175 protein-coding genes (1 of these 175 only partly in view) are annotated in these 230686 nt (G+C 53.1%); 36 read left to right on the top strand and 139 right to left on the bottom strand.

The features are described from left to right. Window positions 1-94 precede the first annotated feature (94 nt). The gene (locus NYE24_RS33650) at window positions 95-268 is read right to left on the bottom strand and encodes a hypothetical protein (protein WP_179090391.1); all 174 of its coding nucleotides are present in this window, start codon (window positions 266-268) and stop codon (window positions 95-97) included. 148 nt (window positions 269-416) lie between these two features. Then, entirely contained in the window at window positions 417-1319 is a 903-nt protein-coding gene (locus NYE24_RS33645) for an ArsR family transcriptional regulator (protein WP_076154559.1), read from the bottom strand. Window positions 1320-1468: 149 nt separating this feature from the next. Here NYE24_RS33645 and NYE24_RS33640 point away from each other — a divergent pair, with 149 nt between their 5' ends. Beyond that, window positions 1469-2977: an alpha-N-arabinofuranosidase gene (locus NYE24_RS33640; protein ID WP_036695122.1), complete on the top strand. Its 1509-nt coding sequence runs from the start codon at window positions 1469-1471 to the stop codon at window positions 2975-2977. Window positions 2978-2996: 19 nt separating this feature from the next. On the opposite strand, the gene NYE24_RS33635 is transcribed toward NYE24_RS33640, so the two are convergent. The 3 genes from NYE24_RS33635 to NYE24_RS33625 all read right to left on the bottom strand — a co-directional run bounded on the left by NYE24_RS33635 (window position 2997) and on the right by NYE24_RS33625 (window position 4993). Continuing rightward, entirely contained in the window at window positions 2997-3686 is a 690-nt protein-coding gene (locus NYE24_RS33635; RefSeq protein WP_036695123.1) for an LrgB family protein, read from the bottom strand. Beyond that, window positions 3683-4099, bottom strand: a complete 417-nt coding sequence (locus tag NYE24_RS33630; protein ID WP_036695124.1) for a CidA/LrgA family holin-like protein — start codon at window positions 4097-4099, stop codon at window positions 3683-3685. The genes NYE24_RS33635 and NYE24_RS33630 overlap by 4 nt, the downstream gene beginning before the upstream one ends. 207 nt (window positions 4100-4306) lie before the next feature. Beyond that, window positions 4307-4993 (bottom strand): NAD(P)H-dependent oxidoreductase, encoded by a 687-nt coding sequence (locus tag NYE24_RS33625; RefSeq protein ID WP_083677753.1) that lies wholly within the window; start codon window positions 4991-4993, stop codon window positions 4307-4309. A gap of 149 nt (window positions 4994-5142) precedes the next feature. Here NYE24_RS33625 and NYE24_RS33620 point away from each other — a divergent pair, with 149 nt between their 5' ends. After that, window positions 5143-5529, top strand: a complete 387-nt coding sequence (locus NYE24_RS33620; RefSeq protein ID WP_036695125.1) for a helix-turn-helix domain-containing protein — start codon at window positions 5143-5145, stop codon at window positions 5527-5529. A 61-nt stretch (window positions 5530-5590) separates the two neighbouring features. Here NYE24_RS33620 and NYE24_RS33615 read toward each other — a convergent pair whose 3' ends face one another. Beyond that, a complete protein-coding gene (locus NYE24_RS33615) occupies window positions 5591-5965 on the bottom strand; it encodes a YkvA family protein (protein WP_051493493.1) in 375 nt (124 codons plus the stop codon). A gap of 111 nt (window positions 5966-6076) precedes the next feature. Next, window positions 6077-7039 (bottom strand): acetylxylan esterase, encoded by a 963-nt coding sequence (locus NYE24_RS33610; RefSeq protein ID WP_076154557.1) that lies wholly within the window; start codon window positions 7037-7039, stop codon window positions 6077-6079. Between the two features lie 96 nt (window positions 7040-7135). On the opposite strand from NYE24_RS33610, the gene NYE24_RS33605 reads away from it, so the two are divergent. Next, a complete protein-coding gene (locus NYE24_RS33605; protein WP_083677752.1) occupies window positions 7136-7975 on the top strand; it encodes a sugar phosphate isomerase/epimerase family protein in 840 nt (279 codons plus the stop codon). A 126-nt stretch (window positions 7976-8101) separates the two neighbouring features. Further along, window positions 8102-9184, top strand: a complete 1083-nt coding sequence (locus tag NYE24_RS33600) for a glycosyltransferase family 4 protein (RefSeq protein ID WP_341024480.1) — start codon at window positions 8102-8104, stop codon at window positions 9182-9184. A 113-nt stretch (window positions 9185-9297) separates the two neighbouring features. On the opposite strand, the gene NYE24_RS33595 is transcribed toward NYE24_RS33600, so the two are convergent. From NYE24_RS33595 to NYE24_RS33580, 4 genes are all read right to left on the bottom strand, one after another. Beyond that, entirely contained in the window at window positions 9298-10530 is a 1233-nt protein-coding gene (locus tag NYE24_RS33595) for a hypothetical protein (RefSeq protein ID WP_036695151.1), read from the bottom strand. Between the two features lie 16 nt (window positions 10531-10546). Beyond that, window positions 10547-10918 (bottom strand): hypothetical protein, encoded by a 372-nt coding sequence (locus NYE24_RS33590; RefSeq protein WP_036695152.1) that lies wholly within the window; start codon window positions 10916-10918, stop codon window positions 10547-10549. A 167-nt stretch (window positions 10919-11085) separates the two neighbouring features. Beyond that, window positions 11086-11487 (bottom strand): hypothetical protein, encoded by a 402-nt coding sequence (locus NYE24_RS33585; RefSeq protein ID WP_036695153.1) that lies wholly within the window; start codon window positions 11485-11487, stop codon window positions 11086-11088. 3 nt (window positions 11488-11490) lie between these two features. After that, window positions 11491-11895 (bottom strand): hypothetical protein, encoded by a 405-nt coding sequence (locus tag NYE24_RS33580; protein WP_342477715.1) that lies wholly within the window; start codon window positions 11893-11895, stop codon window positions 11491-11493. A gap of 156 nt (window positions 11896-12051) precedes the next feature. Between NYE24_RS33580 and NYE24_RS33575 the strand changes: the two genes are divergently transcribed. Continuing rightward, on the top strand, window positions 12052-12816 hold the full coding sequence (locus NYE24_RS33575; RefSeq protein WP_342477714.1) for an SGNH/GDSL hydrolase family protein: 765 nt from the start codon (window positions 12052-12054) through the stop codon (window positions 12814-12816). Between the two features lie 48 nt (window positions 12817-12864). Here NYE24_RS33575 and NYE24_RS33570 read toward each other — a convergent pair whose 3' ends face one another. Beyond that, a complete protein-coding gene (locus tag NYE24_RS33570; RefSeq protein WP_036695155.1) occupies window positions 12865-13962 on the bottom strand; it encodes a glycosyltransferase family 2 protein in 1098 nt (365 codons plus the stop codon). A gap of 185 nt (window positions 13963-14147) precedes the next feature. On the opposite strand from NYE24_RS33570, the gene thiD reads away from it, so the two are divergent. Next, window positions 14148-14960 (top strand): bifunctional hydroxymethylpyrimidine kinase/phosphomethylpyrimidine kinase, encoded by an 813-nt coding sequence (gene thiD / locus NYE24_RS33565; protein ID WP_342477713.1) that lies wholly within the window; start codon window positions 14148-14150, stop codon window positions 14958-14960. Window positions 14961-15229: 269 nt separating this feature from the next. Here thiD and NYE24_RS33560 read toward each other — a convergent pair whose 3' ends face one another. From NYE24_RS33560 to NYE24_RS33550, 3 genes are all read right to left on the bottom strand, one after another. Beyond that, window positions 15230-16135, bottom strand: coding sequence for a hypothetical protein (locus NYE24_RS33560; RefSeq protein ID WP_342477712.1), 906 nt, complete (start codon window positions 16133-16135; stop codon window positions 15230-15232). A gap of 74 nt (window positions 16136-16209) precedes the next feature. Continuing rightward, on the bottom strand, window positions 16210-16740 hold the full coding sequence (locus NYE24_RS33555; protein ID WP_235218430.1) for a GNAT family N-acetyltransferase: 531 nt from the start codon (window positions 16738-16740) through the stop codon (window positions 16210-16212). A 99-nt stretch (window positions 16741-16839) separates the two neighbouring features. Then, on the bottom strand, window positions 16840-17661 hold the full coding sequence (locus NYE24_RS33550) for an AraC family transcriptional regulator (RefSeq protein WP_036695158.1): 822 nt from the start codon (window positions 17659-17661) through the stop codon (window positions 16840-16842). 135 nt (window positions 17662-17796) lie between these two features. Between NYE24_RS33550 and NYE24_RS33545 the strand changes: the two genes are divergently transcribed. From NYE24_RS33545 to NYE24_RS33530, 4 genes are all read left to right on the top strand, one after another. After that, a complete protein-coding gene (locus NYE24_RS33545; protein ID WP_342477711.1) occupies window positions 17797-20910 on the top strand; it encodes a glycoside hydrolase family 2 TIM barrel-domain containing protein in 3114 nt (1037 codons plus the stop codon). 174 nt (window positions 20911-21084) lie between these two features. Next, a complete protein-coding gene (locus NYE24_RS33540) occupies window positions 21085-22059 on the top strand; it encodes a phosphotransferase (protein WP_342477710.1) in 975 nt (324 codons plus the stop codon). Between the two features lie 149 nt (window positions 22060-22208). After that, on the top strand, window positions 22209-22703 hold the full coding sequence (locus tag NYE24_RS33535) for an RNA polymerase sigma factor (RefSeq protein ID WP_342477709.1): 495 nt from the start codon (window positions 22209-22211) through the stop codon (window positions 22701-22703). Further along, complete coding sequence (locus NYE24_RS33530; protein WP_341024464.1) at window positions 22700-23662, top strand: hypothetical protein; 963 nt, start codon at window positions 22700-22702, stop codon at window positions 23660-23662. Before NYE24_RS33535 ends, NYE24_RS33530 begins: the two co-directional genes overlap by 4 nt. 36 nt (window positions 23663-23698) lie before the next feature. On the opposite strand, the gene NYE24_RS33525 is transcribed toward NYE24_RS33530, so the two are convergent. The 19 genes from NYE24_RS33525 to NYE24_RS33435 all read right to left on the bottom strand — a co-directional run bounded on the left by NYE24_RS33525 (window position 23699) and on the right by NYE24_RS33435 (window position 42751). Then, window positions 23699-24226, bottom strand: coding sequence for an AAA family ATPase (locus tag NYE24_RS33525; protein WP_036695163.1), 528 nt, complete (start codon window positions 24224-24226; stop codon window positions 23699-23701). After that, the gene (locus tag NYE24_RS33520; RefSeq protein ID WP_342477708.1) at window positions 24223-24651 is read right to left on the bottom strand and encodes a hypothetical protein; all 429 of its coding nucleotides are present in this window, start codon (window positions 24649-24651) and stop codon (window positions 24223-24225) included. The genes NYE24_RS33525 and NYE24_RS33520 overlap by 4 nt, the downstream gene beginning before the upstream one ends. Window positions 24652-24791: 140 nt before the next feature. Further along, on the bottom strand, window positions 24792-25508 hold the full coding sequence (locus NYE24_RS33515) for a CD3324 family protein (protein WP_342477707.1): 717 nt from the start codon (window positions 25506-25508) through the stop codon (window positions 24792-24794). A gap of 23 nt (window positions 25509-25531) precedes the next feature. After that, entirely contained in the window at window positions 25532-26071 is a 540-nt protein-coding gene (locus tag NYE24_RS33510; protein WP_036695165.1) for a hypothetical protein, read from the bottom strand. Continuing rightward, on the bottom strand, window positions 26068-26487 hold the full coding sequence (locus NYE24_RS33505) for a MerR family transcriptional regulator (protein WP_036695166.1): 420 nt from the start codon (window positions 26485-26487) through the stop codon (window positions 26068-26070). Before NYE24_RS33505 ends, NYE24_RS33510 begins: the two co-directional genes overlap by 4 nt. A 417-nt stretch (window positions 26488-26904) precedes the next feature. After that, a complete protein-coding gene (helD, locus tag NYE24_RS33500) occupies window positions 26905-29334 on the bottom strand; it encodes an RNA polymerase recycling motor HelD (protein WP_342477706.1) in 2430 nt (809 codons plus the stop codon). A 294-nt stretch (window positions 29335-29628) separates the two neighbouring features. After that, window positions 29629-30222, bottom strand: coding sequence for a flavin reductase family protein (locus tag NYE24_RS33495; RefSeq protein ID WP_036695168.1), 594 nt, complete (start codon window positions 30220-30222; stop codon window positions 29629-29631). Window positions 30223-30253: 31 nt separating this feature from the next. Further along, window positions 30254-31192 carry a ring-cleaving dioxygenase gene (locus NYE24_RS33490; RefSeq protein ID WP_076154537.1) on the bottom strand — a complete coding sequence of 313 codons (939 nt, stop codon included), beginning with the start codon at window positions 31190-31192 and terminating at the stop codon, window positions 30254-30256. 191 nt (window positions 31193-31383) lie between these two features. Continuing rightward, window positions 31384-31866, bottom strand: a complete 483-nt coding sequence (locus NYE24_RS33485; protein WP_342477705.1) for a GNAT family N-acetyltransferase — start codon at window positions 31864-31866, stop codon at window positions 31384-31386. 137 nt (window positions 31867-32003) lie between these two features. Further along, complete coding sequence (locus NYE24_RS33480; protein ID WP_342477704.1) at window positions 32004-32888, bottom strand: MerR family transcriptional regulator; 885 nt, start codon at window positions 32886-32888, stop codon at window positions 32004-32006. A gap of 56 nt (window positions 32889-32944) precedes the next feature. After that, window positions 32945-34210 (bottom strand): serine hydrolase domain-containing protein, encoded by a 1266-nt coding sequence (locus NYE24_RS33475; protein WP_036695173.1) that lies wholly within the window; start codon window positions 34208-34210, stop codon window positions 32945-32947. Window positions 34211-34264: 54 nt separating this feature from the next. Then, window positions 34265-35863 (bottom strand): hypothetical protein, encoded by a 1599-nt coding sequence (locus NYE24_RS33470; RefSeq protein WP_342477703.1) that lies wholly within the window; start codon window positions 35861-35863, stop codon window positions 34265-34267. Next, window positions 35856-36569 (bottom strand): ABC transporter ATP-binding protein, encoded by a 714-nt coding sequence (locus NYE24_RS33465; RefSeq protein WP_342477702.1) that lies wholly within the window; start codon window positions 36567-36569, stop codon window positions 35856-35858. The genes NYE24_RS33470 and NYE24_RS33465 overlap by 8 nt, the downstream gene beginning before the upstream one ends. A gap of 72 nt (window positions 36570-36641) precedes the next feature. Next, the gene (locus tag NYE24_RS33460; RefSeq protein ID WP_036695177.1) at window positions 36642-37400 is read right to left on the bottom strand and encodes an ABC transporter ATP-binding protein; all 759 of its coding nucleotides are present in this window, start codon (window positions 37398-37400) and stop codon (window positions 36642-36644) included. A 9-nt stretch (window positions 37401-37409) separates the two neighbouring features. Beyond that, the gene (locus NYE24_RS33455) at window positions 37410-39728 is read right to left on the bottom strand and encodes an ABC transporter permease (RefSeq protein WP_342477701.1); all 2319 of its coding nucleotides are present in this window, start codon (window positions 39726-39728) and stop codon (window positions 37410-37412) included. A gap of 3 nt (window positions 39729-39731) precedes the next feature. After that, window positions 39732-41012, bottom strand: coding sequence for an MFS transporter (locus NYE24_RS33450; RefSeq protein ID WP_036695237.1), 1281 nt, complete (start codon window positions 41010-41012; stop codon window positions 39732-39734). Then, the gene (locus tag NYE24_RS33445) at window positions 41005-41667 is read right to left on the bottom strand and encodes a TetR/AcrR family transcriptional regulator (RefSeq protein ID WP_076154527.1); all 663 of its coding nucleotides are present in this window, start codon (window positions 41665-41667) and stop codon (window positions 41005-41007) included. Before NYE24_RS33445 ends, NYE24_RS33450 begins: the two co-directional genes overlap by 8 nt. Before the next feature lie 232 nt (window positions 41668-41899). Beyond that, a complete protein-coding gene (locus tag NYE24_RS33440) occupies window positions 41900-42250 on the bottom strand; it encodes a winged helix-turn-helix domain-containing protein (protein WP_235218431.1) in 351 nt (116 codons plus the stop codon). A 45-nt stretch (window positions 42251-42295) separates the two neighbouring features. Continuing rightward, window positions 42296-42751 (bottom strand): MarR family transcriptional regulator, encoded by a 456-nt coding sequence (locus NYE24_RS33435; RefSeq protein ID WP_036695181.1) that lies wholly within the window; start codon window positions 42749-42751, stop codon window positions 42296-42298. A gap of 176 nt (window positions 42752-42927) precedes the next feature. Here NYE24_RS33435 and NYE24_RS33430 point away from each other — a divergent pair, with 176 nt between their 5' ends. Together NYE24_RS33430 and NYE24_RS33425 are read left to right on the top strand one after the other, a co-directional pair. After that, complete coding sequence (locus NYE24_RS33430; RefSeq protein WP_342477700.1) at window positions 42928-43896, top strand: zinc-binding alcohol dehydrogenase family protein; 969 nt, start codon at window positions 42928-42930, stop codon at window positions 43894-43896. Window positions 43897-44073: 177 nt separating this feature from the next. Next, entirely contained in the window at window positions 44074-44679 is a 606-nt protein-coding gene (locus NYE24_RS33425) for a histidine phosphatase family protein (protein WP_342477699.1), read from the top strand. A gap of 134 nt (window positions 44680-44813) precedes the next feature. Here the strand turns inward: NYE24_RS33425 and NYE24_RS33420 are convergent, their stop codons facing one another. Beyond that, complete coding sequence (locus NYE24_RS33420) at window positions 44814-45860, bottom strand: aromatic ring-hydroxylating dioxygenase subunit alpha (protein ID WP_342477698.1); 1047 nt, start codon at window positions 45858-45860, stop codon at window positions 44814-44816. Between the two features lie 379 nt (window positions 45861-46239). Between NYE24_RS33420 and NYE24_RS33415 the strand changes: the two genes are divergently transcribed. Then, entirely contained in the window at window positions 46240-46782 is a 543-nt protein-coding gene (locus NYE24_RS33415) for an NAD(P)H-dependent oxidoreductase (protein WP_036695185.1), read from the top strand. Window positions 46783-46875: 93 nt separating this feature from the next. On the opposite strand, the gene NYE24_RS33410 is transcribed toward NYE24_RS33415, so the two are convergent. Continuing rightward, a complete protein-coding gene (locus NYE24_RS33410) occupies window positions 46876-47937 on the bottom strand; it encodes a LuxR C-terminal-related transcriptional regulator (RefSeq protein WP_342477697.1) in 1062 nt (353 codons plus the stop codon). Window positions 47938-48060: 123 nt separating this feature from the next. Between NYE24_RS33410 and NYE24_RS33405 the strand changes: the two genes are divergently transcribed. Then, on the top strand, window positions 48061-49197 hold the full coding sequence (locus tag NYE24_RS33405; protein ID WP_063829019.1) for a saccharopine dehydrogenase NADP-binding domain-containing protein: 1137 nt from the start codon (window positions 48061-48063) through the stop codon (window positions 49195-49197). Here NYE24_RS33405 and NYE24_RS33400 read toward each other — a convergent pair. The 3 genes from NYE24_RS33400 to NYE24_RS33390 are packed head-to-tail and all read right to left on the bottom strand — an operon-like array spanning window position 49160 to window position 50677. Next, entirely contained in the window at window positions 49160-49933 is a 774-nt protein-coding gene (locus tag NYE24_RS33400) for a DUF817 domain-containing protein (RefSeq protein WP_179090390.1), read from the bottom strand. The two genes, NYE24_RS33405 and NYE24_RS33400, sit on opposite strands and share 38 nt — an antisense overlap. 29 nt (window positions 49934-49962) lie before the next feature. After that, window positions 49963-50178 carry a helix-turn-helix transcriptional regulator gene (locus NYE24_RS33395; RefSeq protein WP_036695187.1) on the bottom strand — a complete coding sequence of 72 codons (216 nt, stop codon included), beginning with the start codon at window positions 50176-50178 and terminating at the stop codon, window positions 49963-49965. Window positions 50179-50188: 10 nt separating this feature from the next. Next, window positions 50189-50677 (bottom strand): DUF2975 domain-containing protein, encoded by a 489-nt coding sequence (locus NYE24_RS33390; RefSeq protein ID WP_341024438.1) that lies wholly within the window; start codon window positions 50675-50677, stop codon window positions 50189-50191. Between the two features lie 320 nt (window positions 50678-50997). Here NYE24_RS33390 and NYE24_RS33385 point away from each other — a divergent pair, with 320 nt between their 5' ends. Further along, a complete protein-coding gene (locus NYE24_RS33385) occupies window positions 50998-51669 on the top strand; it encodes an O-methyltransferase (RefSeq protein WP_341024437.1) in 672 nt (223 codons plus the stop codon). 77 nt (window positions 51670-51746) lie between these two features. Here NYE24_RS33385 and NYE24_RS33380 read toward each other — a convergent pair whose 3' ends face one another. From NYE24_RS33380 to NYE24_RS33335, 10 genes are all read right to left on the bottom strand, one after another. Then, on the bottom strand, window positions 51747-52658 hold the full coding sequence (locus tag NYE24_RS33380) for a metal ABC transporter substrate-binding protein (RefSeq protein ID WP_327196382.1): 912 nt from the start codon (window positions 52656-52658) through the stop codon (window positions 51747-51749). A gap of 2 nt (window positions 52659-52660) precedes the next feature. After that, entirely contained in the window at window positions 52661-53503 is an 843-nt protein-coding gene (locus tag NYE24_RS33375) for a metal ABC transporter permease (protein WP_036695192.1), read from the bottom strand. Further along, window positions 53496-54239: a metal ABC transporter ATP-binding protein gene (locus tag NYE24_RS33370; protein WP_342479341.1), complete on the bottom strand. Its 744-nt coding sequence runs from the start codon at window positions 54237-54239 to the stop codon at window positions 53496-53498. The genes NYE24_RS33375 and NYE24_RS33370 overlap by 8 nt, the downstream gene beginning before the upstream one ends. An 856-nt stretch (window positions 54240-55095) precedes the next feature. After that, complete coding sequence (locus tag NYE24_RS33365) at window positions 55096-56409, bottom strand: ectonucleotide pyrophosphatase/phosphodiesterase (RefSeq protein WP_341024435.1); 1314 nt, start codon at window positions 56407-56409, stop codon at window positions 55096-55098. Between the two features lies 1 nt (window position 56410). Then, a complete protein-coding gene (locus NYE24_RS33360; protein ID WP_036695194.1) occupies window positions 56411-57637 on the bottom strand; it encodes an MFS transporter in 1227 nt (408 codons plus the stop codon). A gap of 106 nt (window positions 57638-57743) precedes the next feature. Continuing rightward, a complete protein-coding gene (locus NYE24_RS33355; protein ID WP_036695195.1) occupies window positions 57744-58451 on the bottom strand; it encodes a response regulator in 708 nt (235 codons plus the stop codon). Continuing rightward, complete coding sequence (locus tag NYE24_RS33350) at window positions 58448-60193, bottom strand: sensor histidine kinase (RefSeq protein ID WP_036695196.1); 1746 nt, start codon at window positions 60191-60193, stop codon at window positions 58448-58450. Before NYE24_RS33350 ends, NYE24_RS33355 begins: the two co-directional genes overlap by 4 nt. 96 nt (window positions 60194-60289) lie before the next feature. Continuing rightward, window positions 60290-61867 (bottom strand): extracellular solute-binding protein, encoded by a 1578-nt coding sequence (locus NYE24_RS33345; protein WP_235218432.1) that lies wholly within the window; start codon window positions 61865-61867, stop codon window positions 60290-60292. 69 nt (window positions 61868-61936) lie between these two features. After that, on the bottom strand, window positions 61937-62818 hold the full coding sequence (locus NYE24_RS33340) for a carbohydrate ABC transporter permease (protein ID WP_036695198.1): 882 nt from the start codon (window positions 62816-62818) through the stop codon (window positions 61937-61939). 17 nt (window positions 62819-62835) lie between these two features. After that, complete coding sequence (locus NYE24_RS33335) at window positions 62836-63819, bottom strand: ABC transporter permease subunit (protein WP_036695199.1); 984 nt, start codon at window positions 63817-63819, stop codon at window positions 62836-62838. Between the two features lie 170 nt (window positions 63820-63989). Between NYE24_RS33335 and NYE24_RS33330 the strand changes: the two genes are divergently transcribed. Beyond that, window positions 63990-64817, top strand: coding sequence for an AraC family transcriptional regulator (locus NYE24_RS33330; RefSeq protein WP_342477696.1), 828 nt, complete (start codon window positions 63990-63992; stop codon window positions 64815-64817). A gap of 381 nt (window positions 64818-65198) precedes the next feature. Here the strand turns inward: NYE24_RS33330 and NYE24_RS33325 are convergent, their stop codons facing one another. From NYE24_RS33325 to NYE24_RS33275, 11 genes are all read right to left on the bottom strand, one after another. Beyond that, window positions 65199-65537, bottom strand: a complete 339-nt coding sequence (locus NYE24_RS33325) for an integrase core domain-containing protein (RefSeq protein ID WP_342477695.1) — start codon at window positions 65535-65537, stop codon at window positions 65199-65201. 13 nt (window positions 65538-65550) lie between these two features. After that, window positions 65551-66132, bottom strand: coding sequence for a hypothetical protein (locus NYE24_RS33320; protein WP_342477694.1), 582 nt, complete (start codon window positions 66130-66132; stop codon window positions 65551-65553). A gap of 5 nt (window positions 66133-66137) precedes the next feature. Further along, window positions 66138-66452 (bottom strand): helix-turn-helix domain-containing protein, encoded by a 315-nt coding sequence (locus tag NYE24_RS33315; RefSeq protein ID WP_342477693.1) that lies wholly within the window; start codon window positions 66450-66452, stop codon window positions 66138-66140. A 476-nt stretch (window positions 66453-66928) separates the two neighbouring features. Continuing rightward, window positions 66929-68011, bottom strand: a complete 1083-nt coding sequence (locus NYE24_RS33310) for an endo-1,4-beta-xylanase (RefSeq protein ID WP_235218433.1) — start codon at window positions 68009-68011, stop codon at window positions 66929-66931. Window positions 68012-68050: 39 nt separating this feature from the next. Further along, window positions 68051-69748, bottom strand: a complete 1698-nt coding sequence (locus tag NYE24_RS33305; RefSeq protein WP_256706716.1) for a glycoside hydrolase 43 family protein — start codon at window positions 69746-69748, stop codon at window positions 68051-68053. Window positions 69749-69855: 107 nt separating this feature from the next. Next, a complete protein-coding gene (locus tag NYE24_RS33300) occupies window positions 69856-71775 on the bottom strand; it encodes a carbohydrate-binding protein (RefSeq protein WP_036695200.1) in 1920 nt (639 codons plus the stop codon). Between the two features lie 203 nt (window positions 71776-71978). Further along, entirely contained in the window at window positions 71979-73037 is a 1059-nt protein-coding gene (locus NYE24_RS33295; RefSeq protein WP_235218435.1) for an ABC transporter substrate-binding protein, read from the bottom strand. Between the two features lie 188 nt (window positions 73038-73225). Further along, window positions 73226-74194 carry a galactofuranose ABC transporter, permease protein YjfF gene (gene yjfF, locus NYE24_RS33290; protein ID WP_036695201.1) on the bottom strand — a complete coding sequence of 323 codons (969 nt, stop codon included), beginning with the start codon at window positions 74192-74194 and terminating at the stop codon, window positions 73226-73228. Next, window positions 74184-75224 (bottom strand): ABC transporter permease, encoded by a 1041-nt coding sequence (locus NYE24_RS33285; RefSeq protein WP_235218436.1) that lies wholly within the window; start codon window positions 75222-75224, stop codon window positions 74184-74186. The genes yjfF and NYE24_RS33285 overlap by 11 nt, the downstream gene beginning before the upstream one ends. Before the next feature lie 7 nt (window positions 75225-75231). Beyond that, the gene (locus tag NYE24_RS33280; RefSeq protein ID WP_305954380.1) at window positions 75232-76755 is read right to left on the bottom strand and encodes a sugar ABC transporter ATP-binding protein; all 1524 of its coding nucleotides are present in this window, start codon (window positions 76753-76755) and stop codon (window positions 75232-75234) included. 72 nt (window positions 76756-76827) lie between these two features. After that, the gene (locus NYE24_RS33275; protein WP_036695202.1) at window positions 76828-77868 is read right to left on the bottom strand and encodes an ABC transporter substrate-binding protein; all 1041 of its coding nucleotides are present in this window, start codon (window positions 77866-77868) and stop codon (window positions 76828-76830) included. Between the two features lie 269 nt (window positions 77869-78137). Here NYE24_RS33275 and NYE24_RS33270 point away from each other — a divergent pair, with 269 nt between their 5' ends. The 3 genes from NYE24_RS33270 to NYE24_RS33260 are packed head-to-tail and all read left to right on the top strand — an operon-like array spanning window position 78138 to window position 82500. Continuing rightward, window positions 78138-79940: a sensor histidine kinase gene (locus tag NYE24_RS33270; RefSeq protein ID WP_342477692.1), complete on the top strand. Its 1803-nt coding sequence runs from the start codon at window positions 78138-78140 to the stop codon at window positions 79938-79940. Window positions 79941-79942: 2 nt separating this feature from the next. Next, window positions 79943-81541, top strand: coding sequence for a response regulator (locus NYE24_RS33265; protein ID WP_342477691.1), 1599 nt, complete (start codon window positions 79943-79945; stop codon window positions 81539-81541). Continuing rightward, on the top strand, window positions 81538-82500 hold the full coding sequence (locus NYE24_RS33260) for a substrate-binding domain-containing protein (protein ID WP_063829021.1): 963 nt from the start codon (window positions 81538-81540) through the stop codon (window positions 82498-82500). The genes NYE24_RS33265 and NYE24_RS33260 overlap by 4 nt, the downstream gene beginning before the upstream one ends. A 3-nt stretch (window positions 82501-82503) precedes the next feature. On the opposite strand, the gene NYE24_RS33255 is transcribed toward NYE24_RS33260, so the two are convergent. The 8 genes from NYE24_RS33255 to NYE24_RS33220 form a co-directional block, all read right to left on the bottom strand. Further along, window positions 82504-83859, bottom strand: coding sequence for a hypothetical protein (locus NYE24_RS33255; protein ID WP_342477690.1), 1356 nt, complete (start codon window positions 83857-83859; stop codon window positions 82504-82506). A gap of 324 nt (window positions 83860-84183) precedes the next feature. Continuing rightward, on the bottom strand, window positions 84184-92310 hold the full coding sequence (locus NYE24_RS33250; RefSeq protein ID WP_342477689.1) for an endo-1,4-beta-xylanase: 8127 nt from the start codon (window positions 92308-92310) through the stop codon (window positions 84184-84186). Window positions 92311-92545: 235 nt separating this feature from the next. Further along, window positions 92546-93463 (bottom strand): carbohydrate ABC transporter permease, encoded by a 918-nt coding sequence (locus NYE24_RS33245; protein WP_036695206.1) that lies wholly within the window; start codon window positions 93461-93463, stop codon window positions 92546-92548. 15 nt (window positions 93464-93478) lie between these two features. Beyond that, entirely contained in the window at window positions 93479-94402 is a 924-nt protein-coding gene (locus NYE24_RS33240; RefSeq protein WP_342479340.1) for an ABC transporter permease subunit, read from the bottom strand. Window positions 94403-94552: 150 nt separating this feature from the next. Continuing rightward, on the bottom strand, window positions 94553-96232 hold the full coding sequence (locus NYE24_RS33235) for an ABC transporter substrate-binding protein (RefSeq protein WP_036695208.1): 1680 nt from the start codon (window positions 96230-96232) through the stop codon (window positions 94553-94555). Between the two features lie 100 nt (window positions 96233-96332). Continuing rightward, window positions 96333-98087 carry a sensor histidine kinase gene (locus NYE24_RS33230; protein WP_036695209.1) on the bottom strand — a complete coding sequence of 585 codons (1755 nt, stop codon included), beginning with the start codon at window positions 98085-98087 and terminating at the stop codon, window positions 96333-96335. A 12-nt stretch (window positions 98088-98099) separates the two neighbouring features. Continuing rightward, the gene (locus NYE24_RS33225; protein WP_342477688.1) at window positions 98100-99650 is read right to left on the bottom strand and encodes a response regulator; all 1551 of its coding nucleotides are present in this window, start codon (window positions 99648-99650) and stop codon (window positions 98100-98102) included. A 120-nt stretch (window positions 99651-99770) separates the two neighbouring features. Beyond that, on the bottom strand, window positions 99771-101120 hold the full coding sequence (locus NYE24_RS33220) for a glucuronoxylanase (protein ID WP_342477687.1): 1350 nt from the start codon (window positions 101118-101120) through the stop codon (window positions 99771-99773). Window positions 101121-101369: 249 nt separating this feature from the next. On the opposite strand from NYE24_RS33220, the gene NYE24_RS33215 reads away from it, so the two are divergent. Then, on the top strand, window positions 101370-102227 hold the full coding sequence (locus tag NYE24_RS33215; RefSeq protein WP_076157276.1) for an AraC family transcriptional regulator: 858 nt from the start codon (window positions 101370-101372) through the stop codon (window positions 102225-102227). 154 nt (window positions 102228-102381) lie between these two features. After that, a complete protein-coding gene (locus tag NYE24_RS33210) occupies window positions 102382-102882 on the top strand; it encodes a GNAT family N-acetyltransferase (protein WP_342477686.1) in 501 nt (166 codons plus the stop codon). 240 nt (window positions 102883-103122) lie between these two features. Here the strand turns inward: NYE24_RS33210 and NYE24_RS33205 are convergent, their stop codons facing one another. After that, window positions 103123-105099, bottom strand: coding sequence for a hypothetical protein (locus tag NYE24_RS33205; protein ID WP_342477685.1), 1977 nt, complete (start codon window positions 105097-105099; stop codon window positions 103123-103125). Between the two features lie 149 nt (window positions 105100-105248). Between NYE24_RS33205 and NYE24_RS33200 the strand changes: the two genes are divergently transcribed. After that, on the top strand, window positions 105249-106100 hold the full coding sequence (locus tag NYE24_RS33200) for an AraC family transcriptional regulator (protein ID WP_076157282.1): 852 nt from the start codon (window positions 105249-105251) through the stop codon (window positions 106098-106100). Here the strand turns inward: NYE24_RS33200 and NYE24_RS33195 are convergent. The 8 genes from NYE24_RS33195 to NYE24_RS33160 all read right to left on the bottom strand — a co-directional run bounded on the left by NYE24_RS33195 (window position 106097) and on the right by NYE24_RS33160 (window position 116659). Then, window positions 106097-108754, bottom strand: coding sequence for an FtsX-like permease family protein (locus NYE24_RS33195; RefSeq protein ID WP_342477684.1), 2658 nt, complete (start codon window positions 108752-108754; stop codon window positions 106097-106099). The genes NYE24_RS33200 and NYE24_RS33195 overlap by 4 nt on opposite strands. Beyond that, a complete protein-coding gene (locus NYE24_RS33190; RefSeq protein WP_036695216.1) occupies window positions 108747-109436 on the bottom strand; it encodes an ABC transporter ATP-binding protein in 690 nt (229 codons plus the stop codon). Before NYE24_RS33190 ends, NYE24_RS33195 begins: the two co-directional genes overlap by 8 nt. A gap of 109 nt (window positions 109437-109545) precedes the next feature. Continuing rightward, the gene (locus NYE24_RS33185) at window positions 109546-110790 is read right to left on the bottom strand and encodes a HAMP domain-containing sensor histidine kinase (RefSeq protein ID WP_036695217.1); all 1245 of its coding nucleotides are present in this window, start codon (window positions 110788-110790) and stop codon (window positions 109546-109548) included. Window positions 110791-110793: 3 nt separating this feature from the next. Beyond that, on the bottom strand, window positions 110794-111489 hold the full coding sequence (locus tag NYE24_RS33180) for a response regulator transcription factor (protein ID WP_342477683.1): 696 nt from the start codon (window positions 111487-111489) through the stop codon (window positions 110794-110796). 173 nt (window positions 111490-111662) lie between these two features. After that, window positions 111663-113459: a beta-glucuronidase gene (uidA, locus tag NYE24_RS33175; protein WP_076157296.1), complete on the bottom strand. Its 1797-nt coding sequence runs from the start codon at window positions 113457-113459 to the stop codon at window positions 111663-111665. Window positions 113460-113495: 36 nt separating this feature from the next. Continuing rightward, window positions 113496-114845 (bottom strand): sugar ABC transporter substrate-binding protein, encoded by a 1350-nt coding sequence (locus tag NYE24_RS33170; protein WP_051493512.1) that lies wholly within the window; start codon window positions 114843-114845, stop codon window positions 113496-113498. Between the two features lie 27 nt (window positions 114846-114872). Beyond that, the gene (locus NYE24_RS33165) at window positions 114873-115703 is read right to left on the bottom strand and encodes a carbohydrate ABC transporter permease (protein ID WP_342477682.1); all 831 of its coding nucleotides are present in this window, start codon (window positions 115701-115703) and stop codon (window positions 114873-114875) included. Between the two features lie 11 nt (window positions 115704-115714). Beyond that, window positions 115715-116659 (bottom strand): sugar ABC transporter permease, encoded by a 945-nt coding sequence (locus NYE24_RS33160; RefSeq protein WP_342477681.1) that lies wholly within the window; start codon window positions 116657-116659, stop codon window positions 115715-115717. Window positions 116660-116849: 190 nt separating this feature from the next. Between NYE24_RS33160 and NYE24_RS33155 the strand changes: the two genes are divergently transcribed. Both NYE24_RS33155 and NYE24_RS33150 read left to right on the top strand, forming a co-directional pair. Next, on the top strand, window positions 116850-118649 hold the full coding sequence (locus NYE24_RS33155; protein WP_342477680.1) for a histidine kinase: 1800 nt from the start codon (window positions 116850-116852) through the stop codon (window positions 118647-118649). Window positions 118650-118723: 74 nt separating this feature from the next. Further along, window positions 118724-120247, top strand: a complete 1524-nt coding sequence (locus NYE24_RS33150) for a helix-turn-helix domain-containing protein (protein ID WP_342477679.1) — start codon at window positions 118724-118726, stop codon at window positions 120245-120247. A gap of 35 nt (window positions 120248-120282) precedes the next feature. Here the strand turns inward: NYE24_RS33150 and NYE24_RS33145 are convergent, their stop codons facing one another. The 8 genes from NYE24_RS33145 to NYE24_RS33110 form a co-directional block, all read right to left on the bottom strand. Continuing rightward, window positions 120283-121401 (bottom strand): GNAT family N-acetyltransferase, encoded by a 1119-nt coding sequence (locus NYE24_RS33145; protein ID WP_076157308.1) that lies wholly within the window; start codon window positions 121399-121401, stop codon window positions 120283-120285. Window positions 121402-121481: 80 nt separating this feature from the next. Further along, entirely contained in the window at window positions 121482-122783 is a 1302-nt protein-coding gene (locus NYE24_RS33140) for an extracellular solute-binding protein (RefSeq protein WP_342477678.1), read from the bottom strand. 71 nt (window positions 122784-122854) lie between these two features. Then, window positions 122855-123685 carry a carbohydrate ABC transporter permease gene (locus NYE24_RS33135; protein WP_076157315.1) on the bottom strand — a complete coding sequence of 277 codons (831 nt, stop codon included), beginning with the start codon at window positions 123683-123685 and terminating at the stop codon, window positions 122855-122857. Between the two features lie 11 nt (window positions 123686-123696). After that, window positions 123697-124608, bottom strand: a complete 912-nt coding sequence (locus NYE24_RS33130) for a sugar ABC transporter permease (protein ID WP_342477677.1) — start codon at window positions 124606-124608, stop codon at window positions 123697-123699. A 112-nt stretch (window positions 124609-124720) separates the two neighbouring features. Continuing rightward, on the bottom strand, window positions 124721-126034 hold the full coding sequence (locus NYE24_RS33125; protein ID WP_342477676.1) for a sugar ABC transporter substrate-binding protein: 1314 nt from the start codon (window positions 126032-126034) through the stop codon (window positions 124721-124723). A 413-nt stretch (window positions 126035-126447) separates the two neighbouring features. Then, a complete protein-coding gene (locus tag NYE24_RS33120) occupies window positions 126448-128034 on the bottom strand; it encodes a response regulator (RefSeq protein ID WP_342477675.1) in 1587 nt (528 codons plus the stop codon). A gap of 2 nt (window positions 128035-128036) precedes the next feature. Then, window positions 128037-129857: a sensor histidine kinase gene (locus NYE24_RS33115; RefSeq protein WP_342477674.1), complete on the bottom strand. Its 1821-nt coding sequence runs from the start codon at window positions 129855-129857 to the stop codon at window positions 128037-128039. 22 nt (window positions 129858-129879) lie between these two features. Beyond that, window positions 129880-130116 carry a hypothetical protein gene (locus tag NYE24_RS33110; RefSeq protein WP_342477673.1) on the bottom strand — a complete coding sequence of 79 codons (237 nt, stop codon included), beginning with the start codon at window positions 130114-130116 and terminating at the stop codon, window positions 129880-129882. Between the two features lie 201 nt (window positions 130117-130317). On the opposite strand from NYE24_RS33110, the gene NYE24_RS33105 reads away from it, so the two are divergent. Beyond that, window positions 130318-135480 carry an S-layer homology domain-containing protein gene (locus NYE24_RS33105; protein ID WP_342477672.1) on the top strand — a complete coding sequence of 1721 codons (5163 nt, stop codon included), beginning with the start codon at window positions 130318-130320 and terminating at the stop codon, window positions 135478-135480. 689 nt (window positions 135481-136169) lie between these two features. On the opposite strand, the gene NYE24_RS33100 is transcribed toward NYE24_RS33105, so the two are convergent. The 16 genes from NYE24_RS33100 to NYE24_RS33025 all read right to left on the bottom strand — a co-directional run bounded on the left by NYE24_RS33100 (window position 136170) and on the right by NYE24_RS33025 (window position 159537). Beyond that, window positions 136170-136373, bottom strand: coding sequence for a hypothetical protein (locus tag NYE24_RS33100; protein WP_036693380.1), 204 nt, complete (start codon window positions 136371-136373; stop codon window positions 136170-136172). 22 nt (window positions 136374-136395) lie between these two features. Then, a complete protein-coding gene (locus tag NYE24_RS33095; RefSeq protein WP_036693382.1) occupies window positions 136396-137559 on the bottom strand; it encodes a glycoside hydrolase family 27 protein in 1164 nt (387 codons plus the stop codon). Between the two features lie 710 nt (window positions 137560-138269). Beyond that, on the bottom strand, window positions 138270-139976 hold the full coding sequence (locus NYE24_RS33090) for an RICIN domain-containing protein (protein WP_342477671.1): 1707 nt from the start codon (window positions 139974-139976) through the stop codon (window positions 138270-138272). A gap of 150 nt (window positions 139977-140126) precedes the next feature. After that, window positions 140127-141770: a response regulator gene (locus tag NYE24_RS33085; protein WP_339807978.1), complete on the bottom strand. Its 1644-nt coding sequence runs from the start codon at window positions 141768-141770 to the stop codon at window positions 140127-140129. Continuing rightward, on the bottom strand, window positions 141739-143496 hold the full coding sequence (locus tag NYE24_RS33080; protein WP_342477670.1) for a histidine kinase: 1758 nt from the start codon (window positions 143494-143496) through the stop codon (window positions 141739-141741). The genes NYE24_RS33085 and NYE24_RS33080 overlap by 32 nt, the downstream gene beginning before the upstream one ends. Before the next feature lie 33 nt (window positions 143497-143529). Further along, on the bottom strand, window positions 143530-145206 hold the full coding sequence (locus NYE24_RS33075; RefSeq protein ID WP_256706751.1) for an extracellular solute-binding protein: 1677 nt from the start codon (window positions 145204-145206) through the stop codon (window positions 143530-143532). A 233-nt stretch (window positions 145207-145439) separates the two neighbouring features. Further along, on the bottom strand, window positions 145440-146699 hold the full coding sequence (locus tag NYE24_RS33070; protein ID WP_342477669.1) for an endo-1,4-beta-xylanase: 1260 nt from the start codon (window positions 146697-146699) through the stop codon (window positions 145440-145442). Between the two features lie 19 nt (window positions 146700-146718). Next, window positions 146719-147669, bottom strand: a complete 951-nt coding sequence (locus NYE24_RS33065; protein WP_036693392.1) for a carbohydrate ABC transporter permease — start codon at window positions 147667-147669, stop codon at window positions 146719-146721. Window positions 147670-147685: 16 nt separating this feature from the next. Then, a complete protein-coding gene (locus NYE24_RS33060) occupies window positions 147686-148591 on the bottom strand; it encodes a sugar ABC transporter permease (protein ID WP_036693394.1) in 906 nt (301 codons plus the stop codon). Further along, window positions 148588-151152, bottom strand: a complete 2565-nt coding sequence (locus NYE24_RS33055; RefSeq protein WP_342477668.1) for a DUF5696 domain-containing protein — start codon at window positions 151150-151152, stop codon at window positions 148588-148590. The genes NYE24_RS33060 and NYE24_RS33055 overlap by 4 nt, the downstream gene beginning before the upstream one ends. A gap of 14 nt (window positions 151153-151166) precedes the next feature. Next, window positions 151167-151793, bottom strand: coding sequence for a YIP1 family protein (locus NYE24_RS33050; RefSeq protein ID WP_076157337.1), 627 nt, complete (start codon window positions 151791-151793; stop codon window positions 151167-151169). Continuing rightward, on the bottom strand, window positions 151790-153250 hold the full coding sequence (locus NYE24_RS33045; RefSeq protein WP_342477667.1) for a hypothetical protein: 1461 nt from the start codon (window positions 153248-153250) through the stop codon (window positions 151790-151792). The genes NYE24_RS33050 and NYE24_RS33045 overlap by 4 nt, the downstream gene beginning before the upstream one ends. Before the next feature lie 18 nt (window positions 153251-153268). After that, entirely contained in the window at window positions 153269-154150 is an 882-nt protein-coding gene (locus NYE24_RS33040) for a carbohydrate ABC transporter permease (RefSeq protein WP_036693406.1), read from the bottom strand. Next, window positions 154147-155112, bottom strand: a complete 966-nt coding sequence (locus tag NYE24_RS33035; RefSeq protein ID WP_076157342.1) for a sugar ABC transporter permease — start codon at window positions 155110-155112, stop codon at window positions 154147-154149. Before NYE24_RS33035 ends, NYE24_RS33040 begins: the two co-directional genes overlap by 4 nt. An 18-nt stretch (window positions 155113-155130) precedes the next feature. Then, entirely contained in the window at window positions 155131-158025 is a 2895-nt protein-coding gene (locus NYE24_RS33030) for an extracellular solute-binding protein (protein ID WP_036693408.1), read from the bottom strand. A gap of 120 nt (window positions 158026-158145) precedes the next feature. Next, window positions 158146-159537 carry an extracellular solute-binding protein gene (locus NYE24_RS33025; protein WP_076157345.1) on the bottom strand — a complete coding sequence of 464 codons (1392 nt, stop codon included), beginning with the start codon at window positions 159535-159537 and terminating at the stop codon, window positions 158146-158148. A gap of 256 nt (window positions 159538-159793) precedes the next feature. Between NYE24_RS33025 and NYE24_RS33020 the strand changes: the two genes are divergently transcribed. The 4 genes from NYE24_RS33020 to NYE24_RS33005 all read left to right on the top strand — a co-directional run bounded on the left by NYE24_RS33020 (window position 159794) and on the right by NYE24_RS33005 (window position 164959). Further along, entirely contained in the window at window positions 159794-160561 is a 768-nt protein-coding gene (locus NYE24_RS33020; RefSeq protein ID WP_036693414.1) for a helix-turn-helix domain-containing protein, read from the top strand. 693 nt (window positions 160562-161254) lie between these two features. Further along, on the top strand, window positions 161255-162154 hold the full coding sequence (locus NYE24_RS33015; protein WP_342477666.1) for an ABC transporter permease subunit: 900 nt from the start codon (window positions 161255-161257) through the stop codon (window positions 162152-162154). Beyond that, window positions 162151-163116 carry a carbohydrate ABC transporter permease gene (locus NYE24_RS33010; RefSeq protein WP_200869192.1) on the top strand — a complete coding sequence of 322 codons (966 nt, stop codon included), beginning with the start codon at window positions 162151-162153 and terminating at the stop codon, window positions 163114-163116. Before NYE24_RS33015 ends, NYE24_RS33010 begins: the two co-directional genes overlap by 4 nt. 46 nt (window positions 163117-163162) lie before the next feature. Continuing rightward, window positions 163163-164959 (top strand): hypothetical protein, encoded by a 1797-nt coding sequence (locus NYE24_RS33005; protein ID WP_342477665.1) that lies wholly within the window; start codon window positions 163163-163165, stop codon window positions 164957-164959. A gap of 419 nt (window positions 164960-165378) precedes the next feature. Here NYE24_RS33005 and NYE24_RS33000 read toward each other — a convergent pair whose 3' ends face one another. The 9 genes from NYE24_RS33000 to NYE24_RS32960 all read right to left on the bottom strand — a co-directional run bounded on the left by NYE24_RS33000 (window position 165379) and on the right by NYE24_RS32960 (window position 178808). After that, complete coding sequence (locus NYE24_RS33000) at window positions 165379-166155, bottom strand: alpha/beta hydrolase-fold protein (RefSeq protein ID WP_342477664.1); 777 nt, start codon at window positions 166153-166155, stop codon at window positions 165379-165381. 147 nt (window positions 166156-166302) lie between these two features. Then, a complete protein-coding gene (locus NYE24_RS32995; protein WP_342477663.1) occupies window positions 166303-167208 on the bottom strand; it encodes a GNAT family N-acetyltransferase in 906 nt (301 codons plus the stop codon). Window positions 167209-167408: 200 nt separating this feature from the next. Next, window positions 167409-169433, bottom strand: a complete 2025-nt coding sequence (locus NYE24_RS32990) for a right-handed parallel beta-helix repeat-containing protein (protein ID WP_342477662.1) — start codon at window positions 169431-169433, stop codon at window positions 167409-167411. Window positions 169434-169707: 274 nt separating this feature from the next. Then, window positions 169708-170649 (bottom strand): carbohydrate ABC transporter permease, encoded by a 942-nt coding sequence (locus tag NYE24_RS32985; protein WP_051493316.1) that lies wholly within the window; start codon window positions 170647-170649, stop codon window positions 169708-169710. A 16-nt stretch (window positions 170650-170665) separates the two neighbouring features. Beyond that, window positions 170666-171580 carry an ABC transporter permease subunit gene (locus tag NYE24_RS32980; RefSeq protein WP_342479339.1) on the bottom strand — a complete coding sequence of 305 codons (915 nt, stop codon included), beginning with the start codon at window positions 171578-171580 and terminating at the stop codon, window positions 170666-170668. 154 nt (window positions 171581-171734) lie between these two features. Then, window positions 171735-173477, bottom strand: coding sequence for an ABC transporter substrate-binding protein (locus NYE24_RS32975; RefSeq protein WP_235218376.1), 1743 nt, complete (start codon window positions 173475-173477; stop codon window positions 171735-171737). A gap of 75 nt (window positions 173478-173552) precedes the next feature. Continuing rightward, on the bottom strand, window positions 173553-175295 hold the full coding sequence (locus NYE24_RS32970) for a sensor histidine kinase (protein WP_036693430.1): 1743 nt from the start codon (window positions 175293-175295) through the stop codon (window positions 173553-173555). A gap of 19 nt (window positions 175296-175314) precedes the next feature. Further along, a complete protein-coding gene (locus NYE24_RS32965; protein ID WP_036693432.1) occupies window positions 175315-176880 on the bottom strand; it encodes a response regulator in 1566 nt (521 codons plus the stop codon). A 113-nt stretch (window positions 176881-176993) separates the two neighbouring features. Continuing rightward, window positions 176994-178808 carry a family 43 glycosylhydrolase gene (locus NYE24_RS32960; RefSeq protein ID WP_342477661.1) on the bottom strand — a complete coding sequence of 605 codons (1815 nt, stop codon included), beginning with the start codon at window positions 178806-178808 and terminating at the stop codon, window positions 176994-176996. Window positions 178809-178979: 171 nt separating this feature from the next. Here NYE24_RS32960 and NYE24_RS32955 point away from each other — a divergent pair, with 171 nt between their 5' ends. Further along, entirely contained in the window at window positions 178980-179771 is a 792-nt protein-coding gene (locus tag NYE24_RS32955; protein ID WP_036693436.1) for an AraC family transcriptional regulator, read from the top strand. A gap of 726 nt (window positions 179772-180497) precedes the next feature. On the opposite strand, the gene NYE24_RS32950 is transcribed toward NYE24_RS32955, so the two are convergent. Continuing rightward, entirely contained in the window at window positions 180498-182480 is a 1983-nt protein-coding gene (locus NYE24_RS32950) for a glycoside hydrolase family 31 protein (RefSeq protein ID WP_076157367.1), read from the bottom strand. 125 nt (window positions 182481-182605) lie between these two features. Here NYE24_RS32950 and NYE24_RS32945 point away from each other — a divergent pair, with 125 nt between their 5' ends. Next, complete coding sequence (locus NYE24_RS32945; RefSeq protein WP_036693440.1) at window positions 182606-183496, top strand: AraC family transcriptional regulator; 891 nt, start codon at window positions 182606-182608, stop codon at window positions 183494-183496. Here the strand turns inward: NYE24_RS32945 and NYE24_RS32940 are convergent. The 13 genes from NYE24_RS32940 to NYE24_RS32880 all read right to left on the bottom strand — a co-directional run bounded on the left by NYE24_RS32940 (window position 183493) and on the right by NYE24_RS32880 (window position 201985). Next, the gene (locus NYE24_RS32940) at window positions 183493-185004 is read right to left on the bottom strand and encodes a glycoside hydrolase 43 family protein (protein ID WP_341024360.1); all 1512 of its coding nucleotides are present in this window, start codon (window positions 185002-185004) and stop codon (window positions 183493-183495) included. The genes NYE24_RS32945 and NYE24_RS32940 overlap by 4 nt on opposite strands. Window positions 185005-185022: 18 nt before the next feature. Then, a complete protein-coding gene (locus tag NYE24_RS32935) occupies window positions 185023-186456 on the bottom strand; it encodes a glycoside hydrolase family 43 protein (RefSeq protein ID WP_036693445.1) in 1434 nt (477 codons plus the stop codon). Window positions 186457-186500: 44 nt separating this feature from the next. Beyond that, on the bottom strand, window positions 186501-187520 hold the full coding sequence (locus tag NYE24_RS32930; protein WP_036693447.1) for an endo-1,4-beta-xylanase: 1020 nt from the start codon (window positions 187518-187520) through the stop codon (window positions 186501-186503). A 119-nt stretch (window positions 187521-187639) separates the two neighbouring features. Continuing rightward, window positions 187640-189160: a response regulator gene (locus tag NYE24_RS32925; protein WP_051493317.1), complete on the bottom strand. Its 1521-nt coding sequence runs from the start codon at window positions 189158-189160 to the stop codon at window positions 187640-187642. Beyond that, window positions 189153-190961 carry a histidine kinase gene (locus NYE24_RS32920; RefSeq protein WP_341024353.1) on the bottom strand — a complete coding sequence of 603 codons (1809 nt, stop codon included), beginning with the start codon at window positions 190959-190961 and terminating at the stop codon, window positions 189153-189155. The genes NYE24_RS32925 and NYE24_RS32920 overlap by 8 nt, the downstream gene beginning before the upstream one ends. 23 nt (window positions 190962-190984) lie before the next feature. Beyond that, on the bottom strand, window positions 190985-192517 hold the full coding sequence (locus NYE24_RS32915; RefSeq protein WP_156949572.1) for a response regulator transcription factor: 1533 nt from the start codon (window positions 192515-192517) through the stop codon (window positions 190985-190987). Between the two features lie 131 nt (window positions 192518-192648). Then, window positions 192649-193560: a carbohydrate ABC transporter permease gene (locus NYE24_RS32910; protein ID WP_036693452.1), complete on the bottom strand. Its 912-nt coding sequence runs from the start codon at window positions 193558-193560 to the stop codon at window positions 192649-192651. A gap of 14 nt (window positions 193561-193574) precedes the next feature. After that, the gene (locus NYE24_RS32905; RefSeq protein WP_036693453.1) at window positions 193575-194561 is read right to left on the bottom strand and encodes an ABC transporter permease subunit; all 987 of its coding nucleotides are present in this window, start codon (window positions 194559-194561) and stop codon (window positions 193575-193577) included. 110 nt (window positions 194562-194671) lie between these two features. Beyond that, window positions 194672-196369, bottom strand: coding sequence for an extracellular solute-binding protein (locus NYE24_RS32900; protein WP_036693455.1), 1698 nt, complete (start codon window positions 196367-196369; stop codon window positions 194672-194674). Window positions 196370-196881: 512 nt separating this feature from the next. Next, window positions 196882-199128 carry a glycoside hydrolase family 95 protein gene (locus NYE24_RS32895; RefSeq protein WP_342477660.1) on the bottom strand — a complete coding sequence of 749 codons (2247 nt, stop codon included), beginning with the start codon at window positions 199126-199128 and terminating at the stop codon, window positions 196882-196884. 21 nt (window positions 199129-199149) lie between these two features. Further along, window positions 199150-200169 (bottom strand): zinc-binding alcohol dehydrogenase family protein, encoded by a 1020-nt coding sequence (locus tag NYE24_RS32890; protein ID WP_036693458.1) that lies wholly within the window; start codon window positions 200167-200169, stop codon window positions 199150-199152. Continuing rightward, complete coding sequence (locus tag NYE24_RS32885; RefSeq protein ID WP_342477659.1) at window positions 200169-201128, bottom strand: aldo/keto reductase; 960 nt, start codon at window positions 201126-201128, stop codon at window positions 200169-200171. Before NYE24_RS32885 ends, NYE24_RS32890 begins: the two co-directional genes overlap by 1 nt. A gap of 5 nt (window positions 201129-201133) precedes the next feature. Beyond that, window positions 201134-201985, bottom strand: a complete 852-nt coding sequence (locus NYE24_RS32880; protein WP_342477658.1) for an amidohydrolase family protein — start codon at window positions 201983-201985, stop codon at window positions 201134-201136. A gap of 131 nt (window positions 201986-202116) precedes the next feature. On the opposite strand from NYE24_RS32880, the gene NYE24_RS32875 reads away from it, so the two are divergent. Beyond that, window positions 202117-202986 (top strand): AraC family transcriptional regulator, encoded by an 870-nt coding sequence (locus tag NYE24_RS32875; RefSeq protein ID WP_036693462.1) that lies wholly within the window; start codon window positions 202117-202119, stop codon window positions 202984-202986. A gap of 54 nt (window positions 202987-203040) precedes the next feature. On the opposite strand, the gene NYE24_RS32870 is transcribed toward NYE24_RS32875, so the two are convergent. Continuing rightward, window positions 203041-205467: a TIM-barrel domain-containing protein gene (locus NYE24_RS32870; RefSeq protein WP_342477657.1), complete on the bottom strand. Its 2427-nt coding sequence runs from the start codon at window positions 205465-205467 to the stop codon at window positions 203041-203043. 119 nt (window positions 205468-205586) lie between these two features. Here NYE24_RS32870 and NYE24_RS32865 point away from each other — a divergent pair, with 119 nt between their 5' ends. After that, window positions 205587-206480 (top strand): AraC family transcriptional regulator, encoded by an 894-nt coding sequence (locus NYE24_RS32865; RefSeq protein ID WP_051493318.1) that lies wholly within the window; start codon window positions 205587-205589, stop codon window positions 206478-206480. Window positions 206481-206947: 467 nt separating this feature from the next. Here the strand turns inward: NYE24_RS32865 and NYE24_RS32860 are convergent, their stop codons facing one another. Next, window positions 206948-208375 (bottom strand): family 43 glycosylhydrolase, encoded by a 1428-nt coding sequence (locus NYE24_RS32860; protein WP_342477656.1) that lies wholly within the window; start codon window positions 208373-208375, stop codon window positions 206948-206950. A gap of 34 nt (window positions 208376-208409) precedes the next feature. Then, window positions 208410-210227: a family 43 glycosylhydrolase gene (locus tag NYE24_RS32855; protein WP_342477655.1), complete on the bottom strand. Its 1818-nt coding sequence runs from the start codon at window positions 210225-210227 to the stop codon at window positions 208410-208412. A 222-nt stretch (window positions 210228-210449) separates the two neighbouring features. Between NYE24_RS32855 and NYE24_RS32850 the strand changes: the two genes are divergently transcribed. Continuing rightward, entirely contained in the window at window positions 210450-211595 is a 1146-nt protein-coding gene (locus NYE24_RS32850; protein WP_342477654.1) for a glycosyl hydrolase family 8, read from the top strand. A gap of 613 nt (window positions 211596-212208) precedes the next feature. Here the strand turns inward: NYE24_RS32850 and NYE24_RS32845 are convergent. From NYE24_RS32845 to NYE24_RS32800, 10 genes are all read right to left on the bottom strand, one after another. After that, the gene (locus tag NYE24_RS32845) at window positions 212209-213828 is read right to left on the bottom strand and encodes a response regulator (protein WP_342477653.1); all 1620 of its coding nucleotides are present in this window, start codon (window positions 213826-213828) and stop codon (window positions 212209-212211) included. Beyond that, on the bottom strand, window positions 213812-215581 hold the full coding sequence (locus tag NYE24_RS32840) for a histidine kinase (RefSeq protein WP_076157563.1): 1770 nt from the start codon (window positions 215579-215581) through the stop codon (window positions 213812-213814). The genes NYE24_RS32845 and NYE24_RS32840 overlap by 17 nt, the downstream gene beginning before the upstream one ends. An 81-nt stretch (window positions 215582-215662) precedes the next feature. Continuing rightward, entirely contained in the window at window positions 215663-216541 is an 879-nt protein-coding gene (locus NYE24_RS32835) for a carbohydrate ABC transporter permease (protein WP_036693535.1), read from the bottom strand. 56 nt (window positions 216542-216597) lie between these two features. Beyond that, complete coding sequence (locus tag NYE24_RS32830) at window positions 216598-217497, bottom strand: ABC transporter permease subunit (RefSeq protein WP_076157406.1); 900 nt, start codon at window positions 217495-217497, stop codon at window positions 216598-216600. Window positions 217498-217572: 75 nt separating this feature from the next. Further along, a complete protein-coding gene (locus NYE24_RS32825) occupies window positions 217573-219300 on the bottom strand; it encodes an extracellular solute-binding protein (RefSeq protein ID WP_342477652.1) in 1728 nt (575 codons plus the stop codon). Between the two features lie 149 nt (window positions 219301-219449). Beyond that, window positions 219450-220214 (bottom strand): helix-turn-helix domain-containing protein, encoded by a 765-nt coding sequence (locus tag NYE24_RS32820; RefSeq protein WP_342477651.1) that lies wholly within the window; start codon window positions 220212-220214, stop codon window positions 219450-219452. An 83-nt stretch (window positions 220215-220297) separates the two neighbouring features. Continuing rightward, complete coding sequence (locus NYE24_RS32815; protein ID WP_342477650.1) at window positions 220298-221857, bottom strand: ABC transporter substrate-binding protein; 1560 nt, start codon at window positions 221855-221857, stop codon at window positions 220298-220300. Between the two features lie 18 nt (window positions 221858-221875). Beyond that, a complete protein-coding gene (locus NYE24_RS32810) occupies window positions 221876-224317 on the bottom strand; it encodes a glycoside hydrolase family 2 TIM barrel-domain containing protein (protein WP_342477649.1) in 2442 nt (813 codons plus the stop codon). 36 nt (window positions 224318-224353) lie between these two features. Continuing rightward, the gene (locus NYE24_RS32805; protein WP_342477648.1) at window positions 224354-225235 is read right to left on the bottom strand and encodes a carbohydrate ABC transporter permease; all 882 of its coding nucleotides are present in this window, start codon (window positions 225233-225235) and stop codon (window positions 224354-224356) included. Between the two features lie 17 nt (window positions 225236-225252). After that, window positions 225253-226227, bottom strand: coding sequence for an ABC transporter permease subunit (locus NYE24_RS32800; RefSeq protein ID WP_036693479.1), 975 nt, complete (start codon window positions 226225-226227; stop codon window positions 225253-225255). Window positions 226228-226457: 230 nt separating this feature from the next. Between NYE24_RS32800 and NYE24_RS32795 the strand changes: the two genes are divergently transcribed. Together NYE24_RS32795 and NYE24_RS32790 are read left to right on the top strand one after the other, a co-directional pair. Beyond that, window positions 226458-227282: a helix-turn-helix domain-containing protein gene (locus NYE24_RS32795; protein ID WP_036693481.1), complete on the top strand. Its 825-nt coding sequence runs from the start codon at window positions 226458-226460 to the stop codon at window positions 227280-227282. 13 nt (window positions 227283-227295) lie between these two features. Further along, window positions 227296-228075, top strand: a complete 780-nt coding sequence (locus tag NYE24_RS32790) for an AraC family transcriptional regulator (protein ID WP_036693483.1) — start codon at window positions 227296-227298, stop codon at window positions 228073-228075. Between the two features lie 62 nt (window positions 228076-228137). On the opposite strand, the gene NYE24_RS32785 is transcribed toward NYE24_RS32790, so the two are convergent. Both NYE24_RS32785 and NYE24_RS32780 read right to left on the bottom strand, forming a co-directional pair. Further along, entirely contained in the window at window positions 228138-229670 is a 1533-nt protein-coding gene (locus NYE24_RS32785; protein WP_076157416.1) for a carboxylesterase family protein, read from the bottom strand. 95 nt (window positions 229671-229765) lie between these two features. Further along, window positions 229766-230686, bottom strand: the 3' portion of a protein-coding gene (locus NYE24_RS32780; protein ID WP_342477647.1) for a WG repeat-containing protein. Its footprint extends 585 nt past the window's final position; only the last 921 of its 1506 coding nucleotides appear in the window; its start codon lies beyond the right edge, outside the window; its stop codon occupies window positions 229766-229768.

Genomic DNA, 230686 nt, shown 5'->3' with positions numbered 1-230686 from the left:
TTAGGCTTCTCATTAGAAAAAGACTGTCCCCGGAGGAACAGTCTGCTACGTGCACATGCTTTATACCTTATGCCTTAGCCTTTTAACCACTCCCCTAATTCTTAGGAAGCGGGTCAGGATGGGCGGTTTCTGCCGGTTTGGCTTCCCAATCATCGGCTTCCGGTTCAATATCCACACCGTTTTCCATCTTTTTTCGTTCTGCGAGTGAATCCCCGTCTTTATTCTCCTTGTTGCGGATGTCTGCTTCGTTACCTGAATGATCTGACATGTGAATTCCTCCTTGTATGCAAGTTGTGCGCGATTTGGATTACTTAGTTATAGTTACCCGCGGACCCCTTTTGCAAACATCCCATCCGAACAAAGCTCATTTTCCTTGTCTTTTCCATATCGCTTGCCATTCGGCAGACAGGTCCCTCTTACTCATAATACACACGAAACACAATGTCCTGCTCATAATTCCCGAAGCCGCGCCCGAATAACGTTAAGCCGCCCCGCCTTCGGGTGGTGTCTTCTGCCGTGAACCTGAAGCTCCACTGGTCCTCCTGCCAGCCCACCTGATCAATGGTAACTGCCGATATCTGCTGGCCGTCTATATAAGTGCCCCCTGTATTAATTCTGAGCACCTTCAGCAGCCCGTACTGGTTCACATCCGATTTCCACCAGGCAGGAGTCAGCCGGCCTCTCATTACGCCGAAGTCACCGGGGCTGGTCCATTTGCCAAGCGAAATGCCATTCATCATAAAAGAGATATCCGAAGGCCACTTCTCGTTCACACTCGGCGCCTCCGAACCGATCTCCATTGAAATCTCAATCTCCTGCACCGTCTGATCCATGAACAGATAATTCGGAACCTTATATTCCGCATATCCCTTGGCGAACCAGAGAATGCCGGCATCCACCCGTTGCGGGTCCAGGAAATAACGCGGGTCGTCATAATACCCGATCAGCTTCTCAGTGGTGGCAATGCCGCAGGTCGGAGAGGCTTCAAGATCGGTGTAATGCCCGACAGGGACAGAGACCTCGACCACCTTACGGGCGATTCCTTTGGCCCCGGATAATTTAATCTGCAAGAAATTCGCAGAAAGTGAGCAGAATTTATAAGTCCCCCCATCGATCCGCTTCATCTGGGAGCTGACGATGCCCGCCTTCTGCAGCTTCGCTACATGCGAGCTTACAATGGCGCTGCTGAGATACAGCCTGGCTGCAATCTCCTTGATATGCATCTCCTCGTTGCTAAGCAGATCGATGATCCGCAGCCGCACTTCGCTGGCAAGTGCTTCATAGACCTTCAGCGATTCGGAATCTGTGGTTAAATACATCGGTGGCCCTCCGCGCTCTTTGAATTAGTTATTATGTTAATCCTGAAATTAGTTATTGCTTAGTATACCCTGTAATTCGTATCATGTAATCATAAACGGGCTTGTACGATTAGCTATTTCATTAATCTAACACAAAGGAGATTCTAACTATGAGCATTCAATCCAAGATGATTATCGACAAAGACTTTAAGCTGGCCGAGGTAGATCCAAGGCTGTATGGTTCCTTCATTGAACATTTGGGCCGGGCCGTATATGGCGGAATCTATGAGCCGGGACATCCTACCGCTGATGCGAACGGATTCCGCGGTGATGCCCTTCAGGCTATTAAGGCACTACGTGTACCAATCATCCGTTATCCGGGAGGCAACTTCGTATCCGGCTATAACTGGGAAGACGGCGTTGGTCCCAAGGAGGAACGGAAGCGCTCTCTTGAACTTGCCTGGTGGGTTACAGAGACTAATCAGGTAGGCACGAATGAATTCGCTGATTGGGCCAAGCTGGCCGGTTCCGAAGTGATGATGGCAGTGAACCTCGGCACACGCGGGATCGATGCTGCAAGGAATCTGGTCGAGTACTGCAACCATCCCTCCGGCTCTTACTGGAGTGACCTGCGGATCTCCCATGGTTACAAGGCTCCGCACAATTTCCGCACCTGGTGTCTGGGTAATGAAATGGACGGTCCTTGGCAGATTGGAGCCAAGACTGCCGTCGAATACGGAAGGCTCGCCAATGAGACCGCCAAAGCGATGCGCTGGGTTGATCCTTCCCTGGAGCTTGTCGCCTGCGGCAGCTCGGGCAGCAATATGAGTACTTTTGCCGAATGGGAAGCTACAGTTCTGGATCTCACCTACGATAATGTCGATTTCCTCTCGCTGCACACTTACTACAATAACAATGATGGAGACACAGCGAACTTCCTGGCCCAATCGCTCGATATGGATCAGTTCATCGACAGCGTAGCAGCAGTATGTGATTATATCAAGGCTAAGAAGAAAAGCAAGAAAAAGATTTACCTCTCCCTCGATGAATGGAATGTGTGGAAGTCGCAGGGTTCTAGCCGTGCTGAGCAGCACTGGCAGATTGCACCGCCTGAATTCGAGGATGTCTATACACTGGAGGATGCGCTGGTGGTGGGCTGCTGCCTGATCAGCCTGCTCAAGCATGCAGACCGGGTCAAGATGGCTTGTATCGCCCAGCTCATTAATGTCATTGCACCGATTATGACGGAGGACGGCGGACCGCTCTGGCTGCAGACTACTTATTATCCTTACATGCATGCCTCCATCTACGGCCGGGGAACGGTGCTTCACCCGCTGATTACAAGCTCGAAATATGATTCCAAGGATTTCACCGACGTTCCATATCTGGAAGCGGTCAGTGTATATAACGAGGAGCTGAACGAGGTTACTGTGTTTGCAGTGAACCGCCATCTGAGCGAAGGCATGGAGCTGGCGGTTGATCTGCGGAGCTTCGGCGCTGTAGAGGTTATTCAGCACACGATTCTTGAGAATGAGGATCTTCAGGCGGCCAATACCCGCTCCAACCCGTCGAATGTGCTTCCGCACAACCGGGGAACGGCAGCCGCAGACGGCGGCCGGGTAAGTGCAATGCTTCCAGCGGCTTCCTGGAATGTGATCCGGCTGCGTGTCAACGGCTGATTACTGAAGGCCTGCAAGCTTAATGGTACATGATCCAGGCGACTAGCGGTCCGGCAATGGAGCCGACAATAGCGCATACGGTCATGGCTACAGAGCTCATGGACACTGACTCCTCGCCGTATTCCAGCGCTTTGGCTGTGCCGAGGGCATGGGAAGCTGTGCCCAGGCCAATGCCGATCCCCGACTCGCTGCGGATTCTGAACAGCTTGATAATATAGGGGCCGCCAATCGCTCCGGTGAAGCCGGCAACCATCACGAAGACGGAGGTCAGCGATGAATCTCCGCCGAGATTACTGGAGATCTGGATCGCTACAGCGGTGGTAATCGACTTAGGCAGAATAGACAGCACATACAGCTTAGAGAAGCCGAGTCCGGCTGCCATCAGCAGTCCGCTGAACATTCCGACCATAAGTCCGGTGACCGTTCCGCCGAGAATGGCAGGGAGATTCTTCCACAGCACATGCCGCTGTTTGTATAAGGGATAAGCAAGCGATACTACCGCTGGTCCCAGCAGCCGGTTAATCCAGTCGCCGCCGATCATATAAGTCTCATAAGAGATATGGAAGCCCATGAGCAGCACAACAACCGTGAACGTTGCCGTCAGTGCAGGCAGCAGAACCGGAAGACGGTAGCGTTTGTACAGTATGGACATGACCAGATAGATCACTACGTTCATCAGCACGAAGCCAACGGCCAGAAGAATTCTCATGCTTCCTTCCCCTTCCCGTGGAGATTACGGGCACGGTACGTCCGGCGTGTTAGACGTTTGACGCTGCGGGCGGCAATCCACTGGCTGGAATGTGCCGTAACAACCATGGTCAGCACACTGCTGATGACGAGAATGCCGATCAGGAGCAGCCCTCTTCCGCTGAAGATATCGAGATGGTTCATAATGCCCGCGGTGGCGGGGATGAAGAACATGGGCAGATACGCCAGTATAAAGGACGAGCCGTTCTCAATCAGCTTCACGGGCACAATCTTAAGCAGCAGCAGGACGAACAGCAGCAACAGTCCCACGATACTGCCTGGAATCGGCAAATGCAGCAGCTCTTGCAGATAGTCTCCGGCCAGGAAGAACACATACAGCAAGCAGACTTCGGCGATAATACGGATGATTTTCATAATGCAGGAATCCCTTCAGTCTTGAAATGACGATCTTAAGCAGCCGCTCACCGGCAGCAAGTTGACCTCCTAAGAGTAGCAGAATTTTCAGTAAATTTTCAATAAGTTTTCGACTCTTCTATGTACTTTCATAACGGTAATCAAAGAAACGGATGACGCCCTGAGGGGCAGCATCCGTTTTGTATTAGGTTCTCATGATTTAGATTCCTATATCCACTCTACCACCTGAGCAGCGGTCCGCCGGGTCTTGGGACGCGGCTCGCCGGTGCGGTAGCCGAAGGCTACCATGCAGGCCAGCCCGAAATGTTCAGGGTCCATAATCCCCTCGTGGGCCAGAAGCTTCTCCATCTTCAGCTTATCGAAGCCTTCAATTGGACAGGAATCGATGCCAATCAGCGCGGCTGCGGTCATCATATTGCCAAGGGGCAGATACGTCTGACGTGCCCCCCACTCGAAGATCGCCCGCTCATTACCAGCCAGGCCGAAATCGTTTTTCAGGAATGCATCGAAGACCCGCTGCTTGCCCTCTGCAATCTCAACCGGCAGCTTCTGTACCTCCGACATCATACTCTGAATATATTCTGAGTCAGCTGCCAGATCACGCGGCTGTCTGGCCAGAATGAGCACGAAATGGCTTGCGGTCGGAAGCTGCTTCTGGGCGCCCCAGGCGTATGGCAGCAGCTTTTGCCGGAGCTCCGGGTTCTGAACAACTACAAACTTCCAGGGCTCGAACCCGAACGAACTCGGTGACAGGCGTCCCGTCTCCAGAATGAAGCCGAAATCCTCCCCGCTGATCTTCCTGCTGCTGTCGAATTCTTTGGTCGCATGTCTGTACTCGTAGGCTGCCAAAATCTGCTCTTTCGTCATTTCACTTACTGTGCTTGTGTTCTCCATCCTCCATACTCCCTTTCTGTGTACCATTCATGATAAGGAATTGACGTTTCCCTGTTCCCATGCCTATAGTAATGGATATACAATACATTTAGAAGTACGCACATTTTTGTGATGTAGTATACAAAATGATACTAAGGAGCGTGTTCGTGATGCGCGACCGTAAAGGCGGTTTCGGCACCTGCCCTGATGGCAATGCCTTTGCTTGTCCTGTAGAATTCACCCTCGATGTCATCGGCGGCAAATGGAAAGGTGTACTCTTGTACCATATGATGGATTCCACAGTCCGGTTCAATGAATTCCGCCGCATCTGCCCCGCCATCACCCAGCGCATGCTAACACTGCAGCTCCGCGAGCTGGAGGAGGATGGCGTCGTTCACCGTGAGGTCTATCATCAGGTGCCGCCGAAGGTCGAATACTCCTTGACCGAATTCGGCCGCTCTCTGATTCCGATCATCAAGCTGATGAGAGATTGGGGTCTGGAGTACCAGGCGAAGCAGCAGAGTTCTGAGAGTCCGGCTATAGACACCGGAGTGTAGCAGGGCATAGCAAAATAGGGATGCAGCCACCCGCTGCATCCCTTCACTGTCTTCCAGCCTATTACGAATCCTCGAAGAACTCCTCCGCCTTCTGCTTATGCTCCTCCTTGACCTGTCCGGCAATGGCCCGGATGCCCGCCGCCATGACGGCAGCATCGTCTGTGAAGCCCAAGCCGATCAGCGCATCGGGAATGGCATCGATCGGGGAAATGAAATAAGCCAGCGCTCCAAAGGCAATCCCTTTCGCCCATAGCGGTGTTTTGGCATCCATAGCACAGTAGTACATGGCTATCGCTTCTCTGGTGAAGGGGATTTTACCAGCGGCTTTCCTGGTTTTGCTCCAGAAGCTCTTTTTCACAAGCTCCTCATTCTTCTTGTCATACTCAAAGCTCTCCACCAATACTCCCGCCGGCAGCTTACCTGTCTGATTGTCCATCCGTAGTTCCCTCCCGGTGATTAGACTGCCTACCTATGACCTCGTGCCAACCCTTACTATATCTTCACACCATTCCCTTGCGGCTAATCACTGTGGCCTGTACCACTTCACTTAGGAGCCCAGATGCTCCTGGAAGAACAGTGCCGTCTGTCTGTGCTGGAATTCGCTCACCTCATGCCCGGAGAACGGATAATCCTTAATCTCCTTAGGCGACTCTATCCGGTTATAAGCGGCATAGATCGTCTCCGGCATACATACCGTATCCTTCCAGCCTACAGACATCAGGACAGGGACAGTGAAGCGGTGAGCCAGATTGACGATGTCGAAAAAGGCCAGGTTCTGAAGCGTACGCTCCAGATGCTCCGGATAGCGCTTCAGGTAATCCGCAATCTCTGTGAGTGAGCTGGTGGAATTCAGCACCCCGAAATCCAGCCGGCACAGATTAGGAATGTCTGCGGCTACCGCAGCCACGCGGCGGCTGAGCGCCCCTGCCAACAGAGCGATCCCCCCGCCCTGGCTGGCTCCTGTAATCGCAATGCGCGCCGGATCAACCCCAGGCAGCTGCGCTGCCGTCTCAATGGCCCGGACTGTATCTATGGCTAATGCCAGATAATAGGATTGCTCCTTCTCCAGCAAGCCCTGGCTGATCCAGCCTCTCACTATACCGTGCTCCTGCGGCAGCAGATTGCCTGTCTCGCCAAGCTGTCCCCGTACATCTACGGCCAGGACAGTGTATCCAAGCAGCACGAAATGTGCGTAGCGTTCAGGATATCCCCGGTCTCCGGTGTAACCTGGAAAGGTGACGATACACGGCCGGTCTCCCGTGTCCTCTGTATCACCAGCAGGCTGGATATACCAGGCATTGATCGTAGTCTCCCCATAGCTCATGTAGCTGACCTTGCTCACCTTCATGCCCGGATACGGGGTCTTCTCAGGGGTAATCGTCACCTCCAGCGGCTGCTCCTCATCTTCTGCGAGCAGATCATTCCAGAATTCATCAATCGTCTCCCGGTCCAGTGTCGGCTCCGGCCGGCAGTTCTCAAGCTCTTGCTTACGCACTTCTATTGCGTTCATCTCAATTCCTCCTGTATCGCTTGCATTCTTTAACCTTGCATGTCTATGTAAGCGTCATTAATATTATAGATATAAATTCATTGAATTCCAAAGGAGTTGTTTATTATTCGTTACGGAACGTTAGCACATACTGCCGGCTGCCTGCCGCTTAAGGAATTGACTTCCACTCTTCAGACCTACAATATTGATTTCGTACAGCTCGCTCTGTCCAAAGCCATACAGGATATCGACCTCTCCCCGGGCAAGCTGAGTCCTGGACTAGCTTCCTATATCGCTGAGCAATTCGACAGGGCCGGTATCCGCATCGGTGTGCTCGGCTGCTACATCAATCCGATTCACCCTGATCCTGCGGTCCGCCGGGCGGAGATTGACCGCTTCAAGGAGCATCTGCGCTATGCCCGCCTGTTCGGTGCCCCTATGGTCGCCACGGAGACTGGAGCACTTACGACCTTCCAGGAGCTCGACCCTTACCGCTATGAGGAGCTCGGCTGGGATGCCCTTAAGGCAACGGTCGAGGAACTGGCAGAGGAGGCGGAGAAGTGGGGCATATTCTTAGGGCTTGAAGGCGTCAGCACCCATACCCTGTCCTCTCCAGCCAAAATGCGGCGCATCCTCGATGAGGTGCCCTCCAGCTCCATCGGTGTTGTATTCGATCCGTGCAACCTGATCGGTGAAGAGATTCATCTCCAGGATGAGATCGTCGATCAATCCTTCAGTCTGTTCGGCGACCGGATCATCCTCGCCCATCTCAAAGGAATCTATGAGGACGGCGGACGCATTCGTCACGGTGCTCCCGGAGCCGGGCTGTTCCACACCGCTGAGTTCCTGGACAAGCTTGAGGCGCAGAAGCCGATGATCGATGTCTCGCTTGAGGATGTCACTAGCCTGGAGATCCAAGATTGCGTGAACCTGCTGCGCAACCTGCGCAATTCGTGATCATCCGGCCATAACCCCATTTCCTCCAAAAGTACCGCATAGCGGTACTTTTCGCTTTTCACTGAATAAAATAGTATACCTATCGCATTGTTGCAGGGCGATTGTGCAGAAAGGAAGGGATCAAAGATGCGGTTCACTTTCCCCATTCTTACCTTATGCCATGGCGGGGCACAACGCATGCTCGTGGAGCTTACGAACGGTCTTACGGCCCGGGGCCACCAGGTTGTGATTGTCATGCCGCTGGGAGGGGATGTTTCTTATGACGTCCGTTCCACTCTGCTGATTACCGACTACACACTGCTCCGTGAATCCGATTTTCCGGTCAGTGATATCATCGTCTCCAACTTCTACACCACGGTTCCGGTCTCACAGGCAGCCAGCCTGAACGGCAAAGGCATGCATATCCGCCTCTCCCTGTGCTATGAACCTCTTTTTTTGCCGCAGAGCGAGATATCCTTCCCCTCCTACCATATTACCGATAAACTAATTGTCCTCTCCAGATGGCAGCAGGAGTTGATTAGACTGGGCCACGGAATCAGCGGAAGCATTGTGCCGGTAGGGATCAGCGCTTCATTCCGAAACATGAATATCCGCAAGGAGCTTCAGGAGCCGCTGAACATAACAGCGATCCTGCGCAAGGTGGAGAACGGGTTCTCCTGGCACCGCGAGCAGGATTATCTGGTGAATCAGCTGGATATCGTGAAGCAGCACTTCCCGTGGGTCAATATCAATTTCATCAGTCCGCCGGATGAATGCTTCAGTTCCGAATCCCTGAGAAGAATGATGGACAGCGGCAAATACCGCTTCTTCACCCCGCTCAATGACGAGGAGCTATGCTATCACTATAACGGTGCTGATATTTTTGTCAGCTCTAGTATTTTCGACACCGGTTCATTGCCAGGACTTGAAGCGATGCGCTGCGGGGCGGCGTTAGTCTCCGTCTATTCGGGAGGAAATCTGGAGTATGCCCGCCATGAGGAGAACTGCCTGTTGTCCTACCGGTATGAGAACCGGCTTGCGGCGGATGTGATGCGGCTTATTCAAGATCCCGTACTCAAGAGCCGGATCGCCGCACGCGGTGAGACCGATTCAAGATCATGGACCTGGGAGAACAGTGTCAAAATCCTGGAGCGGACGGCTGCCGCCTTTTTAAGCGGGAACAGTGCGGGGAAAACACGCTTCAAACGCCCTTTTGCAGAGAACGGTTAGGCAGTTCCGAAGAACGAAGATGATAGACAAAGTAGAATAGCAAGGCAAAACAGGCCCGGCTTGGAGGAACCAGCTGGACCTGTTTTTATGAATATAAACCGCTCCCTTCCCTCTCAATTGCCGAAAATAACATCCTGTTTGTTCAGCCGCGTATCATTCCATACCGCAGCCAGCGTATCCGGGAAAATAGTAGCCGCCGTAATATAGTCCCCAATCAGCTCAGTCGGAATCGGAGAATTGCCGTTCGGATTCGTGGATACATCCGAGACTCTCCGGTTCGCGAAGGACAAGCCGCTGTTGATAGACTCCGCTACAAACACATCCAGCAGGAAGCCGTCCAGCCGGTTCGTATAGTAGATTACACGCACCGTTCCCGTGGAAGGCGATACCGTGATCGAAGGTGAGAAATTCTGTGATCCGGGCGGAGCCCCTGTAATGCTCACCGGCTGGGACCACAGCAAGCCGTCCGGGGAACGCGAGAAGAAAATATCAGCATAACCAAGCCGGAAATCGTTCCACACCGCATAGACAAAACCCGCAAGAGGGCCGTCCGAGATGTCTGCTCCAAGCGCTAAATTCGTCTGTACGCGGAAGTTATAATTCGGAACAGGCAGCGGACTGGGCACGGGAACAGTACTCGCAAGAAAAGTCGCTCCCCGGGTGACCGGGGGACTGAAGCTGACTCCCCCGTCCTGGGAGACACGGATATAGGCATACTTTGGCCCAGGACCAAGCTGGATATATCCCACATAGACCTCGCCCGCCAGTCCGACAATGAGTGCCGCCCGTTCCAGATCTCCCCGGGGATCAGAGATACGCTGCGGCGGCTCCCAACTAAGCCCCTGATCCACAGAACGCTGGAAAAAGATCGCAGCATTCGTTCCCAAATAGAACAGCGGGGTATAGCCTATATATGCATTGCCTCGGTAAGGGCTCGACGGTGAACGGTCTACAGCAAGAAAGGGTTCATCATTATGGACGTACAGGCCATAACCCCGCTGAACGATAACAGGGGGATTGAACGTCAATCCGTTGTCAAAGGTGGTGTACGTTGCAATCGTCCCGTCTTCAAATTCATTGAAAAAGTGGACAGCAACGATAAAGGTATTGGGAAAGGTATAGTCAATGGTCGGCGCTTCCGCGCTCATGAAGCCCGGTGCCTGCGGCAAAATCGTGGAAGACCAAGTGGCCCCTCCGTCCACCGACCGGTAGAATCCGGTCAGAGCCGTTCCGGTACTGGAATCCACCGCTACCGCACACAGAATGTTGGGGTCCAGCTCATTTACCGCAACAGACGGCTCGATATGGTTCCCTGGCAATCCGGCTGTAATGTTGACGTTCGCCAACAGACATCACCCCGTTTCAAGTATTAGTAATGGTCAAGCGGTCAATGTAGGTAAGTTCTGGCTGAAGAATTTGCCCGATATTGTTGCCTGCGGCGTCTAGTAGAAATACATTTACAATAGTGTTCACCGCACTGTAAAAGTTAATCTGGGCTTCATAGTAGTTCGCAGCGTTTACCGAATACGTCTGGACCAACAACTGTTGGGGGTTCACTTGAAATAAAGCTTCTCCTACGGCTACCCGCGTGAAATTGCTGCCGAGAAAATGAAAAATCTGCAAATTAATATTAATCGCTACGATAATAGAATCATTCAGGCAGGAAATTTGAATCCGGTCGATATGTGACGTTCCGGCAGGCGGATTATAGACCGCTCCCGTTGTATAGGGCATAAATTCTGTGCTCCCTCCATTTTCCTACTTAATCGGTGCCTTTTCCTCCTTCCAAGCCGCGGACTCACTCCTCCATGTATATGTATCGCTTTATTTGTCCCATGAGCGAATAATAATTCTAGAGGAAGCGCCAAAAAAACCGGGGAGTGCCGCTCCCCGGTGTCAGGTTAAGATACAGATATGCCCGAGAATACCAGCGGACCGATGATCACCGGCGGATTCCCGGTACCGATAGCGGACACAACGAGAGCATAGCCGTAATAGCCTTCCGGAATACCGCTATCTGTAAAGGATAAATGAACGGCTTCATAGCTATCCCCGCTCCAGGGACTGGATCTTGCCGTAAAGATCTGCACCGCATTCCGTACAATGGTAAAAATCAGATTGGAGGCGCTGGCCGTGTTGTTCTGGAGGCCAATTGTCGCCTCAAGCAGAACCAGACCGTTCGCCCCTACAGACACCCCGAACTGTCCCAGAATCGTACTGTTAGGCAGCCTCCTTACGGGGAGTGAAGCGGATTGGCTGAAGCTGGACGGGACACTTTTACCGAAATCAATGATAGCCGCCATCGCTTACACCAGGGAGAGTCCCGAGAAATCTACGGGCCCTATCAGATTGGCAGAGTTCAGTGTAGAGGAATTCACTTGTGAAATCGTCAACGTATAAGCGAAATATCCTGCCGGGAAGTTAAAATCCACATAAGAGAAACTGAGCGGAGCATATTGGCTCTCGCCGGGTGCCGTTGCCAGCAGGGTAAACACAGGGGTTCCCGAACGCAGAATGGTGAGCAGCAGATTGGGATTGCCCAGCGTAGTCTGAACACCGACCGTGGCATTGAGCAGGACACTCCCGCCCAGTAAGGTGGCAAGCCCGAATTCGGTCAGCGTATAGCTGGAGGGGGACAGGGGAACAGGTATCGTGATCGATTGACTGAAGCTGGTAATTGCACTTTTGCTGAAATCAATGATTTGCGTCATCAACGTGGCCTCCTGGTAACAAATTCCTTCTCCATTATTCTATGATGAATTCAGTCTGCTGACTGGACTAAGAAACCATGACATCTATACATAGGCACGGCTGCATGTATGGTTTACACTGATTGTATATACACTAGGGTTATCGGAGGCGGGAGCATGAACAGGAATGAGGAGCAGCAAGAGCCCATTGGGTCTCAGTTCAAATATATGGTCAGCGGCGATTCTATCTCCAAAGGCGTTGTGTATGACGAGACCAGAAGCAAGTATGTCATTCTGGAGGATAATTATGTATCTATGCTTCAGGGCAAGCTCAAGGGAGCTATGCGCAATACTGCCAGATTCGGCAATACGCTGATGAAGGGCTTCGGCAATCTGAAGCGGGATGTACTGAAGGAGAAGCCGGATGTGGTGCTGATTGAATACGGCGGCAATGACTGTGACTACCACTGGGGAGAGATTGCAAGCAACCCTGAGGCAGAGCATAGTCCTAAGACAGATTTTCCGGCCTTCGAGCGGATGCTGGTTGATATGATTCATTTCTTGAAGAACCAGGGCATCACGCCTATCCTGATGAGTCTGCCTCCGCTGAATGCGGACAACTACTTCAAGTGGGTCAGCGGCAACAATCCCGATTCCGAAGTGAACATTATGAAATTCCTCGGCAGCGTCACCAAGATCTACTGGTGGCAGGAGCGTTACAACTCCGCTATCATCAAGGTCGCTGAGAGCACCAAGACCAAGATTATCGATGTCCGTGGCGCCTTCCTGCAACAGCCGGATTACACCAAGTTCATCTGCCGGGATGGCATCCACCCTAACCGGGAGGGCCACCGGATTATCTACGACAAGGTGCTGGAATTCATCCGCACGAGTGAACCTCAGCTCCTGCTGGAGCCGGCGGCAATGCCTGGACATCCTTAGACAATAATAAGCGCTCCCCAGCCTCAGCGGGGGAGCGCTTATTGGTGTTCAGAGCTGCTGCAAGGAGACATACTTGTCGCCCAGAAGCTTCTGGAAGTAATTCCGGTTATACAGCATGCTGGGATGGCTGGGGGAATGAAGCAGCGCAGTCTCATTATACCGGTTGGCACGTTCATGCTGCCCCAGCCGGTCATAGCAGAGCGCAAGCTGCAGATTCGGAATCCAGGTGAAGAAGGCTTCATTCTTCATCGCCATGGATTCCGCCTGTCCGGGCAGCTGAAGCGCAAGCTCAAACCAGTAGATTGCCGGGTGAAGCTGGCCCTTCTCCAGATGCCAGGTCCCCAGCCGGCAGCAGCCCTCGGCACGCGGGGCATCATATTGCAGCGTACGGGTGACCGCAGTGAAGGCCGCTTCCTTGTCCCCCAGCGCTTCCAGGCATTCGGCCAGCCGCAGGCAGGCCTGAATATTGTCTTCAATCCAGCCCTGCCCGCCGCTGAGGAACAGCTCGTAATACCGGCAGGCCTCCCTGTGAATTCCGTGGTCACGCAGCTCATTGGCGTAATAATATTGATCGCGTGCAGAGAAGCTCTCCCCTTCCGCTTCCCTTTTGCGGTAGATCCGCAGATTACGGTCTGTGTACGCTTTATCCTTCTCATGGGTAACACAGACGGCACTTGCCAGCGACGGGCCGTAGACCTCCAGATATTCATGCACCGGACCGATCCAGCGGAACCCGCACGCCCGGCGGACCAGCCGGTTGCGCCGCAAGGAGGTCGTCACCCTCCCCTCCCCGTCAAAAGCGAGATTATACTGCATATTCACACTGTCCACGTGTTCCGGCAGCGAAGACTTCAGCTCCCTGAACAGCGCCTGATCCTCTTCTCTCAGATAGTCGTCCGCATCCAGCCAGAAGATATAATCCCGGGTCGCCTTGCTGAAGGCGTAATTACGGGCAGCGGAGAAATCCTCGATCCAGGTAAAATCGTAAATTGCAGCTCCGAAGGCACCGGCAATCTCCTTGGTGCGGTCTGCCGATCCCGTATCGACAAGGACGATCTCATCGACCAGCCCTTCCACAGAAGCCAGGCAGCGGGGCAGGCTCTTCTCCTCATTGCGGACAATCATGCATAAACTGATCTCAATCATGGCAGCCTCCTGAATAAAGAATCCACTAGACTACCATGATATGCAGTGCAGCAACCGGCAAACCCTTGCTCTCACCCAAGGGCTGCGGTGCGTTTTTGGAGCTTATACTTTTTTTGCGGACTAAGCCGATGATTTTTGTTATAATAAGCAGCATACTATTCATATACAAGAAGGGGACGTTACCTTTGTCAAAAATCATTAAGACATTAACCATTGCCGGCAGTGACTCCAGCGGAGGCGCAGGCATTCAGGCAGACCTCAAAACCTTTGAGGAATACGGCACTTACGGCCTTAGTGCCCTGACTACGATTGTAACGATGGACCCTGACCGGGGCTGGCATCATAATGTATACCCTGTCGATGCTGCCATCGTTGCCGAACAGCTCAAGACGATCTTCGCCGGCGGTCCTGTGGATGCCATGAAGACCGGGATGCTCGGCAGTGTGGAGATTGTTAAGGTTGCTGAACAGGCCCTGAAGAGCAACAAGCAGACCAATGTCGTGATCGATCCGGTTATGGTATGCAAAGGCGAGGACGAAGTACTGAACCCGGAGAGTGCGGATGCCATCCGCGATCTGCTGCTGCCGCTGGCTACGGTGGCTACTCCGAATTTGTTCGAAGCCGGAGTGCTCTCCGGTCTCGGCAAGCTGACTACGCTTGATCAGATGAAGGAAGCTGCCCGCCTGATCCATCAGCTGGGCACCCAGAATGTTGTCGTTAAGGGCGGCAAGGTGCTGGGCGGCGACAAGGCGATTGATATCTTCTTCGACGGCAGCGAATACCTGGTCCTTGAGACTGCGAAGATCGAGCCTGCCCATAACCATGGCGCCGGCTGCACCTTCGCCGCAGCGATTACCGGCGGACTGGCTAACGGCTTGTCGGTGAAGGATGCTGTGGTGAAGGCGAAGGATTTCGTATCCGCCGCCATCCGTAACGGATATGCGTTCAATGAATATGTCGGTCCTGTATTCCACGGGGGCTACCGTCTGGAGCAGTAAGGCCGAACGGATAAGGCCGAACGGATAATCAAACAAGCTAACAACCAGCAGACAAAAACCTCTCTTCCAGGTGGCTGTAACCAGCCATGGAAGAGAGGTTTTGTTATTTTTTCAAAAAGAATTTAGATCCAATTCCCGCTTAAACAACGGTCCGTTCGCGGAGCGTCCATCCAAGTGAACACGTACATCCTTCTCCAAACCAAAGGGGCGTCCCTAGCAGCCTTTTCATGGCTTTTGGGACACCCCCTTCTTTTTACTGCGTATCCTGCTTACTTAACGGGCGGCTCCTCCGCAATATGCTTCACGAACTCCAGCATCTTATCCTTGTCCTTGTCATTCAGGACACCGATAATGATCGATTTCGCATTATAATTGATTGGCAGCTCCGAGATGAAGGGGGACTTGAGAATATCCACACCGTACAGTTCATTCTTGCCCGTGTCCTCATTGACTCCCCACTGCATGCGGGTATCGTCTGCGGCAAGCTTCCCGTCCGCTGTGATCGGCTCCAGATTCTGGAATCCGGTCTGTCCGCCGATCCACTTGACGGTAGCCTCATCCAGCACGAGGATATCCGGCCGGTTCGCCGCCAGCTCCACGACTGCCTTTTGCATATAATTCATGTCCAGCGAGTCAGAGCCGTCGCCCGTTCTGGGCAGATAAGTCATCACCGTCTCCACCCGCTTCCACTGCGGGTAAGCCGCGATGATCGCCTTCTCCAGCTCCTCGGTCTTGCCGCTCGTATCCGTGACACCGAAGCTGCCGATGAACATAATCTTCGCATCCACGGGTGGCAGGGAAGCTAGATATTGTCGATGCTGGTAATTGTCATAGAGGGCCTTCCCGCCAAAAATCACCACCAGCAGCCCGATAATACCGAGGATCACATGTGTTTTGTATAGCCGTATGAAGGTCTCCCACTTGCTCGCCGTACCGGAGAAACGTCCATACTTGGCAAGCCGGTCGTCTTCGGCCTCCTGGATCTCCTGCTCATCCCAGGTATCGAGAATCAGCTTGTACGCCCGGAAATCCGCTTCGTAAGCTGCTATCTCTTCCTCTGTGGTCAGTCCGCGTCTTCGCTTCAGGAGCAGGTCAAACCGCTTGTTCAGTTCCTCTCTGGTTACGGTTTCAGGTAATCCTAACTGCACATACGCTTGCTTCAGGTTCTCGTTCACATTGAATTCTCCTTTGATATGGATGATGCCATAATTCTATATTAACAGACTTCACCGTGTATTCTCCACTCGCGCTATAGGCGGGCAGCCGTGTCCGGTGTCTCCATCAGCAGGAACTCCATTTCGCTCTCCCCGTGCTGATGCACGAAGCTATGTAAAAGGACGAAGCCTGCCTTCTTATACAAGCGGACTGCCCTCAGGTTAAAAGCTGCCACCGACAATCTGAATCGCTTCGCGTCATACGTCTGCTCAGCAAACCTCATCCCCGCCTGCAGGAAAGCCAGTCCATGGCCCTGCCCCGTCAGATCCGGTCTTATCCCCAAGCCGATATCGAGGGCCGTTCCATCGAGGTAGAGTCCGCTCTCTATCCCTTCCCCCACCTGCGCGTTCTGCCCGTAACAGAAGAACCCGATCAACGCTCCGTCCGCAGCAGCTACGCTGAAATAAGAGCCATCCAGCAGCTCCTCGATATCCTCTGCGGCATCAGCCGCATCCAGCATGTTGTACAGGGTATATGGCGGCTCATATCTCCAGTTGACGATCTCTCTGGCCGCCGGCTCATCCATTAACCGGATCTGATAAGCTCTGTTCTGTCCTAGGATCACTATAATATCCCTCCGCTCTCTTGTTTTTTGAATTTGGTGGGCGTAAGCCCGGATGATAATCCAGATGTATAAATGCGCTGTCTCTAATTATAGCAGTCTCTAGTCCAATCCGTGCAGTCCTCTCCACTCTTCCGGCTGCATGCCGGTAATGCGTTTGAAGACAGCGCAGAAATAGCTGACATTCTCGAAGCCTGCCCGCTGGGCGATTTCATAGATCCGCTGCCCCCGGCTGCTGAACATCAGCTGCTTGCTCCGGTTGACGCGCTGCTTGTTAATGTAGGCCACCGGCCGTTCACGGACGGTCCGCTGGAACAGCCGGCACAGATACTGCGGCGAGACAGACGCCACCTCGGCCAGCTCCTTCAGCAGCAGCGGGCGGTGCAGGTGAAGCTCGATATATTGCAGCACCGGCTTCATCCGTGCAAGCTCGTTGTCCTCATTCGAGGCCGGAAGCAGGCTGCGCTTCAGATCCAGCAGCAGAGCATACAGCAGCTTGGAACGCTCCAGATTGTCCTGCAGCCCGCTTGCGGAGGAGAGGGTCAGCATCTCTTCCAGCGGTGCAAGAATGGGCTCAGCCCGCAGACGCCCGACCCCGGACTCGCGGATTCCGGCGTAGAGCAGCATCTGGGCCGCTTCCCTCCCGTTGAAGGAGATGAAGGCCAGCTCCCATTCCCGGCTAAGCGGAGTATAGGAATGAGGAACATCCGGGTAGAGGCAGAATAGATCACCAGCCTCCGCCGTATAGGTCTTGCCCCTGATATTCACTTCACCCTTGCCGCCTAGAACCTGGTGCAGCTGATAATCTGGAAAGCCCGCAGGCCGGATCATCTCCACCTGATGCTCCCAATACCCGATGGTCGTGGCATACAGCGGCAGCAGAAGCATATCTTCCATCTCGCAAAAGATCATCGTGCTATCCATAGCGGTCTCCTTCCAGATGCAATCTCGATTTGATATGTTGTTTCATATTTTATTATATATGAAGAAAATCATTATATATACCCAGAACATTTTCCATCCTATAATATGAATATAACAATATAAGGAGATGTTAACTTGCGCAACAAACTCTCATATCAGCAGCCTGCCAACGGATATCCCGAATGGAACAATAATCCTGAGATTTTTCAATTGAACCGTATAGACGCCCATGCCTCCATGATGTCCTTCCCGGCAGCGGCCGACGCCCTGCAAGGGGATAAAGTCTCCTCATCCCGTTACCAGACGCTGAACGGAACGTGGAAATTCGCTTTTGCCGAGACACCGGATGCACGGATCAAGGACTTCTATAAGACCGGATACGACGCTGCCGGCTGGGCAGATATCGCCGTTCCTTCCCACTGGCAGTTCAAGGGATATGATTATCCCCAATACACCAATGTACGCTACCCTTGGGAAGTGTCCGAGCCGGATCTGAAGCCTCCTTTCGCTCCGACGGTATACAATCCGGTAGGCTCCTATATCCGTTCCTTCAGCGTTCCGCAGGATTGGGACGGACAACCTGTATTCCTCAGCTTCCAGGGTGTGGAATCGGCCTTCTATGTATGGGTGAACGGAGAACTCGCCGGATACTGTGAAGATACCTTCACACCGTCAGAATTCGATATCACTGCCTACCTGCTTCCCGGCGAGAACAAGCTGGCCGTCGAAGTCTACCGCTGGTGTGATGCGAGCTGGCTGGAAGATCAGGACTTCTGGCGTCTGAGCGGAATTTTCCGCGATGTCTATCTTTACACTGCGCCTCCAGTACGGGTAGCCGACTTCTTCGTCCGCACCGAGCTGGACAAGAGCTTCACCGATGCGGAGCTGCAAGTCGACCTTACCCTGGAGAACTATTATAACCGGGTCACTTCCGCACACTCCGTAGAAGTACAGCTCTACGACAGCAAGCAGCAGCCGGTATGGGCAGCGCCCGTATCAGCCGGATTTGCTTTTGAACAAGAGGGAACTCAGCTGCTTAAGCTGTCTGCAGCCGTGAAGAACCCGCTGAAATGGAGCGCAGAGAAGCCTAACCTCTACACCCTGCTGATTTCGGTGAAGGACGATCAGGGACAGCTGCTGGAAGCGCTCAGCTGCAAGACGGGCTTCCGGACCTTCGAGATCCAGGACGGCCTGATGAAGATCAACGGCAAACGGATCGTATTCAAGGGAACGAACCGCCATGAATTCTCCTGCGATACCGGCCGTGCGCTCTCCAAGGAAGATATGATCACCGACATCAAGCTGATGAAGCTGCATAATATCAATGCCGTGCGTACCTCCCACTATCCGAATCAATCGGTATGGTACGAGCTGTGCGACGAATACGGTCTATATGTGATCGACGAGACGAACCTGGAGACTCATGGCTCCTGGCAATACGGGCAGAAGGAACTGCATGAGGGCAACGTTCCCGGCAGCCGCCCGGAATGGCGCGCGAACGTCATTGACCGCTGTAACTCCATGATGCAGCGCGACAAGAACCACACGTCAGTCATCATCTGGTCGCTTGGCAACGAATCCTTCGGCGGCGATAACTTCCTGGCCATGTATGACCACTTGAAGCATGCAGACCCGACCCGTCCGGTGCATTACGAAGGTACTTATCATTACAGACCTTCGGACGCGGCCAGCGATATTGAATCAACGATGTACATCAAGCCGGATGAAGTCGTGGAGTACGCACTCAGCAATCCGAAGAAGCCGTACATTCTGTGCGAATACAGCCATGCCATGGGCAACTCCTGCGGCGGCCTGCATCTGTACACCGAGCTGTTCGACAAATATGACAGCATCCAGGGCGGATTCATCTGGGACTGGGTGGATCAGGCCATCCGCACAACCACTCCTGAAGGTGTGTCTTATCTGGCTTACGGCGGAGATTTCGGGGAAAAGCCGCATGACGGCAACTTCAGCGGCAACGGCCTGCTGTTCGCGGACCGCAGCGTGACGCCTAAGCTCTACGAGGTGAAGAAATGCTATCAGAATATCACCATCACTGCCCTTGATCTGAAGAGCGGAAGCTTCGAGGCCCGCAACCACTTCCTGTTCACGGATCTGGCAGACTATCAGCTGAGATGGACGCTGGCTCTGAACGGCGTGACGGCCCAGGAAGGACAATTGCCGCTCTCCGCAGCGCCTGGCGAAGCAGCCAGCTTCACGGTTCCGCTGGATTCAGCGCTGCTTGAATCCGATAAGGAAGCTGTGCTTACGGTGTCATTCGTTCAAGAGGGCGCAACCGCCTGGTCTGAGGCCGCACATGAAATTGCCTGGGAACAGTTCGTGCTAACTCCGTATATTCCGTCCCGTAACCCGGAAGTTTCGGGCGGCACCCTGCAAGTGAAGGAACAGGATGGCTTCCTGACCTTTGGCGGCAGCGGATTCACCCTTGCCTTCGAGACAGCAACCGGCGCGCTTGTCTCGCTGAAGTCCTCCGGGAAGGAGCTTCTGCTCGCACCGGCCAGACCTAACTTCTGGAGAGCAGTAACGGACAATGATCTGGGCAACAAGCATCCCGAGCGCTGTGCGGTCTGGAAGGAAGCGTCCTACGAGCGTCAGCTGGCCCGGTTCAGCTGCCGTGTGGAAGGGGGCCTCGGCTTCGTGACCGCCGACTATCTGCTGGGTACGCAGCCGCAGTCTACCCTGCGTGTTCATTACGAGATACGTACGGATGGTTCGGTCGAGATCATACAAGAGCTTAACCCGGGCAGCAGCACCCTGCCGGAGATCCCGGAATTCGGTATGGTCTTCGAGCTGGACAGCAGCCTGGACACGGTCTCCTGGTATGGCCGCGGGCCGCATGAGAACTATTGGGACCGTAAGGCTGGAGCTCCGCTGGGACTCTACTCAGGCAAGGTCAGTGAGCAGTTCACGGATTACCTCCGCCCTCAGGAATGCGGCAACAAGACGGATGTCCGGTATGCTTCTGTCACCGCTGGTCGTGAAGGACACGGATTGTCTGTAGAAGGCGCAGTGCCGCTCGAAGTCAATGCACTACCTTGGTCTCCGGCCGAGCTTGAAGCCAGCGACCACGGCTACAAGCTGCCAGCCTCTGACAAGACCGTGCTGCGTGTCAATTACAAGCAAATGGGCGTCGGCGGCGACGACAGCTGGGGTGCACCAACCCATGAACAGTTCACGCTGCTTGCGGGCCGTCCGTATACCTTCAAGTTCAAGCTGACACTTGTGTAAGCAAGCATAAGATTTTCTGTATAGAGGGCAGTCCCGCAAGCCGTAAATTGGCTGGCGGGACTGCCCTCTTTTGGGCGAACAGGCTGGTGCAGATTTATCTTGATAATCCCCCCAAATCCGGCGAGAATGGAGTCATAATCAGTCTCTTATTCGGTCAGGTAAGGAGATATAGGTATGTCAGATACAGCCGCAAGAATCCGGGAGGAGATCCTGGACTCCATGACAGAACATTTCGGGATGCATGTCACTGAAGCGGTCCAGATTGATCAGGGCTTCCTGAATCTGAAGTGGAGGCTGGAGAGTGATCAGGGCCGTCTGTTCGTGAAGCAATACAGCAAGATCCGTTACCCTGAAGCGCTTACCCGCGGACTGGAGGTCTCCTTAAGCCATCAGTACCATCTATACCTGGAAGGCCTTCCTGTTCCGAAATTATTTTCACACGCGGGGAATTATGTCTTGAGAACGCCTTCACAGGAACGGTATGTGCTGATGACCCTGTGTGACGGGCACAGTATTGCCCCCGGCTCGGCCACAGAGCAGCAGATGTATGCGCTGGGCAGAGTAGTCGGTCAGATGCACAAGCTGCTTAATACGCAGCCTGCTTCGTTGCAGCTGTACTGGGAGGTCCGCAGCCAAGCCTCTATGGTGAGAAACTGGGAGGCACGCTATCTTCAGGCAACCGCCCGGCAGAGCGAGGATACGATATCGGCGCTTGAGCTGCAGCGGAAGATCATCGACCGGATGGACACCGGCATTTTCGCGGATTGCGAACGGGGCTGGGGGCACCGGGATCTGTTCGTAGATAATATACTGTTCAGCACGGATCAGGTGGCGGCGATCCTGGATTTCGACAGGCTGCATTTCGTCTACCCCGAGTACGATGTAGCCCGGCCGATCCTATCCTGTGCGTTGTCTGAGGGAGGGATCAGGTTGGATCGGGTAAGAGCCTTTGTGACGGGCTACCGTGAATATACCCCCTTACCTGCAAGTACACTCATCCGGTCGCTGAAATTAACCTGGTGGAAGGAAGCCGAATGGATTGCGGTACCCGGGCAGGATGAATTCCCGCCGCTCGTCCGCTTCCGTCAGGAGAATCAGTGGGTCGCGGCTAACTGGGACCGCTTGAATGATATGTTCGCCGGGATCTGAGGAATCTAAAGAATTGGGATAGGGCCATTAATCATGGCCTTTTTTTTGCTGTATCAGGATGATTATCGCAGGCAGCATAAATTCCCGGAAACAAAATGTGACCGGATGCCGTCCTAAAGGGTGTTATAGATAAAGGAGGGCATAACCTCATGCAGCAACCCATGACCCGGCCGGGCCATCCTGTGATGAAGAGCTACGAACAATATGCAGATATGCTGTACCGGATTGCCCTGGTTCATCTGGGCAGCCGCCAGGATGCCGAAGAGGCTACGCAGGACACCTTCATCAAGCTGATGGAGAAGGCTCCCTTATTCAAGGATGACGAGCACCAGAAGGCCTGGCTGATCCGGGTCATCACCAATCATTGCAAGAATCTGCTGGGCAGAGGCTGGCGCAAGCGCGAGGTTAAGCTCGAAGGGGTGGAGCCGGTTACGGCCGATAACCCCGAGGAGCTGGCGGTCATGCAGCTTGTGCTTGCCCTGCCGGTGAAGTATAAGGCTGTGATTCATCTGTACTATTACGAGGATTATCCCGTCCAGGAGATCAGCAGAATTCTGCAGATCAGCGAGTCGGCCGTGAAGATGAGACTTCAGCGCGGCCGTCAGCTGTTAAGACTGGAACTGGAAGGAGCAGAAGCGGAATGAAGGAAGATCAGTTTCGAACCCAATATAAGAAAGCGGTGGATACTATGAGTTCAAGCAGCGAAATGAAGCAAGGCTTAGAAGGTAAAATGGAACAAAAACGCCGTCCGCGCAAAATAGTCTATATTGCAGCAAGCGTGCTGGTTGCTGCCGGAATCGGGCTGGCTGGACCAAGCATGATGAAGCAGCTGGGTGGAACGGCTTCCCCGAATCAAGTAGCCCAGGTAGATCCGGGCACACCGGCGGCAGGGAATTCTGCCGGAGTCGTTATTCCCAAGATCGAGCTGCCGGATAAAAGCTCCGGTGCTGCGGCCGATATGATCGGCCTGGTCATCTACCAGGGCAATATCTATACCCAGGCGGCGATCCGCATGGAAGCGGCCGATGCGGCTGCACTGCGCGGAGAGAAGCTGGGCCGCACGACCAGCGGGATTGATGAATGGAGCGGCAAGGATGCTTATACGGAACTGGCCTCGAATATCGGGGAGACGGATATCTATGCGGTCAAAGGATATGATTCCGGCTTCCTGGTCATGTCCTATACAGAGGTGGACGGCCAGGTGTTCGCGGAGCTGTACGAGCATACAAATGGAATTACCGTGAACAGCGGAGCCGATCTGATCGGCAAGCTGAACTTGGACGGGCGCATCGCCTCCGCCCAGTGGGAGAGCTTCGACAGCTGGAATAACGGCAAGCAGCAATACCTGCCGCTGCCCGAAGGCGCAGCGCTTGACGGCTTCCTGAGCGCCCTCATGACCGCCAAGCCCCTAGCCGCTGATCCGCTCATGGAACAAGGCATCTATGACCAAGGAGACCGCAAGCTGGTCTACCTCCAGCTGGAGGACAAAACCCGGGTGGAGCTGACCCTGTTCGGCCAGGGACTCGTGCGTTACAGCAACGCTCCGGTATTCTTCGAGGTTGAGCCCGTTGCCTTCCAGGCACTGTGGGATAACCTAAAATAGTTCAAAGGCCATCCCTACCGGGATGGCCTCAAGCTTTTACATACCCTTCCATTTCGACCCGATATACACCTTAATCTGTTCTGCCAGCGCTGGCGGAGGTGTAGAAGTGGAGTCATAAGTAGGCATAGGCGGATCATACTCCGTATCGGCATGGTCCAGCAGCCACTGCGCGAATTCCTCGTGCTGCCTGAGCATATCCTCGGTCCAGATCGCTCTATCCTCCCGGCCCCGCAGGCGGGCATTTCGGGTGGAATCGTCACAATGCAGGTTAATAAAGTGTACTTCACTAAACGCATCATAAACATCACATTTTTTGGCGTCCCAAGGCATCATCGTCCCGCAAATAACCGTTCCTCTCCCGGATAACGCAACCGCACGCGCGCAATGCAGCAGCACATTATACCGGTCCTGATACTCCAGCTTCTTCCCTGTCGTCCCGAAATTATCGTCATCTGTACTGAACAGCACAAATTCCGGCATCTGCTCCCTCAACTCGTGCATGACCGTGGTTTTACCTACTCCGCTTGCTCCGGTGATAATGAATAATGGCAACTTGGTAGTCATATGTCCTCCATCCCCTCTTCACTCAAATATTCCGATATGTACCGCTGATCAGCCTCCGAGCTTGTCCAGAACACCACGGGTGCATGTGTAATGTTCATCCGGCGCAAGGCCACATTCCTGTGGCGTCCGTCATTGATAGCAAACTTCCCGTCAGCATAATTTACAATTAACGGAGGCATATCCCACTTGCTGTAATAGGCTGTCATCGTCTCTACAATACTGAAGAAACGGGCTTTTTCATCTAATTCAGTCAGATACGAGGGTGCGCCTTCCTCTATTCCGAACCTCGTGATATCCACAGCCACCGGACCTGTGTAGACTCGAGGTTCCAGCAATAATCCGTCTGCCAACACTACATTCTTCCCGTCATTCCGCAAAAAAAACTGCAGCCACTCGTGGATAGCCCCCCGCCGGGCATACTCCATTGCACAACCAGCCGTTCCGTATATCATCCTGAATGTCTGCCTTTCCTTGTGGGATGTCTTCATTATAGCCGTGAGAGCAGCAGTCCTCCTATATCGAGAATAATTTAAGCTATTCCCGCCATAGCCGCTCAGTACGGTGTCTACATCGCATACTGCTTCAGATATTGCTCGTCACCGGCTAATTCCGTCATCCAGACAATGACAGGATATTCGCTTACACCAGCACGATGGAGCGCTTCCAGTAACGGATTACCGCAGTTCAGTTCCATTCTCCCTTGCGCAACCTTCGCGATGAGGGGCGGAGTGGCTTCACCCGCTTGAATCTGTTTGGTCCAGTGCATCACCGTTTGCTCAAAATCCTCCCGGTCCACCCTCCACTTCATCCCGCTCTCCGGTCCGCTCGTTCTGTCCAGCAAGGAGAGCGGGATCCACAGCGGACCCTCATACGTTCTGTTCATCAGTGCAAGGCCTTCCGAGAAATTCTTGTTGCGGCGGCCGAACAGCACATAGGTATGCACCCACTCCTCCAGCATCCCTGCTTCTGCGTATGCCGCGGCGGATGGTGCTGTGGGATCGTAATCCAGTTTGTTGGTGTCCTTTTTGGAGTATACAATACGTTTAATGGTCTCCTGGGACAGATAGTATTCCTTCGACAGCTCAGCGATTGGGGTTCCGTGAAGATACTTATTGTAGATCAGCTGGTTGCGTCTGACGAGAACCTGGCGGTAGCCCGAAGCCTCACCCCACGCCTTCTTCTCATCGTCCTGCGGAATATACAGCAGCTTGCCCGCCGCATATTTCTTCACTTCCTTAAGCAGCTTCTCCGGTAAAAGCTCCCCGGCATTCTCGTAGTTCATAGGTTCACCTGCCTGTAGATCAATTACAATTCTAGTGCGCCTTCCACGCGGTATTTCTTCTCCCATTCCGATATATGGCTGGAGTCCAAGCGAATCAACTTTGCCGGAGTATATTCGATAGACGTAGACGAATTGGCTCCGCCGCCGTCCGGCAGGAAGCGCAGCTCTTTAATTCTGCGTACAACCTCTTCATCCGTACGGATCTGAGCCGCTTCTTCCTCGGACACCACTAGCAGCGGAATGTCCTCCCTCTCAGTAGTGAACACGCCATTGTCGTACGTGTAAGACAATTCAGCCGCCAGGCTATACTCACCGCAGGGGATCGGCTCCCGTGTGAAGATTTCAATGTACAGGTCAGTTACTGACTGCGTATGGTTAATCCATATTCTCCCGCTGCTGTCTTCAACAGCACCATTCAGATTAGGGGACCGGTGAAGTCCTGCCGGAAGAATTAATTGTAAGCTGATATTCTGTGCAACGCCGGGCGGCACGATCTGAAGCCAGAGATGATTCATCCCTTCTTCGTTCTCCAGTGCAGATTTGGCTGGACGGACCTGAATCATTCCTGTTCCTCCTCTTGAAGCAACCGGGTAACGGCTGCGATCATCTTCTCTTTCAATGATGGTGAGATCCTTGGACTTACCGAGAGAATTACTTCTTCACTGATGACATGCAGCTCACTGTGGAGCATCTGATCCGACTGGTACAGCCGCAGATTATCCCCGAGCTTGATCACATCATCCAGTGGCAGCCCTGCCAATTTCTCCTGTGCCGAAGCCAGTGTCTCCCCGCTCTTGGATAATACAAGAATGGCTCGCAGATAGTGCAGATGATTGTCGGTGTACACCCTTTTATTCCCGGCCAGCGCAAGCGGCGGCAGCATCCCGATCTGCGTATAGTACCTGACCGTCCGCAGATTCATCTGCGGATCTTCACGTTGCAGCACCTCAGCCACTTGCTTCGCAGTGTAGGTATTCATGTGACTCTCCTTCCTTGCGGAATATAGTTACAGTTTGCTGTATTGGTTACAGTTTAGTGTAACAAAAGTCAAAAGTCAACATTACTCCGCGTATTGGGGCGCGTCTGGGCGTTTCAATCTTAAGCGCTTCAGCTAATTGCTTCGCAGTATACATGCCGATCCTACCCCTTATGCTATACTACCTTTATCTGCAGGAAAAGAGGGCCACAACAATGGATATCCGAAAATTACAATACTTCATTGCGGTTGCGGAAGAGCTTCATTTAAGCGTAACAAATCACTATTAATAGGTGAAATATCTTTAAGTAAGCCTTTTGATACGAAATAAATATCACAGAGCCATTCGCTTCGTTCTCATAGTTGAACCAGGCTCAACATGCAAAGGCCCCTCCAGCACCTGGAGAGGCTCTCTTAGATCTATAGCGTAACTACTGTCTGCTCATACAACTCCTCGTCCACCCCACCCACAAACGGCGTCCACTCCCCCGAAGTATACAACTGCAGCCGGTGCATAGCCCGAGTACATGCCGTATAAAAAAGCTTCCGCTCGCTCTCTCTATGGTACGTCTGCGCAGAAGCATCGTAGATTAGCACCGCGTCGAATTCGACGCCTTTGGCGAGATAGGCGGGGATCACCTGTATTCCTTTTTCAAAAGTTGGCGTGTTCTTCGTGATCAGCTTCAGCTCATGCGCCCCTCTACTAGCAGCCAGACTCTCATACGCTTCTCTGCTCTCGGCGGCCGTCTTCGTAATGATAGCGATAGAGCTATAGCCTTCAGCCTGAAGCCCAGCAAGATCCTCCAGGATGCGCTCTGCCTTCATTTCCTTACTTGCCAGCTTAGATAATACAGGCTTACTGCCCCTCCGCTCAAAAGCCACAATCCCTTCACTTCCAGGCAGCAACGGCTTGGTGAACTCCACAATCTCGAAGGTCGAGCGGTAGCTGCGGACCAGCAGGAACTGGCTAGTCTCCTCTTCCCCGTACAGATGAAGCAGCGGTGAATGGTCCCCATACAGATTCGTTGCCTGTGTGAAGATCGCCTGGCTGAAGTCTCCCAGAACGGTCATGCGGGCGCGGGGGAAGAGCTTGCGGAGGAACTCGTATTGGAACATCGAATAATCCTGGCCTTCATCCACGAAAATATGCCGCACCTGCGTATTCGTCCGCACGCCTTCAATCAGCTCCTGCATGTACAAGTGCGGGGTCGCATCTTCATAAAAGAGTGTCCCGCTGTCCAGCATCTCCCGGGTCTGCGCACAGATCTCCGTCCATAGCTCCGGAACCTCCGCTTCACCTGTCATCTTCCTGTAGGCCGTTTCATCGCTGAACAATTGGCGGTAGAGCCCGGCCATGTCGATGAAGGTGAACTTCCTGATCCCCCGTCTCAGCGGTCTGAACTGCTCCTTCACGATCATTTCGCTTAGCAATCCCTCTTCCCGCTCGGCATAATCGAAGTCCCCTTCATCCTGCTCCCGCTTATGCACCAGCTGCTCCTGCAGGCGGAGGTATTTCTCCGCGAAGTCGAACACGCCCTTCTCTCTGTGCAGCTTACGGTGGATTGCAGCGTATTGCTCATTGTCGAGGTAATTCATCTCCTCCTCTACCCACGCCGCCCCCTGCTCCTCCTTCTGTAGTGCCGCCAGCTCGGTGAGCAGCCATTTCTGCACCAGCTCCACCCGGTTCGGCAGACGAATGGAAGGATCGTAGCTATATAACTTGGCCCGGATCTGTTCACCCGATATGAGTATACGATCCCGGAAGCAAATATCCTTGAACAGCATCCCCTCCTGCTTCAGGAAGTAGGCATACCCTTGAAGTGCATGGAGGAACGATTCCGATGCTTTGTACTCCATGGCCTTAAGGCGGGCGTCATAACCCAACTGCTGCTGGGCGGTGAGCACATACTCCATCTGATCGAACGGATCTTCAAGACGGAACGCGGCACCCAGCCATTTGTCCAGATACTCCTGAAAGGTCGTCTGCTGCATATTCTCTTCCCCCAGCTCCGGGAGCACAGTGGATACATAACTGTTGAACATCGGATTGGGCGAAAAGAGTACAATCTGATCGGCCGTCAGCCGCACGCGGTGTTTGTACAGCAGATAGGCTACGCGCTGGAGCGCTGCCGAGGTTTTGCCGCTGCCCGCCGCTCCCTGTACAATCAGCATCCGGCTCGTATCGTTACGGATAATGGCATTCTGCTCCGCCTGAATCGTAGCTACGATGCTCTTCATTTGGGAGTCAGCGCCCTGACCCAGCACCTGCTGCAGCAGCTCATCTCCGATCGTCACGCTCGAATCGAACAGATGCTGGAGCCGGCCTCCGCGGATCTGGTACTGCCGCTTCAGCTCCATCGTGCCAGTGATTACTCCTCCCGGTGTGTCGAAGGCCGCCTGGCCCGGCGGATAGTCGTAATACAGGCTCGCAATCGGGGTACGCCAGTCATAGATGAGGAAGCTCAGGCCATCTGCAGCCGCGAAGGAGGAGACCCCGATATAGACCTGTTCTACTGTCTGTTGTCCCTCCTCCCGAAAATCAATCCGCCCGAAATAAGGTGACGGCAGCAGCCGCTGCATGTTTTTCCATTGCCGGAGCTTGCGCGCATGACTGCGTTCCCGTTCAGACAAAACCGCTTCCTGCTGGGTTATGGTGAAGAAGCTCTCCTCGAAATCCTCCTGCGAGTTCATATCGACCGTGACCTCTTCCCAGAATCCCCGGCGGATATCCGTGGCCTGTTCCTTCAGCTGCCCGACCTCAGGCATAAGCTTCGCGATCCCCGCGATCAGCTTCTCCTTCACCTGCTCCAGCCACTCCTGCTCCTGCTTCCAGACCTTTGTCTCTTCCATCCTCTGAACACTCCTTTTTCTTGCTGAAATAGTCCCACACTGGCGGCTTGACAAACTGGATGTCCATTTGCTATACTTAAGATATAAATAAGATGTATTAATTCTGACCATTTATAATAAAATGGCCGACAGTTTATTAACATTAACATATTCCCTGACACGATGCAATCCTTTTATATGACACAGATAACCCTGGCGCTTCCGCCAGGGTTTTATTGTGTGTATTAGAGACTATAGTAGCTCACTGACTTAAGTGTTCAGATGTCCTCGCCGGATTAGAATGGCTGGGTACAGTTACACCGGCCGCTCAATCTCAAAAATCTCCCCAATCCCCGCATAGCTATTCCCGGCCAGACGGCTGACCGCCCCTAATGCCACCGGATTAATTCTCCCCTGCTCGTAGATCGCCTCGTCCAGATGAAACTGCACGATCCTGCCAATCATCAGATCATTGTTAGGCAATTCAAGACTATGCTCAAGGACACATTCCATCCGTACCTTCGCTTCCTGAACGCCGGGAACCTTAATGCGCAGACTATCTACAGGCGTCATTCCGGCTAAGGTGACCTCACTCTGATCAGGCGGCAACGGCGTAGCAGTCATATTCACTTGTCCGACATTCTGCTGATCCACAATATGAACTACAAACTCCTTCATTTGCTTGATGTTGCGTGCAGTATCCTTGGACTGACCCCCGGCATGCTGAATAGAAACGGAGATCATTGGCGGGTTGGAGGATACGATATTGAAGTAACTGAATGGCGCACCGTTCAAGATCCCATCCTCCGACAAGGTGGTTACAAAGGCAATCGGACGCGGAATAATCGTCCCGACCAAAAGCTTATAATTATCCCGTTCGGTGCCCTGCTGCGGATCTATAGTGATCATGCTCGTGCCTCCTTTGTATTGTCAGATCAGATTAGTTAAGCTCTCTTACAGTAACCGGCAGCAGAACTTGTTCAATCTGTGCTCTGTGCGGCTCGTATTGTGCAGGCAGCATCAGGCTGCTTCCCATCGTCTCCGGTGTCTCGTCATGAGCGAAGCCCGGAGGATCGGTAGCGATCTCGAACAGAATCTCCCCATGCTCTCTGAAATAGATGGCGTTGAAATAATTCCGGTCCTGCACCGGCGTTACCCCATATCCATTATCATGCACAACTTCCTGCCATTCAAGCTGATCCTGATCATCCTTTGCTCTCCAGGCGATATGATGGACAGTGCCCACACCCATTTCACCGCGCGGTACAGCCGTTACCTTCAGCTCAACCACATTGCCCAGATCCGCAGCCGAGCGGTAGCGGGCGACATCGCCTTCCTGCCCCACGAATGTAAGTCCCATCACCTTCTCCAGCAGCTCAGCCGTTTGTTCAGGATGCGTGGACAGCAGTGTCGCGCCGCCGAAGCCCTTGATTGCCACCTCCGGTGTTACTCCGCTGAAGGTCCATTCATTACGCTCACCCGCCTCCCGTTCCACCAGCTCCAGATGCAGGCCGTGCGGATCATCGAATTCCAGGTACTGCTCCCCGAACCGCTCCATCTCTGTGTAAGCCACCTTGAACGCCGTGAGCCGCGTTCTCCAGAACGCCAGCGCCCCGACCGGAATCACATACGAGGTAACGCCAACCTGGCCCCCGCCGATCTTACCTTGATACGCATCCGCCCACGGGAAGAAGGTAATAATCGTCCCCGGCTTCCCGCCATCATTGCCGAAGTAGAAGTGATACGTTCCCGGATCATCGAAATTAACCGTTTGCTTCACCAGCCGCAGCCCCAGTACTCCTGCATAAAAGTCCATATTCTCCTGCGGATGCTGGGCAATAGCGGTGATATGATGAATACCCATGGTTTGCTTGTTCATTTGAATTGCCTCCTAAGTTGATTCATTCAGATTATATCTTTACTTTAAGATATTTGGCTAAATATTATCTTTAAGTTAAGATAAGTTATATTCTTACTTTACTTTCTATAGTTACAGTTGTCAAGTACTTCTGTACAATAAATAGCCCCTTCCTAAGAAGAGGCAGCATTTCATATCTGTAGGCGTTAACATCAATTAAGCGTTTTCTCGTAAAAGCACAAGGTCAGCTTATCGTTGATTACTTGAGTTTCAGGTGTCCTTCTATAGCCCAACTTCTCATACAAATAGCAGTTACGCTCCTCCTGCACGACGGTAGCCAGCCCCCAGGTTTTCGCATCCGCATAGATCTTTTCAATTAGGGAGAAGGCCTGCTGGGCTATGCCCAGGCCTTGACTTTGCGGCAATACGCATATCTGACCGAGCCAGTAATGATGCTCATCTATCTTCTTGACTCTCATGCTGCCTACAGCATTTCCGGCGTTTCGGATGATATAGTAATCAACAAATTCCTGATTCATCCGTTCTATAGTTCTCTCCAGCGTCTCATTAGCCGGATTTGTCTCATAATCCTGATATTTCTCCAAGAGCGGAAGAAAGGCCTGAAGCTGCATAGCATGAATATCCGCCGCATCCTCCACCGTAGCTTTACTTAGTGTAACCTCTGACTTTTTCAAAGTATGTACCTCCTGACGTTATACCTTATAGACGTAATCCAAATGCTCACCCTTAAGTACGGAGCCAGGCCCCATGTCCCGCTTCTGCTGTTACTGAACTCAATGCTCATTTACTTCCCTTCTTTTACTGGATTTGGCTACAATGATTTCAACACTACAGGTTCCAGCAGACTCAAATCGTATAGATTGCCACTGCCCGCAGGGCTGTCATTGCGGATATGCTCTTCCAGACAGAGTCTGCTGCGGTCAGAGCGGTACTTTTGACTATGCTCTAACTGATCCATCAGTATTTCCCAGGAGCCTCCAATGTCGTCACTGCTATCCAATCGGGCATAGAGTCCGCCGGGCAGGAGCATTTCCTTGAAAGGCTCAGGGACGCTGATTCCTTCAGGAATTGTCGCACACATTCCATAGCCATAGGGTTTACCTGCACTGCTTGGCATAGGCTCCATATTCCCGCCGAATAACCGGGCCGTACCCAGAAGATTAGCAGATTCCAGCCAATCCATGATAGGACCCATCGCTTTGTCTTCCGGAGATTGGTCCACCACGATATGATAAGCTACTCTCATCGCCGGCAATGTAATCACTTTGAAAGTTGACTGTCCCGTTACATTACTCATAAATACCCTCTCCATTTCGCTAAGCAGTTCCTCCTGAATGGAGGTCCTCTTATTGGAAGTATTCAGGTAATCGAGTACCTGATGTAATTGCTGTCCCATCCGTCCGAGTTCTTCCTGGTGTACCTGTAGAGCCATTATCCTGTTCTGTATAACCTGCTTAAGTGCAGATACAGAATCCTTATCTAGAATAGGCTGTATTTCTCTGATCGGAATATCCATTCTCCGCAGCAGCGCTGTGATCCTGATACACTTAAGCGCATGTTCATCATATGTACGCCAGCCGGAAGATACCTCTCTCTTACTCTGAAACAATCCTACCGCTTCCCAATGCCGCAAGGTGCGGCTCGTCAGCCCCAGTTGCTCCGACAATTGCTGTATGCTAACAACAGTCCTGTTCATTTATGCCTCCTTCCTGTGATCTCATCCCTATCCTATCACTTGACGCCGCGGTAACTTCAAGGGGCAAATCGTGCATATCCGAGAAAAATTTTCTCCCCCTGCGCATTCTCAGTGATCCTGTAGGGCTGGAGCTGGTCATAATGGCGCTGGACAAATTCTCCCTCGCCTACCGGGTAGAGCTCGATATGAACGTTGCCGGTGAATCTGGTGAAGTACAGCTTCCCGCCGGTCAGCTCGATCTCAATTTTGTCTGCGAGATAGGTTCCGCAGTACGCCCTTAAACATTCCTCACTGAGCTGAAGCTCAGGATGCCGGGCCGGAGCCTCCACCTCCACATCATGCATAATATCCGCGAGCGCATTACCCAGTCTGTACTGATTGATGCCCTCATTGTTCGAGAGAATGATAATGCACAGATCTTCCGCGAAAAAATTCTGCATATACGTGCAGATCCCCAGCTGATCGCCCCCATGGGAATACCGGTCTTGCCCGCATATTAGGTGATGCTCGAGGCCGTAGCAGTAGTTGTTCTCGTTCTCATGGAAGAATCGTTCATAGGCCGCAGGCGACAAGAGCTGCCGATCACGAAGACAGACATACCACTTGTACAAATCCCCGCAGTCCGAAACAACCGCAGCAGCACCGATGCTGAACTTCTCGTTATAATACGGGCATTTTACGGTTTCCGCGAAGTCTTTGATGTAATTGCTGGACCTATTCTCAATCACGGCGCAGCCGTCATCCACTGTGCTTCTGCTCATCCCTAGAGGCAAAAAAATATGATGATGCAGAAACTCCCCGTACCTCTCCCCCGAGACATGCTCGATGATCCAGGCCAGAAGATTGTAGTTGGAGTTATTATAATCGTACGCTGCTCCAGCTGGCTTGGTTGGCTTCTTGTTAATGTATTGCCGGAAGAACCTTGTCCGGGAATAGTCCAGCCGGTAGTCTCCGCCGAAGAAATCGTTCTCAAAATTATAAAAGTTATATAGACCGGAGGTATGTGACAGCAAATGATGGACAGTGATGGACTCGTCAATGGCCAGCTCTGCCGGGAGATACAGGCGTGCAGGCTGGTCAACATCCAGCAGGCCCTTGTCATGCAGCAGCATGACAGCAAAGGCCGTAAACTGCTTCGACATAGAGGCGAGCGAGAAGCGTGACGCCAGCGTATTTTTAATTCGAAACTCCATGCTTGCATATCCGCAGGCCCGCTCGAAGAGCACCTCGCCCTTCCTGATGACCTGAATAACGCCGAACATATCCCACAGCTTCAAGTACTCATTCACATAATGCTCCAGCTTCTCACGTTGGGTCTGCACATTTTCATCTCCTAACTTAATTGGGACTACTTGATGCGCTCACAACAACCAGGACTACAGCTTCTGAAACAACCGTTCCCCGTTAATCTGGATATATCTGTACATTCCGGCGCAGACCGCTACTAGAAGCACGCCGTATCCCAGCAGGATGAGGTTTCCGCCCACCCCAGGAAGAAGCATGAACAGTACGGCGGGAACAGCCAGCGTTAGGACACCGATTAGCATCGTTACCAGCACCGACGCACTCTGCTTGATCGCCGCAACTTCACTTGTCCAGTCGAGCTTAGGCAGCTTCAGGTTCACAAGAACGCCCAGCAGGGCTGAATAGCAGGCATAGATTACCGGAACGGCCAGCATGAATAGACTCTCCATCCACCCGGCATGCAGGGTATACGTCAGTAGCACCCAGCTTATGGCAATCAGCGGTAACGTAATGGTGAGATTCACCGCCACCTTGCTGAATATAATCGCCGGTTTGGGCACGGGGGAGCTGGTCAAGATCCACAGATGATTGCCTTCCAGCGAAATAGAGCAGGCTGTCGTACAGCTCAGAACAACGAATAGAGAGATAACCAGCGGACTCAGCGTACTGAGGGAGTCTGACAACTGCGGGATGTCTAGTATAGTTCCCAGCTGCTCTGAGCTGACGAATAATAAGGAAATGGACATCATCAGGAGCAGCACCATCCCGATCCCTGTGTTCAGCACATAATTGACCGAGCTGAAATAACGCCGCAGCTCCTTAAGATACAAGGCCTTGAATGCTGAATTAGCCTGTAACGGCTTCATCTTATATCCACGGCTAGCGCGGCTGGTCATAAGCCCTGTATGAATCGCCTTGTACCGGGTCGCCAGCAGGACCGAGAACAGCATGAAGACCAACACAGACACCGCGATGAAGAAGAGCAAGGCGCTTACCCGGTACGAGCAGACCGCTGCAACATACACAGAAGCCGGAGGATACACCTTGAAGATCATATCACCTAAGGCGGCTCCAACATCTGCAATCGCCTGCTGCCCTTGATTGAGCGTGAACGAGCCCAGCATCAGTACAATGATGAAGGCGAACGTGAGGATCATATTCAGGATTTTGCTCGCCCGGAACCGTGAAGAGACCCAGCTAATGAGGGAGCCCACCAGCGTAGCCGCTATAATCGGCAGCAGGGTAATGAAGAAGAGCGTCATTAGAAAAAACAGATAATAGAGCACACCCGGCTTCACATGTATCGCATACACCGCTCCCGCTGGAAGCATGATCAGCAGCGTGAAGAACAGATTCATCACATAGAGCTGAAGCACCCGGCTTGCCACAACATGGCTGGTCTTCACCGGGAGGGACATGATCATATCGTAATCCTTATAACTGAATAATACCCCGCTTGCCTTATAGACCGTAGTGAAGAAGCTTACCAGCGAAGTAACCGCCATCATCACGGCCAGCAATAGCTCCATCCGCCCGAGCTGCTCGAATGACTGTGCCATCATGAAGCTGTAGCCGAATGACACGGCCCCGATCATGAGTATACCGGCTATAACCAAGAGGCTGATCAGCAGCGCCTTGCGCCTCTGTGCAGGGTCTTTCGTATGGAGCGCCTGATTGAGGCCGAAGGAGGACAACAGCTGCAGCTTCGTTAATCTCCAGACATTAATCATTATCGATCAGCTCCATGAATACGTCCTCCAGGCTGTTCTCACCCCGTACCGTTTCAGTTAAGCCGTGGGCAATCAGCCGTCCGCCCTTGATGATCGCAATCTTGTTGCAGAGCTTCTCTGCCGTATCCAGTACATGTGTGGAGAAAAAGATGGCGCTGCCCTTGCTGCACAGATCCGTCATGATGGTCTTCAGCGTATGCGCTGCCTTCGGATCAAGGCCCACAAAAGGCTCATCCAGCACTAAAAGCTTCGGCTCATGAATAAGCGCAGAGATAATGGCCAGCTTCTGCTTCATACCGTGGGAATACGAGGAGATCAGATCGCCCAGACTCGCTGTGAGCTGAAAGGCATCGCCGTATTGCCCGATCAGCCGCTCCCGGGTGGACCCCGGTACACTAAAGAGATCCCCGATGAAGTTCAGGTACTGAATCCCCGTCAGGTGATCGTACAGGTCCGGATTATCCGGGATGTAGGCAATACTCGCCTTGCAGGCTACCGGATTCTTGCGGATCGAGATGCCGTCAATCTCAATCTCCCCTTGTTCAAAATCAAGCACGCCCACCACAGCGCGGATGGTCGTGGTCTTGCCTGCGCCGTTATGGCCGATGAAGCCGTAGATGTCACCCCGTTCAACCTCAAGGCTGAGATCATCTACCGCCTTAGCCCCGCCTTTATAGCTCTTCGTAAAATTCTTGATGGTCAGCATTTCCTTTCACCTCTTCCTTGGTGTTAGCAAATAACTATAATACGAACCATCCGGGCAGATCGTTCATTTCTATTAAATCCCATTCTCCCGCATTTTTGCCGTGATTAATTTCATGCGGGGCTCAAGCGTCCCTCCGCTGTATCTCGGCAGGCGTATCTCATCGACGATCCGGCCGTCACACATGAACATAATCCGCTGCGTCCTGGCCGCCACAGTGGCATCATGGGTGACCAGCATGATGGCCGTCCCTTCTTCATTGATCCCGGACAGCAGGTCCATAATCTCCCCGGCAGCCTTCAGATTCAGCGCACCGGTCGGCTCATCCCCAAAAATAATCCGCGGACTGCCCATCAGCGCCCGGCAGATGCCGGCCCGCTGCAGCTGCCCGCCCGAAGCCTCCGTAATATCACGCTTCGCCAGCTCAGCGATGCCCACTTTCTGCATAAGCTGCTGCGCCTTATCCGTAATCGCCGCAACCTTCCGCCGGTTGCCGCGCATCGATGGCAGAATGATATTATCCAGAATGTTCAGATTCTTCATCAGCGTCGGCTGCTGGAATACGAAGCCCATTCCCGTTCTGCGGAGATCCGCAAGCTCATCCTCAGCAAGTATCCCCAGATCCCTGCCCTCAAAGGTAACCAGACCCCAGTCGATCCGGTCCATTCCGCTCAGTGCAAACAGCAGCGTGGATTTCCCGGAGCCTGAAGGTCCCATCACCGAGACGAATTCACCTTCGTGAATATCTACGGATACTTCATCCAGCACCTTGCGGCGCTCATCGCCGGTACCGTATTGTTTGGTTATATTTTCACCCGAAATAATCTTCTTCATCTTCTTGATCTACTCCTTAATATTGCCGGATATTTGAATTCGGCCGATGCCCGATGTGCCGATAACCGCCCCTATCAGTACAGAACCGGTCATAATCAGCGGGCACAGCAGATACGCGGAGAGCGGATGGACCACGAACTTGAAGGACGAAGCCCCGAAGGAGGAGATCACGGCCCCGGCAAGAGTCTGCCCCAGGGTGTTCGCCAGCAGGGTGCCCAGAACCATCCCGGCCACCAGTACAAATATAGAACGCGCATAATACTGTACAGTCAGATCGGAATTCCGGAAGCCCAGCGATTTCATCACGGCAATAGGGTAACGGTCCTTAGCTACCAGCATCCGCATGAACAAGAGTGTAATCAGTACATTCAGGACCAGCATCACGGCTAGAGCAGCCCATGCGGCCTTACCGACTGAGCGAATGGTGGAGCCGAAAGTCTGCGTCACATATTCCCCGATATCGGACACCTTCGCATAACTGAACCGCTCTGCATATTCGCTCACCTTGCTGCTGATTAGCATGGAATCTGCAAGCTCCGCATAAATCACGGCCCACATGGCCTGATCAGAAGTCGTGGTGAAGGTGGCCTTGGCTGTTTTCCCGCCGTTGGTCACATCCGAATAAATCCCGGACACCGTAAGCTCCTTCGCTTCTCCGTCTACGAGCAAGGTCAGGGAATCACCGGCTTGCTTGCCCAACTCCTTGGCATTCGCGGCGGAGAGGGCAATCTCATTCGCTGCAACCGGGCCATGTCCTTCATCATAGGCAACCGGAAAAATGGAATGGTCGCCCAGCTCAACCTTTATCCGCTCAACGACACCATTGTCCAGCTTCACGTTCAGCGCCTGAGTGGTCAGCACGGCAAAACGGAAGATCATCACATCCTGCTCCATCACCCGCGCAATATCTGCGGCCTTCTCTGCAATATGGTCTGTCTGCTGGATATCCAGGCGCAGATCACTCTCACCGATACCCATGTATGTAATGAAGCTCGGAGAGGAGATCGTATGATAGAGATTCTGGGGCACAATCATCAGGAAGGAAGAGATGACGAGTACCGCAAGCATGGTTGCGTATAGACTTTTTCTGGACAAGACATCCTTAACGCCCAGGTAGACATTCGTGTTCAGCAGACGGTTGCCGCTCAAGGTAAAACGTCTGGAGCTCCTCCGGCTCTCCTGAGCTGTCCCGAACCGGATGGCTTCGACAGCTGAAATCTTCCGGAAACGCTTCAGCACCCTGTTCACATAGGCAACAATAATGAGGAATACGAGCAGTACGCCAAGGATGCCGCAGGCCAGAGCAAGCGCCGGATGCGCACTTTCACCCATATACAGCCTGATATTCTCAAGCAGCAGACCCCGGAAGCTGAACGCTAACGTGAGACCGAGTATGCTGCCCATAGCCGCTATTGCTGCGTATTTGGCCAGATAGATTCTTTTGAGATCCGAGACACGCAGACCGATGGCCTTCATGACGCCGATCTCCCGGTAATCGCTCTCGATGGTAGCCATGAGGGTGAACCGTATACATAGAAAAGCAATAATAACGACCAGCACGCTCGCCAGCAGGATCACCGCAATCATCAGCCCGTCAGAGATCGCATTAAGCACTCTGAACAGGGGATATGTAATCACCGGGCCGTTCCCCTCAAGTCCTGCTGCGGTATAGTCTGTCTCGAAGGCTCCCAGCATCGACAGCTCCTTCAATCTGAACTCAATCAGATATTCCGTGGTTCCGTAGTGCGCCAGCTCCGCATAATCCGCCGGGCTGACGAGGAACCGCTTCGACGAAGCGAGCAGCGAGTTCATCTGTGAATCCCTCAGGAACCCCGCTACAGTGAGAGTGGTGTCCCCCACTGTAACCGTCCCTCCAGCTTTGACGGAGCCATCCTTCATATAACTGATCGGGACATACACCTCGCCGCCCCGTACATCAATCACCTTCCCGTCCAGATCAAGCAGATAATCAAACTTCCCGCTCTGTGTGCTGAAGCCGTTATCCTGAACACTGTCCGCAAGCGTATGGCCGTCCATGACAATCTTCGCGCCTTCTACATTGAGGAAATCAAGCACCTGGTGATCTTCTACCTTGCTGTTCTGCTCTGCGAAGGCCGCGAGCCGGGCTTGATTCAGCGGGCCGGCATGCATCTGCAGGAAATGCGGCGTCTTCGCCTGTGTCATCAGATGACCGATGGCCCCGCTCAGATTGACGACCAGAATGGCTGACAAAGAGACTAGCATGGCTGCAGCAGCTACGAACAGCATAGTCGTGAGTGTAATTCCCTTACTTGTGCGGATATCTCTGCGGATGATTCGGTAAAACATAAGTTACCCCCTGCTCTCAAGACTTGTAATGGATTTGAGCCGATAGATCATGACCGAAGCGGCGCTTAACAGCAGCCCGGCAATAATAATGAGAAGTCCCATCCCCCGCCCGCTGCCCGTGCCGATAATCCGGCCCACACTATCCGCCAGAACTCCGCCGCTCACCAGCAAGGGAGTAAATACGTAATCTGCCAGCACACCCGCCAGCATATAGGCCGCGACGAATCCGAGCTGTGAGAGCAGTCCGATCAATGACCAGGCTCTCCCTTGAACGGAATTGTCGATGTTGGTGCGGACCAGATAATCCAGGGCAGTGTTCGTAAAGGGCAGCATGGCAAAAAACATAAAGCCCGCAGCGCCGATCAGCAAGATGTTCTCACGCAGTCCGAAGACGGCGATACTGATCCCTGAGCAAAAAAGTGACACTGCCAGCATGCGCACAAAATTCTTTTGTATATGCAGCATCCCTATAATGACACTCGACACCAGCATTCCCGAGGCCATGACCGTCTCCAGCGTCCCCAAGACCGCACTGCTGGAGAACGCCAGAATCATCGGCATGGACAAGGTCTCAATGAACCCGATGAAGAAGGTCATGACCGAGGTCATAATCACCAGCACCAGCACACCCCGGTTCCCGGAGACTGCTCTCCAGCCTTCTTTGAATTCCCGGATAAAGGCCTGTGCCTGTTCCGCCTGCTTGGAGGCTAGACCGCTGCGGACGGCAAGGGTAGTCGGTACGGTTAAGAAAAATGTACAGATATCGATGATCAGCAGCAGCTTCACATCAGACACTGTAAGCAGCAGTCCGGCAATGAGCGGCGAAATCAGATATTTGGCGGAGCCGGCAATCTGCACAAACCCGCTGGCCTTCGTATACTGCTCTTCGGTGAGCAGATCCGTTACCGTAGCCTTATAGGCGGGATCAAGCAGAGAGGAGAACACCGAGCTGACGGTCACGCCTAAGCAAATCTGCCACAGCTGCGCTTCTCCATTCAGCAGGCAGACCAGAATATAGATCAGACCTAAGGCAGAGAGACTGTCCCCAATTACCATCAGCAGCCTGCGGTCATAGCGGTCCGCCAGCACGCCTGCGACAGGACTTAGCAGCAGGGAAGGCATGAATGCCAGCAGGGTCACCAGCGCCATAGCCGATGCCTGCCCGGTCTGCTGTAAGGTATAGATCCCCAGCCCGAACGCGGTAAGCCCGCTGCCGATGGCTGAGATCAGTTGCCCTGACCAGAGAAACAGAAATCTGCCGAATCCTGTCCCGGCTCTATTCACCTCCATTGCCTTCTTCCGCTCCACCCCCGCCGAACATCTGCATCACGCTCATCAGACTTCCGCCCGCAGCACCAAGCAGCCGCTCCACATTGGCAATGAAGGCCAGAATGCGTGACATCCGCTCTTCCTCCGTCATGTCAACCATGTCATTATCAAAAATGGTGGTGGCATAGACTACAACCATCTCCATACATTCATACGGATAGGGAGTACTGAATATCCCCTGCTCTATTCCCTCGCTGATGATGGAGGCCAGAATGGGCGGAACGCTGCGGATGACCGCCTTCTGAACCTTTTGATGCATCAGCGCATTCTGCGGCTTATGGATATGCTCCATAATCTCCGTGCTGCTGCCGACTCCGCTGCTGATGTTCAGTGCCATAACTGCACGGAGAATCCGTTCAATGACGGGTATGCTCTTATCTTCAGCAACCTGCTGCGCGGCATGAAGGATCGTGGCATTCGTCCGCTCAATCAGCGCGTCCATAATATCCTCCTTCGACTTGAAGTGATAATATAACGTCCCGCGTGCAATCCCAACCTTGCCCAGAATATCGCCGGTGCTCGTACCGTCGAAGCCCTTCTGTCCGAACAGCTCCCCGGCTGCATCCAGAATTTCATTTCTGCGGGCTTCCGCTTCTTTGACAACTCTCATGGTCATGTCTCCTTATGGTGAAGCTGGGATGATACTAACTTTGGGTGTAACCGTAACTCTATTTGTAATAGATCATTTCACCGACCGACTGTCTGTCGGTGAGTGATTATAGCATAGCATGCTTTACTGGAACAAGGTAGCTTAAATATTCCGCATACGTTTGGCCCTCCCGCCCCCACAGCAGTAAATGTATTCGGTTTTTCGCATACCACAAAGCAGGGATTCTCCATGATCAGAGAATCCCTGCTTCGGGCTCGCATTGTGCCAGAACCTTCTCCAGCCCGTTCACCAAGCTTTTGAGCACCATCAGCTTGCTTCCAGAGTCCAGCCGGTAATAGTTGCGGGTGCCGTCTTTGCGGACGCTAACGATTCCGGCCTCTATCAAGATTCTAAGATGATGGGACACGACCGGACGGGAAAAGTGGGTGGCCCCTCTTATCTCGCCTACACGCATACCCGGATCTTGCGGCCCTTGCAGCAAGGCCATCAGGATGGCTTGCCGGGTCTCAGCACCGACCGCGTTCAGCACCTTCAGCGAATTCCTGAATTGAGACGCCAGTTCATCCATCAGTTCCTGGTCCATGGAAATCCCTCCTATGTGCTTCATCGTCACGAACCCTACCGTTTGTCAGCGGCTCACCCCTGGAGCAGTGACCAGAATCTTGCTGGCCAGGGCAATCATCTGCGCCTGCTCCTCCCCGGTAAGACCATCGGTTATCGCCGTAATCTGACGCTCGATCTGCTCCCCGACCTCGTGAATGATCTTCCAGCCTGCCGGAGTAGCCCTAACATTGAATGCCCGCCGGTCACTCTGTGATACGGTACGTTCTACCAGTCCGCGGCGCTGTGCCCGGTCAACGAGCCCTGTAATGCTGGATTTATCGAGGCCCAGATGCTTGGCCAGCTGCAGCATACCCGGCTCCCGGTCGCGCAGTATCCCCAGCAGACGGATCTGGATAATCGACAGATCATGCTCCGTTCCTATTCGGGCAAGGATATTTTGCACCAGGAAGGATAGCTGCACAAGGCTGTCTACCATCGACAGATCATCCAGCTTATCAAAAGAATTATCATAACTGCTCATTGATTTCACTCCGCACTTTTGTATATTTCAGACCTGTTTGCTCCTATTGTACCACAACAGCCGTTGACTTTGTACGTAATACAAACTATATTGTTTGTATTGCAAACTTTTTAGTTAGTTTCACAAACAAAAATTACTCACCTGGATAAATATCCTGGTAAATTGGAGGCCTATTTATGTACGCTGCTATTGTAAGATCATTCGATTCAGGTCCGAAATACGAAAAGATTGCTGCTCCCGTACCTTCAGGAGAACACGAAGCTTTGGTGGATGTGCTCGCTGCCGGATTGCATCTCAGGGTCCGGGCACAAGCCAATGGATCTCACTACACAAGTACGGATGAACTTCCGCTAATCCCAGGTATCGACGGGGTGGGACGGCTCCCGGATGGCAAGCTGGTCTATTTTGTAGCCACCGATAATGCCCTGGGATCGTTCGCAGACCAGACCCTCATCGATCTTCGCCGCGCTGTCCCGCTACCCGCAGATGCTGATCCCGTGCTCATCGCCGCCGCAATGAATCCGGCCATGTCCTCCTGGGTGACTCTCCGCCGCCGGATTCAGGCTAAGTCCGGGTTCAAGGTCCTCATTCTTGGCGCTACCGGCAACTCCGGGCAAATGGCCGTTCAGATCGCCAAGCTTATGGGAGCCAGTCAGATCATCGCTGCCGGGCGGAACCCCGAACTTCTCCGTTCGCTTGCACAGCAGGGTGCGGACGTAGTCATATCGCTTGCCGGAGATCCCGGGACAGTGGCCCGGAGCCTCGGCGAAGCCTCAGCCGAAGTTGATATCGTTCTCGACTATCTGTGGGGTGAGCCTGCTGCACTCGCTATGCTCCCGATATTAACCCGCCGTTCCGACCGCAGCCGGCTGTTAACCTGGATTCAGATCGGTTCCACGGCTGGCGCGGACGCTGCAATTCCTTCCGCTGCACTCCGCTCTGCCAACTTCCAGATCATCGGCAGCGGCCAGGGGTCCGTCACGCCAGCCGGATATCTGGCGGAATTCCCGGCGTTGATCCATGCCATTGCAGAGGGCCAGCTCACAGCGAACCCTATCGCTTACCCGCTATCTCAGATTGAAGAAGTATGGAAGACTCCGCCGGGCAGTCAGCAGCGTGTTGTCTTCGTGCCGCACCGCAAGTAGTTTCCGAACCTTCCAAGCAAGCTATGTCCGGGTATTGTCAAGCTGCGTTGCTTCGGTTGTAACTTCTGTTCTTGAACATTCTGGAAAGTAAGTGATAGACTTAGCAGGATATCCTTCTTGAAGGAATCTTCAAAGGAATTATACTAACGCATCATAGAACAGGAGGCCGAGGAGCAGTTGGCGATTTATCTGGTAAGACACGGCAAGGATGACGAAGGATATCGCGGCGGATGGAGTCAGCGGGGGCTGATGACCCAAGGCTACAGACAGGCCGAGAAACTGGGCTGTTTTTTGAGAGAGAATTCGGCTTCATTCCCTATACATCGTATAGTCAGCAGTGATCTGCAGCGGGCGCTGGATACAGCCGGCGAGCTGGCAAGAGAGCTGGAGTTACCCTTAGAGCGCAGTATGGATTGGCGGGAGATGAACAATGGTGTGATTGCCGGTATGCCGAACGAAATCGTGAATGAACGATACCCCGGCTTGTACTTCTCAGGACTGCGGATGGACGAGCGTTACCCCGGCGGAGAGAGTCCGCTCGAATTCTTCACACGGATTCAAGAGACCTTCACCTGGCTCTGCGAAGAGCATGCGGATAGCGGCTCTGATGATAACCTAATTATTGTTACACACGGTGGTGTCATAAATATCATCTATCACATAATCAAAGGGATCGACTGGAATAACCGCGACAGTAAATTCCCGGCTTCCTATGCCAGCCTGCACAGAATTGAGCTTGTGGACGGAAGCTGGAGCCTTTCGCTGGAAAATTATACGGTCTAGCTGCTGCCGCTAACACTACGTTACGCAGGCAGCCTCCACCCAATCGACACAACAGAACACGCCCGGCTGCCGAGATTCTGCTCTCTGCTGCCGGGCGTGTTCGTTCATAATGCCTAAGTAATTGAAATAATGAATCAGGACGTATAATTCTGCCCCAGTCCAAGGCTGCTTAGCAGCTGTCTGTAGGCAATGGATGTGCGGTCTGCCGGAATATGGGCTTCAGCCTGCAGATCCAGCGGCAGATCCTCCGGTGTCTGCGACTCCACCATTTCTGCATCCTCCTGGAACACCTGGAGATTGAACTTGATGCTATCCTCGATCGGGGCGTTCTTGTCGAAGTTGCGCGAGATCGGACAGAACAGCCGGGTATAACGGGCCGACACCGGAGAAGCACAGTTCAGAATCTTAAGCCTGCCCTCATCCGGGAAGTAGACAGTCAGCGAAGCGGCGAACGGGGCGAATACCCGGAACTCCCGCAGCCACTGGAAGCCTTCCGGCGCGGGATTCTCCTGCCCTTTGCCATAGTTACTGACTGTGCTCCAGTATTCAGCCACCAGCTCCGTCTCTCCTTCACGCCACACCTTGTACTGCGGGACTTCTGTATTATTGCGGTCACCGAAGGTTGCTGTATGCACGTAGGCGAAATGGGATACGTCCAGGAAGCCCTCCATCTGCCGCCCGGAGGAACCGGCAATATCGAAGCTCGGGATCAGAATATTAATATAGTCGGGATCATCCCAGGCCGGGAAGGCGGGAATCTGCTCCGGCGCATCTGCAAGGCAGGTCCAGATCAGACCGTAGCGTTCGATGGCCGGATAGACGATCAATTTCAATTTGGGCGAGATTTTGGCGCTTGGATGCGCCGGTACCGCAGTACATTTCCCCTCACAGTTATAGCGGAACCCGTGATACGGGCAGACAATCTCCCCGTTCTCCACCCAGCCCTTACTCAGCGGCGCTCCCCGGTGAAAACACAAATCCCGGGCAATAACCACCTTGCCTCCGCTGCGGTAGCATACCAGCTTCATATCCAGCAGCTTCACTGCCACCGGCTGATCCTGTACCTCTGCTGCCGTAGCCACGGGATACCAGTACTGGGCCAGAATACGCCAGTCTTCAGGCGAGAAGGTGCAATCACGCGGGAGTTCAAGCTCTGCCTGCCGTTTCTTTTCCTCTATCATGGCTGCCCCACCTCTCCATCTATTATAGATACTTAAGATTCCTTAATTATATGTCAGAATAACTAACTTGTTGAGTGTATTTTAAGCTATTTTCATCATGACAATCAATTATTTAGCTGAAAATTTTGTTTTTGAGCCTAGAAACAACTATATAATGTTATGCAAAGTGACATATTAACCTTGGCTGGAACAGAGATATAACACCTATAGCGGTCCATTACCTCCCCCTTGATTCGGGACGGTAATTAGGCCGCTTTAATTTTTAGCTAAAAATTTAACTAGGTTTCAAAATTTCACTTGCTTTATTAAAGTTATCAGCTATAATAAAAGCATATTAAGCAAAACAAATTACGGAAAACAAATTCGAGGAGGAATTACAATGACAACACTTAATATCGGAATTATTCTTGGAAGCACACGCCAGGGCCGCGTTAGCCCGCAGGTAGGCGAATGGGTGAAGGGGATCGCTGATGCCCGTGGAGATGCTAATTACGAAATCGTTGATATTGCCGACTTCAAGCTGCCGATGTTTGGGGAAAGCGACAGCTACGCCGAAGCCCAGGCTTGGGCAGCTAAGCTGGCTACCTTGGACGGATTTGTATTCATCGTTCAGGAATATAACCACAGTCTATCCGGAGCACTGAAGAACGCACTGGATTCTGCCCGTGAAGAATGGAACAATAAGGCTGCCGGGATCGTCAGCTACGGATCCGCCGGAGGCGCACGCGCCGCTGAGCATCTGCGCGGAATCCTCGGCGAATTGTCTGTCGCCGACGTTCGTGTTCACCCGCTGCTCTCACTGTTCACCGACTTCGAGAACGGCTCGGTGTTCAAGCCGGCTGACCTGCATGCTGCCAATGTCAACGCTATGCTGGATCAGGTCTTGGCCTGGAGCGGTGCGCTGAAGACACTACGCCAGTAAGAGTTCATTCGAAGCAGTTCCAGATCTGTAAAAGTCTAAACATGAAGCAAGGGGAATCTCCAGCCAGGCGGCTGTGGAGATTCCCCTTATTTGTTATCGCGGAAGCAACCGGCTGATCAGCTCTCTGCGGCTGGACACGCCTGTCTTGGCGAAGATGGATTTCAAATGATCCTGTACAGTGTAGGCAGAGATGTGCAGCGATTCTGCCAGTTCCTTGGTCGATAACCCCAGCGCCAGCAGCTCCGCAAGCTCCTTCTCCCGTGCGGTCAGGGCGAAGGCTTCGGCCAGCAGCCGGAAGACATCCCCGGAGCGGGCACTCACCAAGGATACGGCGAGCTGTCTCTGGGGACCGCCAAGCAGACTTGCGGTAACCGTCAGATACGCCCCGTCTCCGGCCTGGAGACTTATTCTTGCCTGAGAAATCCCGGTTCCGGCGGGCTTCTCCGCGCCTAGCACCCGCAGGCAAACGGCATGCACCGGTCCGGGAAGCCGGCCTTCCTCCAGCTGATCCAGGTTCCAGATCTGCTTCAGCCAATAACGGGCTGCTGCATTCGCACTAACCGGGACCAGCCGCTCACTCAGCACCAGAATACCGTTATCCTCCGGCACTGCCCGCTCCGCTCCGGATACCGGCAGGACAGAGGCATACGCGCGCAGACGTTCAGCAATCAGTGGAGCTGCCGAAGCCAGCAAGGCGCATTCCTGCTCCTCAAACGGCGGCTGACCCAGCGGACGGAATAGGGTCAGGAACCCCCAGCAGACCCCGCCTGTGCGCAGCGCCACGCGCAGCTCATCCCCGAATCCGGCGGGCTGCAGCACCTTGCGGTAACGCGCGCTTTTCTCCAGGCTTCCCCCGGTCACTCCGCTTAAGCAGACTGCCGGAATATGCGACGCCGCTAACTGCTCATACTTCATATAATCCTCATGCAGATATTCATATTCGAACAATAGCGGATGAACCTCTTCAAGTCCCTGCTCCGTAACCGACCCTGTCGTTAAAAGTGTATGCGGGTCTACTGTCGTACAACAGGCTGCAGCGAATGGAACCAGCAGGCGGAGCCTGGCAATCACTGCTTCGCGGTACTGCTGTGAATTCAGCACCGGGCCGCCCCGGGCAGGGTCAAGCTGTAATAGGCTATGTACTCCCTTGTTCATCTTCTGTCCTCCCCGAAATCCCACAAATGTGGGATAGTCCGCTGCCCGCCTTAGCAGGATAATGATACATAACGTTAATTATACCGCAGATCCTGCAATCCACCACGAAGGACGGGAATAATCATGAAAACAGATATAGTAGTAATCGGCGGTTACGGACATGTCGGATCACAGATATGCCGGATTCTCGGGGCACAGCACCCCGGCAAGGTCTACGCAGCAGGAAGAAACCTGCACCGGGCCGAGGAATTCTCCCGCAGTACGGGCGGATACGTGAAACCGCTGCGCTTGTCGGCGGAGATGCCGCTTTCCCCAGAGCTGCTGGAGAAGGTTAAGCTGGTCGTTATGTGTCTGGATCAGCAGGACACCCGGCTGGCCGAAGCCTGCCTCCAGAGCGGCACCCAATATGTAGATGTCTCGGCAAGCGGAGACTTCCTGACCATGCTGCAAAGGCTCGACCCTGTGAAGCATAAGCTCAAGGGGGCGGCAGTGCTAAGTGTCGGCCTCGCGCCGGGGCTAACGAACCTGCTTGCGGCACGGGCCGCCCAGGAGCTGGACCATACGGAGCAGATCGACATCTCAATCATGCTGGGACTGGGTGACAGCCATGGACAGGCAGCTATGGAGTGGACGGTGGACAACCTCGGAGCCGACTTCGAGATCACCGAGCACGGCAGACCGCGCACCACCTCAAGCTTCACAGAGGCTAAAGCAGCGGATTTCGGCTTTGCACTGCGGACGCATAGAGCCTACCGTTTTCCTTTTTCGGATCAGATCACTCTGCCTCAGACCCTTAATGTCCCTTCTGTCTCGACCCGGCTCTGCTTCGATTCACGGAGCATGACCTCAGCCGCAGCGCTGCTGCGCCGCACCGGACTCTCCCGTCTGCTGCGTAACCGGACGCTCCGCAATCTCGCGGTCCAGGCATTCACCCGCTTCCGCTTCGGCTCCGAGCGCTATGCGGTCAAAGTCGATGCCTACGGGACGAAGGACGGCCGACCCGCCTCCAGAGAATACGGCATTACAGGCTTGCATGAAGCCTCCATCACGGCTCAAGCGGCGGCCGGGATCGCCTTGAGACTCTATGAGTCAGCTCCGTCTCCCGGTGTCTATCACATTGAGCAGCTATTCTCCCTTGATTCCAACGGGGAACAATGTTCGCTAATCCCGTCGGTTACCGGAGGAACTGGACCATCCTTCCGTTATCCGCTGGACGGACTGGCTATCTGGACCCGCTCCGGCCGGCCTTCACATGCTTAAGCTGGGCAACAATAATCACACTGATAATCACCAGCAGGAACCATGAGCTGATCTTGCCGAAGCCTACCAGGTGCCAGCTCTCGTGCTGGTCCGGGTATTGCCATGCCCCCAGGAAGGTCGCGATATTCTCGGCCAGCCAGATGAAGAACCCCACAATGGCAAAAGCCAGCACAAGCGGCATCCGGTACGTCTTGCCTTGCACCCGGTAAATGATCCAGGTTCTCCAGAATACCACTACTACCAGGGCTGTCAGCCACCAGCGGAAATCGGGAATGAAGTGGTGGGTGAAGAAGTTCAGATAGATCGCGCCGCCCAGCAGTCCCGCCGAAGCCAGACCCGGCCAGCCGGTCAACTCCATCTGCAGCCTGCGCCAGATCTGGCACATGAAGCTGGCCACGCTGGCGTACATGAATCCGCTGTACAGCGGAACGTCGAACAGCTTCGTATAGCCGGGTTCCGGGTAGGCCCAGGAGCCCATTCTTATTTTATACATCTCCAGCACCAGTCCAATCACATGAAACACACAGATAACCTTGATCTCATCCAGCGTCTCCAGCCCGCTCCGGTACATCAGATACTGTACAGTAAGCAGGATCAGCAGAATCAGATCATAGCGGTGGATGAACGGCAGCTCTGCTGTCCGGGTCAGGATTAACGTTCCAAAGATCGCTACAGGAAAGATACAGCTCATCGCCTGATGGTACGCGAAGTGCAGCAGCCGTGTCATGGCTCTCAATAGCGTTCCCTCCCCGCTCCCGGCGCCCATTATTCTGTAGCCTCCGGTGTGTATTCCAGAATATCTCCCGGCTGGCAATCCAGCGCCTTACATATTGCCTCAAGCGTTGAGAAACGGATCGCTTTGGCCTTGCCGTTCTTAAGAATGGACAGGTTCGCCATCGTAATTCCCACCCGCTCTGTAAGCTCTGTTACACTCATTTTCCGCTTAGCCAGCATCACATCAATATTAACGATAATCGCCATGGTCGCCACCTCAGACTGTCAGATCATTCTCAGATTTCAATGCTATCGCTTCATTCAGGAGCTTCTGGAGTACCGCCGCGAATACTGCAATCACCATGGAGGCGAAAATAAGGACCAGCCCGATCACAATAATGCCCGGGGCATCGTCCTTCTCCGCCATCAGATAGAACAGCGGCAGCCCTAAGGTGAACATTCCGCTGATCGACACTGCCGCATGCTTGATATGCTTCAGCACCCGTACCGAGTCCTCCGAGAAAGCCTCATTGCGGTCGATTAAGCGTAACAGTCTGTATGCCTGGGACAGTGCTATGAAGAACGGCAGAGCCGCCCCATACAGATCTGTCATCACCAGCACCTGGATATACGAATGGCCGGGATACAGCTCCGCTGCGAAGTCACCGATAGCCGGGACCGCGAAGATACACAGGGCCAGCGCGGCCAGCGCGAACACAATAAGCACCGCCTTCAGAAACGTGGTTGAGCCTGGCTTACGGTTCATTACACATACTCCTCACTTGTTATGGTGAGTTTAATTTAGCATAATATTTATCGTTTATCAATATATTTTAATCGAAAAGAAATATATTATTATTGTTCATCATTCCCGGCAGATATCAATAAACCGCTGTAGCCCGGCTGCATAATAGAAAAGCCTGAGTGGATGAATGTTAATAAATACGCTCCTATTCATAGGTCATATTCATAACCAATACTTATGATTATGACATTATCATATATTAGTATTATGAATTATAATCCCTTATATTTAAAGCAGTTCCAATACAACAATACAAAAAAACAACTAATGGAGGGATTCACATGGAAGAACAGAACAAATGGAGCAACGTAGACGCTTATTTCAATGACCGGTTATTGACGGCTGATCCGGTCCTGGACGCTGTGCTGGATGCGAATACAGGGGCCGGCTTACCGGCGATTGATGTCGCTCCGAATCAAGGGAAGCTGCTGTATCTGCTGGCCAAAATGAAGGGAGCATCCAACATTCTGGAGATCGGCACGCTGGGCGGTTATAGCACCATCTGGCTGGCGCGGGCGTTGCCGGAGGCGGGCAGACTGGTCACACTGGAATTCGAGCACAAGCATGTTGTAGTGGCTGAGGATAACCTTAGAATGGCGGGGCTGGCAGACAAGACGGAAGTACTGGAAGGTCCGGCGCTGGATTCGCTGGCACTGCTGGAAGCCCGGGGATGTGAGCCGTTTGACTTCATCTTCATTGATGCCGACAAACCGAATAATCCGCATTACCTGAAGTGGGTGCTGAAGCTGGCCCGGCCGGGTGCGGTCATTGTGGCGGATAATGTAGTGCGTGACGGCGAGGTAATTGACCCGGACAGTGCGGATGACCGGGTTCAAGGCATCCGGCAATTCATGAAGCTGCTCGCAGAGGAGCCGCGCATAGATGCTACTGCTATACAGACGGTAGGCAGCAAGGGCTATGACGGATTCGTGCTCGGGATTGTCAGCGCTTGAACTATGCACAATATCGGAAATAACCCGCCAAGACTGGATAAGCAATCCATCCACGTTGGCGGGTTATTTGTTGCAGCCTATCGGGACAAGCCCTCTATCACCTGATCGATATTCCACTTGATCATCTTCAGGTAGGTGTCTCCGTCTTCCCCTTCCTTAGCCAGAGAATCTGTGAAAATCCTGGAATGGACCGGCACCCCGGTCTCGCGGGAAATCGTCTCCATCGTCTTGGGATTGACACTCGTCTCCAGGAATAACGCCGGAATCTGCTTCTCCTTGATAATGCCGATGATCCGGTTCATCTGCTCCGGTGTTCCCTGGCTGTCAGTGTTGATCTCCCAGATGAAGGCAGACTCGAAGCCATAGGCCTGGGAAAAGTATTTGAAGGCTCCTTCACTGGTGACCAGGACGCGCTTCTCCTGCGGGACCTTGCTCACAGCTTCCTTGGCATACTGATCCAGCTCCGTCAGCTCCTTCACGTACGCGGTCTGGTTATCCAGATAATATTGCTTGTTGTCCGGGTCCTGTTCGATCACACGTGCGGTAATGACATCCACATACTTGACCGCGTTCTGTATATCCAGCCAGGCATGAGGGTCAACCTGGGACTCCTTCCCCTTCTCGGTTAGGTACATCGGCGTGACCTCTTCGGAGACGGCAAACGCGGCAGCTTCCTTTTTTGTCACCTTGAGCAGATCCTGGAACCAGCCCTTGCCGGTCTCCAGATTCAATCCATTATAGAAAATAAGGTCCGCGCTGGAAACCTTGCCTGTATCTGCAGGCAGCGGATCATACATATGGGGGTCTGTGCCGATAGGTACCATGCTGTAGACCTCCGCCTTATCTCCGGTGATATTCCGGGTCATGTCTGCAATGATCGAATACGTGGCCACAATCTGCAGCTTGCCGTCATCCGCTCCCCCCTTACTGGTGTTGGAGCATGCGGCGAGTAGTAGAATGAGTAAGGATGCCGATATTATTTTGAACAGTCTCATGCTTGCTTCAGTCCTTTCCGCAGAAAATTATTCTTGGGCGATATGATGAATGAAATGCTGAACAAGGTGACGCCTACCAGCACGATTGTTGCACTTGTCGGCAGATTGTAGCGGAAGCTCACGTATACGCCGATGATCCCCGAGGCTGCCCCAACTGAGGAGGCTAATACGATCATATGCAGCAAGGAATTGGACCACAGATACGAGGTGGCTGCCGGGATGACCAGCATCGCGATGACCAGTACAATCCCAACCTGAGACAAGGAGGAGACGGTCACTACGGAGAGCAGCATCATCAGCAGATAATGATAGAAGCCGGTCTTCAGCCCGTAAGCCTTCGCTACCACTGGATCGAATGAGCTGATCAGCAGCTCTTTGTACAGCAGTGTAATAATGGCAAGCACCGCCAGCATGATGATGAAGGATTGCAGCAGCTCGGATTGCGGGACAGCCAGAATGTTACCGAACAGAATATGAGTGAGATCCAGCCCGCTTCGGGCGAACGTAATCAGGACAATCCCGAGTGCAAAGAAGGAGCTGAGAATGATACCGATAGAGGTATCGCTCTTGATATTGCTGCGGCTGGTGATGAATTGAATGAGAATAGCGGCTAACAGGCCGAACAACGAAGCGCCCAGCAGGATGTTGATGCCCAGAATATAAGACAGGGCGACGCCCGGAAGCACTGCGTGAGATAAGGCATCGCCCATCAGCGACATTTTGCGCAGAACGATGAAGCTGCCCAACGCCCCTGAGACAATCCCGAGAATAATTGCAGATAACCCGGCGTTCAGGGCGTAAACTGGAATATTCAGCAGACTGGATAAGGACTCAATCATGAGAAGCACCTCCTGCACCCTGGATCATTACGTTGCCCAAGGATGTACCGTAGGCTCTGCGGATATTCTCTGTGGTGAAGGTATCCTGCACATCTCCGAAGGCGATAAGCCGCTTGTTAAGCAGAATGATTTTGTCAAAATATTCTTCAACTTCATGCAGATCATGGTGCACCACCAGGATGGTCTTGCCTTCCTCACGGAGCTGCTTGAACAGGTTCACAATGATACGCTCACTAACCATATCAATGCCGACAAACGGCTCATCCAGGAAAAACACACTGGCCTCCTGGGCCAGCGCCCGGGCGATAAACACCCGCTGCAGCTGCCCGCCGGACAAATTGCTAATCTGCTTATCCGCAAGGTCACCGATCTCCACCATCGCCATGCTGCGCTCCGCAATAGTCCTCTCCTTCTTACCCGGACGCCGGAACAGCTTCAGGTTCGGATAAGTTCCGGTCAGCACCGTATCCTTAACTGTAATGGGAAAAGTCAGGTCAATATCGTTCTTCTGCGGCACGTAGGCAATATTCCGTCTGTACAGGGCAATGTCCTTCCCCTCTGCCTTTACCGTTCCGCTTCTCTTCTTGATCACATCCAGCAGCGCCTTAATGAAAGTGGACTTCCCAGCGCCATTGGGCCCGATAATGCCTACCGAATGCCCGAAGGGGATATCGAGCGTCACACCCTCCAGCGCCGAGTTGCCGAAATAATCAACGTTTAAACCCTTAATCTGAATCATGTCAGCACCCCATCTCCTATTTAGCCTAACTGACTAAAATAAACTAATGATTTTTTGGTTTGGGATTGGCCGTGACTCCAGAGAAGTTTTGGACTTCAGGCCGCTGCCCAATTTGGATTTCCTGATTAAAACCGCTCTTCGCGGTAGAAATCCAAATACAAAGGCGGACGCTACCGCTCCTCCAGTTCTAAAATTCCCCTCCGCCACTTTTCCCTTTACGTATATTTTCAAGTTCAATCTCTATAGCAAATTAATGAATCTATTGTGTATATTGTTTCTCATATACACAATTGTTTCTCTAAGGAAACTTTTATTCTTATGGATAATATATTTGATCATAGGCAAAATGTCAACGGTAATTTAAATTTTAATTACAGTCGTGCCGTTGATTAATGTTCAGGGGCGGCGCCCCCCTCTTAGCGGCAAACAGGTGGAAAAACGTATCTTAATCAGCCCGCTTTAGGCAAATATAAGGAAATAAGCGGAAATATTACAACTAAAATAGTTTGTTTGGGCTTCTGCGGCTGGATGGGCTGAAATTAAGTGTTGTTTATACAACTGTTACCCGGGAAGCGCTCATTCGTTCATCAGCAAGTGGAGGAAATCCGCCTGTTTCCTAAGGCTAACGCTACTCTACTAAGCGCCAGCAGATTGTATTTGCTTTTCCGCATACGTTTGGCCTACGGGTACACGCACCCCACCCCGCAACACCGCATGAGCAAGCTATCATCCTATTCGCCGATACAACCAACGATAAAAAAAGCCCGACCCGGCTGCCGCGTGTGCGGACATCCTGATCGGACCGATGGAAGTTGCTCTATTCATCACTCACACTACCATTACTATCCCCCCGCTACTCCTCAAAAATCTCCTCCAGCACACGCCCGTCCCCCGGCCCGAACCGGAGCCCCAGCATCCGTCCCATCGTCGGGGCGATGTCGACCATCTCCAGATCACCGATGGGATAGCTCTGCTTGATCCCTGCGCCTGCGATGACGAGATTGCAGCGGTACCCGCTTGCATCCGGGGAGTAGCCGTGCGTAGCATAGCGAATGCCCTCCGCCTGCAAATCGGTGACCAGCGTGTCCGCCAGCGCTTCATCGAAGCTGTAGCCCCGCTGTGCTTCAAGCATGACTTTTGCCACCGGGCTGGCATGGAGCTGCTTCAGCGTCTCTTCCGTGTATACACTCTCAATTCCCGGTGCTCCGTCACGCCTGTATTCATCCACCGCCGCCAAGGCCAGCTGCTGCGCTTCCTCATCTCCGGGCTGCACATGCAGATAAGCTGAACCGCCGCCGCTCTGGAAGTAGGCCCGCCACTGCATCACGCCGTCCTTCTCATAGATCAGTCCTTTGGCCTGCAAAAGATTGTTCACATGCATCTTGTAGCGCACATTGAACTGACCATGGTCGCCCAGTACCATCATCACCGTCTCCTCCCGGATTCCGGCATCCTCAACAGCCTGCATGATCTCACCCAGCCGATTGTCCATCCGCAGGATGACATCGTCTACTTCCCCGCTGTCCGTGCCGCACAGATGCTTGGTGTCATCCAGGTCGATCAGATGCATCATCAGCAGGTTCGGCTTATGCCGCTTGATCGTATCGGCGGCGCACTTCGTGGTGAAGTTATCGAGCTGCGGCTGGGCGATGCCCTGCCTGATTCGTCCGTATTTCAGCTCCAGCCGGGCGCAGTACAGGGGACTGCCGCTTCGCAGTACCTTAAGCGCCTGGTTCTCCCCTTTTAACGCACGGATCTCTGGAATATTATACTGAATCGAGGACTTTCCGCTTACCGGCCACAGAAGTCCCGCTGTACTCAGCCCCGCTTTACGCGCGGCATCATAGATTGTTGGCACCTGAACCGCCTCACGGAACCAGAACCAGCGCTGCTCCTCCTCCGGCACGAACGGCTGCAGCGGATTGTTGTGATAGATACCGTGTTTATCCGGGTAGACGCCGGTAACGATGGTAGTATGCACAACGTAAGTTAGCGTGGGATAGACACTTCTGAGACGGTTGCTGTAAGCACCGCTGGTGATCAGCTTCGACAGATTGGGCAGGCGGCTGGCCATCTCCCAGTGATCTTCAGAGAAGGCATCATAGGAGATGACGATCAGATGCTTGGCTGCAGAGGGTGGTTGCGGTGGCAAACCAGTGGATTCCATACTATGTCCCCTTTGGCAATGTGATGAAGATGAAGAAGCCGATCAGAAAGAGCGGGATAATCGACAAAATACTATAGCGGGCATCTCCTACCAAGGTAGTGGTCAGAGACATTAAGGCAGGGCCAAGAATCGCCGCGAACTTGCCAAAAATATTATAGAACCCGAAGAATTCATTGGAATTCTCCTTCGGGATGATTTTGGCGAAATAGGACCTGCTGAGTGCCTGAATGCCGCCCTGGGCCGAGCCGATCAGCGCACCCAGCAGGAAGATATGCCACACCGAAGTAATGAAGAACGCTGCGATACAGGAAATAACGTAGGTGAATATCCCGGCAATAATCAGGGCCCGGGCGGAGTAGGTTTTGGCCAGATTGCCATAGAGAATCGCGCAGGGAAAGGCAATAATCTGGATGATGAGCAGAATTCCCAGCAGTGTGAAGGTGTCGAGGGCTTCTGTGCCGAGGACGGAGGTTGCGTAAGGCACAACCATTTTGATAATCGTATCTACTCCGTCAATATAGAAGAAGTAAGCAAGCAGGAACACAAAGACGATTCGGTGCTGGCGGATATTCCCGAAGGTGGCAGCGATGCGTTTGAAGCTCCGGGCCACAGGCTTCGGCTCAGGCTCGATATAATATCTCTGCTTCACATCCCGGATCATCGGCACCGTCAGCAGTCCCCACCAGAGCGCCGTAATGATGAACCCGATCTGGTAGCCGATGGCCTTGTCCATTCCCAGCAGGAAGATCAGCAGCAGACTGATGCCGAACGGAATACAACTGAAGATGTAGCCGTAGGCGAACCCTCGCGTTGACACCTTGTCCATCCGTTCATCCTCCGTAATATCCACCAGGAAGGAGTCGTAGAAGATATTAGACCCGGCGAAGCCGACCGCTGACAGAATGTAAAAGGCAACAAGCAGCTGCCATTGCCCGCTGGCAGGGGACACAAAGGCCAATGAGGCGGTTGAAAGGATACCGAGCGCAGCGAAAAAAATAAAGAACCGCTTCTTCCGGTCCTTATAATCCGCAATCGTGCCGAGAATCGGGCTGAGGACCGCGACCAGAATACTGGCGATCGAGTTGAAATACCCCAGGTCCATGCTGCTGCCCACATTATCGAACATCCCGAAGATAATCGGCAGCAGCGCCGTAGTCACGGCCATCGAATACGCGGAATTCCCGCAGTCGTACAGAATCCACGATCTCTCCTCTTTGCTTAGCTTCATCTCATCTTCTCCTCTTATAACCGATTGTTTCAGTTATATCACGCGAACGTATGAAGCATGTTAATGGGGTGTAAAATCATTGGCGGATGATTACGCAGAAGCAGCTTTAGTGATCTTGCCGGTAAGCCCCAGGGGTGCTGCCGGTGTATTTTTTGAACACCTTGTTGAAGTAATGCTTGTTCTCATACCCGACCCGGCGTCCGATCTCGACTACCGGCAGATCCCGGTGGAGGCTCAGCAGCTTCTGCGCTTCCTTGATCCTGGTGGTATTCAGGTAATGGACGAACGTATCGCCGGTGACCTTCTTGAACAGGCTGCTGATGTAATTCGGATGAAGGTCCATCAGCTCGGCCAGATGATCCAGGGACAGGTCATTCATATAATTCAGCCGGGTGTAGGCAAGAATCCGCTTGGCATGCGGCGGACAGTCCGTACTGTCCACGGAGGGAAGATTCCGCTTCACCTGACTCAGCAGCCGGGCTACCTCCTCCTTATCCACCGGCTTCAGCAGATAATCCACTACCCCGTAGCGGAGCGCCCGGCGGGCATATTCGAAGTCATCATGTCCGGTAAGAATAATGAAGCGCTCACATAAACCGTTCTCCTTCGCCTCCTCCATCATCTCGAACCCGTTCTTCTCCGGCATATGCAAGTCCGTTACCGTCACATCCGGCATATATTCCTTCATGATCTGAAGCGCCTCGAAGGCGTCGCCGGCCTCGCGGATCTCAGCTCCGGCCGGCGCGGCTCCGCCAATCACCTTCACCAGCCCTCCAAGGATAATCGGCTCATCGTCTACGATCAGAATTCTCATGCTTGCTCTGCCGCCCCTTTCGATAGGATGATGGTCAGGCAGGTCCCCTTGCCCTCCTCACTCTCAAGAATCAGCCGTGAGGTCCCGCCATAAAATGATTTAATCCGCTCGCTGACATTATACAGGCCCACGCCTCCCTCTGTCTCTTCCTGAGTGTTCAGCTCCTCCCCGCGGGATAACCGGGCGCGAAGCTGCCGCACCTGTTCTTCAGGAATACCCATGCCGCTGTCCGACACGCTGATTCGGATATCCTCCGCCGTCTCCTTCGCCTGAATCAGGATATGGACCGGCCGCAGTGTCACGGCAGCTCCGTGAATAATACTATTCTCGACCAGGGGCTGGAGGATGAATCTTGGACAAATCAGGGCCTCGGCAGCCACAGCGATATCGACCTCATAGGTGAGTCTTTTTTGCAACCGCATTTTGTGAATATTGAGGTAGAAAACTACGGTCTCAAGCTCTTGGGAGAGCACGGTATGATCGTCCTGGGCGGACAGGCTGTAACGCATCAGCTTACCGAACCAGTAAGAGATCTCCGCCACTTCCTTGTCATTGTTCGATTCGGCCAGCATGCGGATAGTCTCCAGCGTATTATAGAGAAAATGCGGCTTGATCTGGGCCTGGAGCACCTTGTAAGCGGCTTCCTTATTGCGCAGCTCGGCCCGGTGGACATTGTTGATCAGCTCATCCATGCGCAGAAGCATCGAATTATAGGTCTCGGTCAGGAAGCTGATCTCATCCTTGCGGCCCGGCTTATCCTCCTTGCTGACCGACTGCTTCAGGTTGTCGTCGTTCAGATTGCGCATATGTCTGGCGAGCCGGAGAACACGCTTCGTAATCGTTGAAGCAAGAGTGTAATACGCGAACGACAATAACGCAAGCAGTACTGCGAATGTCGTTATCATCACCAGCTCCTGGCTCCGGATCGAGCGAAACACCTCGGATACCTTGCCGATTACGGCAACACGTACGCCCAGTTCCTTCATATATAACTGATTAACAATGACTTCCCGGTTGATAAAATAGGTCTGTGCTTCTCCCGAGGCCAGTCTGCTCCAGGTGGCATCGTCCACTGCTGCGGGAATGCCTTCCCGCTCCAGCGGCTTGCCCTCTGCGGGCAGAAGCAGCGCGGTCCAATCCCCTCCGCCTGTCGCCCGATAGAACTTGCGGATCAGCTCACTGCCGACCCGCAGCTCCAGCAGTCCCACAATCTCGGTAAAGTCATTATTATATATATTCTGATAGAACACCAGCGGGGGAGCTTCCACCTGGGGATCGGGAATCATCCACTTGCCCTGTCCCGGCCGCAGCATACGGGTAGCCTCGGCACCCTGTTCAACCAACGCCGATAGTTCGAGCAGACGGTCAGTAATGGGCAGCACGCCCTGCTTGGTCAGATAGATTCTGAACGTCTCAATTTCAGGACTGATATTAAGCGATTGTATAATCACCGGATTAATATAACGGTTGTAGGCATATACACTCTCTGCGTCCGTCTCATAGCTGCCGTCCAGATAATCGGTTACATATGGATTGTATTGCAGCATCCGCTGCGTGGAATCAATCCGGGCCAGGTCTGCCTTCATATTGGCATAGGCCTGCTCCAGAATCTTCTGACGGCTCTCCACAAACTGGCCGCTTACAGAGTCATAGATCTTACTATAATAATAGTAGCCAAACGTAACTACTGGAATAAAAATCAGAAAGATATATCCTACTATCATTTTGCGTACAATGCTCACGGCAGTCTGTCCCTCCGGTGCCCGACTTATGTTCTCTAATCCTACCATGAACATGTAAAACCCGGTAGAGACAGGTCTCTACCGGCAGGAATCCGCTTACTTGAACAATTCTTTTTTCTTCTGATAGGTTGTATTCGCCCAGTCGGTGAGCTTCTGCAGGCCGATGTTCTCTGCGTTCTTCAGCATATTCTCATAGGCTGCTACTGCGGCTTCCTCCGATTCAGCCAGATAGATTTTGACCTTCTCATTCTTGACCATCTCATCGATCTTGGTCTTAATGGTCTTCTCCTGTGAATCCGGCTGAGTCTGGATCAGGCCGATCTCCGGCTTGTAGATGCGGATCGACTTCAGATCCATCAGCGCCTGAGTTTTCTGCAGCTCAGGAACATAGGACAGCATGCCCTCCGTAACTCCATCGTTATACAGATACCACCACTTAATTCCGTTGCTGTTCACGAAATCGGCATCGGACGGATTGTATTTGAAATCGGGGTGACCTTCTTCATTCCAGGTCCAGTGCACACCCTCTACCCCGAACATCGTCAGCTTCTTGCCCTCGTCGCTGGCCAGATACTGCATGAATTTGATGGAGGCCTCCGGGTCCTTATTCTTCTTGGTGATGAAGGTTCCGGAGAAGCCGAGTCCTGAGCTGACTACCTTGGCATCCTTCGACAATACGCTTGGCAGCATCTTGAAGGAGAAGTTCCCCTGATTGCTCTTGATCTTGATGTTATCGGTATCTGCTGTGGATACGGTGTGGCTATGGGCGAAGGCTTTGCCGCCCGTAGCATATTGATCATCAATCTGGTCATTGGCCAGTGCGAAATTCTCAGCCAGGATATAGCCGTTACGGTACAGGCTATTCATGAACTTGAAGAAGTCCAGCATCTTGGGCTGCCTGATCGCATATTCCACCTTGCCGTCCTGTTCATACCAGCCGTCGAGCAGAGTCTCCGTACCGAATTGGGCCAGGAAATACTGCTCGATCCAGTCCTTGTCCATGATCAGCGGGACCATCTCGGGATATTTCTCCTTAACCATACCCAGTACCTTGACGAAATCATCCAGGGTCTTGATCGGCGGATTCCCCAGCTCCTTCAGAATATCCTCCCGGACCGCGATGCCCGGGTTGCCGTCGCTGCCTAACGAATATTTACTATTCTTCATCTCCTCCTGGGTTGCAAAGGAATTCCGCACGGTATAGAAATTGCCGTCATCCATGGTGTGGATGGCAATCCGGGTCTTGTCAATCTTGAAATCCGGCGCATATTTCTCAATCAGTTCATTCCAGGAATACGACAGCTTCGAGTCGGATAACCGGTCTACATTGGATGAGGTGAACACCAGGTCCGGCAGGTCACCGGAGGCAATCATCAGCGGGAGCTGTTTGTCATCGGTAGCGACCGTAACCTTCAGCTTCACCCCCGTCTTCTCGGTAATCATGTCGGCGACCGGACCCTTCCATTCCGTAACCGGGTACCACGACGCATCAATGAAGAGGCTTAACTCCTTCACCTGTCCGGGCTTGGCAGGTGCATTCCCGCCTGCAGCGGCGTCCGGGCTGCCGGACGGGGCGGGCTGGGCGGTATTTCCCCCGTTACCGCCGCAGGCGGATAACACTACGGCCATTGAGAGTGCGGCTGCGACGATCTTAAAGCTTCTGCTTTTGTTCAAGCTAATCCCTCCATGATTGAATTAATGAGCTGTATGAGCGATGGAACATTTGAACACTGAAGCACTGGCCTAGCCTTTTACCGAACCCAGCATGATTCCAGAAACGAAATACTTCTGCAGGAACGGATACACACAGATAATGGGAACAATGGAAACGACCATTGAAGTGACCTGTAAGGAGAAGCTGGTCACACCCGCCGAGGCACTGTTGGCTACCGCCAGCGAATCCATCGGAGAGTTGCTCTTGTTGATGACCTCCATCATGCGGAAGGCCAGCGTACGCAGCTCCTCGGACTGGACGAAATAAGCCGAATCCAGCCAGGAATTCCATTGTCCGACCCCCATGAACAAGGCCATAGTCGCCAGCACCGGCGTTGAGACCGGCAGGATGATGCGGAAGAATATCGTAAGCTCACCGGCCCCGTCTATATGCGCAGATTCTTTTAGCTCAGCGGGAATTTCACGGAAGAATGAGATCGCAATGAGCAGGAAGAACGTGCTGAGCATGGACGGGATGATGTACACCGCAAAGGAATTTAACAAGCCTAGTGAACGCAAGACTACATAATAAGGGATCAGTCCGCCGGAGAAGTACATGGCGAATACGATCACTGTGAAATAGACCTTGCTAAACAACAGATCACGATGTGACAAGCCGTAAGCGACGATGCTGGTAAGCAGCAGTCCGAGCAAGGTGCCGGACACCGTCCGCAGTACGGAGACCAGGAAAGCCTTCACCCACTTGGGATCATCCATGAACACCCGGTAATTCTCCAGGGTAAAGTTCCGGGGCCACAGATACACCCCGCCCAGCAGTGAGTCTGAGCCTTTATTAAATGAAGCTATTAACACGTAATAGAACGGGTACAGCATCGTGAGCATAATAATGAACAATACCACATAGATCACGCTGTCAAAAACAAAATCCTTCTGCCGCTGACTCTTCAGCATAGCCTTCCCTCCTCTCTCTAAAACAGACTGGAGCCCGATACCCGCTTAGCGATATAGTTACTGGAGAAAATCAGCGCTACAGATATCACCGATTGAATTAAATCGATCGCTGCTGCATAGGAGAACCGCCCGTCGCTTAACCCCACCCTGAATGCGTAGGTCTGGACAATCTCTGAGGTTGGATTATTGATACTGTTGCCGAGCAGGTAGGCCTGCTCGAAGTTTGAACCAACCAGTCCGCCGCCGAGAATGCTCCCGATGGTCAGTACCAGCACAACAACGATGGTTCCCTTCATTCCCGGCAGGGTGATATAACGGATACGCGCCAGCCTTCCGGCACCGTCAATCTCAGCAGCCTCATAGAGCGAAGGACTGATCCCCGAGATCGCCGCCAGAAAAATAATCGTCCACCAGCCCATCTCCTTCCACACCGCACTCCCTACCGCCAGCCCCCAAAAGTAATTTGGACTGGTCAGGAAGGCTAGCGGCTCATCCGTGAAGCCCATCGCCATCAGCGCCTTATTGACCACACCGACATCGGCGGATAGGAAGGCATAGGATACGCCAACCACGACCACCCAGGAGATAAAATGCGGCAGATAGCTGATCGTCTGCACAAACCGCTTGAAGGCCATGTGCTTCACTTCGTTCAGCATGATCGCCAGCAGGATCGGCGCCGGGAAGGCGAAGAGGACCTTCAGCAGACTAAGGACCAGCGTGTTGCGGACCAGCTTGCCGAATTGATAGTCATGGACGAATTCATCGAAATACCTCAGCCCGACCCAATCGCTGGTGAAGATTCCTTTGATGCCGCCGGAGATGCTGTAATCCTTGAACGCCATTAGGATGCCGAACATCGGAGTGTACGCGAAGATCAGCAGATAGATCATGCCTAGCCCGACGAACAAATGCAGTACTTTCTGTTTTTTAAACCGCTTCCATAAAAACGACCGCCGGCCGCCGCCGGTTCCGGGACTTTTTGGCTGTGTTTCCAATTCCATATGCGCTCCTCCCTCGTACCTTTAGTTTACCTTCCAGGGGAGGGGCGCCGTAAGCTCACATTCTTAAGAAAGCGTTGTCATTTTTGAATACGCTTCCTTTGTTTATTTGTTGTTTTCGTCATATAGTATAAGTAACATGCTGAAAGATACAGGTGCTGACTATGAATTCTATGGAATACGGACTCAATGAGGGTCCAATGGTAAAAGGGAACGGGTACAAGCCCTCCAATCTGCATAGATGGGGACCCGGCGTCCGTGATGTATATGCGCTGCATTATATCGTAAGCGGCAGAGGTTACTTGAAGACCGGCCAGGCGGTACACCCTGTGGAGACGGGCGAGAGCTTTATGATTTTTCCGCAGACGGAGGTGTATTACTATCCTGATCCGCAGGACCCGTGGGCGTATTGCTGGATTGAATTTAGCGGGCCGGAGGCCTTACGCTTACTTGCTATGCTTCGTATCTCACCCGACCAGCCCGTTGTAACGACCGCGCCGCAGGATTTCAGGGCCATGTTCGATCAGATTAAGGCCAATGAACTGGAGCCGTATGCACGGGAGCGCTCGGATGCGGTGCTTCATCTGCTGCTGTCGTATTACATGGAGTATTATCCGAGCGAGCAGGCCAGTCTCAAGAAGGACTATGTAGGGTCAGCGAAGGCCTATATCGAGAGTAACTATTGGAAGTCTTCCTTATCGGTGCTGGATGTGGTGGAATATGTGACTATTGAGCGCAGTTACCTGTTCCGGCTGTTCAAAAAAGAGACGGGCACCTCCATCTCCGGCTACCTGACCACCGTGCGCATCCGGCGGGCCTGCGAACTGCTGGCGGAGTCGCGGTTGTCGGTGAAGTCGTTGTCTTACTCGGTCGGCTACCACGACCCGTTGTACTTCTCGAAGATATTCAAGAAGGTTACTTCCTACACGCCTTCACAGTACAGGAAGGTGTATAGGGAGGGGCATTTGTCCCTTCCTCCGGCGGATGGGGGTGGGGGGTGAGATTGGCGGATGTCTTGGCGGGTACGGGGATAACTTACTTGTGCGGGTGAGTGGTGCTGGTGGTGTTTGTGTTTGTGTTTGTGTTTGGTTTTTCACATACGATTGGCCTAACATACCTCTGCACCAACACATTTGAGCTGTATCCAACTAAATAAGGTGCACTAATGCACCTTATTTCCGCTCGCAGCCGACTTTCGCTAGATTCAGGTACACTAATGCACCTCATTTCCGATCGAAGCCGACTTTCGCCGGATTCAGGTGCACTAATGCACCTTATTTCCGCTCACAGCCGACTTTCGCCAGATTCAGGTGCACTAACGGTGCGACCCCCTTATCCCGGAGTCCTCCGTATCAAATCGGTACTTGTCGTAGATATGCTCTTTATTTCGCTTTTTCTCTCGGCCAGAAGAAGCGGGAGCGGTCTTCTTGGGTCAGGACCCACTCCGCAAAGGTAGCTGGCGGCATGTTCCGAAGGCTCGTATGCATTCTGCGGTTGTTGTAAAAGTCCATGTACCGGTCCACCGCTTCATAGGCCTCTTCGAACGTGTCGAATGCCTCTTTGCGGAACAAATCCCGGTCGATATTACTGTGGAACGATTCAATAAAAGCGTTTAAATCCAGCGTTCGAGGCGGAATGCGTTCATGGGTCATTTCCCAGCTTTCACACATGTCGCCAAACAGATGGCTGACAAACTGTGGGCCGTTGTCGGTGCGGATCACCGGACGTGCGCTGTCAGGGGCGCAGTGTTGCTCCATGGCGCGTCCCAGCGTCTGGCAGGCGTGCTTTGGCCTCACACGACGATCCGCGGTGGTAGCCGACGATGACACGGGTAAACACATCGATAATACTCAGGACAAAGAAATGCCGGTCGCGGCCCGCCACGTACCCGTACTTAATGTCCATCTGCCAGAGCTGGCCTGCTCCGGTAATGACCCGGTTCTCCGGCAGCTTCCGGGGATGCTTAAAACGCTTGTGACGCTGCGGCTGCAGGATATCCAGCGCCTGACACAGCCGGTAACTTTTCTTGTGATTGAGCTTTAAACGGTGCTGGTTCCACAAGCACTTGGCCAGCAGTTTGTATCCGTACACGTGCTCTTCTACAGCGATTAATTCCAGCAGCCATTCCTGGATTTCCTCGTCGCTAATCTTCGCTCCAGACTCGGTCAGAGAGTAGCCGGGTACGGGTCTTCCGCGCCCCTGGAGTACGGCCTGTGCATCCTGTGACTTGCGTTTCTTACGGTCGTAGTACGTGGACTCTGCGAGCCCGATGAGACGTAGTACCAACGCTGCGGAATATCCCTGCTTAATGAACATCTCGGCTACCTCGATTTTTTCGGATAAGCAGGGGTTGGCTTTTTTATCAGTTCACGCAGAATCTCAATCTCTAACTCCTTTTCGCCGAGCATCTCGACGGCCTTTTCGTATTTCTGCTCTACTTCCAGGAGGCGCTTCAGTTCCTCCACCGGCTCCTGGGGATACGGATGATCTTGTTCCCCATGGGCCTCTCGGTAGTCTCTCACCCACTGATTCACCGTAGACGGAGTCACCCCATACTTTCGGGCAACCACCGCCGCCTTAATGCCAGATAACACCTCTTGCGCTGCCTTCTCTCTTGTTCCTGTTAAGTGTCCCATACCGTTCATCCTCCTCCTATCTCTAGTCTACATTTTTGTGGGGGAGGACTCCAACTTCTTTAGGGGGCTGTGGAGCTAATGCACCTCATTTCCGCTCACAGCCGACTTTCGCCAGATTCTGGTGCACTAATGCACCTCATTTCCGCTCGCAGCCGACTTTCGCCAGATTCAGGTGCACTAATGCACCTTATTTCCGCTCACAGCCGACTTTCGCTAGATTCAGATGCACTAATGCTCCTTATTTCCGCTCACAGCCGACTTTCGCCAGATTCAGGTGCACTAATGCACCTCATTTCCGCTCGCAGCCGACTTTCGCTAGATTCAGGTGCACTAATGCACCTCATTTCCGCTCGCATGCCCAAGGTGTTCGATTTTTCACATACAATACAATCCTAGTCAAAAAAAGGCTGCTCCCGGCGCATTGTGCCACGGGAGCAGCCCTTAAGTAATGTTACATACCGCGTGCCTGCTTCAGCTTATTCAGCCGGAACGGGTTCCAGCACCGGTTGGAGATCCAGTTGAGGGTCTGGCTCAACCACACTGTCCGGCAGGATCACACTGTCAGTGATATCCTGGGCGTCAGTGGTTTCCATCAGGGCTGACGAGCCGCCCAAGTATTGCTTCAGCCACTTCAGGGCAGGGCGCTCTGTGCCGTTGGAATTCACCAGATGGGTACCCGATGCCCAGGTCTGATTCTGGATGTAGCCCCACAGGGTTACGCCCTTAACGGAAGGATGGTTCCAGAGCACAGGGAACTTCTGTTGGTATCTGGCAAGCTGGGTGTTGTCATCACCGGTAATATCCAGCTCGGAGACATAGATTGGCAGGCCTGTAGCGGCAAGCTTATTCAGTACGGTGTTCATGGTAGAGACGCTGACGTTATCCATATTGAAGTAGTGGCACTGAATGCCGATTCCGTCAATCAGTCCTCTGGATTTCAGGATATTGATAATGTTCACGTACTTGTCGGCTGCGCTGGGGTCACCGATAATGCCATAATCATTGAGGTGCAGCTTGGCGTTCGGGAAGGCGGCTCTGGCCTGCTGGAAGGACCAGATGACCCAATCCCAGCCGGTGCTTCCGTCACCGCCGATGGCATTGCGGTACGAAGGCTTGGCGTGCAGCGGTTCATTAACGACATCCACAAAAGCAGTCTTCGCGGAATAACGCTGGCCTGCCTGAGTAATAAATGAGCTGATCTCCGCCTTCTGCTCCGCTGCCGATAAGCCGGCGACCCAGTTAGGCTCCTGGTTTCCCCAGACAAGTGTATGGAACTTGAACGGGATGTTTTTGCTAATGGCATAGTTATAGATCATGTCCGCATTGCCCCAGTTCATCTGGTTGCGGTTGCCTTCGATGGAGCCCCATTTGGTACCGTTCTCAGGGGTGACCTGATTCCAGTAGGTGGTGAAGTTACTTGGAGCACTGCCTGCAATGATATTCCCCAGGAACTTCGATCCATTGGTAATTGCTGCGCTGGCATTGCCTGCCATCACAGAGGTGAGCAGGACACTCGCTAGGGCGAGCCCGCCCACAACCTTTTTAATTCTGTTCTTCAATGAAATACATCTCCTTCTTCTTATTGGATGTAAGCGCGCCTATTCCAGACGCAGATAATCAAAATCAGTATAGCCGCCCGCTGACTTCGTCGCATAATTGAACAACGCAAACCGGTAGCCCATAAAGTGAGGCATTGTATAGGACATCTGCAGCGTATTCCCTATGGATGTCCAGTTGTTGCCGTCCAGACTATAGGAGAAGTACGCCTTATCCGTCTGATTAGTAAAATCGCAGAGTACCTTCAGATAGACTCTGTTCTGGCTGAGCGGCACATTGGCCACTTGAGTCATTGACCCGGAGCTGGCATTGACCATCACAATGGACTTGGAATTGCCGGACATCTTCACACCGACGAACCCGTATTTAGCCTGAAAAGCAGCCAGTCCGGCAACATCCCCGTCCTTCATTCCGCCCGTCTCCAGGGCCGTCACGCCTGTGCTCTTCGGACCGAACGTCCGCTGGGTCAGTGTGTTCCGGGCATTCAGCAGGCTTGTACTTACCTTGCCGGTGGTCAGCCGCAGGAATCCGGGACGCTGGGACAGAGACCACTTCGTATTATCAGGATTGTGGTTCCACTGCCAGACCTTGGCCAGCCCTGTTCCTGCCGAGATCGCTCCTGCAAAAGTTTCCTCCTCCGCTGCGGAATATGTCTGGTCAATCACGGTATCCGGCACAGCCAAGTAAGCGTATACATCATCCGGAACGGTTGCAGCAATGGCAGAAGATGAGGAGAACTCATCGGAGGCGTACACCTTCTTCACCGGATACCCTTCAACAGGCAGGTTCAGGGTTCGCGGTGCCTTGCCCCCGCTTCCGAAGACCGGCCAGTTCCCGGTCCAGGTTACCGGCACCAGATACGGCATCCGTCCAACCGCCCCGCTATCCCTGAAGAGCATCGCATACCAGGAACCGGATGGCGTGTCCACAATGCCGCCCTGGGCAATGCCCGAGTCGTTAAGTGACACCTGCCCTGTATAGCCCCCGGTTAAGCTCGTGGAGCGGTAGGTCAACTGAGTGCGTCCGCTTCCCGAAGGCCAGCAGATTAGGAACACATAATAATAGCCGTTGATCTTCTGGATATGCGCGCCCTCGGCCTTCACAATGAAGTTCGAACCGGCAATATTGCTGGAATTCGGGATGATAACCTGACTGATCCCGCCGGACTTGATGGCCTTGGCATCTGCCGTCAGCTCAATCAGGCTGATATTATCAACTCCGTACACCAGGAAGACACGCCCATTGTCGAACAGCAGTGAAGCATCGTGATAGTAGCTGCCCAGGACCGATGAGGTCCAGGGGCCATTTTCAATATTCGAGGTCTGATAGATATAAGTCCGGCCGGTTGAGTTGGACCCGAAGGACACATAATAGATCCCGTTATTGTACCGGATGCTGCTTGCCCAAGAGCCCTTGCCATACTCATTCTGTCCGTTGTTCAGATTCTGTGCATCGCCGTTCGCATACGTATCGTAGACATAATTCACGATTTCCCAGTTCACCAGATCATAGGACTTCATGATAGGAACACCGGGGGTCATATGCATGGTGGTGCTGGTCATGTAATAGACATTGCCTACCCTGATGACGTCATTGTCCGGGGCGTCTGCATAAATAAACGGATTGGTAAAGGTCGCAGCAGCAGCCGTAGAAGGATTGAACAGGATACCGAGCGTGAGCGAGAATGCCAGCAGGTACAACCCTGCTTTTTTAAAAATAGAAGAATTTATATGTTGCACACGATAACCTATCCTTCTATTTCCCGCTGAAACTATACCGTTCTTTAAAAGGACGGCAAAGCCGTTTCTACTTGCCATAGCATCCCTCCTTCCGTATGCTTCCCTCGTCACTGGTTCCATTCAATATAATCCACATAGGCATCCCAGCTTCCATTATCCGTGGTAACGACCAGCTTGACCTCCTGATTGCCGGTGGCATGGGCCACATTGGTCAACGTCTGTACCGAGGGGGTTGTTCCGCTGAAATTGAAGGAGCCAACGTTCACTCCGCCGATCAGCAGATCCACCCGCGCCGCAGAGGAATTGTTAGAAGCCCCCCGCACTGAGAAATTGTGCGTGCCATAGGCATAATACTGATTGAACGCAGCAGCGTCATCATTTCCGTACAGTGCCACTCCGCTAAAAGGAGAAGTAATCTTCCCCGCATAGGTTCCGCTGAGCGTCATGTCCTCCGCTTCCACCTTGCTTACCGGAGGAGGTGTCGTGCCGCCATCGCCGCCCGTAGAGAACTGCCAGTAATCGAAGTTGAACAGATTACCGGAGCCTGATCCGGTGAAGACCAGATAGAGTCTGTGCACCCCTACCGCATTGCTGACCGTAGTCTGTACCTCCTGCCAGGACTGCGCTCCTCCTGTATTAGGAACATTCAGCGTGCCGACCAACGGGCCGGTTGCGCTGTCGAGCCGGATTTCGATTTTACCGCCGCCTGTGGCGGAAGCCACATTCGCCTTGAAGCTGGAAGCGCCGGAGCCGAAATCGGCATTGCCCACGGCAACCCAGTCTCCATTGTTAATATTGGTCACATTCATATTGCTGGCAGGACCGCCCGCAGCCTGCGTACGTTCCGTTGTAATGCCTGCATTCCAGCCGATCGTCTCGGCTTCCACCCGGGTGTACGGATTCAGATTGGCAATCTGGGCGATGCCCGCCATGTCTCCCTGAACCTCCTGGATGGTTCCGTTCGCATTATGGACCAGCTTGTTGATATGCGGAGAACGGTAGCCTTTGCCGTCACCAAGGACAGCCTTCGCCACAGTCTGGGCGTGATAGACTACGTACCACCCGTTATTGAAGTTAAATACCGCATGGTGGTTGTTGCCGCCTACCCCGAAGAAGGTGTAAGGATTCTTCAGGAAATGTCCGGTGTACGTAAAAGGTCCCATCGGACTGTTGCTGACCATATACCCGATTTCACCTGCCGGATAGGCAGCCGGGTGCGTGCCGGAGAAGTTGAAGCAATACGAGTAATAATATTTGCCGCCGTACTTATGGATGCCCGAATCCTCGAACATATAGGGAGCATCAATTGTGGATGCGCTTCCAACAATGCTTGTCATATCCGCACCGAGTCTCAGCACACGGGCTGTCTTGGGACTGGCAACAGATGCCGGGTCCGAAGTGTTGGGGATGCCCCCGCCCGCATATAGATAGCCGCTGCCGTCGTCATCGACCAGTACCGCCGGGTCAAACAGCCAAGTTACCCCGGACATTCCCGGTGTATTGCCTGTCACCAGTGCTTTGCCCAGCGGATCGGACCACGGGCCAACCGGAGAGTTGGCTGTCAGTACCCCGATGCCTGACGCGCCGTTGGCGAAGTACAGGAAGAATTTATCCTGTCCGTTGATTTTCTTCACGGCTGCTGAAGGCGCCCAGGAGAGCGAGGCCCATTTGGCAATGCCCGCAGAACCATTGACATTATTGGCTCCGGCTACCGGGATGGCACCATGGTCTGTCCAGTTCACCATATCTGCCGAAGAGATGACATTGATTTTGTTCAGTGCACTGAAATCATTATCCTTCACTGTTCCGTTGCTGTTATAGACATAGGCATCACTCGACATATAGATATAGACTCTTCCGTTATACGTCAATGCGAAGGGATCGGCACCCAGCTTGTGGTCCATCAGCGGATTGGAATTTCCCGGCTGTTTGGCTGTGGCATTTCCTGCCGCCTGAGCAGACAGCATAGGCAGACAGCCCAGCAGCAGAACAAAGGTCATCGCAAGCACCGAGAGCTTTTTGAACATCGGCATTCTCCTCCATTACATTTTTTGTAAACCCTTTCAATCGGATGCGTTACTTATGCCGGAAGCTCACAATCCTCCCCTCCTATTGAATTACTTGAATGAATCTACTAATATTTGTTATTCGAGTTCATCTTAATATACTTCTGCCCAATGAACAATGTAGATTTTTGTTTGAAAAGTTGAAATTTTTTGGTTTTTATGTCTTAATATTTGCGGTTGTTGATCTCCATAGCGGCCAGCTCCCGGGTATATATATCCTCCGGGGTCACCATCCGCTTCGGCAGAGTCCGGCCGGCCATAATCTCCTTCACGGCTTGCATCAGCAGCGGCCCTAGCAGCGGATTACATTCGACCACAGCGTTGATGCTGCCCGCCACCATCTGCTCGAATGCCCGCCGCGTGCCGTCCACCGACACAATAATAATATCCTCTCCCGGCACAAGTCCGGCCTCCTTAATAGCCTCCACCGCGCCAATTGCCATATCGTCATTATGAGAATAAAGCACCTGAGGCCACTGCTCCTTTGGCTGCTGCAGAAAGGTCTTCATCACCTCATGACCGCCGCTGCGCGTGAAATCTGCCGGAGCACTGAGGGTAATCTGCAGGTTCGGCTGATCGGCAAGCATCTTGCGGAACCCGCGCCCGCGGTCGATGGACGGCGTTGAACCTACGGTTCCCTGCAACTCTGCAATGCGGATCTCCCCGTTGTGATGACGCATCTTGTCTCTCACATACTTAGCCGCCTTCACTCCTTCTTCATAGAAGTCAGAGCCGATGAACGTGACATAGAGCGAGCTGTCCGGTACATTCACTGAACGGTCCAGGATGATCACAGGAATTCCGGCCTGCTTAATCTCCAACAGAATCGGCTCCCAGCCGGTCTGCACCACAGGCGCAATGGCAATCACATCGACCCCGCTGCGGATAAAAGAACGGATGGCCTCGAACTGCTTCTGCTGATCCTGCTCAGCGTTCTTCAGCAGCAGCGTAATCCCCGCCTCCCCGGCAGCTTCGCGGATCGATGCGGTGTTCGCTTCCCGCCAGGTGCTCTCCGATCCGAGCTGGGAGAAGCCGAGCACTACTGGCTTGTTTGCGGCAATCTCTGCTGCGGAGGGCAGCAGGCCTGTAAGTGCCGCAGGAGATGGCCCCTGCATAGGCAGCGCCTGTGGCCCGCCGTTATTCCCGCCACCCGTGCAACCGCCCAGCAGCATTAGTGTCAGGACGATGCACAGCAGCACCAGGCACTCTTTTACTGTTCGCAAGCAGATTCCCCCTTCTGTATGATAGCGATTACAATTATATAGCAAGTGGAAACGGCTTTGTCATCCTTTTAAAGGACGGTACCGTTTCGGTGAGAAATAGAACGATAATGTCTAGCGTGAAACCTATACATTATTATATTTCAAAAAAATGGAGAGACAAGTATAAATTGTCTCTCCATGCGTAGTGCTTATTCTTTTAAGGTCAGCCGCCTGGAGCTTAGCACCCGCTGCAGCAGGATGAAGATGAACAGCAGCAGGCCGATGACGATCTTCGTCCACCAGGAGCTAAGCGTGCCCTCGAAGCTGATAATCGTCTGAATCACACCCTGAATCAGTACCCCGAAAAAGGTACCCAGCACATATCCGACCCCTCCGGTCAGCAGCGTGCCACCAATGACGACCGCCGCAATCGTATCCAGCTCGAAGCCGACGGCATGCAGCCCGTACCCCGACAGCATATAAAAGGTGAACACCACGCCTGCCAGCGCTGAGCATAGTCCGCTAAGCGTATAGACCAGCACCTTGGTTCTCGCCACGGGCAGCCCCATCAGCAGCGCCGATTGCTCACTGCCCCCAAGGGCATACACATTGCGCCCGAACCGGGTATAGTGAGCCGTGAAGATAGCGGCTGCTACGACTAGTATAGCGATAACAGCGCTGATGGAGAGGAAGCTGCCGCCCGGCAGGGGAATCCGCGTCTGGGCCATGGCGGTGTAGAAGGCGTTATCAATGGTAATGGTATCGATGCTGATGACATAGCATAAGCCCCGGGCCAGGAACATTCCTGCCAGTGTGACGATGAATGGCTGGATGGCGAAATAATGGATAATCGCGCCCATGACCGTACCGAATACGGCACCCATCAGGAGTACAAGCGGGATAACAACGGCGGGCGGCCAGCCCTGCTGCTGCACGAGGCTTGCCGAGACCATTGTGGATAAGGCAATCACCGAGCCGACCGACAGATCGATGCCGCCTGATAGGATGACGAAGGACATGCCCACCGCCGTGATTAGCAGAAAGGCATTGTCCACCAGCAGATTCATCAGCACCTGAAGGGAGAAGAAGCCTGTGTAACGGAAAGAGCCAGCGGTGAACATGACGATGAACAGCAGAATGGTGACTACTATTGGAATATACTTACGGTTAAGAGGCATGACGGCTCATCTCCTTCTCAGCGGGGTAATGCCGCGACTTCCAGCGGGCGGCAACCGCGGCGCGGAAGGTGTCCGACTGGATCAGGCAGACGGCCAGGACGACACAGGCCTTAACAACCAGCGTAATCTCCGGCGGCACACCGATCATATAGATGGTGGTGGTCAGCGTCTGGATAATCAGCGCTCCGATCACGGTGCCGGTCAGATAGAAGCGGCCGCCGTTCAGCGACGTCCCGCCGATGACCACGGCCAGAATAGCGTCCAGCTCATACCAGAGACCGGCATTGTTGCCGTCAGCGCTGGAGACATTCGAGCTGAGCAGCAGGCCGGCGATTCCGGCGCATAAGCCGCAGAACACATAGACGGCCAGTATGACTAAGTGGGCACGGATGCCGGACATCTTGCTGGCTGCCGGATTACAGCCCACCGATTCGATGAACAGGCCGAGGGCCGTCCGCCGGGTAAGTAGCAGGGCGATCCCCAGAACCAGCGCTACGACAAAAATAGAGAAGGGCAGCGCAGCCAGTGAACCGGACCCGATATACGCATACTTGGTGCTGGTTACTGTAATAATCTGTCCGCCGGTAATAAGCTGGGCGATCCCCCTTCCCGCTACCATCAGAATCAGTGTGGCTATAATCGGCTGAATTCCGGCCATGGAGACCAGCAGTCCGTTCCAGGCCCCCAGCATCAGGGACAGGCCTGCGGCCAGCAGCACCGAGGTCAGGATCAGCCCCATACTGTTCTGGTCCGCTCCTCTGCTGATGCTCAGGCAGGCGATAGCGCCCGAGATGGCTACTATGGAACCGACCGACAGGTCGATCCCCTTGGTAGCCACTACCAGCGTCATCCCGATAGCTACCAGGATCAGCGGCGCACCGAAGTTCAGTATGTCGATCAAGCTGCCGTATAAATGCCCGTCATGGACGGTGATGGAGAAGAAATCCGGCGAATAACACAGGTTGAACAGCAGCAGTGCAGCCAGTACGCACAGCGGCCAGAATAAATGATGCTTCATTACTACGCTCATAATTGGTTCAGCCTCCCGCAATCGCCTGCATAATCTGCTGCTGGCTCATGTCCTTCTCTGAAATTTCCTTCACCTTGCGGCGGTCGCGCAGAATGGCGATCCGGTCGCTGACCCGCAGCACCTCCTCCAGCTCCGAGGAGATGAACAGGAACGACATTCCCTGCCGGGAGAGCGTCAGCACCAGCTTCTGAATCTCTGCTTTGGCTCCGATGTCAATCCCCCGCGTCGGCTCATCGAGGATGAACAGCTCCGGCTCCGTCAGCAGCCAGCGGGCCAGAAGCACCTTCTGCTGATTGCCGCCGCTGAGGTTCTTGATCAGATGGTCCGGGCTGGGAGGGTTGATATTCAGCATGCGGATGTATTCTCCAGCCAGCTCCTCCTGCCGCCCACGCGGGATCGTCTTGAACATTCCATCCTTGGCCTGGAGCGCCAGAATAATGTTCTCTCTTACCGTCAGATCGCCGATGATCCCCTCGGTCTTGCGGTTCTCCGAGCAGAAAGCGATCCGCCGTCCTATGGCTTCCCGGGGAGAGTGCACCCCGCCGCCGGATGACGGCAGGATCACTTGCCCGGAATCCGGCTTGTCGGCACCGAACAACAGGCGGGCCGCCTCCGTCCGCCCGGAACCCAGCAGTCCGGCCAGTCCGACGACCTCTCCCTTGCGGATCGCCAGATCGAACGGCTCGATTCCGCCCCGGCGGCCCAGCCCTTCCGCCCTCAGCAGCTCATCGCCCAGGCTGTTCTTGTCCTGTGCCGCAAGCGTTGGCAGCTCATCCAGCAGATGAAGCTCCTTGCCGATCATCTTGAGTACGAGATCCAGTCGGCTCAGCTCGTTCGCCATGTATTCACCGACCAGCTCGCCGCCGCGCAGAATGGTGACCCGGTCGGAGATTTCATACATCTGGTCCAGAAAATGCGTCACAAACAGGATCGACAGCCCCTCCTGCTGAAGCTTCCTCATAATGCGGAACAGCTGATCCACTTCGTTCTGATCCAGGCTTGAGGTCGGCTCATCCAGAATCAGCACCTTCGCCGAGATATTCAGCGCTCTGGCTATGGCAACCAATTGCTGAACTGCAACAGAGTAGCTCTGCAAGGGAAGGGTGACGTCGATGTGCAGATTCATCCGTTCCCGAAGCAGCTCCGCTGCCCGCAGGTTCATCTGCTTCCACTGGATACAGCCGAACCGCCGCGGCTCCCGGCCGATGAAGATATTCTCGGCGACCGTCAGGTTGGGGCACAGATTCACCTCCTGATACACGGTGCTGATGCCCGCAGCCTGTGACTCCTGCGGGCTGCGCATGGAGATGGCTGTGCCCTCCATCTCCACAAGGCCTTCATCAATCGAATAGACGCCGGTCAACACCTTGATCAAGGTGGATTTACCGGCGCCATTCTCGCCCATCAAGGCATGCACCTCGCCGGGGAACAGGCGCAGACTCACATCTGTCAGGGCTTTCACCCCCGGAAACCGTTTATGTATCCGGGTCATTTGCAGTATGGGCTGCTGTGTGCTCAAGGCTATATCCACTCCTTATTCTCCATAGACAACCGCTCCGGCGGTTCAAGGACCGCCGGAGCAAGGTTTCTTTTGGCTTGCTGATTAATACTGGCGGCTAGGCAATGCTTCCTTGGCCTGCTCGGAAGTGAAGGTGGTCTCCTCGGTCACGATCCGCGCTTCTACCTGCTTGCCATCCACCACATCCTTCACCACCTGCATCAGCTGAGGTCCAAGCAGCGGGTTGCACTCGACGATGAAGTTGATTTTCCCTTCACTGGCAGCCTGCATTCCGTCCTTCACGGCATCGACAGAGATAATCTTAATATCCTGGCCCGGCTTGAGGCCTGCTGCTTCAATCGCTTGAATAGCCCCCAGCGCCATATCGTCGTTATGGGCATACAGCACATCAATTTTCTTATTGGCCTTCAGGAAGGCCTGCATGACTTCTTTGCCCTTGGCGCGGGTGAAGTCGCCGGTCTGTGAAGCAATGACCTTGAGGTGCGGGTTATCCTTAATAGTCTCGGCGAAGCCTGCCATCCGGTCATTGGCCGGAGCAGAGCCTGTAGTTCCCTGCAGCTCTACAATATTAACGTCCTCGGAAGCATCCTTATACTGCTCGCTCAGCCACTTCCCTGCCTTGCGTCCTTCTTCCACGAAATCGGAGCCCAGGAAGGTAACATACAGTGAGGTATCCTTGGAATCTACCGCACGGTCTGTCAGAACAACCGGAATGCCCGCCGCTTTCGCCTCCTTCAGAACCGTATCCCAGCCGGATTCCACTACCGGAGAGAAGGAGATGACATCAACCTTTTGCTGGATAAAAGAACGCAGTGCCTTGATCTGATTCTCCTGCTTCTGCTGGGCATCCGAGAATTTCAGCGTGTAGCCCGCTTCCTTGGCTGAATCCTGAATCGACTTCGTATTCGCGCTGCGCCAGCCGCTCTCCGCCCCGACCTGCGAGAAGCCGAGCGTAATGTCCTTGGCCTCCTTGGTGGCATTGGCCGCCGGCGCCTTCGTTGCTGCACTGTCAGTCTTGCCCGCATCCGCCGCCGTGTTCCCGCCGTTATTGCTGCTGCATGCCCCCAGCAGGGTCATGGACAGGGTCAGGGCAAGCACAGCCCCCACTTTTCCAAGCTTCTTCATATCTCCTTATTCCTCCCCCTTGACGTTCACCATGTTCCGGTGTTGTGCTCATTATAGAACGCTTACAAAAGGGCATTATACGGGCAGTCTTTGGCGTTTGCTTTCTAATTTTGGGTTTATTCCCTCCGAATAGGTATTTTGGTGTACTTTTTTATTCAAAAGGTGGATATTTTGTTTGCGCTTTCTTTTCTGTTTCGGTATTCCAATATTTGTTATAAAATAGAGCTAGGAACGGCATCTACTCTACTTGTGAAAGGGAATTCCCGATAATGCGGATTACACGCTGGATCTCCTCCAGTCTTAGAGCCAAACTGCTGGCTTTGTTCATAGTGCTGTCCACCATACCGCTGATTGCCGTCGGCCTTATTTCCTACCAGAAATCCTACCAATCCATCTCCAGTCACAGCAAGGCTTCAAGCATGCTTCAGGCCGATATGCTGGGAACGAATATGGACAACCTGTTCAAGGATACCGAGCGTTTGCTGGAGCTTAGCAATAATCCACAGGTCATCCACTTTCTGTTCTCGCAGTCGGAGACCTATCAGGAGGCCAAGGACATTCTGCAGACCTTCACCCTCTACCGGGACACCTACAAGTATGAGAATGTCCTCAACATCAGTCTCATTAATCTGTACGGCAAAGGCATCAGCGAACGCCGGGGAATCTTCCAGTCCGCCAGCAACCCGCTGCGCAATCCGCATTTTCAGGCATTATCCCAGAATCCGGAGCTGATCCTCCGGGTGCCCCCGCCGCTGATCACCGGCTATGACCGGGTAGACGGCTTCACCTACGGGAATGAGGGCGTGATCTCGATTATGAAGGCGGTCAAGCAGCGGATTACGCATGAAGTCATCGGCTATATCATAGTGGATCTGAATGATTCCTTCATTAAAGAGTTCTGCGACAAGGTGACGATCGGCACTACCGGATTCTTCTACCTGCTGGATGAGCAGAACAATCCCCTCTATGTTCCTCCTGTGCGGGCGGGAGAGCTGTCCGTTATTCAGGACAATCTGATCCCTGCGGGGGAACGGGGCAGAAGCGGCAGCTTCGTGCTTCAGACGGGCGGACCGCCCCGGTTCATCGTCCATACCTCGTCGCTTGCGACAGGCTGGACGATTATCGGCATAGCCCCGCTGCAGGAGATTGTGGCCGAGGCGAACCGGATCAGGCAGCTGATTATTATCAGCGTGGGCTTAAGCATTATTTTTGCGATCACACTCCATTATCTGCTGACCCGGCGGCTAACCCGGCCCATCCAGCTGCTCCAGCACAAGATGCGCCTGACCGCAAGTGGCTATCTGGAGGCCAAAGTCAAGCCGGACGGCACCGATGAGATCGCCGATCTCGGGCAGAGCTTCAACATTATGGTCGAGCAGATCAAAGAGCTACTGGCCCAGAGCATCCGTAAGCAGCAGCAGCTGCAAAAGGCAGAGCTGCGGACGCTTCAGGCGCAGATTAACCCTCATTTTCTGTATAACACGCTGGATTCTATTGTCTGGATGGCAGAAGCGGGGAATCACGATGGTGTGATCCGGCTGGTGAAGGCGTTATCCGCGTTCTTCCGGCTTAGCCTCAACAACGGGCGCGACTGGGTACAGATCCGCTCTGAGCTTGCCCATGTGCAGAGCTATCTGATTATCCAGCAGATGCGCTACCACGACATCCTGGAGTTCAAGGTGGAGGTGGCGGAGGAGCTGCAGGAGTATCCGATACTGAATATGACTCTGCAGCCGCTGGTTGAGAACGCCCTGTATCACGGAATTAAGAATAAGCGGGGCATGGGGCTAATCCGCATAGGCGGCTACACCGACGGCGGCACCATTATGCTTACGGTCTCGGATAATGGCATCGGCATTCCCGACGAGCGGCTTACGGCGCTGCGGGAATCGGTCGAGCATCCCATCCAGTCGGAGGAACCCGAGGACACCGGTCAGGGCGGCTTCGGCCTGCAGAATGTGCATCAGCGGCTGCGGCTGTATTTTGGGCCCGAATATGGTATCCGTCTGGACAGCTCGGAAGGCTATGGCACACAGATTACGGTTCGCATACCCAAGAACAGGGGGGTCTAGTGATGAAGAAGATTATGCTGGTGGATGACGAGATCCTGATCCGCGAGAATATCCGGGAATGCATCGATTGGGAGAAAGAAGGCTTCCTCTATTGCGGTGACGCTCCCGACGGGGAGCTGGCGCTCCCTATCATTGAAGCGCAGCTGCCCGACATTCTGATTACCGATATCAAAATGCCGTTCATGAACGGCCTGGAGCTTACCTCTGTCGTCCGCCAGAAATTCCCGCAGATCAAAATCATCATTCTAAGCGGTCATGATGACTTCCAGTATGCCCAGAAGGCGCTGCGTCTGGGGGTGGAGGACTACTGCCTGAAGCCGTTCAGCGCTGCCGACCTGCTACAGCTCCTGCGTAGCGTCAGCGCCCGGATTGATGAGGAACTAAGGATCAGGCACAAATATGCCTACACCCCCGAGAATCTGTTCGCGGATCTGTGCGGAGGCCTGATCAGCACCGCTGCCGCTTACGAAGCGGCGGCCCAGCTTGAGCTGCAGTTAACAGCTCCATACTACGCCGCCGCTGTATTTACTCTGCAGCCGCAGAATATGGAGGATTCTCCAGAGCCTCCCCCCGCTTCGCCGGATGCAGAGGCAATGTTAGCAGGCCTGCTCAAGGAGGCGGCCGACAGCTTCATCTACAAGCGCAGCCGCACGGAGACGGTCCTGATCTATAAAGGCAGTGATCCGGCCCAGATGAACCAGACTCTGGATGACCTGTGCGCGGCTGCGAAGCAGCGGCTGAGGGTAGGCTGCGGGCTGGAGCTGTCCGTCAGCCGGGGCAAGGTCTGCGAACGTCTGCAGGGCATTCACCTCTCCTATCTGGAGGCTGAGAATGACCGCATGTTCAAGCAGATGTCCAGAATGCATTCCGCCGCCATGCTTGAGGCGTATTATGACCCTAGCGCCCATGGGGTTCTGCTCGACAGAAGCCGGCTGGTCCAGTTCCTGAAGTCGGGCGACCACAGGCAGATGTCCGGCTTCCTGCTGGAGCTGTCCAAGGAGCTTGAACAAATGAACTGGAGCTCAGGATATGCCTGTTACCTGATGAACGATATCACCCTGGAGCTGGTCCAGACGGCGAAGAACGGGTTCCGCGCAGCTGCGGGCCACGCCGGCATACTCCAGGAATTGCAGACACCGCTGAAGCAAATCTCCAGTAGTGAGGATGGCCTTCAGTATCTCAAGCAGTTATACGAGCGGCTATGGGAATGGCGTTCCGAAGGAGCAGACAAGCACCGTGAGCTGATTGACCGGGTGAAGGAATATATCCGTGAGCAATACGACAAGGAGCAGCTCTCCCTGAATGACATTTCTAAGGTGGTCAGGGTCAGTCCCAGCCATCTGAGCAAGACCTTCAGTCAGGCTACCGGGCAGACCATCACGGAATTCCTGACGGCTACACGTATGGACCGGGCCAAGGAGCTGTTGAAATCCACGGGGCACAAAACCTTTGAAATCGCCTATCTGGTCGGCTATAACGATCAGCATTATTTCTCCAACCTGTTCAAAAAAGTAACGGGGATGACGCCCATGGAATTCCGCAGGCAGGGAAATACCGGGGAGCAGCTGCACACGATCCCAAGAGGGGCGGGAAATGCGTGAGCGTAAACAGGCTTCGGGGATGGTCTGTGGTTCTTCTGCTGCTGACGGCAGGCTTCCTGCTTGGCGGTTGCCTACAGTCCGCCGGAGCAGCGGATACTCCCGAGAAGACAGCGGGAGATTCTCCGTTAAGTGCAGGTGAAGAACCTCCGCTGACTTTCGGCATTATCTACCCTATGGTGAATGCCACTTACGAGATGATCACCGAAAAAGCGGAAGCGGTTGCCAAGAAGCATAATGTGGAACTGCTGGTGCAAGCTCCCGATGAAGCCAATCTGGAGCAGCAGATCCGCATCATGGAGATGATGATTAAGCGGGGGGTAGACGGCATTGCGATTGCTCCGGTGGATTCGCAGGCGCTAACCGCCATGATTAACAAAGCGGCCGCCCAAGGGATTCCCGTGGTCTGCTTCGAATCGGATTCGCCTGCCAGCCGGAGAGCAGCCTATATCGGGGCGGATAACCGGGCAACCGGTGCAGTGATGGGACAGACGGTAGAACGTCTGCTAAGCGGTAAAGGAATGATTCTGGTGGAGTCCGGGATGTCCCGGATGCAGAGCACCCGGGAACGCCTGCTTGGACTTGAGACCTACCTGACTAAGCATACGGACATTGATGTACTGGAGATCCGCCACAATGATGGCAGTGAGGAGCGGGCTGCCGGGCAGCTGGAGCAGATGATCTCGGACCATCCCCATTTCAGCGCGCTGGTCAATCTGGATTTTGTCTCCGGCACCAGCTCTGTCCTGGTCTGGAAGGCCAAGGGGCTAAAGCGTTATAACCTTGCCCTCGGCCTGACCCCTGCCTTGCAGCAGGCGCTGGATAACGGCCAGATTACCCGGGTCATCTCACAGAACGAGCAGAACTGGGGCGAGGATATCATCAACACGCTGCTTTTACAGGCCAAGGGGGTAGATACTGCCCAATGGATCAACACGAATATTGCGATTATTGGGGAGTAGCCTTTAATAAGCCCCGGCGCTCAGCTTCAGAATCGTGCCGGTGGAAGCCGGAATGACATCCGCATAACTCCCCAGTCCGAAATAGAAATCGCCATTCTGTTCCTCGAAAGAACGGGCGAACGTATCCCGGCTGAAGCGGAAGACTTCGCTCCAGCCTTCCCCGCTGGCTGCGAAGCTGGCAGTATTTTTGCGGTAAACAGCATTCGTATATTGTCCTGGAGCTTCCTTCACGTAACCGAGCACATATACCGTCTCCCCGCGCTCCAGAATATCCATTGGCACTACAGCAGAGTCAGGCAACCGTTCCTTGCGCACATTCTGGAAGTTAGCTCCGGCCGAGAACAGTCCCTGCGGGATCGATTGATGATCGTTATAGATCACCCCTGCAATATAGAGCAGCCGGTCGTTCACAGGGGTCGTGCGCAGGAGCTTCAGCCAAGGCTGTCCGCTGACACCGGGAACATTCACTTCACCGGGTTTGGTAACGAAGCTGATCCCTGGGAACAACTGGGTACTGGTAAAAGTCAGCTTGGACGTCTGAATCCCCCCGCTTGTGCTCTGCTTGATGGAGGTCATATACCCTTTCTCATTGGCAATTCCCTGGGTCTTCCCTGCCGTGGCTGAGGAAGCATACAGTGTATCGCCCAGCTCGAACAGATTGTACGCACGCATAATACCGTACTGGGAGACCGAGCCGAGGCGGGTCCAGGTTGCTCCCTTGTTCGAAGACACGTAAATCAAAGGCCCTTCGTTAGCGCCCAGTGCTGCGTACAGCTTGCCTTTGTAGTAAGCCATGTCGTACACATGAATACCTCCGGGAATGTTCATGTATTGATCCCAGTGATCCCCGTTCAGCCGGTAAAAATTCCCGTAAGCCCACCCCGGTACTCTGGAGTCATGCCCGGGAATATACAGCTCTCCGTTCAGCACCTTGAAGGTATCGATCTGCTCATCCATGACATAGACATTGGTAGTCACCTTGCCTGTCGCCGGGTTCGTATACGTAACATCCTGGACAGAGAATTTATTCTGGGCAAGATCCCAGTAATAGATTGGAACCGGCCCCGCATTGGGCGAAGGCGCATTGTTGCTGCTGTTGCCGTGGCCCAGATAGATTTTGCCGCCAAAAAGCTGCATGTCCCAGACATTACGCGCATAAGCCGCTTTCTTGAACGGGCTGCCCAGCACTGCAATGGAAGAACTGACGTCCACAGCAGCCGGAGCCGCAACCTCTGTCCTGATAACCTGTTCACTCCCGACAGGCGAAGCCAGTACCCGCCCCACTCCCGCGTAAAATACAGTACCCAGCAGCATAAGCCCCGCACACAACCGGCTTATATGTTTTATTACTCGACGCATAGTAAATCCTCCTAATCTTTGGAATGAAGCAATGATAAACTAATTATTTGTAAAAAAGAAGCTATACAGGAAATATTAGTACTTCCGGTATAACCGCAAGGCGAACGCGTAGCGGCAGAGCTGGGCGGGAAGACCCAGAGTTGCGGGATGCCCGGGTACTATCCAGTAGTGTCCATTCGCTCATCAGCAAGTGTACTTTATCCAACAAAAATACCCTCCGGCCAGCCAGCATCCGGCCCATCTTCCGATGGGTGGACGCTCGCGGCCGTAAGGGGTATTTGATGTAATTCTATGCTTTTACCTGCGGGGTTGTGCTTCTCCGAGTTACTTCTTCAGTATGCGGAAAATCATGACGGCGGCTTCCGCCCGGGTGGTGGCTGCGGCGGGATGAACGGATGTGCCGTCTCCCCGCACGATGCCTTCTCTGACCAGAGCGGCTACACTATTTACGGCATACTTCGCTACCTTATTGCTGTCCGTATAGCCGCTTAAATCTCCGGCACTGCCGCTAACGGTTAATTTGTTCACCGCCTTCAGTGCTCTGGCAGCGATCACCATCATATCCTGTCTGGTGATTTCTCCCTTCGGATTGAAACTGCTTCCGTCTACTCCCTGGATGATTCCGAGCTTCTTGGCAATGCCCAATGCTTCATAATAATAGGCTCCCTGACTGACATCTGTGAAGCTGGAATCTGCCTCCGCTTCAAGTCCCAGAGCTCTCACCAGCATCAGCACGAAATCCGCTCTCGTGATGTTTTCCCCTGGATTAAAGGTCGTACCAGAGGTTCCAGTGACTATACCCAGCCCGTATAGCGTTTCAATCGCCTCCGAAGCCCAGCTATACTTGGCCTGCACATCCCGGAATGGGCTGACAGGCGCTGGTGTCGGTGCTGAAGTCAAGCCTGGTGACGGCGCTGGCGACACTACTGTTCCAGGCACAGGGGTAGGCGTTGGTGCAGATGACGGCATCGATGTCTGCGCTGGTGTAGATATTGGCGTCGGCGTCGGTGTCGGTTTCGGTGTTGGTGTCGGTGTCGGTGTTGGTGTTGGCTCAGACGGACCGCCGCTGTCTTTTAGCGTAGTTACAGAGAGGGCAGGACCATTCTTGCTCCAGTTCCCGGCTTCATCCCCGGCCTGCACCGAGAAATGATACTCTGTTCCCGCAGCAAGCCCGGTTACCTCGTACCGCTGCTCTGTTCCAGACAACGCAGCGATTTCCTCTGCTCCCCTATAGACTTTGTAGCCTGTCACTCCCTTGTCGTCAGCAGCCCGCGTCCACGTTAGTGTCAGAGCGGATGCAGTGATCCGTGAAGCTTCAAGCTTGCTTCCCTCCATCCAGACCGGAGGTGTGGTGTCCGTAGCAGGCAGCGTGGTGGCTGACACAGAAGGCCCGCTCTCGCTCCAATTGCCGCCCGTGTCTCCTGCTTCCACTTTGAACGTATACGGCTTACCCGGCTGTAGTCCCGTTACTTGATGACTGTATACAGCACCCGTTACGGTCTCCGTATACACAGCATCTGTAACCGTAATCGGTTTATCTCCGGTTCCGTTCGTAATCCGGTACCCGTAGATGCCGCTGTCATCAGTGGCCGTAGCCGACCAGGTCAGCGTCAACCCGTTACTCGTGATACCGGAAGCAGCAAGCGTACTTCCTTCCGCCCAGACCGGCGGCGTGACGTCTTGACCCGGAAGGGTGGTCACTATAACGGACGGTCCGTCCTTACTCCAGTTCCCCGCAGCATCGCCTGCCTCTACCTTGAAGGTATACGGCGTGTTCGGCAGCAGTCCGGCTACCTCATAACGATATACGGCTCCGGTTACGGTCTCCACCGGTTCATTGCCGGTTACAAGCACCGGCTCAGCATCGATCCCGTTGTAGATGCGGTAGCCGGTAACGCCCACATTATCCATTGCAGCCGGCCACGATAAGGTAACCCCTGTACGCGTAATATCGGTAGCTGCAAGCTTGCTTCCCTCAGCCCACACGGGCGGTACTGCGTCTCCCTTGCCGCTGAGAGTAAGGCTGCCGAACACCTCTGTTGATTTTGCAGCCCGGCCCAGCAGATCATTCCAGGTGGCTACGCCGATCAGGCTGGACCCGGTTGCGTTGTTCACCTGTGCATCGAACCGGATCTGTGTCCCGTTCTCCGGCTTCAGCGTGCGGAACGGAATTTTCATCTCCACCGTATAAGCCGTTCCTTCGGTTACCGCCGCCGATGCAAATCCCGGTGAGACCGCCGGTGTCGAATTACTGAGGAACTTGAAGGACTGCTCACCGGCATAATTGACCCGGTATTGCCCGTCATCCTCGCGGTACGGCCAGGCGTTCATACGGTCTTCGTCCACATAAGCTTCCACGGAGTCCTGCTTCGTCTTATCCGTGCTGGCTTTGCTTAACTGCGTATCTTTGACCTGGAACAGTACATAGAGATTCTCTTCATCCCATAGCGTCCGGGCGGTTCCTGTGGTCTCCGCTGTCGCCATAAGATGATTATCAATCTGGATCTCCGGCGCATTCGCCCAGAGGCCGTCTATGCTTCCATCAATCTCAGGGGTACCATACAGCGCCGTAGAGCTCTTAGTCTCTGGAGTCACATAGAGCGGATGACCGGCCAGATACTTCTCAGGATCAAGGATGGCATAATATGCCGGCTTCGGTGCCAGCGAACTGATGAACGGTAACGGATTCTGGCCCGCTCTCCAGCTCGCGCTGTCCGCATATCCCCAAAGGGTGACACGCGCAATAACATCCGCATGCTTCTTGTAGATCTGGAACAATTGGGCATACAGGCTCGCCTGCTTCTCTGCCCACTCTGCTGAGAGGGAATAATTCATGCCTGCCAGCACATCCAGCTCGCTGATGGAGAGCTCCACGCCCAGCGAAGCATATTTCTCAATCGCCGCTTCCACATTGGCAGGCTTGGTTCTCATATCGTAGTGGGACTGCAGCCCGATGCCGTCAACCAGCAGTTTGCCGGGATGGGCCAGCGCATAACGGTCATTGATCTCTTTGACCATGTCATAGATGGCATCCCGCTTTTCCGGGAAATCATCATTGAAGTCATTGTAATACAGCTTGATATTCCACGCCGGATTGTCATTCAGCACTTCCCTGGCGGCAAGGAATGCCTGCTCTACAAAGTCAGGGCCGACAGAATAGTACCAAGGTGACTTACGCAGCGCATCCTTCCAGTCCGTTACGGCGGGAGGACCATCCTGCATCGCCTCATTGACCACATCCCAGGAGATCACCGAATCCTTGTAATGCTCCATGACAGTACGGATATGGGTTCTCATATTTGCCAGTGCTTCACTGCGGCTAAGATAGACCGGATTCCCCGCCCCATCCTTCACGGCATTGCCTGAGGCATCTACCTGCTGCGTGAACCACGCCGGAGTCTGGCTATGCCATACCAGCACATGCCCATGGACCTCCGCTCCCATCGCCCGGGATTTGGCAACCATATCGTCTGATTTGCTGAAGGTAAAAGTGCCTTTGATCTTCTGCAGCGCATCCGGCTTCATCTCGTTCTCGAAGGTCACGGCATTGAAGTGATAATTGAAGAACGCATTCTGTCCGTTGCCCGGATTAAGATCATTAGTGCCGGGTATATTGCCGAGCAGGAAGTCGTTCTTATACACCTCCTGGAGTGGAAGAATGCTCTCCAGCCCTGTGTCTGTGAAGCTGAAATCATCAATATAGTAAGACGCAACCATACTGTTCGGGCTCTCCACATATAAAGTGACATCATCTTGCAGATAACGGTAGGTGCCTTCCAGCTTCACCCAGTCTCCGCCTGCACTAAGCGTCTGTGTAGCCAGACTGACATAGTACGGCGTTGGCGCATTGACCTGTGCCGTCAGCTTGAGCTGTGCGCTTGCCGGGCTGATCAGCTTCACCCAGACTGTTGCCTTGTACTCGTTACCAACGGTGACAGCATCCTTGACCGGGACCGAAGGTCCGTCCGGGTTGGCGGCACGGCCTGTGACCTTCAGAGCATATGCGCCGCCCGCTGTATGGTTAGCTTCTTTGGTCACCTCCAGCTTCACGCCAGCACTTCCCTTTGGCTGGAAGCCTTGCACGGTCCCATCCTCGAAATCTCTTACCGCCTTCATCCCTGCTGTAATAGTGAACGGGCTAACCTTTACACTGACACTTCCCTTAATAACAGTCAGCGTAAATCCGCCTCCCTGGAGGGTAATAACGGTCTTCACTCCCAGTTGCTTCAGCGCTTCATTCCCATCCAGAACAGCCTGTGCTTTGGCCATCAGCTTAGCGTTATCTTCACCCTCTACTGCATTAGGAACGGTAATCCGGGTGCCAATCAAGGTCGCCGCTTCCTCTACCGCCTGCTGATCTGCAGTAATTTCCCCCGTCTCTCCCAGGGTCTTTACCAGGGTAACCCCCGAGAAGATGACTTTGAAGTCCGTTACAGCGCTGGTATTGGTTCCATACAATTGTACCTTGGCAGCCTTGAAGAATTCCGGAGTATACGTGGACGGACTGCCCATCGTGGTCCAGGAAGAGCCGCTGTTGGTCGAGAAATAGCCTTGCACCACATTGCCTTCTTTTACAATCCGCAAGTAATAGGTAGTCCCGCTCAGATTGGTCTGATTCGTATTGTTGGTGAAGGACTGGGTGCCGCTTTTGCCTGAATTATTTACTTTGATATTGCTGCTGACCTTCCTTGCATTGATCCGGTAAAATTCTCCGCTTGAACTGCCGCTGATGCCAAGCCCAACCTGGGAGTTCTCGCCCATCGACGGATCATTCAGCGGTTTGTCAACGGTAAGCTTCGCCGTCAGCGTCCAGTTCCCTTCAGCGGAGCCTGGAAGCTGCAGCATATTATGGCTGCCCGGATAGTCCGTATCGCTCTTCAAAGTCTGAATCTCTGCACCATCCGCACTATAGCGGAGTGCAGTCTGCGGATCAGCCGGATTTACCACCTCCCAGCCTGCCGGAAGGCCATTCGAGAAATCAACCACCTCGTTCGTACTGAAGAAGATTTTATAGGTCTTCACTTGTTCGCCTTTGATAAACCGGACCACTGCCGTGCCTTGCGCACTGTCTGCCTGCGAGATGCTCACAAGCTCAGCCGGTTCGCTGGTTACCGCCGTAACCTTCGGAATGGCGTTCCCGGTTACTGTATATTTATATTCATATTTCCCTTCGTCAAAATCAGACGGCTGAACGCCATCGATAAAGAGGTTGCGGGAGACAACCGCCTCAGGAGTAAGCGACATTTGGTCGGCATACAGAATGTTGGCATCCTTCGCATACACCGCCAGTACCACCTTTGCTGTACCTGCGGGTTCTTCATACGTGAATGGTTGATTAGGCGTCTCATGCCAGTCCGCCACCTTCACATCCACAGGCTGGAAGGAGCTGAGGCCAAGCGGGCCGCCCTCAAGAATACGCCCAATCAGTTTCCCGTTCTGCCAGTAAGCCGGATCGCCAGCTTCACGGGCAGCGTAGGGTTCCGGCATATCGCGCCCATTAACCGGGTCCATTCCAAGCTGGACTCCGTCCTTGTCGTAATACACCAGCGCCGCTTCCACATCCCCGGGATGCTCCGCAGCCACATCATAACTGTCCGGGCGGCTCATCATCGAGAGGAAATAGCCCTTGAAGTTATAGCTCTCTCCCTGGCTCAGCTTGCCGGTCATATCCTGCCAGATGCCGTCATACTGCTCCGCAGCTGCTGTGCGGCCCGCAAGCTTCCCGGACCCTGCAACCTTGGAGGTAGAGCTGTTCTTCAGATAACGGGAGAGTCCCGAGTAGCTCTGCACTGTATCTGCTGTGAGTACAGGTCCAGTGACAGCAGGCTCGAAGCTGCCGTTATTGTAACGGCCTGCCGACCAGTGATCGGTACTTACGCCTGTAGCTGTATCGAAATCTCCATTCAGCAGCAGGTTCCCTGGAATCGTCACAACCGAGTTATTGGCAGCCGCACTCCAGTCGGAATCGCCTGCGCCGAACAGGAAGCGGTCAACGGTAATCGTACCCTCGGCCCCATTGGGCTCAGCCACAATATAGAGATCCTTATGCCCGTAAGCACTGAGATCACCAGTATCGACCATAGCCTGGAATTTGCCGTAGCTATCGTTGGCCGGTACCACAATCGCTGCGACCCGCGTACCTTGGGACTGAATATCGGTCCTGCTGCCGACAGCCGTTCCCACCGGAAGGACGTATGCGGCAAGCTTGCCTCCCTGGGCCGACTTCGTCTGGGCAGTAAGGTATAGCAAGTGTCTGCGGACTACACCGCCGTTCGCCGAGCCGTCTGCAAAGTTCACATTGTTGTACGCGAGGGTTCCGCCTGTCCCAAGCGTCACTGCCTCATTGGCCCGGCCCGCCTGGCCTGCACTGTCGCCGGGCACACGGTTATCATTCCCCTCTGCTTCCAGCGTGGAGAAGATATCGCGTACCCCGTCCAGTCCCTGATAGGTGGCAAAGGTTCCCTTGGACGGAACGATTGTCACGATGCTGGCGGACGGAATGTCAATAACGAACTTGCCGCCCGATAACGGAATCGTACCCAGCTTCTTCTGGTTCTCGCTTCCCGAGGTGCGGAACACCGTCACACTGTCCGTTCCTGCCGGGAAGTCCTTCAGATTGAATTCCAGCGGCTGGACACTGTCATCGTTGTTCGCGTTGGATACCGTCATCGAGAAATCACCCGTAGCCGGATTCTTGAAGCCGACCACATTCAGATCAGGCGCCGGTACGCGTGTAACCTCAAAGCGCACATCGCCGGGATTCATGAACCGGGAGAAATGCCCGTAGCTGTAAAAGCGCTTGAACAACCGGTATTCACCGGTCAGTGTGCTGATCCGTCCCGGCTCCTGCTGGGAGTTGGTCGTCACGAAGCGGATCAGGTCAGAGCCGTCTGCGCCGTTGCTGTCCCACATGCTCCACCAGACAAAGCCGGTGAAGCCCGGATTACTGGTGAACATATTGGTCATCAGATTGGACCAGCGCACAGCATCATTAATATTCTGATTGCCGTAGCGCTGGGTATACGCCCCAGCCGATCCGTCACCGGTGTCCTGATTCATAAATTCTGCCTGCCAGAGCTTATACTTGGTCAGATATTCGGGATACTTGCTTCCATCCTTGGTGTAATCCAGAGGACTCTTGGAGAAATCTCCGGTGTGGTACAGCTTGTTCTCATCCGTACCAATGCCAACAGTTCCGTAGAGATGGGTGGTGAATACATCGAGATAGGGATTCTTGTCGAGCGCATTATCCGGGTCGGTCTGCGAGAACACCTCGCCGCCTCTGCTTAAGGAAGCGCCCAGATTGGTGCCGTCCACTGCGGCAAGCTGGGGAATGAAGTCAATGAGCTTGCCTTCCGGGTTCTTAATATCATAGAGGTCGCCGCCGGGCTGCATCGATTTTTTCAAGGCAGGACCGATATAGCCGTTAATCAGTTCCGTAACGTAAGCGGCTGAACCGCCCGCCAGATCGACTTCGTTGAAGGGATTGATGTGGGTAACCGGAATCCCCCACTGCTCCCACATGCCGCGGATATAATTGACAAGATAATCTGCATATGCCTGATAATATATTTTGACGGGTTTTCCGCCAATCGTGGCGATATCGCCGCGGACAATTTTGCTGGGAGAATTGGTGTTGGATTGGCTCATCCAGTAGGGTACAGTCCAGGTGCAGGCGTAGAATTGCTTAACACCATACTGCTGTGCCTGGCGCATGGTCCAGACCTGATCGATATCGAACAGCTCTTTGCGGGTACGCGGGGAATTCTTGATGACTACAGGCTGTTCACCGGGCTTACTGAGGAGATTGGTCGGGCCGCCGTCGTCATTGCCGATCGGCTGATTCCAGGAGGGATAATCCCATACAAAGTCTTGCACAGGTACAAGCGTTCCAGGAGCATGCTCCGGTTCAACCGGCCAAATGCTGTCGGTATTTCCGTCGTAATAGCGGTTCTCCGCTTCGATCTTGTAGCCGTATTGTCCTGCTGTTCCACGCAGGGGAATGGCATTCCCCTCAATGTCAAAGCCGGGATTATTCACATCAGCCAGGAGACTGGTGAGCGGGTTGAACCCTGGGCTTGCCGCAGTAGCCCCGGAAGTCGTCAGGCCGCCGTTGTCACCGATGATCACCCGGACAATGTCGTGGCCTGTACCCTTCTGTTCACTGAAGGTCAGATCCAGCAGATGCCGGACCGTATCCTGATGGCCGGCAGAAGCGAGCTGCAGCATATGCACGGAATCCGTATACGCATAGGCGGCTCCTACACCATCCATCGTCTGATAGCTCTTGTACCAATCGGCGGTTACCTGTGCCGGAGCAATAGCAGACTGCACGGCAGCAGCCGGAGCAGCTTGAAGCGGGTTAGAGAATGGCATAGGGGTAATGACGGATAGCAGCAGCACACCAGCCATTGAAACTGAGAGTGCCTTTCTCCTGATCTTTTTGCTCATCCTAGAGATTCCTCCTCTTGTATGCGCTTACATTGGTTTTGCCTGGTAATATCCTACCAAATCAGATTGTACATTTGTAGAAGAAGGATGCACGATTCATTTTAAAATAACACTAAAACACTTTAATTTTTAACGATATGAGAACTTCGCCCATCGTCCATCAGCAAGTGAAGAAAAAGGCAGCGATTCTCCATTGACGAGAGAATCGCTGCCATACGTATTGGATCCTTTGCAGTCAGCCCTTTACCCCGCCAACCGTCATCCCCTGCACGAAATATCTTTGCAGGAACGGATAGACCACCAGGATTGGAACACTGGCTATGATCGTCATCGTTGCCCGCAGCGAAGTAGGCGTTACCCTAACAGCATTCTCAGCAGATTGATAGGCGTCTACCGCCCCTGCCGTTGCAGAGGTGTTCGTGGTCTGCAGGATTTTCATTAATTCGTACTGCAGAGTACTTAATTTGACATTGGAGGAGTTGTACAGAAAGACGTCAAACCATGAATTCCATTGTCCCACCGCAACGAACAAGGATACGGTTGCCATTGCGGGAATGGTTAACGGCAGTACAACGCGGATAAAGGTAGTGAATTCTCCCGCACCGTCTATCCGGGCCGATTCCAGAATCCCTTCGGGAAGGCCTTCGATGAAGGAGCGGATAATGATCATGTTGAACACGCCGATCACCCCCGGAACAATATAGACCCAGAAGGAGTCTGTCATGCCCAGATTGCGGATTAGCAGATATCCTGGAATCAAGCCTCCGCTGAAATACATGGTAATTACGAAGAATAGGGTGACAAACTTGCGTAGCACAAACTCCTGGCGGCTGACGGTGAAGGCCAGCATTGCCGTGCAGAAGACCGATACTGCAGTCCCAATCACCGTACGCAGCAGTGATATTAAGGTCGCGTGATAAATCTCCGATTCTCCGAAGATATATTTATAGTTGTTAAAGGTCCACTCGCGCGGCCACAAATAAATACCGCCTCTCACGGCATCATTGGCATCATTGAAGGACACGGCAATCATATTAACAAAGGGATACATCGTGACAACCATCAGACAAATCATAAAGATTACATTGCAGATATCAAATACCCGGTCCCCCAGACTGGAGTTCCGTAAGCGGGACGCTTTACTTGTTTGCATGACATAAACCTCCTTTTAGAATAATCTGCTTTCTCCCATTCTCTTGGCAATATGATTGGCGGAGAAAAGGAAGATAAAGCTGACTACGGTTTTGAATATGCCTGCCGCGGTCCCTAAGGAAAAGCTGCCCATTCCCAAACCATACTTCAGAACGAAAATATCCAGGTTCTCCGAGTATTCCAAATTCATCCCGTTCCCCAGCAAATATTGCGGCTCAAATCCGGATTCAAGAATATTACCCAAGTTCATAATCAGCAGGATAATGATCACCGGCTTGAGTCCGGGAAGCGTAATATTGAGCATCCGCTGAAAGCGGCCCGCTCCGTCGATTTCAGCCGCCTCATATTGGGAAGGATCAATTGAAGTAATTGCCGCCAAATAGATAATCGTGTTCCAGCCTACGTCTTTCCATACCTGGGCTCCCGCGAGAATCCCCCAGAAATAATTTCCTTTCCCCATCCACAGCACCGGTTTGTCCAGAAGATGCAGCTTCATCAGCAGCAGATTAACGATTCCGTCCGGAGATAACACGGTCAGCACTATACTCGACGCCACAACCCATGAGATAAAGTGCGGCAAATAACTAACCGTCTGAACCACACGTTTAAATACAATATGTTTAAGCTCATTCAGTAAAAGGGCCAGTGTAATTGCGGTTATGAAGCCCAGTATCAGTTGAAGGGTGCTCATCACCAGCGTATTTCGCAGTACCCGGTAGAAGGTGCTATCTTCAAACAGAATCCGAAAATGCTTCAACCCCGCCCATTCCTGCTCGGAAAAGCTTCTGGCCGGTTTATAGTTCTGAAAAGCCATGGTCCAACCCCAAATGGGAAGGTATTTAAACACAAAAGCCCAGATTACGAATGGTATACACATAAATGCCAGCGTTCTCTGCTGGATAAGGCGGTTGAAGAATAATCTGGTTTTATTTAAGCCCACCCCATTGTTGTTGTGGGCTGGGGTTACAGAACTCACTGGTTTCTCCACTTAATCTTACTCCCTTCCGGCTCCTTGGTGTTTAAAGCCTAAGGTCGAAAGTGACAACTCACTTACGACCCCGGGCCTCTAACAACTTATATGATCTCTAGATCACCATTTACCTGCGACGCGGTCCTGTACCTTTTGTGTAATGAAACTCTCGTACGTCTTCTTGTCCAGCTTGTTTAACTGATTCATGTAGTCGTCCCAATTCTTGTTGAAGTTGGCCGGTGTGTCCAGAATCATCGAAGGCAGATGGTTCCGCTGGAGATCATCCGCTTTGGTGATGAACATCTGCTCAGGTGACCCCTGCTCAAGGGCGATGGACCACGCCGGGAACCATGAACGCTCATCCGGATTGCTGAACAGCCCACTGAAGGTCTTCACACCGTATGCAGCAAGGAGCTTCTTGTCACCCTCCGTGTAGCTGAAGGTTGCCACCTCCGGCTGACTGCCGGGACCATAGGCGTTGCCGTCCTGCAGAATGGAGCTGTTTCCGTAACGAGGCCAGCTGTAATTGAAGTAGTCGAACCCGAATTTCATACTCTTTTCAGGATCTTCGTGCATTTGCCGTTGTTCATCGTTGGCATACGTGAAGCGGCCGTTCTCATCAACTGCATAGCTTTGGTCTTTGATGCCCCACTGGACCAGAATCTGATTTTCTTCTTTCAGCAGGTTATCGAAGTACTTGATAATGCGGACCGGATCTTTGGCTTTGACGGTAATGCCTACCCCGTAATTGTTGACAAAGCCGGGAGGGTCAATATATTGATCCTTAGTTCCTTTATCGAACACGATTGGCAATGATACATACCGTTTATCATCATTGCCGGCTTTCTTCAGATTGTTGGTTGCATCCCCAACCTGCCAGGAGTAGCTGAAATAACCGAGTACGCGTCCGGAGGTCAGCTTCGCCAAATACTGGTCTTTGTTCATGGTGAAGGACTCCGGATCAACCAGGCCTTCGGCATTGGCCTCATTCAGCTTCCCGATCCACCGCTTCTGGTATTCAGAGCCCGCGACCAGCTTGGCTTCATGGGTCTTCATGTCTATGATGGAGCTGCCGTCATTTGGAGAGCCTGCCAAGTGCATAGCCGGATTCTGGAGGGTATAGAAGCTGCCCTGCTCACCCGCAAGGGTAGCGAAACCAATCGTATCCTTGCCGTCCACCTGAGGGTGCTTTTCCTTGTACTGCTTGATCAGGTCGAAATATTCATCCAGAGTGGTGATTTTTGGGTAATTGAATTCCTTCAATACTGAGCGCTGAAGATAGAATCCCGTCTGGAAATTAGGCTCGGACAGGTAGCCGATATTGGCACCATAAGGGAAGAAGTAAAGTTTACCGTCCTTCTGTCTGAATTTATCAAAATAAGGGCCATAGACACGCTTGATGTTGGGTCCATACTTCTCAATCAGATCATCCAGCGGAATGAAGGCTCCTGCTTCCATCAGCTTGGCCATTTGGCCACTGGAATCAATAATGTCAGGATAATCACCACTGGCAATCATAACTCCAGCCTTCGTATCGCCATCGCCTACCAGATATTCTATGTTCCAGTCCACGCCGGTTTGTGTCTGCAGCTCTTTCCCGATCGTAGTTTCACTGCCCAGGACCTGCTTCTTCGGCCCGCCAAAGCTGAAATACTTGTACGTAACCGCTGAGGTATCTTCTTTTCCTTGATCCTCCTTGCTGTTCGCCGCACTGTCAGACGAGTTTCCGTTACCACAACCTACCAAAGCCGCCGCCATAACGAGTGCCAAACTAGCGGTCATAATCTTGCTTTTTAACATTTCGACTAAATCCCCCTTACGATTCTTAAATTCCTTCAATAATGAAAGCTCTTTCAATATAACAAGTAACCGCTTTCTTGATTACCCAACAAACCATACCTCATACTTTGAAAAGCATACCCAATCCCGTTTCTGACGAGCCCTCTTCTTGTAAGGGAAGAATAATCTCAATCGATGTCCCCTCACCGCTGCGGGCATTCATTGTAAAAGCAAAGCCTGCGGGGTAACAAAGCTTCAGGCGGCAGTACGCATTCTTCATCCCGACACGCTCACCGATATCATCGCTATCCTCCAGATACCGAATCAGTTCCTCCAGCTTGTCCGGGGCCATGCCGATCCCGTTATCCTCGAAGCTGAAGATTAGCTTGTCCGCCTGCACGGTAACTGAGATTACGATAATCCCCTTATCCGGGCTTGATTCAATACCATGGATACTGGCATTCTCCACAAACGGCAGCAGAATCATCTTGGGAATTCGCTGTCCAAGCGCCGCCGGATCAGCAACGATGCTATAATCCAGCTTCTCGCCGAAGCGGTATTGCTGGATCGTAAGGAAGCTCTCAATCAGCTCCAGCTCCTCGCGGACGGTAACATCGTTATGGCTCCAGGAGAGGGATTTGCGGAACATTTGGGCCATATGCTGAATGATCCTCGCGGTCTCCTTCTCCCCCTTGATGATGCTGCGCATGCGGACCGATTCCAGCGAATTGAACAGAAAGTGGGGATTGATCTGGCTGTGCAGGGCATGAAGCTGGGCCTGCTGCTGCTTCAGCTCCAGATTTTTCTTCTGAATATCTGCAACATAGACCTCATTAATCAGACTGTGGATCGTTTCGGTCATCCGGTTGAATTCGGCGGTGAGCTGCCCGATCTCATCTCTGGCGTCTTCAGGGGGAATCGTCTGGAAGTTCTGGGCCTTCACCTTCTTCATATGTCTCAGAATCCGCACCAGCCGCACGTGAATGGACCTTGATATGACAGCTATGATAATCGTAGGCAATACAAAGTTGATGCAGGCCAGCCAGATGAGAAAAGCCCGCGACTCACGGACCTCCTTCAGCACGCTTTCCTCGTCCATCACGCCCTTCAGTGTCCAGCCCTCCAGATAATTAATGCCACTGTACGCTTCATCAAAGATAAGCGAGCTATCGGGAAAGCTGATCTCATGAAAGTAAATATCCTTCGTAAGATTGGCCGTCACATTCCCGAACTGCACTCTGCCCTGAGGGTCCACCAGATAGACCTTGCCGTCGAATCCGTTTCCAAAAAAGATCTGGTGTATCTGCTCCATATTCAGGTCGATCTTGACAAGCTGCTCGAAGCCGCCGGAATTGTAATTATTCAATCGCTGAACCAGGCTGAACTTCTGGTCCGCATAGACAAAGGTTGGATAGGAAGCAGAGGAGGCCAGGGACCGGGTATACCAGCCGGACTTTCGGATTTCGCCGGTTAACCGTTCCATATAGCCGGAGGCTAAGATGGTGGGATTATCCGTATACACCTGATACCAGCGGACCCCCTGCATATTCTGATCGGCCAGCGCGCCCCTCAGATAAGAATTGAAGGTGTCCACATATTCCTTTTGGCTGGCAAATTTGCGGGTAATGGTTTTGTTGAAGATGGCATCGGTATACAGCGAATACGAAAGGCCGACCCCCTGATCAATCGTCACACGCAGGTCGTTTTTCAGATTACTCAGCGCCATATCTGCATCACGGATTTTTTGATTTCGTATATTAGAAGTGGTCACATTATAGAACACGATATTCGTCAGCACGATAGGAAAAAAGACCGACAGCACATACATCAGCAGCAGCTTATCGCGCAGCTTCAAATAATTCAGGAACCTCTTCATAGGACCACCCCGCTATTCTTTGCCGATCAGCAGATTCCGATATTCCGACGGCGTTAGCTGCTCCAGCTTTTCAAATTGGGTCACGAAATAATCAGCATTCTGAAAACCGACCCTGCCTGCAATCTCGTACATTCTCAGATCGCTCTGCCGCAGCAGCTTCTTAGCTTCCTGCACTCTAAGCTCCAGGAGATATTCATTGAAATAGACGCCATAGGTCTTGCGAAATAGCCGTCCCAAATAAACGGCATTCATATAAAACATGGCCGCTATACTCTTAAGGCTGATATTCTCGTGGTAATGAGTGTCTATGTATTGCTTGATCGGCTTGATTCCCCCCAGGCTATTCTCTCTGCGGAGCCGCACCATATATTCCGCCGCTTCTTGTATGGCCTGCAGGAAATACTCCTGCAGCATGAGCAGGCTCCACTGCCCATGGCCCTGTTCTGCCAGCCCCTTAAGCCGGAGGATTTCCGCCTCGTTGCCGTCCATCGCTGTAATCACGCCAAGAATGCCCGTCATACACCGGGCGAGCGAGCCGGTCACGGCTTGCGGGGTGAAGCGCTGTTCCTGGAATAAGGTGAATATGTTGTTCACCGTCTGCTGATAGTCTGTCATGTTGCCCTCCTCCAGCTCCAGGATCAGCTTGTTTGCCAGTACCGGACTCATATCAAACACGTACAGTGCTTTCTCCCTAATCTGCGCATATGTAATGACTCCAGTATTCTCGGCATATTTGTGCCTGCCTGCTTCATTAGCCTCTGAATAAGAGCGGTGGACATGGGCCAGCATGTCCACCGGATCACCCGCATACAGGCTCAGCTCTGTATGTAGCCGTTCTATCAGAGTTGTGCGCAGCCGCTTCAGATGAAGCGCAAGTCCGCCGCCTTCGATCCGGTCCAGACAGAGCAGCATTCCGAACACCCCCGGCTGCTGCTCAAGGACGGGAATGCCGGCTCCTCCCGCTTCAATAGAATTCAGCACCTCCTGGAATTGCTTCAGGGTAGCCGGCCTCTCCTGCGGGTCCATATGAAGCTCGGTCACCGTGTAGAGAAATCCGTGTTTCCCCTCCAGCCCCAAGGCTGCTGCATAAGGTTCGGCTTCCTCCGGCTGGAGGTTCTCTTGCACCAGTGCTTCCATAATTGCACTTGTCGTTAAGTCATCATTGGTCAGCGCGGCAATCCGCTTCCGGCCCATGGCATACGACAGCTTCCGGAGCGCAGCAGTCATCTCCTCTTCGTCTATGGGCTTGAGGATGTAGTCGCGAACCCCATAGCGCATGGCCTGCTGCGCATAATTGAAATCGTTGAAGCCGCTGATTATGATGAATATCATAGGCAGTCCGGCCTGTGTATACACACTGCGGATCAGATCCAGCCCATCCAGAGTGGGCATACGGATATCCGTAATCACGAGGTCAGGCTCCAGTTGTTCAATCATCTCCAGCGCTTCAGCGCCATTATTGGCCTCTCCCACAACGCTGAATTTCAACGCTTCCCAAGGAATGATTTCCAGCAGCCCTTTACGAACATACACCTCATCGTCTACCAGCAACACTTTGAACATGATACCCCTCCTTATTTTCCAAAAAAATCCCGGCCCGTAAACGCACTATGCAAGCTGCGGTTTACAGGCCGGGATGCTGGGTCTATCTGCTGGTTAAGTCATAAATGCTGCGACTGTATTCTACTCGGCAAAAACTTCATCAGCCAAGGCAGGATCTACTTCAATGTCATAGATTGCATCCGTTACCGAGCTTTTGCTGCTTCCGAGTGTGGCTACGAAGGTAGTTACACTAAGCGCAGGCAGTTGGGCGGTGAAAGCGCCGTTCGACACATTAACGCTAGAGCCGGCAGCCACCTTCCGGTTGGCGTCGGTAATCCACGAAGCAAAGCTGGAGGCTGTGCCGTTCTGCAGGACGAACCGCTGGCTGACCGCCGAAGTACTTTTATTAATAGCGACAATAACTGCCTTGTTACTGCCCTTGTAAGCCGAGACATAGACATTGGTATTCGGATTCTTGGTCGCGTCCACTCTTACATAACCCGGGCGGACGAACTTGGAGAACTGGGCCATGCTGTCCCCGCGCTTGCTGATACTGCCGTCCTCATTCATCGGGCTGTATTGACGGCGGATATACCACCATACATAAGCCTGGAAATCCCCTTCCACCAGTGCATTGTGCATATGATAGGCTACTTCCAGTGCTTCCGGCCACAGGTTGGCCGAGTTGTTATTGCTGTTAGGGTAATAGACCTCGGTCATCCACAGCTCTTTGCCTGCACCCTTCTGCTTGAAGAGCGGATAGGCAAAGTTGTTCACCTGTGTTCCATACAAATGCGCCCCCAGAATGTCCATATTGGCCAGCGCCTGGGAATCATTCAGAATCGGGTCGGACATATTCTTCAGATATTGGAAGGACTCGGGAGCAATAACCCGGCAATTGATCGAACCGGCATAATTCTTCATAAAGTTCAGGACTTCGGCAGGTGTCCACCAGGTCCAGGTCTCGGCATAGTCCGGTTCATTCTGTATCGAGATCGCATACAGGTTAACCCCGTTATTCTTCATATAGGTCACGAAGTCATTCAGATGCTGGGCGTATGCGCCGTACTGGTTATATTTGAGACGCTTGGCTGAGGTATTCCCATTGTGGTTGAAGGTCTCCGTCATACTTGCAGGAGGATTCCAGGGGGAAGCGAAGACGATGGCTCCCTTGGCAACGGCCGCCTTGGCCGTATCCAGCTCCTTAGACCAGTTATTCTTGTTATCGTCCACAGAGATTCTCAGAATGGATAATCCCAGCTGGTTCGCTCCGTTACCGAAGGCGGTCTCCCGCTGCGCGGCCGTCAGATCGCCGATCCAGACCGGATGGTTGATGCCCCCGAATCCGCGGATCACCTGCTTCTGGGCGGACAGATTGACCGTCACATCGCTGGCTGCTGAAACTTTGGGCGGCGGCGGCACCACCAGCATTGACAACATAGTAACCGTTGCCAGCAAGGTACATAATGATTTTTTAAACGTTGATTTCATTGCTTCATCTCCTTTTTATATGATTTCCGCACAACATTTCTGCCGAATCCTGCCTCTGGTCGCACCTCCTGTCTAATCGAAGCGGCAGCTGTACCCTGTACAGGCTTGTCCTTTATCCTTGCAACACTTGCAAGCGCTTCCTATTCCTGTATTATATTAAATAGTTGATATATCGTCGTTGCATATCAGCGATACTATATTGCGCGGATACCAATACTCCTTATATATCCAATTAAAGGAATGGATGCCATGGAACAACTTGCCCAGTATGAGTTCACCCCGATCACCGAAGAAATGGTTTGCTTCCACAAATCAACCACCACAGAGCAGCTCAGCCCGGCTCAGCCTTACCACCGGCACGATGCCTACGAAATCTACCTGTTCCTGAGAGGCAATACCTATATGTATGTAGAACAGTCCTGCTACAAGCTCTCCCCCGGCGATCTGCTGCTGATCCGTCCCGGTGAGATGCACCGCTGTGTCTGTGCCGACAATCAGACCTATGAACGGATCGGGCTGAACCTGAGAAGATCCGCCCTGCGGCGGCTATCCAGCAGCCGTACGAACCTGCTGGCCTGCTTCAACGCCTTTCCCTCCGGGCTGAACACACTGATACGGCTCTCCCGCAACCAGTGCGCCTTCTATTCCAGACTGGCGGACCAATTGATCCGTAGCCTTCACTCCGAGGAGTACGGACAGGATCTGCTGGCCGATTCCTATGCCACCCGGCTGCTTGTGTTCATCAACACTCTGCAGCAGTCTTCTGCCGCCCTGCCGCATAATCTCATGCCGGAGCTGGTCCGCCAGACGATGGCTTACATTGAGGAACATCTGCTCGAACCGATCTACTCCGCTCAGCTGGAGCAGGAATTTCATTACAGCGGCAAATATATAAGCCAGCTGTTCAAAGAGCACACGGGACTTACCGTCCGCTCCTATATTGTGGGCAAGCGCGTCTCTCTGGCCATGAGCCACCTTACCTCCGGCAAGAGCGTCGCGGCCGCCTGCGAGCTGTCCGGCTTCAGCGACTACGCCAACTTCATCCGCAGCTTCACCAAGGTGGCCGGCATGTCCCCGGGCAGATACCGGGCCAGTATGCTGTCCTGAGTGCCCGGGCATTCTTTTGAAAAAGGTAACGTTAATTATAGCTGTCTTTTCACCTTACGTTCGACGTAATGTGTGATACTGTATCGTTAGGGCAGCATAGGTCTCCATCAAACAGAGGGCACTGAAAAGAAAATAATATATGGGGGATAATAAGATGAAGGCGACAATTCAGCAAATAACAGATACAAACAAAGAACAATTTGAAAACTTATTTAATTATTATCTCTATGAGCTTTCTGCTTACTCACAGGAGGATATTGGAGCAGAAGGTACATTCGAAATGGAAGATATCTCGCCATATTATAGGGACGAACGGTTATATCCTTACTTCATCACGTTTAAAGAAAAAATCGTTGGCTTTATTCTGGTTACCTCCCCTCCTTTTGTTGCAAAGGAAGTGGACTATTCAGTGCAGGAGCTATTTGTATTGCCCAAATACAGAGGCACGAATATAGCCAAAGATGCTGTCATGCAAATCTTCAAACTGTATTCGGGCCGGTACGAGGTAGGGATGTTCAAATCGAATGTAAAAGCTGTTAAGTTCTGGACTAAGTTGATATCAGCACTTGAAATTCCGGTATTCGTAGAAGATGCTTTCACTGAAATTCAAGGAAATGCAGTGCAGACGGCTGGTATGAAATTTACGATAGCTTAATTGGAACTGTCTTAGAAGCCATGAAACGGCTGCTTGGGATAGCTCTTTATGCTAGAGGGGATTCAGCGTGAGCACTTGGGAGAGGGGGACGCTCCGCACCAGAACGTTGTTCCCCTCGATGATATTACCTGCGCATCAGAAAAATGTATGCTGTTTTTCGTTCCCACAATAAAAGGGGCTGTCACTTTTGGGACAGCCCCTTATTTTTGGACAAAATATCAACCTTGAGAATTAACAGCGCTACTCGCTGTCCGCCTCCCAGTAATCGCCAACCAGACCTTCAATAATACTGCTGCTGGCCCAGGGCATCAGGCAGAACCAGGTGCTTGCCGGAGAACCGTCACTGTAAGTCTCTGTTACCAGTCCCTCGGAATGACAAAAGCGCTCGGACATCCAACCCGTCAAGCCGTGACCGAACTCCCGGTCATATCTGTTGTAGGTCTGACAGCCCCAGCCCACGGTATCCAGCAGCCGATGTTTCACATACGGATCTTCACGCTGCTTCACATAATAATACAGCTCATCTACCACGCTGCTCGACATGGGATGAATATGCGGATTGGCGACTGAGGTCACACTCCCTCCGGAGCTGGACCAGCCCAATGTACTGAGCGGCGGCACCTTAACCGGTGAATTATAGGCGAATTTGAAGGTGAACTCATAAGCAAGGGCATCTCTCATATGATCAAGATACAGCTCATCCCCGGTGAGGGCATGCAGATACCGGACCGCCCTGATATACGCCAGAATCCCTTCAGAGTCTACCGCTTTATCCGCATCAAGCGGTGCTCCATAACACTCCAGCCGTCTCACATAGGTCTCATAATAATGCCGCTCACTGCGCTTCAGGCTGTCCAGATGCGACCGGTTTCCGGTAAGACAGCTATAGTAGGCTATGGCAGCCATGATCCAGGTTCCGCTGAAGGAATCGTATTCAAGCCCGGCGCCGGTTCTCTCGGAGAGAATCGTAGGGTATTCATCATCCGAATTCCGGCTTCTCTCCAGTACAGGGAGAATCTTACGCACGAAGTCCACCCAGTCCTCGTGGATGACATGGTTGAGCCGTTTCTCGTATTCATAGGCCTTCATAATATAGAATAAGGCCTGTCCGCACAGATAGGCGGAATGTCCCGGCGTACGCATCCCGTCAAACCACCAGCCGTGAATGCTCCATTTCCCGTCCTGATAGGCCTCGTAAGGGAGACCGGAAGCCGGGTTCAGGGAGTTCCTGATGATATTCTCAATGCAGGAGAGCGCCTGTCTGCGCATAGGCTCATCTCCCAGCCGCAACGCAGCCATCAGCATAGGAGTGGCTACAGTCAGTCCGTTTGTCCAGCTGGTGGAAATGATTTTGTTGTACCGGTACCCGCCTGTCTCCTTGTCCTCATAGACAAAAGTGGTATAGCTCCGGTCCTCAGGCAGCCACGCATATTGATAGATTGCCTTCGACAGGTCGGCCGCTGAGGTCCGCCTATCACTGCCGGATCTTGGTGGCTGATGATAGCGGCAATAGATCTCTTCCAGCGCAGCATGGATGCCCAGCTCTGACTCGGCCGTGTAATCATACAGATCCAATGTGAACGCTACAGATTCCGAAGCTGCCAGTTCGAAGCAGTTCTCCTCCAGCGGTGCCCGTTCCTTAACGAGACGCGATTTGATGAACAAAAGCGGAGCATTCTCATACCCCAGCGTATACCCGACCGTTCCCTTGGCAAGCGAGCAGGTGAAGCCGCCGTACTGGAAGAACTCTTCCTCTAGCCGTGGCTTCCACTGGATCTTCTCATCCGCCCTGTATATAAAATAAGGGCTGGCGCATAATCCGTACACTTTGCCGGTGTCATATACAAGCGCTGCCGGGTGTGACAGCCGGTCGCTGCGCACCATCCACCAGGAAGATGAAGGACGCGCGGGTTGGCCCTCCCTTAATCTCGGGAATTCGTTCGGAACATTCTGCGGAGCTTCCCCCCGGTTGCGGCCATACATAAACGCAGGAAGAAAAAAGCGCGGATCCGCCTTGGCGAACGGCAGTTCCACGTGAATGACGCCTAACCAGGGCGTGCTGTTCAGATTCGTGAGCTGTACATGAGCCTGAAAGGGATGCTGTGCACTGCCTGTCCCGCCTGTTATCTCTACAGAGGCATGTAGTCCATGCCCGTTTAATCCGGTATATTCAGAATCTTCCTGAGTCTTGCTTCTTGCCGTTATAATCAGTTCCACTATCCTGTCCTCCAGTCTGTTGTAATACGATAAAAGGGTTGCAAATCATATTCCTGCATGCTAGGATAATGTCATTTTAAAGTAATTCCAGAGAAGAATCATTGCGGGTTCCGCTGTTATTATTGCGCGAAATGATCCGGAGGTTACCCATGAACGAGCCCTTTGAGCTTCGCTATGACCCTATCCATAAAGATTACCTCTACCTGCACAGGACAACCACCTATAATATGGGAACCTTCTATCACCGCCATGAAGCGTATGAGCTGTACTTATTTCTGCGCGGCAACGTCAAGTTCTATATTGAGAACAGCTGCTACCACCTGCAGCGCGGAGATCTGCTTGTCCTGAATCCGGAAGAAATGCATCGTTCCTTCAGCCAGGATGAAGCGGAATATGAACGGATTACGATCAATCTCCAAAAATCTTATCTGCACCGCCTGTCTACTCCGGCTACCCCTCTATCCTGGTGCTTCGATTACCGCCCGAAGGGGAAGGGCAACATCGTTCGTCTGGAGGAAGCCGAGCTTCAGCAGATTCTCCGGTTGACCGGCGATCTGGAGCTGGTCCTCTCATCGGATGCGTATGGGGCAGATATCCTCGCCAACAGCATGCTTGCTCAAATATTGGTGCTGACCAACACCGTGTTTCATAGAACGAGCATCGTTCCTGCGGATATCATGCCGGAGCTGGTGCGCAGGACGATGGAGTATATTGATGCCCATCTGGGGCAGGCCATCACGCTTGAGCAGCTTAGCGGTATCTTTCATTTGAACAGCACCTATATCAGCCGCCAGTTCAAACAACACACAGGCCTGACGCTGCGTTCCTACATACTGGACCGTCGGATTTCGTTAGCCAAGGCTTACCTCCGCGACGGGCTTAGCCTTACCGAGGCCTGCTATCAATCCGGCTTCAGCGATTACGCTAATTTCATCCGCAGCTTCACCAAGGTAGCTGGAGTATCCCCGGGCAGATATGCCAAGCAAGGCACCTTCCTCTAATTCTCTCTCCGGAGGGCCTCCACGATATTCACTTTATTTAACTGATACATTGGCCAAATCGTTGCGAGAAGCGTTGTCAGTATAGCACCTGCAAAAGCAATACCGATACTGTACCACGGGATCGTCCAAGCTGTACTCACAGCACCCGCGAAGAGCATTTGAATGCTGTAGCTAAGAGCCGTACCTAAGGTGATTCCAACAACGGAGGCAAACAAACCGTAAAATATACTTTCTAGAACAATCATTTTCCTGACTTCTTTTTGGGTCATGCCAATGGCCTTAAGGACAGCAAACTCTTTCGTGCGAAGAATAAGATTCGTACTCACGGTATTTACAATGTTCAAGAATGCAATTAACACTATGACACCGATAAAACCGTAAAGGATGATGCTGAAAGTCACTGCGTCGTTTTTGGCCTCAGTGAGCTCCGCTACCCGATCCTGGTAGTTAAATCCCGCGTCTTTTTCAACTAATGCTTTAAGATAATCCGTAATGGCTTGATTCGGTTGATCAGGATCAGCAAGAATAAACATTCTTGAATATGCATCGTTACCTGTAATCTTGGAATATACTTTAGACGTTGTGAAGAATGTAACAACGTGACTCTCGGTATATCCATTTGATAACAAATCTTCGTCCACGATTCCAGCCACGGTTACTGTTTGATATTTGTGATGGCCTCCCTCAACAGTGCGGATATTAATATGATCCCCCACTTTAAATTGGGTTTGGTCGATAATCAGCTCCTGGCCTTTTTGTGTGGTCATGCTTATTTTTTGTTGAACGATAACGCCGTTCTCCTGGTTCATTGTCTCCTTGTCGATCGCCCCTGAGATCAGCTTGGAGCGCATAGCGTCTAATCCATTATCCCCAAAGGACATAAGGAAATTATTGTCTGTTCTATACCCGTCCCCTTCAGCAACAACGTATCGTTCTTTATTTAATTCATAATATTTCGGGTTAATCTTGTCCTTAGGGATAATAGCCGTCACTTGACTATTGTAAAATTTGTAAGCTTGTTGAACAGCCTCCACCTTAGCAATGTGCTGATACACTTTATCATCTATCCGCTTTGAAGGACCCTCATAGGAAAGTGAGTACGAATACTCAGCGCCTGAGACTCGTGTTGCTTGCTGTATGAAATTCACCAAACCGCTAAAGACAATAAAAATAATGATGCTGACAATCATGGAAAAGGCTGTAATCCGGAAACGTTTCTTGTTTCGGCGCAAGTTCCTGCTGGCGAATTGCCCTACGATACCAAACAAATTTGTAACGAACAGGGACTTCTTGACCGTTGTGATCCGATCGATCCTTGTGCTCCCCGAATTCTGTAGCGCTTCTAAAGGAGATACGCGAGCTGCTTGTTTGGCTGGTCCAATAGCGGACAGAAATACGCTCAGCAAGCCTAATAGACCCGCAGCGACTAGAATCGGTACGGAAATGACCATTCTCATATCATTCAAGAAACCTAATGCTAACAAGCTGATATTATAAAACAATACCCTCATAAACAGGGTGCCTGTGAGAATTCCGACGGGTATGCCGATCAAGCTGAGCAGAGCAGCTTCTTGCAAGACAATTTTGCGAATTTGAGCGGGTGTAGCACCAATACATCTCAGCATGCCGAATTGTGATATCCGTTCCAATATAGAGATATTGAACGTATTATAAATCACGGCAATGGTGCAGATCATAATAATCACAATGACAGCAGCAAATGCCAGAATTAAGCTGGTATTCACGCCTTGATAAATGCTTTTACCATATAATCTAAGCAATTCATTATTGTATTCGATCCGCACATTCTTAAAGAAGTTATCTTTATCCAGCTGCTTAGCGGCATCATAATCGACCTGACCCAGCTGTAAAGAGGACATCATAGCTTCTGTTTTCTCCTGGATGCCGTTCATAGATTTCATCTTGACATACATAAAATACTTTTTTTGATTCTCGATGTGTTTATAATCTTGGAATGTAATGGCAGGAAAGATATACCTCGAGCTCCATGTACTTGACCTCGTTGATTTCAAGAAGCCGACTACAGTATATTCCCGTTGAAATTGCCCCTGAAAAAGTTCGTCAAGATCCCAGCCAAAATCGCCAAGTCCGTTTATTTTTTTCACTTCACCCGTTGACTTCACTTTTCGGAGCCCAAGCTCTAATTTAACCTTGTCGCCCAGCTTTGGCTGCGCAGGAAAGTAATTCAGACTTGAGGAGGACAGGATAATTTCAGCCTTGTTCTCCGGCAATCTGCCTGAATCCAGCTGAACTTGAAGCATCTTCATTGCCTCCGCATCATATCCTTTAACATTCAAATACCGGTAAGGTGCAGCGTATGGATCTTCCTGCTTCACCTTCTCTTCAGTCTCTTTAATAACAGCATATCCTTCTCTGCTAACTATACCTGTACTCTCTACGGATGAATTATTTTTGATTTTCGGAACAGCTTCTCCCTTAATATCATTAATCGAGACATGGTAATCCCCGAAATCTTGCACGGTTTGTCTGATTAACTTGTCTCTATAGCTCATTCCAATGGTTCCAATGGATGTTAGGAGCGTAACCGACAAAATAATACCAAAGATCGTAAGTAAGGATCTTTTTTTCTGCCCCTTTAAATATTTCCCGGTAAGTCCAGTGTAACTATTCAATACGGCTCACCTCATTTGGCTGTTGAAGGACCCCGTCTTCGATTCTTACGATTCGATCTGCCATTTTAGCAATATTTAAATCATGTGTAATCATAATCAAGGTTTGATGATATTTTTTAACGGAGAATGTAAGCAGGTCCATGATTTCCTTACTGCTTTTACTATCCAGATTTCCTGTAGGCTCATCTGCTAAAATAATGGACGGTTTATTGATTAACGCACGGCCAATCGCCGTCCGTTGCTGTTGCCCGCCTGACAATTCAGAGGGAAGATGATGCTTCCGGTCAGTAAGCCCTAGTAATCCCATTAATTCCTGAACATATTTCTCATCTACCTTTTTATTCTCCAGCAGCAATGGTAACTTGATATTCTCCTCCGTAGATAGGACCGGGATCAAATTATAGGATTGAAAAATAAATCCTATTTTCCGTCTTCGGAATACAGCGAGTTCCTCTTCACTCTTGGTATAGAGATCCGTACCATCGATGATGACCTGTCCGCTGGACGGACGATCCACACCACCTAACTGGTGCATCAAGGTGCTTTTCCCTGATCCGCTAACCCCTACAATAGCGACAAATTCCCCTTGTTGAACAGAAAAATTAATATTTTTCAAAGCTTCAACTCTCGCTTCTGCATTTCCGTAGATTTTGCATAAATCTATAGTCTTTAGTATTTCCATCTTATTGCCGCCTCCTCAAGCTAATGCTTCACATTGTATATTGGTTATTATAAATCTCGAAGCTTACAATAAAGTGAAGGGGAAGCTTACATTATTGTAAGCTTCCCCTTCACTTATCTCCTTTATTAAACGAAATTCTGAATTCCGTTCCTATCCCTAGCTGACTGGAAACGGTAATCATACCGCCTTGCTCTTCTATAATGGACTTGGCTAACGGCAGGCCAATGCCAATACTTTGAGGTTTTGCCGTACTTTTCCCTCTATAAAAGCGTTCGAAAATATGAGGCAAATCTTCTGGGGCTATGCCTTCCCCCCGATCTTGAATGATAACTGTCCGGAACAATGAGCTGTCTTCTAATGTAATCGAAATTTCGCCTCCAAGCGGAGAGTGTTCCAGTGCATTTTTAATCAAATTGATAAAGGCTTCTCCCAGCCATTCTTCATCCGCCCGAACGGACATCTCTTCATTACCATGAATATCAATTTGCTGCATCCTTTGATCGGCTAACATTCGCAACGATTGTACGGCATGAACCATGATTGATTTCACTCGAATGTCTTCCTTGCGGAACATGATTGCTCCGGCTTCGACCCGTGCCAGCTTCAGCAAACTGATAATCAGCCATTCCATTCGCTCAAGCTGCTTCGTGCTCCGCTCTAGAAATTTCGATCTCATGTCCAGATTCATATGGGGATCATTCAGCATATTCTCATTAAAAACGATGAGGGATGCCAGCGGTGTTTTGAGCTGATGCGATATATCTGAGAGCAAATTACGAAGAAATGTTTTTTCATGTTGAAGCTGATTAAGACTGTTATGCAGCCTTTCAGCCATCGCATTGAAACTACGGCCTAAGGTGCCAAAGTCACCTTCAATGTTATCCGGGAGCGGCTCGTCCACATGTCGTTCCACCACTTGATCCGCTGCGAAGGAAATGGCTCGAATCTTAGCAAAAATGTTACGATACTCCCAAAGTATTAACAGCAGCACAGGGATGCCAAACAGCAATACTTGCGCTGAGGTTTTCATAGGTATAGCGGTACCTGAAAGTAAAGGCTGATCACCTATGGGCATATCTTCTTTGTAGGCATATTGAGCTAAGGTTTGTTTTCCCGCTGCAATCTCATTCTCCTTCGCCCCCTGAGTAATATAGTGAATCATACCATCCTCTAACTGTGGGTCTTGCTTCAACACATATCCAATCAGTGCGGCATTTTGATTAACCAAAGCCTTATGGATATGGTTGACTTGATCACTCATAAAAAAGAACATGAAAACCGCAAACAAAACTTGGAGCACGATGACTTTAACGGCGATGGACTTCCACTCTGGATTACGGAATAATTCAATCATGAGTTATCGTCCGATGACTTCTGCATTCCATTTATATCCAACCCCTCGAACAGTAATTATATATTTCGGTATTGCAGGATTATCTTCAATCTTCTCTCTTAATCTTCTAATATGAACCGAAAGGGTATTGTCATCAACGAATTCACCTGACATATCCCACAGGTGATTCAGAAGGCTGCTTCTGCTGCAAATTCTCTTAGGGTGTGTCATTAACATCAATACCAAGCGATACTCCATTCCTGTCAGCAACAGCTCTTGATTATGCTTAAGAACAGCTCTTTCAAAGACTCGAACTTCAATATCACCGGATCTCCATTCCTTTACCTCATCCTTAGACTTATGGTTGCGCCTCAATACAGCCTTCATTCTGGAGATCAGTTCTTTGGTTCGAATCGGTTTAGTCATATAATCATCTGCCCCCAAATCAAGACCGGCAACAACGTTGGCTTCCTCATCCAGAGCAGTCAAGAATATAATGGGAATCTGGGAGGTTGCCCGGATCTCTCTGCACAGGTCATACCCTGAACCGTCAGGCAGATTGACATCCAACAAGATTAAATCGACTGTATTTGTTTTTAATGCTCTTCTGGCTTCTTCCATACTAACTGCTGCAATAACTGTATATCCTTCACTTGTTATCGTATATTCAATACCGAATGCCAAGTTCTCATCATCTTCGACCAGTAAAATCCGATTCATTGTACACCTCATTTAGAGTAGAAGATTATTATGCCACCCTCTGCATTATAATATATCACTAAAATCATTCAACTCTGCATCAAAAGGCTTGCCGGTCTACTAGGAGGACATATAAAAAAGCAAGCCTCCCCTAACAGAAGGCTTGCAGGCTTGCTTGTACATGGCGGTTCAAATTACTTCTTATAGCCAAAATCCGGGATCTCCGTCCATCTCCGGCGCAGCTCGTGGGCTGCCGCCTTGGGCTTGCGGTCACGGGTGAAGATGCCCTTCTTGTTCCCTTGCACACGGATGATGCCCTGGCTGGTGGCAAAGTCGGCGAAATTCCATACCTGCTCGCCCACAAACTCACGGAACTCATCGAAGACTTCATGATTCGCCCGGTAGAACGCCACCTGATATTCTTCCGTGAACATGATCGGCTCCACATCATGGAGTCCGGCCACGGTATCGGTTCCGTATTCAGTCATCATCATTGGCTTGCCCGGGCACCGCTGGCTCCACGCTTCCAGCTCCTGCCGCAGCTTAACCTTCGCAGACTCCAGGTCTCCCCCGTCCACATACCAGCCGTAATACCGGTTGAAGGCAAGGACATCGATCAGCTCAGAGATTCTATCGTTAGCCGGTGAGGCTTCGATATGCGTCACCAGGGTCACCGGACGGTGCTGCGGATCTTCCTCCCGCAGCTGCTCGATCAGCGGTTTGAAGTATTCGTACGCTCCGTCCTCATAAGATGCCGGTTCGTTGGCTACATTCCACATCACCACACAGGCATGGTTCTTATCCCGGTTGATCAGCTCCCGGATCACCTGCTGGTGATGCCCGAAGGTCTGGACCTCTGCCCAGGTATCCTTCTTCGAACCCCCTGAGAACATCACGAGGAAATTAAGGTCCAGGCCTACTGCCGGGGTCTCATTGATCACGACGAAGCCTTCACGGTCGGCCAGCCGCATCACTTCCTCGGCATACGGATAATGCGCCGTACGGAAGGAGTTGGCCCCGGACCATTTCATCAGATTGAAATCCATAATGTTCGCCGCTTCATCCAGGCCCCGTCCATGGAACGGAGTATCCTCATGTCTGCCGTAGCCCTTGAAGTAGAAGGGCTCGCCATTAATCAGGAACTGCCCGTCCTTCACTTCTACCGTCCGCACACCGAACGGCAGCTCATAGACATCTACCAATTGCCCGGATTGCAGCAGTTCGATTCTCAGGATATACAAGTAAGCGTTCAACGGCTGCCATAGTCTAACAGAGGGAATATCCAGTGTACTGGACCGCTCCGTCCCTGAGCAGACCGTGTTCCCCTCTTCATCCTGTACCGTAACCCGGATATCGGCTTCGCCCGTAATGTCTACACTATACCGGACGATCCCCTGCTCACCCGCATAGTCAGTTACGACAGTGACATCTTGAACGAAGGTCTGCGGGGTGGAGTAGATTCTCACCGGCCGCTGGAGTCCGGCAAAGTTGAAGAAATCGAAGTTCGGCTGGTTCTTCACCTTGATCTTCCCGTCCGGCCCCTCGGTCTCCGTGTACAGGCCAACAGGTAATGTGGTGTAATCCACGACGTTATGAACAGCTACCGTCAACCGGTTCGTTCCCGGCCGGATATAGCCGTTAATCACGCCCTCGAAGGGCAGGAATCCGCCGGAATGCTCCATGACCAAGCTTCCGTTGATATATACCTTGGCCTTATGGGTGGCCGAGCCGAAGCGCAGCACCAGCCGCTCATTCAGGATGCTCGAAGGGAGCGTCAGCTCCCGCTCGTACCACACCCAGCCGACATGATTGCGAATCTCCGGGCTTACGCCCAGATCATTATAAGCCGAAGGCACCGCCATAGGGATTGTATCTGTCAGCTTGGAGGCCTGCCAGTTCTCCTCCCAGCCGGAGCCATCGTCCAGCTTGAAATTCCATATCCCGCCCAGATCGTACAGACTGCGGGTTTCCGTCATTATTGGATACAGCACGGTCAGCACTCCTATCTAATCTGTAATATCTGCTGCTTAGGATTTGGAATCGATAATCTTCTGTATTTTGGTCTGTGCGTGCTCGATAGTATCATCGATGCTTTGACCGGACAGCATCATTTTATCGAATTCCTCCAGCAGCACCTTCTCCAGCTCAGCGTGATAAGGCACCGCTGTAGCTGCCGTAGTCGGTATAGTATTCTCCAGAACATAGAGCAGCGAAGCCTTGTCGATCATTTCCGGGGTTTTGCTGCCTGCGATAATCCGGTCCACCACATCTTTTAAGTCAGCTTTTTTCCAGGACGGAATATTCTTCCCTTGCAGCACAATCCCCTCGGTGGAGAACCAGCGGATGAAGGTGTAGGCTTCGTCTTTATGCTTGGACTTGCTGTAGATACTCAGGACATCCCCGCTCACGTTCGAGGACATCGGATCTTCGATCTTCATCTTCGGCAGCGGAGCGAACACGGTCTTGAAGCTGGCCGGAATCGTCTCTGTTCCGCCAGTCTCCGGGATCAGGAAGGAGCCGGTGACAAGCATACTGGTATCTTGGTTGAAATATTGCGGTCTGTAGTTCAGCTTCTGGCTGACCACTTCGGAATAAGGGGTAGCGGAGCCTTCCGTTTCTCCCCGAAGCCGCAGCTCAAGCGACTTGCGCATGAATGGATTGTCAATATTGGCGGTCTTGCCATCATCGGTAGTCAGATTCGCATTCACCGCCTGGCCGAAGGTCTGCGCCACATATCCATATTGAATCCAGCTGTGGAAGTAGGTCCCATACCGGGTCTTATCGCCCGTCTTCTTCGTCATCGCCTTGGCGTAATCCATGTACTGATCCCAGGTCCAATCCTTAGGCAGCTCAAGTCCAGCCTCTTTCAGATGTTCCTCGTTGATGATCACCAGACCCTGTGAGGACTTGCCGGGCAGTCCATAGACCTTGCCGTCAATGCTGGTATCCGCTGTATATTCATCCTTGAAATTAATGCCGTCCTTAGCCAGATAATCATCCAGCGGCTGGATCATGCCGAGCCCTGCCCGCTGGGACAGGAAGGTCATGTTACTGAACATGAGGATATCCAGATCGTCGCCGCCGGCCACCGCCAGGTCAAGCTTCTTATAATATTCGTTGGAGTTGTTATCCTCCGCAGAGGCGAATTCCACCTTGATATTCGGATGCTGCTTCTCGAACTCGGCAATCACGACATCCCAGTTGTCCATTTTTTTGGCATACCAGTTACTCAGCTTAATGGTCACCGCTTGTTCTGCACCTGCTCCGGCACCCGTTGCCGCCGGCTCCTTCTCTGCTTTGCCGGCGCCTCCGCACCCGGATACCAGCAGGGATAACAGCGGTACAGCGATGAATAGATTGCGTTTTACTTTTGACATGATTTGACCCCCTGTAATGTAATTAGTCTAGCCTTTGACACTGCCCATCGCAACTCCCTCAATCACCTGCTTCTGGCCGATCATGAAAATAATTAACAACGGCAGAATGGCCGATACAGCGCCTGCCATCATCAACGAGTAGAACTCGCCGCTGAAATCAGCGAATTTCCTGATGCCCAGCTGCAGGGTAAACAATGAATCGGAACGAAGGAAGATCAGCGGATTCTGGTAATCATTCCAGGTCCAGATAAAGCGGAGAATCATATAGGTAGCAAGGGCTGGCTGCACCAGTGGCATGGCAATCCGCATGAAGATCGTCCAGTGGCCCGCTGCATCAATCCGCGCCGATTCAATAATTTCATCATGGATTCCCAGGAAGAACTGTCTCAGCAGGAAGGTTCCAAGCACCCCGGAGGCGGCAAGCAGCACCAGCCCGAAATGGCTGTCGAACAGTCCAAGCCAGCGGTACATCATGAACTGCGGAACCAGAATGGCCTGCGTTGGAATCATGAAGGTGGCCAGGACAACCAGGAAGAGAATATCCCGCCCTTTGAAAATGATTTTGGAGAAGCCGTAAGCCGCCATAGCGGAGATTATCAGCGACAGTGCTGTAGACATCAGGGTAACCTTCGTCGTGTTCCAGTAGTAGAGTGTGAACGGCACGACTCCCGCCCATACCTGCTTATAGTTCTCCACCGCATTCCATTTCGCCGGAATCCACTCTATCGGATATTTCATGACATCCAGCTCGGGCTTGAAGGAAGCGGAGAGCATCCATAAGAATGGCATAATGAACAGAATTCCCGCAACCGCCATGAAGACGGTGACAATAACACGGTTAAGCTTGATCGATCGCATGTGTATACCTCCTAGTAGTTGACCCATTTCTTTTGTCCGACCCATTGAAACAAGGTCACCAGCAGGATGAGGATCAGCAGAATAATGCCCATCGCCGAAGCATAGCCCGACTCCAGATTCACGAACGCCACCTCGTATAGATAGTAAACAATAACTGAGGTTGAGCCTGCCGGACCGCCGCCGGTTAACACCATAATCAGATCGAAGACCTTGAAGGACCCGACAACTCCTGTGATAAGCAGGAAGAAGGACGTAGGCGACAGCATCGGCAGTGTAATTCTGAAGAATTGTCTGAGCGGTGAGGCCCCGTCCACATCGGCGGCTTCATACAGATCCCGTGAGATATTCTGCAGGCCTGCCAGATAGATTACCATATTGAAGCCGAGTGAAGTCCACACCATAATAATCATGACCGAGATCAGGGCGTACTTGGGATCAGCCAGCCACATGGGCGGATGCTCGAACCCTATAGATCTGAGGAAGCCGTTGATCGGCCCGTTGTTCGGGTGATAGAGCACTCTCCAGAGCAGGGCAATCGCCACGAAGCTTGAGATGAAGGGCATGAAGTAGATCACTTTGAAAAAGGTTTTGAAATACGTTGCCTTGTTGATCAGCACCGCCAGTATCAGCGCCAGGAACATCGCGACCGGAACGACGCCGATCATGATCAGGTTGTTGTAGAGCGAGCGGTGAAAGGACTCGTCCTGCACCAGCCGGGTGTAGTTATCCAGACCGACAAACCCGAACCCGTCCAGCCCGGATACAAAGTTCCAGTTCGAGAAGCTGATCACACCGGATAGGAGAATCGGAATAATTACCAGCGTTACGGTCAGAATGAGCATGGGGGCAATGAATAAATACCCTGCAATATTGTCGTAAAAGGATTGCTTGCGCATCTTGCTTATCCCGGGGCTGCCGGACCGTTTTGCCGTCCCCTCTTCAGTAATAACCTCCACTTTATCCACCTCTTTTTATGTTTGTAGCTTTATTATAGAAGCGCAAATTTTATAGCACATGCAACGAATTTATCTGTGGCGAAAACTTTGTATAGCATTATTTTTTCTAAATTGAAAAAATTATTGGATGAGCCGAACCGCAGAATCAAGTACCATAAGTCTGTGAAGGTCTACTACTGGAGGGATATTAATGAAAGATAAGCACAGGCTCAGTCAGCTCTCCTTCCGGCAAAAGCTAATCCTTACCTCCATCGCCTGCCTGGTCATTCCGGCACTGGGGATGCTCTATATTACCAATGTCTATTCCAAGCTGATTATCCGGGAACATTCCCTGGAGAAATCCACGCAGTCCCTGAGAATTGTCCAGTCGCAGATTGATGTGATCTTCGAAGAGATGGTGTCGGTGTCGAACTTCGTCCATTTCGATCCGGAGATCAAGACCCTGCTGGAGGATGCCAAGACCAATCCCGTAGCTGCGCGGACCCTGACCAGCCGCCTGGAGCAGGTGGCCGGAGACACGATTGATCTGCGGATCACCCTGCTGGACAAGGAAGGACATGCCTATTCCGATTATTCCTTCTATGATTATGATCCCCGGCAATTTCTGAAGCGGCGCTGGTTCTCTATCCTGGAGCAGCTCCCGCCGTATGACACCTTATTTATGGGAGCAGAGGACAATTATCTGACCTCCCTGAAGGCTGAGCAGCCGCATATCTTCATGACAGCGCGTGCCTTAAGAGAAGAAACGACTACCGCCCCCTACGCTTACCTGATTGTCAGCCGCAGCGAGGCTTCGATCCGTGAGCGGTTTGCTTCACTGGAAGAGGATGTGTATCTGCTGGATGAAGAGGAGAACATTCTGTCGAACAGGAACCAGGAGCTGATAGGCACTAGCTTTGACAATCTGCTGCCAGTAGAAGAGCTGGCCTTCCCTGACATCGTCAAGTTCAAGGGGGAGAACCAGCTCCTCCTCTCGCTGCCGCTGAAATATGCCAAGTGGAGGTTGATCAGTGTCGCTCCCTATGAGCAGCTGACGGAGCGGTTGAACGGGATGAACCGGACCGGCCTGATTATTCAGACAGTATTTGCGGTCAGCTTCTTGTTCGCGCTTACTGTTCTGCTGCGGAGATTCACCAAGCCCGTGCTTGTCCTGGGCAAGGCGGCGCGCCGGGTCGAGGACGGAGATCTCATGGTGCGCTCGGGTATCCGGGGAACCGATGAGATTGGCAGCCTCGGGCACTCCTTCGATAACATGCTGGACCGGGTGCAGCTGATGCTCAGGCAGGTGGAGACGGAGCAGGAATTGAAGCGCCAGGCGGAGATTGCGATGCTGCAGGCCCAGATTAACCCGCATTTTCTATTCAACGTGCTTAGCTCGATCCGGTTGAAGCTGCTAATGAAACAGGATGAGGAGAATGCTGCAATTGTCGGCTCCCTCTCCGCGATGCTGCGGGCCAGCTTTTCCAGCCGGGAGGAATTCGTCTCCATTGCCAGTGAGCTTGATTTCACCAAGCAGTATATGGAGTTAATGCGGTTCACGATGAGATATCCTACGGAATATGAGGTGCATGTGGACAAAGAGCTGCTGCTGGAGACGGTGCCAAGGTTCATCCTGCAGCCTATTATTGAGAATGCTTACAAACACGGGTTCCTGCTGGGCGGAGGACGGGTGGTGATCACCATCGGACTCGTTCAGTCCAGACTGACCATTCACATCGAGGACAACGGCACGGGCATGGAGGAGCATACGCTCGCCGCCCTGCTTCAGCACATCAGGCAGAAGGATGCGGAGATAGGCGCCTTGAGTGCTGACGGGACGCCCGTGGCAGAGTCCGCTCACGGCATCGGGTTAATCAACGTCTACCAGCGGCTCAAGCTAATCTACGGGGAGCGCTTCGAGATGAACATTGAGAGCATTCACGGGCAGCGCACCGCCGTACAGTTAATCATGCCCGTGAAGCGGATAGGAGCAGATATTCATGACCTATAAAGTAGTACTAGCAGACGATCATTATCCTGTCCTGGAGTATTTAAGCGCTGCGATTCCCTGGGACACCCTCGGCCTTGAATTGTCGGCTTGCTGCTCGGACGGCAGACAGGCCTTGGGAAGCCTGCCAGCTGCATCAGCCGGATATTCTCCTTACGGATATCGGCATGCCGGCGATGAATGGACTGGAATTAATCCAGAAGGCGCGGGAGATGAACCCTCAGCTGCAGACGATTATCCTGTTCTGCCACGGGGAATTCGAATACGCCCAGCAGGCTGTGAAGCTGAATGTAGCCGAATATATATTGAAGGAGAGCCTGCAGATCGATCAGGTGATTGCTGTATTGACGGAGGCGGTGACCCGGCTGGAGGTGAAATTGAAATCCCGTAACCACTATCTCCAGATGGAGAAGCTGGTCAGCCAGAACCACGCCGCCATCCGGACCAGGTTCATCCGCATGTTCGTGGAGCAGCCGGTCTGGGATGAAGCCGAGTGGTTCGGACAAGCCGAAGCGATGGGCATCAGCCTGCACCAAGGCACCCCGTATCTGCCCGTACTGGCCGTCCCGGAGCGCTCCTATGAGCTGGAACGGCGGTTCGGCGGAGTGGTGAACCTGCAGTTCGTGATGGATAATGTCCTGCAGGAATTCCTGGAGATTGACGGCATTATCCAGTTCGCGCTGACGGAACGGCAGTTCATCCTGTTCATTCCTTTGCCGCATATCCTCGTCCGCAATCTTTATGAGGAGTTCCGTGATAAATTCCGGCATGTCCAGAGAATGGCGAAGCTGCATTTGCGGATGGGGATTTCCTTCTTTTACGGGGAGGCTACTCCAAGTCTGATCGACATCAAGAAGCAGATTCAGGCGCTGCTGGATTCCCATGCTCTCCGCTTCTATACTGCCGAGGGAGCGATTATGAAGTATGCGCCTGTCCAGACCAGCGGCGAGGACCTGTTCGTGCATTATTCGGAGATTCTCCAGCAGCTGAGGGACTGCATTCAGCAGGAGGACAGCTTGCAGATTGCGGCCAAGGTCAGGGAGATCAAGCAGTATATCGGGGACCGGAAATATCCGGTGGAGAGTGTGAAGAGCTGGCTGCTCAAGATGGTGATGGAGCTGGAATTGAAATATGTAGTCATGCAGAACTTCGTCAACAACTTCAACAGTGAGCGGCTTCAGCGCTCGATCCAGGAGTTCGAGACGCTGGAGCAGCTCATGGAATGGCTGGAGGAATTCCTGAAGGATAAGATACTCATGTTAAGCTCCATGTGGAAGCAGAATGTGCGCAAAGAGGTAGCCGAAGCCAAACGTTATGTAATGAATCATATCAGCGAGAAGGTTGGAATGGAGGAGATGGCGAAGCGCCTGGGTCTGAACCCCACCCATTTCAGCCGGTTATTCCGTCTGGAGACCGGACTGACCTTCATTGAGTATGTAACGAGGGTGAAAATGGAACAGGCCCGCGATCTCCTGAATCAGACGAACCTGACCATTGTGGAGATCGCGGAGCAGCTGGGCTATGACAACGTCAGCTACTTCATCAAGCTGTTCCGTAACTTCTCCGGCATCACTCCGGCGGAATTCCGCAAGTCACTGTAGGGGGAAACGGGTCGGGATTATCACAGAGCGATGGCTCAGTATTTATCAATCTTGTACCAGAACAGGGGGAGCGGGAACCAGCCTGCGGGTGCAGGTACGGCCATATAACGGCTGTGCTGCGTAAGCAGCAGCGCCTGGGCCTGCTGCCGGTCAAGAATCACGGCATCCGGCCGGGCTGACCGCTCAACTGTAACCCCCTCCGCGTCCACCCGCGCCGTCACCGGCTGTCCGTCCATCACTGCTGAGAATTCCCCCCAGGCAATGCCTGTGGTCTTGAACTTCAGCGTAAGGTACGCCTTCAGGACGTTAGCGAAATCCAGAATATGATACATATCCGAATTCTCGATTACGAAGTCTTCGGCAATGCTGCCAAGCACCGTATTCAGCGGAAGATCATATTCCGGCGTATCTACAGTTATCCTTTCCACCCCGCTATACTCCCGGTAAGCCTTGAGAGTCCGTGCAATATCGCCAGGCTGCTCCACCGCGAATTCAGATACTTCATCACCTGCTTCGTTGACAACCAGATACCCGATCAGCTTATCCTGATCCAGAACGCCTAAGGCATTCTGATGAAGTGAGCTGAATATAAGCGGCAATTGCTCCATCTCACGTTCTACATAAGCCAGCCGCGAGGTGTTCATGCTGTACGCAAATTCTGCTCCGCCTTCAATCTTGAATAACGGGCTGAAGGTGATTCCAGCCGCGTCCACTTCCCTCCAGCCATGACGCACATTGGCCTCTCCAATGGAATACTTGAACTTCACACCGCCCAGCGTAAAGCCGAAATATTCGTAACGCTGGCGCTGTCCGTATAGGACAACCATATCACATGTACCCCGAAGTTCTTCCAGCCACAGGTTCATCAGCGCCTTCATATGCCCTTCGCCGCGAGCCCGCGGATGAACCGAGACGGTACCCAAATAACCGGTTCGCAGGGTATGATCACATATTGTCACAAACTCTGGAAAAACGGCCACCTGTGCGCGCAGCCTGCCCGCCTCATCCACCGCCACCTTATGCAGCGCTGAAGTATCCAGCCCTTTGTCGTACGCCTTAGGCATCAATGTCTCAAAATCCAGGCGGAATGCATAATTGGCCAAATCTATGTACGCCTCGCGCTCATGCGGAGCTGCTGTTCTATAGTTAACCATGGGTCCAATCCTTCCAGTCTATATATTTAATTGCGTTATTGATTGTATTCTGCGAAGCATACCCGATATCCTCCTGCCGGTCACCTGGCGGCCTGCCGCCTCGCAGCGGCTTCATCAATCGCCCGCTGGATGCCAGCTAGAGCAGTCTCCAGCGGCTGTCCGGCCAAATATTGATTGACCCCCTCCAGAATCTTCACCTGGAGTGATTCGGTCGATACCGTATGCGGCCAATAGAGCGTTGCATCCTCGCGCGTCACCGCAGCGGCAATGGACGAGACCGAATCGCTCCGGTCCGTCGGCGCTGAGATGACGGATGGCACAGCCAGAGCGCCTGCGGCCAGCTTCTCCTGCGTGTCCCTGCCGTTCATGAACGCCACGAACTGCTTGGCCTCCTCGGGATGCTCCGTCCGGGAGCTGATCACCCGGTACGTGCCGACATTGATGTTCGGCACCGTCCGCACACTGCCCGGCACCATCATGAAGCGGATATCCTGCGCCGGATTCCGCTCCTTGATGCTGGGAATATCCCAGGTTCCGGTAATGATCATAGCTGCCCGGCCTGTGCCCACCAAATCCTTCGCCTGCTCATGCTTCAGACTCTTCCAGTTCGGCGGCACCAGCTTCTGGTCAATAATCTCCCGGTGCTTCTTGATCGCATCGACAAACACCGGATCACTGATTGTGACCTCCCCGCTCTCCAGCTTCTTTGTCCAGGCGGCATCCGCCCCGTTGTCCGACATGATTGAACCCCAGAAGAACTGGGCCGTAGACCATTCCGCATCCATCGCCACGGGGATCACCCCGGCCTCCTTCAGCTTCAGGCAGAGCGCAAGGAACTCGTCCCAGGTGCGAGGGACAGCCAGTCCCAGCTCATCGAACAGGGTCTTGTTGTAGAGCAGCCCGTCACTGTGCATGACTTCAGGAGCACCGTATACCCTGCCATTAATGGTGACCGGGAGCAGGGAATTGGGGTAGAACTCCTTAAGAAATTCAGCTCCCGTCAGGTCCAGGTACATATCGCTCCGCAAGGCGCGGAATTCCTCGAACAGGCTGGGCGACCACGTATCAAATACATCCACCCTCTCGCCGCCCAACAGCCTGATCTTGATTCCGGCTGTGTAATTGTTGTTCTGAATGAAGTCGGCTTCAATCTTAATCCCGGGATGCAGCCGTTCGAATTCGGCAATCGCATCGAAATACACCTTGCCCGCCTGGGCCGTATCCAGCAGATAGCTGGAGTACCGGAGGGTGACAGGTTCATCTTCACCGGGCAGCTGGCTGGACAGAAGGGAGGCGTCCGTGCGCTCCTGTGCATCACAGCCAGCCAGCGCGAAGAGCAGCATTGCAGCGGCGCACAGTCTTCCGATTCTTCTTGCCATCATGGGCTTCCCTCCCTCCTTCAGCCGTTCTCCCTCTATTCTGACGGATACCGCCGCTTCCCGTCAACGGGTCATCAGAGCTTGCCGCCTGAGGTGGCAATGCCTTCGATAAATTGCCGCTGGAACAAGATGTAGATGAGCAGCATTGGCCAAATCGCCAGCACGGAAGCCGCCATCAGCTCCGGATAGTCTACGGCAAAGGCGCTCTGAATCTTCGCCAGAGCCGAAGAGAGAGTCGCTGCATCCGAGCTGGTGTTGACGATCATTGGCCACATCAGATCTTTGAAAGAGAAGAGCGCAGTGAAGATGCCCAGCGCAACCAGCCCGGAGCGGACCAGCGGGAGCATGATTCTGGCGAAGGTCTGGCCGATGTTACAGCCATCGATCTTCGCCGCCTCCTCCAGCTCTTTCGGCAGCCCCATGAAGAACTGCCGCAGCAGGAACGTGCCGAAGGCGCTGACCAGCCCGGGGAACAGCAGAGCGAAGATCGTATTGCGCATCCCCAGCGCATCCACCATCAGATATTGCGGAATGATGAAGATTTGGGTCGGCACCATCATCTGGAACAGCACCAGACTGAAGCAGAAGTCACGCCCCGGAAATCTTAGTCTGGCAAAAGCATACGCTGCCATCGCGCTGAACATCACCGCGCACAGCACCCGCAGAGCCATCATCGCAAACGTATTCCAGTACAGCATCAAAAAGTTGTTCTGCCGCCACACCTCTATGTAATTCTCCCATCTCCAGGTCCTTGGAATGAATACGAAAGGATTCATGGAGGTCGATTCCGTCACTGTCTTGAATGAGGTGAGCAGCATCCAGGCGAAGGGCAGAATCATTGCGGCCGCTCCCAGGAGGAGCACAGTGTGGGACAGAATACGGTTATAACGCTTCGGATTATCCATGTTGTACCCTCCTACATGTAGTTGACCCATTTTTTCTGCGCGCGCATCTGAAAGAATGTAATGATCATAATCAGTGTGAGCAGCACCAGTACAACCGCCGAGCCATAGCCCTTGTTCGAGTATTTGAACGAATTATTATAGAACAGATACACCAGCGATACGGTATGATCATAAGCCGGGTTGGTCACATCAATCATCATGTAGATCACATCGAAGACCTGCATCGCCTGAATGACCGAGGTCACCACCACGAAGAATAGGGTTGGCGAGACCAGCGGCAGGGTGATCATGAAGAATTGCCGCACTCTGCTGGCCCCGTCAATATCAGACGCTTCATAAAAGTCCTTCGGGATCTCCTGCAGACCGGCGAGCAGCAGCACCATATTGTAGCCGATCACGCTCCAGATGCCGATAATGGCGATGGACATCAGCGCAAAACGCGGATCAGTCGTCCAATTGACAGTCGGAAGGCCCACTCTGGACAGTCCATAATTCATCAGGCCGTAATGCTGGTTGTACATCCACCGCCAGACCATGGTGACCGCTGCGGGCGCAGCGACCATCGGAATGAAGTAGATCGTACGGTACAGCGAGCGGCCGGCCAGCTTGCCGTTCAGCAGGACGGCCACCAGCATAGCGATAGCCACACTAGCAGGCACGACCAGCAGGGTATACAGCAGGGTATTGCCTACAGCATGCCACACCTGCGGATCATGAATCAGCTTGTTGTAATTGTCCCACCCGATGTAGATGTTGCCTTTGCCGAAATCCCCGCTCTTGAAGAAGCTCAGGTACGCGGTCTGGATAATCGGAATAAAATTCAGCACCAGCAGACCAAGCATGGTGGGTGCGATCAGCAGCCAGCCCCAGTACCATTCGTTCCGGGTAGCAGCTCCTATTCTTCTTTTCACGGGTTGATTCATGGACTCACCTCTCAAGCAGAAAAGGATTTGCAGTCCTTGTAGGGGACGCATCGTTATATTTCCAGTCAAACCCGCGGCCACCCTCAGGTCGCCGCGATCCTATGTCTCAAGCTTATTTCTCTTCCGCTAAGCTCTCATTCATCACCTTAGCCGCATTCTTCGCGGCTTCCTCTACCGGCACCTTGCCGGAGAATGCAGGCTTGAGTGCTTCGTACGCCTTGTCTTCCCAGACCGCCGTTGTATTGGAATATGGACGGATCACGCCATAGCTGACCATATCCACGAAGGCTTTGATGTTGAAGGTCTTGTTGGAATCCACCCACTTGTCGGCTGCGCCTGTGTATGCGGAGATCGCTACGCCAAGCTCTGCCTGCCGCTCCTGCCCTGCCTTGGAGCTCAGGTATTCAACGAACTTCCAAGCTTCTTCAGGATGCTTGGTCTTGGCATCAATGGCATTGCCGAGGCCGTTATAGATCGAGGCCTGCTTCTCCTTCTTCGGCAGCACCGCCACATCGAAATTCTTCGCCATATACTCATTCTCCGTGAAGCCGCTCAGGTTCCAGGAGCCGAACAGACCCATGGCCGCCTTACCGTTCTTCAGCAGATCGGCACGCTCGGCATCGCCGTAGACCTCAGGTGACAATCCTTCACGTACCAGGCCGATATAGAAATCAAGCGCTTCAATGGTCTTGGGATCATCGTAGCCTGATTTTTTGTCCGCTGTAATAATGGTTCCGCCGTTCTGATAGACGAAGTTGTAATACCCCTCCTGATTATGCAGTGGGGCAAGGAAGCCGTAGACCCCGTCCTTCGTAAGCGTCTTGGCGGCCTGCTTCAGATCATCCCAGGTCCAATTCTCATCCGGGTGCTGAATGCCTGCCTGATCGAACAGCGTCTTGTTATACCACAGCCCGATCGTGTCAAAATCCTTCGGTACCGCGTACTGCTTGCCGTTCAGATTGTAAATCTGGTTCAGGCCTTCTGGATAATTCTCGAGCTTCACATCGGCACTCTTGCTGATGCGGTCCGTAAGATCAAGCAGCATGCCGTTGCTGGCATAGCGGTAAATCTCGTTCGAGTGCATCCAGAAGACATCCGGCAGCGAGCCTCCAGTAGCCCCGGCCTCCAGCATCGTCCAGTAATCGGACCACCCCGTCACTTCGATGTTGACCTTAATGTCCGGGTTCTTGGCCTCGAATTCATCGGCGATGGTCCGCAGGCCCTTCTCCTGATTGGAATCCCAGATTGCATAGGTCAGCTGGGCCTTCTCTCCGCTTGCTTGCTGTGTAGCCGCCGCCTCTGCGGGCGCGCTTGCCGATGGTGCAGCCGCCTTGTTATTGCTGTTGCCGTTACCGTTGCCGCATGCGGTCATGGTAGCCGCTGTAAGCAGGATGGACAATACGGCCGCTAATCTTTTTTTCTTCACTAGAATTACCCCCAACTTCCATTTAGGATATGCTGCATCTGCTGCATCTCCAATAGTAGGCGAACCCCGCCGCTCCCGGAATGGCTGTTTTTTACGGAAACATTCCCTTTTTTGACCAATCCCCGGAAGCGGCAAAAAGTGCACCCGCAGCGGATGCACTTCTTTTACAGACTCTGTTCTTTTTTTGACAATTGCCACTATATAAATTGAACTAATGATTTTTTAGGTTTTAGGATTAGCCGTGACTCCAGAGAAGTTTTGGACTTCCGGCCGCTGCCCTTCTGCAGATTTCTTGATTTTATACCGTTTTTAACGGTTGAAATCCGCAGACAAAGGCGGTCGCTACCGCTCCTACAGTTCCAAAATTCCCCTCCGCCACTTTTCCTTTAACTTAAATTTTTAGTTCAATCTATCTAGCCCCGGTACTCCTCCGGACTCATGCCGTTCAGCTTCTTGAACAGCTTGCTGAAATATGCGGTGTTCGGATAGCCCACACGCTCGGCAACCTCATAGACCTTGATGTTCCTGTCCCTGAGCATGCTCTTGGCCTTCTCCATGCGCAGCCGGGTCAGGAAGCTGACGAAATTCTCGCCCGTCTCCTGCTTGAACACCCGGCTGAGATAGGAGGCATTCACGTTAATCTGCTCCGCCACCGACTGCAGCGAGATATCCTCTGCGTAGAGCTGCATCATCAGCTCACTCGCCTGCTCCGCATAGCTCCGGGAGGAATGGCCCTGCGACATCTGCGCTCTGCACTGCTCCAGATAACCGGTAATGAGTCCGTGCAGCCCCTCCAGACTCTCCTCCCCGAGGATGCTCTCGTACAGGGTCAGCCCGGCTTCGTTCGGCTCAGGCAGCGCCGGGAAGCAGGACTGAATCACTGCCAGCATCCTGATATAGACTAAGCGCGCCGCCTGCTTCGTGCAGCCTTCCTCCAGCAAGGACTCCTTCAAGCGGTTCAGGAAGGCTATCGCCTCCCCGCTGCCGCTCTCTGTATCCTGCCTGAATCTGCGCAGGGCAGACTTGTCGATGGTCATCCGTTCTCCGCTTCTCTGCCTGCTGCGGGCCTGATCGTAGAAGCACAGGCCGCTGCCATTCTCCAGGAACAGTGCATCCAGGGCCATGTCGGCCTCCTTGTATGCGCGCTTCAGCCTGTCGAAGCCGGAGGCCGGAGCGCTGACGCCGATCGACAGGGTCAGCTTCAGGAAATCCTTCATCGCCGCCTGGATCTTGGCGGCGGCGCGCTCGATCTCCGCGCGGACAATCCGCCCTTCCTCTCCGAGATCAAGCAGCAGCACATATTCCGCGGAATTCATAACGATGATCTCCTTCGCCCGCTTGCGGGGCAGGATCTCTTCCAGAATATTCGCCACCGAATAGCGCAGCAGCTTCTCGTCCTGCTCCACATACTTGCGCCGCAGCTGGTCGAACCGGTTGATCCGCAGCTTCATCAGCACCATCGGCCCGTCAGGCAGCCGGATGTGCAATGCTTCCCGCCGGGCGAGCACCTCTTCGGCTCCCTTGAAGCCGCTCAGCACTTCCTTGAACAGCGTCTCCTTCAAATGCTCGATGCTCTCCTTGTAGGAGCCGGGCGGCATTCCGGCGGAGCTGCCCACGGAGAGGCGGACGGCCCGCTTCTTGACCGTCTCCAGCACATGCACCAGCTGCTGCGGCTTCATATCGCTCTTGATCAGATAGTCCGCCGCCCCAAGCCGGAGCGCCTCCTGGGCATACTGGAATTCCTCCAGACAGCTAAGGATGACGAATTGCCCGCTGATGTCCAGCCGCCGGGCCTCCCGGATCAGCTCCAGGCCGTCCATCACCGGCATTTTGATATCCGTAATAATCAGATCCGGCCGGTGCGTCCCGGCCAGCTCCAGTGCTTCGCGCCCGTTAGCGGCCTCCCCCAGAATCGTGAAGCCTTCATCTTCCCATTGGATGATCGACTTCAGACCGATACGCATCAGCAGCTCGTCATCCACGATAATCACACCCAGCATACTCAATAGCCCTCCTTCCTGTCCCGAATGGGAATGGTGATTACGAATACCGCACCCTGTCCCGGGCTGCTCTCGAACGAAACCCCATACGGATCGCCGTATAACCGGCGTACCCTCTGATGCACATTGATCACGCCGATGCCGCCGCTGTCCTCTGCGCCGCCCAGCCTGCTGCGCAGCTTCGCTGATGCCTCAGCGCTCATGCCTGCGCCGTTGTCTTTTACCGTAATGGTAAGTTCAGTATTCCCGGCACGCCGGACCTCGATGGACAGCAGCCCGTCCTCCTGGTCGGCAATTCCGTGGAAGATTGCATTCTCGACCAGCGGCTGAATGCTCAGCTTCGGGATCTCCTGCTCCGCAAGCGTCCCCTCCACTTCAGAGTGGAATTCAATCCGGTTGAAATAACGCACCTTCTGAATGACGATATAATGGAGGATGTGCTCCAGTTCCTCACGGATCGGCACCAGCCGATTGTCCGTTTTGGCGGTATAGCGGAGCATGGAGATCAGCGCCCCGGTCATCTCTACAATTTTGTCCGACTGCTGCATGGTGGCGATCCACTTGACCGAATTCAATGTATTGTACAGGAAATGGGGGCTGATCTGCGCCTGCAAGGCCCGGATCTCGGCCTCGACCTTCTGCCCCTGCTCCACATAGATCCGCTCCACCAGCTGTTTGAGTTCAGCGGACATTTGCTCGAAGCGGCTGGCCATGACACCGATCTCATCATTCGAGCGGACCGCCGGCAGATTATCGAATTTCCCTTGCTCCACCAGCGTCATATTGCGGATCAGCTGCTTGATCGGGCGGGTGATCAGATTCGACATGTACACTGAGCTGGCCAGGGCGAACAGGAGTAGCACAACGGCAATCGTCCACAGGTTCTGCTTCAGGATGTCGCCTTCGACCGCCAGCTCTTCCACCGGCATGTACATATAAGTCTTCCATTTATGTTCCTCGAACGGCGATTGGATGAGAATATAGTTCTTCCCGGCTACGCAGACAATCTGCCTGCCTGAACCTGCGGCGAGTTCTTCCTCACGAACCGGAAAGAGTGTCCTGAACGGCTTGCCGATCAGGTTATAATTGTTATTGAATATAATCATGCCGCTGTCATCGGTAACGGTGAAGGCCGAACGGTTGCCTGCCTCCATCCGCTTGTTCAGCCGGTTGATGAAATCTATGTCTACACTTACCGCCATAACGCCTAGCAGCTTGCCGTTCTCCATATCGAAGATTTTACGCAGATTGTAGATCGTCCAGTTGTTGTCCGCCTTGGTCTGCCGGTCCAGCCGGGTCGGCAAATCGCGCGTAATATCGTCGGAACGCAGAAATTCGGTGAACCAGTCCTCCGCACGGGGGGTATAGGTATAATCGACAGGCTTGTTCGGGGCCACATAGAGGTCGCTGCCATTCACCAGATTATAGACATAGATAGAGATGGCGCGGTCCTTCATCGTGATGTAATTCATCAGCAGCTGTGTGGCCTGAAGTTCGTTCGTCACAGAGCTGTCGTGCAAGAAATTCTGCACCGGATAGTTCTCCTGGGATACAGCAGAGATGTAGCTGTTAATCCCGTAGCTGGCGATGAGGGAGATCTGCTTCGTGTCCTCCAGGAATTCCTCAATGCGGATATTCGACTGTCTCGTCACATCGGCCAGCAGGTCCGTATATTTACGTTCAAGCATCTGTTGGGAGGAGATATAGGAGTTCACGAACAGAATCACAACCGGAATCAGAATGGCCAGCAGAAAAAAGAACAACATCTTGTTCTTCACGCTCACAAAACGGCGGCTGGGCTTCAAGGTGAAGGGTACTTTCAAGTCATAACCTCCAGCGGCAGAGTTAGTGGAATACCTTTAATGATAGACTCCCGGCTGCTTTCCCGCCACCCTGCTCTGCATGTCTTTTTTTTACTCTTTTCGTTCCCTTTTTTACATGTGGGGGATTACGGAGGAAGGTCTGGAAGAATTCTGCAGATTCCACTTCTGCTTCCCCGGCTGCCCGCTCCAGGCGGTAACCCAGACACGTAAAGAAAGGAACAAAAACAGTAAAAAAGCTTGATTTTATAGTATGGGTCATTCCCTTAACATTCTCGGTGAAGCGAAGCAGCAATGACAGGGAGGTTGCGGTGCCTATGCGGAGATAGCGGAGCGAAGGTATAGAGAATTGTTGCATGTGCTAGAGATCACTACCGGCAAGCCGTACAGACGATCATCACCGGAAGCACATAAGGACATTAGGTAAAGGTATCCTAAAAAAAACAAAAGAGGTGAGTATCTATTGAGGCTATATCTTAAGCGTTCACTGATATCTATACTGGCAATTCTGACTCTCCTGCCCTCCAGTTTAGCAAGCGCTTCCACAGTTTCGACCGCAGACCCGGTTCCAGTAGCGGATTCTGTATGGGTGACTGATTCGGAGTTAGTGACTGATCCGGTTACGGCACCTGATTCCGATGAAGTGCCCGCTTCCCCGGCGGAGCCGGAGGCAGCTGCACTGCCGGAGGCTGCTCCTGTTCAGGAGACTGTGCCGGAGCAAGTCCAGATGAAGACCGCTGCTGAAGCGGCCCCGCTGTTCCAGTGGAGCTTCCGCTCCGGGCAGGTGCTTGACCGCACCACGGTGGTGAACAGCGTCTACCCCAATGCGGCCGCTGAACGCGCCGAGCTGAAGGGAGTAGCTGCCATTGTCTACGACGACCAGCGCGGAGACGTCCTCTCCTTGCCCGGCGGCGCCAACGGAACCGCTTGGCTGAAGCTGCCAGATCAGCTCTACAGCGGAATCAAGGATGAGCTGTCCATCTCCTTTTGGGCTAACATCGACTCTTCGGCTAACGCCTATAACCGTCTGCTGTCCTCCACAATTGCCGAGAAGGGGCTGACGAATGCCGGAGTAAGCGGCTGGCAGGACTCCGAGTTCATTATCATCGCCGGGGACGGCACGTTCAGCAACCGGATCTATACCGGCACGAATCCAAGCCAGATTGCCAGTTACAAAGGCGATATCGTCTGGAACCGCAACCCGGCCAAAGGCAAGTGGCAGCAGGTGACCGTCACCCTGACCAGCAGCGGGGCTTATGAGGTCTACCTGAACGGTATCCCGGTCGGCATCAAGGGTCTGGATCAGAGCAAAAGCTCATCAGGTGCGACGATGGTTTCGGTATTGCAGCACTTTTTCTCGCGCGACTATCTGGACGCCCTGAAGTTCAATGCGTTCGGCAGATCGCTCTATACTTCGGATGGAGATATCAAGGGGAAATTCGACGACCTGAGAATCTACAATGTCCAGCTCACGGCCAGCCAGGTCAGCGCGTTATATACATCAACCAAGCATGAAGAGGTTGTGGTAACCAATCCGGCCAAAATAACGGTCGATCTCGCCGACCGCTCGCTCGGACCTGTATACCACGGGGCCTCCGGTGCGCTCTATGCCATCAGTGAGCCTAACGTGCCGGATATCAATACGCTGATTCCGATCAAGCCCTCACATATCTCCCAGAAGCCGCCCAACGGCATCCAGCATCCTACCGGCGATGCGCTCAGAGTGTCGGATTATTTCTTCGAGGCTGGCGGGGAAGCCGTAAATATCGTCATGCAGGATTATTACCAGCACTGGTATTATCCGTCCAGAACGGCAGAGGAATATATCCAGGAAGCGGTCATTCCGATCACAACGGCAGTCAAGGCCTACAAGGATCAATGGGAGGCGGCGAATCCGGGACGGGATGCAGATGCGAAATTCATCTATATTCCGTTCAATGAGCCTGAGCAGAACAACACCCGTTATCCCCAGCTGCTGTCAGACAGCCAGACGGGGAGAACCTCCAGAGCCGTGTTCAATGCCGACTGGCTTGCCGTAGTCAAGAAGATCAAAGAAATCGATCCCGGGGCCGTGATTTCCGGCGTGAATCTGACCCAGTACGGGGCTAAAGTATTCGAGGATTTCATTCCCTTCTGTGTGGAGAATGATTGCCTGCCCGATATTATCAGCTGGCATATGCTGTGGGACAAAGCTTTCAATCAGGCGGCCTCGAACGTCACAACCTTCCGGGCCGTGGAAGCGAAGTCCTTACAGCGCTATAAAGAGCTGTACCCGGACCGCCCTCTTCCCTTCCCGCTCAAAGTCGATATCAATGAATATGCAGCCACTTCAGAGATCGCTGTGGGCGGCTCGCTTGTCCATTACATCGCACGTTACGATGAGCTGAAAATGAACAGCATGCTGCCGTATTGGAATACTGCCAACTCCTACGGGTCCCTACTCGCCGGGCAGAACGAGCCGAACGGGGCATGGTGGCTCTACAAATGGTATGCCGACATGATGGGCGGCGATATGGCCAAGGTCAATGTGATCAACGCCAGAGCTGAGAATGACGCCTTCGGCCCCGGCCTGTACGGGTTAACTTCGATTCAAGACCAGAAGCAGCAGGTCAGTATCGCCTTCGGCGGGACCCAAGGAGACGGTCAAATCGTGTTCAACAACGTCACCGGTAACGGGAACAGCCCTTCCTTCCTGGCAGGAGCTGAAGAGGTGCATGTCACTGTATTCTATGCGGGCTATACCGGCCTGACCGGCTTCCTGGTGGAGCCTACACAGATTCTGGACCGCAATGTTCCGGTCAAGAATGGTTCGGTCACGCTGGATGTAAGCCTGAATGATTACACCTCAGCCTATTATGCAGTCATCACTCCGGCCGTCACTCATGCTCCGCAGGAGACCTTCGTAAGGCGCTTCGAGGCGGAGAATGCGCAGGTGCAGACCAATGTAGCCACAACGGATCACTATCCGCGTAAAAGCACTGGACGCTCCGCCTCGAACGGCCAGTATGTGTCAGGCATCAAGGCTGCGGACAGCCTCGTGAAATGGACAGAGGTGACCATACCGGCAGACGGAAATTACCGCCTGGATCTGATTGGCGGCAGCGGCGCAACCGCTTCGCTGCGCAATCAATCGAATACGGGTGATGCCAATCAGCGGATCAATTCGGAATGGTTCGTCAAGATTGACGGTCTGCCGGCCACCAAAGTAGTTCTGCGTGCAGATTACAACATGCAGCTGCTTGGCGGCAATACGATATTCGCCGATTTGACGCAAGGCACTCATTCCATCGGCATCAGCAGAACCAACCCGGATACGGGAGAAGCGGGCCAGGGCGAATCCACTCTGGATGCCATCGAGCTGACGTATAACGGGCTGCCTGGCGCACTTCCGAATTATCGTGTGCAGGCGGAATTCGCCGAATATGATTCAGAGCAGGGCTTGTCCCGGGCCGTTAGCCAGGAAGGCTTCGAGGGGGCCGGATATGTGAGCGGCTACGGCGGCAGCCAGGAGGCCAACACCCGGTTCGTTGTCAGCGTGCTGGAAGACGGGATGTATGAGCTGACGGCACGTTACGCCTCTGCGGACAGCGGGAAGCTGCAGCTTGCCCATGACCGTAAGCCTCTGGTTGATCTTCCTGTTGTGAATACGAACGGGCAATGGCAGGATGCCAAAGCTCCAGTCTTCCTAAGGAAAGGTATTAACCTGATCGACGTGCGCTCCAGCGCGGCGCTTAGTCTGGATTACATTAATGCAGCCTTTGTAAGTAAGACTGCTCTATATTCTGTGGAGGCTGAGGCGGCAACAGTGGTTGGAACACCAGCCGGTTCCGAGCTGCCGCTCATCCGGGAGGATGCGTTCGCCAAATACGCCTCCGGCGGCAAATATGTGAACGGCATCACCTCCTACGACGGAGCAGAGCGTTATCTGCAGCTTGGGGACATTAACGTGCCTAAGGCAGGCACCTACAAGCTGGTGGTCACTTATGCTAACGGTGAAAGTGCGGGAACCCATGCTTACAACAATGATGTCGTTGAACGCTATGTGCAAGTAAGCGTCAACGGCGGCGAACCGCAGACGGTCTACTTCAAGAACACCATCTCCTGGCAGCAGTTCGCCACACAGACACTGGATGTGGAGCTGAAGGCAGGCGTCAACACGATCCGCTTCTCGAACAACAATACTTACAACGGCGGCTCCAACCCTTATGGCGGAAGCGGCGCACAAGGCTTCACGCCATACACTGCGGTCCCGCGCCAGTACACACCGGCATTTGACCGGTTCGATCTGTATGCCCGCCACACGATGGAGGTAAACGGCGGCGGTGATAACGGCGGCGGCAATAACGGCGGTGGCAATAACGGCGGCGGCGATAACGGCGGTGGCAATAACGGCGGCGGCGATAACGGCGGTGGCGATAACGGCGGCGGCGATAACGGCGGTGGCAATAACGGCGGTGGCAATAACGGCGGGATTTCCGGTGGTACTGGTGGCAGTAGCACCAGTACAACTAGCGGCAACACTACCGTCGGTTCGGTGCAGCCTGTAGCTCCAGGCAGCAAGCAGCTTACCGTAGAAGCTACGGTTACCGGTACCTCTACAACAGCCACTCTGGACGCCAAGCAGGTTCAGGCGGCAGAGCAGATCACGATTACCTCTACACTAGGCACCATCCACTTCCCTGTGAGCGCTCTTAATCCGGCAGCGCTGGGGCAGCAACTGGGCAGTGAGAATTGGAAGCTTACCGTCAGCATGACGGTACTCCCGGAAGAGCGGCAGCAAACGATTCGCCAAGCCGTTCTCACGGCCCAAGGCCAGATCATCGGCCAGGCGGTGGAATATACGGTGAAGGCGGAGGCTGGCGGCCGGTCGGTGGAGATCCCGGGCTTCGGCAGCAGCTATGCCCGGCATACCCTGCCGCTCAGCACTCCGGTGAACAGCCGGAATTCGACAGTCGTGCGGGTGGAGAGTAACGGCAGCCTCACCTTCGTCCCGGCAACCTTTAATGGAAGCGAAGTGTCCTTCCATAGTCCAAGCAACGGTACGTTTGTTGTAATCTCAAGCAACAAGACCTTTGCAGATATGAACAGCCACTGGGCACAGGAAGCCATCCACAAGCTGGCCTCCAAATATATCTTGACAGGGCTTACGGACAGCCAATTCGCACCGAACGCTACCACTACGCGTGCTGAATTCGCAGCGATGATCGTCCGTGCGCTCGGCTTCTCCTCTTCCGGTCCGGCTGCAAGTTCGTTCAACGATATCCCCACTGGTGCATGGTACACCGGAAGCGTCGGGACAGCCGCTGAGCTGGGTCTGGTGCTGGGCGGAACGGACAACACCTTCCGGCCGAGCGACAAGGTTACACGCCAGGAGATGACAGCCATCCTGGTGAAGGCTATGGTCCTTGCAGGTGCGCCGCTCCCAGACTCAGCAGCACAGCCAGCAGCGTTCAAGGACGCAGGCCAGATTGCCGGCTGGGCACAGCAGGATGTCGCCAAGGCAGTTCAGGCAGGTCTGATCACCGGAACACCTGACGGGCAATTCCACCCGGGCCAATCCGCCACCCGTGCAGAGGCGGCGACAGTGATTCTGAGATTACTGGAGCAGGCGGGCTTCGTGAACTAACCCACTAGATACTGGTTACTTACAGGACACACTTATAGTCAATAACAAACAGAGCAGCAGTCTCGGGGTAGTGAATAATACCGGAGATATGCTGCTCTGTTTGCCTGATATTTGTTTGGTTACTCTGTCTGTTAGGCTGCTCTGTTTAGTCAATTACGCCTCCCTCGCAATTAGCTCAATCTACCATAAGTTCCTCCAATCCCCCTGTCCCTTCACTCCGGCGCACCCAGAGGGATATATCCCTCTCACTTCCACATTCCGCCTACTTCCAGCCCATTCAGAGGGATTTATACATCTCATTTGCTCATTCTGCCTACTCTCAGTCCAATCAGAGGGATCTATACATCTCATTTGCTCATTCCACCTACTCTCAGTCCAATCAGAGGGATCTATACATCTCATTTGCTCATTCCACCTACTCTCAGTCCAATCAGAGGGATCTATACATCTCATTTGCTCATTCCACCTACTCTCAGTCCAATCAGAGGGATTTATACATCTCATTTGCTCATTCTGCCTACTTTTGGCTGCTTCAGAGGGATTTATACATCTCACTTCCACCACCTAGCCTACTGTTGACAGTTTTACAGTTCGTCGGGATTACGGAGCTACGCTCAACCGAAACAGGCCTGTCCCACACAAGCGCTAACGCCTTGCGGGACAGACCTCTTCTTACATTTTGGCAGTTGTTAACGGAACAACACGCATTTTCCCGATTCCCGGAAATACTTGATCAGCCGCTCGATCGGCTCTCGTCCGCATTTCAACTGGACGCCGAGGCAGTCGATGCATAGGAAATCCTGGGCATTGCGCGTGACCAGCTTCAGGTAAATCGCCACATCATCCGTCATCAGCGGAACACCGCATTGTCTGCAGGTTCTGTTCATGCTCATATGCTTCTCTTCTTTCTTGTGTCTATACCAATTTCGCCCGTACGATCAGACAGTCATGGGCTGGCACGACCGGAGCGAAGCGTTCTCTGAACACCCCAAGCTCCTTATGCTCCCAGCAGTCATACAGGGACAGCGATTTGCCGGAGGCATACGGAAGTCCGAAATCCCAGAATTGCAGCGACATCTCTCGCTGACCATCGCTCAGGTTGAAGAAGCCGATCGCCAGGTCACCGTCTGCTAATACTTTTACCAGCATGAATACTTCATTGGTATGGAACCACTGCGGCTCAGGCTTAATGCGGTAAGCTCCGCGGCCCTCGATATCCTGGTTGATAGCAATCAGATCCGGGTTCAGCAGAATCTTCTTGGTAGCTTCATTCGCTTTGCGGATATCACTGCCGATCATCAGCGGAGAGCCCAGCAGGCTCCACAGCGAGAAGTGCGTCTTGTACTCCACATCCGTGCAGCCGCCAATCTGACTTCCGATGAAGTCGCTGTTGCTGCCCCCGTACATGCCCACGACGAGCATATCCAGGTCATTGTGGCAGTAGGCCCCGGTATAGGCGGCTTTGTCGAGCTGCGACAGCGCGAGGGTCTTGATCGATTCCCAGCTATCCTGAATATCGCCGGTGGAACGGTACATATGCGCGCCGGATTCACGAATCCACTGGTAGACGTTATCCTCCCCCCAGTTACAAGCGGAGAAAAGAATATCTCTTCCGCAGTTTTTGAGGGCAAGACTCATCCGTTTGTACAGCAGCTCTCCCGACATATGTCTGGGCTTGAAGCAGTAATCATATTTTAGAAAATCTACACCCCACTCAGCCAGCGACGCGGCATCCTGGAATTCATGCTCAAAGCTGCCCGGATACCCGGCGCAGGTATGCGTTCCCACACAAGAGTACATACCGAACTTCAGTCCCTTGGAGTGAACATAATCTGCAACCGCCTTCATACCGTTCGGGAATTTGACTGGGTCAGCGACCAGTCTGCCCTGCTCATCCCGCTCTTTCAAGCTCCAGCAATCGTCAATCACAATGTAATCATAGCCCGCATCCTTATAACCGTCCGCCACAAGCGTATCGGCCGCTTCCCGGATCAATTGCTCATTAATATCCCAAGTAAAAGTGTTCCACGAATTCCATCCCATCGGCGGCGTTAAGCCGAGCTGTTGCTGTTTGTCCATGATTCGTATTCATCCTTTCGCATTATGACAGGAACTGATTCCTGTGAAAATGCTGTATTATTTATGTATTTAATCACACAAACCCTTTATAATACATAGATTAACGTTGCTTTCATATGGATGTATGTTGCTTTCCTTATATAAGGAATGAGAGAGTCGAAGGTGTAAAGAACCTTGGTATGTTTTATGCGGATTATGATGCTTGTAGGCGCATATGCAGCAACTTCGACGGGAGTGGGCGGGTAGGCTGATTGAAAAATCACACCTTACCTGGCCCTGCCGCAAGCAAAACTACTTGTGTCATCTTCTCTCTCGGAAATAGGTGGACAAAGGTATCATAATTTGCTGGATTCTCAGGATTGGGCGGGAGTAAGTGGAAAAGGAACATCTAATTAGTTTGATCTCGTCACTTTGGTGGAAATGCGCAAAATTAAGTGTTGTTTTCCCAACCGTTGGCGCAGGAGGAGGCTTTCGTTCATCAGCAAGTGTATAAAAGGCAACTGTTTCCCTCCGCAGCGTCGAATGTAATCGGTTTTTCGATTACATTGAGCCCACGCGCCTCCGCAGCGCCGAATGTAATCGGTTTTTCGATTACATTGAGCCCACGCGCCTCCCGCACGCTCAAAAAAGCCCCTTCACCCCGCGCGCCAATCCGGTATTGTCCCGGACCGCCCTGCAGATGGAGAAGGAGGCTCCTAAGTCTAACCTTTTTAGTTCACCTGAACCAGCTTCCATTGCTGATGGAGATCGCCGCGGTAGAGGTTCTGCTGGAGCTTCGCGCCGTCTGCGGTGGAGGCTCCTGTGACTTCGACTGCCTTGTTACTGTTTACATTAAGAAGGCTCCAGTAGCCATTGCTCAGCTTGATGAGCCGGAACTGCTGGGCGGTGTTGTTCGAATCCTGCATCAGCTGGATGGCTTCGCCGTTATTCTTCGTACCGTTACGCACATCCATCACCTTGTTGTCAGAGGAGTTCACGCTGCGCAGCCGGTAAATATTATTGTACGTGCCCATATCCGTAACCGTCCATTGCTGAGCCAGCGCGGTGTTCTCCGGCCACTGCTGGAGCTGAAGGGAGTTCGTATTCTGCCCGTTCGGAACGTCAATCGCTTTGCCTGACGCCCGGTTGATCAGCTTATACTTCGCATTGTTGGTGACTCCGTTCCACACCCCGTTCCAGGGGTTGAACTGTGCCCGCTCGTAGTACCATTCGAAGATAAAGCGAGCCATGCCGTCGCGGACCGTATTGCCGTCATAGAGCAATCCGCCGTCCGGATCGGCGAAGGAGCTTTTGGGACCAGGATCAAGCAGGAAGCCGTTCATATGGACGGCAATGCTGACATTGCCGGCGGCAGTGAAAATCGCTTTGGTATTCTTGCCGAAGCCTGCGTTCGTACCGTTGAACAGATCCCAGTACGAGGAGTCTCCCGGCTGGTTCTTGAACCAGGTGGTTTCAGTAATATTGATCGGGTAAACATCTGCCGCAGGCTTAATGCTGCTATCCCAGATCTGCTGAAGTGAGTTGTAGTTGTCATAAGCGCCGTAGCCAGGATACCAGTGCACGGCATAGCCGTAATTGTTAAGCGGGTCGGTCAGCGGACTGGATGCCGTCAGCTGATAATGCTGATCCCAGCCTAGTCCTGAAGCCCAGATCACATTGTCCGCGCCCTTGCTGCGGATGGTCGAGATCATCGAATTCTGGAAGTTCTTCAGCGAATTCCAGAACGCCGCGAAGTTCGGCTGGGAGGGATTGCCGCCCCATTGTCCGTTCACATCGCTCAGCACCGGCTCGTTCACCAGCTCGAACATCACATTATCCGCACTCTTGAGTCCCGGCTGGGAGGCCAGGTAACCCCAGATCTGATTGAACTTGTCCAGATTGGCCTGGGTGGTCGCCTTGTTGTCAAGCAGGGTGAAGTCCAGCCCCAGCGTGACATACAGCCCCTTCGTCTTCGCATATTCTACATAAGGAATGATCAGATTCTGGGTAGCTGCCTGAAGGCCCGCGAAGTTATACGTTCCTGCTGCGACATCGCCCATATCCTCCCGGTCGATGAACAGGCGAACCTGATTCGAGTACCAGCCGTGGCTGTTGCCGTATTTGCCGGAGGTGCTGGTGAAGGTATCCGTGATCTCCTTCAGGTACTCCAGAGTGGCCTTATGCCGGTTCCCGCCGTTACGGTTCAGATAATAATTGCTGTTCTGATACGTCCAGTAGGCCCCGGTAGGCTGATGCCAGCCGCTTAGCAGTACAGGCTGTCCGCTGCCGTTCACCAGCTGGTTTCCGCTTACATGCAGCTTGGGAACAGGCGAACCCTCCCAAGCGCTTGCCGTGCCGCCTCCGAACTGCATCGGCGTCAGCAGCAGAGCCAGCATAACCAGCAGCTTCATGGACCAGCTTAACTTCCCTTTTCTCACAGATACCCATCTCCTTCTCATTTCGTGGAATCGGCGGATGCCGTCTTAATGAAAGCGAATACATCTGAATTGTACTCTGCGGGGAGACAGGCGGAAACCTGTGTGATTATAGTTGATAGACTTACAGATTATAGTTGATATACTTACAAATTATAGATTTACATGCACAGACTCCCTGTATTCCTGGGGGGTCATTCCCGTCATTTTTTTGAAGAACCGGGTGAAGGAATGGTGGGCTTCATAGCCGACATACATTGCTACATCGCGGATTTTGAGCGCTTCATTTCCCAGCAGCTCCTTCGCCTTGACCGCCCGGCACTGATCGATGTACTCTGACAGGTTAATGCCTTGCTCCTGCTTGAAGAAGCGGGACAGGTATGACGGATTGAAATAATGCAGCTCAGCCAGCCGCACCAGAGACAGATCCTCGCCCAAGTGGCTGTGGATATAATCGCAGATCCGTTCAATGACCTCCGAGGAGCGTTCCTTCTCGGCTGTGCTTCTCCGCTCGAAGAGATCTGAGGCCAGCCGCTCCAGATAATAGATGCCCTCCCCGAGAGATGAATGCTCATCCAACCGCATCAGCTTGCCGTATTCATTGACAAGGCTGTAGAGCTCCGAGCGGTTCATATGGGACAGCAGCACAAGGGCAACCGTATAATACAGCTCGGCTGCTTCTTCCACGGAGACGCGGGAATGAATGCCTTCCCGGATCTCCTCCAGCGTCTCAGCGAACCGCTCACGCCGTCCGGCATCCAGATGGGCCGCAAGATTCTCCACCCGCTGGTGGAGCCGCACCCCCGTCTCACGGACGATGTCAGGCTCCGGCGGACCGCCGCGGTCAATCTGCACCATGGAGATGCCGTCCCCGATCTTCATCTGCTGCAGCCGGTGAAGCCGCTCGTAATGGCGGCCGGTGTCTGTCCAGGCACAGGCTGAGCCGCTGACCGTAAAAGCAACCGGCAGGCCCAGTGTCTGCCGGCAGGAATCCTGAATCATCTCCAGCGTTCCCTCCAGATACCGCGCGAAATTCCCGCCGAAGGCAGCCCCGGCATTATCCAGTGGCTGCAGCAGCCACAAGAGATCCCCGTGCCGGTCAAGCACCCAGGCATGCCGGGTCATCTCCGCCAGATGGGAATTCCAGATCAGGCGGGAAGAGGTCAGAAGCTCGCGCCGGTCCATGTAAGAGATGCCTTCCGCGTATGTAGGCCGTCCAAGAACGAGCATCACCGGGGATTCGGCTTCCAGACCGATGCCCAGCTTGCTGAAATCTGCACGTAACGCATCCGTATCCGCACACAAGGACTGGCTGTCCTGAAGCAGATGGCGGAGATAATCGCCCTGGGCCGCCGTCTCCATGGAATCACGCTGCTCCCTGGACTGCTGCAGCAGCTCGCTCAGCATATTGCCCTGCTCAATCTCCTGCAGCACCTCCTGCACCGTCTCAATAATCTTGTCGAAGCCTTCCGTCTTCAGCAGATATCGGGCCCCAGGAAGCTGCAGCGCGCTATAGGCATAATCGAATTCACTGTAGCCGGTCAGAAAAACAATCCGCGACCGCGGCCAAAACTCCCGGATCTGCTCAGACATCTCCAGCCCGCTCATGCCGGGCATGCGGATATCCGTCAGCACAATATCGATCCGGGTGCGCGAGAGCCACTCCAAGGCTGCTTTTGCTGAATAGACCTTGTAGACATCTAGCTTGTCCGGAAGCAGCTGGTTGAACGCCTCGTATAAGCCGTCCGTTATAATCTCTTCATCATCAACGATCAATAGTCTGTACAAGACCTTCACCTCCCGTGAGCCTGATCCGGATTGTAACCCGGAGGCCGTTCAATGTGCTTCTGTCCAGGAACAGGCCGCTGCCTTCCCCGTAGATTAACTGGATGCGCCGGTGAATATTGCTCATGCCGGTGACTTCATGCGTGCCGCCGTTCTGATTCAGCCGCCTTCTCAGGGTCTCGATCCGTTCATCGGTCAGCCCGTTTCCGTTATCTTCAACAATAATGCGGATCTCCCGTTCCTCCTGTTCAAAGGAAACCCGCAGCTCCCCATCCTCCGCCTGCTTCTCCAGACAATGCTCATAGGCATTCTCGATAATCGGCTGGAGAATGAGGCGCGGAACCCGCAGCTCCTCCATGGCTTCCGGCAGCTCATCGAACTGAACCTGAATGCGCCTGGAGAAGCGCATCTTCTGGATCTCCGTATACATCCGGGAATGGCGCGTCTCCTCCGCAAGCCGGACATTATCCTCTCCGTTACGGGTAATGAACCGGAAATATTCGCCCAGCATGCCAGCGAACTCCTCAATCCGGGAGCTGTCCCCCTGCTTCGCCAGGGCGCTGAGAATGAAGAAGCTGTTATAGAGGAAATGCGGGTTGATCTGCGACTGGAGCTGCTTCAGCTCCGCCCGCTGCATCATCAGCTTCTGGGTGTAATCCTGGTCAATCAGCATCCGCAGCCTGCTGAGCATCTGGTTGAACCGGAGATACAGATAGCCGAATTCATCCTTGCGGCCATGGTCAATCTGAATATCAAGCGAGCCGCTCTCCATCCGCTTGAAGCTGCGGATCAGCACAAGCAGCGGTTTCTGGACGAACTTATAGGTCGCGTAAGAATAGATCAGCACCGCCAGGAAGGACACCGCCGCGAACAGCCACGCCCAGACCACGAACTTGGTCAGCGGGCGCTTGACCGCCTCCTCCGGCAAATAGGTGGCAACAGCCATCCCCAGCCTGTCAGAGGTGAAGCTGTCGATATGATAACGTATTCCGTCCAGCTCCCAATTGTACAGGTTCCCTTCCTCAACCGCCTGGTGATAGCTCTCAATTAGCTCCGGGGAGCTGTTCTCTGTACCGATTGCGTAATCCGTCAGCCGTGAGACCAGCAGCGAGCCGCTCTCTTCGTACGCGTTAATCGCCCGGAGCGAATCCCTCAGCTTCTCGTTGTCCAGCTCGATCTGCACGATGAACAGCGGCGGCTCACCCATTCTCCCGCTCGACTGGGTAACACTGAGCTCCAGGAAGTTGTTCCAGTTGATCAGCCGCCCTTCTTTTCTCAGATCGACCGACCGGAAGAAATTGAACTTGCTGCTGTCAAACTGATCAATGCCGTTCATCGCGGACAGCGTTTTGTCAATGGTACGGATATGAACGAACACATCGCCGATATAGGCGCTGCTGTTCTTCAGGGAGGTGAGCCGCTGCGTGATGTAGTTCAGGCTCTCCCGCTTTTGGACATCGTCCATATAATTCCAGGTAACGGCAATCTTGTTCAGCTCGGTATCCTGGGCAAGATCATACTGCTGGATCTCCATCCACTCCACCTCGCGGTTCAGGTCCTCCAGATAATAGGTTAATTGCGACAGAGTCGCTCTGGACAGGTCCTGGCTTGCATTCCGGTAGCTCCAGTTGTAGAGGTAGAGTCCAAGCAGCAGAATCGGCAGAATAATAGCGAGATAAGTGACAACCATCCGGATAAAAATAGTGTGGCGCATCGACACCGTAGGAAACTTAAGCACGTGTACCGCCTCCACTCTTCTGCTCAGGTCCGATCATTTGCCGCTCCCGCCCTTCTCTGCATACCAGTCGTTGACCTCAGCCGTAATCTGCTCACCGCCCAGCTTGTTCCACTGTGCCACGAAATTATCGAACTCGCTGATCGGTCTGCCCTGAATGATATCAAGAAAGGCATCAATCTGAAGATTATTTAGAATATTCTGCTTCTCGATCATCGTCTCTGTAGGTGCACCGACGAAGCTCTCATAGAGCAGCTGATGATTACGTTCATAACCGACCAGGATGGAAAAAGCGCCCGAAGGCCCATACGTCCGCTCCCAGCCCCAGCCTGTCTCGCTGTCCGCACCTCCTGCCTCGTAAGCGGCAATCCGCTTCTGGATCGTCTTCGCTTCATCCTGAAGCACGGAGGCATCGCCGGTGCGCCGGAAGGTCTCCAGCTCCCGGAAGGCCTCAAGGTTCTTCTGCACCGGAAACGGCGTCACCGGCGACAGCTTCCACACCGCCTGCGGAGCGTTATAATACCGCTCCACCTCACTCGTAGTCCCCCAGTTCTTCTCCAGATGCAGGTTAATCAGCTTGATCAGCGCCTCAGGATGCTGGACGCCTTGCTTGACCGCCAGGAACTGGTTGGTGCTGAACGGAAGCGGCACCTTCGGCGCTGCCCCGGACTCCGAGACCAGCGGGAAGGCCTGCCACTCGGCCTGCGGATTATGCTCACGGCTGAGCTGCACGAGAAAGGAGCCCCACTGCTCCCCGTACATCATTCCGACCTGCTCATGCTCAATCCAATCACTGGCCTTAACCCCGTCTTTGAACGCGAATTCCCTGTCAATCTGCCCCGTCCGGTATAAGTCCTGAAGCACCTGCAGAGCATGCTTGACCTCCGGCTGGATACCTCCATAGACCAGTTTGCCGGTCTTGTCCTTAAGCCAGATTCCGGGATACGCACCATAACCGGCCATGAAGCCGGTAAGTCCCATGACCGGGTCCCACAGGTATTTGGTTGCCGCAAGACCGTAGGTATCATGCTTGCCGTTACCATCAGGATCTTGTTGCGTAAACGCTTTCGAAATAGCCAGCACCTCTGCCATCGTCTGCGGCGGCTTAAGGCTGAGCCGCTCCAGCCAATCCGTCCGAATCCACAGGAACATTGCGCCCTCAATGGACGAATTGGTCTCCGGGATCGCCATAAGCTTGCCGTCAAGGGTAGCTGTCTCGAACGGACCCGTCCCTTCCTCGCTCAGCACCTTGCGGGTTAACGGGGTTGCATACTCGGCATAGACTCCGCTCAGGTCCTGGATCAGCCCTGCATTGCTCAGCACCCTGAGCTGTGAAGCATTCACCCGCACAATATCAGGGATATCCCCGGAGGCCAGAGATACCCCCAGCTTACGGGAGTAGATGGAGCTCCACTCCGTCCAGTCATAGGTAACCTTAATACCAAGCACCTCTTCGTAAAGCTCGGTCCAGCGGTTATGCTCCAGCGTCTCCCCCGGCAATTCCTTCAATATTTCTTCCAGCGCATCGTTGTTCTCACGTACGAACGACAGCTGAATCGGCGGATCATATTTGCTTAGACCCGGCTCCTCATAGAGCGGAGCGCTCCCCGGCTGTCCCTCAGGGACCGGAGAACGCTCCGCAAGGCTATCGCCCCTCTCACAAGCGGTCAACAGTTGTACGGCCATGCATGCAGCGACAGTCCAGGCCATCATGTTCTTGATTGTTTTGGGCACCAGTTGCAACCTCACTTTGCAAGATTATTACTACCAGAATATTATATTATCCCGGCAAAAATAAAGGAATTGTAAGGTGCAATTCTTGTTTGGCTTACCCGTTCTTTACCAATCAAGTGAAAACGGCTTTGCCGTCCTTTTTAAGGACGGTACCGTTTCAGCGGGAAATAGAAGGATAAGTTATCTTGTACAACATATTAATTCTTATATTTTTAGAAATCGGTGACCGCCTGGAAGGCCGGTTTGGGCTGATGCTGCCGGTCGAACAGCATCGGCGCCTCGGTCCGCTCGGTTGGAAAGGTGCTCAGCCAGGTATGATCATCCGCAATGCCCCAGAACATGACCCCGCTTAACAGCTCCTTCCGGTCTCTTAGAGCAGCGAATATCTCGCCGTACCGTGCGGCCTGCCGCTGCAGGATATCCTCGGGAACTACAGGGCCGACATCGCTGAGATCATTATAGACATACAGGCTCATATCCAGCTCTGTGATCTGATTATCCAGGCCCAGGGCATGGAACTTCTCCATAGACTCGATAATGCTCTCCACCGAAGGATACTCCAGATTAATATGGGTCTGGTGACCAACGCCGTCAATCGGCACTCCCTTCGCCAGCATACCCTTCACCAGCTCGTAGAGCCGGTCCCGCTTCTCCGGACTCTCTGTGCCGTAATCATTAATGTACAGCTTAAGCTCCGGTCCTCCAGCCTTGCGGGCTGCCCGGAAGGCGGTCTCAATGAATCCGGTGCCGGTAATCTTGTACCAGTCGCTGGCCCGCATACCGTCAGGGTCGTTAGGCTCAATCACCTCATTCACTACATCCCAGGAGGAGATATCGTCCTTGTAACGGCTGACAACAGCGGTGATATAGCTATCGAGTCGCTTCAGCAGCAGCTTCTTGTTCGCTTCGCGTCTTGCTGCATCGGTCTCATCCGCCATCGCCTGACCGGCTTCATCGCGGAAGAACCACTCCGGGGTCTGGCTGTGCCACACCAGGGTGTGGAAGCGCAGCCCCATGCCGTTCGCCTTCGCGAAGGCGACGATCCGGTCCGCCCGTTCCCAGGTGAAGGTGCCCTCAGCCGGTGCAATCGCATCCGGCTTCATGGCATTCTCGGCCACGAGCCAGTTCACATGGCGCTTCAGCAGCTCTGCCGTCGCTCCTTCTGTCTGGTCCGGCTCCACCGCAGCGCCTATGGGGAAGTAATCCGCATAGGCTGCCGCCAGCGGCACGGCCTCCTGCTGCACCGGAGCATCCGCCGCAGCTTCAGGCGAAGCTGTAGCAGATGCTGCCGGAGTCCCTGCGGGTGAAGCGGCCGGGGATGACGCTGCGCTCTCCTGCGGCCCCGTCGAGGGGGCAGCCGGAGCCGCGTCCCCGCCAGAAGCGGAGCAACCGGATAACCATAGAAGCGCGGCTGCGAAGACTATACTCCGGGCCAGTCTGGCCGGAGTGCTTGTTCTATTATTTTGGCGCACTGTCATCCTCCTTCTTCGGTTAACCCACAATCCCTGTACGTTCAATACTCTCCACGAAATACCGCTGCACGAACAGGTAGATAATGATCAGCGGCAGAATCGCCAGCAGAATCCCTGTATCCTGAACCATGCTGAGATAGAACGGATCGGCCTTGGAATTGGCGCCGTCCTCCAGCAGAATCTGCAGATTATACGGCAGCGAGCCGAGCTGTGTCGCCATAACCTTGCTGGATGTCAGATAGGTCGTGGTGAAGAAGCTGTCGTTCCACTGCCACACAAACGAGAAGAGCAGCACCGTAACAATAGACGGTATCGCATTAGGCAGCATAATCCGGTAGAAGGTCTTGCCGACCCCGGCCCCGTCGATGTAAGCCGCTTCCTCCACCTCTTTGGGAATGCCCCGGAAGAACTGCCGGAAGATGAAAATGTACAGCCCCGCCTTCAGCGAGTTCGCCGTAGCAGAGGTTAGAATAAACGGCCAGTAGGTGTTGAGCAGATTCACCGATTTGCCACCGGTTAAGAGCGGAATCAGCCCCATCAGGCTGAAATCCTTCAAATTCAGGTAGACCGGAATCAGAATTGTGATCGGCGGGACCAGAATAGTCAATATGACTCCGGCGAACAATAGCTGGCTTCCCTTGAACTTTAGCCGGGCGAAGCCATACCCTGCAAGCGCGCAGGAGATGGCGGTTAAGATCGTAGTCAGCGCTGACAGGCTGAAGGTATTCAGCAAGGCCTGCCAGTAATCCATAATACCAATCGCTTTGACGAAATTGTCAAGCGTGTAATTCTCAGGAAGCCAGACGACAATCGGCGAATACAGATCGCTCTTGGCCTTGAAGGCCGTGGATATCTTCTGGAGCACCGGATAGAGGATTACGAACGACAGGCCTGCAATGAGCGTCAGCCGCACGAAGGACCATATCCATTTCTTCCAGTGTTCGAGCGACAGTAAGCGGGTCGCATGCATTAGTCCCATCCTCCCTTTAATCATAGTAGAAGACCTTCTTCGAGATCAGATAGCTGCTGACGGCCAGAATTAAGGCCACTGCGGCGAAGTACAGCCAGGCCATCGCAGAGCTTAGACCGAAGTTGAACTGGGTGAAGCCGGTCTCCCGGATCAGGTCCGTCATGGCGTTATTCGAGAAGGAATCGATAATTGTATAGATGGAATTCACCAGAATGAGCGGGCTGACCATCGGAAAAGTGATTTTCCAGAAGGCCTCATAGCCGGTTGCCCCTTCCATCTTGGACGCCTCATACAGCTGCGGCGAGATGGTCTGGATGCCGGCCAGGAAAATCAGAATCTGTACGCCGGACTGGCTCACAATACTGTAGATGCGGCCCACAGCGCTGGTCAGATAGTTCACTACCCATTCGCTTAAGCCCGCGTCCAGCATCAGCCCCTCCAGCTCGAAGGTGCCCAGTCCCTGAATCGCCCCCGCACCGGCATTCTGATCGTTGACCGCTTGAATCAGGCTGGTGCTCTCCAGGCTCAGAATGACCCCGGAGGCCAGAATGACAGGCAGGAAGAAGATCGAGCGGGCCAGCGATCGGCCGATGAATTTCTGATTCAGCAGCACCGCCAGAAACAAGCTGAAGATAACGATCAGCGGCACATTGATGACCATATTCATAATGGCATCGGCCAGCGAGCGGTTGAATTCGGTATTCACCGTCAGCGCTTCAACATAATTCTGGAAGCCGCTGAAATGAACAATCAGTCCGTCGGAGTTGGCCTGCACCGAGCTTAAGCTGTAGCGCAGCGAAGACAACAACGGAATCAGGAAGAAGAAGATGAACCCCAGCAGCCAGGGCAGCACATAAAAGAAGCCCATTAATGCCTTTTGCTCATTGTAGGATCTGCGGTCCAGTCTAAGTATGGATTTCAAGATTGCTCACCACCCGTAATATAGCTTTCGGCCTCAACCGTCCGGCCCTCTGCAAGGACTGCGGTCTTATTGTAGTTGACGATGACAGACATCCCGTTACCGTAAGTGCTTTTATAGACACCGTCTGCCAGCTTCTCATGACCGGTCAGCCGTTGATTCTGAACGTTCTTCATCACTCCGTTCACTTCGGTGTACATCTCAGCCGCCTGGTCGATCCACTGCTCATAATGGACCGCATACAGGTTATCGAAGTCGGTATCCTTCACCTTGTAATTAGGCGCATGCATCCATTCATAATAGAGGCCGGAGCCATACTCCAGGCTCTTCAGGATATATTGCCTTGGATTCGTGTACGTGGACAGGTTAAACGGCTTGCCGGTGTAATTCACATATCCCCGCACCACCATCGGATAGAACGGAATCTCCTCATCCTCCAGCTTGAACCGGCTGCTGGACACCGGAGCATCCGTAATGTCAGAGAGATACGGAAGGGCGTAGGCATTCCCGCCGTCCGCGAGAATGCGCATGGACGCTCCGGTGATCTTCTCCAGCGACTGGACCGATATCTGCTCGGACGCAGACCGGTCAATTTCTTGATTTTTACGGAAATCGCTGTTCAATTGATCGGCCATATCCCTCAGGGAGATGCCGCCGGTCTGAAACGGCGCAATCTCCTTCAGCGTGGCATCAACATATCCGCCGACCCTGCTTGGGGAAATAATATAAGCAGGGGTGAAGGAACGGTCCCGCCGGTTCAAGGCCATATTGTACGGATAGACGGCTGCCGGAATCTCACTGAGCATCCGTGAAGCCTTCTGGTTAATCCGGAAGCCTGAGGTCTGATTCGCCCGCAGCAGAGCCACGTCAGGGAAGAGCTCAATATCTTGCTCCTTGGCGTATGCTGCCAGCCGGTTCAGCCCCTTGCTGCCGCCGATAGCCTTATCCACCGACAGCCGGTCCGGCACCTTGTGATCCAGGCCCCGGTTGAACCAGCCGGCATATTTCAGCTTGATATTATCAATGCCGCGCTGCTTCATCTGCTCCAGAATGCTCTCGGCTTGCTCGAAGGTGGTCAGTGCCTCCAGCGATTGATAAGGAATGCCCAGGACATGCTTGGTCTTCGTGATTCCGCCCACCAATTCCAAATAGAACGGCGTATTCACAGAAGCTTCTGCAGAAGCTGCCGGCTGCGCCTCAGGCAGTCCACCATGCTCAGCCAGATAGCTCTGGTAATAACGCGCCATGCCCGGATAGGAAGCTTCCTCTCCGCTCAGGAATGCATAACGGACGACGTAATCTGTCTTAGGCGGCTCCTGCTGGAATTTCGGCAGGGTGCGGTTCTGGTCGCTTGACGTCAGGGTAAGATCCCCCTTGGCAATCAGGGTAAAGCTCGGATACACGTAATTGTATCCATTCAATCTGCCGCTGGTATCCGCATTGATGGTGGCCAGAGAAGCACCTTGTTCAATAATGCCCAGCATGGCGCCTTCCTCCCGGATCAGGCCGAACACCGGCAGCTTGATCTCCTGCTGCTGCGCATAGGCATCCGTGGTCTCCATCGTCCCGTCCACGCCATACACCGCCTGCTTGTATGCGGGATAACGGATCTTGCCGTTATTGAAATGAATCAGCGCTCCTGAGCCGTCCGGCACCAGGATGGACCCGGAATCCATGCTCCCTCCGGCACCCAGGAAGCTCAGCAGGGAGATGTCATTCACAGGATAATCCGCAGGATAACGGATATCCGCTACCGGAACCTTGACGACCAGCTGGTCCCCGTCCAGGGCATATTCAATGGCGAGCTGGAAAATACGCGGCTCTGGCTTAGACTGGCTGAGGTTGTTCTCGGCGATATCCTGCTGCAGATCCTCCTCGGTATATCCCGCCTTCTCGAAGCCCTTCAGCGTCCGCTCCAGCTGAAGCCCCTTCAGCGCTTCATCGTTTCGCGTATATACCCCGTTCTCCTCATCGAAGGTATAGGCAATTTTCATCGTCCGCTGCCCGGTCTTATCCATCTTGCTCATGATCTTCTCCTCGAACCGCTCCTTACCCATCTTCATCGGCAGGTCCTCCGCTGTTGCAGCGGTCGTTCCGAACTGGTAAAAGACCTTGACGCCCTCCGGCGTCAGTTCCATCTTCATTTGCTTATGGGCCACGCTGTCCGTATATGAGTTGACAGAGCTTACCTGACCCAGGTTGTTATAGAAATCCAGCTTGAGCTGCGCGGACAGCAGGTCTTTATTATCCCCGCTGGCCTTGGCATCCGCCTCACGGTCCAGCGGGTTGCTGTACCAGACCGTCCCGTCCGACAGATTCTTGACGGCGATCCCTCCGGTAGCTTCGTCCATGAACAGCCGGAGCTGCGCGTTCTCGAGCACACCTGTCATCCCGCTCACCCCAGTATCGGTAAAGGCAGATTTCAGCGCGCTCCCTTCCGTAAAGGACACTTCAAGATTCGGTTCATGCCCGCTGGCCTGGCTGCCTGAACTTGACGCCGAACAGCCGGCCAGCACACTCATACTGAAGAGAATCGAGAGCAGCATGATTAACGGCTTCCTCATTCCCGGTCCTCCTCCTATCTCCTCAAGACAATTTCTTGGTATATGGTCGAGACGAATGCAATCATCTGCTGAACCAGACTGAAGAACAGCAGGGTCAGGAAAGCCATGAAGGCCATAGCGAGCAGCGTCAGCAGAATCGTCCCGATCGTTTTGGACGGGGAGAACTGATGAACGGTCATAATGCCCACATACATCAGCAGTCCCGACCAGAGAAAAGCAAAGTTTTTGAAAAAGTAATAAAAAGAGCTCTCCTGGGCTGAGATTAAATTGCTGATCCAGATCCAGGGGAAATTAATCAGCACGATCGGAAGCAGTGCGAAGCAGGTGGTAATAAAAATCTCCACGAACTTCCCTTCCCCGTCCATCAGCGTGGTCAGCGACCAGTTCGCCACACACCAGAACAGAACAGGAACCAGCACATAGACCGCTTCCAGCAGGCTGTTCAGATACCGCGGATTATTCATGTTTACCAGGAACCCGCTGTATTGATCGCCCAGCACATTCGTCAGAATCAGCATAAACAGAATGCCGAAGGAGATGATCAGACTGGTTTTTTGACTGCGTTCATATTTGAGGTCCCAGTATCCGTTGAACGGATGAACCATCACATACAGCGGATGTTGCAGCGCTTCTCTGTTCAATGGAGCTCCACCTTCTTTCTGGCCTTCATTTTCCGGTACATTCTCAGGCCCTGCCATAGGACTACAAGTGCGATCAGAGCCGTCATAATGGTGGAGAAATGTCCGCGAAGCACTTCCTTACGGTAGAGCAGGAACGCTTTGGAATAGTTGGTCCGGTCCATACTGCGCTCGAAATACTCCGCCGACTCCTTATACTCGCCTTGCCGCAGATACGCCTTGCCTATACCCGCATAGGCATACTCCATATTCGCATTCAAGTTGACGACCTTACTGAACTCCCGGGAGGCCATCGCCTCATCACCGTTATAGTAGCTGCGCACAGCACTGTTCAGCGTTCTTCCGTACTCTGTGGTCTGGAATACCGTGATTTCACCCAGCACCTGGTCCAGCACCAGAATATCGTCACCGCTGTGCTCAATGGCAACCGGAGTGTTGAATTCGCCCAGACGGTTACCGATTCCGCCAAAAATGTACAGCAGATAGCCGTCCCCGTTGTACGTGAACACCCGGCCCCGGCTGGCATCCAGCACCGCGTATATTTCACTGTCGCTCACATCAATATCCACGAGCCGCGGGGCACCGCCTGAGCGCGTGGAGTAGAGCAGATCGCCGCTGGGCTTGTAATAACCCTCTCTCCGCAGAATATCCGCACCCTGTGCGTTCAGCTTCTTAATCGGGTCCCCGTAGTCGTCACCGTTGGTAGCGTACAGAAAGCCTTCGTCATTAATGTCCAGATTCGTGAACTCGGTTGGTGTATACATGACCATCTGCTCGCGCTGCGCCTTGGTGGAGATTGATTTCCAGAAATACTCCACCGCATCGACATGCACCCGGTTCGCGCCAATGAACGATTTGAACACACCATCCGCCCCGAATTCCATGAATCCGTCGAAGACGCCGGCCGACATCACATAGATACGGTCCGCCTTGTCTACAGCAACACGGACTGGCTGAAATTCAAAGTTCGCCTGCAATAACTCGGACTTCGGGGCTTCAATGATCCCCACAGTCTTGAAGCTGCTGTCGAGATGGACGATACGCTTATTGCCCGTATCCGCGACATATACTTCCTTCTGCTGCGTCACATAGATGCCCTGCGGATTGTTGAACTTCTCCGCCTTCCCCTTGAACTGGAATGCATCTACCGTCTTGACGGATTTATAGTCCTGATCCAGTATGACAAACCGGTTATTGCCGCTATCCAGAACATAGATCTGCTGGTCCGCCGTAACCTGAATATCCTGCGGATTATTGAATGGGCCCGCACCGGAGCTGGCACCCGTGATGAGCGTAGTAGCCTCGTAGGCGGACGGAGCCGCCACCGCATTCCCCCAGTATGAATAATTGTAGGAAGGGGCTGCGCTCTCTGCCAGGGCCAGCTCTCCGCCAAGCCCCAGACTGACCAGGCAGCACAAGGCCAGCAGGCCGGTTCTCAGTTTCTTTATCCTTGCGACCATTGTCACCGTTCCTCCTATCTACTCTTTCATACCGGATGTAGCCATCGTCTGGATGACACTGCTCTGTGAAATAATGAACAACAGAATCGGCACGGTCATCAGCAGCAGCGCAACTGCCGCTCCGACTCCGGCACGCGCAATCCCGCCCTGGATGACCTGGCTAAGTGCGTAGTGAAGCGTCTTCAGGTTCTCACTGTAGATGAAGCTTCCTCCATCTGTGCCCCACAGCGCCGGAAATTGCAGAATCATCAGCGTCAGCCAGGCCGGCTTTACATTCGGCATTACGATTTGCCAGAACACGCGGTACTCGTTCGCACCGTCGATTTTGGCCGCCTCAATCAGCGCATCCGGGATCTGCTCCATGAACTGCTTCATCAGGAACAAACCTAGTGAAAAGGCCAGTGACGGCACGATAATCGCCGCTTGGGTGTTGATCCACCCCAGCTGTGACATGACCAGATAGTTCGGTATTGCCGTAACATGCGGCGAGAACATCAGGGACAGCACTACAATTTTGAACAGAATGCTTGAGCCCGGGAATTTGAACTTGGCCAGCGGATACGCCGCTGCCGACGCCAGCAGGATATGACCTGCGGTTCCTACCAGTGTGATCAGCAGTGTGTTCGCAATGTATCTGGTGAACGGCACCCAGGAATTGCCCATGATCACCATCAGATCGGTGAAGTTCTCCAGCGTCGGGTTCCGCACCAGGAATCTCGGCGGGAAGATGAACAGCTCATCCAGCGGCTTGAAGGCATTGTTCACCGTATAGATCAGCGGAAGAACCATGAACGCGCCGAAGCCCAGCAGCAGGCCGAAGAGCATAAAGCTGACAGCAAAGGAACGGTTCAGTCTTTTTTGAGGGCGAAATGCCCCTATCACTCTTGAATACAGGGTCATTCACCCACCTTTCTGAGCAGCTTCTGGGTCATCATATTGGTTCCGAGCATAATCGCGAAGAGAATGGTGGCAATCGCCGAGGCATAGCCCATCTCAAAGCGCAGTGTCCCGTAATCCATCAGATGCGTTACCACCGTATGTCCCGCATAGTTGACACTTGGGAAGCCCGCAAGCGCAATAGAGACCTCGGCCACCGCGAAGGAGGCGGTAATCTGCATGACCGCGCCGAACATCAGCTGCGGACGCATGGACGGCAATGTAATGAACCACAGCTCCTGCCAGCGGTTCCTGATCCCGTCCATCGCTCCCGCCTCGAACAGCGTCTGGTCCACGGTCTGAAGTCCGGCGATGAACGCCAGGAAGCTTGTGCCGAGACTCAGCCAGAGCTGCACAATAATGATGATGGGAAGAATGTATTTCTCATTCTGCAGCCATATGACCGGCTCCAGCAGCACCCCGATCTTCATCAGGAAGCCGTTGAGATAACCATAGCTGTCCCCTGAGAAGACAATCAGCCAGATAAAGAACACATTGCCCGAGATCGACGGCGCATAGAAGACCAGCGTCATCAGCGACCGGACAAAGGGCGACAGCTCATTGATCAGCCAGGCGAACAGGAAGCAGGCAATATAGCTTAACGGGCCTGTGATGACAGCGAACAGAAAGGTGTTCTTCAGCGCAATCATGAACACATCATCGCCCAACAGCAGCCTGGAATAGTTCTCCCAGCCTATGAATCTCGGCGTCTCCAGCATGTTGAAGTAGAAGAAGCTCAGCCCGAAGGAGACGACCACCGGGATCACCGTGAACAGGAAGAAGATGATCATATAAGGACTCATCATGAAATAATAATGCTTGCTCTTCTTGATATCTTTCCATAATTGCGCCAGGCGGGATTCCTTGATCGGACCGCCAGCCAGCCCTTGCAAGGCTGGTTCAGTGGTATTGTGTATTTGTACCATCAGCTTGCAGCCTCCAACCTAATACGGAAGTTTGAATTCCTTCCGTTTGATCTGAATTTCATCGTTAATGTAGATCAGATAATCCGACAGGGCTTCACGCGGATTCACCTTCCCGTTGACCACCTTGCGGAACGCATTATCCAGATGCCGGCCTGTGAAGTAGCCGCCCGGAACCTGAGGGTTACCTTTCACCCATTGCCACTGGCTCTCCAGCTCCTTGTAATCCTTCACCGGCCACGGCAGTTCCTCCAGCGCTTCAATGTTCGCGGTCGGATAACGTGCCGCTGCTCCCATAAGCCCTTCCATTTCCCGGCCGTACTGGACCTGGGTGTCCTTGTCTGTCCACCACTTCATGAATTCCCAGGACGAATCCTTGTCCTTGGCATTCTCCAGCAGCATGACACCGGTTGTATGGCTGGCTACGCTATGGTCCACCGTGCCGTCCGCCTGCTTCGTTCCCGGCACCACCGTGAATTCCCACAAATTGCGGATTTCCGGCGCCATTACCGTCAGGCTGTTATAGATGGTATAATCGGCAATCCCGATCGGGATCTCGCCTGTACGGAAGCGGTTCGGAAAGTCCACCTTCACCGGGAACTTGTAATTGGTATAGAACTGGGTCCACTTGTTAAATTCACTCATGGAGGTCTCCGAGTTCAGCGCGCTTCGCTTCTGATCATCCGTATACAACTGCCCGCCGTTCTGATAGAGCAGCATGGTGAAGGCCGCATTGGGCACCAGCGTCGCGTTGTTCAGTGTATCCTCCAGCGGAAGATAGAACTCCAGATTATGTCTCTGCAGAACAGAGACCACATTGTAGACTTCCTCCCACGTAGTAGGCGGCTCCAGGCCAAGCTCCTGCAGAATATCCTTCCGGTAAAAGAGCATCGGGAAGATCTGCTGCTCAGGCAGCCCGTAGACGCTTCCGCTGTACTTATACGGGGTGAGCGCACTGTCCCGGAACCGGTCAGCCACTTCTTTGAAATCGGCGAACTGGGACAGATCGGCCGATGCTTTGCGCATCGCATAGTTCACTGGAAGGTCCTCACCGATCTGCATGGCTACATCCGGCCCTTCTCCCGCCAGGGTTGCCGGCAGCAGAATGTTCGGAGGTACCAGCCGCAGCGCCACGGAGATGCCCGTATCCGGTGTGAAGGTATCGTCAATCATGCTCTTCATCACTTGAGCCTGATCCCGGCCAGTCGAAATCCAGACCGTAATCGCCTTCTGGTTCTTCGTCACATTACCGATACTGTCGTAGTCTTCGGTATACGAGGCACCATAGGCTCTCAGCTCATGCTTTAGCTTCTGGAAGAAGGTCGCCTGCGCAGACGGAAGCGGCTTATCCGGCGCCGAGACCACCAGCGAATCCAGTGTCAGCGGCTGTTCCCGCACGCTAAGAATCCAGGTTCCCAGACCGCCGACATTCGTCTTGAAGGAGACCAGCCGTTTGGCTACCGTGTCCGGGTGCTTAGCCATATCTTCCAGCTGGGTGACCATCGAGTACAGGACTGATACCTTGTCGCTGCGTTCTCCGGTGGCCTGCTCCAGATATTCACCGACACTGCGGATAATCTCCGCCTGCTCCCGGAATACCTTGGTCATGTCCGGTATCCGCTTCTCCAGCTGATAGTCGCGGAACTTATCCGGGTTATTGGAGGTAATCGCCAGAATATTGCGGTACATTTCATTCAAAGTCAGGACACTGGACTGGATGGTGCGGACCAGCGGTGCGATATCGCCCAGGGTCACGGTCAGCCTCAGCTTGTGCTTCCCTTCTGTAAGATGGAACAGATAAGGATCTTCCCCGCCGAGTACATTCATCTGCCAGCCGGGAGAGTAATTGAAGCGGATCTGCTTCATCTCGGTGAACGGATATTCACCGTCAATGGTCAGGCTGCGGTTGGCATAGACGCCCCGGAGCTGATTCTGCTTCTCCTTGAGCGCTATCCGGTACAGACCTTCTTCAGGGACATCAATCTCCCATTCGATCCATTGCCCCGGAAGCTTCCAGTTCACCCCGCCGATAGTGTTGATCCTTAAATTTGAGACTGCATAAGGAACCACTGCCGGGCTGGAGCGGTCGGATAACGGGTATAGGGTAGGCGAGGATTTAGCGGATGCCGCTTCGGCCTGGACCTCGATATATGGCTCTTTTACCGGCTGAAGGCCCTTAGTCTCATACTGCTGCTTAGCCTCTGCATAAGACTGCACTGTCCGGTCCTGGAACAGCTCAATATAATCAATAGCCATCGGCTCACGGAGTGCGGTCAGCGACAGGGTCTGGTTCCCCTGCTCCAGGTAGAAGGCATAGGGCTCCTCATAGAAGCCTTCACTGTCCGCTATGACCGTGGACTGCCACACCGGCTGCTCCACCTGTCTGGGGCGCAAATCGTTGCCGCGGTCATCCTGCTTAATGACCTCTTCACGGTTCCCCCAGACCCGGTCGAAGAGCAAGGTATCCGCTCCCTTGAACGGTACCTCCCGGTTGATAGATAAGGAACGCTCAATCGACGAGCTTTTACCTTCCACCGGATAATAATGAACCCGGATGTTATACAGCCCGGATTCCGGAACCGGCACCTCCCAGGAGATGGTTCCCGATTCCGGGGTAATGACTGCTGTTCCGTCAAGCCCCTCGAATTGCTGCTTCACCTCGAAGGCATCTCCGCTGCCTGGGGAATAGCTCTCCCCTTCGATGCGGATCTCCCGGTCAGGGCGCGGGGCATCCCCGTGTTGCTTCAGATAGGCTTCATAGCTGCCTTCTTCGGCTTCCTGTGCGGCTGCCGTGAACTTGCCTACTGCAGGAGAGTCGGAATGCACAGGCTGCCCCGGGGAATTAAATATCCAGATCGTCCCGGCCAGCAGGACAACAACCAATATAACTGCTATGTTCCTGATTCGAATATTCAATCGTACTCCTCCCCTTAAGCGATGGATCATAAGTTGGTGTATTTCAAGTTCCAGCATATAATTGCCGCAAGAATGGGAACAACAGTCCGCGGGGGACTGTTGTTCCATGCGGGTATCCGTTTATTTTTTGTAGACCGCGTCTACAGAAGCCTGAACCTTCGCCTTGTACTTCTGAATGACAGTAGATGCCGAGGTTCCCTTCTTCAGTTCGTCAATCATCTCGTAGTACGGCATGGTCGAGAAGGTGTTATGGTTCGTAAGCAGCATACCGCCTTCGACCAGCTTGGCATTGTTGATATCGTCCTCGTTGTCATACGTGCTCTCCAGGGAAGCCTGCTTCGGATAATCGTAGATGGACTCGATATCGTTGATCTTCTCCCAGATATACATCAGCTGGTCCGGATTCTCGGCCTTCTTCGGAATGGTCAGGAACTGGACATTGGATTCCACACTATGGTATTCGGTAGCATTAGGTCCTTTTGGAAAAGGAACAAAGCCGATATCATAATCCTTCATATCCGTCTTGAAGCCATTCGCCTCATAATCTGCTCCCGCATACATCAGCGTGTTCCCCTGGCGGAAGAACTGCGCCGGTTCCTGCCAGTCCCCGCCTTCGGTCGGCCGCGCTACCTTCTCAGCTCCCAGCTTAGCGATGAACTTGAAGACCTCCAGCAGCTTAGGATCATCCAGATTCTGTTTGTCCTCAATGGTCAGATCGGTCTCGTTGGAGGCCATCGCCATTTCCAGGAACCCGCCTGAGGCCAAGCCCCATACATCAAGTTTCCCGTTGTTATCTGTATCCTTGTTCGCTTCTTTGGCGACTTGAGTGAAGGTCTCCCAGTTCCAGTTATCCTCGTTCACATATTCCTGGAGCGGCTTCATGCCCAGCTTCTTCATCAGTGTGCGGTTATAGAATACCCCGCTGATCAGGTTGCCCGCATTCTCCGAGAAGCCATAGCCCCGGCCTTCATATTGCGAGAATTCTGTAGTCATCCGCTGATTGAAGGCATTCTCATTCTTGGTATACTCGTCAACCGGCCAGAACATATCCTGCTTCGTCAGCACCGGAATCATATAGCCCTTGCCCATTCTGACAATATCACCAAGCGGTTCACCGGCGACCAGTGAAGCCACTACCTTCTTCTGGTATTCACCGAAATCCAGCGCTACATATTCAACCTTGAAATTATGCTTGGCCATCAATGCCTTCAGATTCTTAGAACGCTGAATATTATCCGGGTTATCCTCGGGAATCTTCATATCCCACCAAGAGACAATCTTAATCGTTCTGCCGCCCATATCGAAATCCTTTTCCGGTGTAGCATTGCTCGGCTCCGCAGTTGGTGTAGCGTCCGCAGTGGCCTCAGCTGCCGGAGCCTCCGTAGCTGCCGCCGGCTGGGCTGATGCTCCCCCTCCGGCGTTCCCGCCGTTCCCTGCTCCTCCGCCGCAAGCCGTCGTTGCAGCTAATAACAACATACTAATGAATACTGACATTACTTTTTTTGCCCGCATGATCTGTCCCCCCAAGTATGAATGACTTACCTCGAAAGTTTAGCGCTTACATTTTCAGGCAGCAACCCGTCTAACTTCAGGTGTTCACCTGTCAAATTATAGGTCGGGTCCGCAAGTCCTTATCCACCGGGCAACCGGATTTCGATCAGGTAAACAAATGGAGCCTGGTGCAAGAATTGCACATTGTAGCGCCCGGCTCTGTTGCACATAATGAATGAAGGAAGCTTAACTTCTCTCTGAAAGCGGGGTCATCAGGTTGTACAGAATCTTATGTGTAGAGCGAAACCGTCAGGTGCGGGAGATCGCTTCTTATATGGCAGGGAGCAGACTTAAGAATTTCATCATTCATGCGCATGCTGATTATTCATCCGATATTCTGCGGCTGATCCGCAGCGAGGGAATTTCACTGGTTCTTCTGAATATTAGGGACGCCCATACGCCGGGCATGAGAGTCTGTGAGCAGATCAGGCAGGGTAGCTCCGTTCCGATTATCCTGCTCGGGGGCAGCGGGGATTTCGGGTTGGCACGCCAAGCCTTACTCTATAATGTAAGCGATTACTTGACTGATCCAGTAGACCCCGCTGAGCTGGGCAGGAGCCTGGAGGCGGTTAGACGGGCGCTGGCTCCGGCCGGCAGACCGGCTGCTGCGGAGCAGGATTATCCGGAGTTCACCCTTCAAAAAGAGCAGCCCTCCCCGTCTCCAATTGTCAGTACGATCAAGCAATACGTGGATGAGCAGCTCCATCGTAATATTACGCTCAAGCAGATTTCCGACTCCTTGAACTTCAATTGCGCCTATCTCGGACAGAAGTTCAAGCAGCAGGAAAATATGTCCTTCAACGAATACCTCCTGCGCCAGCGGATGGAGAAGGCCAAGCTGCTGCTGGAAACGACCGACATGAAGATCTATGAGATTGCAGACGCTGTGGGGTATTCAGAAATCGACTGGTTCTACAAAAAATTCAGAGAATACACGGGAACCAGCGCCAATGAATACCGCAAGCAATGCTTCATCACCGCCTGAGGCGGAAGAGAATGGAGGGAGCGGCGAGTACGAAATCTGGAACAAGGCTCTGAGTAAGTACGGCCGCTGCCTGCCAGACCATAGAAGCGCTGCTCCCCGTCCATTATTGAAAATAAGTGTACTAATACCCCTCATTCGGCTCATCTGCCCACATTTGATGAAATCAGGTGTATTAATACCCTTCATTTAGCTCATCCATCCACATTTAATGAATTCAGGTGTATTAATACCCTTCATTCGGCCGATCCGCCCGCTTTTGATGAAATCAGGTGTATTAATACCCTTCATTTAGCTCATCCGTCCACATTTAATGAATTGGTGCAATAATGCTCCTCACCACTCTTTCGTTTCCCTCTAGCCTCCCATATACCTTTCTTCCCACTCCTATGAACTCCCGTTTCATCCGCGTCTCCTGCTTTTCTCCCTTGCCTCTCCCATGCAATTGCCCTTTCCGTCCGCGTCTCCTTCATCTTACAATAGATCAATAATTGGTGAGGATCGGTCATTGTAGGAAGATAGACGATAACTTATTATAGTTTCATACATGAAAGCGTTATCAAAACTGGAGTTGCTTACTGAAGAAGGGGGATGACAGACAGACAAGATGCCAGGGATTGCTTGCCCCGGCTTAGCTTCAGGAAGCAATCATACAAAGAGAATATGATGAGGAGTGAAACAATGCGCAGCCAGAGCATGAGAAGCAATTCGTTCCGGAAATTCCTTTACATCTCTCCCTTTATGCTTTTACTCGCTGTCTTTGCCTACTATCCGCTCTATGGATGGGTCTATGCATTTTTTGATTACACCCCGCCTATCCCATTGTCCCAATCTGAGTTCGTCGGCTTCAAATGGTTCCATTCTTTAGTAGAAAATCAGGTCAAGATCGACCAGTTAATGCAGGTCATCTGGAATACCTTCGGCATCAGCGGACTGGGCATCCTCTTCTCCTGGCTCCCGATGATCTTCGCCATCTTCCTGACCGAGATCAAGGCAGTCCGTTTCCGCAAATTCATCCAGACGGTCACCACGCTGCCGAACTTCATCAGTTGGGTGCTTGTGTACTCCCTCGCCTTCTCCATGTTCTCCAGTGAGGGGATGGTCAACGGCTTCCTGCATATGACTGGGCTGACCGATTCTCCAACCATGTTCCTGCAGAGTTCGGAGCATGTCTGGTGGACGATGTGGGCCTGGGCTACCTGGAAGTCACTCGGCTGGTCCGCCATTCTGTACATCGCGGCCATCATGGGCATCGACGAATCGTTATATGAAGCGGCTTATGTAGACGGGGCTACCCGGATGCAGGTTATCCGCCACGTCGTATTGCCAAGCATGATGCCAACCTACTTCGTCCTGCTGATGCTCCAGATTGCAAGCTTCCTGAATAACGGATTGGAGCAGTATTTCGTGTTCCAGAATGCGTTTAACAAGGACACTATTCAGGTTCTTGATCTATATGTGTATAACCTCGCCATGGGCGGCGGCAGCTATTCCGTCTCCGTTGCGATCAGTATGCTGAAGAGTGTAATCAGCGTGGTGCTTCTCTTTTCGGTGAACGGGCTGTCCAAAATGCTGAGAGGAGAGGGCATTGTATGAGTGACAACCAGACCAGTCTTACGCCAAACACCCGGGAGATCGACATCACCAAAAAAACGGTCAAAATGCAGGTCAGTGCTGCCGATAAAATCATCTCCACTATTATCTACATCCTATTCTCACTGTTCGCATTCATCTGCGTTTATCCGTTCTACTCGATCATTATCAATACGATCAGCGCGAACGACCTAAGCGCCAAGGGCGAAATTATTTTCTGGCCTAAGGGGATTCATTTCCAGAATTATATCGATGTGTTCAAAATCCCCGGTCTGGGCAATGCCTTTATGATCTCTCTCGGCAGAACAGTAATTGGTACGCTGCTGACCGTCGGCGCCTCGGCCTTCCTCGGATTTATGTTCGCCCAGGAGGACATGTGGGGCAAGAAATTCTGGTACCGCTTCACCATCATCACGATGTTCTTCAACGCCGGGATCATCCCTTGGTATCTGACCATGAGATCGCTGCATCTGACGGACAACTTCCTGGCTTATATTCTTCCGTCCGTAGTAGCACCCTTCTTCATTATCCTGGTCAAAACCTTCGTCGAGGCAACACCGAAGGAGCTTCAGCAGGCGGCCAGCATTGACGGCGCAGGAATCTTCACGATTTTCTACAAAATCATTCTGCCAATCAGCAAGCCGATCCTTGCAACCGTTGCCATTTTCTCGGCGGTTAACCAGTGGAACTCCTTCCAGGATACGCTCCTGCTGGTGACGGACAGTAAGCTCTACAGCTTACAGTTCATTCTGTATAACTACATCAACCAGGCAAGCTCCTTGTCGACCATGGTCAATCTGCAGAATGCCGGATCAACGGCCATGGCAACTCTGGCGACCAAGCAGACCTCTACCTCCATCCGCATGACCGTAACCATTATCGTAGTCGCACCTATTCTGCTGGTATATCCGATCTTCCAGAGATTTTTTGTAAAAGGAATTATAATTGGTGCGGTCAAAGGCTAATCCGCCAGCGCCATTTATGATACATTAAACATTCGGGGGGCTACACATGAAAACACATCATAAGCTGGGCAGAAAGTCCGCGCTGTTACTAGGGACGACCATTCTACTGGTAACAACGGCGCTAAGTGGTTGCAGCGGTAATTCCAACAATGGAGGAGCTGCTGCGGGGACGGCCGAACCCGGAACACCTACTGAGTCATCCGATCCGGGCACTAGCAATGGCATCGATCACAGCAAACCTCTAACCATTACGGTATTCGACAACGCAGCTAACTATCAAGGCGAGCAGACGGGATGGTATGGCAAGCTGCTTAAGGACAAATTCAATATCACGCTGAACATTCTGGCTCCGCAGGTAGCGGGCGACCAGCTGTACAAGACCCGCTCGGCATCCGGTGACCTCGGTGACCTCCTGATTATTGAGAACAGCCAGCTCGAGGAACTGATTCCGGCAGGCATGATTATGGATCTAACCGACATGATTAAGAACACGGAGCATCTGTCCCAATATGTAGACAATCACTTCAAGCCGTTCAATGTGGCCTTCGAGAAGCAGAATCCGGACGGTAAAATCTATGCTCTCCCGGCCTTCACCGCCGATACTTCGCCAACGACCTTTTCGGAAGAGCTGCCTTACTCCAGCCCGATTATGCCTTGGGATTATTACAAAGGAATCGGCGCTCCAAAGCTCAATAATCTGAACGACCTGATGACGGCCCTGAAGGACATGCAGGCTAAATATCCGAAGACTCCGGACGGCAAGCCGATTGTTCCGATTACGCTGTGGAAGGACTGGGACGGCGGAAGCATGGAGAATGTCCGGTGGCTGAGTAACTGGTATGGCTATGAGCAGCCGAACGGCACGACAACTATTCAATTGAATGCCAAAGGCGATATCGTTCCGATCGTGGACGACAACAGTATGTACAAGAAGATTCTGCAGTTCTATTATGACGCTAACAAAATGGGTCTCGTCGACCCGGATTCCCCTTCCCAGGACTGGAACAAGGTATCTGAGAAGCTGACCAACAAGCAGGTGCTGCTCCTGTGGTACTCCTGGCAGAGAGGCTTCTACAACACGATTGAACGCGGCAACCAGGGTGACGGCAACGTAGCCGTTCCGATCGGCGATACCCATCTGATCCAGAACAGTGATGCTTACTTCGGGAACGGCAGAGTGTTCGCCATCGGCTCCAAAGCGAAAGAGCCGGAAAGAATCATGGAACTGATGGACTGGATGTCCTCACCGGAAGGCCTGCGTTACTACACGAACGGCTTTGAGGGCTTCAACTATGAAAAGACAGCAGACGGCAAATTCAAGCTGACCGAAGTTGGTCAGACTGCATTCCAGGAAAACACCCCGGTCCCTGCTGAATACGGCGGCGGCGGTTACCAGGATGGCCAGAGTAAAGTCAACTCGATGATTATGAGTGATTTCGTGACCGACCCGGAAACCAAAGAGTTCTATAACAGCACCTACTGGGCTTCCACCATTGAAGCCAACAAGACTGCGCTGACTACAGACTGGCAGAAAACCTATGATGCTACTACTCCGACCGAGTACTATACGAAGAATAACATGATCGACATCGTGCCGAATATCAACACCAGTCTTGGCTCCGATTCCTCTGACGTCAAGAACAAACGCAGCCAGATTTCCGATTATGTCAAGAACACCTCCTGGAAAATGATCTTCGCCAAGGACCAGGCCGAATTCGACCAGCTCTGGACCAAGCTGAAGAGCGATGTCGAAGGACTCGGCTGGAACGATGTCTTCGCCGTAGACAAGGAAAGAGCAGACAAAATCGTTAAAATGCGTGCTGATGCTGTTGCCAATAAATAAGCAAATGAGCGTTACTGCGTAAGCTGTAAAAGTAAAAGAAGAGGCAGCCCCAGAGCCATTATATAATGGCTTGGGACTGCCTTTTTTGGCAACTTCCGTCTCTCAATTCCGGCCAACTAACCAACATCTCCAGCCGTTCAAGTACCTCTCGGGCAAACAACTGGATAAACGTATCTTAATTTCCCGCTTTCTAAGGATTACCCGGCAACAAGTGGAAAAAGCACAACTAATTTTGAGATTTCACCCACTTCAGGTGAATTGCGATGAATTAAGTGCCGTTTATCCAACTCCTGTTCCCGTGAGGGAGATTGGTTCATCAGCAAGTGTATAAAATCCATCTACTCCCGCGCGATTTCTTCTGCCGTAGACTCATCCGGCCAGAATAAGAGACCCCCGTTCCCGGACGCCCCCTACACCCATTAGAAAATAAGCTGAGCGAACTGGTACAAGCCGTTCTTCCAGACCGGCCAGTCGTGGTCGCCCTGCTCTTCTACCCAGATATGCGGCACATTATGTTCTAAGAAGTAAGCATGGGTGCGGTCGCTGACATACTTCAGGCTGTCCCGGTCTCCGCAGGATAACCAGAGCAGGTTAAGCGCGTCCGCGACCTTTTGCGGGTCGGGTACCAGTATCTCCGGCTCCTTCGTGTTAGGTGCCGCAGAGAAGGCTCCCACCCAGGCGAAGCGGTCCAGATTATTCAGACCCATGTTGAGCGATTGCCCTCCGCCCATGGACAACCCGGCCAGCGCACGGTGCTCCCGGTCCGTCAGCACAGAATAATTCGCTTCAATATAAGGGATCAGATCGTTCAGCAGATCAGACTCAAAGGCCCCGAAGGCTTCCAACTTGTCAGGCGCAAAGATGTCGCCCTCCGCCCGGTCGTTCTGCATCGCCCGGCCATTCGGCAGCACAACAATCATCGGCTTCAGCTTGTGATCGGCATACAGGTTGTCCAGAATAATCTGCGGCGTGCCGTGAGTGTACCATTCGTCCTCATTTCCGCCAATGCCGTGCAGCAGATACAAGACATTATATTTCTCTGTGCTGGAATAGCCGGGCGGTGTGTATACTCTAGCCTTCCGGGTGTTGCCAACTGTGGCAGAGGGATATTCGATCATCGTGATCTTACCACGCTCAATCCCTGCTTTCTCCTGATCATATCCCGCTGCTTGTATTGTATACTTCTGATGGTTCATGTCCAAAGCTGCTCATTCCTCTCATAGATTATATGTATATCTCTACACTTTGTTTATTCGATAAACTAAGTGTTAAATCCTGCTGAGGAACCTGCTGCGAAAAAATATATATGGAGCATGGAAATCCATTTATAACGCCTGTACGGACTAGATTTGACGTTCATACACATACGAATGGACTGGAATAATCTCCACCGGCTGCAGGGATTGATATAGAGCATTAGCCTCAGCAGAAAACCCCGTGATATAGGCCGTTGTCACCCCTTGCTCCTTCAGCCGCAAGAAACACGCGGTAACCACCGCTTTACCGAAGCCGCGTTGCCGGTAATCCGGGTGGGTCCCAATCGTCTCTATAACCGCGAACTCGTTATCCTGATCTACGAATCCGAAACAGAAGGCGACAGGCCGCCCTTTATCATCCACTACCGAGAAATCAAGCTCCGCCTTATAGGACTTTAGATCTTTTCTCCAGTACTCTATGCTCCCTACATTGGAATTCCCGGGAGAAAAGATCTGCTCAATCAATTCACTCTTCGCGCATTCGTCTGTCCCTTCCGCCATTGAGCGGATATAGAATCCTTCTTCCAGCTTCAAAGTGTAATCCGTATCCGCAAGATCATACCTTCGGGTATTCCCGATATGAGAATCTTGCACAAATCCTTGGTCTAATAATGCCTGAACCTCCAGACCATAGGGATAGCAATCGGTGTTAAGCTTCTTTTTCCCTTCGCCCCATACCTTCCGGGCCCATTCCACCATCTCGCCTGCCAGCTGCGGATCATCCGGGTGGACAATTAAGCTGAAGAAGCTGCCCCCCGATTCGGAAATGAACAAGCCTATGATCTCACCAGCTTCATTCTTCCATAGGTGTGCATTATGCTCCTTGAAATTAGGATCTGTACTCTTGGGCGCTTCGTACCGGTTCCAGAACTCGAATCTGACAAATTCCCAAGTCTGAAGCTTACCCGTCAAAGGTACCATTTTTCTCAAAAAGGCATGAACATTGTTGAAGTTTTCCTCGGTGTCTAGGTACTTTTCATTGAATGTCTTCATCTCTTCATCTCCCTTCGACTCTCATCATTTCATCCTTCTTCCATTATATGTAGGCTCACTTCACCTTCATAGGCAGAGATCGGCTATAACCATCTGTACTATTGCATCACCATTGTTGCACTTCATGCAGAATTTCTCATTTCATGCACCACACAAAAGCCTGTCCCCAGGGACAGGCTCTCAGCCATAACCATTCCGTTCTACAGCACTATTTTCAACGCAGCATTCTCTGTTAATTCAAACGGTCCAGGCGTCACATTCGAGTCCGGACGTTGCTTACCGAAGAAGTCGCGGTCGAACCGGTACGGTGAGCCGTCCGGCTCCTCATAGCGCATCTCGGCGTGATAGCTTCTGCCCAGCAGATTCGTGGTGACCACGGTCGGCGCGGCTGCACGCAGCAGCTCAGGGTTCACGATATGCACCTGCACCTTGCCGGAAGCCGGATCAACCTCAATCTCAATGCCTTTGTCAGCATAGACCTTCGCGCTGCGCTCATGCGCACCCGGCACCGCATCTTTCAGATACAGATTGCCTTGAATGGCTACAGGAAGGGCCATCTGTTCGGGATGGAACGGCTTCCCGGAATCGATCATCGCTTTGATCTCTGCCTTGGTGTATTCCCACCACTGCTTATCCAGCGCATTCGGGTGCTCGTCATAGCCGCCCAGTCCAACAGGATGCAGATAACAGCGGGAATTATCCGGGATACCGTCCATTACCCTCTCACCGTTATCATTAAGCTGCTCTCTCGGGGCAAGCGGCAGATGCTCGAAGAACGTCATCGGCACAACCTCATTGTCCTTGTCCTCATCACGCAGGAAGATATTGTTATAATATCGGTCATCTCCGCCCGTGAAGTTGCTGTACCCGGCAATGGCTGTCTCATGCGGCATATGGTACGGCGTGTATCGGGTAAGCTCAGGGCGCACTACGAACCTGCCAGCGAACAGATTATGGACGAACGCGCCGCCCTGGGCCATATTGCGGAAGTTCATCGGCGACAGGAACAGGTTGTGATCGACCATATAAGGACCGTGGCAGACCTCCATGAAGAAATCCTCGGACAGGTTGTCGTAGAATACGTTCCGGCTGATACGGGTGCCCTGTGCCTGCCAGTCCAGCCATAACGCCCGGTAGGAGCTGTAAATAACATTGTCGCAAATTTGGGTATCCAGTGAAGCATGGAGCTTGATTCCGCCGACCTCTGCCCCGTGGAAAATCCGCTTATGATGGATATTATAAATCCGGTTCTGGACAATCTGACTGAAGGCCCCGCCCAAATGGCCGACTACTCCGGCCTGCTCACAATCATGAATTACATTATTGCGGACGATATGACTTCCAATGTTGTCCTTATGCCAATCCTGGCGGAGTGCGCGGAAAATAACCTCCTGCTCCCGCTGCGTCCCGCCCTTCATCCGGCCATTTGACCACTCGTTGTGCCCGGTTGAGATTTCTTTGCCCAGGCTCACCCCTGTACATTTGGACTCGCAGATGTGGTTGTCCTCAATGATCCAGCCCTTGCTCCAATGGGGTCCAATCAACCCTTCCTGCAACGCCGTCGGCGGTGCCCATTGAGGAGATGCCTGGCGGAGTGTGAAGCCCTTGACGGTTATATAACCCCGTCCCGTCTGCTCCGGCCAGAAGCAATAAGGACGAACGCTGATCTCCACATTCTCCCGGCGCGGGTCCTTGCCCCCGAAGCTCGCCCATATCCTGGTGGAAGCCGCTCCTGCTTCTGCATACCACTGGAGCAGAGAGTCCGCCGGGTACTTGGCCTGCGGCCAAACCTTAGGATCGCGCAGCTTGGTAACGCTATCACATTCATACAGCGATTTGCCGTCCAGATAGACCTCCCCCAGATGCGGCTCGAACGCCCCTTCGAACAGCCAGTCGCCATACAATTTCTCCTTGAAAGGATTGCGCACAGCAAACAGGCTGTTCGGCACCTCCGCGCTCCAGACACCGTCTCCTTCATCCTGCCAGTCTGCCACCGGCTCAGCGCCTGTGATGACAACCTCCCCATCTCCGGCAGCCTGATAGATAATCCTCTGATCCTCAGTCCCTCCGTTAGCCGGGCTCACCCATTCCCTGTATGTCCCCGCATGAACGGTGACCGTATCTCCTGGCTCCGCCAGCGCCGCAGCGCGGGAGATGGAGCGGAAAGGCTGATCCGCTGTACCCGGAGCCTGATCGCTCCCTTGCATTGCAACATGATATTCCATATGAACATCCTCCTCTTTCTTATATGTCATATGGACATTTTAAATGAAAATACTTTATTATGCTATAACCATGTATACAATCCCAAGTGGAAACGGCTTTGCCGTCCTTTTTAAGGATGGTACCGTTTCAGCGGGAAATAGAAGGAAAGTTATCGTGTGCAACATATAAATTCTTATATTTTAATAGAAAAGACCGCAGGCCTTGTACATCCGGCATACGATCCTTCTATGATAATTACCCCTAAGGAAGAACTCTTATATACAATTATATACCCTACCCTTTAACCCCTCCGACCATCATGCCTTTGACAAAATACTTCTGCAGGAACGGGTACACCATAATAATCGGTACGGAAGCTACAATCGTCATCGTTGCCCGCACGGACATTGGCGTGACCGCATTCTGCTGGCCTCCGGTAGCCCCCTGGATCATTCCGTCCAGCGAAGAGGTGCCGGTGGTGGTATTGGAGTTCTGCAGAATCTTCTGCAGCTCGTATTGCAGGGTGCTCAGCTTCTCATCCGAGGAATTGTAGAGGAACACATCGAACCACGAATTCCACTGGAACACCCCTGAGAACAGCGCCACCGTGGCAAGGACAGGCACTGTTAGCGGCAGAATGAGGCTGAAGAAGGTCCGGTAATCCCCCGCCCCGTCAATTTTCGCCGATTCGATGATGCTCTCCGGCAGATTTTCAATGAAGGAACGGATAATAATCAGGTTGAACACCCCGATGATCCCCGGAAGAATGTAGACCCAGAAGCTGCCGACCAGTCCCATATCCCGTATCAGCAGATAATTGGGAATCAGGCCGCCGTTGAAGTACATCGTCATGATAAAAGCTACCGTGATGAATTTGCGCAGCACATAATCCTGTCTGCTAAGCGTGTAGGCCAGCATGGCCGAGCAGAAGACGGTGACTACCGTTCCGATCACGGTGCGCAGCACGGAGATGAAGGTCGCATGAAAAATCGTGGCCTCTCTCAGAATATAAGTGTAATTCGCAAGCGTCCATTCTCTGGGCAGCAGGTAGATTCCGCCTTTGATAGAGTCTTGCGCGTTGTTAAGCGACACTGCAAGGACATTCACGAACGGATACAGGGTAACGATCATTAGTGCGATCATGAAGCAGTAGTTGCCAATGACAAACAAGCGGTCGCCGGTGGAGGAGCTTATTCGGGGCTTGCGTTTTTTCTTCTGGACAGCTGCGGTTTCCATGCCTGCGCCTCCTTTATTAATACAGTCTGGCTTCGCCCATACGCTTCGCGGCATTGTTCGCCATGAACAGCAGGATGAAGCTGACGACCGTCTTGAACATTCCCGCTGCGATGGACAGGGAGAAGTTACTCTGGGCAATTCCGTATTTCAGCACGAATATGTCAATGTTCTCGGAATAGTCCACATTCATGCCGTTACCCAGCAGGTACTGCGGCTCGAATCCCGATTCCAGCAGATATCCGATATTCATAATGAGCAGGACAATCACAACAGACTTGATGCCCGGAAGCGTGACATAGATCATTTTCTTGAACCGGTTCGCGCCGTCGATCTCTGCTGCTTCATACTGCGTGGGATCAATTGTCGTCATAGCGGCCAGGTAGACGATGGTGTTCCAGCCGATGTCCTTCCAGACGGAGCTGGCTCCGAAGATGGTCCAGAAGTATTCCGGGATTCCCAGGAACAGAATTTCATTGCCGCGGTCAAGGAAGCCCAGACCCACCAGCAGCTGGTTAATGGTACCATCCGGGGACAGCGTCGTCTGAATGATACTTGCTGCTACCACCCAGGAGATAAAATGCGGCAAATAACTGACAGTCTGCACTACACGCTTGAACGCAATATTGCGTATTTCATTAAGCAGCAAGGCCAGGGTGATCGCAGTGACGAAGCCGAAGAACAGGTTGATCGAGCTCATCGCCAGCGTATTGCGTAACACCCGGAGGAAGCGGTCGTCCCCGAACAGAAATTTGAAATGCTCGAAGCCAATCCAGGTCTGCTCCATGAACTTCCTGGCCGGCTTATAATCCTGGAAGGCAATGCTCCAGCCCCACAAGGGCAAGTATTTGAATACAAACAGCCAGATTAGAAAAGGGACCGACATCACTGCCAAGGCCCGCTGCTGGTCCAGCTTTTTGAAAAACAACCGCATCCGGCCCGGCTCCTTATCCGCCGCCGGCCGGGATAACGCAGGTACCGTATTTTTATCCATCCGTATCTCTCTCCTTCAGCGCACCGGGTGTCTAAGCGGCAAGCAGGAAAGACCAGCACCTCGGTGCAGCCCTGGTCTTTCCCGCCGGTTCCGGCTATTGGTTCGCCATTTCTACCTTCGCTTTGACTTGCTCAGTGGTCCATTTCTCATAACCCGCAGTATCCAGCTTGCCGAATTCCTTCATGTATTCCTCCCAGACTGCATCGAACTTATCGGGAGTCGTCAGCACCAGCTTAGGGAAATATTTCTTCGTCATTTCATCCTTGCTGGCTTCCCAGAGCTGTTCCGGGGAATTCTGCTCCTTCGCGAAGCCCCACGCCGGGAAGTATGGACGCGGAACCGGTTCAGCGAACAGCTGGCTGTAGGTCTGTACGCCGTATTTCTCTAAGATCGCCTTATCCTTGTCGGTCAGCGTCATCTGGAAGACCTCGGGCTGGCTGGCAACATTCTTGGCATTTCCGTCAGCCAGGGTAGAGGTGGCATTGTACATCGGCCAGTTCCAGCTGAAGTATTTGAAGCCGAAGCTCTCTCTGAACGGCTCGTCAATCTTGTCGATCTGCTCCTGCGTACGGTAGTAGCGGCCCTTCTCATTCACTTCATACGTCTCGCCTTTGATACCCCAAGACATCAGGGTCTGGTTCTCTTCGGTCAGCATGTTGTCGAAGAACTGGATGATGCGGACCGGATCTTTGGCACTGACGGTAATCCCGATTCCGCGGTTCGTTACAAGGCCTCCTGGCGGATCAAGATAAGCATCTGGCGTGCCCTCCTCGAAGGTTACCGGCAGCGGGAAGTACTTGAAACCGTCCAGGGAAGGATCTTTACGGGCGGCGTCCTTCAGCACATTCAGCGCATTATCCACCTGCCAGCGGTAGTCAAAGAAGCCGAGCACCTTGTGGGAAGTTAATTTGGCGATATACTGGTCATAGTTATCGACGAAGGAGGCTTTATCGAACAGACCGGCAGCATTGAGGTCATTCAGCGCCTTCAGCCACTTTTTGGTGGACTCAGCACCGGCATAGGTCTTGGCTTCCCAGGTATTGGTATCCACGGTAACGTTGCCGTCATTCGGATAACCCATCAGATGCATCGGCGGGTTGGAGGTGGCGAAGAATCTCCAGTCATGCGTAAGAGAGACCATCCCCGTCAGATTCTCATCCTTGTGCTTGTCGCGGTAATTCTTAATCAGCTCTATATATTGATCCAGCGTCTTGATCTTCGGATAACCTGCTTCCTCCAGCACACGGCGCTGAACCCAGAATCCCGCCCCGGCTTCCGGCTCAGGAATGAAATCGTTCACCTGGGCAGCAATCGGCAGGAAATAGATTTTACCGTCCTTGGAGCGCATCTGATTCAGGGATTTGCCATAGACACGCTGGATGTTCGGCCCGTACTTCTCGATCAGCTCATCGAGCGGGATGAATGCGCCGGCATTAAGCACTTCCTCTATAGCGGCATCGGGAATCAGCACATCCGGGTAATCGTTGGCGGCAATCATGGTTCCAATCTTGGTATTGAGGTCGCCCACCACGAATTCCAGCTTGAAATTGACACCGGTCTGATCCTCCAGCAGCTTCCCGATGGTCGTCTCATTGGTATTTCCATCCTTCGAGCCGGCCACCCCGTTGAAGATTTTGAATGTTACCTTATCTTGCTTGGGTTCGGTCTCTGTGGTAGCAGCGGCGCTTGTCGGCTCCGTCGTCCCTGTATTATTCTTCTTGGCATTATTAGGCCCCGAGCAAGCTGTCACCACGGATAATGAGACGACTGCCGTCAGAGCAAGAAGCCATATTCTCTTGCTTTTACCCATTGCCTGTACTCCCCCTTGTAGATTCATGGTTTAGTGCTCCTTTAGTATAAAAGCGTTTACATTCCTTCGTTACCCGTAAAATTATGGCTTCTCCTTTGTAAACTATGGATTCGCCGGGATTCTCAGCTCAATCCGTGTCCCTTCCCCCGGTCTGCTGTCCACCTGGAAGACTGCGCGCCCGCCATACAGCATGGTCACCCTGTAGATTACATTTTGTATACCGATACGCTCGCCGATAATCCCCTCCATGTCGAGGTATCCGTAGAGAGTGTCAACCTGCTCACTGCTCATGCCAATCCCGTTGTCCGACACTTGGAAGACCACCTCATCCCCCGTCACGCTGATGCGGATCTCAATGCTGCCGCCTTTTTTGAGCGGCTCGATGCCATGAATACTGGCGTTCTCCACGAAGGGCAGGAACACCATCTTGGGGACTATACAGGCGTAGGCTTCGGGCTGCACCTCGATATGGTAGCTCAGCTTATCCTCGAACCGGTATTTCTGGATATCCAGAAAACAGTGAATAAAACCCAGCTCCTCCTCCACGCTCACCCACTCCTTATTCCAGGTCAATGAGCTACGCAGGATCATCGCCATGCTCTGGATGATTTTGGCCGTCTCGTTCTCCTGCTTCAGCAGGCTCCGCATCCGAATCGTCTCCAGCGCATTGAACAGGAAGTGCGGGTTAATCTGGCTCTGCAGAGCATTAAGCTGCGCCTTCCGCCGCTCCAGCTCCAGCGACTTCTTCTGAATCTCCGTTAGATACACATCGTTAATCAGAGCCTTAATCTGCATAATCATACTGTTGAACTCCAGGGTCAGCTGGCCGATCTCATCGCGCGACTCCCCGTGCATGATCATCTGGAACTGCTGCGTCTTAACCTTTTTCATATGCTTCAGGATCTCAATAATCCGGAGGTTGATCGAGCGGGTAATGATCAGAATAATAACGGTAGGGACAAGCATCATCAGGCAGGCCGACCACAGGATGAAATAGCGGGATTTCAGCACCTCCTTGATGATCTCCTTCTCATTGACCGTACCGACGATCCGCCAGCCGGACAAATAGCTGATACTGCCATATCCCTTCTCGAAATCAATGATATGCTCCTGCTTCAGTGAGGCATACAGCTGCTGCTCCTTCCCCCGCCAGTCTATGGCCCGGTTAGTTGTATATTCAATCCGGCCCTCCGGCCCCAGCAGATACACATCCCCGTGTACGTTCAGATTAGCGAAGACCTCCATCAGATCAATCGTCTTAAAATCAATCTTCACCAGCTTCTCCTTGAGCATCCGGTCCGCGAAATAATCCATCCGCCGCAGCAGCGAGAACGACTGGAACCGGCCGCCTGCATCCTCGATGCGGACGAACAGCGGCTGGGAGGAAGCCTCCTGCATCCATTCCTTATACCAGAGGCTCTCCCGGATCTCCCTGGACAGGATACCGATATTCCCGGAATTCAGCAGTGTGGGGTTATCCACATAGAGGGTCTTGTTTTGCAGCGAGGAAGAGAACGGAGAATAGTTGTTCAGGGTGGACCGCAGATAGAGGTCGTAGGCCTCAACATAGTCTTCGGTCTGTGTGAAGTTACGGTCAAGCACCTCATTGGTCTTGTAATCCGCGTAGAAAAAAGAGGATAACCCCACGGCCTGATCCACGATCAGCCGGAACTCATTCTTGATCTGCTCCACCGCCAGATCGATGTCCTTGATCCGCTGCGCCTTTACATTTCCGGTAATCGTGTTGTAGAAGATCACATTTGTGAGAATGATCGGAGCGATGACCCCGAGGAAATAGACGAGAAACATTTTATTCCTGAGCCGGATATTATTCAGCAGCTTCATGCTGTGCCCCCTCCTGGCATTAACGGTTGCCCGTCCGGTTTCGGTACTCTGTCGGCGTTCTCTGCTCCAGTTTCTCGAACTGGGTGACGAAATAATCGGCATTCTTGAAGCCGACCTGCTCGGCAATTTCATAGATTCGCAGATCGGTCTGCCGCAGCAGCTTTTTGGCCTCGGTGATGCGCAGCTGGAGCAGGTAGTCATTGAAGTACATGCCGTAATTCTTCTTGAACACCTGGCCAAGATAGGCTGAGTTCATATAGAACTGGCCTGCGATCTGCTTGAGGTTCAGATTCTCATGGAAGTTCCGGTCCACGTAGCACTTGATCCGGTACAGCCCGCTGCTGCCATAGCTCTGGTACAGCCCTTGAATCCGCTCCGCCGCTTCCAGCGCAAAAGCTTCGAACAGGGACCTCAGCTCCGCCAGCGTGATGTTATGATCCGTCCAATTCATCATCGGGACAAGACTTGCCAGCTGCTTCTCATCCCCCTCCATGCTCCGTATGGTATGCAACACACTATGGACGCATTGAATGGCAACCGCCTTCATCGCTTCCCGGGAGAACAGCTTCTCCTGAAATTCTGTGAACAGCTTACCGATCGCATCCATCATCTCTGCCTGCTTATTCTCCTCAATCGCTTCAATCAGCGCCTGAAACACCTCGCTGCTGGCATGAATATAGTTCAGGGACAGACCGGCAATATCCGAGGACATCAGGATTGGCTGGGCAGGCCGGACATATTTGTACTCCACAGTCTCCTTAGCCGAGGTATAGGAATGCTTCAGCTCCTGGAGTGAGCTTACCGGCCCGCCCGTATACGCCTGAATCTCCAGGGGGTAGAGCTGGTAGAGCAGGCTCAGACCATCTGTCAGGAAGGTGCGCAGCTCTCCCTTATGGTTCGCCAGATAATGATCCGGCACAATGAAGCCGAAGAACCGCCGATGTCCGTAGACAATAGGAGTCTCTGCTGTGAGCTGCTGCACCGCCTGCCGGATCGCCTCCTTCAGCTCTGCCTTCCCGGGCATAGGCTGACCGCTCCAAGGGAACACATTGTTCACCTCCAGCAGCACATAGGTGAACTGGCGGGCTCCCGCCTCTATCCACTGCTGCTCCCAGGCATCAAGCGCCTCATCCGCCGCTCCCCCCCGGATCAGCGCCTCCAGCCGCTTCTCTCCCTCATGGATGCTCAGCTGGTCATGGAGTTGCTTGCGCGCAGTGAATTGATCGCGAAATTTATGAAGCGCTTTCACAATTTCATGCTCATTAATCGGCTTCAGCACATAGTCCAGCACGCCATACCGGACCGCCTGCTGGGCATACCGGAAATCGTTATATCCGCTGATAATGATAAACTCCGTTCCAAGCTGCTCCTCCGTCACCGCCTCAATCAGCCCGATGCCATCCAGGACCGGCATGCGGATATCAGTAATCACGAGCTGCGGCCGCTTAGCCCGGATCAGCTCCAGCGCATCCTCCCCGTTGTCCGCCTCATCCACAATCTGAAACCCGCTGCCTGCCCAGTCAATCATTCCAATCAGGCCCTTGCGGACAAACAGCTCATCGTCAACAATAATGATCCCGTACATATTGGCATCCACTCCTCCAGTACAATCTTGAAAAAAAGGGAACCCCGGCCTAAGTGAATGGTCAAGGGTTCCCGGATGTCAAGGAATATTATAGAGTTAGACGGGCCTGGAGTCTAGCCTACGATGACTTCCATCGATACCTGCTTCAGGCCCGGATTCAGGTCCTTCTCTTCGGTAAGATCCAGAACCGGAGCACCATCAATGTCAAAATGCACACGCCGCAGGCCGGAGCTTCGTGGTCCCTCGATTCCCGGTCTGGCGTGGTAGGCGTTCCAGATCACCCCGTCCTCGTCCGTTACATAGGAATTATGACCCGGACCATATTCCCCCGCCACACTTCTGGAGGTCAGCAGCGGATAATTGCCCTTGGTCCAGCTGTTGATATCCAGCAGATCAGCCCCTTTGTCTGCGGTCAGCAGACCGACCACATAAGTGGCATCCACCGCTGCACTGGCAAAAGTCACGTACAGCTTGTCTTCAGTGTACAGAGCAAACGGACCTTCATCCACGAACGTATGGTTATTGGCCCAGCCGTAATCCGGCCGGGTCAGCAGCACCGGATCACTGGTCAGCTTCCACGGCTCCTGCGGGTCAATCGTGGCGATGTAGACCCAGGCTCCCAGATCCACCGGCAGGAATTGGCGCTCCGACCATGCGGCATAGAGCTGGCCGTTCCAGCGGATGACGGTCATATCCAGCGAAATTGTTGCGCCTGCTTCGCACAGATAGCTTCCATCCTTCTTCACTACCCGGCGGGGCCTGGACCAGTCCGCAGCATTCATGGGATTGCCTCCCGGACTCAGCTTCATCACATGTGATTCTTCATGGAAGAACTCGCCGGGTGTTGCAGCATGGAAAATATACAGCTCTTCTTCAATGATATGGAGTTCCGGCGCCCACAGCAGGCCGCCAATCTCTTCATAAGTGAAGGCATCGAGGATCAAGGCTTCCTCGGCTGTCACCAGACCAGGAATCGTATCGGCTTCCCTCATATACAACGTATGTTCCTTATCCGCATCATTAGTCGCAATGAAGTAATATTTCCCCTTCCACTCTGCAATGCAGGGGTCCGCACGGTTAAGTGCAATCGGGAATGGAAAGTGATCCTGATGGATCTCCCCGGAGATGCTGTAGGTTCCGGCCTTGTCCCAGTTGATGGCATCCGTGTTCCAACGGACTCTTTTGGCAGCCTCCGTTCCATCACTGTATAGGGCCGTTGCCCGGATCGCCTTCACATCCTCCACCGATGCCGCATTCACACGGTCCGGTACTACGACAGCAATGTTCTCCGGTACCGTAAGCTTGCAGAAGAGTCTGCGGGCTATCTCGGCGGAGACAGCGATCCTATTACGCGGCTGGATTCCTTCGATATCAGTCTGCACAGCTTCCAGCGTGAACGGCTCCGCTTCCACCGGTGCTGAGACATTCGTAAGGCTCATGATGTCAGCAGTGAAATTCTCATAGCCTTGGCCCTGCCCGTCTACCCAACGGATCAAGTAACCGTTCCGCTCCGGGTCGTAGGTGCAAGAGACATCGCTTACATGAGTGTCTGCCTTAAGCTCCAGCAGTCCAATCTCACTGTATTGCAGCAGATCGGCTGAAGAGAACAGCAGAACCTTCCCCTTGCTTTGTTCATCTGCTTCCCCGTCAGCCTCGGTGCGCACAGCAATGACGCCGAAATTCCCGTCTGCCAAGTAGAAAAGATACGGCTTCTTCAGGCTTTTGGCCCGGAGCGTCCCATCCTCATTCTCCTTCGCCTTGGCGAACAGGACACCCGAGTTATGATTCAATGCCTGATACTGGCCCCCATCGGTCTTATAAGCCAGGTGCATACTGTAAGCCAGCTTCGAAGCATACACGATATCCTCCTGCGGCAGTCTTGTATAGCAAAGGATATCTTTCCGATCTTCGTTTTGTTGTGGTATCATGGATTCATAATCTTCCTTCCTATTGATAATTTCTAATAATTATAATTACGAACTGTTCGATTAACCTTCAAATTTACTCTTATGTCCACTACAAATTATAGAGATTCACTGACATGCTAACAATGATATTTACTGACCATTAATTGATCTATCCGAAGAAAGGAGAAGCCCATGCCCACAATTCACTACGTGGAATACGATGCCGCACATCCGGCCAATTTCGTCTACAGTATCCCCGAAGGACTGGACGCCTGGCTTCTTGTCCTGACCCAGACTCCCGCGGTGTTCGAAGTGGACGGTGAATTGAAGGAATTTCCCGCTCACTCTGTCGCTCTGTATCCTCCAGGGCACAACATCTATTACCGCGCCTGCTCCAAAAGATATGTCAACGACTGGGTCCGTTTCGATGCGGATGAATCCTATATCACCGAAAGCGTCCTGCCGCTCGGCAGTCCATTCTCCCTGCCCGACCCCGGATATTGCCATCAGCTGTTCCAGCTGCTGACGCTGGAGAACTCGTTCCAGAACGACTACCGGGAGCTGTCCATTGACTACCTGTTCCGCCTCTTGTTCAACAAGCTGTCCGAAGCGTCCCAGGACAAGCTGACGCCACAGTATTATAATCTGCTGGAGCTGCGCAAGACGCTGTACAGCAATCCCGGCCACCCCTGGACCGTATCCTCAATGGCCGGATATCTGCACATCAGCACCGGCTACCTCCAGACCATCTACAAATCAGCCTTCGGCATCTCCTGCATGGAGGATGTCATTCAATGCCGGATTAGGCTGGCCAAGGAGAAGCTGGGCTTCGGCCAGCACAAAATCGCCGAGATCGCCGCTCTCTGCGGCTACGCCAATGTCGAGCATTTCTGCCGCCAGTTCCGGCAGTTGACCGGCTTCTCTCCCCGCGCCTACCGGGAGCGGCTGGCTTCCAAACAACCGCTGATTCGGAAGGAGACGTAGGGGGGAATCGACATTTCAAGAATGCATGAACTGGCTGCCACAATGGCGCATTCAAGTAACATTAATAATTATATAAATTGAACTACTGGTTTTTATGTTTTAGGATTAGCCGTGACTCCAGAGAAGTTTTGGACTTCCGGCCGCTGTTGTGCTTGGATTTCCTGATTGAAACCGCTCCTCGCGGTAGAAATCCAAACACAAAGGCGGTCGCTACCGCTCCTCCAGTTCCAAAATTCCCCTCCGCCACTTTCCCTTAACTTAAGTTTTTTAGTTCAATCTATATAGTTGGAAAAACGCAACTTAATTGTGATCATTCGCAGCATCTGAAGGAAATAGTTGGATAAACGTCATTTAATTTCGCGCATTTCCTCTGCTCTGATTGATTTGCAGCAGATTAAGTGCTGTTTTTCCATCTGCTATCCGGCGACGGCTCCTCCGTTCCTCAGCAGGTGGAGAATTTCCAACTAAATCCGGCTTAAGGCCAGGAAAGCATCATGCCCAAGCTGATCCAAGGTTTCTTTAACCCCTGTAATGTTTACCTTTGCGCCATGCACCTCTAAGCCGGCCCAATGTGTTCGATTTTTCGCATACATTTGGTCCACACAGTAGAGCAGCGACCCTCCACTATCAGGAGAATCGCTGCTCTACTTAGCTTGTACCGTTGTGAGCAAGCAAGAGTATAGCCGTATTCAATGGCCTTACTCTTCTTGCCTTATAATTTCCGCCTTACTCCTCAACCCCGCCAAGCACAGGCAGCACGGCACCGTCCCGCACAAACAAGGGAATCTGCGTGAGCGGCGCGTCGATCATAATAGCCTGTCCGCCGGCATAGGCAGTGCCGGTATAGACATGGGTCCACTCTGAGCCGGACGGCAGGTACACCTTGCGCGCCCGTTCGCCCTCGCCCAACACCGGGGCGACCAGCAGATCGGGACCGAACATATACTGGTCCTCGATATCCCAGGCCGCCGGGTCCTGAGGGAAATCATAGAACAATGGACGCATAGGCGGCGTGCCCTTCTCATGTGCAGCCTCCATCAGTCCGCGGATATACGGCTTCAGACGCTCCCGCATCTGCATGAACTCCTTGAAGATGACATACGCCTCATCCCCGTAGCTCCACACCTCATTATCCGAGCCGCTTCCGCATACGCCCCCGCCCCGTGTTCCGGTAGGCTCAACAAAAGGTGAACGGTCCCCGTGCAGCCTGAATACCGGAGAGAACGCACCATACTGGAACCAGCGGACCATCAGCTCCCGGAAGGAGGCGTCTGCCGGATTGCCGCCGTGGAAGCCGCCAATGTCGGTGGTCCACCATGGAATCCCGGCCACGGCCATATTCAGTCCGGCCCGCACCTGAATGCTGAGCACCTTGAAGCTGGAGTGAATGTCTCCAGACCATACAAGCGCCCCGTAGCGCTGGCTGCCCGCCCAGGCGGTACGGACCAGATTGATAATATTCTCCTGGCCTTCAGCGGCCATGCCGTCATAGAAGGTCTGGCTGTATTTCATCGGATAGATATTGCCGATCTGCTTGCTGGAGCCGATATGATAGCGGTAGATATCATGGTCATAGACCGTCAGCTCCGGCTCCGCCTCATCGAGCCAGAAGACCTTGATCCCTTTGTCATAATAATTCTGCTTAATCAGACCCCACAGGAATTTGCGGGCCTCCGGATTCGTCGCATCGAAGATCGCGTTCTGGCCGAGGAACTGGAATTGGGTCCGCACCCCGCGGTCCGAGCGCAGCAGGTACCCTTTTTCCAGCATCTCCTTATAATTCTCGCTCTCCGTCTGGACAGTCGGCCAGACCGAGACCATCAGCTCAATGCCCAGCTCCTGCAGTTCCTGCACCATCGCCTCAGGATCAGGCCAATATTCCGGGTCGAACCGCCAGTCCCCCTGATTCGTCCAGTGGAAGAAATCAATGACAATGACGTCAAGCGGCAGCCCCCGCCGTTTATGCTCCCTCGCCACCTCCAGCAATTCCTCCTGCGTACGGTAGCGGAGCTTACATTGCCAGAACCCCATGCCATAATCCGGCATCATCGGCACGGTTCCCGTAGCCTTGGCATAAGCCTCCTCGATCTCGGCAGGCGAGTCACCGGCAGTGATCCAATAATCCAGCTGCTTGGTAGACGGGGCTGTCCATTCGGTCACATTCAGACTGAAATGCGCTTGTCCGATCGCCGGATTATGCCACAGGAACCCGTAACCGGCACTGGACAGCACGAACGGAATACTGATCTGGCTGTTGCGGTGGGTCAGCTCCAGCGAGCAGCCCTTCAGATTCAGGAAGGAATGCTGATACTGCCCCATGCCGTACAGCTTCTCTTGCGGGTCCGCTTCCAGCCGAAGCTTCACGGAGAAGTCACTGCTGCCGGGGATGGCGCTTAGCTCTCTGCCCCCGTATTTTAACTGATAGGTATCCTCCGTCTCGTTAAGGAGCAGCTTGCCATGCTGGTTATAGAAGAAGATCTGCCCCTTGTCCGTTATTTCCGCCCGGATATTCCCGTTCACAATGCTCGCGCGCTCTGGGGTAATCGATATATGACTCAGCGTCTGCACAGCAGGCAGAAGTGCCCACTGCTCATCGGTAATCTCCGCATACGAAGCCCGGATACGCAGCGAATGCTCTCCCCAAGGCTCTATCCAGACTCTCTCATGATCATATTCTCTGATTAGTCTGCCATTCTCTTCACGAAACATAGCGCGATCCCTCCAACAGTTCTATAATAAGGTTGCAACCACATTATAAAGAGTGCAAAGCCGCTATACTATACATAAAAGTACGCATCTATCATACGATATTACGATTGTGTGGAGGGATTAAGATGAGTGGAGCGTTCGAGGACAAGCCTTATCCATGGAAAAAAGAGCACACGGAAATTCCCGAGGGCCTGTTCCCCATCAATGTATTTCATATCTGCTTTCCGGACCGCAGTATTATTCCGCCTCACTGGCATGACCATCTCGAATGGATTCTCGTGACCAAGGGCCGCTTCCGCGTCCAGGTCGGCCCCCACTCCAGAGAGCTGGTGCAGGGGGAGCTTGCCTTCGTCAGCCGTCCGCAGATTCATGCGGCCTATCCGACAGAGGATGGCAGTGAGCTGTATGCGGTTGTCTACAACGAAGCATTGCTGAACGGTATACGGGACCTGACTGAGCTTCAGCATATCCGGCCGCTGCTCTCCGGTGAAATCAGGCTGCCTGCCTTCTATGGGGCGGACCAGCCGGTTACCCGCCAGATCAGAGGATGCATTGAACAGATTATTTTCAGCTACCAGAGCAAGAGTCCCGGGTATGAATTATGTATAAAAGGCGGCCTGTTCTCTTCCCTGGGTCTGGCTTATCCCCTGGCCGAGTTCACAGCACCGCCTTCCAAAAGAGACCGGCAGGAGACAGGCATCCAGCCCCTGCTGATTCACCTTAGCAACCATTTCCATGAACCGCTGACCGTGGAGGAGGCCGCACGGATCTGCTGCGTAACCCCCAACTACTTTTGTCATCTGTTCAAAAAGAACACCGGCAAGACCTTAATCGAATATGTGAACATGCTGCGGGTGCATGAGGCCAGCCGCCTGCTCCAGCTTCGCCGGTATCCGATTCAGGAGGTGGCCTTCCGGGTCGGCTTCACGGGCCTGACGTATTTCGGAAGAATATTCAAGCAGCATACATCGATGACACCCAGCGAATATGCTTCCCATTTCCAGACCCGGTCTTAATCCTGCCGGTGATAACGGAGATAATCGAAATCGGCATAGCCGCCGGGCTGCCGGGTCGCATAATTGAACAAGCCGATCCGGTAGCCCATGAAATGATCGAGCGTATATTTCATATGCAGCGTCTGCCCGATGGGATGCCAGACCTCACCGCCCCCTGAGTAGAAGAACCGGGCCTCGTCCACACCATCCTCGAAGTTGAAATCGACTCTGAGGCAGATACACTCACCCGTGAACGGGATACTCTCCACCACTTCAACGCCGTCGTCACCCTGGATACACATATCCACGGTGAACTGTCCCTGCGCTCCGGCGGCCACCTCAACCGTGCCGTACCCGGACTGAAGAGCTACCATCCCGGCCCGGTCACCTTCGTTCATGCCGCCCAGATACAGCATCGTCTCGGCACTGCAAGCCGGACCCTCCGTCCGCTGGGTCAGCGTATTGCGCGCCGTTACGACGCTATCAGCTGCCTTGCCTGTACGCAGCCGCAGACAGCCCGGCCGCTCGGTAACCGACCATAGCCCGTTATCGGGATTATGGTTCCATTGCCACTGAAGCGCCAGCCGGTTCTCCGTATAGTCGAACTCATCGCTGATTACAATCGCCTTCGGCTCATCCGCAGGCAGCTTCGTCCCGAAGCTCAGCGGAGCCTTGCCGCCATCCCCGATTACCGGCCAATCGTTCTCCCAGCTCACAGGGAATACGCAGGGAACACGTCCAACTGCCCCGTGATCCTGGAACAGCACGGCGTACCAGTCGCCGTCCTCAGTATCGATCAGCCCGCCTTGCGCTACACCGCGATTCTCGTAGCCCAGGTTATCGTCCAGAATAACCTTGCGCTCATAAGGACCGAGCAGCTCCCGGGACCGGTAGCATAGCTGGCGTCTGCGCATGTTGCCCTCTGCCGGCCATTCAATGAAGAACAGGTAATAATACCCGTCACGCTTATGGGCATGACAGCCTTCCATCCGCAGCATAATGCCCTGCCGCTCGCCTTCCAGCAGCAGCTGCTTCGTTCCGCGGCTCATCCATCCGGTCAGGTCCTCGTTCAGCTCCCGGATGCGGATATCCCCGTTGCCGTAGATCACATAATTGCGGCCGTCCTCATCCAGCAGCAGCGCCGGGTCATGGTGCAGATCCGGGATGACCGAACGCGCCCACGGTCCATGCTCGATATCCCGGGTCTGGTAGATGTAGAACTGGTCTGTATCATTGGAAGAGAAGCATACATAATAGATTCCGTTCCTGCACCGCAGCGAGGCAGCCCAGGAACCGCCGCCGTAAATCCCTTCGCCGTCCTCCAGCCGGAAGGCCGGAGTGTCCTCGAAGGTATCAAAGACGTAACTCACAATCTCCCAGTCCTTCAGATTCACCGATTTCATAATCGGACAGCCCGGCATCGAGTGCATGCTGGTGCTGACCATATAGAACACTGGACCGACCCGGATCACATCCACATCCGGGACATCTGCCCATAGTACTGGATTAGTAATGATGGCTGTATTCAATGTGCCGCCTCCTTGCTGTTAGTTATGCTGTGGTGTGAATTGCCAATGGGCCAGCTTGAACAAGTCCTTACCGCTCTCTGCTGTGAATACCAGATAGAGGTTATGCACTCCCTCCGCTCCCTGGACCACCGTCTTCAGCTCCAGCCATTCCTGCGCTCCGCCTGCCGCCGGAACCTGCAGCTTGCCGATAACTGGACCTGCCGGGTCATTCAGATGCAGCTCCAGCACGCCGCCCGCTTCCAGACTCAGGACCGAGGCCTGGAATGACTCGGCTCCGCTGCCGAAGTCTACCCCGGATAGTCCGATCCAGCCGCCGTGCTCCACATCCGTTACGGCCTGAACTCCGCCCTCGGCCAGGTATTCTGTCTTCACCCCTGCGCTCCAGCCCATCGTTGCCGCCGGAATACGCTCATACGGGTTCAACGCTGCAAGCTGCTGCACACCTTCGTAATCCGCATGGATTTCCGGAATGGAACCGTCCTCATTATGAGTCAGGCGGTTCAAATGTGTGGAGCGGTAGCCGTTCGCAATCCCTTGGGCCTTGGACAAGGTCTGGGCGTGATAAGCAATATACCAGCTGTCATGGAACTGGAAGACCGCATGATGGTTATTCCCGGATACGCCGAAGAAATGTCCCGGATTCTTCAGGATCGTGTGTTGATACGTCCAGGGACCCATCGGATGCTCACTGGTCATATAGGCGATCTCTCCCGCAGGAGGGCTGCCTTCCGGCCGCTGCCCGTCATAGAAGTTCGAGCAGTAGGTATAATAGTAGACTCCGTTCCACTTATGGATTCCGGCATCCTCGAACATGAACGGGGCCGGAATCACTTTCGCGCTGCCCACCACGCTGGTCATGTCCTCACCCAGCGGCATCACCCGTGCTGTGCCCGGCTCGGCGAACTGTCCTTCCGGGACGCCGCCTCCGAAGTAGATATACCCCTTTCCGTCATCATCTAACAGCACCGCCGGATCGAACAACCAGGTAACATCCTCTACCCCAGGTGTAGAGCGCAGAATCAGTGCCTCCCCGATCGGGTCCACCCATGGACCCACCGGACTGTCACTCGACAGAACACCGATGCCGCTGGCATTATTGGCGAAGTAGAGGAAAAACTTGTCCTTGCCGTCAATTACGGTATGAAGCGCTGCCGGTGCCCAGGACTGGGTTGCCCACTTCGCTGCACCCTCCGGTCCGGCTACGGCTATCGGACCATGATCGGTCCAGTTCACCAGGTCAGCGGACGAGATTACGGTAATCGTATTAATGCTGCTGTAGGAGTTCTCCTTCACCACACCATTCTCATCATACTCCAGCGCATCATTGGTCATATACAGATAGACTCTGTTTTCGAATACCAGGGCATAAGGATCGGCTCCGTATCTGTGTGCCACCAGCGGATTGCCGCTTGGCGGTACCTTGCCGGTAGCCTGCTTCAGTTGAGTTGTCATTTGATTCCCTCCAGATATAATAAGGTGTCCAGCTTACAATAATATTAGGATTGCGGTGCGGCCAGCTCGGCCAGCCGGGCGAATGAAGCCTTTGGCTGCTTCTGCTCATCGAACAGGAACGGCCAGTTCTTGCGTCCCCGGACGGGGAAGCCGTCCAGCCAGGTATAATCATCGGCCACGCCCCAGAAGGTCACCGAATCAATGGAGTCTCTGAATTCCAGCAGTAGGGCGAAGATCTCGGCATAACGCTCCTCCTGAAGCTTCAGCATTTCAGCTGTTGGCGCTTTCAAGTCCGTGCGTTTATCGTCATGGTTGAACACGGAGAGATCCAGCTCGGTAATGTGAATCTTGAGCCCCAGTGATGCGTAGAGCTTAAGCGCATTGCGGATTTCCTCAATGGAAGGGCCGTAGATATTCCAGTGTCCCTGCATGCCGATCCCGTGAATCGGCGTATTCTGATCCAGCAGGCTGCGTACAAGCTTGTAGATTTTGCCGCTCTTGACAGGATCGGTCTCATTATAGTCGTTGTAGAACAGCAGCGCGTCTGGGTCTGCCTGATGTGCCATTTCAAAGGCCTGACGGAGATAATCCTCGCCGATGATCTCAAGCCACTGCGTATCCCGCAGGTACTGGTCTGTTTTATCCTCAATCGCTTCATTTACTACATCCCAGGCATACGCCCGGCCCCGGTAACGGCCTACTACCGTGTTAATGTGGGTCTGCAGGCGGGCAAGCAATTGCTCTCTGCTGCAGGCTCTGCCTTCCGCATCCTGGAACATCCAGTCTCCGGTCTGGTTATGCCACAAAAGCGTATGCCCCCGGACACCGATCCCATGCGACTCTGCGAATTCGAAGATACCGTCCGCAGCCTCGAAGGTGAATTCGCCCTCCTGCGGCTGAACCAGAGCCGGCTTCATCTCATTCTCGGCGGTGATGCTGTTGTAATGCTTGGCAATGAAAGGACCCTGGGCAGCTATAATGCCAGTACTGACGGCAGCCCCTATTTTAAAGGCCTCCCGGAACATTTCATGTAATGCAGGAATTTCGCTGCTTGCTTGCTTCATTTTTGCTAACCTCCTGTATTTGACAACATTTTTTTGGACAACTCTCTCTATCATAACGCATTTGTATGCGTTTACCATCACCAAAGTAAATAGATGGACCCCAAATAAATAAATGCACCCTATTTCTTAGCTCCCTGAGCCTGTGCGCGGAACTGAACGGGCTTCAGCGCCGTCCGTTTCTCGAACTCTCTTAAGAAATGGTGATAGTGAACGTAACCGACGCTCTCCACAATGCTTCTGACTGTATCCTGAGTGTCAACGAGCCTCTGCTTGGCCGCTTCAATCCGCAGATTATGAATATACTCAAGAATGCTGATACCGTGCTTTTTAATGAAGGCTTGGCCCAGATACACCGGATTAATATAGAAATGCTCTGCAATCTCTTTGACCGTCAGATGCTCCGCATAATGATCTCTCAGGAAGCATTCCACGCGGATCAGCGGATGCTCGGAGTTACGCTCCTTGTGCTGGCGGATATAGTTCATACTGCTTCCCAGCGCCTTCTCCAGGGTGACTTGCAGGTCTTCCAGGGACTTCGGCTCGGTTCTGAAAAAATCAAGCGTGCCGATCCACTGATCGTCCGCGCCGCCGAATTCCTTCAGCAGCTCCATGCTCCGCAGCATGATATCCATGCCCGTCATCTGGACGACTCCGGGATCTGTCCGGTTCTCTTTGAACACGCTGAACAATTCGCCCAGCTTCTCCGCGGCCTTCTGCTCCTGTAGCCGCTCCACTGCGCTGATAATCTCCTCAATCAGCTCTGCGGACGGAAGCGTGTAATTCACCTGTCCCTCAGCTTCACTGGCCGAATCCACCGGGCCGCATTCGTCCGAATAGAAGTAGTGGCGGGCCGCAGCGTCTGCCGCTTCGCGGTAGGAGACCGGCAGCTCGCGGAGGGAGCGCACACTTGGTCCAATGCTGACCGAACCCTTTACTCCGCTGATGGTCAGCCCGGCGTATAGCTGCTCCGCCAGCCCCGCCGCCGCCCCCGAGCTCTCCACGACCAGCCCGGCCTGATCCCCGGGGAGATCAATGAACATCGCACCAGCCGGTCCGGCCAGCTCCCTGCACAGCTCCGTAATCCGGCTGCTATGACCCTCCACATGAACATACGTCCAGCCCGTGGCCGTCTCATCCAGGCGGTCCATCTGCTCAGCTGCTTCTTCATCCGGCTCCGCCCAGTGCCCCTCAAGCATGCGCGCAATTGCAAGCGGCAGCAGCCGGCTGGTCAGCATGCTCTGCTGCATGGTCTGCTTAAGGCGCAGCTCCAGCTCATCCGTAATGTCCGTAAGCACCTTATCCCATTCCGCATCCATGACCGGCTTCAGCAGGTAATGTCTTACCCCGTAACGGATGGCTGTTCTGGCATACTCAAATTCGCCGTAGCCGCTAAGCACGATGAAGACCGGCTGCTCCATATCAAGGCTGCGTACGCGCCGGATCAGCTCAAGCCCGTCGATCTCGGGCATGCGGATATCCGTAATCACCAGATCGGGCGAGCTGCGGATAATGGCAGCCAGCGCTTCCTCCCCGTTCTCACAGGCGCCGCATACCTCGAAGCCCAGCTCCTCCCAGTCAGTCAGCGTCCGCAGCCCCTCTAAGGCAATCGTCTCATCATCAGCAAGCACTACTTTATACATGAGCTCCCTCCCCTATCGGAACCAGACTCAAATCCTCGGGAATCTGGATGGTAATGACCGTGCGTTCGTATTCGATGCTCTCAATACTGAATCCAGCCCTGCCGTCATAGTACAGCATGAGGCGTTTGTACACATTGCGGAGCCCGACATTCTGTCCCGTATCCTCTTCTGTCTCCAGATGGGACTTGATCCATTCCAGCTTCTCCTTCTCAATTCCTTTACCGTTATCAGTCACCATAATCAGCAGACCTGTCTCATTCCGCGAAGCGGACACGTGAATTTCCCTTGCCCATTTGACCGACTGCAGACCATGCTTGCAGGAATTCTCCACCAGAGCCTGTATACTCATCTTGGGAATCCGGCAGTTCAGCACCTCAGGCGCAATATCCAGCACATAAGAGAACCGGTTCTGGAAGCGGAACTTCTCAATCTGCAGATACATCTCGATGAAGGATACTTCCTCCTCCACCGTAATGAGATCATCCTTCCAGCTGAGCAGCCTGCGCATAATCAGGGCCAGATTGCGGATGACATCGGTAACCTGTTCATATTTATACTTCTTACAGATGACCAGGATCGCATTCAGCGTATTAAAAAGGAAATGAGGGTCCACCTGGCTCTCCAGATATTTCAGCTCCGCCCGCACCCGTTCCAGCTCCAGATCCTTCTTCTGAATCTCCAGCTTGTAGACATCATTGATCAGATTGCGGATTTTGCCGGTCATCAGATTGAAGCTGCGGATCAGACCGCCGATCTCATCTTTCCCTTCATACATATCAATGCTCTCGAATTGCTCATATTTGACCTGCTTCATATGTTTGTAGAGCAGCCGTACCCGCAGATTGTAGGAACGTATAATGACGATCATGAGCAGCGTGGGAAGGATGATTGTCAGCAGGAGCAGAATCAGCGAGTTCCTGAGCGCACTCTCCATCTCATGGTTGATCTTACGTCCTTCGGGAGTGCCAACCAGCCGCCAGCCCTTGGTGTAGGCCGCACTGCTGAGCGCCCGGACAATCTGCTTGGGCGCCTGGTCAAGGCTGGTGTCCACATTCAGCAAGGCACTGCCATCCAGTGAGGAGAAGGAACGGTTCGAGTCCAGTACGACCCGGTTCTTCTCATCCAGCAGCTTGAAATCCAGATAGTCACGCTCCTTCTGGAAGAGGTCCTGCACATTGTTCAGCCGCAGATCAATCCTCAGATACTTCGTGTAGGGCTGGCCCGTGAAGTTATCCAGCTTGCGGATCAGGCTGACGAGCACTTCCTGCTGCGGCGGATTCAGCGGGTTGGTTCCCTGATAAGAAGTGAGCAGCACCTTACCTGTGCTGCTTGAGATTTTGCGGTACCATTCACTCTGTTTATCCGCGTACGAAAGAATGAAGTAGCTGTTGCCGTTCTGGATGGTCGGATTAGAGGTATATATGCCCATCCAGGAAATATAGGAGTGGAGCGTGCTGTACTGCCGCAGCTTATCCTTCAGAGAATCATTATAGGCATCATAATAAGCCTCATTATCCGGGTAGGCGTAATCCATCATCTCCATGTAGGGCCGGTCCGCAGCCACAGTATTGCTGATCGCCACACATTCGTTCACGATCTGCATCAGGTCATAGGCCACCCGGTCTACCGAAATCTCCAGATTATCCCTCTCCCGTGCCTCCACATTACGGCTGATCTGCACATAAAAGAGGGCATTGATGCTAAGTATGGGGACAAGCACACACAGTAAGTAGATGAACAAAAACTTGTATTTGAGCGGAATATCATTGATGAAGGCAGATGGCTTCCGGTTATTCTTCATGCAGGCCCCTCCTCCCTCTTGAATTAACTCTTCTTGTACACGGAAGGTGTAACTCCGTTAAGCGCCTTGAACTTGGCGGCGAACACATCGGCGTCTGAATAGCCCACTCTGCTTGAGATGTCCGAAATTCCCATATCGGTCCGGCGCAGCAGCTTCTTCGCCTCTTCAATACGGTATTCATGGAGATAATCGTTAAAAGAACTGCCGTAGTATTTCTTGAACCGCTGTCCCAGGTAGGCCGAGTTCACATGCAGATGCTTGGCAATATCCTGCAGCTTCAGCTTCTCCTGATAATGCCCGCGGACATACTCGATCGCTGCAGCCACAATCTGATCCTCCGCCCTGCCGTCCGCAGCCGCTGCGAACCACTCTGCAGCCTCACACAGCTCCTCCTCTATCTGACGCTCAAGCAGCGGCAGACAATTGGCTGTATGGCGGGACGGGAACCATTTCTGCACCCACTGCGCATAGTCGCCCCCTCTGGCGGTAATTTCACGTAGCAGCTCTGCTTTGATATTAGCCAGAAAAGCGTCGATCCATGAGCTGGAAGCCACCTCTGCCGAGAAAATCTTGAACACCTCGCCAAGCTGATCCGTGAGATGCAGGGCCTTCCCTTCGGTGACGGATTGCAGCAGCGATCGTCTCAGCTCTGCCGGAAGCATGGCCATCTGTGTCTTATCCTGCTTCTCGAAGAAGCCGGCTCCCCCGCCCCCCGGACCATACGGTCTGCACAGCTCAGCAGCCAGCGCCTCTTGGTATGCCGTATTCAGAGCCTCCGGGCCCTGATGCTGAAGACTTGCTGTGAAAAAGACCGGCGCGCTGTACAGTGGCCGCATCTCCTCCATCCACCGGGTAAGCAGTGCCCGGTCAAGCGCCGGTCCTTCCTGCGGGGACACCAGCAGATAGCCGTGCTTCCCGCTTCCTGCGGTGAACGGATAGACCGCAAGGCTGCGCAGCAGTTCATTGCCACTCATGGCGGCGACCTGCTCACGCATCTGCATACTGTCCGGCGCTGCTCCATGGACCAGAATACAGCATAGCCGCGAGGCGGGGGAGATCCCCAGCGTCTTCAGCCCCTGCTCCCGCTCCTCCTCCGTATTCTCCCGCATCAGGAGCCGGGATACCATATCCTCCTGCATCAGAGCCGAGAGCGCATCACGCCGAGAGGACGCCTTGCGTTCTTTAAGGATCTGTGCCGTAACCGTCTGCACCGCCTCCGTCAGCTCCGTTTCATCCAGAGGCTTGGTCAAGTAATTCGCTACTCCGTATTTCAGGGCCCGCTTGGCATACTCAAAGTCAGCATAGCCGCTAAAAATAATAAACTTCGGCCGAAAATCGCTTTCAGAGGTTCTTCGGATGAGCTCAAGGCCGTCGATGACCGGCATACGTACATCGGTGATGACCAGGTCAGGGCGGGTGCTGCCGATCAGCTGCAGCGCATCCTCCCCGTCCAGCGCCTCGCCGCATACTTCATAATTTAGTGCCTCCCAGTCGACCAGGAAGCGGAGCCCTTCCAGCATAATCGGCTCATCGTCGGCAAACAGTACCTTAAGCATGGAATCACCATCTTTATATAAGTAGTTGGAGCCCGGCAGGACTCCATATGATGGAACAGGAGAAACCGCTTCGGCTGCACCCGAAACGGTTATAGTATACATATTTTCCTTACTATAATACGTATTGACAATTACTCTTTTACGCTACCCAGGTTCAATCCTACCACGAAATACTTCTGCAAGAAAGGGTAGACGAACAGAATCGGAACCGCTGTAACGATCGTAATGGCTGCACGCATGGAGGCTGGCGTAACCAGCGACTGGACCTGATTGTTCTGGCCTCCCGCAAGCATCGACGGATCATTGTTCGCACTCATAATGGAGCCAAGCATCTTCATCATTTCATATTGCAGCGTGCTAAGCTTGATATCCGAGGAGGCATAGAGGAATGTGTCAAACCAGGAATTCCATGAGCCTACCGCGATAAACAGTGCGACAGTTGCCAGTACAGGCGTACAGAGCGGGAAGATGATTTTCCAGAAAATTCTGAATTCTCCTGCCCCGTCGATCTTCGCCGATTCGGTAAGGCTGAACGGAAGCCCGCGGATATAGGTCCGCATGATAATAAGGTTGAACGCGCTGACCAGACTCGGCAGGATATAGACCATGAAGTTATGCAGCAGGCCCATATTCTTGATCAGGAAGTAGTTCGGGATCAGCCCGGCATTGAAATACATAGTCAGGATGAACAGCAGGCCGATCTTTTTGCGGAAAATATATTGCGGCTGCGCCAGTGCATAAGCGAGCATCGTTGTAAGGAATACACCGAGCACCGTTGAAATTATAGTACGGGATACCGAGATAAATGCAGCATGATAAATTGTTCCTGATATAAAGACCGCCCGGTAATTCTCCAGCGTCCATACACGGGGCCAGAGGTAGATCCCCCCGGTAAGCGTGTCACTGCCGTCATTGAAGGACACCGCCAGCGTCTGGAGGAACGGATAGAGCGTGACAGTAACCACAAAGAGCATAAATATCGTGTTGAATGTATGAAATACAACCGGCTCAATCCGGCTTGAACCTTTGGTCCCGGCTTTCATATGGGCTTCCTCCTCTATAGTAATCGCTCTTCGCCGAGGCGTTTTGCGACATTGTTTGCGATGAATACGAGAATGACACTGACAATCGTTTTGAAGATCCCTGCGGCCGTAGCCAGCGAGTAGTTACCCATAGCCAGACCATACTTCACTACAAAGATATCAATGGTTTGCGAGTAGTCCACAGTAAGTCCGTTGCCCAGCAGATATTGAAGCTCGAAGCCGGCATCCAGAATATGTCCAATGTTCATAATCAGCAAAATAACGAATGTAGCCTTAATTCCCGGAAGCGTGATATAACGCATCTTTTGAAAACGTTTCGCGCCGTCAATGGAAGCTGCCTCGTACAGGGAAGGATCGATGGAGGTAATGGCCGCCAGATAAATGATCGTACCCCAGCCCACCTCTTTCCACACGTTCGACGCCCCGATGATGCCCCAGAAGTATTTCCCTTCACTGAGCCACATAATCGGATCTTTAATCAGGTGAAGCTTCATTAGAACGACATTGACAATCCCGCCATCGATGGAGAGTGAAGTGGATACAATCCCCGCAGCGATAACCATGGACAGAAAGTGCGGCAAATAAGAAATCGACTGAACGGCACGCTTGAAGAACTTGAGCTTGATCTCATTCAGCAGCAGAGCCAGACCTATAGCCGTAACCGTACCCAGTACAAGGTTAATGAAACTCATGGCAATGGTATTGCGAAGCACCAGCATAAAGGTATCATCAGAGAATAAAAACTTGAATTGCTGCAAGCCTACCCATTCCTGCTGGCCAAAGGACACCGCCGGGCGGTAATTCTGAAAGGCCATCAGCCAGCCCCAGATGGGAACATAGTTGAAGATAATCAGATAGAGTGCAATGGGCACGGACATAAAAATAAGCTGTTTCTGTGTTTTCAGTGTTTTCCAGCTGAGTTCCACACCGATTTCCGGATCGATTTTGCTTTTTCGGGTCTTCTGTTTTTTGACCTGTTTGTCCAGTACGGCATCAGACATGTTGTTTCCCTCCTGTAAAAATCATTCTCTCCACGTTGTCCTATTCACGCATTCCTATTTAGGAAGAGCGGGAAACAGCATTTCCCGCTCCTATTTCTGTATTAAATGGTTTATTTAACGCTCCATTTTTCGATACGCTGCTGAATGCCTTCATTCATCCGGTCTTCATAGGCCTTGATGTCCAGCTTGTGGATTCTGTCCACATAATCCTGCCATACGCCGTCGAACTCAGCAGGGCTGGCCATAATAGCTTTCGGCAAATACTTAATCATGAGGTCATTCAGTTTGGACTGTGCGAGCTGGGCTGGTGAACCATCCTTAAGCACGATGGAATACGCAGGGAAGTAGATGTTGTTCTCTTTCGGTTCTTTGAAGAATTCGGACCATGATTTCTTGTTGTACGCCTTCAGAATCTTCTGGTCGTAAGGCTTCAGGCTGTCGAAGAATTCCTGAGGCTGTGTACCGGCATCTGCTGCGTTACCGTCGCTGTACGTACCTTGAATCTTAGGCATGTAACCGAACATCCCTGAGATTTTGTTAGCTACCTGCCAGCTGGTCTGATCTGCATTCGCCCGTTGCTCAGGCGTACGGTAGAAGGAACCGTCTGCATTCACTTCATAATCTTCGCCTTTGACGCCCCATTGAAGCGTCTTCTGCCAATCCTCGGTGATCATCTTATCCCAGAATTTGATAATGCGGACAGGGTCCTTGGCATTGATCGAAATTCCGAATCCGCGGTTAGTACCGACCGCTCCGCGGTCACGATACCATTCTTCTGCGCCCGGATAGAGCAGAGGGAAGCCGATATACGTATTTTCCAGCTTGCCTTGGGAGATCAAGGATTTCTCGCCGTCCTGGAAGTTCCAGTGCTGGTCGAACATCCCGATGACCTTGCCGCTTGCAACCTTGGCCAGATACTGGTCATAGTTCTGTACGAACGCTTCTTTATCCATCAAGCCTTGAGCGTTGATATCATTAAGCTTCTTGTAGTACGTCTTGGACATATCCTTGTCGGCAAAAATCTGTGCAACATTGTTATCTACAACAACGGCCCCGTCATTCGGATGCCCCGACAGATGCTCTGGGGGATTCTGCAGCGGGAACACGCGCCAGTCGAAGTTGAGTGATTCGAACCCGATCATGTCCGGGTGTTTTTCTTTATATTTGGCAATGATGTCGAAGTACTCATCCAGGGTCTTAGGAGTAGGGTAGCCCATTTCCTCAAGCACGCCTTTTTGCAGCCAGAAGCCTGGTCCCTGATAAGTAGGCTCGGTAATTTTACCTTGATAGACGCCATAGCTTGGCAGGACGTAGATGTGGCCGTCACTCTCATCCTTGATCTGGTTCCAGACCGCACCGTAATGCTTCTTCAGGTTAGGAGCGTATTTCTCAATCAGATCCTCAAGCGGAATGTATGCCTTGGCATTGATTAATTTGTCGTCACCTGACAGGATGTCCGGGTAATCGCCCCCGGCAATCATGACCCCGAGCTTCTGCTGCAGGTCGCCGACCAGGAATTCCTGGTTGAATGTGATTCCGGTCTCATCTTTGATCAGCTTCAGAAGCTTATTGTCAGGCGTTGGCTGTTGTCCGGGACCATTCATAAATACCGAGAATGTAACCGGAGCCGTGTCGTCTCCGGCTGCTGCCGGGCTTGCATTGGTTCCGCTGGCGGTATCCTTGCCTGCGGTGTCCTTACTTCCGGTGTTGCTGGTGTTATTGCTTGATCCACAGCCTGTCAGTGCCAGTGTGAGTGCTAATACACCGGCCGCAGCGGCTGCTGCTGAACGTTTTGCCGTTTTGTGCATGTTGTTATGCCTCCCCTTTTTGGCTAATCGCTTATGCTTCTAATTTCTCCTGGTGACAACTTTAATTATACGTTTTCAGAATGCGCTTACAATTCATAGAATATAGGTCTTCCCCCCTATAAATTCATAAAAAGAAAACGGTTGCTTGCAGCGCGGCAGCGGAATTGCCGTTCTTTTTGAGCTGGCTATGTGTGGCGTTGAGTGTGGCGTTGAGTGTGGCGTTGAGCCTGCTTAGGTCCTTTTCGGGTTGGCCGTATTTTGTCGGATGAAGGCGGATAAAGAGGTATTAGTGCTCTTCATTTACCCGATTTGCCCGCTTTCGGCGCATTCAGGGGCACTTGTGCACCTCACCATCAGGCTCGTCCCCGCGCTGCGCAATGTAATCGGTTTTTCGATTACATTTGGCCCACACTCGACGTTCTAGCTAACCACACCAAAAAGGATTGGCACAAATACGCCAACCCTACATAACTATATTATCCTATTCGTCAACTAGCTATCCTAAAGTTACTCTACCCGGTGAAGGTATAAGAATGCCCCGCTTCCCCGGTGAAGGACACCGGAGCCAGCCCCGGACCTTCGAGCCGGCAAGGGCCGGATACGGTACATGTTACTACAGCTTCCGTAACGAGTCCACCGCTCCAAGAGAAATCGAGGGTATAGCCGCCTCTTGCCCGCAGTCCCTTGACACTGCCCTCGTTCCATTCGGCAGGCAATGCAGGCAGCAGTCTGATCCTATCCGTATGACTCTGCAGTAGCATCTCAGCGATGCCCGCTGTTCCTCCGAAGTTCCCGTCAATCTGGAACGGCGGATGATTGTCAAACAGGTTAGGCAGGGTCGAATGCTCCAGCAATGCCCGCACATTGGTATAAGCCTTGCCCTCATCCTGCAGTCTGGCCCAGAAGTTAATGATCCAGGCACGGCTCCAGCCGGTATGTCCGCCGCCGCTGGCAAGTCTGCGTTCCAGCGTCGTACGGGCTGCTGCCGCCAGCTCCGGCGTATGCTCCACCGTGAAGGCATCCCCTGGATACAGCGCGAACAGATGCGAAATATGCCGGTGCCCCGGCTCTACCTCTTCATAATCCTCCATCCATTCCTGAATCTGGCCGTATTTACCGATCTGCGGCCCAGGCAAACGGTCCAGCGCTGAACGGAGCTCTTCGCGGAACGCCTCGTCCCGCCCGATGATCTCCGCACTCTGAATGCAGGCCTTGAAAAGGGCTTCAATGATCTGGAAGTCCATAGAGGCTCCGGCACACAGCACGCCCGATTCCCCGCCGGGCAGCTGGTATGTGTTCTCCGGCGAGACGGACGGGCAGGTAATCAACTGGCCCGACTCATCCTCTATCAGGTAATCCAGCAGGAACTGTGCAGATTCCTTCATCGTATCGTAGGCATTCGCCAGATAAAGGCTGTCCTGACTGAACCGGTAATGCTCCCACATATGCAGACACAGCCAAGCTGCTCCCAGCGGCCAGAACGATGCTGGCAGATACGTATCCTGAGGAGCAGTATCTGCCCAGATGTCCGTATTGTGGTGTGCCGTGAAGCCGCCGCAGCCGTACATCACCTTCGCGGTCACCCGTCCCGGCTCACACATCCGTTCGATCAGATCGAACAACGGCTCATGGCATTCCGCCAGATTGCAGATTTCAGCCGGCCAGTAATTCATTTGCGCGTTGATGTTAATCGTGAATTTGCTGTCCCAAGCCGGGGTGAAGCTGTCATTCCAGATGCCTTGCAGATTCGCAGGCAAGGAGCCCGGACGGCTGGAGGCAATCAGCAGAGAACGGCCATATTGAAAATAAGTCGAGATCAGTCCGTGGTCTTCTCCCCCCTGCCGGAACCGATTTAGCCGTTCACTGGTTGGCAGTCCGCTCAGCTCCGGGTTCATCGGGAGCGTCAGCGAGGTCCGGCCGTACAAGCTGCGGTAATCCGCAACATGGCGGGCAAGCAGTTCCTCATAAGGCACCATACTCAAGGCCTCCAACTGCCGCTTGGCATACAGCGCCGGATCGGGATGACGGAACGTGGTTCCTGCGGCAAGCAGCAGCGTAACTGAGCTTGCCCCCTCCACCATCACATATTCGCCGATGTTGCGGCAGGTTCCGTCTCCTGTGACGGCCTTCAATGCAGCAGCGAAGGAGCTGCCCCCGCGCCCGCCGCATTCTCCGCCCATCACCAGCCCGCTGTCATTCCATTTCTCCGTCTTCTCCAGCATTCTCCAGTTCTGGCGGTTAAACCTGGCCTTCAGGGAGATTGCGTTCTTCCGGTCAGAGGTAATCCGCACCACGATGGCTTGATCCGGGTAGCTGGCGAACAGCTCACGGGTATAGCGGACTCCGCCGGTCATATAACTCACCCGGGATACGCCGGATTCGAGATCCAGCTCACGCTGATAATCCTCAGCAGGCTGTTCATGTCCGCTGAATGACAGCAGCAGGTCGCCAAGCGGCAGATAATGGCGCTGTGCTTCCGGCAGCCCCACCATTGTCATTGCCGCCAGCTCCTCCGCCTCCCGCAGCTTGCCTTCCAGAATCAGCTGGCGGAGCTTCGGCAAGTGGGGCAGCGCATCTTCGTTGTTGCGGTCACGCGGACCTCCGTACCATACGGAATCCTCATTAAGCTGCAGCTTCTCCTCAGCCACCCTGCCAAAGATCATCGCCCCCAGTCTGCCGTTGCCGACCGGAAGTGCCTCATTCCATTCCTGTGCCGGCTCCGTGTACCATAACCGCTGGCTCTGTTCCGTGCTTATCATCGCTTTTCCGCTCCTTCGCAGTTAATTCAGTTCCACCAATGCCTTGATCACTTTGGATTCAGGATTCAGCCAGCTCTCGAACTGCAGGGTCATCTCCCCGAACGAGCAGCGGTGGGAAATATAGCGGTCCACATCAATGTAACCGTCTCTAATGGCGCTAATCACCCGTTCGAAGTCCTCGCGGGTCGCATTTCTGCTGCCCTGCACTGTCATCTCGCGGGCATGGAAATCGGGGTCACTAAAGGTAATATTCCCTTTGACCAAGCCGACATAAGTCAATGTACCGCCATGGCCAACCAGTCCGAAGGCGCCTTCCATAGAGGAGATGTTGCCTGTGGAATCAATGACATGCGGCAGGAAGTTGCCGTCCGTCAGTGCCGATAGCTGTTCCTTCGGCTCCTTCAAGGCGCTTACCGCGTGCTCCGCCTGCGCCCAGCCCTTGCAGAAGGCCAGACGTTCATCGTTGACATCCATCGCAATCACCTTGGCACCTGCATATCTGGCCATCGCCATCACACCCAGCCCGATCGGGCCAGCGCCGATCACCAGCACCTGATCCCCGGCGCTGATGCCTGAGCGCCGAACCGCATGGGCACCTATCGCCAGCGGCTCCAGCATGGCCGCCTGATCCAGCGTCAGCCCGTCTGTCTTCAGCAGATTACCTACAGGCAGACTCACCCGTTCCCGCATGCCGCCGTCCAGATGAACACCGAACACTCTCATTTTCTGGCAGCAATTCGTTTTACCACTCAGACAGGCCCTGCACTCTCCGCAATGCAGATACGGAATGACACTGACCTGATCACCGGCGCGAAGCCCTTGCGGGTTGTCGCCAATGCGCTCAATAATCCCGGACAGCTCATGCCCCAGCACACGCGGATAAGTGAAATAAGGCTGGTTGCCCCGGTAAGCATGCAAGTCCGTCCCGCAGATTCCGATTCTGCGTATGCTTACAACCGCTTCCCCGTCCACCAGCTCCGGCTCTGGCAGATCTTCCTTGAATACGAACTTTCCGATCTCCTCACAAATAATTCCCTTCATTATAAACGCTCCCCGTTCCGGCTCTGTGCTTCGTTCCACTCCGGCTGTCCGCTCGGCCAGGTTGCCCCGTCGATCGGCTTCAGAATATCACGCACTTCTGCCAGTAATTGTTGATCTATTGTCTCTTCGGTCCATTTAATATTGTTGCTGATATTCTCCGGCGTTGCCGTACTCACCAGAGTCGTAGGAATCTGCTCATTCGCTGTAGAGAATTGAACCGCCAGCTTGGCGATGTCTTCTCCCTTGTTCCTGCAATATTCAGCAGCACGCTGACACGCGGCCTGAATCTCGGCGCTCGCCGGATGCCAGTCCGGCACCTTGCGGTTACTGAGCAGCCCCATCGAGATAGGTGACGCATTCATCAGCCCCGTGCCGCTCTCCTCCAGCAGCGGAAGGAGCCGGAGCAGTGTGGTATCGTTGAGCGAATAATGGCAATAGGACAGAATGACATCCAGCTTGGTCTGCGGCAGCACCTTCTCGAACACACTCAGCGGCAGGCCGCTGACGCCGAAGTAACGGATTTTGCCCGCCTGCTTCAGCTCTTCCAGCGCCGGTATTCCCTCCTCCATCACCTGCCTAAACGAGCCGAATTCAACATCATGCAGCAGCAGAATATCCAAATAATCTGTGCCCAGTCTGCCCATACTCTCTTCCGCACTGCGGATGATCCGCTCTCTGGAGAAATCGAATTGCCCCTCGCCGTAACGTCCGGCCTTGGTGCTCAGGATATACTTGTCGCGCGGTACCGTCTGCAGTGCCTCGCCCAGCACTGTCTCCGCTTTCATCAGTCCGTAGTACGGGGAGACGTCAACGAGGTTAATCCCCATATCAATCGCCGTATGCACCGTAAGAATCGCCTCATCCTTCGGTACCTCCCGGAACACGCTGCCCAGCGAAGAGGCCCCGAAGCTTAATGCTGAGACCTCAAGTCCCGTATTGCCCAGCTTTCTGTATTTCATATCGCTCAACCTCCTATAATTAGTGAATCCAGCTTATAAAATCTAGCAGCATTCGCTCCAAACACCGGCTCCATCTCTTCCGCAGACAATCGGTCTTGCAGTGCTGTGCGCAGAATCCCCACAACCTCCTCATAGGTTGCCGCCATCAGGCACACAGGCCAGTCGCTGCCGAACATCACCCGCTCAGGTCCGAACAGCTCCAGCACGGCATGTACATAAGCAGTGAAATCCTCCTGCTTCCAGCCCTGGGGATCTGCTTCTGTGATCATCCCGGACAGCTTGCAGTAAATTCCCGGATGCTTAGCTACCTCCGTCATCAAGCTTCGCCACGGCTCTAATTGGCCCGAAGCAATCTTCGGCTTAGCCAGATGGTCAATAACTCCCCGCAGCCCCGGAACCTGTTTCAGCATCTCAATGAGCTGCGGAAGCTGATCGGCCAGCACTAGCAGATCCACCGGCACATCCCGCTCCGCAAGATATGATAGCGCTTCTATATAAGGCCGGGTCAAAAGCACACCGGGGTCTGCCATCTCCTGAATCATCACCCGCAGCCCGGTGAACTTCGGATGTCTGCTGAGACGCTCGAATTCGGCCTGGAAGGAAGGGCTTGCAAGATCCAGCCAGCCAATCACACCCGCGACAGACTCCGCCTGCTCGCTCAGTCCCAGAATATATTCCGTCTCCTCCACCGTAGGCGCAGCCTGTACCACAATCGTGCGGCTGATCCCTTGCTTCATTAGCTCCGGCTCCAGGTCAGCGGGCAGATAATCCCGGAACAACACCGGAATCTCCGGCGTAATCCAGCCATAATCATCCCTGTCTATCTTCCAATAATGCTGGTGAGCATCAATATACATGATAACGCCTCCATTCCACCTTATTGTAAACATCCGATAAAGGAATAAAAATAGCTAAAACAAACAAATTTATACCTTATTTTGATATGATGTGGGTAAGAATGTAGAGATTTAACTCAGGGGGCGACTTCATGGAACCGATCCGCAGGCATTTTGACCATCAATTGCCGTTTACGCTGCTGTTGGACTATAAGGAAACGAAAAGCCCGCAGCGCGAGCTGCCCGACCACCAGCATGACTGGTACGAATTCATCTACGTATACAGCGGCAAAGGAAGCTTTTTCATCGATCAGACCTTTTATGAGATGCATCCGGGTGACATCATTGTCGTTCCCGGAAACACGGTGCACCGGGGATTTCCCGACAATGAGGAGCCGGTGACTTCCTCCGCCCTTTTTTTCAGCCCGGCTCTGATCCATAACCATACCTACAGTGAGTCTTATCCCTATCTGAAGCTGTTCGACGCTGCCAAGACCAACAAGCAGTACAAGTATACCCTGTCTCCTGAGCATGCTGAGATTCTGCAAAATGATATCGATGCGATCCACCGGGAACGCGAGCAGAATCAGCTGGACGGCGGGCAGGCGCTTGCGCTGTTGCTTCATCTTACACTGCTGCATCTGAACCGCTACTGTCTGCCGCAAGCCGCCGAGCCGGTTGCTGCAAATCCCTTGCTGCCGGAGTGGTTCCGTGAGGCGCTCAGCTATATCAACGATCATCTGGATCAGCCGCTGGAGCTATGCTCCCTGGCTGCGCGGGCCTCGATCTCACCCGCACATTTCAGCCGGGTCTTCAAGCAGCGTCTGGGTATGAATGTGACCGATTATATTGCCACTAAGCGGATTTTTGCGGCCAAGGACAGCCTGCTGCAATCAAGCGGTACCATCGAGCAGATTGCCATGGCCTGCGGCTTCGAGAGTCTGCCCCACTTCTACCGTACGTTCAAAAGAATCACCAGCATGACACCCGCCGCCTACCGCAAGAGTAACAGAGCTTACTAGAGCTTCTCTATTCAGCTTACAAAACGTTCAGGTTGGTTACAATTGACCTCAGCCTTAGCTCTGAAGTTCCTCTTCGCGGACGGTTACCGCTTCTCCTTCATAAGTGACGACACAGCTTCCCGCATGCCCCGCCAGTTCTACGGCAAATTGCCTTACCGCCTGCATTCCGGCATAGTCTCCTGCCCGCTTCCCGATAGTCAGGCTGCGGTCCGCTTCACACCAGCTCAGCTCAATCATGGCATAGGAACCGGTCTCATAATTATAATTATCGCCTTCATCTTCATACAGGGTGAAGGCTGCATCCTTGCCCCCGTATACCTTGAGCCGGGTCACAGCCTCCGGCTGTTCATCCGTATACTGAACATCGGGGCCGAGCGGAACAATGGACCCGGCGCGGACATACAAGGGAAGCGTCTCCAGATCCGCTTGTGCTAAAATCGTCACGCCGCCCTCCAGCCATTCATCGCTCCAATAATCGTACCATTCGCCTTCAGGAAGATATACACTGCGCTGCTTAAGAACCCCTTCAAGCTCGCGGGAGCCGGGACCGTAATACATAGCCTCCGTCACGGGAGCCACCATGAAGGCCGGACCGAACATGAACTGGTCGCCGACAGCATGAACCCGCACATCCTCCCGGTAGTCAAAGGCCAGTGCGCGGAACATAGTATAGCTGCGGTGTGCCACAGCTCCGGCCAGGGAGTAGATGTATGGCATCAGCCGGTAACGGAGCTTCAGGTATTTCACCAGCGTATCATACATCGTCTCACCCTCCTCGCCGAACTGCCAGATTTCCCTTGGAGTATCGGTTCCGTGAGAACGGAACATCGGCAGGAACGCGCCAAGCTGGAACCAGCGGACATATAGCTCCCGGTAGCCCAGATCCGCAACACCCTCGTCATAATCCCCGCTCCAGAACCATTGCTCCTTGTGATTCTTCACGAAGAACGCTCCGATATCCAGCGTCCAGTATGGCGAACCGGTCAGGCAAAAGTTAAGGCCGTCTGCAATCTGCTTCCTCAGCGTCTCCCAGTTGGCGGCTATATCACCAGACCATGTAATCGTGCCATAGCGGTGCTGCCCTGCGAATGCGGAGCGTGTCAAGTTGATTACCCGTTTCTCTGATGTCTCGGCCCGCTGGCCTTCATAGATCCCTTTGGAATGCTGCATGGAGTAGGCATTGATCATGCCCGGATCGAGATACCGCTTCGATTCTTCCGTATTAATCAGCAGCCGCTGCTCCGGCTCCGGCTTGACCGCTCCCTTCCAGTCTGCTTCGAACGGCTCGGTGCAATCACACCACCAGGCATCGACTCCATGTGCGAACAGTCCTTCATTGGCCTGCTTCCAGTACAGCTCGCGCGCTTCCTTCCGGAAGGCATCATAAGTAGCCTGATTACCGAGCAAGAAGCCGCGCGCCTTCATCTCTTCATGATTGTCCCCGCCCGCGCCCATGATCGGCCAGATCGATACCATCAGCTTGGCGTTCATGGCGTGCAGGCTGTTCATCATCTGCAAGGGATCGGGGAAGCGGTCAGGATCGAAAGTCTTTTGCCCCCACAGATTGCCCGTCCAGGACTGCCAGTCGAGTACGATACAATCGAGGGGAAGCGAACGTTCACGATACTCCTGCACGATGGCAAGCAGTTCCGCCTGGGAGACGTATCTTTCCTTGGACTGCACATACCCGAAGGACCACTTCGGCAGCATCGGCGCTTCTCCGGTCAGATAGCGGATTCCCGCTGTAATCTGATCGAATTCCGGACCATATATGAAATAGTAATCCATCTCTTCATCCGCATCGCTCCAGAGGTACGAGCCAAAGGCATCATCATGAAAAGTCATATAAGACCCCGAATCTACCAGAATCCCGTAGCCCCGTGTAGACACAAGTACCGGTACAACCGCCTTCATATTCTGCTGGTACAAGTATTGCTGCCTTCCCCGGAGGTTCATCATCCCCTCTTCATGGGAGCCAAGTCCGTACAGGGCTTCCCCTTCCTGCCATTCGAATTCCAGCTTTGTATGAAAAGCCTCCCGGTCCAGCCTCCGGTTAACCCCCTCCGCTCTGGCACGCAGACCATCAGCACCCTGCCCAGTCTCGACCGTGTCTGCTGAAGCATCGAAGACTGTATGATAGACTTCTGTTCGCTCCAGGGTTTTGCCGCCTCTGGCCGGCTCCCGTGTCAGCAATGTGCCGTCCGCAGCTCTGTAGCTGAACGCACAGGTCTCTTTATCCACTTCAATCGTTAGCTGCGCTGTTGATATCTCCAGATGCCCGGGCAGCTCTGTGATTTTGTATTCTACGTTCCCGGCTTCTGGCCGGCTCAGTACCATCAGACTCTCTTTGCCGCTCAGCTCAGCATTCAGCGTATAGCGGATTCTGGCAATCCCCGGCGTACACCAGCCGATATGCATCATTCCCTCACTAGTCGCAAGCCTTACGCCGGCCTCGCCGGATTGAACAGCTATCAGTTTCACAATGGTTCCACCCTTCCTTATGACTTATCTTGATGATAATGATATTATTATTGGCATCGGTTCATCTAGCATATATTTGCGCGATATCAACACAATATGACGATTCACAGGAGGGCATCATGTACGAACACCGTTACCGGGAGAACAAGCTGCACGGCCAGCCGGAATTCCCGCTGCATATCTACCGGGTGGAGCATCAGGCCCGCGTGCATTCCATTCTTCCCGTACATTGGCATAACGAAATGGAGATTATCTATCTGGCAGAAGGCAAGGCTACCTTCCATATTGAGAGCCGCGAGTTCCCCATTCAATCAGGGGATGCCCTGATCGTTCATCCCGGTGAGCTTCATTCGGGCATGGACACCGCCATGGGCGGCACCTGTTATTATTCCATCGTGTTCAAAGGCTCCTGGCTGTCTTCGCCGCAGCCCGACCGGGTGCAGGAGTTGTTCCTGGACCCGGTCCTGCAAGGGACGGTCCGACTTCCTGCTCTATTATCTGCTGCTGATGCCGCCCACTCCCCCTTGCTTCAGCTGATCAGGGAGCTGTTAAGCCGTTATGAGCGTAAGCCTGGGGCATACGAAATGAGTCTGAAGGCGCTCCTGCTGCTGTTCATCGCAGACAGCTATCAATACGGGCTAACCGGGCTGAACCCGGCGCCGGAGACCCGGCACGGCCGAGAATATAACCGGCAGATCCGGGAGGTGCTGAGTTATATGGAGGCGCATTCCCGCGACCGCCTGGAGCTGGATCAGCTGGCCTCTGTGGTAGCGCTGAGCCGCTCGCATTTTTGCAAGTTTTTCAAGGCTCAGACAGGGATGCGCCCGATGGAGTATCTGAATTATATCCGCATTAGCCAGGCGGCCAGCCTGCTCCGCAGCGGATCATACAATGTGCTGGAGGCTGCGCTGGAGTCAGGCTACCAGCATGTCAGCTATTTCTCCAAATGGTTCAAGCATTATATGAACATGACCCCCTCAGAGTACAAGGCACGGTATTCTTCCGGCGTATAGTCTCCGAAGCGGACTCTATTACCATCTGGTGTGGGCGGGAGTGGACAATAAATAGGCTCCGCACGGTACGAGCTAGATTATTAGGCAAGAGATTTCTTGCACCTGGCTGCAAGCCATGCGGACTCAGAGGCAGCTATCTCCCTGAAAACCGAAGAAATGAGCTATTCGCGGACTCAGTGGCCGTTAATTGACTGTTTCTATCTCATTTGGCTTCCATATCCCCCATTAAGGTCTTCTGAGTCCGTAACTTGTGAATAATCACATTTTTGGACAAAATAACGGCCCCTGTGTCCGCACTACTCCAGATGTTGGAGCTAAGGCTTACGTTGCAAATGAGTGGAGCCAAATAGGAGGAACCCTCGCTGTCTTCAACTATCTATCCTGCAAGTAGAGAAGCAGCGCCTGAGAACTCTCTCAGGCGCTGCTCCTTGTCATGCTCTATTCCATCCCGCCCCGCCCGCGACCGCTTAAGCCAGCGTAAACGAAGCAAACTGCGCGCCGCCGCCCCCGGTATAAGTGAAATACAGCGCCTGAACGCCATCCGGAATCGCCACGTCCGCAGCATATTCTTTCCAGACATTCGTGAAGCCTACCGGAATGGAGGCAAGCGCAGGCCCGTCCCATGCCGTCTTCACCTGGAACTCCCCATGGCAATATCCGCGCACCTTGATGGAGACCCGGCTAACCCCCTTGCAGTCAAAATACTTGAACCCGGCAGTCGCCGACTCCGTCATATTGGCAATATAACCAACCTCTTCTTCGCCGTCTCTGCCGTCCTGGGTGATTTTCGGGAACCGGCTGTCCATCCAGGCACCCATTGGTCCGAAGCCTCCGGTATACATCTCCTGATCCTTGGTGAACAGGTGGCAAGCCAGATAAGCCGGATATTCTCCGCATCCTTCCAGCGGGCCGCCGTTCGGGCCGGAGGTTGTAATCTCCACCTGCGGGATGGTACCGTCTTCACGGAACGTAATCGGCTCGATGCAGCCCTGGCGCGAGAACGCGGTCCCGTTGGTATGCCGGTGATAGAAGATATACCACGCTCCATTAACCTCCACGATGCTGCCGTGGTTATTGCCGCCGTAATACATCGTCCGGTCCGCAGGCTTATACGTATCGATATGCAGATCACAGTTGCTCACAATGACTCCCTGATACACGAAATCCCGGGTAGGATGACTGCTGGTGGCATAACACAGCTCATGCATGGAGATGGAGGAGTAGATCAGGTAGTAAATATCCCCTCTTTTGCGGATGGAAGGGGCCTCGAAGAACTCAAAGCCCTCGAAGCCGGTTCCCTGGCTGTAAGGCTGGCTCGGTGCCACGAACACAGGCTCTTCAATAATTGTAAGCATATCGGGACCGAGTACAGTAGCCATCGCCCCGTGTCTGGACTTGTCGCCGTATCCGCAGAAGCCGGTGTACAGGTAGGTGGTGTCTCCTTCAGTCAATACCCCCGGGTCAAACTGCGGCTCATCGCCTTCCCGTTCGCCCAGTCGCGTGCCGTCCCCGTAGGTGACATAGCCGTAGAATTCGTATTTGCCGCCCGGCTTATCGCAGACTGCTACCGATACGACAGAAACCTTGTCCAGTACATAGTAGAGATAGTAGCGCCCGTCCGGTCCCTGCGTCACATCCGGTGCATAGAGACACATGCTGCCTTCCGGGTTCAGCGGGTCATCTGTTGTCTTGTAGATCACACCTTCATACTGCCAATCGCCCAGATTGTCTTCCGGCGCTGACCAGCATACATAGTCGTTCAGACAGAAGGCATGTCCGTTAAACCGGTCGTGCGAGCCATAGACATATACTCTTCCTTCAAAAACATAAGGCTCCGCATCCGGGACGTACTCCCAGGAAGGCAGATATGGGTTGAATCCTTGTGGTTGTGTCATTCTAACATCCTCCATTTGTTATATAGATTGTTGTTTAAGCAAGCACAGTCGCCTGAATCGTGCAGTTGGCGTAATCCGGATGTACATCTCTCTCCCCAGCCACATCGAGCAGTGGAACGCCGTTATTGTTGTAATGGACTCTGTGGATCGCCGAGCATCTCGTTCCATGCTTCACCAGTTGCTCTTCCCCGTGGTAGAGGACTAGCGTAGTACCGTCTGTATCCTGGAAAAAGGAGTTATGCCCCGGACCGTACACCCCGTCCAGCGAATAATAAGAAAGTGCCGGCGTGCCCGCCTTGCTCCAGGCACCGGCATCCAGATAGTCGCCGCCCCGTGGAATGCTTAACCAGCCTACTGCATAGGTATATCCCGTTGCCGCCCCGCCGGAATAGGCAATATACACGGTATCTTCCGTAAGAAGCGGATACGGGCCTTCGTTATTGATCGTGCCCTGAACGTTCTCCCAGCCGAGCAGCGGACGCGACAGCAGCACCGGCTCACTGGTTAATACCGCCGGATTCGCTTCATTTACAGTGGCGATATACAGCATGGAGCCGGTATCCAGCGGCGTTCCGATCCCTTTGCGGTAAGACCAGACTACACAGGAGGTGCCGTCTGCCTTGAAATAAGTCATATCCAGCGTAATGCCGTCTGCGGCCAAAGGAGTTCCGTCCATTCGTTTCGCCCGGACTGGTGTGCTCCAATCCCCAGCCTTCATAATATCACCGCCGGGATTCAGCTTCATAAGATGGCATTGCGGTCCCCATACCTTGCCGCCAACGGCGAACAGGATGTATAGCTCCCCGCCGATGACATGGAATTCCGGCGCCCAGAAGGTCTGGATGAAATTCAGCTCCTCATTCAGGTCCAGGATAACGGCTTCCTGGAAGCCCGGAACGAATAAGTCCTTCAAGGTATCTGCCACGCGGACATAGATGCCGATATTATTGACATTGTCATTGGTAGCCAGGAAATAATACCTGCCGTTCCAAGGGAGAATTACAGGGTCTGCATAGCCGCTTGCCAACGGGAACGGCAAGTCATATGTGACTACTTTGCCATGTATGGTATGCGTTCCCGGCAAGGTGAAATCAATCCCTGTGGTATCCCAAGCGACCTGCTTATCGGCAATGGAGCCGTCCGAATACAGCGCTGTGGCTCTGACCTTTGTCAATTCGTCTGCGGAGTGGACACTGACCTGCTCCTCTACGCGAATACCGGTGTTATACACCGGGGTCCAGGCTGCCTGAACCTTGCGGCCTGTGGGACCGTCCACTGTCAGCACATTCCCCGGACGGGTTCCGGGTAGCGGCTGAACGGGCTGCTCTACCGTGTAAGCTTCCGCAGGCTCCGGCGGCGAGATCCCTTCCGGCTTCCGCAGGTCGGCCAGCCGGTTCACATAATAGTTGCCGTCGTTGTCCTGCCAGCGGATCTCATATCCGCCGGTGCTGTCCAGTGTGCAGACGGCTTCTTTTACATAGCGTTCATTATCGAGCCGGACAAGCCGCTGGACATCGAAGGTCACCAGATCCGGCGAGGTCCACAGCAGAATCTGCCCTTTGCTCTCCCCGTCATCCTCCCCCGAGGCGTCAATCCTTACGGCAATCATCCCGAAAGCACCATCCTGTGTGCGGAACAGATAGGGATTTTTAAGTCCTTTTTCATGGATCACATTCTTCTCATCTACAGTGGCCACGGCAAATAATAGGCCATAGTTCCGGTTAAGCGGCTGAAATTCGTTATGATCATCTGTGCAGGCCATATGAACACTGTTGCTGAGAGACCCGGTATAATCCTGGTTCGATATGCGCGTGTAGACTGTAAGCTTCGTTAGCTCTAACACCTCATTCATAGCTCTATCACCCTAACCTTTTTATTCACCTTGCAGCATGTCCCTACCAGTATAGAGAAGCTTTTGGCGTGAAGTCCATGACATATAGACACCTAAGATTGATCTATCCTTAGATTATTGGCCTGAGCCGGAATCGTCTATAAATTATCTGGAAAACGCTTTAATCTTTATACCGCAGCTTATGATATACTTGGGCAAAATAAAATTCACCTGGAGGATGTTATGATAAATACTACAGAGGGCTCTATTCACACAGGAGAGTACAGAAATTTGTTCCTTGAGATCGGACTGCGTCCGGAGGCGATTCAGCAGCGGCTGGAAGATACCTGGAACGAAATGTTCTACGGTGCCCCTGATGTCCGGCTCTACCATACTATGGATGATGATAAGGGTTATATCGTAGATACAGGCAATACCGATGTGCGCACAGAGGGCATGTCGTACGGGATGATGATGGCGGTTCAGATGGATAAAAAGGAGGAGTTCGACCGGCTCTGGAATTTCGCCAAAGTCTTCATGCAGCATACGGAGGGCCGTTATAAGGATTATTTCGCCTGGCAATGCAGGCTGGACGGTACAAGGCTGTCGCAAGGACCCGCCCCGGACGGAGAGGAGTTCTTCGCGATGGCACTGTTCTTCGCTTCCAGCCGCTGGGGCGACGGGGCCGCGCCGTTCAATTATTCCGAGCAGGCCAGAATCATTCTCCGCGCCTGTGTGCATAAGGGAGAAGACGGAGAAGGCCATCCGATGTGGGATCCCGAGACCCGGCTGATCAAGTTCATTCCGGAGACTCCGTTCAGCGATCCTTCCTATCATTTGCCGCATTTCTATGATCTGTTCGCCCTGCAGGCGGATGAAGCAGACCGGGCATTCTGGAAGGATGCAGCTGCCCGGAGTCGGGATTACCTGCACAAGGCCTGCCATCCCGTAACCGGCCTGTCGCCGGAATATGCGAACTATGACGGAACTCCGGCGGAACCCCAGCCGCATGGCGACTTCCGCCACTTCTTCAGTGATGCCTACAGGGTAGCCGCCAACATTGGGCTGGATTATGAATGGTTCCGCTGCGATGCTTGGCAGGTAGAGCAGTCTAACCGCATTCAGGCATTCTTCCGCAGTATCGATCCGGCCGATTACCGGCGGTATACGATTGACGGCCAGCCGTTTGACGAGCTGTCCCTGCATCCGGTCGGCCTGCTGTCCACTCTGGCAATGGCCTCGCTCGCTGCCGATGGCCCGGATACCGGGCACTTCGTCAAGCTGTTCTGGAACACCCCGCTGCGCACCGGAGAGCGGCGCTATTATGACAACTGCCTGTACTTCTTCACCATGCTGGCGCTGAGCGGGAATTACCGGATTTATATGTAAAAGAAACTAACTAGAGTTGGTTCATCACTGTACTCCTTTGACCTACTTCTGGCGGGGCTGATGGAGTATGCAGAGAGAAATCAGGGGCACTTGTGCTCCTGATTTGTTCATTTCGCCCGTGTCCGGCATATTCAGGTGCACTAATGCTCCTTATTCCCTCATTTCGCCTACGTCTAACAAATTCAAGTGCACTAATGCTCTTCATTTGCTCATTTCACCTACGTCCGGCAAATTCAAGTGCACTTGTGCTCCTCATTAACTCACTAGGCCCGCATCCACCATATCAATGCACTCATTTAGCCCAAGTCCAGCACCACCAAAGGGATTTATCCTTTTCCTTCGACCATCCGGCCGACTTTTGGCTGCATTAATTGGATTTATCCCTCTCATTTACTCTCCAACGAACAATCGCTCCCCGGGCGATGGAGGCAACGCCATCCATCCCGAAGGAGCGACTATATCTTCCTTTAATATTTCTCATCCAATGTCTCTCATTCTATATCTCTCATCCAAGATGTCTCATAATTAGTATGCTCTCACCCAATAGACCTTCCCCGTCATCTCTCTCCTGCTCCACCCTCGCAAGCGGCCCCCGGCCACGAGTACAGGCCATTCAACCACCAACCACATCTGCACGGTATTCCTGCGGCGTGGTTCCGGTCCATTTTTTGAATACCCGGGTGAAGGATTGCGGGGTTACGTATCCGATTAATGAGCCGACCTCCGCGACCCTTAGCTCCCCTCTACGCAGCAGTTCCTTGGCCTGGCGGACGCGCATATCCTCGATATACTCGGACAGATTGATTCCCCGTTCCTGCTTGAACAGGCGGGACAGATAGGAGGGATTGAAGTGGATCAAATCGGCCAGACGGACCAGCGACAGGTCCTGGTCGAGATTCTCTTCTATATATAAGCAGATCCGGTCGATGACACCCGCTGCCCGTTTCTGCTCCCCGCTCTTCCTGACAGAGAACAGCAGCTCCGCCGTGTTCCGAAGATATTGGAAGGCTTCGCCAAGCGAACGGTGGATTTCAAGCTGCATCAGCCCGCTTGCCCCGATCTCCTCGTCCGCTTCCCATCTGTTCGTATACGACATAAGCATCAGGGCAATGGTGTAATACAGCTCAGTGAGATACGGATTGCATCTTCCCGGGTCCTGCCCCGCCGGTTCAGCCATCTCCCCGAACAGCTGGAGGAACTCCTCCTTGCGGCCCGCCTCCAGATGCGCAGCCAGAGTCTCCACCTTGCCCTGCATGAACCGGTCACGTACGGTATCCGGCGCCGCCACTTCATTCAGCTGCACCTTCTGCACCATCCGCTCTCCGTCTCCTGCCCGGTAATGCTGAACCTGCCTGGCTTTATCGTACACTACCTGCAGCCTGGACCAGGCAGACTCCGCCGCACTGAGAGTGATGGCTATCCCGACCTCCAGCGATTCCCGGCACGACTGCTGAATCAGCTCGAAGGTGCCTTCAAGGAATTTAATCATCTGCTCCAGATCCTCCGGCTGCGAAGCCTCTCCCGTCCCGCCCGGCTGAATCAGCCAGATCAGGTCACCGTACCGGTCGATGACCCCGAGGCTGACCGTCCGCTCCTTGAGCAGCTTCTCCGACAGGAACTTCACCGCGAGCGCCGTCTCCCGGCGGTCCATATACGTACGTGAGGATTCAGGATCACTGATGCTGCCCAGTGCGATCAACACCGGCCGCGAAGCATCCAGCGGAATGTTCAGACGGACGAAGTCCCCGGCCATATCCTGATCCGCCTTGACGCTGTGAATGAGATGGCGGAAATAATCTCCCTGTGCCAAGGTCTCCAGTGTGTTAAGCTGCTCCTTCGACTCACGGATCAGATCATTCACCTGCATGGTGTCGTTCAGCTCTTGGAGCGCACGCATCACCGCCTCAATCAGCTTCGGATAACCTTCATTCTTGAGCACATATTGGACGCCCGGAGCCTGAATCGCCTGGTAGACATAATTGAAGTCGCTGTGTCCGGTCAGGAAGACGATTTTGCATTGCGGCCAGCTCCGGTGGATATGCTCCATCAGCTCCAGCCCGTCCATCTCGGGCATACAGATATCAGACAGGACAATGTCCACCCGGGTCCGGTTCAGCAGATTTAACGCTTCGTGGCCTGAATAGGCCTTGTAGATGTCCAGTTCAAGCTCCATTTTGCCGAAAATAACCGCCAGGCCATCTGTGATAATCTCTTCATCATCCACGATAAGCATCCTGTACACCAGCATTCTCACCTCCAGCTCTAAGAAGGATGGTTACCCTTAGTCCGCCAAGCTCACTCCGGTCCGCCAGCAAGCCGCTCTCTTCCCCGAAGGTAATGCGGATGCGCCGGTGAATGTTCACTAGGCCCGTTGTCTCCGCCTGCTCCTGATAGACATTAAGGGACTCTTTCAATTGCTCTAGCGTATCATCGGTCAGCCTATCCCCGTTATCCTCGACGATAATGCGGATGTCCGGGCCTTCCTGTGCGAAGCGGATAATGATCAGGCCCTCCATAGCTTTCTTTTCCAGGCTGTGCTTGAACGCGTTCTCAATAATCGGCTGCACAATCAGCCTCGGAACAGACACCTTCTGCAGTTCCTCGGACAAGGCATCGAACCGGACTCCAATTCTGCGGGAGAAGCGCATGGCCTGAATCTCTGTATACATTCTTGCATGGTGAATCTCCTGCTCCAAGGACACCAGATCGGAAGCGTTACGGGTGACAAACTGGAAGTATTCGCCGAGCATCGTAGTAAGCTGTTCGATCCGCTCGGTATCGCCAGTCTTCGCCATCGTGTTCAGAATGAAGAAGCTATTATACAGAAAATGCGGGTTAATCTGTGACTGCAATTGCTTCAACTCTGCCCGCTGGGCCATAATCTTCTGCTTGTACACCTGATCGATCAAGGAATGCAGATTGCTCACCATCTGGTTGAAGCGGCTGTACAGATAACGGAATTCATCCTTCGACTCATGCTGGATATGAATATCCAGATCGCCCTGCTCCATTCTCCGAAAGCTCTTCACCAGCGTCAGCATCGGCTTATGAATGAACTTGTAGGTCGACAGTGCAAAAGCTATGATGATGGCAAGCGCAGCCACACCGAACACCCAGGCCCAGGTATAGAATTTGCTTAGCGGATTCTTGATAATATCCTCCGGGATGATCCGGTAAATGGACAAGCCAAGCTCCTGCGAGCCGGTCTGGACGATATAGTAAGGCGCGCCAGCAATCCTCAGCCTCTCCCCGGAGGCCACCGTGCGGATATCCCGGACATATTGGGACGGTTCCGCCCGCGCCAGCTCGCCGGTCATACTGTAGAGCGCGAATCTCGCACTATCGGAGAGCAATAGCGTTCCACTGCCGGGATACGTATTGAATTGGCCCAGCGCCGCCCGCAGCTCCTGGGTGTCCAGCTCAATCTCGACCGTCAGAACCGGCTCCGCCCCCTTGATGCCCCGCTGCTTCATCGCACTAAGATACAGGCCGCCATCCCACTCAATCACCTGGGAACGGCGGTCCCCGAAGACCGATCGGATCTCGCGGAAGCGCTTCAGTTCAATCTCACGCACACCGCCGACCGATGAGATAGTCCGGCCTATAGTCATGATATGAACCCTGACGTCCTTAATATACGTACTGCTGTTTTGCACGATGAACAGGCGTTTCATCAGCGAATTCAGATTCTCCGTGCGGTCAATGGTCGGCAGCGCCTCCCAGGTCAGGGCTAGCTTGTTCAGATCCTCATCCTCCAGCAGACTGTACTGCAGCAGCTTCATCCGCTCGATCTCATTCTCCATATCATTTAAGTAAAAGACGGTCTGGGCGCTGGCCGAGCTTCGAATATCGCTGCTGGCCGTTTGCATAATCCATTGATACAGATAAGCGGCGAAGACAAGAATAGGCAGCATAATGAGCAGAAAGGTCACAATCAGCCGCAGAAATATCGTATTGCGCAGTGAGTAATCCTTTTTGAACAACAATCCCAGACCCCCAGCAATCATTTTCACCATTATATCCTGAATCCGGGGGGAGCTGCAGACTTATGCATAACGTCCGGGAGGTTAACCTTTGACACTGCCGAGTACAATTCCCTTCACGAAATATTTCTGCAGGAACGGATAAGCCAGAATAATCGGCAGGGAGCCGAGGAAGATCTGGGAGGACTTCAGCGTCCGGTCTGAGATCAGCGCCAGATCAAGCATGGCATCACGCGACATATTCGACAGGTTCTGCTGGATTACAATCGTCTGAATATAGCTTTGCAGCGGATAGTTGGCCGGATTCCCCATGAGCAGCAGGCCGTCGAACCAGCTGTTCCAGTGCTCCACCATCGAGAATAAGGCCAGTGTAGCCAGTGCCGGCTTTGAGATCGGCACGAAGATGGACCAGACTGTCCGGAAATGGCCGGCCCCGTCAATCAGCGCCGCCTCTTCCAGCTCCTTCGGAATCTCCCGGAAGAAGTTAAGCAGCAGCACTACGCTGAACACAGGAACTGCGCCGGGCAGTACCAGTGCCCAGATGGAATCCAGCAGGCCATACTCCTTGAGCGTGGTATACCAGGGAATCAGCCCGCCATTGAACAGCATCGTGACGAAGAAGGCCCAGGCATAGACGCTGCGGAACCGCAGAGCATGCGATTCCTTGGATAGCGGGTAAGCGACAAGGATCGTTAACAGAAGATTCAGCGGCGTGCCGATGCCGATCCGCGTCAGGGAGACAAGCATCGACTGCCAGAATTCAGTCCGGCTCATCGTATACATATACGAGGCGAACGTGAAGTCTACCGGCCAGAGTCTGACATACCCTGCGGAAGCCGAGGCGCTTGAGCTGAAGGACACCGCTATAATATGAATGAGCGGCAGGATACAGAGCAGTGAGACCAGAATCAGAACGGTTGCGTTCAATACCGCAATCCCGTCAAAGCGTTTTTTGGGGCGAATGGGAGTCCATTCCTCCGGTTTGGGCGTTAGCTGTTGCTCCAAGGGTACTCCCTCCTCTAGAAGATCCGGTATTTGGCAAAACGGTAAGCCAGGAAATACGAACTGGAAATCAAGGTGAGCGATATGATTGATTTAAAGAAGCCGACGGCAGTCGCTACGCCGTATTGGGCATCCAATAGACCGATCCGGTAGACGAAGGTATCCAGGATATCCCCGCTCTCATAGACCTGCGGACTGTACAGATTGAAGACCTGATCGAAGCCCGCATTCAGCAGTTGACCCAGACTGAGTACCGATAGCAGGACAATGACCATACGTATGCCCGGAATGGTAATATGCCAGGTCTTGTGCCAGCGGTTGGCGCCGTCAATGGTAGCTGCTTCATATAACCCGGGATCAATGCCCGTTATAGCCGCCAGATATACAATCGTGCCGTAGCCAAAGTTCTTCCATACATCCGAGGCAATCAGCGTGAAGGGGAACCAGTCGTTGTCGCCGAGGAAAAAGATCTTGGAGACGCCGAACCATCCAAGGAATTCATTCACAATCCCGCCCGATGGAGACAGAATATCAATCAAGATGCCGCCAAGCACGACCCAGGACAAGAAATACGGCAGATAAATCGCTGTCTGCACGGACCGTTTAATCACATTACTGGCCAGCTCGTTCAGCAGAATCGAGAACACCAGCGGAATAATCAGGCCCAGAATCAGCTTGAGACTCGAAATAAACAGCGTATTCCACAGCACCTGTGTGAAGCTTGGCAGGTTCATCACATATTCGAAGTTATCCAGGCCCACCCACTTCTGATCCCCGAACAAGCCCTTGGCAGGGATGAATTTCTGGAACGCGATCATGACACCGGCCATGGGGACGTAAGAGAACAGAATGATCATCACCAGTCCCGGCAAAAGCATCAAATGAAGCGGCAGTTCTTTTCGCAGTTTTGCTCTCATCGTTATCCTCCACATCTGCAGGGCAAGAATGGAATGGAGGAAGAAAAGGTTGTTTTCTTCCTCCAGAGCAGCGCCTTATTTCTTAGTCGCTGCGTACCAATCATTGACCTCTTGCGTAATTTGATCGCCGCCCAGCTTCTTCCAGTCCTTCACGAACTGGTCGAACTTATCGATAGGATCACCCAGAATGATTTTGACAAACATTTCATTCTGCTGCTTCTCAAGCGTTGTCTTGCGCTCAACCATGGTCGGAGTCGGAGCGCCGACGAACTTCTCCTGCAGGAACTGGTCATTCTTGATATATTGGTCGGCTATGCCCATGGAACCCTGCTCTCCATAGATCCGCTCCCAGCCCCATAGGGAGAAGCCTTCTGTTGAACCTGAAGCATAGGACTCAAGCTTCTCCTGGATTGTCTTGGCTTCACCTTTCAGGGTGGAGAAATCACCGGCCTTGCGGGCAGCATCAATCTCCCGGAACGCGTCTACGTTCTTCGTTACCGGATACGGTGTAACCGGAGACAACTGCCAGACACTCTCTGCTTCCGGCGGTGCATAGTACTTATCGAATTCGGCCGTCTCGCCCCAGTTCTTCTCCACATGCAGATTGAACAATTTAATGACCGCTTCCGGGTGTGCGGCACCCTTCTTGACCGCGAAGAAGCGGGTCGTGCTGAACTTCAGAGGTACCTTCGGCGTGTCTCCCGATTCCGAGACAATCGGGAAGGCCTGCCACTGGGCTTTGGGATCGTTGTCACGGTTGAGCTGCAGCGGCCAGATGGAATTCCATTGCTCGCCATACTCCATCCCAATCTTGCCGGCTGAGATCAGCTCGGACACCTTGCCCCCGTCCTTCACGCCGAACTCCTGATCCAGCTGCCCCTTCTTGGCCATATCCTGCAGCACCTGAAGCGCTTTCTTCACTTCCGGCTGAATGCTGCCGTAGACCAGCTTGCCGCTGCCGTCATCCACCCAGATGTTCGGGTACGCATTGTATCCGGCCATGAAGCCTTCCAGTCCCATGGCTCCGCCCCACAGATCCTTGGTGATACCGAGGCCGTAGGTATCCTTCTTCCCGTTCCCGTCGGGGTCCTTATCGACGAACGCTTCAGAGATCGCCAGGACATCCGCCATCGTCTTCGGCGGCTGCATACCAAGCTTCTCCAGCCAGTCGGTCCGAATCCAGATATACATCGACCGTTCAATAGAGGATTCCAGGCTCGGAATAGCCATCAGCTTGCCGTCATAGGTCGCGGCATCGAACACACTCGTTCCTTCTCCCGACAGCACCTTCTTGGTGAACGGGGAAGCATACTTTTCATATAACGCCGTCATATCCTCAAGCTGGTCCGAATCGGCCAATTGCTTAAGCTGGGTGGCGTTGACCGGCGTTACATCCGGCAGATCCCCGGAGGCCAGGGTGACATTGATTTTCTGCAAGTATTGATCCGAGGTCTGGCTGCCCTTCACAATCCAGTTATATTTGATCTTGATGCCGAGCTGATCCTCATACAACTTGGTCCAGCGGTTGTTATCAATCGTCTCGTCCTTCAATACGCCAAGCACGTTATTCTCTACCACATCGCTAAGATCTCTGACGAACGACAACTCAATCGGAGGATCGTATTTGCCGAGCGGACTCTCATCTACAGCTGCACTTGGCTTCGGATCATTACCGGCCGGCGTTTCCTTCCCGCCGTTACCGGATTCCAGCTTACCCGAGCATGCGGATAACAGCAGTGCAGACAACAACAGGATGGAAGTACTCTTCAGTAAGCTCTGACCTTTTCTTGTACCTGTGTTCATAGTCAACCCCCAGTTCAATTATTGTGTTCTTTATTTTGGTTACGCTTTCATTATGGAGGAGACGCCTGTTTATTGACAACGCTCACATTTTTACTTCACTTATCCGCTATTGACATAATCCCGGATGCAGCGGTTTAACTGCGCCTATCTTACAGCTCCAGCCCTCCAGCTCCGGTTGCTTCTTCGCTACTCGCGGGATACTCCGGTTTGCTCTCATCACGGTAAGCGCCCGGCGTCATTCCTGTATACTTCTTGAAGACTTTAGTGAAATAATGCTTATCCTCGAACCCGACCTTCTTGCCGATGGCGTTCGCGGATAACCGGCCATGGGACCTGAGCAGCCTCTGAGCCTCCTTGATCCGAAATCCGTTCAGATAATTGACAAACGTATCGCCGGTCACTCTTTTAAACAGACTGCTGATATATTTCGGATGAAGATTCATCAATTCCGCCAGATGGTTGAGCGACAGATCATTCATATAATGGGTTTTGGTATAGGCCAGAATGCGCTTCGCATGGTTCGAATACTCCGGATCGGCTTCAGAGGGAAGCTCCTGTTCAATCCGCTCCAGCAGAGCGGCAATCTCATCCTTACCCAGCGGCTTCAGCAGATAATCCACCACCCCCGTGCGGAGCGCTCTGCGGACATATTCAAATTCATCGTAGCCCGTCAGAATAATGAAACGGTCGCAGAGTCCGCTCTCCCTGGCCGCCTCGATGAGCTCGAAGCCATTTTTCTCCGGCATATGAAGATCTGTAATGGTCACATCCGGCATACAGTCTATCATGAGCTCCAAGGCCTCAAACGCATTGTCCGCCCTGAAAACCTCCGTCCCGAGCGGAGCCGCCTCCCCGATAATCTTCACCAGCCCGTTCAGAATCAGCGGTTCATCATCTACAATCAGTACTCTCATGTTTGCCATTCCTCCTGTTGTAATGAGTATCGTCTGACAAAAAATAAGGTAGAGGCTCATCGCCTCTACCGGTTGTCCCTGATTTACTTGAACAGTTCCTTTTTCTTCTGATACGTCTCGTTGGCCCAGTCCACCAGCTGCTGCAAGCCCAGGCTCTCGGCAGTCTTCACCAGATTCTCGTAACTTGCCACCGCTTCCGCTTCAGATTTTGCCAAGTAGATCTTAACCTTTTCATTCTTAATCATCTCGTCGATTTTGGTCTTGAGCGTTTTCTCCGCAGAATCCGGTTGTGCCTGGATCAGGCCGAGCTGCGGCTTATAGGTTGTGATCGCCTTTGTCTCCATCAGCGCCTGTGTCTTCTGCTTGCCCGGCACATATCCTCTCATGCCCTCCATGACACCGTCATTGTACAGCACCCACCAGCCGATGCCGTTCGCATTCATGAAGTCCTGATCAGAGGAATCATACTTCAGATCCGGGTGTCCCTCTTCATTCCACGTCCAATGCTCGCCCTCAACCCCGAACATCGTCAGCTTCTTCCCTTCGTCACTGGCCAGATATTGCAGAAGCCTGATTGAGGCCTCCGGGTCCTTATTCTTCTTAGTGATAAAGGTGCCGGCGAAGCCCAGTCCTGTGCTTACCTTCTTCGCTTCTTTGGTCAATGCGCTCGGCAGCATTCTGAAGGTAAACGTACCGTTGTTTTTCTTAACCGCGCTGTTGTCCGTATCCGCAGTGCCTACGGTGTGGCCGTGGGCGAACGCTTTGCCGCTTGTCGCATATTGCTCGTCGATCTGATCATTGGCAAACGCAAAGTTCTCAGCCAGAATGTAGCCACCCCGGTACAAGCTGTTCATGAATTTGAAGAACTCCAGCATTTGCGGCTGTCTGATGAAATAATCCACTTTCCCGTCTTGTTCAACCCAGTTGTCAAACAGGGCCTCGGCACCGAACTGCTGGAGAAAATATTGCTCGATCCAGTTTTTGTCCAGCACCAGCGGCACCATGTCGGGATACTTCTCCTTGACCATACCGAGCACCTTCACGAAGTCATCCAGTGTCTTGATTGGGGGATTCCCCAGCTCCTTCAGGATGTCTTCACGCACCGCAATCCCCGGATTGCCGTCCCCGCCGAGCGCAAATTTATTCTTGGACATCTCTTCCTGGGTGGCGAAGGCATTGCGGACCGTATAGAAGTTGCCGTCATCCATCGTATTGATGGCAATTCGGGTGGCATCCAGCTTGAAGTCCGGCGCATACTTCTCGATTAGCTCATTCCACGAATACGACAGCTTGGCATCGGACATCCGGCCTACGTTGCTGGAGGTGAGCACCAGATCCGGCAGATCGCCTGAAGCAATCATCAGCGGGAGCTGCTTGTCGTCTGTAGCTACGGTTACATTCAGCTTAACGCCCGTCTTCTCGGTGATTTTCTCCGCAATCGGCCCTTTCCAGTCCTTGGTTGCCCACCAGGGAAAATCAATGAACAAGGATAATTCCTTTACAGCTCCAGCTCCGGGTGTTGCGGCCACTCCCTCCTGCTTGGTACCGCTGTTGTTGCCTCCGCCGCAGGCGGACAATAGTCCCAGCGTCAAGGTAACTGCCATGGTTGCCGCAAGCGTCTTGCGGCTTGTTGTCTTTGTCAATGTAATCCCTCCATAGTATTAGTTCACAGGAATATCCAGGCTAACCGGCTCCAGCCCGTCAACGCTGACTGTCAGCGTGGAGATTCCCGGCTCAACCCCTGCACGGACAACGGCCAGCAGTCTGCCTTTGAAGGAAGTGAACCAGCCGGTAGTATAATTCTCGGTCGTCTGGGGTCTGCCGGTACCGAAGCCAGCCAGAGACGCTGCGCCTTCTACCCGGGCAACCGCCGGCAGCGAGGCTTCCGGCACGCAATGGCCGGCGGCGTCGATAATCTCAACAACCGCGTAACAGAGCGACTGCCCATCTGCAGCAAGCTCCTTCTTCTCTGCAATAATCCGGATTCCCGCCGGCTCTCCGGCCGAGTGGAGCACATCGCTTGAAACTTTGCCGTCCTTGGTATAACTCACTGCCTCCAAGGTACCCGGCATATAGGTAAGAACAAATCGCGCCTTGAAGCGGTTAACCTTGCCTGCGGGTTGCCTGCCCAAGCTTACACCGTTCAGAATGAGCTCGACTTCCTCAGCTGCCGAGTAGACTTCGACAGTAACAGGTTCGCCTTCATACCCGATCCAGCTCCAGGCATGCTCGCATTCCGTCCAGCCCCATCCGCTAATCAGCTCGGTTTTGCCGTAGTTTTCAGGACGGTGTGAAGCAATGAAGGTTTCGTCAGAACCCCAGACAATCCGCCGGTAAGCAAGCTGGGGGCGCGCGAAGCCGCACAGATCGAAATCCGCATCATAGGACAGACGCCAAGGGTAGGGGGACTCATGTAAGGTTTTACGCCGTTCGTCCGCCTCCTCCGGTTCCGTATAGATCGTTTTGCCAAGGCCTGCTTCCCCGATGTAATCGAAGCTGGTCCAGTTGAAATCGCCGATAATATAAGGATGGCGTTCTACACCTTCCCAATATTGATCCATATCTCTGGCTATGCTCTCGGTCGAGCAGATCACCCGGTCAGGATATTTATGGGCAGCGGCATCGAATTGATGAATCAGATAGTTATAGCCCACAATATCGAGCGGAGCGCAGAAGGCTTCCGTATAGCCATCCCACACCTGCTTGCCGAACTCCGTGTCGAAGTTGACGAACCCTGCCGACTCCTTGGGCGGATTCTTGAGATCATCATAGAACCGCTGCTGATCCTCATCCTCCAGCCCGCTGAAGAATGTGCATACCGCGTTGGTAACCGGACGGGTCGGGTCCAGTTCCCTGACCCATGCCGTGAGCCGGGCAGCCCACTCATATCCGCCGGACAATCCTCCGCGCTCATTAACTTCATTGCCTGTTGACCACATGATGATGCTGGGATGATTGCGGTCACGCCGGATAAATGCTTCAATGTCAGACTTCCAGTTGCGCTCAAAATACAAACTGTAATCATGCGGATTTTTGTCCATCGTCCACATATCGAAGGCTTCATTCATCACAAGCAGGCCCAGCCGGTCGCAGGCATCCAGCATATCCCTTGACGGGGGATTGTGGGCGCAGCGGATGGCATTGTATCCGTTATCCTTGTGCAGCTTCATTTTGCGGTACTCGCTGTCGCTGTAGGAAGCGGCGCCAAGAATCCCGTGATCATGGTGCACACAGCCGCCTTTCAGTTTGACCGTGCGCCCGTTCAGCATCAGACCGTTCTTCACATCAACAGTGAGCGTCCGGATGCCAAACAGAGTGCTGTCACTGTCATAATGTTTATCGCTTCCATTCAGAGATGCAGTAATGCGGTACAGAGACGGGGAATCAATATCCCAACATTCGGCATGGTCAACCGCGACTGTCACCCGGCCCACGGCTTTCCCGGCCGCAGGTACATAGACTTGCACCCTTCCGCTTCCCGCCTCAGCTCCTCCGGCTTCCTTCTCCAGTTTGAGGTCTACCCACACACTGGCGGGGGTATCCGCATGATTCGCTACCGTTGTCTCCACAATAATGAACGCTGTGCCGCCCACGATATGCGAGGTGCGGGCATAGATTCCCCATGGTACGATATGCAGCTTCGGACTGGTTAACAGATCGACATGGCGGTATAGGCCTGACCCCGTGTACCAGCGGGAGTTGGGCTGTGCGGCATTATTCACCGTCACCGCGAGCCGGTTCGGCTTACCGGGCCTCATATAAGGTGTGAGGTCAGCATGGAATGGCGTATATCCGTAATGATGCTGGGCTACGGTATGCCCGTTGAGTACCACAGTGGTGTTCATATACGCGCCGTCGAATTTGACCAGCACTCTTTTTCCCTCAGCCTCGGCCGGGATATCCAGCATCTTGGTGTAAGTACCGATCCCGCCGCCGTAATATCCGGTTGCTCTCCCGCCGGGAGCCTCCGCCCACGTATCCGTTTCAATCGTAAAGTCATGCGGCAGATGAACGATCCTCGTCTGCCCGTTTTCCTTGCTTTGAATGTGAAACGGCTTCCCGTGTTCAAACTCCCAATTCCGGTCCAGATTCTCTCTAAGCAATGTTTATCTCTCCCTGTTTTGTTTTCAGCATCCTGATTAACCTTTGACAGAACCTAACATAATCCCGTGTACAAAATACTTCTGCAGGAACGGATACACGCAGATGATCGGCAAGATGGAGACGACCATCGAGGTGACCTGCAAGGAAAAGCTGGTAACTCCGCCGCCAGGCCGGTTGGCTACAGCCACCGAATCCATCGGGGCATTGCTCTGGTTGATGATCTCCATCATGCGGAACGTAAGCGTCCTCAGATTCTCGGATTGGACGAAATACGCGGAGTCCAGCCAGGAATTCCACTGGCCCACCCCCATGAACAGTGCCATTGTGGCAAGCAGCGGCATCGAGACCGGCAGGATGATGCGGAAGTAAATCACGAATTCGCCGGCGCCGTCCATGTGAGCGGATTCCTTCAATTCACCGGGAATCTCCCGGAAGAACGAGATGGCGATGAGCAAGAAAAACGTATTCAGCATAGAAGGAACAATATACACGCCAAACGAATTCAGCAGCCCCAATGAACGCAGCACCACGTAATACGGAATCAGGCCGCCGGAGAAGTACATCGCGAAGATAATCAAGGTGAAATAAAATTTACTGAACAGCAGATCCCGGTGAGACAGCGCGTAGGCTACGAGACTGGTGAGCAGAAGACCGAGCGCGGTGCCGGAGACCGTGCGGGCCACAGTAACCAGGAACGCCTTCATCCATTTGGGGTCCTCCAGAAAAACCCTGTAGTTCTCAAAGGTTACACTCCGGGGCCATAAATACATTCCGCCCAATAATGTGTCAGATCCCTTGTTAAACGAAGCAATCAGTACATAATAAAAGGGATATAGCATGGTCAGGGCAATAATGGAAAGAAGCAAATAAACGATGCTGTCCATGACCAGATCTTTTTGTTTTTGACTCTTGAGCACAGTTAACGCTCCTTTCTCTAGAATAGACTTGAGCCAGAGACGCGCTTCGCAATGAAGTTACTGGAGAAGATTAGAATGACCGAGATAACAGACTGGATTAAATCAATCGCACTTGCATAAGAGAACCGGCCGTCGCTTAACCCCACCTTGAACGCATAAGTCTGCACGATTTCCGAGGTCGGATTATTAATACTGTTCCCCAGCAGATACGCCTGCTCAAAGTTAGAGCCGACCAAGCCGCCTCCAAGAATGCTGCCGATGGTCAGAACCAGCACGACGACGATGGTCCCCTTCATTCCCGGAAGTGTGATATGGCGGATGCGGGCCAGCCTGCCAGCCCCGTCAATCTCAGCAGCTTCGTAAAGTGAAGGATTGATGCCTGTAATCGCGGCCAGAAAAATAATCGTCCACCAGCCCATCTCTTTCCACACGGCACTCCCTACAGCGAGGCCCCAGAAATAATTCGGACTCGTCAGAATATTAAGCGGCTGGTCGATGAACCCGGCTTGCAGCAGCGCTTTGTTCACAAGCCCCATATCTGCGGACAGGAACGCATAGGAGACTCCGACCACTACTACCCATGAGATAAAATGAGGCAAATAGCTGATCGTCTGCACGAATCGCTTGAACGGCATGCTTTTCACTTCGTTGAGCAGAATGGCCAGCACGATAGGAGCAGGAAAGGCAAAGATCACCTTTAGGAAGCTGAGCACAAGTGTATTCCTGACGATCTTACCGAACTGATAATCATGGACAAATTCATCGAAATACCGGAACCCTACCCAATCACTTGTAAAAATCCCCTTGATCCCGTCGGAAATGCTGTAGTCCTTAAACGCCATCAGAATACCGAACATTGGGGTGTAGGAAAAAATCACCAGAAAAATCATGCCGAGCCCGACAAATAAATGGAGCACTCTTTGTTTTTTAAACCGCTTCCATATCTGGCCCCGGTGAACCTCTGCGCCGGTTAAGTTTGTTTCGAGTTGCATCATTCGTTCCTCCTTTACCTGTAGTTTATCTCCCTGAGGATGGCAGCGTAAGCTAACATTTTCTAGAAAGCGTTGTCACTTTTATATATCGGGCACCGTTTTCTGAAACAAAAATATATTATTGTTTTCATTATAATGATCAATAATCCTTGACGAAATAATAATATTATACTATTAATGAAACTATATTAAGATTTTGTCTGGTAAAAGAAGGGTGGGGTGGCGGCTGCATGAAAACTTATTATTTACCCAATTTTACGGAATTCCGTTTTTTCTGCTTTCCGCATTCTATCGGAAATTTCATCCGGCCGGACGATCATAATGTGAACCGGCCGAATGGGGTCAGAGATTTCAGTTTGCATTATATCGCCAGTGGAAGCGGGGATATTGAAATCGGGGATAGAACCTTCACATTAGGCGCTGGAGATGCCTTTCTCCATTTCCCGAACGACCGTATGCGATATTATTGCTCAGAGTCAGACCCGTGGAATATTTTCTGGATTCAGTTTAACGGCAATGCACTCCCGGCTTACTTTCTGGATAACCGGTATACCAGTTCTTCGATCTGGACGCTGAAGAACGCTTCCCTCCTGCATTCGGCATTTGAAGATTTATTTCATGAGGTTGAACATTATAATTTCCTCCGCCCCTCCCGGATCTCAACCTTAACCTATAGCGTAATCATTGAATTTGTGAGCAATTCGCTTCCATTCTCATCCTACCGCAGCACCAATCATCTGGATAAAATAACGGCTCTGTTGCCCAAAATGCAACAAAAAGCCCACCTTCCATTTGAGCTGGAATGGTGGGCGGGTCAAGCAGGGCTGACACCGAATTATTTCTGCAGCCTGTTTAAAAAGGCAACGAAAATGACCCCTGTCACTTATATCACCAAATGCCGGATTCAAAAAAGCAAGCAATTATTGCTGGCCCATCCCTCTATGTCCATCAAAGAGGTTGCCATTCTCTCCGGGTATCCGGGCATCAGCTACTTCAACAAGAAATTCATGGAATCCGAAGGAATTACGCCAGGTGAATTCCGCGAGATTCATTAGGAGGAGTACGGAAATGGCCCTTATTCACTATGTCGAGTGCAATACGATACACGCCTCTAACTTCGTTGTAGATGTTCCCGCTGGTGCGCACTGGCTCCTGGTCATTACCAAGACTCCGGCGCTATTCTGGGTGCATGGCGGACTCCAGCAATACCCTGCCCACAGCGTAGTTCTCTACCAGCCGCAGCAGAAAGTGTATTATCAGGCATGCGCCAGCCAGTTCATTAATGACTGGATCCGCTTTGAATCCAATGAGCCTTATGTTACGGAATCTCCGCTTCCCCTAGGTATCCCCTTTGCGCTTAGCGACCCTGACTATTGCCAAAAACTGCTTGAACTTCTCGCCAGCGAGCACCATATGGGCGGGGACTGCAAAGCCTCCTCCATCGATCTGCTCCTGCGCGCGCTGTTCAACAAGCTGTGGGAATCCTATTTCCAGGACAATATTACCCCGCAATACTATAAGCTGCTGAAGCTGCGCACGCTCATTCAGACGAACCCCGGAGAGTACTGGACCGTGGCCAGAATGGCCGGTGTGCTTGAGATCAGTCCAGGCTATCTCCAGAGTATCTACAAAAAAAACTTCGGACTCTCCTGCATGGAAGATGTCATTAACAGCCGCGTCCGCATGGCCAAGGAATACCTCGTCCACAGCGCCGAGAGCATCGCCGATATCGCCGCACGGTGCGGCTATCCGAATGTGGAGCATTTCTGCCGGCAATTCAAGCAGGTGACCGGGTGTACACCGCGAAATTACCAGAGACAGGCCAGGGCCGGGGCTTCGCCGCCGTGAATCCAGAGCTTATCGGGCTTCCGGCCGCTGCCCGTTAGCAGCCAGCTTGAATCACGTCCATCTCAGACCGGGCTGCCAGCCTTCTTGAAATACTGCTGCACCAGAAAATTCATGATAGCGCCTGGTTGTTCTCTAGAGAACTCCGCCTTGTCTGCGAACAGCATCCCGTAAGGTGCTTCCGGGGTGTACGGCTCCCAACGCGGCAATTCTTCGCCTGTAGAATCCTGGCCGTTCGGGTCACCGGTACGGATGAAGTGTGCGGTATAATTGCACATCTGGCGGGCCAGATCATAATGCTTGCCGACAAACGGCCGCCAGCACTTGGCCAGCGTCTCGAAGAAGAACCACAGATCTACCGAGTGGAAGGTGCCCGGGTTATCCCATCCCGGAATCTCCGCATCGAAGTTATAGTAATAGAGCGGTGTTTCGCCTCCGGTATCCGCGTTCGCCTGCGCGGCAATACGAATTGCGTGTTCGATCCCGCTTACCGCTGCCCGCTCCGCCGCTTCCTGAACGGCATCCGGCCGTGCGCCGCTAAGCTTCAGGAAGGTCTCCGCATCTTCCCCGAACATGTCTGCCGCAAGCTGCTTGAGCTCCCCGTAGGACTGCACATTCGGAGTGCTGAAGAACTCGGAGGAGGTATGGCCGAGCATAACCGGCACCTTCAGGCGTCTATTCTGCACGAACAGATCGAACGGATTCCCCACTTGGAACTTCTGGTCGGCAACAGTCCCCCAGAAACCGCCAAGCGCTACTGCCTTGTCCCGCAGATAGACTGCATCCAGCTTCCGCGCTTCTGCCAGTGAGGATACACCTAAGTATTTGAAGAACTCAATTCCGTCCTGCTCCCCGTCCTGCAGCGTTCCCCGGAGCGGCGGCAGCAGGGTACCCGGATACAGGTCCGTGAAGATACCGCTTTCAACAATCGCACGCTGAAACAATCCTTCGTTCTGCGGAGAGGTAAGCTGGCTCATGACACTGCCGCCGCCTGCTGACTGTCCGCCGATGGTAATGTTGTCCGGGTCGCCGCCAAAGGCTGCAATATTGCGCTTCACCCAGCGGGTTGCCGCCTGTTGGTCAAGGTTGCCGAAGTTAGCGGGCGCCTCCGGCGATTCCGCCGTAATCTCAGGATGGCAGAGGAAGCCGAAGATGTTCAGCCGGTAGTTAATCGTCACCACCACAATCCCTCTGCGGGCAATCCGTTCGCCGTCAAATTCCATCTCTGCCGGATGGCCTACCTGCAGCCCGCCGCCGAAATACCATACATAGACGGGGAGCTTCTCGTCCGCCTGCTTGGCCGGGGTCCATACGTTCAGGTACAGACAATCCTCGCTCATCGCAATATCAGGCTCCACTGCCCATTCACGGGTATAGATATTGTTATCATCCAATTCCTGTCTGACCTGCATGGAGACCGGTGCGAACTCGTGGGCCTGCAGCACGCCTTCCCAGTCTTCAGCTGGCTGCGGTGCCCGCCAGCGGTTCTCTCCTACAGGCGGAGCTGCGAACGGTATTCCCTTGAAGCTCGTAATCCGGGGATCGGCTGCGGGCAAGCCTTTGACCGTACCATTCTCCACATTGACCAATCTAAGCATATTACCGTCTCCTTCACATCCACATAATTGCTTACCCCCAAATTCTAATAGACCCCTTGCCACGAAACAATGATCTAAGCAGGATCATAATTGATCTATTCTAACATGCCGGTGCTCCACACCACTTTACCAGCTTTATTGATCAGATGAGCTTCGTAGACATCATTATAATCAATGAACCCTTTACCCGCCCCAGCTTTGAAATTCCACATATATGAGTACATGGGTTTTACAATCACCTGTCCTGTGACAGTCTTGAAGCCATATCCGCCCGTATCATTATACGAGACAATACCATCACCGAATCCTGCAAGCTGGCCGGTTCCCGGAACGGTGATGATCTTCCCCTTGGTATCGACAAGACGATGCGTATAATCATGCTCGCCCCTCAGCGTAAGCAGAATATACCCGTCCCGGAACTGTCCGAGAAAAGTACTGCCGCTGCTATACTGGGGCTTCACAATCCACTTGCCTGCGGTATCAATGAGACCGCTTTTACCGTTCAAAGTTGCGGTAGCAATTCCCTCCGAGAACGGGGTTGCCGACTCATAGATGGGCTTGATCACCCACTTGCCTGCGGTGTCAATGAAGCCTGTCCGGAGGACTCTTTTGCCGCCTGCCGTGGTTCGTACGGTTACAGCCGCCAGTCCATCCGAGAAGGACTCGCTGTTCTGCAGCCCGGGGATCGGCGGGATCACCATCTGGCCGTTGTGGTTAATATAATAGGTTTTGCCCGCTCTAGTCACCTTCGCCAGCCCGTCCGAGAAATCATCCGCCCGATTGTAGATCCCCGGAATAATAACCTTACCCGCACGGTTCATGTATCCCATTCGTACAGTGACTCCACCGTTCTCAGTGTTGACCAGATCCTTGAACCAGGCCAGTCCTTCACTGAACAGTCCAAGCTGATAGTGCGGCGCATCAATGGCAAGCTCCCCTGCACGGTTCATGTATCCGGCTGTATAACCGGATTTCTTCACTGGAAGCAGGTCATCATAACCGAAGTCCAGCGGGGA

It is taken from the genome of Paenibacillus sp. FSL H7-0350 (genome assembly GCF_038593195.1).
Lineage (GTDB): Bacteria > Bacillota > Bacilli > Paenibacillales > Paenibacillaceae > Paenibacillus_AQ.
Note: the sequence above shows the minus strand (reverse complement) of the source record. Positions and strands in the feature narration are given on the sequence as shown.

Bases quoted from the DNA above. Each gene is read 5' to 3' on its own strand.
- NYE24_RS33650 (WP_179090391.1), bottom strand. From the start codon at position 268: ATGTCAGATCATTCAGGTAACGAAGCAGACATCCGCAACAAGGAGAAT.
- NYE24_RS33645 (WP_076154559.1), bottom strand. From the start codon at position 1,319: ATGTATTTAACCACAGATTCCGAATCGCTGAAGGTCTATGAAGCACTT.
- NYE24_RS33640 (WP_036695122.1), top strand. From the start codon at position 1,469: ATGAGCATTCAATCCAAGATGATTATCGACAAAGACTTTAAGCTGGCC.
- NYE24_RS33635 (WP_036695123.1), bottom strand. From the start codon at position 3,686: ATGAGAATTCTTCTGGCCGTTGGCTTCGTGCTGATGAACGTAGTGATC.
- NYE24_RS33630 (WP_036695124.1), bottom strand. From the start codon at position 4,099: ATGAAAATCATCCGTATTATCGCCGAAGTCTGCTTGCTGTATGTGTTC.
- NYE24_RS33625 (WP_083677753.1), bottom strand. From the start codon at position 4,993: ATGGAGAACACAAGCACAGTAAGTGAAATGACGAAAGAGCAGATTTTG.
- NYE24_RS33620 (WP_036695125.1), top strand. From the start codon at position 5,143: ATGCGCGACCGTAAAGGCGGTTTCGGCACCTGCCCTGATGGCAATGCC.
- NYE24_RS33615 (WP_051493493.1), bottom strand. From the start codon at position 5,965: ATGGACAATCAGACAGGTAAGCTGCCGGCGGGAGTATTGGTGGAGAGC.
- NYE24_RS33610 (WP_076154557.1), bottom strand. From the start codon at position 7,039: ATGAACGCAATAGAAGTGCGTAAGCAAGAGCTTGAGAACTGCCGGCCG.
- NYE24_RS33600 (WP_341024480.1), top strand. From the start codon at position 8,102: ATGCGGTTCACTTTCCCCATTCTTACCTTATGCCATGGCGGGGCACAA.
- NYE24_RS33590 (WP_036695152.1), bottom strand. From the start codon at position 10,918: ATGCCCTATACAACGGGAGCGGTCTATAATCCGCCTGCCGGAACGTCA.
- NYE24_RS33585 (WP_036695153.1), bottom strand. From the start codon at position 11,487: ATGGCGGCTATCATTGATTTCGGTAAAAGTGTCCCGTCCAGCTTCAGC.
- NYE24_RS33580 (WP_342477715.1), bottom strand. From the start codon at position 11,895: ATGACGCAAATCATTGATTTCAGCAAAAGTGCAATTACCAGCTTCAGT.
- NYE24_RS33575 (WP_342477714.1), top strand. From the start codon at position 12,052: ATGAACAGGAATGAGGAGCAGCAAGAGCCCATTGGGTCTCAGTTCAAA.
- NYE24_RS33570 (WP_036695155.1), bottom strand. From the start codon at position 13,962: ATGATTGAGATCAGTTTATGCATGATTGTCCGCAATGAGGAGAAGAGC.
- NYE24_RS33550 (WP_036695158.1), bottom strand. From the start codon at position 17,661: ATGGATAGCACGATGATCTTTTGCGAGATGGAAGATATGCTTCTGCTG.
- NYE24_RS33540 (WP_342477710.1), top strand. From the start codon at position 21,085: ATGTCAGATACAGCCGCAAGAATCCGGGAGGAGATCCTGGACTCCATG.
- NYE24_RS33535 (WP_342477709.1), top strand. From the start codon at position 22,209: ATGCAGCAACCCATGACCCGGCCGGGCCATCCTGTGATGAAGAGCTAC.
- NYE24_RS33530 (WP_341024464.1), top strand. From the start codon at position 22,700: ATGAAGGAAGATCAGTTTCGAACCCAATATAAGAAAGCGGTGGATACT.
- NYE24_RS33525 (WP_036695163.1), bottom strand. From the start codon at position 24,226: ATGACTACCAAGTTGCCATTATTCATTATCACCGGAGCAAGCGGAGTA.
- NYE24_RS33520 (WP_342477708.1), bottom strand. From the start codon at position 24,651: ATGGAGTATGCCCGGCGGGGGGCTATCCACGAGTGGCTGCAGTTTTTT.
- NYE24_RS33515 (WP_342477707.1), bottom strand. From the start codon at position 25,508: ATGAACTACGAGAATGCCGGGGAGCTTTTACCGGAGAAGCTGCTTAAG.
- NYE24_RS33510 (WP_036695165.1), bottom strand. From the start codon at position 26,071: ATGATTCAGGTCCGTCCAGCCAAATCTGCACTGGAGAACGAAGAAGGG.
- NYE24_RS33505 (WP_036695166.1), bottom strand. From the start codon at position 26,487: ATGAATACCTACACTGCGAAGCAAGTGGCTGAGGTGCTGCAACGTGAA.
- helD (WP_342477706.1), bottom strand. From the start codon at position 29,334: ATGGAAGAGACAAAGGTCTGGAAGCAGGAGCAGGAGTGGCTGGAGCAG.
- NYE24_RS33495 (WP_036695168.1), bottom strand. From the start codon at position 30,222: ATGATCACTATAGATCCGCAGCAGGGCACCGAACGGGATAATTATAAG.
- NYE24_RS33490 (WP_076154537.1), bottom strand. From the start codon at position 31,192: ATGAACAAGCAAACCATGGGTATTCATCATATCACCGCTATTGCCCAG.
- NYE24_RS33480 (WP_342477704.1), bottom strand. From the start codon at position 32,888: ATGAACAGGACTGTTGTTAGCATACAGCAATTGTCGGAGCAACTGGGG.
- NYE24_RS33470 (WP_342477703.1), bottom strand. From the start codon at position 35,863: ATGATTAATGTCTGGAGATTAACGAAGCTGCAGCTGTTGTCCTCCTTC.
- NYE24_RS33465 (WP_342477702.1), bottom strand. From the start codon at position 36,569: ATGCTGACCATCAAGAATTTTACGAAGAGCTATAAAGGCGGGGCTAAG.
- NYE24_RS33460 (WP_036695177.1), bottom strand. From the start codon at position 37,400: ATGAAGAAGATTATTTCGGGTGAAAATATAACCAAACAATACGGTACC.
- NYE24_RS33455 (WP_342477701.1), bottom strand. From the start codon at position 39,728: ATGTTTTACCGAATCATCCGCAGAGATATCCGCACAAGTAAGGGAATT.
- NYE24_RS33445 (WP_076154527.1), bottom strand. From the start codon at position 41,667: ATGAGAGTTGTCAAAGAAGCGGAAGCCCGCAGAAATGAAATTCTGGAT.
- NYE24_RS33440 (WP_235218431.1), bottom strand. From the start codon at position 42,250: ATGGACCAGGAACTGATGGATGAACTGGCGTCTCAATTCAGGAATTCG.
- NYE24_RS33435 (WP_036695181.1), bottom strand. From the start codon at position 42,751: ATGAGCAGTTATGATAATTCTTTTGATAAGCTGGATGATCTGTCGATG.
- NYE24_RS33430 (WP_342477700.1), top strand. From the start codon at position 42,928: ATGTACGCTGCTATTGTAAGATCATTCGATTCAGGTCCGAAATACGAA.
- NYE24_RS33420 (WP_342477698.1), bottom strand. From the start codon at position 45,860: ATGATAGAGGAAAAGAAACGGCAGGCAGAGCTTGAACTCCCGCGTGAT.
- NYE24_RS33415 (WP_036695185.1), top strand. From the start codon at position 46,240: ATGACAACACTTAATATCGGAATTATTCTTGGAAGCACACGCCAGGGC.
- NYE24_RS33410 (WP_342477697.1), bottom strand. From the start codon at position 47,937: ATGAACAAGGGAGTACATAGCCTATTACAGCTTGACCCTGCCCGGGGC.
- NYE24_RS33405 (WP_063829019.1), top strand. From the start codon at position 48,061: ATGAAAACAGATATAGTAGTAATCGGCGGTTACGGACATGTCGGATCA.
- NYE24_RS33395 (WP_036695187.1), bottom strand. From the start codon at position 50,178: ATGGCGATTATCGTTAATATTGATGTGATGCTGGCTAAGCGGAAAATG.
- NYE24_RS33390 (WP_341024438.1), bottom strand. From the start codon at position 50,677: ATGAACCGTAAGCCAGGCTCAACCACGTTTCTGAAGGCGGTGCTTATT.
- NYE24_RS33385 (WP_341024437.1), top strand. From the start codon at position 50,998: ATGGAAGAACAGAACAAATGGAGCAACGTAGACGCTTATTTCAATGAC.
- NYE24_RS33375 (WP_036695192.1), bottom strand. From the start codon at position 53,503: ATGATTGAGTCCTTATCCAGTCTGCTGAATATTCCAGTTTACGCCCTG.
- NYE24_RS33365 (WP_341024435.1), bottom strand. From the start codon at position 56,409: ATGGAATCCACTGGTTTGCCACCGCAACCACCCTCTGCAGCCAAGCAT.
- NYE24_RS33360 (WP_036695194.1), bottom strand. From the start codon at position 57,637: ATGAAGCTAAGCAAAGAGGAGAGATCGTGGATTCTGTACGACTGCGGG.
- NYE24_RS33355 (WP_036695195.1), bottom strand. From the start codon at position 58,451: ATGAGAATTCTGATCGTAGACGATGAGCCGATTATCCTTGGAGGGCTG.
- NYE24_RS33340 (WP_036695198.1), bottom strand. From the start codon at position 62,818: ATGCTGAAGAGTCAGCGGCAGAAGGATTTTGTTTTTGACAGCGTGATC.
- NYE24_RS33335 (WP_036695199.1), bottom strand. From the start codon at position 63,819: ATGGAATTGGAAACACAGCCAAAAAGTCCCGGAACCGGCGGCGGCCGG.
- NYE24_RS33330 (WP_342477696.1), top strand. From the start codon at position 63,990: ATGGAATACGGACTCAATGAGGGTCCAATGGTAAAAGGGAACGGGTAC.
- NYE24_RS33320 (WP_342477694.1), bottom strand. From the start codon at position 66,132: ATGTTCATTAAGCAGGGATATTCCGCAGCGTTGGTACTACGTCTCATC.
- NYE24_RS33315 (WP_342477693.1), bottom strand. From the start codon at position 66,452: ATGGGACACTTAACAGGAACAAGAGAGAAGGCAGCGCAAGAGGTGTTA.
- NYE24_RS33300 (WP_036695200.1), bottom strand. From the start codon at position 71,775: ATGTTCAAAAAGCTCTCGGTGCTTGCGATGACCTTTGTTCTGCTGCTG.
- yjfF (WP_036695201.1), bottom strand. From the start codon at position 74,194: ATGCCTCTTAACCGTAAGTATATTCCAATAGTAGTCACCATTCTGCTG.
- NYE24_RS33285 (WP_235218436.1), bottom strand. From the start codon at position 75,224: ATGAGCGTAGTAATGAAGCATCATTTATTCTGGCCGCTGTGCGTACTG.
- NYE24_RS33275 (WP_036695202.1), bottom strand. From the start codon at position 77,868: ATGAAGAAGCTTGGAAAAGTGGGGGCTGTGCTTGCCCTGACCCTGTCC.
- NYE24_RS33270 (WP_342477692.1), top strand. From the start codon at position 78,138: ATGCGGATTACACGCTGGATCTCCTCCAGTCTTAGAGCCAAACTGCTG.
- NYE24_RS33265 (WP_342477691.1), top strand. From the start codon at position 79,943: ATGAAGAAGATTATGCTGGTGGATGACGAGATCCTGATCCGCGAGAAT.
- NYE24_RS33255 (WP_342477690.1), bottom strand. From the start codon at position 83,859: ATGCGTCGAGTAATAAAACATATAAGCCGGTTGTGTGCGGGGCTTATG.
- NYE24_RS33250 (WP_342477689.1), bottom strand. From the start codon at position 92,310: ATGAGCAAAAAGATCAGGAGAAAGGCACTCTCAGTTTCAATGGCTGGT.
- NYE24_RS33245 (WP_036695206.1), bottom strand. From the start codon at position 93,463: ATGCAAACAAGTAAAGCGTCCCGCTTACGGAACTCCAGTCTGGGGGAC.
- NYE24_RS33235 (WP_036695208.1), bottom strand. From the start codon at position 96,232: ATGTTAAAAAGCAAGATTATGACCGCTAGTTTGGCACTCGTTATGGCG.
- NYE24_RS33230 (WP_036695209.1), bottom strand. From the start codon at position 98,087: ATGAAGAGGTTCCTGAATTATTTGAAGCTGCGCGATAAGCTGCTGCTG.
- NYE24_RS33225 (WP_342477688.1), bottom strand. From the start codon at position 99,650: ATGTTCAAAGTGTTGCTGGTAGACGATGAGGTGTATGTTCGTAAAGGG.
- NYE24_RS33220 (WP_342477687.1), bottom strand. From the start codon at position 101,120: ATGAAATCAACGTTTAAAAAATCATTATGTACCTTGCTGGCAACGGTT.
- NYE24_RS33215 (WP_076157276.1), top strand. From the start codon at position 101,370: ATGGAACAACTTGCCCAGTATGAGTTCACCCCGATCACCGAAGAAATG.
- NYE24_RS33210 (WP_342477686.1), top strand. From the start codon at position 102,382: ATGAAGGCGACAATTCAGCAAATAACAGATACAAACAAAGAACAATTT.
- NYE24_RS33200 (WP_076157282.1), top strand. From the start codon at position 105,249: ATGAACGAGCCCTTTGAGCTTCGCTATGACCCTATCCATAAAGATTAC.
- NYE24_RS33190 (WP_036695216.1), bottom strand. From the start codon at position 109,436: ATGGAAATACTAAAGACTATAGATTTATGCAAAATCTACGGAAATGCA.
- NYE24_RS33185 (WP_036695217.1), bottom strand. From the start codon at position 110,790: ATGATTGAATTATTCCGTAATCCAGAGTGGAAGTCCATCGCCGTTAAA.
- NYE24_RS33180 (WP_342477683.1), bottom strand. From the start codon at position 111,489: ATGAATCGGATTTTACTGGTCGAAGATGATGAGAACTTGGCATTCGGT.
- NYE24_RS33170 (WP_051493512.1), bottom strand. From the start codon at position 114,845: ATGTCAAAAGTAAAACGCAATCTATTCATCGCTGTACCGCTGTTATCC.
- NYE24_RS33165 (WP_342477682.1), bottom strand. From the start codon at position 115,703: ATGCGATCGATCAAGCTTAACCGTGTTATTGTCACCGTCTTCATGGCG.
- NYE24_RS33155 (WP_342477680.1), top strand. From the start codon at position 116,850: ATGAAAGATAAGCACAGGCTCAGTCAGCTCTCCTTCCGGCAAAAGCTA.
- NYE24_RS33145 (WP_076157308.1), bottom strand. From the start codon at position 121,401: ATGGTTAACTATAGAACAGCAGCTCCGCATGAGCGCGAGGCGTACATA.
- NYE24_RS33140 (WP_342477678.1), bottom strand. From the start codon at position 122,783: ATGATGGCAAGAAGAATCGGAAGACTGTGCGCCGCTGCAATGCTGCTC.
- NYE24_RS33135 (WP_076157315.1), bottom strand. From the start codon at position 123,685: ATGGATAATCCGAAGCGTTATAACCGTATTCTGTCCCACACTGTGCTC.
- NYE24_RS33130 (WP_342477677.1), bottom strand. From the start codon at position 124,608: ATGAATCAACCCGTGAAAAGAAGAATAGGAGCTGCTACCCGGAACGAA.
- NYE24_RS33120 (WP_342477675.1), bottom strand. From the start codon at position 128,034: ATGCTGGGTGTGATTATCGTGGATGACGAGCTGCTGATGCGTATCGGT.
- NYE24_RS33110 (WP_342477673.1), bottom strand. From the start codon at position 130,116: ATGACCCATACTATAAAATCAAGCTTTTTTACTGTTTTTGTTCCTTTC.
- NYE24_RS33100 (WP_036693380.1), bottom strand. From the start codon at position 136,373: ATGAGCATGAACAGAACCTGCAGACAATGCGGTGTTCCGCTGATGACG.
- NYE24_RS33095 (WP_036693382.1), bottom strand. From the start codon at position 137,559: ATGGACAAACAGCAACAGCTCGGCTTAACGCCGCCGATGGGATGGAAT.
- NYE24_RS33075 (WP_256706751.1), bottom strand. From the start codon at position 145,206: ATGATGGCCTGGACTGTCGCTGCATGCATGGCCGTACAACTGTTGACC.
- NYE24_RS33065 (WP_036693392.1), bottom strand. From the start codon at position 147,669: ATGCATGCGACCCGCTTACTGTCGCTCGAACACTGGAAGAAATGGATA.
- NYE24_RS33055 (WP_342477668.1), bottom strand. From the start codon at position 151,152: ATGAGGAAGCCGTTAATCATGCTGCTCTCGATTCTCTTCAGTATGAGT.
- NYE24_RS33045 (WP_342477667.1), bottom strand. From the start codon at position 153,250: ATGGTCGCAAGGATAAAGAAACTGAGAACCGGCCTGCTGGCCTTGTGC.
- NYE24_RS33040 (WP_036693406.1), bottom strand. From the start codon at position 154,150: ATGACCCTGTATTCAAGAGTGATAGGGGCATTTCGCCCTCAAAAAAGA.
- NYE24_RS33035 (WP_076157342.1), bottom strand. From the start codon at position 155,112: ATGGTACAAATACACAATACCACTGAACCAGCCTTGCAAGGGCTGGCT.
- NYE24_RS33025 (WP_076157345.1), bottom strand. From the start codon at position 159,537: ATGCGGGCAAAAAAAGTAATGTCAGTATTCATTAGTATGTTGTTATTA.
- NYE24_RS33015 (WP_342477666.1), top strand. From the start codon at position 161,255: ATGAGAAGCAATTCGTTCCGGAAATTCCTTTACATCTCTCCCTTTATG.
- NYE24_RS33010 (WP_200869192.1), top strand. From the start codon at position 162,151: ATGAGTGACAACCAGACCAGTCTTACGCCAAACACCCGGGAGATCGAC.
- NYE24_RS33005 (WP_342477665.1), top strand. From the start codon at position 163,163: ATGAAAACACATCATAAGCTGGGCAGAAAGTCCGCGCTGTTACTAGGG.
- NYE24_RS33000 (WP_342477664.1), bottom strand. From the start codon at position 166,155: ATGAACCATCAGAAGTATACAATACAAGCAGCGGGATATGATCAGGAG.
- NYE24_RS32995 (WP_342477663.1), bottom strand. From the start codon at position 167,208: ATGAAGACATTCAATGAAAAGTACCTAGACACCGAGGAAAACTTCAAC.
- NYE24_RS32990 (WP_342477662.1), bottom strand. From the start codon at position 169,433: ATGGAATATCATGTTGCAATGCAAGGGAGCGATCAGGCTCCGGGTACA.
- NYE24_RS32985 (WP_051493316.1), bottom strand. From the start codon at position 170,649: ATGGAAACCGCAGCTGTCCAGAAGAAAAAACGCAAGCCCCGAATAAGC.
- NYE24_RS32980 (WP_342479339.1), bottom strand. From the start codon at position 171,580: ATGCGGTTGTTTTTCAAAAAGCTGGACCAGCAGCGGGCCTTGGCAGTG.
- NYE24_RS32975 (WP_235218376.1), bottom strand. From the start codon at position 173,477: ATGAATCTACAAGGGGGAGTACAGGCAATGGGTAAAAGCAAGAGAATA.
- NYE24_RS32970 (WP_036693430.1), bottom strand. From the start codon at position 175,295: ATGAAGCTGCTGAATAATATCCGGCTCAGGAATAAAATGTTTCTCGTC.
- NYE24_RS32965 (WP_036693432.1), bottom strand. From the start codon at position 176,880: ATGTACGGGATCATTATTGTTGACGATGAGCTGTTTGTCCGCAAGGGC.
- NYE24_RS32960 (WP_342477661.1), bottom strand. From the start codon at position 178,808: ATGATACCACAACAAAACGAAGATCGGAAAGATATCCTTTGCTATACA.
- NYE24_RS32955 (WP_036693436.1), top strand. From the start codon at position 178,980: ATGCCCACAATTCACTACGTGGAATACGATGCCGCACATCCGGCCAAT.
- NYE24_RS32950 (WP_076157367.1), bottom strand. From the start codon at position 182,480: ATGTTTCGTGAAGAGAATGGCAGACTAATCAGAGAATATGATCATGAG.
- NYE24_RS32945 (WP_036693440.1), top strand. From the start codon at position 182,606: ATGAGTGGAGCGTTCGAGGACAAGCCTTATCCATGGAAAAAAGAGCAC.
- NYE24_RS32935 (WP_036693445.1), bottom strand. From the start codon at position 186,456: ATGACAACTCAACTGAAGCAGGCTACCGGCAAGGTACCGCCAAGCGGC.
- NYE24_RS32930 (WP_036693447.1), bottom strand. From the start codon at position 187,520: ATGAAGCAAGCAAGCAGCGAAATTCCTGCATTACATGAAATGTTCCGG.
- NYE24_RS32925 (WP_051493317.1), bottom strand. From the start codon at position 189,160: ATGTATAAAGTAGTGCTTGCTGATGATGAGACGATTGCCTTAGAGGGG.
- NYE24_RS32920 (WP_341024353.1), bottom strand. From the start codon at position 190,961: ATGAAGAATAACCGGAAGCCATCTGCCTTCATCAATGATATTCCGCTC.
- NYE24_RS32915 (WP_156949572.1), bottom strand. From the start codon at position 192,517: ATGCTTAAGGTACTGTTTGCCGACGATGAGCCGATTATGCTGGAAGGG.
- NYE24_RS32910 (WP_036693452.1), bottom strand. From the start codon at position 193,560: ATGAAAGCCGGGACCAAAGGTTCAAGCCGGATTGAGCCGGTTGTATTT.
- NYE24_RS32905 (WP_036693453.1), bottom strand. From the start codon at position 194,561: ATGTCTGATGCCGTACTGGACAAACAGGTCAAAAAACAGAAGACCCGA.
- NYE24_RS32900 (WP_036693455.1), bottom strand. From the start codon at position 196,369: ATGCACAAAACGGCAAAACGTTCAGCAGCAGCCGCTGCGGCCGGTGTA.
- NYE24_RS32895 (WP_342477660.1), bottom strand. From the start codon at position 199,128: ATGATAAGCACGGAACAGAGCCAGCGGTTATGGTACACGGAGCCGGCA.
- NYE24_RS32890 (WP_036693458.1), bottom strand. From the start codon at position 200,169: ATGAAGGGAATTATTTGTGAGGAGATCGGAAAGTTCGTATTCAAGGAA.
- NYE24_RS32885 (WP_342477659.1), bottom strand. From the start codon at position 201,128: ATGAAATACAGAAAGCTGGGCAATACGGGACTTGAGGTCTCAGCATTA.
- NYE24_RS32880 (WP_342477658.1), bottom strand. From the start codon at position 201,985: ATGTATATTGATGCTCACCAGCATTATTGGAAGATAGACAGGGATGAT.
- NYE24_RS32875 (WP_036693462.1), top strand. From the start codon at position 202,117: ATGGAACCGATCCGCAGGCATTTTGACCATCAATTGCCGTTTACGCTG.
- NYE24_RS32865 (WP_051493318.1), top strand. From the start codon at position 205,587: ATGTACGAACACCGTTACCGGGAGAACAAGCTGCACGGCCAGCCGGAA.
- NYE24_RS32860 (WP_342477656.1), bottom strand. From the start codon at position 208,375: ATGACACAACCACAAGGATTCAACCCATATCTGCCTTCCTGGGAGTAC.
- NYE24_RS32855 (WP_342477655.1), bottom strand. From the start codon at position 210,227: ATGAATGAGGTGTTAGAGCTAACGAAGCTTACAGTCTACACGCGCATA.
- NYE24_RS32850 (WP_342477654.1), top strand. From the start codon at position 210,450: ATGATAAATACTACAGAGGGCTCTATTCACACAGGAGAGTACAGAAAT.
- NYE24_RS32845 (WP_342477653.1), bottom strand. From the start codon at position 213,828: ATGCTTATCGTGGATGATGAAGAGATTATCACAGATGGCCTGGCGGTT.
- NYE24_RS32830 (WP_076157406.1), bottom strand. From the start codon at position 217,497: ATGAGAGCAAAACTGCGAAAAGAACTGCCGCTTCATTTGATGCTTTTG.
- NYE24_RS32825 (WP_342477652.1), bottom strand. From the start codon at position 219,300: ATGAACACAGGTACAAGAAAAGGTCAGAGCTTACTGAAGAGTACTTCC.
- NYE24_RS32820 (WP_342477651.1), bottom strand. From the start codon at position 220,214: ATGAGAGTACTGATTGTAGATGATGAACCGCTGATTCTGAACGGGCTG.
- NYE24_RS32800 (WP_036693479.1), bottom strand. From the start codon at position 226,227: ATGCAACTCGAAACAAACTTAACCGGCGCAGAGGTTCACCGGGGCCAG.
- NYE24_RS32795 (WP_036693481.1), top strand. From the start codon at position 226,458: ATGAAAACTTATTATTTACCCAATTTTACGGAATTCCGTTTTTTCTGC.
- NYE24_RS32790 (WP_036693483.1), top strand. From the start codon at position 227,296: ATGGCCCTTATTCACTATGTCGAGTGCAATACGATACACGCCTCTAAC.
- NYE24_RS32785 (WP_076157416.1), bottom strand. From the start codon at position 229,670: ATGCTTAGATTGGTCAATGTGGAGAATGGTACGGTCAAAGGCTTGCCC.